We start from the raw sequence: 230,686 nt of genomic DNA on the forward strand, positions 1-230,686 counted from the left end.
GTCGCGGTCAACAAGGACGCCGAGGCCCCGATCTTCGACCTCGTCGACTACGGCGTCGTGGGCGATCTCTTCGACGTCGTCCCCCAGCTCACCGACGAGATCAACGCCCGCAAGGGCTGACCCCTCGCACGACACGCACGACCAATGGCGCGGGGCCGCACGGTGAACACACCGCGCGGCCCCGCGCCATGCGGCGGGCGGTGGGATCAGGCCAGCATCTCCTCGATGAGGTCCGCGGCCCTCATGGTGCCGCCCTCGGCCCGCGCCTCCGCCCGCAGCCGCGCCGAACGACGTGCGACCGCCGGGTCGTCGACGAGCTCGATGAGGGCGGTCCGCAGCGCATCCGCCGTGGCGTCCTCCGTGTCGATACGGCGGGCCACGCCGAGCTCCACGAGCCGGTCGGCGTTCATGAACTGATCGACGCCCTGGGGAACGGCGATCATCGGGACACCGGCGAAGAGCCCCTCCGAACTGCCGCCCATGCCCGCATGGGTCACGAAGGCGTCGGCCTGCTCCAGGATCGCCGGCTGGGGCACCCAGGAGTGCACTTCGACGTTGGCCGGGATGTCACCGAGCTCGCGCCGGTCGGTGTGCCTGCCGACCTGGAGCACCACGTGCCAGCCGGGCAGGTCGCCGTACGCGGCCAGGCACTGGCGGTAGAACTCGGGCCGGTCGGTGTACGCCGAACCCAGCGAGATCAGCAGGACCCGCTCCGCGTCCGCGGGACGCGTCCAGGGCTGCTCGCCGTCACGCGATCCGGTGCATGAGCCGACGAACGTCACCGTGTTCATGTCCACGTCGTCGCTGTGCGGCTGCATCGCACGGGGGATCAGGGCGAGGGTGTTCGCGGGGCGGCTGCAGAAGACGTCCATGTCGGTGGTGGAGGCACCGCACTCGGTGAGCCACCGGCTGAACCCCTCCCGGTACGTGTCTGCGCCGGGCAGCTTCCAGAGCTTCGCCGCCACCTCCTCTCCGTAGCTCTCCCAGCCGACGACGGCCGGGGACAGCTGCATGAGGGGGCGGTTCTGCGACTCGGCCAGCGCACGCCCGGCGTACGCGCCGATGTCGTACAGGTAGAGGTCCGCGGGGTCCTCGTCGTAGAAGGCCCGCAGCTGCGGGAGGGCCTGGACGGCGTCCTCGAAGAAGAGGGTCATCGCGGCGATGGGGTCGTCGGGCCAGTTGTTGTCGGCGACCGGCAGCACGGTCCCGCACGGGACCAGTTCGGCACCGGTGGCCTCGATCCGGTCGGCCACCATCGGGCCGTTGGCGTAGGTCACCCGGTGGCCGCGGGCCACCAGTTCGCGGATGACCTCAAGGCTCGGCAGCACGTGGCTGACGGCGGAGACGCCGACCATCGCGATGTGCGCGCGGGAGCGAGGGCGGGGACGGGACATGAAGGATCACTCATTTCAGCTCTACGGCGGAAGGGACGCGGCTGACCGGCACGTCGACCACCCCGGCGGAGACACCGGGTCGTGGACGCGCGCAACGGTCATACCGGACGCGGGCGGGGCACTGCCCCGGCGGCGTCAGCCGTAGATCTGAACAATGTGCATGTCGCAAACCCTAGCCCGCGCCCCCGCTCCCCGCACACGGATATTCCGCGTGTCGCGGTCCGCCGCCGCGCGACGGCGGTGGGAACGCTCCGGGTTCACACGGTCGGGGCCGCGGCTTCCAGTTCGTCGACGCTGCCCGACATCAGGGTCCGCACATGCTCGGTGATGTGCTCCGCCGGCCAGTCCCACCAAGCCAGCGCGAGCAGCCGGGCGACGTCCCGTTCGCTGTAGCGGGTGCGCAGGAGACGCGCCGGGTTGCCGCCGACGATCCCGTAGTCGGGCACGTCCTTGGTGACCACGGAGCCGGTGCCGATGATCGCGCCGTGCCCGATGCGTACCCCGGGGAGCACGGTGGCGCCGTGGCCGAACCAGACGTCGTGGCCGACGACGGTGTCCCCTCGGCCCGGCAGTCCGGTCAGCAGGTCGAAGTGGTCCGTCCACGATCCGCCCATGGTCGGGAACGGGAAGGTGGAGGGGCCGTCCATACGGTGGTTGGCGCCGTTCATGATGAACCGCACCCCGGTGCCGAGCGCGCAGAACCGGCCGATGACCAGCTTCTCCGGGCCGTAGTGGTAGAGCACATTGCGCGTCTCGAAAGCGGTGGGGTCGTCCGGGTCGTCGTAGTACGAGTACTCCCCCACCTCGATCAGCGGGGACTTCACCAGAGGCCTGAGCTGCACCACCCGCGGCTGGCCGGGCATCGGGTGGAGCACTGTCGGGTCGGCCGGCACTGACATGCGCGACTCCTTAGGAGTGAAGGGCAGGACAGACCTCATGATCGTGCCCGCCGCCCCGCCGGGACAACGGGCTTTCCGCGCGCCGAGGCACAGCGCCGGAGCGGCCGGCCGGCGGTTCCCGCGCCGCCCCTGGCGACGGACGCGGCTGCGCGTCGTCGAGGGCGGGTTCGCGTCGCTCGCCGGACAGCTCCCCGTCTCACGCCAGGCGGTGGTCAAACACCTCACGGTACTGGACGGCGCCGGGCTGCTCTCCGGGGGCCGGGCCGGCCGGGAGGTGCGGTACCCGGTACGGCCCGCCGCGCTCAACGCGACGGCCGGATGGCCGGACTGGCAGCCGACCGGGACCGGCGGCCGGCGCACATCAAACGGGTCGCCGGGGCGGCGGAACGGGATGCTCACCGACCCGGGACGGCACTCCGCCCCCACTGGACCGGCAGTCCGGTGGGGGCGGGAGCCTGGGCAGGCGGAGGGCCGGGTCAGGGCTGGACCGGCATGCTCCAGCAGTTGGACGCGGCCGGCCGGCCCGCGAGCCGGTCGGTCAGCCACGAGATCGCGTCGCCCTGATCGGTGATGAGCGGGACCACGTGGTTGGTGAGGAGCTTGTCGCCGAGGTTGGGCAGGATGATGGCGTCGTACGTGACGTTGCCGCCCTTGCGGCACCAGTCCACGGCCAGTTGCCGGGCCTGACCGTGCGGCACGATGTCGTCCTGGACGCCGGTCGCCAGGCGCACCGGTCCGGCCGGCCTGAGGTTGCCGATGCGCTGCTTGTCGAGGGCGGCCTGCGCGCGGGGCTCGGCAGCGATGACGTCGCCTATGGACGCGCCGCTGTTGGTCCACTTACCGCTCTTGGCGAAGCCGTAGCCGAGGATCGCGTCGCCCACGCACATGGTCGAGGCGTCCTTCAGGGCCGCCTTGCCCGCGGCGTTGATGTTGGCCTCGACGACGTCCCGGACGTCGGTGTCGGCCTGGGCGAAGCCGTTGATCGACCAGGCCAGCGCACCGGCGAGGGCGCTGCCGTCGATGCCCTTCATGACGGCGGTCAGATCCGCGGGCGGCGCCCCCGAGTAGGTGCCGGACAGTTCGACGTCGGGCGCGTAGGAGGGCTGCAGCTCGGCGGCCGAGGCGCTGGCCCCGCCGCCCTGGCTGTATCCGTACAGGCCCGTGCGCGAGCCGGTCGTGATGGACGCCCCGGGCACGGCGTGCGCGGCGCGGGCGGCGTCCAGCAGTGCGTGGCCCTCGTCGACCCGGTTGACGTAGGTGTGCAGCCGGTCGGTCGCACCGAGTCCGACGTAGTCGGTGACGACGACCGCGGTACCGGCCGCGAGCAGACGGTAGATGGCCAGTGCCTCGTAACCGACCGACACCGTCTCGCCGTTCAGGGTCAGCGGGTACTGGAGCGCCATCGAGGGGGCGCACTGGTCGCCCTGGCCCATCGTGCCCGCGGCCACCGCCACCAGCGGCCGGGGACCTCCGCGCTTCCAGGCGGCGGACGGCTCGATGTAGGCGCCGGTCACCGCGACCGGCTGCCCGTTGGAATCCGTCGACCTGTACATCAGCCGGGTGGCCGTCCCGGGCATCGGGCGGCCGTCGAGGCCCGGGATGGCCAGACCCAGGGGGAGCGGCTCATGCCGGATCAACGCGCCATTGCCTGAGGGCAGTTCGGTGGGCGGGGTGTAGAAGTCGGGGATCGTCACGCCCCGGGACACCACGGGCTGCGCCCCGTCGGCGGCCGTGGCGGGTACGGCGCAGGTGATCGCGCAGGCGGCCGCCGTCACGGCGACGGCCAGCCCGCGTGCGGCGCCGGCACGTCGCGTACGGCCTTGGGACGTGACCGGCTCCGCGGCCCTGAAGATGGAACGCGAACGGGTGCTCTTGCGGCTCACAGCTCACTCCTCGCTCTGCTCCGATATACGGGTGAGCGCAAGCTAGCAGCGGAACTTACCGGAGGTAACCCATCAGTAAGTTACGCTGCGGTAACCATTCCGGGTGCGGCGGCGGGACCGGGCGCGGAGGTCAACCGGGCTTCCCCGGCGCGTGCGTTGCCTATTCTTGGGGCCAGCTGATCGCCCAACGCCTCACGCACTCTGGAGTTCACCATGTCCCTGCCGGGCAACGACGCCACCTCGCTGCACATCGACACCAGCAAGCCGCATCCCGCACGGATGTACGACTGGTTCCTCGGCGGCAAGGACAACTACCCGGTGGACGAGGCGATGGGACGCCAGATGCTCGCACTCGAACCGAGCATCCCGGTGATGGCGAAGGTGAACCGGGCGTTCATGCATCGCGCCACCCGCTGGCTCTCGAGCCAGGGCATCCGGCAGTTCCTCGACATCGGTACGGGGATACCCACAGAGCCCAACCTGCACCAGGTGGCCCAGAGTTCGGAGCCCGCCACCCGGGTCGTCTACTGCGATAACGACCCGATCGTGCTGGCCCACGCCGAAGCCCTGCTGAGCGGCACCCCGCAGGGCGCGATCGACTACGTGCAGGCCGACGCCCGCGACGTGGACGCCATCCTCCAACACGCGGGCAAGACACTGGACTTCAATGAGCCGGTCGCGCTCTCACTGATCTCGCTCCTGCACTTCGTGAGTGACGAGGACGGCGCCTACGAGCTGACCAGCAGGCTCTGCGACGTCCTGGCGCCGGGCAGCCACATGGTGATCTCGCACCTCACCGCCGACTTCCACCCGGAGGAGGCCCGGAAGGTCGACGAGATGTACAAGGCCAACACCCTCACGCTGGCCCCGCGCAACCGTCAGCAGTTCGCCGCCTTCTTCGACGGACTGGAGATCGTCGAGCCCGGCATCGTGGCCGCCGAGGCATGGCACCCCGAGCTCGGCGAACCGGTCCCCGGCCAGGACGACATCATCAGCGCGGGATACGTGGCGGTGGGCCGCAAGCCGTAGGGCCACCGCCTCGCCGGGCTCCGCCGCCCCACCGGGGTGACGGAGCCCGGCAGCGATCGTCCGGCGAGCGCGCCCGGCGTACCCGCTGAGCGGGGTCACTCCGGGCGCGCACGGCATCGCTCACGATGCGTGACACCATGCGGCGCATCCACACCAGGCCTTTGCCGTACGGGACTTGCGCTTCGCGGGCGCCACCCGGTGCCGGCCACCGGTCCGCGACACGCGCCGAGGGACAGCGGGCTGTCCGAAACGGTCACCACCGCTCACCGGATCTAACCTTTCCGCAACGGAGACCCGGAACCCCGCCCGAGCCGATCGGCACCGGGTGAGACTCGGCACGCATACGTTCCGCATCGACATTTGACGCTTCGTCACGTGCATATCCCGTGCTGGTCACGGTGTCCCCGTCGAGAAATCTCGGTGGTTCCGCTTACCCCCGGTGGCCCCTCTTCCTGAGCAATGTCGATCGGGTTGGATCGGTTCAACATCGCTTCCTGAGCGCAGACTTTCACCGATCTACGCATCGGTCATTGCGTGGCACGGCATAGGATCAAGCCGCGCCACCGGGGTCCCGCACGCCCCTCCTGTCCCATCTGCAACGGTGCACACGATGCACCCATGTCCGTACCGACACCCCCACACCCCGTTAACAGGTATCTGTGTGTCACCGATACTCAGCGCCGGTTCCGGTGATGGAGCCGTGCAGTGAAAATCAATCGTCGTCTCGTCCTGCTCGTGACCGCACCCCTGACGGTTGCGGTCACCTTCTCGGTTCTCGCCCTCGCACCCGCGACCAGTCAGGCCCTCCAGGCCGACCGACTGACGAAGATGGTGGACGTCGCCGCCGCCGCGGGCGATCTGACGCACCAGCTGCAGCGCGAGCGCGCCACCGCCACCGCGTTGGTCTCCAAACAGGGGACTCCTGACGCCTTCCTCACGAGTTCCAACGCGACAGACAAGAGCATCGCCGCCTTCAACAGCAGCACCTCCCAGCTGTCCGAGGTACCCGCCGGCGCGCAGACCGCGCTGACCCGTATCCAGCGCTTCACGGATGAACTGCCGGCCCTGCGTGCCCAGGTGCGCTCGGGCAGCAGCACCATCTCCGCGCTCGCCTTCGGCTACCGGATCGTCATCGCCGACCTCAACGGCTACCGCGACGGGATCGCCCTGGCCGACGGAGTCGACGCCGACATCGCGGACCGCATCCGCGCCGCAGCCGCCCTGTCCGAGGCCGCGGAGCACACGGCCCAGCAGCAGGTCACCGTGATGAGAGCGCAGGCCGCGGGCGGATTCACCATCGCCTCGCAGCGGACATTCGACGCCAGCCGGCTGGGCTACACGGAGTCGACCGGTGTCATGTTCGGCCTCGGTCCCACCGAGTGGCGGACCTGGCTGGAGCGCACTCTCTCCGGCCCGAAGGCCCTGGCCGCCCGGCAGTTGGAGGACAGGATCGGGCGGACAGGGACCAGCGGGAGCATCCACGTCCCCGCGCAGGCGTGGCAGAAGGCCTCCGATGACCGTCAGACGCTGCTGCGCTCGGTGGAGAAGAGGATCGACGCCTCCGTCATCGTGACGGTCTCCCAGGAGCGCACCCGCCTGATGTGGATCGCGGCCGCCGAGGTCGCCCTGGTGCTGCTGACCCTCGTGGGCGCCGTCGTCCTCGCCGTCCGCCTGGGGCGCGTCATGATCCGGCGGCTGCGCGATCTGCGCAACGCCGCCCACGAGGTCGCCCACACCGGACTCCCCGCCGTGATGAGCGAGTTGTCCCGGCCGGGCGGACTGAGCGGCTCCACACCCGAACAGATCGCGGAGCGGTCCGGTAACCCGGTCGGGACCACGGGCGGGGACGAGATCGGCGAGGTCGGCGAGGCGTTCAACGCCGTCCACCACGAGGCCGTCCGGCTGGCCGCACAACAGGCCCGGGTGCACGAGCAGTTCGCCGAGACCCTGGTCCGGGTCGCCCGCAGGGGCGCACAGCTGACCAGCGTCATGGTGTCCGAGCTCGACGCGGTCCAGCGCGACGAGGCGGACCCCGACCGCATGCAGACGCTGTTCGCCCTCGACCACCTCGCCATCCGCATGGAGCGCAACACCAACAACCTGCTGGTGCTGGGCGGTTACGGTAACGCCCGGGTGCGTTCTGCCGACATCGGCTGCTCCACGGTCATCGTGGCGGCGGCCCAGCAGATCGAGCGCTTCGACCGCGTGTCCCTCGGCGTCATTGAATCGGGCATCGGCATCGCCGCCCGTGCCGTGCACGACGTGGCGCACATCCTGGCGGAACTCCTCGACAACGCGACCCGGTTCTCGCCTCCCGACGCGCAGGTCGGGGTCGCCGTGTGGCGGCTGTGGGACCGGGTCGTCGTGCAGATCGTCGACGAGGGAGTGGGGATCACACCCGAACGCCGCGCCGTCCACAACGCCGCGCTGCGCGAGCCGCGCTCGGGTATCGGGGACGTCCGCTCCATGGGTCTGCACGTGGTGGCCCGGCTCTCGGCACGCCACGGCATCGTGGTCGAGCTGCGCGACTCCTCCGGCCCCGGCACCATCGCCGAGGTCACCCTGCCGGCCAACGTGCTGACCGAGATCCCGCAGGAGACCTCGCCGGGCGCACCCGGCGAGGAACGTGGCAACGATGTCCGCTACGAGGCGCCCCGCCCCGTCACGGCACATGGACAGCCCGTCCGCAGGCAGCCGGGTGACGTGGCCGGGCGGCCGGCCCGGCCGGTGGGCGCGGGGGCCGGCGGCCGGGCGGGCGGTGCTCCCGCGGGCAGGGCGAGGCCCGTTCCTCCGGGCGGCAGGGAGGCCCCGTCCGGCGGCGCCCACGGCGCGGGCTCCGGCACCGGCGGGCGGGAGCGCGCCACCACCGCGGCTCCGCATCCCGGGCATGACGAACCCGTCTCACGCGTGGCCGGGGTCAGCTCCTCGGGTCTGCCGCTGAGGCAGCGCAACACGCCCCAGCAGTGGCCCGGCCCGGGCAAGCGGGGCGGCACCGATCAGCGGTCCGGCGCCGCCACACCGCGGCCGGCGCCCCGCCGCCGGGACTCCCGGCAGGTCTCCGACGTCCTCGCGGCCTACGCCCAGGGGATCAACCGGAGCACGAACACCCGTGGGCGTCCCGCCACCGACGACAACACCGAACGGACCAAGAAATGACCTCACCCACCGACCTGAGCTGGATCCTGAGCGACTTCGCCGGACGCATTCCGGAGGTCACCCAGGCGATAGCCGTGTCCGTGGACGGACTCGCACTGGCCTACACCGGTGTGGAGCGTGACGACGCCGACCGGCTGGCGGCCATCGCCTCGGGCGTCGTCAACCTGCTGTCCGCCGCAGCCCAGTTGACGAACACCGACCCCGTCGAGCACAGCCTCACCGCGATGGAGGGCGGCTACATGTTCTCGATGGCCGTCTCCAGCGGCGCCTCGCTCCTGGTGACCACCACCAGGGACGCGGACATCGGCGAGGTCAGCTACATGATGTCCGAACTGATCAACCAGGTCGGCGACGCGCTGTCTCCCCTCGTCCGCGCCCCGGGCGTCTCGCCCACCAACTGAGTGCCGGCGGTCCCCCGACCGCCACCGGCCCGTCCCCGCCGCCCGGCGGCCGAGTCGGCCCGTTCTGCCCATTCCTCGCGATGAGAGCCCTCATGTTCTTCGACATATCCAGCCCGCGTCACCGCAGATTCCGGCCGGTGGGCGCTGCCGCCCTCGCCCTCGGCCTGGCAGCCGTCAGCGGGTGCAGCAGCGACAGCGGCGCCGGCGGCGACACGGTGAAGGTCGGCCTGGTGGCCTCCCTGTCCGGCACCTACAAGCCGGTCGGCACGGACCTGCGGGCCGGCTTCGAGCTCTATCTGAAGACGCATGACAACAAGCTGGGCGGGCGCAAGGTCGAGCTCGTCGTGGCGGACGAGGGCGACGGCCCCCCGACCGCCGTCCCCGCCGCCACCAAGCTGGTCAAGAAGGACAAGGTCGACGTACTGACGGGCCTCGTGAGCGGCGGCTCGGTCAACGCGGTGCTGCCACTGGTCGACCAGGCCAAGATCCCGTTCCTGGGATCGAACGCCCGCCCGCCGGTCAAGGACCTCACGTACGTGTGGACGACGAGCTTCATGTCCGACGAACCGGGCAAGGCCATCGCCCCGTACGTCAAGGAGAAGGTGAACGGCCCGGTCTACGCGATCGGACCGGACTACCAGGGCGGCTACGACGAACTGCGCGGCTTCACCAAGGAGTTCGAGCGGATCAAGGGAAAGCTCGCCAACCCCGGCGGCAAGACCACCTGGACGCCGTTCCCGAAGACGACGAACTTCATGCCGTACTTCGCCGACATCGCCAAGACCGACGCCAAGGCGGTGTACTGCTTCTACGCGGGCAAGGCCGCGATCGACTTCGCCAAGCAGTACGCGCAGTCCGACATCGCCGATCTGCCGCTGTACACGGCGTTCGTCACCGAGGGCAGCGTCCTCCAGGCCCAGGGCAAGGCGGCGAAGGACATCTACTCGGTCCTGAACTACGCCCCCGACCTCGACAACGCCGCCAATCGCACGTTCGCCGCCGACTGGACGGCCCAGTACGACACCCAGCCGACCACGTACGCGATGTCGTCCTACGACGCGGCCGCCGTGCTGGACAAGGCGATCGCCGACGCCGCGAAGGACGGTGACGTGACGTCGGAGACCATCAACAAGGCCATCTCCGGACTGGGCCAGATCGACAGTCCGCGCGGCGCCTGGGAGTTCAGCGACAAGGCACACTCGCCGGTGCAGACCTGGTACCTGCGCCAGGTACGGCCGGACGGCAACCAGCTGGCCAACGTCATGGTCCAGGACCTGGCGACGCTCGGCGGCTGACATGGAGCTTCTCGATGCCCACCTCGTGCCGGCGGTGGACGGCGTGGCCTACGGGCTGCTGCTGTTCGTGGTCTCCGCCGGCCTGAGTCTCGCGTTCGGCACCGCGGGCGTGCTCAACCTGTCGCACGGCACGCTGTACGCGATCGGCGCCTACACGGGCGCCGAGCTGAGCGACGGAACCTGGGGCGGCCTCGTCCTCGGGCTGGCCGCCGGAACCGCGGCGGCGGCGCTGGCGGGGGCGGGGCTGTCCGCGGCCACCGTTCCGCTCGCCCGTCGTGGGCATCTCGCTCAGGCACTGCTGACCTTCGGGATCGCACTCGTCGGCGGTGATCTGCTCATCCAGCTCTTCGGGGCGGACGAACTCCCGGTGCGCGTACCCGAGGCACTGGACACCTCGGTGCGGCTGCTGGGCCACCGGTACCCCGCGTACCGGCTCTGCTTCATCGCGATGGCCCTGCTGCTGGCCGCGTTCGGCACGTGGGTGCTGACCCGGACCCGCGCCGGGGCGGCGGCACGGGCCTGTGCCGACGATCCGCAGATGCTCGCCGCGACCGGCCGCAGCCCCCGGGCGGTGCACACCGGCGTCCTCGCGGCGGCCGGGGCGCTGGCCGGTGCCGCGGGCGTGCTCGGGGCACCGATCATCGGTCCGGGGCCCGGAACCTCCGAGAACGTGCTCATGCTGTCGCTCGTGGTCGTCGTCCTCGGCGGGCTGCGCTCGCTGTGGGCGACGATCGCCGCCGCGGTCGTCGTGGGCGAGGTGCAGACGCTGGGCGTCTCGGTGCTGCCGGAGCTGGCGCCGTACCTGCTCTTCGCCGCGATGGCGGCGGTGCTGGTGTTCCGCTCCCGCTTCGTGGAGCCGGCGGCGTCGCACGGCCCGCAGGGCCCGGAACCGGTCGCCCGGCTCCGGGCGCGCCTCACCGCGCGGCTGAGGGCGCGCCGGAGCACGGTCCTCACCGCCACCGCGTCGGGGCCCTCCGGGCCGGCGCGCGGGACCGCTTGGCGGCGGACCGCACCGCTGCTCGTGCTGTCCGGGCTGCTGATCGCGCTGCCGGGGATGCTCGACTCGTACAGCATCTCGCTGGCCGGTTCCGCCCTGGCTCTGGGCCTCCTCGCGGTCAGTGTCACCATCCTCACCGGCTACTCCGGACTGCCCACCCTCGGGCAGACCGCGCCCTTCGCCGTGGGCGCCTACGCCACCGCGAACCTCGCGGACGCGGGGTGGACGGTGGGCCCCGTGCAGATCGTCCTCTCGGCGCTCGCCGCGGCGGTCTTCTCGGCGGTGACCGGACCCGCCGTGATCCGGGCCCGCGGCACCACCGTGCTGATGATCACGCTCGCGGTCGGTGAGCTGGCCAGTGCGGTCATCAACCAGTTCAAGTCCGTCACCGGTGGCGCCGACGGCCTCGTCGGCTTCCCGTCCACCCAGGCGCTGTGGGGCGGCGAGGGCATGACCGACGAGAGCGAGCTCTACACCTACGCGCTCGTCGTCTCCGCCGTCGCCGTCGCCGTCACCCTGCTGGTGCTGCGCTCCCCGGCCGGGAAGCTGCTGACCGGCACCCGGGGCGCCGAGGCGCGGATGCGTGCCTCCGGCCATCCGGTGGGGCGCTACCTGCTGGTGGCGCACGTCTGCGCCGGTGCGCTGGCCGGGGTCGGCGGCTCGCTGATGGTCAGCGTGCAGCAGTACCTCTCCCCGGCGGACGTCGGCTTCGAGATCGCCGCGTTCGCGCTGCTGGCGGTCGTCATCGGCGGCACGACGTCCGTGATCGGCGCCCTGCTGGGCGCCGGGCTCATCGTCTTCACCCGGGACTGGGTCGCCGGTTCCTGGCCCGGACACGGGCCGCTGCTGCTCGGGGCGCTGTTCATCGCCGTCGTGTACCTGCTGCCGCGCGGCCTGGCCGGTCTGCGCGGCACTCCGCGCCCGGCCGCACCCCTGCCCCTGCCCACCGGGAAGGCCGCCTCATGACCCCCGCGCACGCCGAGGCCCCGGCACCGCCCGTACTGGACCTCGGCCACCTCACCCGCCGCTACGGCAGCCTCACCGCCGTCGACGACGTCAGCCTGCGGCTCCCCGCGGGCGCCCGGCACGCCGTCATCGGCCCCAACGGCGCCGGCAAGACCACCCTGCTCAACCTGATCGCGGGCACCGACCGGCCCGACCGTGGCACCATCGCGCTGAACGGTAAGGACATCACCCGGACGGCCACCGCGAAGCGCAGCCGGCTCGGTATCGCCCGCAGCTTCCAGCAGCCGTCGGTGATCTCCGAACTGACGGTGCTGGACAACGTCGTCCTGGCGGGCTGGCCGCACCACCCCGAGCGCCGGGGCGCCTGGCGCAGCCCGTCGCGCTACCGGCTGCACGAGGAGTCCGCGGCCCGCCATCTGGAGACGGTCGGGCTCGCGGACCTCGCCCACCGGCCGGCCGGCACGCTCTCCCACGGCCGGCGGCGCATGCTGGACCTCGCCGCCGCGCTGGCCGGTGAGCCCCGGCTGCTGCTCCTGGACGAGCCGGCGGCCGGGCTGACCGACGGCGACATCGGCCGGCTGCTCGCGGTCCTCGGCGGTCTGCCGGACAGTGTGGCGATCATCCTGGTCGAGCACCATGTCGAAGTCGTCGCCCAGCTCGCCACGTCGGTCACCGTGCTGGCCGCCGGGCGGGTCCTGGTCACCGGCCCGACCGGGGAGGCGCTCGCCCACCCCGAGGTCCGCGACGCCTACCACACCACCGCCGTCGCCGGCCCGTCCCCCACCGACGCGAGAGGCTGATCCGGCCCACGATGCTCGAAATCACCGGCCTGACCGCGGGCTACCACGGCGGCACCGTCCTCCACGGTCTCGACCTGTCCGTCCCCGCCGGCACGGTCCACGCCGTCGTCGGCCACAACGGCGCGGGCAAGACCACCCTCGTGCACACCGTCGCCGGACTGATGCGCCCCGACGCCGGCACCGTACGGCTGGGCGGCCGGGAGGTCACCGGGCAGCCCGCGCACCGGATCGCACGCGCCGGCATCGGTCTCGTCCCGCAGGGCCGCCGGGTCTTCGCGGGCCTCACCGTCGCCGAACACCTGCGGCTGTCCCACCGCCCGCCGCGCCGGGGCGACACCGGGCGCCCCAGTGTGTGGACGCCCGCACGGGTTCTGGAACTGCTGCCCCGGCTGGGCGAGCGCCGGGGCAACCGGGGGGCGGATCTGTCCGGCGGCGAGCAGCAGATGCTGGCCCTGGCCCGCGCGCTGCTCGGCTCCCCCAGCGTGCTGCTGCTCGACGAACCGACCGAGGGCCTCGCGCCCGCCCTGGTCCGTCAGGTCCACGAGCTGGTGACCACGCTGGCCGGCGAGGGCATCGCCGTCCTGCTGGTCTCCCCGAGCCCGGACCGGGCGGCCGAGTGCGCCGATACGCTCACGGTGCTGACCTCGGGGCGGGTGGCGCTGCGGCAGGACGGCGCGGACGCCCGTACCGACGCCACCGCCCTGCACGCCGCGCTCGAACTCGCGCCGACGGGCCGCTGAGCGAGGACGGCACGGGGGGGCGGCACGGAGGCGGTGGCGCGGGCGGGGGCCGGAAGCCGGTCACCGCCCCCGCCGTGTCGCGCCTACTTGACCTTGAGGCTGTGGCCGCCGAAGCCACTGCGCCGGTCGGAGCCGCTGTTCTGGTCCTGCCACCACGCGTCGAACTCCGGCTGCTCCATGGCCGACCAGTCCGGTGTGTTCTCGACCTGCGCGCTGCCCATCCGCCGGGCGAGCGCGACCATGGCGGCCCCGACGGCCCCACGGCCGGAGTCGTACCGCTCCAGAACCTCTTCCCAGCTGTCCCCGGCCACCCAGGCGGCCTCAAGGGCGGTGGCGTCCTGGAGCGCCTTCACGCTGCCGGCGCCGATGTGCGGCCGGGCGACGCTCGCCGCGTCGCCGACGAGCACCATCCGCCCGGCGGTGTAGTGCGGCACCTCAAGGTCGTAGATCGGCTGGATGAAAGTGGTCTCGGCGGGCGTGCGCAGGACCCTGGCCGCCCAGTACGGGGGGAAGTTGTCGGCCACCAGGGCACGCAGATGGGCGGTGAGCTCGGCGTTCAGACGGCCCGGCGGCAGCGAGGTCGGGGTCCGCAGGTCGTCCTGGAGGGCGTCGGTCCGCGGGGGCCTGGTGTAGAGCACCCAGTTCAGCCGGTGCCCGTCGGCGCCGTCCGGGATGCGGTAGATCATGCAGTGGCCGCCGGGGAAGACGATGTTGTGCGCGGACCGGCCGTCCGAGGGGAGGCCCTCGACGTCCGGCGAGGTGCCGCGCCAGCCGATGTAGCCGGCGTAGGTGGCCCCGGTGCCGGGGAACATCGCCTCACGGACGACGGAGCGGTAGCCGTCGCCGCCGATCACGATGTCGAAGCGCTTCTCGTATCCGTCGGCCAGCCGCAGCGTCACCCCGTCGGATTCCGGCTCCACGGCGGTGACCACCGCGCCGGACCGGTAGGTGACGCTCTCGGGGACCCGGCGGCGCAACTCGCTCCACAGCGAACCCCAGTTGTAGGCGCGAAAGGGAAACGGCTGCTCGCCGACGGCCCGGCCGTGCTCCGCGTCGCCCTCGCGCACGCTCCACACCCGCCGGGTCAGCGGTGCCCAGGGCATCTCCGGGGCCACGTACCCGGCGTCCCTCAGCTCGTCGTAGCGGTCGCTGTGAAGGGCGATGCCCACTCCCCTGTCACGGAGTTCGGCGCTCGCGCGCTCGAAGACGGTGACCTCGCCGGCTCCCCCGCGCGACGCGGCCAGTGCCGCGGCACACCCCGCTATGCTGCCGCCGACCACGGCGATGCTGCCTCCACGCATGACTGGCTTCTCCACTCACTCGGTGTTCCGGTCGTCGTCCGTGGGCTCCGCCACATCGGCCGGACCGGTCGAACATCCACAAGCACCGGGGCTCGTCGTGCCGTTCGGGTAGGTCAGGGCACGGACGGAATCCTATCCAGGGCCCGTCGGCCGGTGAGCCGCGCGCACCCGGGCAGGGTGTGCGCGACGGTCATAAACGCACGGTGGACGCGATCCGTTCGCGCAGCGCGGCGACCGCCGCGTCGTCGGCGTACCGCCGGCACTCCTTCGACAGGTTCATCACGTCCTCGACCGCACGGCTGGAGCGCAGGCGCCCCACCTCGTCCAGGGCCCGGTGGGCCACCGGCAGGGCCTCCCCCGGGTCCCCGGTCGCCATGATCAGCGTGGCGAGCTTCGTTCCGGAGAGGGCGCGCGAGCGCACATAGACATCGCTGTACCCGTCAACCGCCTTGGTGAGTCTGGCCGTTGCCACCCCGGACGACTGCCCGGAGAGCAGTGCCAGATCGAAGGCGGCGTGCCCGGTGTCGCCGTGGTGCTGGGCGTCGTCGTAGAAGCTCATCCAGACCGTGTCCTCGTCCCTCTTGGCCGGGCCGAAGACCTCGTCGGACCTGCCGATGGCAGCCAGGGCCTGGCCGGGGCGCCCCAGCTTCGCCCATGCCCTGGCACGGGCGTTGTGCAGCATCGCCTGTTCGCGGGGGGTGAGTCGGTCCGCGCGCAACAGCCCGTCCTCCGCGTGGGTGAGTCCCTCGTCCGGCATGCCGCAACAAATGGATTGCCGGGCCAGCCAGTTGAGGGCGGCGGCCCTCAGGTGCCAGTCATCGGCCCGTTCGGCACACCAGCGGCCGAAGCGCAGGAGCCGGGTCGCGTCCTCGTGCTCGTACGCGTCGAAGGCGCTCGCCCCCATCACGATGGACAGGCGCCCGACCGCGGCGAACAGGTCCGCCTCCAGCGCGGGTGGGTACTGGGCGACGAGCAGGCCCCGCGCCCAGCGCAGTTGGCCGTAGAGGGAGCTGCGCACGATGCCACCGCCCCCGTAGAGGTTGTCCCACTCGGTGATGACCGTGGCGGCGTCGAGTATCTGGGCGATGTCCTCGGGGCGGACAACGGTGGGGGGTTCGGCCCGTCCCAGGTCGATGAGGCCCGGCGGATGTTCGTCGAGCACCCACTTGAGCTGCGCGGCCTCCCCGGCCGGCAGTCGGGCCGGAGTCGGGCTGTCCGCATCACCGGAGTGCCCGGCGGCCTCTTCCTCGACCAGACGCCACAGTCTCCGCAGCGCCCCGCCGGCATCCAGGGCGTCGTCGAGCCTTCGGGCCAGCCCGGCGTCGCACAGGCGCTCGTCCTTCTCGATGCGCTCGATCATCGTGCCGCTGAGGTGGACTCTCTTCCCCAGCTCCTTGGAGGACAGCGATCTGACGTTCCGCCAGTTGCGGAGCTCCTTGCCCCACCAGGCGCGTGCGGACTTGGTGTCGTCCAGGCACTTCGGCTTCTGCGGCATTTCCTCTTCCATCGGCGCCTTGATGCGGACAGCTGTCGCGGCCGCGGACTGTCTGCATCGTCATCGGCCGATGCTGCTTTCTCCGCCCCGGCCATGTCCTCCCCGGACTGAATACTGTAACCAGGCGACCGCACAAGGTGTTTCCGGACAGAACGAGGCAACCGGCGGGACCGGCAGGGGCGTTGGACTACGGACTCGCCCCGCCGGGTCGGGGCAGGTCAGCGGGGTCCGGGGCCGTCGCCGCGCGGGGATGCGGTGAACTCCCCCCACGCCAGGCGCGTGAAGCCGAGGACGGCACCGTCGGCCGTCTTCGAGTCGCACATGAGGAGCGCGTGCCGCCGTTCCGCGCACTCGACGGCCTCGCCGTCGGCCCTGGCGCTGTAGCCGCTCCTGAAGAAATCTGGCCGGATCTGTCGTGCCGTGCGCGGTTCCCCGCTACTTCCCACTCCGCCGGTGCGCCCTGCTCGCCTCGGCGATCAGTTCGGCGGAGGCGGTCGTGTCGAGTGCCTCCTGACGCAGGAAGGCCATGGCCTCGGTGTAGCGCTTCAGCACCGGGGGTTCCTCCAGGAACAGGGAGCCGGTCTGATTCTCCAGAAAGACGACGTCCAGGGAAGGGTCGGGGCAACCGAAGAGGATGAACGTACTGAGCGCCGCGCTGTACGCCCCCGACGAGAACGGCAGCACCTGGATGCTGATGTTCGGCTGACGCCCCCTGGCGATCAGGTGGTCGAGCTGAGCGGACATGACCTCACCGCTCCCGACCCTGCGCCGGACCACCGCTTCGTCCAGCACGACGTGGTACTCCGGCGGCGCCGCACGGTCCAGAATCCGCTGCCGCTGCATGCGCATCCTCAGGAACTCCTGCGACTCCTGCGGTGGAAGGGTGCTTCCCGGGGTGGCCTTGATCTCCTGGGCGTAGCTCGGTGTCTGGAGCAGGCCGGGCACCACTCCCACGGTGTGGTGGCTGATGCGCGGCGCCTCGTTCTCCAGGGCCAGCAGCATCCGCATCCGATCGGGCAGCTTCCCGGCGAACGGGATCCACCAGACCTCGTTGTCCCTGCTGTTCTTGGCCAGTTCGACGAGGAGATGGCGTTCCTCGTCGGAGGCACCGTACGCGCGGCAGAGCTGGTCGACCTGGTTCCATCGCACGTTCCCCTTGGCCCGCTCGTACCGGCTGACGGTCGCCTTCGACACCCCGGCGCGCTCGCCGGCCTCCTCGGCCGACAGTCCGCAGGTATCGCGCAGGGCGAGCAGCCGGACCCCCAGCTGGCGACGTCGGGTCACCGGACCCGTTCCGGCGAAGGGCTCCGCGGCCCCGGCCGGCACCGTCAGCCCTTCGGTCATGGCACTACCCCCCTGGACATGCCGCCCCGGATCTCCCCGCCGACGCGTATCAGCCACAAGGAAGTTACCGTGCGGCACCGGAATTCCGCTGCCGCCGCGCCCGCGTACGCAACGCCCATGCGGACACTTACGGGGTGAGCGTTACACCGGGAGAGATCCAGGTCCATACTCCAAGCCGGGCAGAAACCTCGTTAGAAACACAGGCCACTTGGGATTCGTTCGAGTGATCTGGTGTCGATTGTCTTCACCACAAGGATTTCCGCGATGGGCCACCCTACGAGCGACCGCGCAGCGGCTCACCGCCGCGCGGTCCCGCGAGCTCGCCGGAGGCCGGCCGATCGCACCCCGCGGAGCCTGTGGTGCCCCCGGCCGCCGCACGGGCGCGCCGCACCTCCCGCCGCTGCCGCCTGTCCGCGGCCCCCGGACCTTCGGGGCGCGGAGTCCGGACGGCTCACGACGGCCGCGAGTGCGGGGAAGCGGGCCACCGGGACGCGCGCCGGCACCACGCCACCCGCGGGCCGTCCCGACGGCCCCTGCCCACAGACCCGGTAAACCCGGCACTACGGAGTACGGACATCATGAAACGCCATCTCCCGCGTATCGAGCAGCTCCTCCTGACCGGCGGCACGCAGGCCAGAGTGCCCGGCCGTGACGACGTCCGGGCCGGCCGGCTCCGCCGCCGGGGCTCCGGCCACGCAGCCGTTTCCGCCACGATCCCGGGGGTCTGATGCTCGCGCTTACGCTGGTTCTCGCGCTGCTGGCAGTGGCCGTTTCGGTGCTGGCGGTCCGGTTCCGCCGCTCGGCACGCCGGGCGGAACAACGGGCCGGCCAGCTGCACGAGCACTCCGAGCGGCTCACCCGCCAGATACAGATGACCGAGTACTTCGTGAGGCACCTGGCGACCACCGCCGTCCCGGTCCCCGGCGGCCGGGCCGGAGCGGGTCCGGCAGGCGGCACCGACATGGCCGTTCCGCCGCAGCTGGCGGGCAGCCCCGTCGCCGAGGCCGTCGGAGCGCTGGCCGGACAGTTCTCCCTCGCCGTCACCGAGGCCGTGCGGACGGCCGAGGAACACGTGGCACTGGTCCGCCGCGAAGCCGACGAACAGGCCGCCCACGTACGCAAGGAGGCCGTCGACGTCGCGCGGGCGGCGGTGCGGTCCTTCGCCGCGGGCACGGTCCACCGGGCGTCGAAACTGGGCACCAAGGTCAGTGCCGGCGTACGTCAGCACGTCTCGGACGACGCTTACGAGACCCTGGTCGAGATCGACCACCTGGCCCAGCAGATGCTGCTGACGGCCAGCGGGTACGCGGTGCTGGCCGGCGACAAGCTCTCCCGGCGCCATCCGGTGACCGTGCTCGGCGAGATCGTGCGCTCCGCGATGGGCCGGGTCGAGGGCTTCCAGCGGGTGCAGCACGCGGACATGAACACCTTCGCGGTGGAGAGCCGGGCCGTGGAAGCGGTGATCCACACGCTGGCGATTCTGCTGGACAACGCCCTGCGCTATTCGGCGCCCAACACCCGGGTGCACGTCTCCCTGGAGCACGGCAACGACGCGGTCTTCCTGATCGTGGACGATGCGGGGCTGCGCATGGAGGACGAGCGGCTGGAGTGGGCCCGCCGGGTGATGTCCGGCGAGGAGCGGGACGACATCACGAAACTGGGTGCCTACCCGCAGACCGGCCTGCGGGTGGCCGGTGTCCTCGCCGCGTCCTACGGATACCGCGTCGAGGTGACGGCCCCCAACGTGTACGGCGGTACCCGCGCCTTCATCGTCCTGCCGCAGAAGCTGCTCACCGCACCTCCCGCCCCGCAGCCCGCCGTCCCGGCCACCCCGCCCGCGCCGCGTCGCCGGCCGGCCGCGGTCGCCGTGCCGAATCCGGTCACCGGGTCCGCTTCCCCTGCCGCCCCGGCCCTCCTCGTCCCGCCGGCCGCGGTCGCCCCGCCGGCCGCCGCCGACGCGCCGGTTCCGGCCCCTGCCGCCGCCTCGGAGCAGGCGGCCGAACCGGAGCAGTCGAAGCCCTCGACCACGGTGAGCGGACTCACGGTCCGCCGGCGGTCCGCGCCGCCCTCCCGCCGCCACGCCGCCACCGCGGCACCCGTGGAACCCGGTCGGCCCGAGGTGGCCACCGCCTGGCTGAATGGTGCCCGCAGCGTCCGCGACACGCCGGGCACTCCCCCTGAAACCGAAGGACGTTGACCATGTCGACCACCATCAACTCCCTTGGCTGGCTGCTGGACGAGCACCTCGGTGAGATCGAAGGCGTCCGCTTCGCCGTGCTGATGAGCAGCGACGGCCTGTTGAAGGCGCGCACGAACACGATGAGCCAGGAGGAGGGCGAGAAGTTCGCCGCGCTGACGGCCGCGATGCGTGCCGCCGGAAAGGCGTGGGACGACTTCACCGGTGGTGGCGGGGTCCGCCAGCAGATGATCGAGTGCATCGACAACATAGGCCTGACCACGGCCGCCGGGGACAACACGATGCTGTCGGTCTGTACCACCAATCCGCACGCGGACGTGGGCTTGATCAGCCGTGAGATGGCGCAGCTCGCGGTGAAGGTGGGCAGGCAGCTGGGGACCGCGGAACGGGTTCCGTCGCAGCCGGACGGCGGCTCCGCGGCATGAGCGGGCCGCGGCGTGACGCGGATCTGGTCAGGCCGTACGTACGCACCGGGGGACGGGTCCGTCCGCGACAGGACGTGCGCCTGGAGAGCGTGGTCATCGCCGCGACCGGCCCGACGAACACCCTTGGCCCCGACGCCCGGAGGGTGATGAGCCTGTTCGCCGGCGGTCACGGCGGCCTCGCCGTCGCGGACATCGCCGCCGCGCTGCAGATGCCGCCCTCCACGGTGCGCATCCTGGTCTCCACCCTGATGGACAGCGGCCATCTGACCAGCCCGGTCGCGGCCGACCCCGACCGACCCGAATCCGATCTCCTGCGAAGGGTGCGCGATGGCCTCCGAGACCTGGTCTGACCCGAACGTCACCTTCGTACCGGCCGCGGTGACCGAGTCCGCCAAGATCGTGGTCGCCGGGGGCTTCGGCGTGGGCAAGACGACCCTCATCGGCAGCGTGTCCGAGGTGACTCCGCTGCGCATGGAGGAGCCCATCACCATCGACAGCGCGGATGTGGACGACCTCAGCGGGACACCGGCGAAGACCACGACGACCGTGGGCATGGACTTCGGCCGCATCCATCTGGCCGCCGGCCGCCTGGTCCTCTATCTGTTCGGGCTGCCCGGCCAGGAGCGTTTTCACCTGCTCTGGGAGGACATGGCCGAAGGGGCGCTCGGATGCCTGGTCCTGGCCGACACCCGTGACCTCGACGCCTGCCACGGCGCACTGGGCCTGCTGGAGGCGCAGTCCATCCCCTACGCCGTCGCCATCAACACCTTCCCCGGTGCCCCCGCCTACGACCTGGGCGAACTCCGCCAGGCCCTCGCTCTGGACGCCGCCACCCCGCTCATCACCTGCGACGCCCGCGACCGCACCTCTTCGCTCCACGCACTCGTCGCCCTGATGGACCACCTCGTGGAGCACCGACCAGCCGCACCACTGGAGCCCCTGCGATGAATCCCATCAGCACCGAGCCACTGTCCGGGCCGGCCCGGTTCCCCCTGTACGGACCCGAGTTCGCCGCCGACCCGCACGCCGCGTACGAGCGGATGCGCGGCACCTTCGGCCCGTTCGTGCCTGTCGAGCTGTCCCCCGGAATCCCCGCCACCCTGGTGATCGGCTACTTCCAGGCGCGCAGCATTCTCAACGATCCGCTGCGTTTCCCCGCCGATCCCCGGGTGTGGGAGCAGACGGTGCCGGCGTCGTGCCCGGTGCGGCCGATGATGGAGTGGCGGCCCAACGCCCTGCGCAGCGGCGGCACCGAACACTCCCGCTACCGCTCGGCCAACAGCGCGAGCATCGACGCGATCGACCAGCACGAGCTGCGGGCCCTGGTGGAGAAGGTCGCCGCGGACGCCGTGGCCGGCTTCGGCGCCACCGGACGTGCGGATCTCGCTACTCAGTACGCCTTCCCGATCGCCTTCCGCGTCCTGAGCTCGATGCTGGGATGCCCCGACGAGATCGGCGCCCGGATCGCCGACGGCATGTCGCGCATCTTCGAGACCACAGACGCCGCCCGTGGCAACGAGATCCTCGGCCGGGCGGTCGCCGACCTCGTGAGCCTGCGCAGGCAGCATCCGGCGGACGACGTGACGTCCCGTCTGATAGCCCACCCCGCCGGGCTGAGCGACGAGGAGATGGGCCACCAGATCGTCACCCTGTACGGCGCCGGCATCGAACCGCTGACCAACCTCATCGTCAACACCTGGTGGAAGATCCTCACCGACGAGGAGTTCTCGGCCACGCTGCACTCCGCCGAGTCCACGATCCGCGACGCCCTCGACACCGTCCTGTACACGGACCCGCCCATGGCGAACTACTGCATCAGCTACCCGCGGTACGACGCGGACGTGGACGGCACCCTGCTGCCGGCGCACCAGCCGGTCGTCATCTCCATGGCCGCCTGCAACAACGACCCGGTGCTCACGGGCGGACTCCCGCCGGAGGCCTTCGTCGGCAACCGGGCCCATCTGTCCTGGAGCACCGGACCGCACACCTGCCCGGCCCGCTCCCACGCCTACCTCATCGCCGAGACGGCCATCACCTTTCTCGCCGACGCCTTCCCGGAGATGGACCTCGCGGTACCCGCCGACGAGGTGCGCTGGCGGCCCGGCCCCTTCCACCGTGCCCTGGAATCCCTCCCTGTCGTCTTCCCTGCCACTCGCTGAGGAGCCTCCGTGCCCGAACACCCGATCCTCACTCTGGACCCCTCCGCGGCGGACCACCACGCCGAACACGAGGCCCTGCGCTCCCGCGGGCCGGCCGCCCGCGTCGACATCCTCGGCGTCACCGCCTGGTCCGTCACCGACCCCGCCCTCCTCAAGGAACTCCTGACGGACTCCCGGGTCTCCAAGGACACGCGCGCCCACTGGCCGGCCTTCGCCGACACCCTCGCCACCTGGCCCCTGGCCCTGTGGATCGCGGTGAACAACATGTTCACCGCCTACGGCGGTGACCACCGGCGGCTCAGGCGCATGGTCGCCCCGGCGTTCAGCGCCCGCCGGATCCAGACCATGGAGGCCACCGTGGAGGCGATCGTCACGGCCCTCCTCGACTCCATCGAGTCCCGGCCGGCCGGGGAGAGCGTCGACCTCCGCGAGGAGCTCGCCTATCCCCTGCCGATCGCCGTGATCGGGAGGCTCATGGGCGTCCCCGACGACCATCGCCAGGGCTTCCGCAGCGTGGTCGACGGAGTCTTCTCCACCGCGCTCGCGGCCGACGAGGCCGCGGCGAACACGGCCGCCCTGTACAAGCTGCTCGACGAGCTGATCGACACCAAGCGCGCCGCACCGGGCGACGACATGACCTCGCTCCTCATCGCCGCCCGGGACACCGAGGGCGACGGCGGAGCGATGTCCGACGACGAACTGCGCGACACGCTGCTGCTGATGATCAGCGCCGGGTACGAGACGACGGTCAACGGGATCGATCACGGCATCACGGCCCTGCTCACCAACCCCGAGCAGCTCGCCCACGTCCGGGCCGGCCGGGCCAACTGGAGCGATGTCGTCGAGGAGACCCTGCGGTACGAGCCCGCCGTCAAGCACCTCCCGCTGCGCTGCGCGCTGGAGGACCTGCCGCTGCCCGACGGACAGACGATCCGGGCCGGCGAGGCGATCCTCGCCTCCTACGCGGCGGCCAACCGCCACCCCGACTGGCACGGCGAGTCCGCCGACCGCTTCGACATCACCCGGCCGTCCTCCGAGCACCTCGCCTTCGGGCACGGTGTGCACTTCTGCCTCGGCGCCCCGCTCGCCCGTATGGAGATCGCCGCGGCGCTGCGTCTGCTGTTCGAGCGCTTCCCCGACCTCGAACTCGCCGTGCCGGCGGCCGAGCTGAAGCCGCTGCACTCCCTGATCAGCAACGGCCACCAGACCCTGCCCGTCCGGCTGCGGCCGGCCACCGCCTGACCGGGGGCACCGGGAGGCCGTCCCTCCGACGGCACGACGGGCGGGGGCGGTTCAGCGGCCCCCGCCCCTGGCCGCTCCGGTGTACACGTCGAAGCTCCGGCCGGATTCGGCCGCGACGGCGTCTCGGCTACCGCTGGCGCAGCGCCGCGAGAGTGGCGTCGAGGTCGGTGCGCCGGGGACGGTTGTGCGGCAGCCGGGCGAGGACGGCGGCCATGCCGCAGGTGTTGGTGAGGGCGGAGAAGACCAGGCCGCCACCGACGGCGGCCGAGAGTGCGCGGGCCGGGCGGTAGCGGGTGCCGACGGCGAGGCCGAGCACGACGAGGGACCCGGCGGCGAGCCGGACCTGGCGTTCCATGGCCCAGGCCCCGGAGGTACCCGCGGGCCGGTCCAGGGCATGGCCCTCCTCTGCCCAGGCCGTGGTGCCGCCGGTGAGGGTGGCCGCGGCGATACCGGCCGCGGCCAGTTCACCGCAGGCGGTGGCGGAGCGGCCGCCGGAGGCGCAGACCATCAGCAGTTCGCCGCGGGCAGCGGCGGCACGCAGCGCGGGCAGTGCACCGGGTATGCGGTCCAGGGGGATGTTGTGGGCGCCGGGAAGATGTCCGGAGGCGTATTCGCCGGGGGTACGGACGTCGATGACGGCGTACTGGCCGAGCCGGGCCGCCACCTGGACGGGGAGGACGGCGGCCGGGGTGGAGGCGGGGGCTGTCATATGCGCTGTTCCGTTTCTGTGCGGGCCGGGGCCGGCGGTCCCGGAGACGATAGGATACCCCTAGGGGTATTCAGGGCTGTTTACGGAGGAAGAATCGTGGAGCTGGACATGGCGGCCGCCGAGCTGAAGTCGGTGCTCAACCGGCTGAAGCGGGCCCAGGGGCAGATCGCCGGGATCGTCAAGATGATCGAGGACGGCCGGGACTGCGAGGACGTGATCACACAGCTGGCCGCGGTCTCCCGCGCCCTCGACCGGGCCGGTTTCGCGATCATCGCGACGGGCCTCCAGCAGTGCATGGCGGACGGCGGTCAGGCGGCCGGGGACCGGGACCGGATGCGGGCCCGCCTGGAGAAGCTCTTCCTCTCCCTGGCCTGACGGCGCGGCCGGCCGCGCGGACGCACGCGGGTCAGGCCGGTGCGCCCGCGACGGTCAGGCCGGCGCTCCGGGCTCCATCGAAACCGTCGTCCACGGCGACCACTTCGCGGCCCTCGGCGTCGAGCAGGGACGCGGCGATCGCGGCGCGCATCCCGCCCGCGCAGTGCACCCACACCGGTCCGGCCGGGACCTGCGCCGCCCGCTCCCGCAGTTCGTGCAGGGGGACGTGCACCGATCCCCGTACGTACCCACCGGCGCGTTCGGAGTCGCGGCGCACATCGAGCACCACCACGTCCTCCCCGGCGTCGAGTGCCCGCTTCAGGGCGGCGAAGTCCGCGCGGGGGAAGGAACGCAGGCCCTGCCCCGGCCGCAGCCAGGAGGACGGCTCGCCCGTGGCGGCGGCGGCCGGCCGCTCGATGCCGACCCGCACCAGCTCCCGCTGGGCCTCCGCGAGCTCGCCGGCGGATGCGGCGAGGAGGGTGACGGGCTTGCCCCACGGAATCAGCCAGGCCAGATGGGTGGCGAGGCCGCCCCCGGCCTCGAAGTTGAACGTCCCGGCCACATGACCCTGCGAGAACGCGGTACGGCTGCGCAGGTCGACCACCCACTCACCGGCGGCCAGACGCTGCGCGATCTCCTCGGCGTCGGCCGTCCGGGGCGGGGTCAGGTCCACCGGCGCGGGCCCTGCCGCGTTCACCGGGCCCATGTACGCGTAGTAGGCGGGCACGTCCTCCAGCCCGGCGAGCATCCGCGCCACGAAGACGTCGACGTCCTGGTTCAGGGCGTCGTTGCCGGCCCGCTCCCTGCCGATGGTGGTGGCCTCTCCCCCGGCCGCGGCCCCGGAGGCGGAGCAGAAGCTGCCGAAGCCATGGGTGGGCAGCACCCGCACGTCGTCGTGGAGTTCCCCGGCCAGCCGGTGGGCGGAGGCGTGCTGGGAGCGGGCCAGCCGCTCGGTCAGCCGCGGCTCCACCAGGTCGGGGCGGCCCACCGTGCCGATCAGCAGCGACCCGCCGGTGAACGCGGCCACCTCCCGGCCGTCCTCGGCCAGCACGTAGGCGGTGTGATGCGGAGTGTGACCGGGAGTGGCCAGTGCCCGCAGTTCGAGGCCGCTGTCGACGGCGAAGCGGTCGCCGTCCTCGACCGGCACCCGGTCGAAGGAGACCCGGGCCGACGCGGGCACCAGGTACCGCGCACCCGTCAGCCGGGCCAGCTCCAGGCCCCCGGTGACGTAGTCGTTGTGTATGTGCGTCTCCACCACGTACCCGATCCGCACTCCGCGCCCGGCGGCCGCCGCCAGGACCCGCTCCACATCGCGCGGCGGGTCGACGGCCACCGCCGACGCCGCCCCGCCCGCCAGGTAGCTGCGGTTGCCCAGGCCCTCGGTCTCCAGGGTGTCCACGAAGAACACGGCCGTCTCCCTTCATAGCGATGTACCCCGGGGGGTATTTTCTCCTCACTGTAACAGTGATACCCCCCGGGGTATTTCCGGAGCCCTGGGCCACCCGCGCCGAAGGCAGACCTCAGAGCATGATGAGCAGACGCGTCTTAGGCTTGAGCTTCCTGTTCACGGAGCGGCTCTGCACATAGACCTCCAGTTCGGGATTGTTCCCCGCCTTCACCGAGACCGTCCCGTCGATACCCGTGCCGAAGAGAAGACTGCGCGCCGCGTCGCCCGTATAGGCGCGATCGGTGTCCTTCTCGACCACGATCACTTCCTTGTCGGGCTGAACCTGAACCCGGGTGCCCAATTGGTAGTAGCACGAGCCGCGTTCGTAGGTCACACCCGGATGTGAATCGACGAAAGGCCGGATCTCGATCTCCTTGTCGACCTTCAGGAGCCGGTATTTGTCGGCCGGTATCGGTTCGAGATTCGCCCGCACCTCGTCAACCGATATGCCCTGTCCCACGGCGAACAGATTCTTTGTGCCGCGCACCCCCTGCTCGCGGCCCCGCAGGAAGCTGGTGGCGGCGGCGCGCACGGTACCGATCGCCTCCTCGACGCCCTCCTGGGAGTCCGCGTCCCAGATGGCGATGTTCCCCGCCGGGAAGCCGTAGTTCTGGGCGGTGCGCTTCGCCAGCGAGTTCGGCACCAGGATCGCGGACGTCCAATGGCCCGGGAGCCCGCCCATCTTCGCCGTGATCCGGTCGAGCCAGGGACCGAGGACGGCCATGTCGCCGTCGTGCCGCCGGTAGCCGCCGGAGGCGTTCTCCTCGCCGTCGGTCACCACGATCTGCAGGAAGCTGTGCTCGCCGTACTCCTCCCAGATATGGCCCAGATCGTCCAGGGACTTCAAGGAGGCCTCGATCAGGGCCGTAGCACCGTTGTTGACCCGGTACAGCCCCCGCATGGACGGCAGGTGCTTCACGTCCATGTCCCAGACCAGGTTCTCCACCTGGTGATCGAAGGAATAGAGACTGATCCGGGTCTCATGGCCGAGGCTGTCCGATTCGGCCTTGAGGCCGGCCACGAATTCGTCCACGACACGAATGAGCTGGCCCTGGTGCGGCCGCATGGAACCCGAACAGTCGACGACCAGCGCGACGTGATTCACCTTGTGCTGAATCCTGTTGGCGGACACGTTTCCGCTCCTTCTCCGAAGCTCCCCGAGTGATAACTGAACTCTATGGGGAGGCACTGACAACGGAGTTGGACGCGAACAAGGGCCCCGGCCGCACGAGCGGCCGGGGCCCTTCCTCCGTACGGCAGCCGGTGGCTCAGTCCTCGCCCTCCAGGTCGCCCTCGGTCTCCAGGAAGACCTGCCGCAGACCGGCGAGGATCTCCGGGTCGGGCTTCTCCCACATGCCGCGCGACTCGGCCTCCAGGAGGCGTTCCGCGATGCCGTGGAGGGCCCAGGGGTTGGCCCGCTGGAGGAACTCGCGGTTGGCCGGGTCCAGGACGTAGGTCTCGGTGAGCTTGTCGTACATCCAGTCGGCGACCACCCCCGTCGTGGCGTCGTAGCCGAAGAGGTAGTCGACGGTGGCGGCCAGCTCGAAGGCGCCCTTGTAGCCGTGGCGGCGCATCGCCTCGATCCACTTGGGGTTGACGACGCGGGCCCGGAAGACGCGCGAGGTCTCCTCGACCAGGGTGCGGGTCCGGACGGTCTCCGGCCGGGTGGAGTCCCCGATGTACGCCTCGGGGGCGGTGCCCTTGAGCGCGCGCACGGTGGCCACCATGCCGCCGTGGTACTGGAAGTAGTCGTCCGAGTCCGCGATGTCGTGCTCGCGGGTGTCGGTGTTCTTGGCCGCGACCTCGATGCGCTTGTACGCCGTCTCCATCTCCTCGCGGGCCGGGCGTCCGTCGAGTTCGCGGCCGTAGGCGTAGCCGCCCCAGACGGTGTAGACCTCGGCCAGGTCCGCGTCGGTGCGCCAGTCCCGCGAGTCGATGAGCTGGAGCAGTCCGGCGCCGTACGTACCGGGCCGGGAGCCGAAGATACGGGTGGTGGCGCGGCGTTCGTCGCCGTGGGCGGCCAGGTCCGCCTGGGTGTGCGCCCGTACGTAGTTCTGCTCGGCGGGCTCCTCCAGCGAGGCCGCGAGGCGCACCGCGTCGTCCAGGAGGCCGATGGTGTGCGGGAACGCGTCGCGGAAGAAGCCGCTGATGCGGAGCGTCACATCGATGCGCGGGCGCCCCAGTTCGGCGGCCGGGATCGCCTCCAGGCCGGTGACCCGGCGCGAGGCGTCGTCCCAGACCGGGCGGACGCCGAGCAGCGCGAAGGCCTCCGCGACGTCGTCGCCGGCGGTACGCATCGCGCTGGTGCCCCACAGGGACAGGCCGACCGAGGTGGGCCAGTCGCCGTTGTCGGTCCGGTAGCGCTCCAGCAGCGAGTCGGCCAGCGCCTGTCCGGTCTCCCAGGCCAGCCGGGAGGGCACCGCCTTGGGGTCGACGGAGTAGAAGTTGCGGCCGGTCGGCAGGACGTTGACCAGGCCCCGGAGCGGGGAGCCGGAGGGGCCGGCGGGGACGAAGCCGCCGTTCAGCGCGTGGACGGTGTGGTCGAGTTCGTCGGTGGTGGCCGCCAGCCGGGGCACGACCTCGCGGGCCGCGAAGTCGAGGATGCCGGCGACGGAACCGGGGTGTCCGGCCGCGACCTCGGCAACGGCTTCCGGCGCCCAGTGCGCGTCCTCCATCGCCTGGACCAGGGTGCGGGCCTGCTCCTCCACCTCGTCGGCGGTGGTGCGGGTGGCCGCCGACTCGTCGAGGCCGAGCGCCTCGCGCAGGCCGGGCAGGGAGGTGGTGCCGCCCCAGATCTGGCGGGCGCGCAGGATCGCCAGGACCAGGTTGACCCGGTCGGCTCCGGCGGGCGCGCCGCCCAGGACGTGCAGGCCGTCGCGGATCTGCGCGTCCTTGATCTCACAGAGCCAGCCGTCGAGATGCATGATGAACTCGTCGAAGCCCTCGTCCTCCGGACGGTCTTCGAGACCCAGGTCGTGGTCGAGTTTCGCGGCCTGGATCAGGGTCCAGATCTGGGCCCTGATGGCCGGCAGCTTGGCCGGGTCCATCGCCGCGATCTGGGCGTGCTCGTCCAGCAGCTGTTCCAGCCGGGCCACGTCGCCGTAGCTCTCCGCGCGGGCCATCGGCGGTACGAGGTGGTCCACCAGGGTGGCGTGGACCCGGCGTTTGGCCTGGGTGCCCTCGCCCGGGTCGTTGACCAGGAACGGGTAGACGAGCGGGAGGTCGCCCAGCGCGGCGTCGGGCCCGCAGGCGGCGGACAGCCCGGCGTTCTTCCCGGGCAGCCACTCCAGGTTGCCGTGCTTGCCGAGGTGGATCATCGCGTCGGCGCCGAAGCCGTTGTCGTCCGCGGCGGCCGCGATCCAGCGGTAGGCGGCCAGGTAGTGGTGCGAGGGCGGCAGGTCGGGATCGTGGTAGATCGCGATCGGGTTCTCGCCGAAGCCGCGCGGCGGCTGGATGAGGATGAGCAGATTGCCCCGGCGCAGGGCGGCCAGGACGATGTCGCCCTCGGGGTTGCGCGAGCGGTCCACGAACATCTCGCCCGGAGCGGGGCCCCAGTGCTCCTCGACGGCCGTGCGGAGTTCGGCCGGCAGCGTCGCGTACCAGCGCCGGTAGTCGGCGGCCGGGATACGGACCGGGTTGCGGGCCAGCTGCTCCTCCGTCAGCCACTCCTGGTCGTGGCCGCCCGCCTCGATCAGCGCGTAGATCAGCTCGTCGCCGTCACCGGAGGCGAGGCCCGGCACCTCCTCGTCACCGAAGTCGTACCCCTCGGCGCGGAGCCGGCGCAGCAGGGCGACGGCGCTCGCCGGGGTGTCGAGTCCGACGGCGTTGCCGATCCGGGAGTGCTTGGTCGGGTACGCGGACAGCACCAGCGCGAGGCGCTTGTCGGCGTTCGGGATGTGGCGGAGCCGCGCGTGGCGCACGGCGGTCCCGGCGACCCGGGCGGCACGCTCCACGTCGGCCACGTACGCCGGGAGGCCGTCCTCGTCGATCTCCTTGAACGAGAACGGGACGGTGATCAGACGGCCGTCGAACTCGGGCACGGCGATCTGGCTCGCGGCGTCCAGCGGGGAGACGCCCTCGTCGTTGTCCTCCCAGTCCGACCGGGAGGAGGTGAGGCAGAGAGCCTGGAGGATGGGCACGTCGAGGCCGGTGAGGGCGCCGGCGTCCCAGGACTCGTCGTCACCGCCGGCCGACGCCTCCGCGGGCCGGGTACCGCCCGCGGCGAGCACCGTGGTCACGATCGCGTCGGCTCCCCGCAGGGCGTCGATCAGTTCGGGCTCCGGTGTGCGCAGCGAGGCGACGAACAGCGGCAGGGCGCGGCCGCCGGCGTCCTCGACGGCACGGCACAGGGCGTCGATGAACGCGGTGTTGCCGCTCATGTGGTGGGCGCGGTAGTAGAGCACCGCGATGGTGGGGCCGTCCGTCGTGCGCGGCGTGCGCTCCAGCGGGCCCCAGGAGGGTGCCGGGGCGGGGGGTTCGAAGCCGTGGCCGGTGAGCAGGACGGTGTCGGAGAGGAAGCGGGCGAGCTGCTCCAGGTTGCCGGGGCCGCCGTGTGCGAGGTAGGCGTGGGCCTCCGCGGCGATGCCGATCGGGACGGTGGAGGCGGCCATCAGCTGGGCGTCGGGGGCCTGTTCCCCGGTGAGGACGACGACGGGGCGCCCGGTGGCCAGCACCTGGTCGAGGCCGTCCTGCCAGGCGCGGACCCCGCCGAGCAGGCGTACGACGACCAGGTCCGTGCCGTCCAGGAGCTGCGGGAGGTCCTGGAGCGGGAGCCGGGAGGGGTTCGCGTAGCGGTAGGCGACCGGGCCTGCGGAGGCGCGGGCGCTGAGCAGGTCGGTGTCTGACGTCGACAGGAGCAGGATCATGCGGCGTCTGGCCTTCCTCGGGGTATCCACGCCCCGGGCGGTGTCGGAATGGGACTCCCCTGCTCGGACGGGCCGAGTGGCACGGGGAAGGGAGTTCCTGACTCACCCGGCCGGTGGGGCCGGGATCACAGTGGCGGGACCGCGCCGGAATCGCACCGGGCTTCCTCCCCTGTCGCCGTCTGTGGCGACGACGGACCGGCTGGCCCGTCTGTACCGCGTCAGCCAGGGTTTTCCCGTGCTGACGCGGCACTAGGCATAGTAAGGGGCGGCCAGGAACTGGGAGGCATACGGATCTGATGAGATGGTCGGTATGCTCGCCGCCATGCCTCCGCCAGCCACTTCGCCCGTGCCCACAGGCGCCGCGTCCGTCCGTGACCGCGGTGACGCCTGCCCCGGCGCGCTGCGGCTGCACCGGGCGGACGACGGTGCGCTGGCCCGGGTCCGGATCCCCGGGGGGGTACTGAGCGCGGCCCAGGCCGACGTGCTGCGGGAGTTGGCGGAGCGGCTCGGCGATGGTGAGCTGCATCTCACTTCGCGCGGCAATGTGCAGCTGCGCGGTCTGCGGCCGGACTGCGGCGGCGAACTGGCCTCCCGCATGGGTGAGTCGGGGCTGCTGCCCTCCGAGCGCCACGAGCGCGTCCGCAACATCGTGGCCTCCCCGCTCTCCGGGCTCGACGGCCGGGGGCAGCGGGACATCCGCCCCTGGCTGTCGGCGTTGGACGAACTGGTGTGCGCGAGTGATCTGACGACCGAGCTGTCGGGGCGGTTCCTGTTCGCGCTCGACGACGGCCGCGGCGATGTCGATCCGCTCGGCGCCGATGTGACGCTGCTGGCGCTGGCCGGCGGGGACGCGGCTCTGCGGATCGGCCCGGCGGAGACCGTGCTGCGGATACCCGGTGCGCACGCGCCGCGGGCCGCGCTGACCGCCGCCGAGACCTTCCTGGACACCGCCCGCGGCTCCGGCGTCTGGCGGGTGACGGAACTGCGCGCCGACGGCGGGATCCTCCGGGACCAGGTGGCCCGGCGGTTGCGGCAGGCCGGAGTGCGCGCGGCTCACACCACCTTGCGACAGACCGGAACCGGCGCCGCTCACACCGCCCTGCGACAGGCCGGAATCCGCTCCACGCGCACCGGCGGCCCCGTACGCCCCGCGCGGTCCGCCGCTCCCGCTCCCGGCGTCGTGGACGGCCCGTACGACACGGTCGCGCTGTCCGTCGGCGCACCCCTGGGCCGCCTCGGCGCGGAACAGTGGCGGGCGCTGACCCGCGCCGCCCGGCAGCGGGAGGGCGGCGGCGAGCTGCGGCTGACCCCTTGGCGCGGCGTCGTCGTACCGGGCGTGGAGCGCGCACGGGCCGCCGTGGAGCTGGCGGCCCTGGGGGCCGCCGGACTGATCACCGGACCCCGCTCCCCCTGGACCGGGGTGGGGGCCTGCGTCGGGCGGCCCGGCTGCGCCAAGTCCCTCGCCGACGTCCGGGCCGGGGCGGCAGCGGCCCTGGGGCCCGCGGGCGCGCTGCCGGTGTACTGGTCGGGGTGCGAACGCCGCTGCGGTCACCCGCAGGGCACGTGGGTCGACGTCGTCGCCGCCCCGGACGGCTACCGGGTCTCCCTGGTGTGCGACGGTGAACGGCACGCCCCGCTGCCCGTCGCCGACGGTCCGGCCGCACTCGCGGCAGCCGTAGCCGCGGCCCGGGGCGGCCTGGACGAGCAGCGCCCCGCCCCGCGCCCCGGCACCTGACCGTTCCGCGGCCGGCCGCTCGACACCGGCCGGACACTCCTGGACCGACCGACCCTTTCCATGCCCGATGAAGAGAGCGACAGCACTGTGCACCAGTACGAGAAGGACGGACCGGCCATCTATCGCCAGTCCTTCGCCACGATCCGCGCGGAGGCCGATCTGTCGGGACTGCCCGCCGATGTGAGCCAGGTGGCGGTCCGGATGATCCACGCCTGCGGCATGGTCGACCTCGTACGCGATCTGGCCTTCACCCCGGACGTGGTGGCCCGTGCCCGCGAGGCCCTGCGGGCCGGCGCGCCCATCCTGTGCGACGTGGCCATGGTCGCCAGCGGGGTCACCCGCAAGCGGCTGCCCGCCGGCAACGAGGTCGTGTGCACCCTGTCGGACCCGGCGGTGCCCGCACTCGCGGCGGAACTCGGCACCACCCGCAGCGCGGCCGCCCTGGAGCTGTGGCGGGACCGGCTGGACGGCGCGGTCGTTGCCGTGGGCAACGCGCCCACCGCCCTGTTCCGGCTGCTCGAACTGATCGAGGAGGGCGCGCCGCGCCCCGCCGCCGTCATCGGTGTGCCGGTCGGCTTCATCGGCGCGGCCGAGTCCAAGGACGCCCTGGCCGCACACGCGTCCGGGCTCGACCACCTGATCGTGCGCGGCCGGCGGGGCGGCAGCGCCATGGCGGCCGCCGCCCTCAACGCGATCGCCAGCGAGGAAGAGTAAGCGTGAGCGAGCAGAAGAACGGCCGGCTGTACGGAGTCGGGCTGGGCCCCGGCGATCCGGCCCTGATGACCGTACGCGCCGTGCAGGTCATCGCGGAGGCCGATGTCGTCGCCTATCACAGCGCCCGGCACGGGCGGTCGATAGCCCGGTCCATCGCGGCCGGGCACATCCGCCCCGACCACATCGAAGAGGCCCTGGTCTACCCCGTCACGACGGAGACCACGGACCATCCCGGCGGCTACCGGGGCGCGCTGGACGACTTCTACGCCGAGGCGGCGGCCCGCCTCGCGGTGCACCTCGACGCGGGGCGCACGGTCGCCGTGCTCGCCGAGGGCGACCCGCTCTTCTACGGCTCGTACATGCACATGCACAAGCGGCTCGCCGACCGCTACCCCACCGAAGTGATCCCCGGTGTCACCTCGGTCAGCGCCGCCGCCGCCCGGCTCGGCACCCCGCTCGTCGAGGGCGAGGAGGTGCTGACCATCCTGCCCGGCACCCTGCCGGAGGAGGAGCTGACCGCCCGGCTGGCCGCCACGGACACCGCGGTGGTGATGAAGCTGGGCCGGACCTTCCCCACGGTGCGCCGGGCCTTCGAGGCCTCGGGGCGGCTGCCGGAGGCCCGTTACGTGGAACGCGCCACGATGGCCGGGGAGCGCACGGGTGAGCTGGCCGGGATCGACGCCGGCTCCGTGCCGTACTTCGCGGTCGCGGTGCTGCCCAGCAGGATCGACGCACCGCGTCCCGAGGGCGCTCCGGGCGGCGGTGAGGTCGCCGTGGTCGGCACAGGGCCCGCCGGACCGCTGTGGCTGACGCCGGAGACGCGCGGGGTGCTGGCCGCCGCCGACGACGTGGTCGGCTACACCACCTATCTGGAGCGGGTGCCGGTCCGGCCGGGGCAGTCCCGGCACGGCTCGGACAACAAGGTCGAGTCGGAGCGCGCCGAGTTCGCCCTGGACCTGGCCCGTCGCGGACGGCGCGTGGCCGTGGTGTCCGGCGGGGACCCCGGGGTCTTCGCCATGGCGACGGCCGTCCTGGAGGCGGCCTCCCAGGACCGCTACGCGCAGGTGCCGGTACGGGTGCTGCCGGGCGTGACGGCGGCCAACGCGGCGGCCGCACGGGCGGGGGCGCCGCTGGGCCACGACTACGCCACGATCTCGCTCTCGGACCGGCTCAAGCCGTGGGAGGTCATCGCGGAGCGGTTGCGGGCCGCGGCCTGTGCCGACCTGGTGCTCGCGCTGTACAACCCCGGCTCACGCAGCCGGACCTGGCAGGTCGGCAAGGCACGCGATCTGCTCCTGGAGCACCGCTCACCGGACACCCCGGTGGTGCTCGGCCGGGACGTCGGCGGACCGGCCGAGAGCGTGCGCACCGTACGGCTGGCCGATCTCGACCCGGCCGAGGTCGACATGCGCACGATCCTGATCGTCGGGTCCTCGCAGACGCGCTGGGTGCGGCGCGGTGACGGGCGACAGATCGTCTGGACGCCGCGCCGCTACCCGGAGGGCTGAGCCCCGGTCCGGCCGCCGCCGGGCCCGCGCAGCCAGTCGAGGGCCCGCTCCGGGGTACCGGCCACCGCGACCCCCTCGGGAACCGGTGGGCGGCGCACCACGACCACCGGGATCCCCGCCTCGCGGGCCGCGGCGAGCTTGGGGGCGGTGGCGGCGCCGCCGCTGTCCTTCGTGACGAGGACGTCGACGCGATGGCGGCGGATCAGCTCCCGCTCCCCCTCCGCGGTGAACGGTCCCCGGTCGAGCAGGACCTCCATCCGGGCGGGGTACGGCGGCTCCGGTGCGTCGACCGACCGCATCAGGAACCACAGGGCGTCCAGCCCGGCGAAGGCGGCCAGTCCCATGCGTCCCGTGGTGAGGAACACGCGCCGCCCCAGCGCGGGCAGCGTCCGCGCCGCCTCCTCCAGGGAGCCGACCGGGTGCCAGTCGTCGCCACGGCCGGGCACCCAGCCGGGGCGGCGCAGTGCCAGCAGGGGAACATGGGCGGCGGAGGCGGCTGCCGCCGCGTTGAAACTGATCGTCCCGGCGAAAGGATGGGTGGCGTCGATGAGCGCGTCCACCTGGTGCGTGCGCAGCCACGCGGCAAGGCCGTCGGCGCCGCCGAACCCGCCGACGCGCACCTCGCCCGGCGGGAGCCTGGGACTGGCCACCCGCCCCGCGAGCGAGCTGGTCACCCGGGCGTCCTCCGGCAGTGCCGCCACCAGCAGCTCGGCGAGGCGGCGGGCCTCCGTGGTGCCGCCGAGTACGAGTACGTGCATGAGGTCCATCCGTGGGTGAGGCGAAGGGCGGGCGCAGCGCCCAACTCAAACACACCGGTCTGCGGCCCGGCTGGACGACCGGTGCCTGCGCGACCGCGGCGGCCACGGCCGCGTACACCGCCCTGCTGACCGGCGATTTCCCCGACCCGGTGGCCATCACCCTCCCCCGGGGCCAGACCCCGGCGTTCGCGCTGGCGGTGGAGGAGCTGACCGGGGGGCGGGCGACAGCCGGTGTGGTCAAGGACGCCGGGGACGACCCGGACGTCACCCACGGCGCCCTCGTACGCGTCACCGTCCGGCGGCTGCCGCCGGGCTCCGGTGTGGTGTTCCGGGCGGGCCCCGGCGTGGGCACGGTCACCCTGCCCGGACTGCCGCTCGACGTGGGCGAGCCCGCGATCAACCCCGTGCCCCGCCAGATGATCCGCGACCACCTCGCACGGGTCGCGGAGGCGCACCGGGGGACGGGGGACGTCGAGGTGACCGTCTCCGTCGACCACGGCGAGGAGATCGCGCGCTCGACCTGGAACCCGCGCCTGGGCATCCTGGGCGGCCTGTCGATCCTGGGCACGACCGGTGTCGTGGTGCCGTACTCCTGCTCGGCGTGGATCGACTCGATCCGCCGGGGCGTGGACGTGGCGCGGGCGGCCGGCCACACCCATGTGGCGGGCTGCACGGGCTCGACGTCGGAGAAGACCGTGGTGGCCGAGTACGGGCTGCCGGAGATCGCCCTGCTCGACATGGGGGACTTCGCGGGTGCCGTGCTGAAGTACGTGCGCCGTCATCCGGTGGACCGGCTGACCATCTGCGGCGGGTTCGCGAAACTGTCGAAGCTCGCCGCCGGCCACCTCGACCTGCACTCGGCCCGTTCCCAGGTCGACAAGCCCTTCCTGGCCGGACTGGCCCGGCGGGGCGGCGCGGACGAGGCCCTGGCCGCGGAGGTGGCCACCGCGAACACGGGCCTCGCGGCGCTCCGGTCCTGCCAGGCGGCCGGCGTCCCCCTCGGGGACCTGGTGGCGGTGGCCGCCCGGGACGAGGCGCTGACGGTACTGCGCGGCTCGCCGGTCGCCGTCGACGTCATCTGCGTCGACCGGGCGGGGACGGTCGTCGGGCGCAGCGGCGTCCGCTGACGGCCGCGCGCAGCCGTCAGCAGGCGTGCCGGTCGCGTCCGGGCGAGTAGAGGTGGCTGTCGCGGAACTGGTCGGCGCCGAGCGTGCGGCCGACCATGATGACGGCGGTGCGGATCACGCCCGCGGCCTTCACCTGTTCCGCGATGCCGTCGAGAGGTCCGCGCAGGATGAGCTCGTCGGGGCGGGAGGCGAGGGCGACGACCGCGGTGGGGCAGTCGGCCCCGTAGTGCGGCAGCAGTTCCCCGACGACCCGGTCCACGTACCTGGCGGCGAGGTGCAGGACGATCAGGGCCCCGCTGCGGCCCAGCGTCGCGAGGTCCTCCCCCTCCGGCATCGCCGTGGCCCGGTTGGCGATCCGGGTGAGGATGACGGTCTGGCCGACCGTGGGCACGGTCAGTTCCCGCTTGAGTGCCGCGGCGGCGGCCGCGAACGCGGGGACGCCCGGGATCACCTCGTAGGGCACGCCCGCCTCGTCGAGACGCCGCATCTGCTCGTTGACCGCGCTGAACACCGAGGGATCGCCCGAGTGCAGCCGCGCCACGTCGTGACCGGCCTGGTGCGCGCCGATCAGCTCGGCCGTGATCCGGTCGATGTCGAGCTGCGCGGTGTCCACCAGCCGGGCCTCCGGGGGGCACTCTGCGAGGAGTTCGGCGGGCACCAGGCTGCCCGCGTACAGGCACACCCCGCAGGCGGCGAGGGTCCGCGCGCCGCGCACGGTGATCAGGTCGGCCGCACCCGGACCCGCGCCGATGAAATACACGGTCATCTGTTGTCTCCTGATTGTTCTGTACGGGTTTGCGCCGCGGGTCCCGCGTTCGTACCGGCGGAGGGCTTGCCCACCGACAACTGGGTCACCGGCATGGCCTGCCGCCAGCCGGTGAAGCCGCCGACCGGCACGGCGTGCGCGACGGCGAGGCGGACCAGCTCTCCCCCGTGCCGGCGGTACCACTCGGTGAGCACCGCCTCGGACTCCAGCGTGACGGTGTTGGCGACCAGCCGGCCGCCGGCCGGCAGCGCTTCCCAGCAGGCGTCGAGCAGGCCGGGCACGGTCAGCCCGCCACCGATGAACACGGCGTCGGGCACGGGCAGTCCGGCCAGGCTGCCGGGGGCCCGGCCGGTGATCACGCGCAGGGCGGGCACCCCGAGCCGTCCGGCGTTACGCGTGATGCGCTCCGCCCGTACGGGGTCGCGCTCCACGCTGATCGCGCGGCACGAGGGGTGGGCGCGCAGCCACTCGATCGCCACCGACCCGGAGCCGCCGCCGACGTCCCAGAGCAGCTCGCCCGGTGCCGGTGCGAGCGCGCCGAGGGTCGCCGCCCGGATGTGCCGCTTGGTCAGCTGTCCGTCGTGCTCGTACGCGTCGTCGGGCAGGCCGGGTACGGCACCGAGGTGCGGGGTGCCGGGGGCCCGGCGGCATTCGACGGCGATCACGTTCAGCGGGTCGCCGGGCGGGTGCGCCCAGCTGTCCGCGGTGCCGTCGGTACTCGCTTCGCGCGCGCCGCCGAGCTGTTCCAGGACGCTCAGGGTGCTCGGCCCGAAGCCGTGTTCCCGCAGCAGTGCGGCGACCTCGGCGGGGGTGCCGGCGTCCGCGCTGAGGACCAGCAGCCGGCGTCCGTCGTACAGGGCGGCCGCGAGCCGGGCGGCGGGCCTGCCGACCAGCGTGACGACCTCGGTGTCCTCCAGGGGCCAGCCGGCCCGAGCGCAGGCGTAGGACACGGACGAGGGGTGCGGCAGGACCCGCAGCCCGTCGGCGCCGAGCACTTCGGTGAGGGCCCGGCCGATCCCGTAGAACATCGGGTCGCCGCTGGCCAGCACGGCGATCCTGCTCCCCGCGTGCGCGGCGAGCAGGCCGGGAACCGCGGGGAGCAGCGGCGAGGGCCAGGCCACGCGCCGGCCCGCGCACTGCGGCGGGAGCAGCCCGAGCTGACGCTCACCGCCGATCAGGACCTGCGCGCCGACGAGTGCGGAGCGCGACGCGTCGGGCAGTCCGGACCATCCGTCGGCTCCGATCCCCACGACGCTCACCGGCGGCGGAACGGGTTGTGCGGCGGGTTCTGGAGTCACGGACGGTACCTCGGTGTTCGGGGGCTGACGCACCCGAACTCTACTGTCCGGCCTTGTCAGGACACCGGCCAGGTGGAGCGGCCCGGCCCCTGCCGGGGTCTGCGGGGCGGAGCGGACGGTCTCGTGGCCCCCGGCCGGAAGAATGGCCGGCCGTGACGATTCGCGTACTTCTCGCCGACGATCAGGACATGGTGCGCCGCGGCATGCGGCGCATCCTGGAGCACCAGCCGGACGTGGAGGTGGTGGGCGAGGAGCGTTTCGCGCTGCTCGACGGCGAGCTGACCGGCGGCCCCGACGCCGAGGGCTGGCGCGTCACCGGATGGCTGCCCGTCGAGGGCCCGCCCCGTGCCCGTACCACCCCCGGCCGTGGTAGGGCCGGTTCCTGACCCAACGACCCAACGACCCAACGACCGACAACCAGCTGTCGGCTGCCAGCTGCCGACTGGCGAGAACCAACCACCAACCACCAACCACCAACCACCAGTCGGAGAATCCCTCGCCCGATCGCAGATGTGCGGGGGCGCGGTGGACGGGAGTCTTGGGCTCTCACCCGCTGACGCCCTGGAGGCGACGATGATTCCCCGTACCTGGACTCCCCGCCCGAGGGGAGCCCTCGGCGGCTCCTCTCGCCGGCCGACAGCGCCCACCGGGAACTGGGGGGGGAGACAGACATGCTGGAACTGGTCGACATCACCAAGGTCTACCGAGGCGGCAAGCGTGCCGTGGACGGAATGACGCTATCCGAAGGTGAACGAACAGCCCTCGATGCCGGGGGCGGCCCGGAGTTCGAGTTTCGCGTCGGAGGCCTTCGGGGTGTCGATCAGGGAGTAGAGGGAGGGGGTGCCGTGGACGGCCAGGCCGAGGAGGAGGCCGGCGGTGGCGGTACCGGCAACCCGGTCCGCCAGGACGGAAGTCGTGATGCCGCCCATGGGATCCAGGCACCTCATGTGCCGCCTGCGACCCGTCACATAACCTCGTGCGAGAAGACCCCGCACGAGGGCGTGGGTCTCTGCTCCGAGGAGGCAGGGGTGACCGGAACCGGCGCGCGGTGGCTCGCGGGAGCGCTGGTCGCGGTCTGCGTGCTGCTCGTCGGTCCCAGCGCCCCGAACGCCGCCCACATCGCCGAGCCGCTGCCGGCCGGCGCCCCCGGGGAGGCCGTGCCGAACCGCGTCATGACGTGGAACATCTGCAATCCCTGCAAGGGGAGCGGTCAGAACCTCGGCCGAGCGGCGGAGATCGCCACGTACGCGCCTCAGGTCATCGGCCTGCAAGAGGCATGCGTGGGGGATGTCGAGAGGATCCGGGACCATCTGCGGTACATGTACGGGCTGGTCTACCACGTCGAGTACGGATCGGTCCTGCGGAGTTGGAGCCGCTGCGGCGGAGTGCCATGGAATCCGGGGGGCTTCGGCCAGGCGATCCTCTCGGCCGCTCCGATGACCGACCGGTTGAACGTGGAGTATCCGGAAGGCGGTTCCGAGGACCGCGGGTACCTGGCCGTCACCACCCTTGTCGACGGCCGGCCCGTCCGGGTCTTCAACACACACCTGGCCGAGCGGAGGCAGGAGTCGTTCCGCGTGAAGCAGACCGCCGTACTGGCGAAGGCGGTCGCCCGGTACGACCGCGCGATCGTGCTGGGCGACTTCAACGCGGTGCCGGATGCCGCCGAACTCACCGGGATGTGGGGCCTGGCCACGGACGCGGACCGCGCGTGCGGTCCCACGGCGGCCGGTACCTGCGAGCCGACCACCGATTGGCGCAGCAAGTTCGACTACGTCTTCCTGCGCGGCTTCACCCCGCTCAGGCAGGAGGTGCATCTCACCCCGTACTCGGACCACGATCTGGTGCGGGCCGATCTGAGGCGGGGGTAACGAGGTCCGGCACCGTCAGCTGGGCCTCGGAGACCGCGTGAGCCTCCGGACGCACCGAACGCACCGGACGCCGAGGCGATCAGGGCGTCACGATGCCGAAGTCGGGGTCGAACGTGTCGATGAGCTCGGCCAGCGCAGGCAGGACGGTGGCGTCGCCGTCGAGTCGGAGCTTTCCGGCCCCGGCCAGCGGGGCCGCGCTCGCCGGGTTCAGCAGAACGTCCACCAGGGCCGCCTTGGGGCCCGTGACGGTGAGGTGCGTGTCGGAGGAGGCGCCGCGGCGGGCGTTGGGGACGCCGCGTGCGACCCGCATCGTCCACGTCTCGTCGATGTCCGTGAAGGAGAAGCCGATGCGCAGGTCGGCCTGTGCGGCTCTGTCGCCGACCAGGTGGACGGCGGCGTGGTCGAAGAGGATGTCGGTGGGCATGGCGAGGGCCGTATCGGGGCTGGCCGTGGCGAACGTGGCGGGCTGGACGCCCTCCCGCACTTCCTTGGCCGCGGTGCGGAAGACGCCGCGCCACTGCGGCCCCTCGGCCTGGTGGTCCATCTGCTCGTAGGCGTCGGCCTGGAGGTCGCGGGCCGCCTGGTTGTCCGGTTGCGCGAAGACGAGGATGTGCAGGATCTGGGCCGCCCAGCGGTGGTCGCCCGCGTCGACGGCTCGGCGTCCCTCGGCCATCACCGGGGCCTCGCCCATCAGTTCGAAGAAACGGCGGGCCGACTCGCTCGGCGGGTGGGGTGGAGGGAGACGGGGCCCCCGTCCCCCCATGCCGAGTTCCTTCGTGAACAGCGCACGGACGTCGTGGTGCAGCGTGCCGTGGTAGCCGCGGTTGAACCACTTGCGGTCCAGTTCCTCGGGCAGCTCGATGTCTTCGGCAAGCGGTGGCCTCCCTCCTGGCGTCACAGCGCGACACCTACAAGTACATCCACGACCAGTCGCTGTGCCTCGCGAACAAGGGATACACGCCCTTGGAGGCAGCCCCCCGCGGATGTCGCGGGCTTCGTACGCTACCGACGGCGTATCCCCGAGGCACCGCAATTCACCGGCCTTGCCTGGTACGTGCACTCATTCGTCCGACCCTCATCGGCGCTGTCCTCCGGAATGCCGCGGTTGCGCCCCCATGGTGCCGACGACGGTGGCTGGTACGGCGACCGGAGGTTCACGGACGGGGGCCTGAATCCGCCGGACCCATGGGCTCGAAGCGCACCGGGGCCTGGAAACGGGCGCGTCGGGCGGCTCTTCGGAACGTGGTGAGTACCGCCGGGCCGGCCAGCGTGATGCAGATGAAGTTGGTGACGGCCCTTCCTGTGTCCCAGCCGAGGGACGTGGCGAGGTCGAAGGCGAGGTAGCGGTGCCACTGCTCGGTGAACGGCAGCCCGGGAAGGTAGGCGATGGAGCTGTTGGGGTCGAGGGAGAAGGGCCAGAAGGAGAGATTGAGCAGGAAGCCGAAGAGGTAGCCGGAGAGCGATCCGTAGGTGGCGAGCATCAGGACCTCGCGTCGGCCGGTGGCGCGGGGCAGGAATCCGGCGAGCATTCCTACGAAGGCGCAGCCGAACATCTGGTAGGGCATCCATGGACCGACTCCGCCCGTGATGAGGGCGGAGGTGAAGAGTGAGGTGCAGCCGAGGGTGAACCCGAAGCCGGGCCCGTAGACGCGTCCGGCCAGGACGAGGACGAAGAAGACCGTTTCGATGCCGGCCGTTCCGGCGCCCAGGGGGCGCAGCGCGGCGTTGACGGCGGACAGTACTCCGAGCATGGCCAGGGCTTTTGAGCTGATGCCGCCCTCGGCGATCTCGGAGAGCACCACGCAGAGCACGAGGACGAGCAGGACCCCGAAGATGAGGGGCGGGGCGTAGTTCGAGCCGAACTTTCCCGGCGCGACGACGAAGGGCCAGAAGAACGCCACCATGCCGAGGAACGCGGCCAGGGCGATGACCAGCGAGACGCGGGTGTTGAGCCGGATGGCCGTTGCGGCGCTCGTGCTCATGCCCGGTCCCCGCCGTCGCGGGGTGTGGGAGCCGCCGATTCGAGTGCCGAGGTCACTTGGTCCACGGTGAGGAAGGGCAGCGGTGCCAGGATCTTCGCTGTCTGCGGTGCGAACACCGGGGAGGCGACGATGACTTCGGAGGTGGGGCCGTCCGCGACGACATCGCCCTCGGCCATGACCACGACGCGGTCGGCGGTCCGGGCCACGAACTCGACGTCGTGTGTGGAGATGACGACTGAGCGGCCTTCGCCGGCGAGTGCGGCAACGATCCGTGTCAGTTCCGCCTTGGCCCGGTAGTCGAGCCCCCGGGTCGGTTCGTCGAGCAGCACGATCCGGGGTGCGGCGGACAGTTGGATCGCCAGGACGAGTGCCAGCTTCTGTCCTTCGGACAGGTCCCGGGGGTGCGTGCTGTCGGGGATGCCGGGGGCCAGGCGGTCGAGGATGCTTCGCGCCCCGGAGGACTCCGCCTCCTTGGCGGACTCGCTGTCGGCCTGGTCGAGTTCCTGCTTGACGCTTTCGAGGTAGAGGAGGTCCGCGGGTGTCTGCGGGACGAGACCGACCAGGCGGCGCGCGTGGACCGCGGACAGCGAGTGCGGATCGTGCGTTGCGCCGTCTTCCGGGACGCGGACGGTGCCGGCCTTTCGCGGACCGGAGCCTTGCAACGCCCACAGCAGGGAGGACTTCCCTGAGCCGTTGCGCCCCATCAGTGCCGTGATCTCGCCGCCGCGCAGGTCGAGGTCGACCTCGCGAACGGCCGGGACACCGTGGTAGCTGACGGTGACGCCCCGGGCGGTCAGCAGTGCGGGCCGGTCGGTGGCCGGGGTCGGGCGGACCGGGGCGGGCGTCGTACCGGCCAGTGTGGACCGGAGGGGGGCGGCGGCGCGGCGGGCGTCGCGGACGGACAGCGGCAGGGGGTTCCACTTCGCGGCGCGGGCCAGTTCCACGATCGGTGGGGCGATGGAGGACGTACGGAGGATGTCGGCGGGAGCGCCGTGAACGGCCTGGCCGTTGCCGGGCAGGTGGACCACGCGGTCGGCGTACTGAACGACGCGTTCGAGGCGGTGCTCGGCCATGAGAACGGTGACGCCCAGGTCGTGGACGAGCCGGGTGACGGCCGCGAGTACCTCTTCGGCCGCGGTCGGGTCCAGGGCCGAGGTGGGTTCGTCGAGGACGAGGACGCGGGGGTGCGCGGTGAGGACCGAGCCGATGGCCACCCGCTGCTGCTGGCCACCGGACAGTTCGTGCAGGGCCCGATGGCGAAGGTCGGCGAGGCCCAACAGGTCGAGGGTCTCCTCGACGCGTTTGCGCATGACCGTCGGCGCGATCGCCAGCTGCTCCATGGCGTAGGCGAGTTCCTCCTCGACGGTGTCGGTGACGAATCCGTCGAGCGGATCCTGTCCCACCACCCCGACCACATCGGCGAGTTCCCGGGGCGGGTGGGTTGCGGTGTCCCGGCCGTCGACCGTGACGCGCCCGTAGAGAGTGCCGCCGGTGAAGTGCGGCACCAGTCCGTTGACCGCGCCCAGGAGGGTGGACTTGCCGGCGCCGGTGTGGCCGACGACGAGACAGAGTTCGCCCTCCTCGATGGTGAGGTCGACCTCGCGCAGCGCGGGCTCCGCTGCGCCGTCGTAGTGGACGGTGACCTGCTGGAACGTGATCACGTGGCTTCGGCTTTCTCGGCGCGCTGTCGGGGAACGATGGGGTCCGGCGGGGTCGGCGGCGGCGCGAGGAACCCGGCACTCCCGGCGAGCAGGATCGCGAAGGCCGGCACCAGCGGCAGCGCCGGCCAGCTGAGCGGATAGATGGAGGGGTTGAGCTCGGCCGCGTTGTAGCCCACGTTGCTGAAGAGCAGCACCGCGGCGAGCACCCCCGCACCGGCGACCGCCCATTCGGGCAGCAGCCACGGATCGGGCCGGTAAGTGGTCCGCGAGACCCTGCGCCCGCCCAGACGCAGACCGGCCACACAGAGCACGGCTCCGACCGCCATGGCCGGGAGACCGAGGAAGGTGGGCGTGGTCGCGTCGAGGAGCCCGTACGCGCCGGCGCACAGACCACACATCCCCAGGAGCATGAGGGCGCCGGTAATCCGCCGCGAGCCGCGTGTGGCGGTGCCCGCACGTCCGTAGCCCCGGGAGTCCATACCGGCGGCCAGCCGCAGGGAACGTTCGAGGGCGTCCTCCAGGACGGGCACGACGATCCCCCGCAGAGCCTTGAGCCCCTTGTTGCGGCCCGCCCGAAGCCTGCGTGCGCGGGCCACCCGCTGGACGCTCTGCACGAGTTGCGGTGCGACGCTGATGGCCACGGTCACGGCGATGCCGAGTTCGTGCAGGGCACCGGGCAGCACGCGCAGGGCCCGTTTGGGGTTGGCGAGGGTGTTGGCGGCGCCGATGCAGCACAGCATGCAGGCCAGACGCAGCCCGTCGGTGGCCGCCGAGAGCAGTGCCTCCAACGAGACGGGACCGCCGAGCTGGATCCCGGCGTACCAGTCAGGGGTGGGGATGTGCGGGAGGGAGAAGAGGAAGTGGTCATGCGGGGTGATCCCGGTGGCGAACACCGCCCGGAACAGCACCCGGATCGCGACGACGGTGAGCGCGAGGTAGAGGTAGTACTTGAAGCCCCGGGCCCAGGGGGCCTCGGTGCGGCGCGCGGTGACGACGTAGCCGAGCACCGCGAGCACGAGGAACAGCAGCAGCGGGTTGTTGGTACGGCTGACGGCGGTCGCCAGTGCCAGCGCCCAGATCCACCAGGCGACCGGGTGCAGCACGCGGGGCAGCCGACGGCCGCCGATGTCCGGCGTGCGACCGGACATCGGCATGGCCGCCACGGGAGTGGTGCGCGACACCCCCGTCACTCCGTGCGGCGTCGGCGCTTGGCGTACAGCGCCGCTCCACCGACGAGCACGATCAGTGAGCCGCCCACCAGCACGGGCACGAGTGAGCCGACATCGGTCTTCGCGTCGGCTGCCGGGGCGGCGTCGACCACCTTGGTTCCGGCAGCCGGCCCGCTCTGGGTCGGACTGACCGTAGCGGTGGGGGAAGGGCTGGTCGACGCTGACTGCGACGCGCTGGGCGTAGGACTCTTTGATGGCTTCGCCGATGCGGAAGCCGGTGTCGCCGGCTTCGGCTTCTTCGGCTCCGGCGGCTCCGGCGCCTTCGGGCCCGTGTCCGTGCCGGGAGGAAGCTCCGGGGCACGGTCGGTCGATGCGGGCTTGCCGACACTGCCCGTCGCCTTGGTGTTGTGGGCGCGCAGTTGGTCCGGGGTGAGCTCGGGCCGGCCCTTGGTGCCCTCGATGTTCGTGCCGCCGAAGATCCAGAGGTCGACGCTGCCGGGCTTCGGCTTGTAGAGCATGGCACCGAGCTGGCTGTACTCCCAGGAGTTCGCGCCCGGGTCCGCGTGCCAGTACGACCAGTAGGCGGAGGCAGGCGGCGTCAGCACACAGTCGTCCTGCTGGGGCGTCGGGTACTGCTTGCCACCCTGCTGCCCGCTGTATCCGATGCGGCAGATGAACGCGGGTCCGTCGTGACCGGTGCCGGTGGTGCGCCAGCCGCCCTGGTTGAGCAGTTCGTAACCGGTCGTCGGTGTCGTGCCGCACGAGCGGTAGACCGGACCGCCCCAATGGCTGAAGTCGACCGCGAGCACGGCTCCGGAGGTGGTGGTGCAGCGGCCCATCGGCTGTGGATCCGCCGCTGCCGAGGGCACGTTCACCGTCAGTGCTGCGGCCGACAGGAGGAGGGCGGCAGCTGCCTGCACATCCCTTCGCCACATGGGGGCCCTCATATCCGGTCCCCGGTGGCTGCCCGGCGACGGGTCACGACGACGACACGCCAGCCGGCCCCGACGAGCAGGACCGCGAAACCGAGGAGCGCACCGACCTGCACACCGGTCGAAGCCAGCGCTCCCCCGCCGGAACCGCCGGCGTCGGTGTCGATGATGCCACCCGTACCCCCTGTCGAGTCATCGGGAGTGACGATCAGCGGAGTGGAGGAGCTGGGGCTGGGCGTGGGCTGCGGAGTGGTGCCGGTCAGGCTCCGCTCCAGGGTGCCGAACGAAATGCCGGTGGCGCCGCCGACGGCCTGGGTGGAGGCGCGAAGGTCGGACCCGCGCTGGCCTTCCTCCGCGACGTTGAACCCGCCGTCGGTGTTCTGCTGTCCCGCGAGGAACTTACGCGCCTTGGCGATCTGGACCGCGTACTGCTTCGCATCCAGCGAGAGCCCCTGGACGGCGAGAGCCGCGGAGTTGACCGAGTTGCCCGCCGCGCCGGGGAAGCCACCGTCGGTGAGCTGCTTGCCCGCGATCCACGTCAGGGCCTTGTCCACCGCCTTGTCCGCCTTCTCACCGCCGACGAGCTCCAGAGCCATAGCCGCGATGGCCGTCGAGTCGACGTCGGAGTCGCCCGTGGCGGGGATCAGGCTGGGCCATGCCCCGCTTCTGTGCTGCAGACCTTCGAGGTAGGCGATCGGTTCCTGTGCCGCCGCCTTCTCACCGGCGCGCACCTGGGCCATGACCGCAAGCGACTGGGAGAAGACGGACGGGGCGTAGGTGTAGGCGCCCTTGGCGGCGCAGCTGCGGTCCGGGGCCTTGCTCGGCCCCTTGCACACGGCCTTGTCGAGCGCGGTGATGAGGTTCTTGCCGCCGAAGGAGCGCGGGTCGCGGCCTACGGCTTCGGCGAGCAGAGCGGCCTTGCCGATGGAGCCGCCGAGTGCGTACTTCGTGCCGGTTCCGGTCCAGTCCTGGAGGGTCCGGCCGCTCGCGTCCTTGCCTCCCTTGTCGAGGAAGTCGACGACGCCGCGCAGCTTGTCGTTGTTCAAGCCGGTGGCGGCGAGTGCGTAGGCGCCGTCGATGGTGAGGCCGAAGTCCGCGCGGCCCGTTCCGTCGCCGTAGTACTGCCCCTGTTTGAGGTTGGCCGCGCTGGTGAGGTAGGCGACGCCCTTTTTCAGGTCGGGTCCTTCGCCGGCCGGGTGGGTCGGGTCAGTCGTGGGAGGTTCGGTCGTGGGTGGCTTCGTCGTCGGCGGATCGGTCGGGTCCGGCGTCTTCGTCGTCAGGCGGGTCAGGTCGGTGTCCGCCCCGGCCAGCACCGCCGGGCCGGTCGCGTAGAGAGCGGGGTCGGTGGCCGCTTCCTCGAACCCGAAGCCTCCGCTGTCCAGTTGCTCGCGCGACAGCCAGGCCACGGCCGCGTCGGCCTGCGTGGTGTCGTCGAGCATGCGCAGCGCCTGGGCCGCGTACGCGGTCGCGTAGACGCTGCCGGTGGTGGATCCGGTGTAGCCGGGGAACGCGCCGTCCGCGCGCTGCGCCTTCTTCAGGTACGTCCGGGCCTTGGCGACCGCCGTGTCCTGGCCACCTGCCTCGTGCAGGGCCAGGGCCACGAGACCGGTGGTGGCAGGGTCGCCGTCGCAGTACTCGCCGGGTCGGATCAGGATGCTGGTGACCCCGCCGTCGTCGCACTGCAACTGGGTCAGCCGCTCGACCGTCCCGGCCGGGGGCACGGCGCCGGAGCGCAGCACGGCGAGCAGGGCGAGCGCCTGGCCGTCGCCGTAGCCGGCGTTGCGGAAATCGCCCTTGGCAGTACAACCGGGCTCGGGGGTGCCCGATTCGGGGCCCGCGGTGCAGACGTTGTCCATGAGGTCGGCGATCAGGTCGTGGCCGCCGAAGTGGTGCGGGTCGCCCTCGGTGACCTCGGCGACGAGTGCGAGGCGGGCTGCCGCGGTGGCGTCGGGGGCCTGGTCCTTGCCGGCGGCGTAGGCGTAGTCGTCGGCGTGGGCAGCGAGGAACGCGGTGACCTTGCCGAGCGACGCGCTCTCCGGGTCCGCTGCGGCCAGCGCGTAGGCGGCCTCGGTGGTCAGCAGGTAGTTCGGAGCGTCGGCGCCGTCGTCGACGACGCGTTCGCCGTCCTTGAGCAGGCCGTCGACCCAGTCGGCCGCACCGGCCACGTCGATCTCACCGGGTGCGGCCGTCGGCGTGCCGCCGGGATCCGGTGTCCCACCGCCGCCACCGGCGCGAACGTCGTCCGGAGTGAAGGCCGGCCTTCCTGTGGTCCCGCCGATGTCGGTGCCGCCGAACACCCAGGCGTCCACGTCGCCGTCCTTCGGCTTGCGGTCCATGGCGCCGTACTGGCTGTACGTCCACTTGGTCTGCCCCGGCGAGGCGATCCAGTACGACCAGTACGCGGTCGCCGGCGGAGTCAGTACGCACGACTCCTGGTCCGTCGTCGGGTACTGCGTTCCGGAGCCCAGGCCGAGTCGGCAGATGAAGGCCGGACCGTCGTGCTGCGTGCCCTCGGTGGTGAAACCCGCCTCGTGGAGGAGCTCGTAACCGGTCGTGGGGGTCATGTCGCAGCCGCGCTCCACGCCGCCGCCGAAGGGCCCGAAGTCGACCGCCACGACTGCGCCTTCGGTCGCCGTGCAGTTGTCGAGGGGGTCAGCAGCAGCCGGGGTGACCGTGACAAGTGTCACGCACATGGCAAGCAAGAGAAATGCCACGGATATCAGGGACAGGAAGGCTCTGGCCCCCACCTGCCGGTCTCTTCGCTGTGCGGTCCCCACCACGGTCCCCTCGTCATGTCTCCGCGGGGACATGCACGACGTGGCTGAGACGCCCTCACCCCGCAGTTGACCACGGGTGGGCTTGTCGACCACGCCGTAGTCCGCGACGGCGTTTCTCGCTGCAGATCAGGCCCCAGGTAATCCGGCTCGCCCGGCTGTTGCCGGGCCTACGGTTGCGGGTCAGCGCCGGACTTCGACCGGCTTCCCCTGGAACTCAGTGCTTATCAGGCGGATTGCAGCACGCTGATACACACGGCGTCAAGGGGACGTCGCTCAGCGCACATGCCGCCTCACGGGGCTGCTGGCAGGACCGGTCCGCCTGAGGTAGCGTCCTGGGCTGCCACATGGGGGAACCCGGTGAGACTCCGGGGCTGACGCGCAGCGGTAGTGGGACGGCTGGGGGCCGTCCCGAGCCCGAATGCCCACGCGGCGACGTATTCCAGGAAGCCGGTCCACGCGTTCGGGCGGCCCACCTGCTCGCTGCCGTCCTCACCGAGGTGGGCCGCGGGCCCGGTCGGCGCGCCCCTCATCCCAGGAGCAGGCCATGATCCGTCCACGTATGTCACCTCGTCTTGCGTTCACCGCAGCCGTCTCCCTCGGGGCGCTCTGCCTGAGCGCCCTGCCGGCTGCCGCCACGGCCACCCCGGCGCAGATCGCCACATCGAAGACGAACGGCGTCACCTACCTCAAGTCCCTTCAAGCGGCCGATGGTTCGTACGCCGGATCCGGACTGTCCAACGAGTGGGCCTTCAGCGCACTCGCCTCGGCGGGCACCGCCGCGGTCGACGTCACACCGGGCGGCGACACCACGAAGAACGCGAGATCGGTGTACCGCACCCTGCTCGCCACGGCGGGCTGGCCGTCGGCGACACCGGTGGTCACCGACTACGAGCGCGCCACCCTGAACGCCTACGCGGCCGGCATCGACCCGGCCCGCGTCTCGGCCTCCCGCAACCTGGTCGCCGACATCTACGGCTACTGGCAGAACGCCGAGCCCGGCTACTTCGGCCCGTCCGCCAACTTCAACGGCACCGTGTTCGCCGCCCTGGCCCTCGGTGGCGCGAAGACCCAGGCGGGGGCCGTCCGCATACCGCAGTCGCTGCGCACTTCCCTCGTCACGCGCATCCGCGCCAACCAGCACAACGACGGCGGCTGGAACTTCGGCAAGGCCGAGGGCGACCCGGCCGCACTGGCCGCCACCAGCGACATCGACATGACCGGCGCCGCGATGGCAGCCCTCTGCGTCTCCGGGGTGCCCAACACCGACACCGACATCACCCAGGCCAAGGCATTCCTCAAGAGCAAGCTGGTACCCACCAGCGGTGCCTTCAACGCCATGTTCGGCGTCAACACCGACTCCAACGGCTGGGCCGTCTCCGGGCTCAACGCCTGCGGCATCAACCCGCAGACCGGCGACTTCCTCACCTCCGCCGGAAAGACCCCGGTCGACTTCCTCATCGCCCAGCAGTTCAACCCGGGCGGCGGCTTCAAGTACCTGCCCAGTGACACCACCCCCTCCGCGTACGCGTCGATCGACGGTCTGCGCGCCGTCGCCGGCGGCGGGTTCACCGCCGCCCCGCCGACACCCGTGACGAGCGGGGCCCCGACGTGGGTGGCGCAGGGGACGTTCACCTCCGGTACGGCCACGAAGCTGGCGTTGACCGTCGACGACGGGGCCGGCGGCCTGAAGGTCTGCTCCGTCGCTTTCACACCGACGGGCACGACCACCACGCTCGGCGCCGTCCTGGACGCGGCCACCACCGGTTCGACCCCGTCCGGCTGCGTGAGCGGGGTGACGCCTTCGTCGGGAACAGGCACGATCACCGTCCTCAACGGCAAGGCGAACAGCGGCTCGAATACGTGGAAGGTCAGCAGCGACGGTTCCTCCTTCGCGGCAGCCACCCGCGGCAAGGTGGTCAACGCCGGTGACACGATCGCCCTGCGCTGGGGTGCCTGACCTTCCGGATGATCGACGCCCTTCGGCGGCCGGGACATACTGCGACCCGGCCGCCGCCCGTTGGCCGGCACATCGTCGCCGGACGCGGGCGGTCAGGTGATCGCGGACCTGGACGGGGTGCTGGTCGTGGCTCACTCCGACAAACAGGACGCGGCCACGGCCTGGAAGAAGTCCTACGGACATCGTCCGCTGATGGGCTTCGTCGACCACGGACGCGGCGGCACCGGAAAGCCGGTGGCCGCGCTGCTACGGCCCGGGAACGCGGGCAGGAACACCGCCGCCGACCACATCACCACCTCCCAACTCGCCCTGGCCCAGATCCCTAAACGTCACCGGCGCGGCCGGTCCACACTGATTCGTACGGACTCAGCGGGCGGCACCCATGAGTTCGGCGCCTGGCTCTCGAAGCGGCGCCGGCGGCTGTCGTACTCGGTCGGGATGACCCTCACCGACGCCATTCACCAGGCCGCACTGAACGTCCCCTCCTCCGCCTGGACGCCCGCCGTCGAGCTCGGGGGCGAGCCCCGCGACGGCGCCTGGACCGCCGAGCTCGACGGCGACGTCCTGAAGGGCTGGCCGAAGGGTATGCGGCTGATCGTCCGCAAGGAACGGCCGCACCCGGGCCCCAGGTTGCGGTACAGCGACGCCGACGGACTGCGGCTCACCGCGTTTGCCACCAACACCCCCGGCGTCCCGATCGCCGCCCTGGAACCGCGGCACCGCCAGCGCGCACGCGCCGAGGACCGTATTCCTCATGCGCGCGCCACCGGCCCGCGCGACCTGCCCCTGCACGACACCGCGCAGCACCGGATCTGGCTGGAGGTCGTCCAGCTCGCCCTCGACCTGCTGGCCTGGCTGCCGATGCTCGCCCTGACCGGCAAACCCCGGCTCCGGGAGCACCGCCGCCTGCGGCTGCGGCTGTTCTCCGCCGCCGCCCAGTTCGTCACCACTGCCCGCCGTCGACACCTGAGATGCACCCACCACTGGCCCTGGACCGACGTGATTACAGACGCGATCCAGCGACTCGACGCACTCCCAAACCCGGGATGAACAGCAGCAGCAGACCGTCCTGACGCACTCGAACCTCTTACCGGAGTTCTCGCCGACAGCGAAGGCCGAGGGCTGCGGCGCGGGTGGCCTCTTCCCGGTGCACGTGCCGCCGGCTTCTCGCTTCCCTCACATACGGAGGTCATCCTGCGTGAGGTAGAGCGGCATCGAATCCTCCCACCGACTGTCCGTCAGCATCCTGTTGTCGGAACCGTCGGCCTTCATGCTGAAGATCTGGCCGTAGGGCTGGAAGGTGTCGTCGTAGAGCGCGGCTTCTTCGCGGAAGCCGTACATGCCGCTGTTGTAGAGAATGCGGCCGTCGTAGTTCCAGACAGCGTGGCCGTCGTTCGCCCCACTGCTCGTGAGGATCTTCAGGTCGCTTCCGTCGGGCTTGATGGTGCAGACGTCGAAGTTGGTGGGGCTCGTTTTGCGGGTGAAGAGAATGAGTTTGCCATCCCGGGACCAGTCGGGCAGGTTGTCGGACTCGGTGGTCAGGACGGTCGTCGCCCCCGTCTTGAGGTCGAGGATGCGCAGTCCCTTTTCCTCGCCCCATACGCGGTAGACGATGCGGTTCCCGTCCTGCGAGTAGCTCGGGAAACCGGCGTTGGTCGAACCGTCGGTGAGCACCTGGTGCGAGGAGCCGTCGCTGGGCACCCGGACCAGCACGGCGTTGCTGGTCGCGCGGGTCTGGAACCATCCGCCCAGCCCGAACGCGATCCATTTGCCGTCGTGCGACCAGGCGGGCCGGAACGCGCCGGCCAGTCCGTGCTGGACCATCGCCTGGTCGAGGCCCGAGGTGGCGGTGTCGAAGACGACCTTCTGGTCCGATCCGTCCGGGCGCATGGTGACGATCGAGGAGTTGCCGAGCTGCTTGTCGGTGATCGCGAGACGTCCGTCCTTGGACAGTGCGGGGAAGACGTCGCAGAAGCGGTAGTCCCAGTCCGCGTCCCAGCTGTACAGCGGCTCGTCGAGGGTGCGTGTCGTGTAGTCGAGCTTCTCGTAGATCACCTTCGTGCCGTCCGGCGACCAGACCGGGGAACGCAGCGCCCTCTTGACCGGCGGCCGACTGCCGCCCACGTAGGCCAGCCCTTCGTCGGCTCCGCCCTTGACGAGGTACCCGACCTCGGTCGCGCTCACGTACTGGGGCGCGACCTTCAGGTTGGGCCCGGAGGTGTGCTCGACGCGTGCCCCGCTCGCGACGTCGACTGAGACGATCTGGGAGACGACGGTACCGATGGCTTCCGGCCGGTGCGCGCCCCAGGTCCCCTCGACGGTGATCTCGTAGAAGACGATCCGGGAGCCGTCGGGAGACCACTTCGGTGAACCGAGGCAGTACCCGTCCCGAGTTGCCACCTGGCGAAAGCCGGTTCCGTCGGGCCGGATGATGTAGATGCTCAGCTCCTGCGTGTGCTCCCAGCCGGTGCCGTTGCCGTGACCCCGCCAGGTCGTGTTGCGGTCGCTGGAGAAGGCGATCCACTTGCCGTCCGGTGACCAGGAGGGGCGGAAGTGCCCGTCAGGGCTTGCGGGATCGCCGGCGAGGGCTGAGGTGCCGGTCAGGTTGGTCCGCTTGTTCGTGGCCAGATCGAGCAGCCATATGTGCGTCCTGTGGTCGCCGCTCGTGGATACGTAGGCCGCCTTCTTGCCGTCCGGAGAGGGAACGGCCCAGTCGTTCATGGCGGAGTTGACCACCAACGGCCGGACGCCCGATCCGTCGGTCCTGGCGCGGTAGAGGCACGAGTTTCCGTCCCCGGTGCGCTCGGACGTGAAGAACACCGATGTCCCGTCGGCGGAGAAGGCGGCGTGGTGGTCGAAGGCCGGGCTCTGCAGCAGCACGCGTTCGTCGGAACCGTCAGCGTTCGCGACGCAGAGGGTCGAAGCCGACGGGCCGATGCGGTTCATCAGCATCACGCCCTTCTTGCCGGACGCTGCTGCCGCCACCGCGAACGGTTTGGGCAGGAGTGCCACGCCGGCGGCGGCCGTGCCGGCCGTGAGGAACGCTCGACGCTTCATGTCAGGTGACATAGCTGTCCGGGTCCTTTCGTTGACGGGAGGGCGCGCGACCCCACGGGAGAGAGTCACCGCGCGTGACGCATCTACGGAAGTGCGGGAGGGCCTTGTCGGCTCGACTCAGCCAGGCCCGGGGCCGATCGGCCCGTCAGTACATGCGCCCACCGCATGGATTGTCGAACAAGTTGGGCGTGAACGTAACACCGGGGAAATCTGACCACAAGGGATCCTGCAAGAACACGGCACGCGACGCGTCGCCACCTTCAGGAGAGACCGTTATTGTCCAACAACCCTGACGACCGGTGGGTGTTGTAGAACCCGTGGTTCACGGAGCCAGAAGTCCGCGGTGCACCGCGGTGCACGAGGGAGAGTGACGGGCTCTGGAGAAGATCAGCAATTCCTCGGTCACGCGCGGCGCGAGAAGCCTGCCGACGGCCGGGCCTGCCGGCGTCACATCGGCCGTGAACGACGGCCGGTCCACCTCGCGCCCGGCGCGGCCCGCGTCCAATGATCGCCCCCGGCTGTCGCCGGAGTCGGCGGCGGAACCTCCTGTGACGGCACGGATGCCGCCACAGGAGAAGGGTGGATCGACTCAGTGGTGTGCCCTGCGGACACTGACGCAGTCGGGATCGGGGATGTCCACGGCCGTTCCGGTGTCCGTGAGGTGCCCGGATCGCGGGTCCACACGGAAGAGGTTGACCGTTGCGCTCGCCTTGTTCGCGACGAAGAGCCAGCGTCCTCCCGGGTGCAGGGAGAAGCTCCACGGGGTGACGCCCCCGCACGGCAGGCGCTGGGCCTCGGCGAGCAGTCCGGTCGTCGGGTGGGCCGAGAAGACGACGAGGGTGTTGTCGCCGCGGTTGGAGGTGTAGACGTGCCGGCCGTCTTCGCTGACCGCCAGTTCGGCCGCGCTGGTCGTGCCGGTGTGGCCCGGGGCATTCGTCGTCAGGAGTTGGCGGGGTGCCAGCGAACCCTGGCGGGCGTCCCACTGAAGCACCTCGATGTCAGCGGTCAGCTCGTTCAGGAGATACACCGACCGCCGGTTCGGGTGGAAGGCCAGGCGCCGGGGCCCGGACCCGGGTGCCGTCGCGTGGGAACGGCCGCCGTCGGACAGTTGGTGTGTCGCCCGGTCGTAGTCGCGGATGAAGACCCGGTCGGCGCCGAAGTCGGCGACCAGAGCGAACCTGCGGCTCGGGTCGATCACCACGTGGTGCGTGTGCGGGCCGGCCTGGCGCGGATTGGGCCCTGAGCCGGTGTTCTGCACGCTGGAGGCCACAGTGCCCAGCTCACCGTCCGGCCTGACCGGAACGGTCGCTGCCGCGCCGGTGGCAAAGTCGGCGACCAGGAGGGTGTCCGCGTCCCTGCTGAGGCCGATGTACGACAGGCCGCCGCTGCCGCCGGGAACGGCCTCCGTCTCGATCTCGCCGGTCTTTCGGAGAGCTCCGGAGGCGTCGTCGATGCGGAAGGTGCGGATGTATCCGCCCGGCTCCGCGCCCGCGACGTACAGAACCGGGCGGTTCGGGTGCACGGTGACCCAGTTCGAACTGACCTCTGCCACCGCACCGAGGGGGTCCATGGTTCCGTGGACGGGGTCGAACCGGATGGCGTGCACCTGGTCCCTGCCCCAGGTGCCGATGTAGAGCAGATCCTGGCCGGGGTGCCGTGCCGGTGAGGCGGTGGCTGTGCTGGAGAGCAGGGGCACGGCGGTGGCGGCCGATGCCGCGGCGGCTGCCAGGAGGGTCCTGCGGGAGGGCCGCCGGGTGGGCGAGGACTCCTCGCCCCGGATGGCGCCGGCTGAGACGTGCGGAGGTTCGTTCATCGGGGGAACTGTCCTTTCACAAGCCGGAGGGGGTGCGATTCAGTGCTTGGTCTGGGGCCGGCGGCGGGCTGCGAGGCCGAGGCGCTTGAGAGCGTAGGTGTCGAGGCCGCTGAGCACGCCGTTGAGGGACAGGGTCAGGACGACGAGGACGATGAGGCCGGCGAATTCGGAGGCCGCGTCGAGGTTCTGGGCCGCGGTGAACAGTTCGTGGCCGACGCCCTCCGAGGAGGCGATGAACTCTCCGCCGATGACGCCGAGGATGGCCAGGGGCCCGCCGGTCTTGAGCGCGGCGAAGAACGGCGCGGCCAGCGTCGGGATCGTCACATAGCCCAGGACGTGGTGCTTTCGCCCGCCCATCACCTGGACCACCTCGACGAGTTCGCGTTCGCGCATCCGCAGGCCGAGATAGATGTTGTAGAAGACCACGAAGGCGACGCCGGTCATGGCGATGGTGATCTTCGACCAGGGGCCGATGCCGAAGAACAGCAGGAACAGGGGGGCGAGTGCGATCTTCGGGATGCCGTTGACGGCCGCGACGAGCGGTTCGAGGACGCGTCCCAGGAGCGGGAAGGAGCCCAGTACGAGGCCCATGACCGTTCCTGCCGCGACGCCGAGGCCGAAGCCCGCCAGCACCTCCACGGTGGTCACCCTGATGTTGTTCCATCCGGCGGCGGAGCCGAGCATGTCCGTGAGCGCGTCGTACACCTCGGTGGGCTTGCTGACCGCGTACTCGGGTACGACCGGACCGCTCATCAGCTGCCACAGGACGAGGGCGGCGATGATCACCAGGATGCGCAGCAGGATGACGGTGCCCGTGCCCTGCCAGCCGGCACGCGGCTTGCTGACGGGCCGCCCCGAGGTCGCTTGCTCGGGCTTGGTCACGGCTTTGTCTGTGACGGTGGCCATGGTCTTCTCCCTTCCGGTTGGGGTCGGCCGTGTCACGGCAGGTACGTGTTGGTCCAGTTGTCGGCGTCGACGCTCGCGTCGGGCACCGCGCCTATGCCGTCCTTCACGAAAGTGACGGTCTTCTTCCATCCGTCGGCATCCATCTTGGCGGTCTTGGGCCAGTCCACCTCCGAGACGGCTGCGCTCAGCACGTCGTCCGGCATGCCCGGCAGGCTCTCGCGCGCCGCGGCGATGACGGCCTTGTCGTTGGAGGCGTGGGTGTCGAGGTAGGTGGTCGCCTCCTGTACGGCGGTGGCGAATCCCTTGACCAGGGCCGAATTGCTCTTCGCGTAGTCCTTCTTCACGACCACGACCTGGCCGTAGCCCGCCTGTCCGGCGCCCCACTCGGGCACCTTCTCGGGGTTGGCCACCACAATGCCGTCACCCTCGTGCTGGACCTGGAGCGGGATCGGTTCCGAGGTGATGAACCAGTCGACCTCGCCCTTGGTGAGCGCGGCCTTGTCGGCGGCCGGGGTCGGCAGCGAAACCCACTTCAGCTCGGCCGGGTCCACACCGTGGGCCTTGAGGAAGATTCCTGCCTCGGCCTTGGTGTTCGCGGAGCTGGCGCCGGCCGTCGAGTCGGCCAGCGCCCTGGCCACCTCCGCCGCCGGGCTGTCCGCGGTCAGGCGGTGCTTCTTGGCGAACGCCGTACTGACGACGATTCCGAGCGGGTTGCCTCCGCCGTTCGTGGCGACCGACAGCTCCGGCAGGCCCTTGCTGAGGCCGGCCAGGAAACTGGTCGGACTGGAGTTGAGGAACTGCACGGAATTCGACTGCAGGGCCGAGGTGCCCGTCGCGGCGGTCAGCGTCACGTACTTGACCTTGATGTTCTGCTTGTCGAAGTAGCCGGCCTCGTCCGCCAGGCGGATGGACAGGTCGAAGACGTTGCCGCTGACGCCGACCGAGACGGTCGTCTTGCCGTCCGAGCCGACCGAGGACGCGCCGTCGTTGCCGCAGGCGGTCAGGAGCGCCGCGCTCGATATCACGGAGACGGCCAGTGCGAGAGACGAGTGGTTCGTGCGGATGTTCATGGGAACTCCTTTGTTCACCAGGCTTGCTGGGAGGCGAAGAACCGGATCCAGAATTCGGTGCGTACCGGATCGGAGACGGGGATCGTGCGGAAGTGCGCGCCGATCTCCATGACGGTGGCGGAGTCCGGTGAGAAGGCGGGCCAGTGAGGCAGGCCGCTTCCGTTGGGGTCGCCCGTGGAGACGAAGTTGGTCCAGTACCCGGCCAGTGTTCGGGCGATCTCGTGGTCTTCCTCGTTCCACACCCCGGTGCCGCCGGCGGGGTTGTGGAAGACGTAGTCGATCTCCGAACCGTGTCCGGCCCGCCTGGGCCCGGCATCCGGTGACGGGGCGCGATGGGTCCAGAAGTAGGAGCGCACCGTCCCGGTGGCGTGGCGGGTCCAGTCGGAGCCCCACAGGGAAGTCGAGATGCGGGAGTTGTCGCGTGCCGCGAGGCTGCTCGCCCGCGCCGCTTCGTCGTCCGTGCCGGCCGGGTAGAGCCGCAGGAACTCCTCCGCGTAGGGTCCGAACTTCCGACGGGCAGAGGTGACGTGCTGTTCGAGGGTGACGTTGACCGGCGGGGAGCCCGGCCGGGCCTTCTGCCGGCCGGTGCGCAGGGCGGCCACCAGGGTTTCCGGGACCGCGCCGCTCTCGTCGAGGTTGTTTCCGGTCAGGTAGTCGACGTCGTTCTGCAGTCCCTTGGCATACGTCTCGTCGTAGCCGGCGGGCAGGGCCCACCCGTCCACGACGGGACGGAACAGGGGCGGCCCTGCCGGGCCTCCGGTGTCCACCGTCGTGTCGAGCGGGTGGTGGCCGTCGATCAGCTTCCGCCAGTGCAGGTTCCGCAGGCCGCGGGCCGTGGTTGCGCCGTGGGCTCTCGTGTAGCGGTCGCCGGCGCTTTCCGCGTCCGGCTGCAGCCGGTAGGAGGTCGACATGTAGCGGAGCTCGGGATCGCGTGCGTAGCGGGAGTGGCTCTGTGCGATCGCGCGGTGGAACAGGCCCTTGGCGAGGGGCGACATGGCCAGGAAGTTGACCATGCCCGCTCCGGCGGACTGGCCGGCGATGGTGACGCGGGCGGGGTCGCCGCCGAATCGCGTGATGTTGTCGCGGACCCAGCGCAGGGCGGCGACGCAGTCGAGGAGACCGTAGTTGCCGGAGCTGCCGTGCTCGGACTCCTCGCTCAGTTCCGGTGTGGCGAGGAAGCCGAAGGCGCCGAGCCGGTAGTTGAAGGTGAGCACGACGAGGCCGGTGCGCGCAAGGTTTTCGCCGTTGTAGCGGGGGTGGGCTCCCGTGCCCTCGCGGAACCCACCTCCGTAGATCCACACGAGGACAGGGCGGAGCTCCGCGGTGGCGGGTGCACCCGTCCAGACGTTCAGACTCAGGCAGTCCTCGCTCAGGGGCACGTCGACACCGGTCGCGGCCGCGTCGGTCGGTGCCTGTGGGCACATGGGCCCGAACCGTTCGGCACGCCGGACGCCTTCCCAGCGCACGGGCGGCCGGGGCGGCCGCCACCGCAGGTCTCCGACCGGCGGGGCGGCATACGGGATGCCTCGGAATACGGTGACGGTGCGGTCCCGGCACGGTATGCCCTCGACGGGCCCGGCTTCGGTGTCAACCGTGTGGCGCATGGGGTACTTTCCGCCCCCGCGTACGGTCAGGTGACCGGTGGCATCGGGGACTTGTCCAGCAGCAACGCCCTGCGGGCGGAGCCGACGTGATGGCGCATCGCCGCGACAGCCGCGTCGGGGTTGCGCGTGACGATGGCGAGGAGAATGGTCTGGTGCTCCTCCAGCGACCCGGATCGCGGGTGCTGGGCGGAGAGGTTGCGGTACTGGCGCATCACCAGGGGGTAGAGCAGCGTGTCGTAGGCGCGGGCCAGGGTTGTCTGGTGCGCAGCGAGTTTGACCTGCTGGTGGAAGCTGCGGTTGCCGCGCGAGTAGGCGTCCTGGTCCCCGCGTGACTGCGACTCCTCCATCTCCTGCAGGGTGCTGCGCAGCCGTGCGACCTCCTCGGCTGTGGCCCGTTCCGCCGCTTTGCCGGCCAGTGCCGACTCCAGGATCTCGCGGGCCTCCAGGATGTCGGCTGCTTCCTCGGCGGAGAAGCTCCTGGTGCGCACCCCGCGATTGACCTCGCCGGTGATATACCCCTCCTGCGTCAGCCGCGCGAGCGCGGTGCGCATCGTGCTCCGTGACACGTCGAACATCCGCGTGAGGTCCGCCTCTGTGAGCCTCGTGCCGGGCTCGATACTCCCCGACAGCAACAGGGAGCGCAGCCCCTCGTAGGCTTGGCTGTAGCGGGTGCCCGAGGCCTTCGCTACGGATTCGCCACCGATGCTCTCGCTGTCCACCGCGGCCGCCTTCCTCTTGCGTACATGTGAGAACCGAGGCCGGAACACTAGCCGACGACATGGCAGGTCAGCTTCCGTGCCCGCCGAGGAACGGGTACAGGCGCCGGGCCGTTCCCGCGAAGATCTCCTGCCGGACCTGCTCCGGCAGACCGGCGAGCACCTCCTGGGCGAGAGCGAGGAGCTCCGGCAGTGACTGCTCGGCGGCGGGGCAGTTCGATCCCCAGGCGATCCGCTCGGCGCCGAACGTGTCGAGAACCGGTCCGAGGAATTCCCCGGCTCGCTCCCCCGCGTCCCGCAACCGCTCAAGGTTGCGGTGGGTGAGCTTGAGGTGCAGGCCGGGGTGGGACGCGAGTTCCGCGACCTCGGCGCCGGCACGGGCGGGCGAAGAGGCGATGTCCGGGTAGCCGATGTGATCGAGGAGCACCTTCACGCCCGGGAACCGCTTCAGCAGCTCCACCAGCTGCGCGGTGGCCGGGCCCAGGCGCATCTGGAGGCAGACCGGCAGGTCCAGTTCCTGGGCCTGCTCCCAGAAGGGGAACGTTTCCGGGGCGACGAACCACTCCCCCTGGGTGGGCACGGTGCTGCCGCTGGTGAACAGCCGGACGCCGGCCAGGCCCCCTTCGCCGGCCGAGGCCTTGAGGTTCGACGCGGCGTCCGGTCGCAGCGGGTCGACGGTGCCGACGGCGACGAAGCGCTCCGGCCGCCGCCGGCTGCTGTCCAGCACGTAGGAGTTGTCGTAGCCGTAGTTCGTGGTGGCCTGGACCAGGACGGCCTGGTCGATGCCGGTCTCCTCCATGCGGCTGACCATGCCCTCGGCGGTCACCGGCCGGGTCGCGGCCCATTCGGACTGCTTTCCCCCGATGGGGGCCTTCGGGTAGCGGGTCAGGTCCTCGGAGATGATGTGACAGTGTGCGTCGACGACGTCCACGTGGTGCTCCCTTGTCTTCTGTCTTCGGTGTGATCGGTGCGGGCCGGCTCAGGCGTCCGGGTAGTCGCCCTTCGCGAACAGCGAACGCGGGTCGGAGGAGAAGTCCGCGTCGAGCAGGCCCTGGTCCTTGGCGAACCGCACCATCGCGTTCAGGCTGGCCTCGTTGGGCTTGATGCCGTAGGGGACGGGGTCGCCGCCGATCGCACGTCCCTGCCGGGCCAGCCGGGGCACCGCCGACCACTGGGGCTGCTCGGCGAGGTGGCGCCGCTTGCTCTCCACGAACGCGGCGTACAGCCTGGTCGGCAGGCCGGGGTCGCGCTCCACCAGTTCGGTGCGCACGGAGATCAGCGAGTGCAGCGGGTAGACGCCGGTGCGCAGGTAGTGGTCGACGGCGAGCGTGCCGGCCTCGGGGAACAGCGGGTAGGGGCCGTCGTCGCCTGCGGTCTCGGGTTCTGCCGCCGCTGTCCAGCCGGCCTTGGGGGCACCCGCCCGTCCCGTCCCCGCGTTTCCGGTCAGTGCGGCGTCGATCTCTCCGGCGCGCAGCAGCTCGCCCAGCGAGCGGCCGTCGGTGACGCGCTCGACGTTGGAGGGGACCCGGCCTTCGATGTGGTCGTCGTCGTCCACCACCCAGGTGATCTTGTCGATGTCCACTCCGTACTGATCTCGCAGCACGCCACGCACCCACACGCCCGTGCTCACCGAGTAGGCGCGGACCCCGACCCGGCGTCCTTCCAGATCCTTCGGCACGCGGATGCCGGAGTGGGTGGCGCACTGCACGTCGCCGTGGTGGAAGCGCCTGTTGAGGAAGACCGGCACCGCGGTCAGCGCGATGCCTTCCTGGCGTGCCATCAGGTAGGAGACCGGCGCCAGTTCGCACACGTCGAACTCAAGGTCCCGGATCATGCGCCGGTAGGCGCCGATGACCGGCTTGACCTGTACGGGCTCGACCAGGAACCCGTCTGTTCCGGTGTCGCCGTCCAGCAGCGGCCGCGCGTGCGGGAAGTCTCCGAGAACTACCGTGAGCTTGTCCATAGCCTGTCCTTCGCTGTTTCTGATTCGGTTCCGGCAGCCGGTGCGGCGTTCAGCCGCCGAGGCGTGCCGGGGAGACGCCGAGTGCCGCGCAGGACCGCTCGACGAGCTCGTCGTAGTCCACCGCCCGTGGAATCACGTCCTGCTCCAGCGCGTAGGCGGCGGCCTTGGTGAACGCCGCGCGCAGTCCGTCGAAGCCCACGGGATGCAGGGCGACGGGCCCGCCCACCTCGTTGGCGGTGAGTACCGAGCGCATCGCGTCGTAGGCGGCGAGGATGGCGGCGGAGTGCTCCGCCGCTGCCGCTTCGGATACGCCGACCACGTGGTTGACCGGGATGAATCCCTGGTCCTTCGACCACTGACCGGCGACCTCGTGGGCGTTGTCGATGGCGGTGCGGATGCGGTCATCGGAAGGCAGTTCGTTGCCCATGATCCCGAAGTCGACCCGGCCCTCCAGGAAGTCCGCCGGCAAGCCGGCACCCTGCGGCGCCCGCCGCACCCAGGACGGGTCCCCGGCCCCCTCGACGTGATGGCCCTCGTAGGTGGTCCAGTCGGCCTTGCGCAGGTCGACGCCGTACTGCTCGCTGAGGAAACCGCGCATCCACACACCGGTGGTCTGGCTCCAGGCGCGCACTCCGACGCGGTGTCCCTCCACATCGGCGACCGACAGCTTGCCGAGGGTCACCAGGGTTTGATGCTGGTGGCGTCCAAGGGTGGTGACGGGCAGCAGCAGGACCGGCTTGCCGTAGGCCAGAGCCTGCAGAACGGTCACGATCGCCAGTTCGCACAGGTCCACGTCCGACTCGTTCACGAAACCCCGGGAAGCCCTGTGCACCGGCTTGATGGCGACCCGCTCCGGCTCCGAGCCCGCTTCGCGGACGGCCGACAGCGCGGCTGCCGCGAGATCGTCGCGGCCGAGCACCAACTTCATCTTCTTCTCCTCTTCTTCTTGCACGACGCCGGAACGCTTCAGGTCTGCCGGCCGGAGCGCGCCGTACCCGGCCCGTGGTGCCGCTCGTGGTGCTGACGCAGCAGATCGACGCCGAAGTCGTTGCCGTTGGGGGTGCGCACGATGGTGTGGATGTGCCGCCGCGAGGGATAGTCGTTGTCGAAGAGCACACCGGCCATGTGCTCGAACTCGACGAGGATCACCGGACTGTGGAAGCGGTAGTAGAAGGTGCCGTCCGGGTCCCCGGCCCAGCCGAAGCGGGTGTCCCCCTCGTGGCCCAGCACTTCCCTCATGCGCACCCGGGCGTGATGGTCGTCGGCCCGGTTCACGTACAGGCCGAGGAGCTGGAGGGCCGTCTCCCGTTGGCCCGGAGACATGTCAGCGAGCCGCAGCCCCTGGTAGTCGAGCTCCCAGTTGTCCCGGAACGCCCCGACGAAGAGCTCCTCGGGCATCGCGTCCGCGATCACGGCCCGTTCCCGCTGCCCGCCGTCGAGCCGAGTGAACAGCTCGTGGCCCAGTGCTTCCTCGCCCCGGAAGGCCACGGTCCCGGCGTACTTCCCGGACCCGGCGACCACCGGCTCGGCGCCGAGGAAGGTGGGGGTGAGGACCATCTGGTCCCCGACGAACACACAGTTGATGTTGACGTGGTGTCCGTCGAGCTGCCAGCCCCACGGGCCGCCGTTCTCCGGCTCGCCGTAGAGGGAGAACCAGTACAGCCACTCGTTGAGGCCGTCCGTGTTGCCGCTCATCTCGCCGATGGTGAGGTTGAGCCGCATCAGGTCGACCATCTGGCGGTAACCGTCGGCGCTGAGGCTGGCCCGGATGACGGCCAGCGCCCGCTCGCGTCCCGCGTCGTCGAAGTCCTCCAGCAGCAGGCCGTGGCGCAGGAAGTACCGGGCACCGTTGTTCCAGTGACGCCAGCTCACGTCGTCCATCGGGAACCGGCCTTCGGCGAGTTCCGCCGCGGTCAGGCCCGCCAGGTAGTCCTCCGCCGCCAGATACACCGTGCTGACGTCCGCGCCGGTGTCGCGCAGCGGGAACAGCCCCGGCTCCGGCCCGTCGGACGTGGCCACACCCCGGAACGGTTCCTTGGCCGCCTTCACTCGCCAGGCGATCTTTTCGAGCAGGTCGGGCGTCCAGGTCTCCGGCTTGCGCGTGGGCGGGTTGCCCCGCTTGCGCAGTCCTACTGGTTCTCCCATCGCTGCTCCTCCTCTCGGTGTTTCCTCACGGTGCGCCGCCGGGCGGCACACCCCTGGTTGATCGCCTTCTCACTTGTCGAGGAAGGCTGTCTTCTCCTCGATCGCCCCGACGTCGACCGGCGTTCTGATGAGTTCCTGCTCCAGGGCGTAGCGTCCGGCGATCTCCAGGCAGGCGATCAGGGATGCGCTCCAGCCGGCCGTGACCGCGCGGCCGGCCGGTGAGTCGTCGCGTTCGCCGGCGGTGGCCAAGATCGCCTTCTTCAGGGTCCGGTAGAAATTGAGCACGGAGTCCGGACGGGTGCGGAGGACGTCGTCGCGGACCACCAGCAAGTGGTTCGCCGGGACACTCCCGTGCCGCTCGGCCCATGCCGTCCCGGCGTTCTCGGCGTCCGCCACGAGCGGGACCAGTCCCGCACCCTGCCCGCCGATCGCCTTCGGGCCGAGTACGGCCGCCGCCACGTCGCCGGAGCTCAGCAGGTCGACGACCCGCCCGGCCCCCGACCGCTCCACGTAGGGAGGGTTGGCGTACTGCGCGACGTGGACATCCTCCGTGGTCACCCAGGTCACGTCCGAGGGCTTGACGCCGTACTCCTCCTGCAGCCAGCCGCGCACCCACAATCCGGTGGTCTGGCCGTACGCGCGGACGCCCACCCGCCGGCCGACGAGTTCCCCGGGGGTGATCTCCGGGCCCTGCGGCAGACGGGTCAGGGACCGGTGGTGGGTGCTTCCCACCAGCACGGCCGGCAGGAGGGTCAACGGGATGCCGGCATCACGCGCCTGGAGGTAGGTAGCCATCGGCATCTCGCACATGTCGTAGGCGAGGTCCCGGACCATCCGGGCGAAGGCCGGGGGCAGCGGGGAGGACTCCAGGTACTGGCAGCCGACCCCGTCCACGGGGAGGGTGCCGTCCTTCAGCGGCCGGGTATGGGGGTAGTCGCCCAGCAGTACGGTCAGCGGTGCGGTGGAGTGTGTCTCGCTCATCCGGCTCACACGTCCTCGCCGTACTGGATGCGGCGGTACGGGGTGCTCAGCACCTCTCGGGTGATGCGGACGTCGATCACGGTGGGCCGGGGTGCCCGCACGTACTCCGCCAGTGCCTCGCGCAACTCCTGTGCGGTGCGAACCGTGGCCCCGCCGCCGCCCAGTGCCTGGGCGACCGCGCCCAGTTCCGGCGTGGAGATGGTCGCCAGCTCCGGGTCGAGCCCCTTCGCCTTCGCCTTGTGGTACTCGGCGCCCAGGCCCTGGTCGTTCATCACGACGACCAGCAGCGGGATGTCGTACCGGCACGCCGTCTCGAACTCGGACAGGTGCATGATGAAGCTCGCGTCACCCTCCACCACGAAGCCGGGCTTGTTGCCCTTGGCGACCAGCTGGCCCAGAGCGATCAGGGGCGCCTGGCCGATGGCGCCGAACATGCCGTAGTTGGAGAGCACATCCCGGGAGCGCTGGAAGAGCATGGTGCCGAAGTCGGTCTGGTGCCCGCTTCCCAGGACCAGCCCGATCTCGCCGGGGAGTTCGTGGTCGAGGATCCAGATGGCCTCGCGCGGATCGAGCCTGCCGGGCTCCCGCACGTACTCCGGCTGCTGGAACCGGCCCGTCAGGTGCTGCCGGACCTGGTCGGTGTGGTACCCCTCCAGCCGGACCGACCGCCCCCGAAGCACCCGGGTCAGCTCGCTGAGAGCCGTGACCGCGTCGGCCTGCAGATAGCAGTCCGCTCCCTTGCCGTTGCCCATGACCAGGTGCGGGGCGGTGTCGATCTGGATGTAGGTGGCCTCGGGGTAGAGGTAGCCGCTCTCGATGGTGTAGTGGTTCAGACTGGCGCCCACCGCGATCACGCAGTCGGCTTCCTGCAGCAGCTCCATCGACAGTTTGTCGCCGAACAGGCCCGACAGGCCGACATGGAAGTCGGTGCGGTCGCACAGCCAGTTCTTCGCCTGCAGGGTGGTGGCCAGCAGACCGCCCGTCTGCTCCTGCAGAGCCAGGATCTCCTCGCCCGACTCCGCCTTGCGGGCACCCCGTCCGGCAATGATCACCACCCGCTTGGCGTCCTGGATCAGGTCGCAGGCTGCCTGGACCCTGGACGGGTCGGGCAGCAGCCTGGACCTCTCGATCAGGGCGGTGGACGGCACGTAGTTCTCGTCGTAGTCGTCCATGTCGGCGACCTGGACGTCGAACGGCGCACTGATCATCACCGGCCGGGACTTGGTCCGTGCCAGGTAGAAGGCGTCCCGCACCGCCTCCTGAGCGTTCTCGGGCCGGGTCACCTGGATGAATTCGCACTCGATGGCGGCGGCGAAGCGCCGCTGGTCGAGGTACTGCGTCGCGCCCTCGTCGCCCAGCGGGGTCTCCCCGCAGAAGGCGACCAGGGGGGTACCCGCCCGGCTCGCGCAGAGCATCGAGGTGGCGAGCTGCGAGACGCCGGGGCCGCTGGTCGTGGTCACGACACCGGGCTGCCCCGCACCGCGGGCCCAGCCGTCCGCCATGCCCAGTCCGGAGCCCTCGTGCCGCACCTCGTACAGCCGTACACCGCGGTCGGCGAGCGCGGCCATCCAGTGCATGTTGGCGTCGCCCATCATGCCGAAGACGTCGCTGGTGCCTTCCTTGACGAACGCCTCGGCGAGTGCTTCGTAGACCTTCACTTGTGGGACTCCTTCACGTTCGCCGCGGCCGTCGCCCGCGCTTTCAGGACGCCGTCGAGCCGGGAGAAGACCCGGAGCGCGTTGCCTCCGTAGACCGCCCGGCGGTCGGTGTCGCTCAGGGTGCCGATGGAGTCGAGGGTGTACTTGGTGTCGTCGAACCGACGCCCGGTCTCCGGGTCCACGCTGCGGACGGCGCCGATCATCTCCGAGGCGAACAGCACGTTCTGGGCGGGGATGATGTCCAGCAGCAGTTCCATGCCGCGCTTGTGGTACACGCAGGTGTCGAAGTAGACGTTGCGCAGGATCGATTCCTCCAGCGGCGGCCGGCCGCGGTCCAGCATCATTCCGCGGTAGCGGCCCCAGTGGTACGGGACGGCTCCGCCACCGTGCGGCAGGATCAGCCTCAGCGTCGGGAAGTCCTTGAACAGGTCCGACTCGCACAGCTGCATGAACGCCGCGGTGTCGCCGGCGAGGTAGTGGGCGCAGGTGCCCTGCATCGCCGGGTTCCTCGACATCGCGACATGGATCATCGCGGGGACGTCGAGCTCGGCCATCTTCTCGTACAGCGGGTAGTAGACCCGGTCCGTCAGCGGCGGCGCCTGGTAGTAGCCGTCCGACGGGTCCGGATTGAGGAGACACCCGACGAAGTCCAACTCCTCGACGCAGCGCTCCAGTTCGATGACGCAGTTGGCTACGGAGGCGGCCAGGGCGTCGCCCGGCGACTGCGGGAGCTGGCACACGCCCACGAAACGCCCGGGGAAGAGGCCGCACACCCGGGCGATCAGGTCGTTGCTGACCCGGGACCAGTCGAGGCTGGTCTGCTCGTCGCCGTAGTGGTGGGCCATCTTGCCCGCACCAGGCGAGAAGACCGTCAGGTCGGTGCCGCGCTCCCTCTGCAGCTTGAGCTGCCCGTTCTCAAGGGCGGTACGGATCTCCTCGTCGCCGATGTGCAGTTCGTCGGGCGAGACCCGTGCGCCGGATTCCTCGAACGCCCTGATCTGTTTCGCCCGCCACTTCCCCAGCGCGGGAGGCGCCGTGGTGAAGTGGCCATGACTGTCAATGATCATGAATTACTCCGAAACTCGCGATGCGGTGGTGACGTACTGCGCGGCGCGGGCGGATGCCCCTCAGCCGCGGCCGGTCAGCTCGCGGGCCTTCTGCAGGCCGGGGTAGGTACGCACCGGCGCCGACATCAGGAAGCGGTATCCGTCGTCGAGCACCTGCTTGACGTTGCCGGCCGTGACGTGGGGGTGGCCCACGGCGACCCCGCGCTCGGCGCAGATATCGAGAATCCGCCGCTTGCACTCCAGGACGCGCGGGTGTTCGTACTGGCGGGGGAAGCCCAGTTCCTGACTCATGTCGCCCTCGCCGATCAGGATCAGCCCGATACCCGGCACCTGGTCGAGGATGTCCGGCAGGTTCTTGATGCCGAGCTGGTCCTCGATCATGAGGCCGACCAGGATCTCCCCGTCGGGGTCGAGCGGCCATACGTCGGCCCGGTCGTAGTACTCGATGTTCGAGATGCCCCAGTACCGTGTCGCGGCGTGCGGGCCGTCCCCGCGCAGTCCGGCGGGCTCGTAGCGCGGGGTGTCCGGCAGTCGCGGGTAGCGGCAGGCGGCGACGGCGTTGCGGGCCTCCTCCACGGTGGAGATGTGCGGCCAGATGATGCCGAACGCGCCGAGGTCGAGGGCCTGCTTGGCATGCCACTGCGCCTTCTCCGCACCGTTGGCGGGGATGCGCACGATCGGGGTGACGTCCGGGGCCAGGCTGTCCGCCTCGAAGACCCGGCGCCTGCTCAGCAGGTACTGGAAGCTGTCCTTGAGCGCGTTGATGTCCCAGGGCTTGTGCTCCATCTCGAACACCACGGCGTCGTAGTCCGAGTTGCTCAGCTCGATCGCCGACGCCGGATCGGCCGCCGCGAAGGTCGCGAAGACGTGCTTCCCTCCGGCCAGGGCGCCGATCACCTTGTTGAGCCTGGACGTTGTCATCGCCGACCTCCCTGGTCGAGTGCCTCAGCGGACTTGCCCCCAGGGCGCTGCGTCGTCTGACCCGCGCGCCTGAGCCGTCGGCCCGCCCACCACGCCCGCAGTCGGCCAAGGAGGCCGGCGGGCCGGGGCTGGGCGGTCCGCGCCCCGTCGGATGCAGTTGCGGCAGGTTCCACCGGCGTGGCAGCAAGGGGCTCGTCAGGAGCGGCGGCGCACTTCTGGACCAGTTGGCCGGTGAACTCCTTCGTCATTCCGGAGACCACCATCCCCGCACCCGACTCGATCAACTTGGCGAGTTTGCCGTTGAGTTTGATCTCTCCGTCGCAGAAGACCCGCGAGCCGCCGGGGGTGTCCCCCTCGACGACCCGGAAGGTGGCACTGGCACTGAAGCGGGTGGCTCCCTGCCCGTCCGCACCCCGGGCCGTAAGGCGTCCCTCACGTGCGGTCTCGTCCAGGTCGAGAAAGACCCGGGCGGCGAACTTGACCCGGAGGCCGCCGAACCTGATGGCCAGGGTGCCGTCAAAGGATCCGTCGTCGTGCGACGGGCCGAGCTCGGCACCGCCGATGCAGGAGACGACGGCAGCGGGATCGGAGATGACCTCCCACACCCGTTCGGGCGGACTCGGAACGACGATCTCTTCCGTGATCGATATCAAAGCTGTGTACCTCACTGGGCGGCAGGTGCGACGTCAGACGGACAAGAGGGCGTGACGGCACGACCGGCATGGTGGCTTGGGGCGAGCAGCGCCGGACATCGGACCGAGGGCCTGTGTGCGGGCCGCGCGATCCGGCTTGCGGGGCCTGGCCGCGCTACGCGGCGGCCTTGCGCTCGGCGGCGAACAGACCCCAGAGGTCGTTGTAGAGCTCCGAGAACTCGGGCGACTCGACGAGCGAACCGATCTGCCGCGGACGTTCGAAGGGAACCTTGATGACACGGCGGATCGTGCCGGGCCCCTTGGACATCACGATGACCTCGTCGGCCAGGTAGATGGCCTCGTTGAGGTCGTGCGTGACGAAGATCAGAGTCCCGTTCTGCTCCCGCCAGATGTTGAGCAGCTCCTGCTGGAGTTCGAGACGGGTGATGGCGTCGAGCGGCCCGAACGGCTCGTCCATCAGCACGATGGACGGGTTGTAGATCAGGGCCCGCGCTATCGCGCAGCGCTTCTGCATGCCGCCCGACAGCTCCCGGGGGAAGTGGTGCTCGAAGCCGGTCAGGCCGACGAGCTCGACCCACTGGGCGACCCGCTCTTCGCGTTCCTCCTTGGGAACCTTGCGGAACTTCAGCGCCAGCCCGATGTTGGACCGGACACTCAACCACGGCAGCAAGTGGGACTGCTGAGTCACGTACGCGGCATCGGAGTTGACGCCCGTGACCGGTTCACCGGCGTAGTGGACCTGCCCCTGCGTAGGAGTGAGCAGTCCGGCGGCCAGGTTGAGGATGGTGCTCTTCCCGCACCCGCTGGGCCCGATCACGGCCACGACCTTGCCGCGATCGACACTGAACGACACGTCCTCGATGGCCGGTCGGTGAGTCCCGGGAAACTCCAGCGTGACGTGGTCCAGACGGAGTGCCTCCGAATGGGAGTTGCGCTGTGTGGTCGACATATCTGTCTCCTCGGCCTCGTCCTCGCAAGAGTTGAAGCGGGGCCGTGCGCTCGCGCCTGTGGCGGCGTTCGTGGATGGCGGTGCTGTGAAGGTGGTGCGCCTGGAGCACGCGGACGGGCATCCAGGTTGGCGCTGTCTCCTGCTGATCAGTCATCGGCACGCCCGCGCCGCCAGATTGTCTGACAACCGATGAGGGGAAGCTAACACCGCCACTCAGGCCGCACAAGAAGTCCGCAGGAGGAAGCTTCAATTCACAGGAACGGCGGGTTACCCGCTGGAGAACTGTCCGACAAAGGCGCGTCATCGACAGAGCGCTACGCTTCGGGCGCGCACGGTACCGAACGGCGAGGCGGGGGCCCCGCCGGAGTGATGCCGCCATTCCGCCGGAGAGCGCGGGGCGCCGGCTCGGCAGCCGAGGATGACCGGTGCGCCGACAACCGGCCCACTCCGCTCACCGACCCCCGCGGCCGAACCCAGGACGCCTCCCCCGCGCCGGCCCATCACCCCCGAGGCGACAGGGAGGACCGCGGGCCGTGCGCGACCGGGGGTGACGATCTCAGGGCAGGACGTAACCCGAACGCAGTCGCCGGAACCGGAGCCGGAGGCGGAACCGGAGCCGTAGGCGGAACCGGAGCCGACCGTCCATTGGTCAGGGTCCGGGGTATCGGCGCTCACAGGTCTCGCGATCCGCAGCGCCGGCGGGCTGAGCGTCATTGTCAGCGACACGCCGCACTGGGGCCCAGGCGCGCGTGGAATGCTGGGAGCCCGCCCGCAGAAGGGGGTCGGTCACTGCTTCAACGTCGTCAATATCGACGGCAAGGCGGCATTTCTCTGCTTTCAGCCGGGCAAGGCCAATCCGGTCAGTTGCCTGTCTCCGCGACGGAGAACCTCGGGACATGGCTGTCGGTACGGGCTACGTGTGCGTCGACGGAGAGACCAGGGAGTGCCGCCTACTGGGTGCAGTCGAGTCTGCCGAGCTCGACCTCTTCTGACCTGACCGGTCACGACTCCCGCGAAACGTCGTGAAGCGACAGACCCGTGCCCTGCGGCGATCTTTCGTCATTCGACGTCAAGAGTGCTGGACCAAGGTCACACGTGTACACCCGGCCCGGGATCCGCCGTCGCACCGTGCCCCGGTGGTCACGACGAAGGCTTCGTTGGGCGAGACGGCCTCCCGGACCTGATGTGCGGCAGTCCGAGCTCCACGACGGCTGATCGCCCTTGTCCGCGGCCTGATCCGCTACCTACCACGCCTCAAGACACGCCTGCCACGGCTGGGCTGCGGGATCCGCGGACCGTCTGCGGTCGGGGGGCCCTCGTCCTGAACGACCTCCCCCGTGATGACCTGGCCAGCAGGCTTGGCGAGTTCCAGGCAGGAGAGGTGCGTCTTGAGCCTTCTGGACATGGAGCGGAAGGTCGCGAAGGTGAGCCCGCCGGACACCGCAGCCCCGACGAGGGGGATGGCCTTCGAAACGGACTTGGCGAAGGTCTGCTTCGTCATCTCGACGCCTAGGTAACCGGCGACCTTCTTCACGATGGGGTAGACGACGCCCTGGGTCAGCGCCTTCTGAGGCAGCTTCTTGGCCACCTGCTCCGACATCATCCCCGCCACCTTCCCCACGGCGGTGTTCGCGGACTGGGTTCCGAACATCACTCCGAAGAAGAGCGTGAGCACTCCCTTGGTCGCGTCATCCAGGTCGTCGTTGTCGGCAGAGAAGAGATCGGGCCAGCTGTAGAGGTAGGCGAGCTTCTGCGCGATGCGCAGCATGTGGGCGACGTATTGGGCCACATCGGCCGGCACCGTGGCGGGCAGGGCGACGAATCCAGGAATCCCGGCAGCTGCGGAGACCGCGCTCACCTTGGCGGTTTCGTAGCGAATGGACTCGTTGGCCACCCTGTCCAGAACAGCGAGGGGGATGCCCGCCGCCGCGGGGGTCTCTTCTATCGCTCTGCGCAGTTCCTCCTCCGAGCAATGACGGGCCAGCGCCGTCCGGAGGTACGCCTCCCTGTCGATTCGCACGCCCGGAAGCCTTGCGGCGCCGATCAGAAGAGCGGAGAAGCGCGACTCCGCGTTCTCGCTCACTTTGCCCGTGACCATGCCAGGAACGTACAGCAGACGGATGACCCGCATCCCTCGGATCGGTCATTCCGATCCCGGACCGGGATTGCAGGAGCCCGAAGCAGCGGACGGACCGGGGCCGCGTGTCACCGCACCGTCGTCCACGAGGGCTGGCTCCGGCCCGCACGGCGATACGTGTCGAAGTCGTAGCCACGGTCGGCGTACAGCCGTGGCGGCTTGCGTGATCCCCCCTTTGAGCGCTCGGACGTGCGAGCCGTCGAGGACGGACGCATTCGTCGCGGTCTGACAGGTCGGCACGAAGCAACTCGTGGAGCACGGCGGGGTGCAGGCGGGCCCAAGTGCCGGCCTCGGCCCAGTCCCGCAGCCGCAGCCGCAGCCGCAGCCGCAGCCGCAGCCGCAGCCAGGCTGTCACCCCGGAGCGGCCCACGATCTCTGCGGGAACGTCGCACCGGGCGACGCCAGCCCGCAGAACGTGCATGATGCCTGCGAGCGCGGTCCGATCCGGTACACGCAGGCGTCCGGGATGACGGTGGCCCCGATCGGGTACCGGTGGCAGCAGCGGGGCGTCCCGCTGCCAGAGGTCGTCGGGAACCGCAAGGAGGACAACGGCTTCTATCAGGGCTGGTGAGGTGGCCAGTAGCCGGCGCCGTGCCGAACTGGATGATTCGTCGCGTCACGGTGTCCGGCATGGCCGCATCGCGAACACGCGCTGCTTGAGGGCGTCCAGACCGGATGGATCACCCCCCGCCTCACGCTCGGAGTTCCTCCACCCACCCCAGGCATGTCGCAGGCATTTTCAAGAAGGCGATTCCGTGAGTCGCAGGAGCACCTTGTCGGGCTTTCCGTTGCTGTTCATCGGCAGCGCGTCCAACACGTGCATCTTCTCGGGCACATGAATCGGGGACAGCGACTCAGCGATGCCCGCGCGGATCTCCTCTACGTCGACCACCGCCCCCGGGTCGCATTCCATGGCCGCATGAACATGCTCACTGCCATCCTCGTCCCGCACGCCGTATACCGCGGCGTGCCGGACACCCGGGTGCGCAAGAATCTCCGCCTCCAGCACGATGGGATGTACCTTGACGCCACCCACCTTGATGACGTCGGCCACCCGCCCCAAGAGAGTCAGATACCCTCTCTCGTCGATGTATCCGATATCTCCCGTGATATACCAGCCGTCCCGGAGGACCTGTGCGGTCAATTCCGGAAGTCTGTTGTAGCCGTCCATCATCTGGGCCGAGCGAGCACGGACCTCACCGATCTCACCTGCCGCCAGTCGCACCCCCGAGTCCGCGTCGCAGACCATGATTTCCGCCCCGGGGAAGGGCCGTCCGACGGTGCCCGCAAGCTTCGGGTCGCCGTGATCCATGTGCGTCAGATTCGTGATGTGACCGGACTCGCTCGTCCCGTATCCCTGCGACAGAACTGGGCCGAGCAGATCAAAGGCCTGGGCGATTCTGGCGGGTGCGGCGGGGCTACCGCCATAGGCGATGGTCTTCAGCCCGGACAGACCTGCGGCTGCCACTCCTTCAGGGTCGCGGATTCCCCGCTCAAGCAGATGGTCGACGAATTGGAAGACGTGGGAAGTCGCCATGAACGACCACGAGATCTCCGTCTCCGCGGAGACGGCGTCCACGAACTTCTCGACATCGAAGCTCTCCTGGAGATGGATCGTGCCGCCCAAGGCGAAGACCGCGTCTGCCAGCGCGCCGACGGAGTGGCTCAGCGGGGTCGACAGCAGGATCGAGGCACAGCCGTGTTCACGACCGATGTCTATCCATGCGCGCATCGTGGCTTCCCACGCACGGCCGGACAAGCGGATGCCCTTGGGCCGTCCGGTGCTGCCACTCGTGAAGTTGATGACGGCCAGCGCGCCCGAGTCCCATGCCGCGGGTTCCGGGACATCGTCAACGTCGGAAAGGACTGCTTCCTTGCGGCCCACGTGGTGGAGTCGCGTTACCGGTATCCCGGTACGCTCCGCGAGCTCCGCCGCGCGCTCCGCACCCTCGGCGTCGGCGTAGACGGTGACGGCCTCGGTTTCCTGCAGCATCTGGATCTGGTGTTCCACAGGAAGGACCGCGCTTATGGTGCCGGGATTGGTCGTGCGCAGATAGCACACGGCGCCTCCGAGGAGATTCACCGCATACCGCACGATAAGCATCTCAGGGCTGTTGGACGCGACAAGAACCGCTACTACGTCACCCTTGCCCACCCCGCGCTCACGCAGCACCGAGAACACTTCAGTCACGGATCGGACCAAGTCACCACCGGAGAAGGTTTCGCCACGCCAATAGAGGACATCCCGGTCAGGCGCATCTGCAAGCAGAGCAAGGATCTCCGAGGCGTATCCTTGACTTGCGCGCCACCAGTTCTCGGGCGGAATCATTCGATCTCCTTTGGTTTTTTTCGCCGAAGCAATTGAGGTCGGACTTCGCTGCACGATCGCGAAACGGAAACGGCGAACCACCACTCACGCAGGCCGGCGTTGACTGGCCCGTAGCGCAGTGTGGGCACGAGCAGTGATCCATTCTTCGGTGACGTCTGCCGTGTCCGCGGCGGCCGACTCGATCAGGGTGAAATGGTCGGCAGCGACTTCTACGTCATCGTCCGCGATCTCCCAGGCCGGCCAGGGCTGCCCGCTGTCACCGAAGAGTTCACCGGCACGGACAAGGAGGCAGCGGGACGTGATGCGGTCAGCCGGGCGCTCCGCGAGGAGCCTCATGTACGTGCCCATGGAGAGCAGGTTGGCGTCGTCGACGACGACGGCCTTGTCCTCGCGGCTCAGGATTTCCGTCATCACCATCGAGAAGACCCGGTTGGTCTCCTCCGCGCCGTCCGGGGTGGCGGTATCGATCATCACGACGGGCACCGGGGAGTCCCCGGAGGCCTCGAACCGGGCCGCGAGGGAGCGGGCGACCACCCCGCCGACGGAATGTCCGACGAGGACGAAGGGGTCCCCGCCCACCGCCTGCCGGATAGCCTGCTCAAGGACCTCGGTGGCCGCTTCCCAGCTGGCCGGTACGGGCTCTCCGCCGCGGAAACCGGGAAGGGTGCAGACGTAGACGTCGCGCCGGTCCTCGAAACGGGCCGCGAACCGCATGAATTGGTGCGGACCCGAGCCGACCACGAAGGACGGAACGCAGACGATCTTCAGCCGTCTGCCGTCCGCGTCGTCGGCGCCGTCCTCGGCCTGGCGGGCCGCGAGTTGGACGACGTACCCACGAGCGTCCCCGAGCTCCGCCGCGGAGGCGAACGAGCTCTGGAAGCGCGAGGCTTCGATCAGCAGTGGCACCGTGTGCTGGATCGAACCCGAGGTGTGTGCGTGGCTCAGCAGGGTACCCAGGGTGCCCGGGCCGGACCGGCTTTCCGCGCCACTCGGCGCGACCGCCGCCAGGGGCACCGGGACCTCGCCGAAGGTGCCCGCCGTGGTGACGGTGCCGTCGGTCCCGGTGAGGAGGAGCTCGGCCACTGCCTGGGGGGTCGGGTGGTCGAAGACGAGGGTGGCGGGCAGTCGTATGCCGCTGGCCTGGGTGAGGCGGGTGCGGAGTTCGACGGCGCCGAGCGAGTCGAGACCCAGGTCCTTGAAGGCCCGGCCGGGGTCGACCGTCGCCGCTGAGGTGTGGCCGAGTACGGCGGCGGCCTGGGTCCGCACCAGCTCCAGGACGAGACGCGAACGGTCCTCCTCCGCGACGTCGGCGAGGCGCTGGGTGAGGGAGCCGTTGGCGGCCTGGGTGCGGCGTGCGGGCGTCCGTACGAGTCCGCGCAGCAGGGTGGGGAGCAGTCCGGAGCGGGCCTGCTCGCGCAGGGCCGGCTGGTCGAACAGAACGGGTGCCAGCAGGGCGGCGCCCGTCCGCAGCGCCCGGTCGAAGAGGCGGAGCCCGAGTTCGGCGGGGAGGGCGGTGATGCCCGTACGGGCGGGGAGGGCGAGTTCGGCCTCGTTGAGGGCTCCGCCCGTGCCGGTGGCGTCGGCCCACAGGCCCCAGGCGAGAGAGGTGGCGGGCAGGCCGAGGGCGCGCCGGTGGGCGGCCAGGGCGTCGAGAGTGGCGTTCGCAGCGGCGTAGTTGCCCTGGCCGGGACTGCCGATGAGGGCGGCCACGGAGGAGAACAGGACGAAGGAGGACAGGTCCAGACCGGCCGTCAGCTCGTGCAGGTGCAGGGCCGCGTCCACCTTGGGCCCCATCACACGGTCGAGCCGCTCGGGGGTGAGGGTTTCGACGGCGGCTTCGACGGTGGCGTCGTCGAGGGTCCCGGCGGTGTGGACGACGGCGGTGAGCGGGCGGGTCAGCGTGCCGATGAGGGCCGCGAGTTGGGCGCGGTCGGTGACGTCGCAGGCGGCGACGTCGGCCTGGGCGCCGAGTCCGGCGAGCTCCGCGACGAGGTCCGTGGCCCCGGGCGCGGCGGTGCCTCGGCGGCTCGGCAGCAGCAGATGCTTGGCCCCGTACGCCTTCGCGTAGTGCTTGGCGAACAGCGCGCCCAGACCATCCGTGCCACCGGTGATCAGGACCGTGCCCTCCGGATCCAGGGTGGGGCGCGGGGTGACCGCGGCCGTGTCAGCGCGGGCGAGGCGGGGGGCCAGGGGCCCTCCGGCACGGACGGCGAGCTGGGGTTCGTCGAGTCCGGCGAGAGCGGCCCAGTCGAGGGTGGCGGTGTCGGTGCCGTCCTCGGTGTCGATAAGGAGGAAGCGGTCAGGGTGTTCGGACTGGGCGCTGCGGACCAGTCCCCAGACCGGAGCCTGTGCCAGCTCGGGGACTTCGCTTTCGGCCGTCGTGATGGCGTTCCGGGTGACCACGACCAGCCGGGAGCCGGCGAAATCCTCCATCGCCAGCCACTGCTGGAGCAGAGCGAGGGTCCGCTGGGTGACCTCTCGGACCGTGGCACCGGCGGACTCCACCACCGTGACCACCAACTCCGGCGCCGGCTCCCTCGTCGCCACCGCGGTACCGAGCGCGGCCAGATCCCCGTACTCCCCGCCCAGCACGGCGACCGTGGTCCGCGCCACCTGACGGGAGTCGGATACGGCCGTCCAATCGATCCGGAACAGAGAGTGCTGACGACCTCCCTGGGCCGCCTCCAGCTGTTCCCGGCCCCCTGGACGGAAGGCGAGTTCCGCCACGCTGACGACGGGCTCGCCCTGCTCTCCCGCGACGTCGACCCGGAGCGCGTTCTCACCGGCCGAGCCGATCCGTACCCGCACCCGGTCCCAGGCCCGGCCGGTCTCGCCGAGCCGTACGCCCGCCCACGAGAACGGCAGTCCTACCGAGGGTCCGTCGCCCTGGAGCAGCCAGTCCAGACCGCTGTGCAGAGAGGCATCGAAGAGAGCGGGGTGTATGCCGAATCCGTCCGCGGTCCCGGCATGCCCCTCGGGCAGGGCAACCTCGGCGTACACCGCGTCCTCGGCGCGCCAGGCGGCCTGCACGCCCTGGAAGACCGGTCCGTAGTCGAATCCGATACCGGCGAGGCGGTCATACAGTGCCTCGGCCGTGACGGGTTCGGCCCCGGCAGGCGGCCACTGCGCCGCCCGGACCACCGGCTGCTCCGTCTCGGCGGACAGGGTTCCGCGGGCGTGGCAGGTCACTTCGCTGCCCTCGTCCCCCGCACCGTCGTCGGAGCGTGAGTAGAGGGTGACTTCACGTCGGCCGTCCGGCGCGCTCCGCCCGACGACGACCTGGAGCTGAACGCTGGTGTTCCCGTCCAGCGGGAGCGGCGCCTCCATCACCAGCTCGTCGAGTACGGGCGTCCCGACGCGGTGTCCCGCGGCAAGCGCCAGCTCCACCAGCGCGGTGCCGGGGACGATGACGGACCCGAGGACGACGTGGTCTTCCACCCACGGCAGCGTTTCGCTGGAGACGCGGCCGGTGAAGAGCCACTCGTCCCGGTCACCGATCCGGGCACAGGCAGCGAGCACCGGGTGATCCACCTGCCCGAGCCCGGCGCCCGTGACGTCGCCCGTGTCACTGCCGGAGCCGGGCGAGAGCCAGTAGTGCTCGTGTTGGAAGGCATAGGTGGGAAGGTCGACGGGGCGGGCGCCGGTGCCGGCGTAGTAGGCGTTCCAGTCGATGGGGACGCCAGCGGTGTGAGCGTGACCGAGGAAGGTGGCGAAGGCGCTGGTCTCGGATTGGCGTGCGCGCAGCGCCGGGGCGAGAACAAGACCGTCTTCGCCATCGAGGCACTGACGCGTGAGCGCGGTGAGGATGCCGTCGGGGCCGAGTTCCAGGTAGCGGGTGACGCCCTCGCGGTGGAGGGTGCGTACGCCGTCGTGGTAGCGGACGGCGCTGCGGATGTGCTGGACCCAGTAGCCGGGGTCGGTCAGCACATCGGTAACGACCTCGCCGGTGACATTCGAGACAACCGCGATGCGCGGCCGACTGAAGGTCAGCTCTTCGGCGACCTTCCGGAACTCGGTGAGCATCGGTTCCATACGCGGAGAATGAAAAGCATGACCGACCCGCAAGCGGGTGGTCTTACGGCCGAGTTCCTCCCAACGCGGAAGCCACCGGTCCAGAACGTCGAGATCACCGGAGACCACGACCGAACCGGGTCCGTTGACCGCGGCGATCTCCAGACGGCCCTCATACCCGGCCAGAGCCTCGACGACCTCGGACTCTCCGGCCTGCACAGCGGCCATACCACCACCGGCAGGCAGCGCGCCCATCAGCCGGCCACGCGCGGCAACCAGCGCACACGCGTCCGCGAGGGAGAGAACACCCGCGACATGCGCGGCAGCGATCTCGCCGACCGAATGCCCCATCAGGTAGTCCGCCCGGATCCCGAAGGATTCGACGAGCCGGAACAGGGCGACCTCGATGGCAAAGAGCGCGGCCTGGGTGTATTCGGTGGCATCCAGCGTCGAATCCTCCGCGGCGAGCAGCTCGCGCAGCGAACGGCCCAGGAGCGGGTCAAGCTCCCGGCACACCGCGTCGAGCGCGGCGTCGAACACCGGGTAGGAGGAGGCGAGTTCCAGCCCCATCCCGGCGCGCTGCGCACCCTGCCCGGTGAACAGGAAGGCGGTCCTGCCACCCGCCGGCCGCCCCCGAAGCACCCCGGCTCCGGACTCCCCGGCAGCCAGCGTCGCGAGCCCCGCGAGCAATTCCTCCCTACCGCCGGCGACAACCGCACCACGGTGCTCCAGGTGAGCGCGGGTGGTCGCGGCGGAGTACGCGGTGTCCAGCAGTCCGGCCCCGGGCCGGGCCGCCAGATGCCCCCGAAGGCGTTCCGCCTGAGCACGCAACGCCGGCACGTCGTGGCCGCTCACCACCACCGGGAGCGCGGCCGGGCTCTGCCCGGTCCCGGTGGTCCCCGTGGTTTCGGCGGGCGGGCGGGCCGGGGGCTCCTCAAGGATCAGGTGTGCGTTCGTGCCGCTGATGCCGAAGGAGGAGACGCCCGCACGGCGCAGCCGGCTCTCGGCGGCCGGCCAGGGCTCGGCCTCGGCCAGCAGGCGCACCTCACCCGCCGACCAGTCCACCTGCGGGGACGGCGCGTCCACGTGGAGGGTCGCGGGCATGGTGTCGTTCCGCATCGCCATGACCATCTTGATCACGCCGGCGACGCCGGCGGCGGCGGAGGTGTGGCCGATGTTGGACTTGATGGAGCCCAGCCGCAGCGGACCGTTCTCGCGGCCCTGGCCGTAGGTGGCCAGCAGCGCCTGCGCCTCGATCGGGTCACCGAGCCGGGTGCCCGTACCATGACCGTCGACGAGGTCGACGTCCTTGGCCTCAAGCCCGGCGTTGGCCAGAGCCTGGCGGATGACGCGTTCCTGCGAGGGACCGTTGGGAGCGGTGAGACCGTTGGAGGCACCGTCCTGATTGACGGCGCTGCCCCGGATGACACCGAGGATGCGGCGGCCGTTGCGGCGCGCGTCCGAGAGGCGCTCCAGGACCAGCAGGCCCAGGCCGTCCGAGAAGCCGGTACCGTCCGCTCCGGCCGCGTACGATTTGCAGCGCCCGTCGGCGGCGAGGCCGCGCTGGCGGCTGAACTCGGTCAGCAGGAACGGACCGGACATGACCGTGACCCCGCCGGCGAGGGCCAGGGAGCACTCACCCGAGCGCAGGGACTGCGCCGCCAGGTGCAGGGCGACGAGCGAGGAGGAGCAGGCTGTGTCCACGGACACGGCCGGGCCCTCCAGGCCCAGGGTGTACGACACCCGGCCCGAAAGGACGCTGGCAGCACTGCCCGTGAGGCGGAACCCCTCCAGCTCGGACGGCATCCGGCCGCCGTAGTCAGAGGTCAGGGCGCCGCAGAACACACCGGTGTTCGAACCGCGCAGGGAGGTGGGGTCCATGCCCGCGTCCTCCAGGGCCTCCCAGGCGGCCTCAAGGGTGAGGCGCTGCTGCGGGTCGATGGCGAGGGCCTCACGAGGACTGATCCCGAAGAAGCCCGCGTCGAAGTCACCGACGCCGTCGACGAAACCGCCGCCGGTGGCGTACACCTTGCCGAGCCGCTCGGGGTCGGGGTCGTACAGGTTCGCCAGGTCCCAGCCGCGGTCGTCCGGCAGCGGGGTGATGGCGTCGCGGCCTTCCGCGACCAGCTGCCACAGCTCCTCGGGCGAGGCGACCCCGCCCGGGTAGCGGCAGCTCATGCCCACGATCGCCAGCGGTTCCGTGGACTGGCCGAGGAGCCGCCGGTTCTGGAGACGGAGGCGCTCGGTCTCCTTCAGGGACTTGCGGAGCGCCACGATGAGGTCATCCTGGTCTGCCATGGGTGCTAACGCTCCTTGTACGGTCGTGCCACAGCTGACGGCCGGGCCGTGATGGGTGTGGCGCTCACGCCGCGTTCTCCTGGGTCATGCGGATGAGGGCCTCGACGTCCATCTCGTCGATGGACTCGGAGACCTCGGCGCTCTGTCCGGTCTCCTCCGGCCCGCCGACGGCGAGTTCGAGAAGGGGGTCGAGCAGGCCCGCGGAGCGCAGACGGCCGAGCGGGATGGCGGCGAGGGCCTCGCGGATCCGGTCCTCTTCGGAGGACTGGTGTCCGGTGGCGGCGCCCTCGGTGGCCAGGGGGACCAGGTAGCGGGTGACGGCGGTCGGGTTCGGGTGGTCGAACACCAGGGTGGTGGGCAGCCGCAGCCCGGTGGCCTGGGTGAGGCGGTTGCGCAGTTCGACACCGGCGAGGGAGTCGAACCCGAGGCTCTTGAAGGCGCGTTCGGGCTCGATGGCGTCGGGTGAGGAGTGTCCGAGCACGGCCGCGACCTGGCCGCGTACGAGGTCCAGTACGACGCGCTCCCGCTTCTCCTGCGGTACCGCGGCCAGGGTCTGGGCGAGCGAGCCGGCGTCGACGTTGGAGCGGCGGGCGGGCACCTTGGTGAGCCTGCGCAGCAGCCCGGGCAGCAGGCCGGCCCGGGCCTGGGCGCGCAACGCGGCCTGCTCGAAGAGAACGGGCACCACGAGTGCGGCGTCCGACTTCTGGGCCTGGTCGAAGAGTTCCAGGCCGAGTTCGTTGGAGATGCCGCCGAATCCCATGCGCTCCACGCGGGCCAGTTCGGCGGCGTCGAGCTCGCCGGTCATGCCGGTGGCGTCGGCCCACAGGCCCCAGGCGAGGGAGGTGGCGGGCAGGCCGAGGGCGCGGCGATGGGCGGCCAGGGCGTCGAGGGTGGCGTTCGCCGCGGCGTAGTTGCCCTGGCCGGGACTGCCGATGAGGGCGGCCACGGAGGAGAACAGGACGAATGAGGACAGTTCCAGACCGGCCGTCAGCTCGTGCAGGTGCAGGGCCGCGTCCACCTTGGGCCCCATCACACGGTCGAGCCGCTCGGGGGTGAGTCCCTCCACCAGTCCATCGTCGAGCACGCCCGCGGCGTGGACTACGGCGGTCAGCGGATACTCCAACGCACCTATGCATGAGGCCAGTTGGGCACGGTTGGTGACGTCGCAGGCGACGATGCCGGCCTGGGCGCCGAGTCCGGCGAGCTCAGCCGCGAGTTCGGCGGCCCCGGGGGCGTTCATGCCGCGGCGGCTGAGGAGCAGGAGGTGCTTGGCTCCGTACGCCTTCGCGTAGTGCTTGGCGAAGAGGGCGCCGAGGCCGCCGGTGCCGCCGGTGATGAGGACGGTGCCGTCGGGGTCGAAGGGGGTGGGGATGTTGAGGACGGTCTTGCCGGTGTTGCGGTCTTCGTGGAGGCGGCGGAAGGCGTCTTGTCCGCGGCGTACGTCCCAGGTGCGGACAGGAGTGTGGGCGAGGGTGCCCTGTTCGAAGAGAGCGGCGATCTCGCGGAGCATTTCCTGGATGCGGCCGGGTCCCGCTTCGAACAGGTCGTAGGAGCGATAGCGGACTCCGGGGTACTGCTTGGCGATGACCTCGGGGTCTCGGATGTCGTCCTTGGCCATTTCGAGGAAGCGTCCGCCTCGGGGAAGGAGGTCGAGGGTGGCGTCGACGAACTCGCCCGCGAGTGAGTCGAGTACGACGTCCACGCCGCTGCCGTCCGTCGCGGTGATGATGTGTTCGCGGAAGGCGAGGTCACCCGAGTCGGCGATGTGGTCATCGGTCACACCGAGGGCGCGGACGGCGTCCCGCTCAGGCGTGGAGGCGGTGGCGAAGACTGCGGCGCCGAGGTGGCGGGCAATCTGCACGGCGGCCGTGCCGACGCCACCGTGGGCCGCGTGGACCAGCAGCCGCTCACCGGCACGCAGGCCGGCCAGGTCGACGAGGCCGTAGTAGGCGGTCAGGTAGGCGATGGGGATGGCTGCGGCTCGGGCGAAGGTGAACCCGTCGGGCATGGGGACGATCATGGGACGATCGGTGATCGCGCTGGGCCCGAAGGAGTCCGGAATCAGGCCCATGATCCGGTCCCCGGGGGCCAGGTCCGTGACGGCGGCGCCGACTTCGAGGACCACGCCGGCGGCTTCGCTGCCGAGCCGGGCCTCGCCCGGGTACATGCCCAGGGCGATCAGTACGTCGCGGAAGTTCAGGCCCGCAGCCCGGACCCCGACCCGCACCTCGCTGGCACCGAGCGGCCGGCCGGCGTCCGAGGACCGCAGCGCCAAACCCTCCAGCGAGCCTTTGCGCGTCACGCCGAGGCACCAGGTGTCCCCGGCGAGGGCGGAGAGCTCGGCCCGGCCCAGCTGGGGTACGAGGAGTTCGCCCGCCCGGACCGCGATCTGCGGCTCGTCCAGGGAGGCCAGCGCCGCCCAGTCGAGGGTGTTCTCCTCGCTCCCGGCGGTCCGGTCGCCGTCGGAGTCGAGGTCGATGAGGCCGAACCGTCCCGCGTGCTCGGATTGCGCGCTGCGCACCAGCCCCCACACGGGGGCCCGCGCCGGCTCGGGCGCCCTGCCGCCTGCGGCGACGGCGTTCCGGGTGACCACGACCAGCCGGGAGCCGGCGAAGGCCTCCGTCGCCAGCCACTGCTGGAGCAGAACGAGGGCACGGGCGGCGCTCGCGTGCACCGACTCCGCGGTCCCCGCCGGGTCGGCGTCCAGGGCGGCGAGGACCGTCCGGGGTACCGGGGCGCCCTCGGCGAGGGCCTTCTCCAGGGCCGTCAGGTCGGGGTGGCGGTCCCACTGCACGGGGGCGGCGGCAAGCTCGCCGAGGACGGCGACACCGGCCAGGTCGGCGGCCGGGGCCCCAGCGTCGGCCGGTAGGGGCAGCCAGTCGAGCTGGTAGAGGGAGTTCCGGGCCCCGCGCCGGGCGGACTCCAACTGGGCCGGGTCCACGGGCCTGAAGGCCATGGTCTCCACGGTCAGCAGCGGGGCACCGTCCTCGTCGGCGAGAGCGATGCGCACTGCGGAATCCCCGGCGGGGCTGATCCGCACCCGGGCCCGTGTGACGCCGGCAGCGGGGCCGGCACGGACACCGGACCAGGAGAACGGCAGATCGGCGGTGGCACCGGGCTCCCTGTCGAGGAGGGCGCCGTGCAGGGCGGTGTCCAGGAGGGCCGGGTGGAGCGTGAAGCCCTCGGTGCGCGCGTCCTCCGGCAGGGAGATCTCGGTGCAGATGTCGGCGCCCACCCGCCAGGCGGCGCGGACGCCTTGGAAGAGCGGGCCGTAGTCGTAACCGGCCTCGGCGAGGCGGGCGTAGAGGGTGTCCACGGCGACGGGCCGGGCTCCGGCGGGCGGCCAGGCGGCCGGGAACGCGGGTGCCGGTCCGGCGTCGGCAGCGAGCCAGCCTTGGGCGTGACGGGTGACCGGGCGGTCCCCGTCCTCCTCGGAGGTCTCGGGGCGCGAGTAGACGACGAGTTCACGGCGGCCGTCCTCGCCGAGGCGCCCCACGGTGATCTGGAGCTGCCGGGCCGAGTCCTCGTCGAGGACGAGCGGCGCCTCCAGCACGAGTTCGTCGAGTACGGGCGTGCCCGCCTGGCGGCCCGTGGTGAGGGCGGCCTCCACCAGGGCAGCGCCGGGCAGCAGGACCGTACCGAGGATGGCGTGGTCATCGGTCCAGGGCTGCGAGGTACGGGCGAGACGACCGGTGAAGATCCACTCGTCACGGTCGCCGACCTGGACGGTGCCGGACAGCAGCGGATGGCCGAGGCAGCCGAGTCCGAGGGCGGTGGCGTCGCCGGTGCCGGTGCCGGTGCTGGGGGTCACCCAGTGTTGCTCGCGCTGGAACGCGTAGGTGGGGAGCTCGACGCGCTCTGCACCCCTACCGGCGAAGAGGGTGTGCCAGTCGACGGAGGCCCCGCCGACGTGGGCCTCGGCGAGGGAGGTGGCGAAGCGGGCCGGGCCGCCCTCGCCGCGACGCAGCGAGCCGACGGACCGGACGTGGTCGGTGGCGTCGAGGTCCTGGACGGTCTCGTCGACGGCCATGGTCAGGACGGGGTGCGGGGAGAGCTCGACGAAGAGCGTCGCGCCGTTGCCGACGAGTGCGCGGACAGCGGGCTCGAAGCCGACCCGGCCGCGGAGGTTGCGGTACCAGTACGCGGCGTCGAGCTCTGCGGTGTTGAGGAATCCGCCGCGGGTGGTGGAGTAGAACGGGACCGTGCCGTGGCGCGGGGTGATCGGGGCCAGGAGCCGCAGCAGCTCCTCCTGGACGCCCTCGACCTGCACGGAGTGGCTGGCGTAGTCCACGGGGATGCGGCGGGCGCGGGCCCCGTCCTGCTCGCAGACCGACTGGAGCTCGTCGAGTGCGGCGGGCTCGCCCGCGACCACGACGGTGCCGGGGCTGTTGATGGCGGCTACCGAGATCCGGCCGTCGAACCGCTCCAGGTACTTCTCGACGCGATCCGCGGGAAGCAGGACCGACATCATCCCGCCGTGCCCGGTGAGGTGTTCGCGTACGACGCGGCTGCGCAGGGCGACCACACGGGCGGCGTCGTCGAGGCTGAGGCCGCCCGCAACGTAGGCGGCGGCGATCTCGCCCTGGGAGTGGCCGACGACGGCGGAGGGCTCGACGCCGTGGGAACGCCACAGCTTCGCCAGGGAGACCATGACGGAGAAGAGCGCGGGCTGGACGACGTCCACGCGCTTCAGGGTCGGCGCGCCGGGGGCGCCGCGCAGGACGTCCTTGAGGTCCCAGTCCACGTAGCGGGCGAGGGCCTCGCCGCACGCGGTGAGCTCCTCGGCGAACACGGGCTCGGAGTCGAGGAGTTCGACGGCCATCCGCTCCCACTGGGCGCCCTGGCCCGGGAAGACGAACACCGTCTCGTCTCCACCGGGGCGGCCCTCGAAGACGTGGGCGGCGGGCTCGGCCGCGGACAGCGCGGCCAGGCCGGCCAGCAGCGCGCTTCGGTCGGCAGCGACGACGGCGGCTCGGCGCTCCAGGTGGGCGCGAGCGGTGGCCTGCGAGTAGGCGACGTCGGTCACGGTGAGACCGGGCTCGGAGATCAAGTGGGCGCGCAGGCGGTCGGCCTGGGCGCGCAGGGCGGCCTCGCTGCGGGCGGAGACCAAGACGGGCACGGCGGGCAGCTCGCGGGCAGGGGCGCCGGGAGCCCGCGGGGCCCCGGCGGCCGCTTCGGCGGCGGTGTCCGTGCCGGCGGTGGCCGCCAGCTCCGGCTGCTCCGGAAGCGCCGGGGGCTCTTCGAGGATGACGTGCGCGTTGGTCCCGCTGATCCCGAACGACGACACGCCCGCCCGCCGCGGACGGCCGAGCTCCGGCCACTGCTGGGCCCGCGTCAGCAGCCGCACCGTGCCCGCCGACCAGTCGGCCTCCGGGGTCGGCTCGTCCACATGCAGCGTCGCGGGCATGACCCCGTTGCGCATCGCCATGACCATCTTGATGACACCGGCGACACCCGCCGCAGCCTGCGTGTGACCGATGTTCGACTTCAGCGAGCCCAGCCACAACGGCTCCTCGCGACCCTGCCCGTACGTGGACACCAGAGCCCGCGTCTCAATCGGATCACCCAGCTTGGTGCCCGTACCGTGCGCCTCCACCGCGTCCACCTCGGACGCCGACAGCCGGGCGTCGGCCAGCGCAGCCCGGATGACCCGCTCCTGCGACGGCCCGTTCGGCGCGGTCAGCTGACTGCTCGCACCGTCCTGGTTCACCGCGGAGCCACGCAGCACCGCCAGCACCCGGCGCCCGTTGCGCCGCGCATCCGACAACCGCTCAAGCACCAGCAGACCGACGCCCTCGGCCCAGCCCGTACCGTCCGCCGAAGCGGAGAACGCCTTACAGCGCCCGTCCGGCGCCAGCCCGCGCTGCCGGGAGAACTCCACGAACGTACCCGGCGTCGCCATCACCGTCACACCGCCGGCGAGCGCCATCGAGCACTCCCCCTGACGCAGCGACTGCGCGGCGAGGTGCAGCGCGACCAACGACGACGAACACGCCGTATCGACCGTCACCGCCGGCCCCTCGAAACCGAAGGTGTAGGACAACCGGCCCGACGCGATGCTGCCGGCGCTGCCGGTCAACAGGTAGCCCTCGAAATCCTCGGGCTCCTTCGGGGTCCGCGACCCGTAGTCGTCATACATGACACCCGCGTACACCCCCGTACGCGTCCCCCGCAGCGCGGTCGGGTCGATACCCGCATGCTCGAAGGCCTCCCAGGCCGACTCGAGGAGCAGCCGCTGCTGAGGGTCCATCGCCGCGGCCTCACGGGGGCTGATGCCGAAGAACTCGGCATCGAACCAGTCCGCCTCGTACAGGAAGCCGCCCTCGCGGCAGTACGAAGTCCCCAGGTGACCAGGGTCTGGATGATAAAGGCCCTCCAGGTCCCAGCCACGGCCCTCCGGAAACGGACCGACCGCGTCCCGTCCGGCACCCAGCAACTCCCACAGGTCAGCCGGGGAGGCAACGCCACCGGGGAGCCGGCACGCCATGCCCACGATGGCGATCGGTTCATGAGCGCGCTCCTCAAGCTCCCGCACCCGCTGACGGCTCGCCCGCAGATCGACCGTCGCCCGCTTGAGGTAGTCGCGAAGTCTCTGCTCGTTGTCCATGCCTACCTACCGAGTTCCTTGTCGAGTGCTGCAAAGAGTCCGTCGTCGGGCGCCACCTTGAGGTCGGCTCCACCAGGGCCGCACTCCATCGTCCGGAGCGAACCGCGCAGCCTCACGGCGTACGTCTCCGCCGGTCAGGGTTCCGCGGGCGTGGCAGGTCACTTCGCGGTCCTCATCCTCCGCACTGGCATCGGAGCGTGAGTGGAGCGAGAGTAGATGGTGGCTGCACGTGCCGTCCGGCGCGCCTCGTCGACGGCCGGCCCGTCCGGGTCTTCGACGCGCACCTGGCGGAGCGGCGTCAGGAGTCGTTCCGCGCGAGGCAGACCGCCGTACTGGCCGAGGCCGTCGCCCGTTACGACCGCACGATCGTGCTCGGTGACTTCGGAGCGGTCCCGGACACCGCCGAACTCGCCGGGATGTGGGACCCGGCCGCGGACGCGGACCGCGCGTGCGGCCCCTCTGCGGCCGGCGGGTGCGAACCGACCACCGACTGGCGCGGCAAGTCCGGCTACGTCTTCCTGCGCGGCTTCGCTCCGCTCGGACAGGATGCGCATCCCACTCCGTACTCGGACCACGATCTGGTAGAGCCGGTCCGAGGCGCTCGTGGCGGACTCCGCCGCCGGCCGGCCGCGTGGTCCACCGGGTCACCCCTCCTGTTCGGGGCGTCACCCGTTCGGCCCTGCTCGATGGCCGGTGCGGCAGTGAGCGGGAAGCGTGGTCCGTACTTCAGGGGGCTGGAAGGAGACCGCCGGCCCCGGGAACCGGCTGGAAGAGGCTTGTCGTGGCGCATGACCTGGTGGATTTTGAGGACGGCTTTCCGGCGGCGCGGAGTGCGGCTGCCGCGCGGGGCCGACGGGATCTGCGGCGGGCGGTCGAGGCGTACCGCTTCTTCTATCCGACGGTCTCGCTGGAGGGGATCTTCAAGGGGACCCGGGACGCGGGCGCGGTCGACAACGAGACGGCGCTGCTGTTCATCGCCCGGCCGCACCACACCGGCTTCACGCTGAACTCCGACACCCCTTATTCGGGTGGCGTCCTCGACCTGCGCAAGAGCGGGCCGATGGTGATCGAGCTGCCGCCGGGACCGCTGATCGGGCTCGTGGACGACCACCACCACCGGTGGATCGTGGACGTGGGGCTGCCCGGCGCGTACGGAGCGAAGGGCGGCAAGCACCTGCTGCTGCCGCCCGGCTACGACGGGGACGTGCCGGAGAGCGGGTACGTCGTGGCGCGCAGCGACACCTGGACGGCGTTCTGCGCGCTGCGGGTGCTGCCGCTTGGCGGGGATGTGGCGACGGCGAACGCTCTGTTGTCCTCGGTGCGGTTCTATCCGCTGGACCGGAGCGACGACCCGCCGGCGTACACCTTCACCGACTACAGCGACCGCGCCATCGACTGCACCTGCCTGGCCTGGGAGGACAACCTGGAGTTCTGGCGGGTGCTGCTCTCGGTCATCGACTCCGAGCCCGCCGTCGAGGAGATGCGGCCGATGCTCGGGCTCCTCGCCGAGCTGGGCATCGAGGCGGGCCGCCCGTTCGCGCCCGACGACGCGACGGCGGCCCTGCTGACCGAGGCCGCGCGGATCGGGCGCGACGAGATGCTGGTCTCCGCCTTCGCCTCCGACCGGCCCGACCGGACGGTGTGGCCGGACCGGTCCTGGGAGTGGGTGGGGCTGCGGCCGGAGAACGGCACCTTCGAGAGGGAGGGGTCCCTGGACGTCGAGGCCAAGGACCGGTGGTTCGCCCAGGCGATCGTGGCTTCCCCGGCCATGTTCCGCCGGGCAGTGGGACAGGGCTCGCTGTACTGGCTCGGCCTGCGCGACGCCGCCGGGAACTACCTCGACGGCGGCCGCGCGTACCGGCTGACCGTGCCGCTGCCGGTACCGGCCGGCCTGTTCTGGTCCGTGACCGCCTACGACGCGCGGACCCGGTCCGAGGTCGTGGCCGGACAGGGCCGGGCGGCGCTGCGGTCCCTCTTCGAGAAGCTGGAGCCGGCGGACGGCGCCGACAGCGTGGAACTGCACTTCGGACCGGTCGAACCTCCGGGCTCGGGGGGACGGTGGATCCAGACCGTGCCCGGTCGCGGCTGGTTCGCGTACTTCCGCATCTACGGACCGCAGGAGGCGGCGTTCGACGGTTCGTGGAAGCCCGGTGACTTCGAGCCGCTCGAAGGCTGACAGCCGATCTGGACCGCCCGGCCCGCGGACGCCCCTCTGCCGCCCCGCCGCCGGCCAGAGCGGGGTGGCGAAAGGGGGCGGGGCGTCGGCGTATCCGGCGTCATGTTCAAGACCTGCCGAGTGTCAACATCGCTCGTGATCAATACACCTAGAGCGTCATTTCAGCGTCAAGATATCGCCCGTAACACCCACAGTGCACATAACGCACACCAAGCGAACCCTCAGGTTAGAAGCCCTTGTCCGCAGGCTCCGGGATCGCCACACACTCCACATGATGCGTCATCGGAAAGGTGTCGATCTGAGTAAGCCCCAGAAGAGGGCAGGTCAGAGGCACATTCTCGGCTTGATGTGCAGCTTGAAGGATCCCAGAGCGTCATACGCGCGTCACGGCTGACATTGCCGGATCGGTGTCGGGCCACCCGGCTTCGCGGCGAGTGAGGGGGTCCCCTGCGGGCAGATCGGGTTGCCGCAGTCTGTTCTGCCCTCAACGGCACGGAGGAGGCCGCGCGGGCTTCCAGGATTCCTGGAATCGCCTGTACACGCCCCGCTCTCGTCGGCGCAACAGGTCCTCCACCCCCTACAGAACCGCGACCGGCATGCCCGCGATCGCCACGGTCATGTCCGGTCACGATGCATGTGCGGCTCTGTCACCCGTCGAGCGCCACACACTCCCGGAGCACCGGTTCCAGGCGCAGTTGGGTGTCCTCGCGATCGAAGACCTGGAGGGCGTCGAGGAAGTCGACGATCCACCGTGCCTCGTCCTCGTCATCGATCTTGAGCGCGACGGCGGTCACCGCGCCTTCCAGGTCGAAGAGCTCGTCCTTGAACTCGTCGGTGAGTGCCCGGTATCCGGCGGCCGAATCCGCTTACCACGTTCACGGATTCTGTTGAACCGAAGCGTTAACGCTACGAACACGGCCCGGCCGGGGAGACACACCAGCGCCGCCAGCTGCCCCAGCAGTGAAGCTCCTACCGCCAGGGGCCAGCCAGCCAACCACGCAATAGGCCGGTCCTGTGACGGCCGGACGAGAAAGATCCACCACTCCGTGGATGGCGATGGTCGCACGCTGGCAGTCGTAGTCACCTATGGCCAGGTTGACCACGCGCAACAGTCACGGCCCGTGCGTGGGCTCGGTTCCGGATTGGAACGCAGGCGTCGAGCCCCTGCCTCGTCGAACGTCAGGAAACAGGGAACCAGGTCGCGAGGCGTTGAGCGATCACCGGTACATCGATGTTGTCCTGCGCGACTTCCTCGACGAAAGGCCCGGCCACGGAAACGGGCGGCAGGACGGTACTCGCGCTGACGCCGTTGAACCGCAGGAAGACACGCATGGCAAGCCAGGCGGTGCGCTTGTTGCCGTCGATCAGCGCATGGTTGCGGGCGACGGAGTGCAGCAATGCCGCAGCCTTCTCGTGCAGCGTGGGGTAGAGCTCGGCTCCGAACACGTTTGTCCGGGGTCGCTCGATCGCCGACACCAGAAGACCCATGTCACGCACGCTGTGCTCCGTACCGTTGACCGTACGGGCGATGGTCAGGATTTCGTCGACCTGGATGTAGCGCACGTCGGTCACTTCAGGTAGTCCAGGATCTCCGCATCGCTGTCCATGAGCTCGGCCAGGACGTCATCGACCTTCAACTCGGCCCGGTCCTGGGCGTCACGGATGGCCTCAATGGCGAGTTCCTGCTTACTGCGGCCCTCCCGACGAGCACGCTCGGTGAGCTTCGCGTCCAGGTCGTCGGGAAGTCGCAGTGTCATCGCCATACCAGAATGATACCGGACTGGTATCTGGGTGGCGAGGTGATACCAGCGACTGGAGACTTCCGGCCGCGACGCCGTCCTTCGTGGGCCGGCCGGGGCGCGGTCTCCGTTCCGCGGGCGTGCGACGAGATAGCAGCACGCGCCGCCGCCACTGGCAAGGTGCAGTCGGCCCCTGAACTGGAGCCCTTGCCCCGCACCGACAGCCCCCGCCTGCGGCCCAGGGCCGGAGAGGTTTGAGGTTAAAGGCTTCCGATATTCGAGCGTAATCCCAGCGTCAAAAATCCTGCATTGCGCATCGCCACGTCGCCGCGAGACCCACCGACCCTTGAACCTGCAGCTCAGAGCGTTCTGCACAAGCCAACCACTGTCGACGCATTCCGCGAGCGAAAACAGGTCGAGCTGACCACCTGGAATGCAAAACGGCAGGTCAGACGCCCTTCACGGCCGGCTCCAGAATCGCCACGCACTCCACATGATGCGTCATCGGGAAGACGTCAGAAGGGGAGGATCTGACGTATTTGCAGGTCAGCGGCCATTTGTAGCCCGCCGAAGGACCCCACAGACTCCAAGAGCGTCAAACGAGCGTCACAGCCGAGGAATGAACTTGGCCTCCGCCCAACGTCAGCCAGCGGTAAACGCTCGCGCCGCCCCGCCAGCGTTCGCGGCCCTGACCGACTGACCTCCAGCGGCGGTCAGACCGCCCTCAGCCTCAATGTCCACCCGGCCCGCCGTCGGCGCTTCTCCGTGAGAAGGCCAGGCACGAATGGGTCTCAGTAGTCCGGCAAGGTTTCCAGTGCTTCGCGCAGCTCATCGGTTGAGTAGCCAGTGCGAAGGGACATCTCCCGCGGACTGTGAGCATGGAGGATCCAGCGCGCCGCAGGGGCCCACCACTGCGCGACGCTCGCGGGAACGGTGACGGTCATGTGGGCGGGCGCCGCACAAGGGTCGGTGTCTCCGTCGGTGGCAAGAGCTGGTGCGGCGTCCGATTCAGGGAGCGCCGTCGAGAAGACAAGTGTCAAACGGCTGGCTTCACCATACTCTTTGGACTTCCGACGAGCGCTTCTGAGCCGCGACAACAGATCACCCAGTTCTTCGGCATCGCATCCGAAACCCTGCAGCCTCTCGGCGGGGAACTCATTGAGTTCACGCGTCAGGAAGTAAAGCCTCGTGAACTCCGAGTAGGAGAGACTGACGCTGCGGAGATTTTGCTCGGACATACCGCTCCTCTTATTCCAGTTCCTCGAAGTAGGAGTATCCATTCTTGGGGGTGAACACGGTGCCCCCGTCACCGTCCACGATGACCACGGCCTCCTTGTCCGGGTCCCAGAATGCCTCTCGACCATTTCGCAGTCCGTATTTCGGTTCGATGTTGGGTATGCGATCGTTGATCACTCCATCGACGTAGAACTTCAGGGCCTTGGGGTCGACTCCTCGCACGTAGTGCGTTCCGTTGCCGTCGGGGCGGAGCGCTTCGCCGTTGGCGTGGTCCGCGATCTTCTCCGACTCGGGTTCGAGGTCGTAGGGAGCCAGTCCGAGCGGATCGGTCAGCCGGATCGGGTTTCGTGGATACGCATGGTGGTTGTCCGAAGGAGTGAGACCAAGCGGGTCCGGGGTTAGGAATCGAGCCGTTTCCGGGTCGTAGTACCGGAAGTAGTTGTAGTGCAGGCCGCTCTCGGGGTCTGCGTACTGGCCCGGAAAGCGGAGGGGACAGGTCTCCGCGTCTGAGGGGGCGGGGACAGGGATTCCCCAGAGGGTGGTCCTGTGCTGCCACGTCACCTCGCCGTCCGTGGTGAGCAGTTCGGTGGGCGTTCCTGTGGCATCCGTCACTACGACACGGAAGCACGCGGTTCCTGCTTCTCCGCCCGTCTGGGTCAGGGGGCGGTGAGTCTCCGGAGCGTGGTCCCACGTGCAGGTCTCACCATCCCGAGCGGTCTGTTCCGCGAGGCGGGTCATGTCCCAGGTGAAGGTGAGAGTCGCGCCCTTCTGGTCCGTCTTGCCGATGCGGCGGCCCAGAGGGTCATAGGAGTACGTCCACGTCGCGCCGTCCGGCGTGACCACCCGCGTGAGCCTGTCCTCGGCACTCCACGCGTAGGCCCACGTCCGAGTCTGACCGTTGAGCAGCTTCCGGGCCTTGCGGATCAGGCGGCCCGCGGCATCGTGTTCGTACACGGTGCGACCCGCCTTGCGGACCAGGGTTCCGGTGAACTCCCGCTCACCCGAGGCTCCCTGGCCTGGCACCGAGGCGTGGGTTTGGTTCCCGGCCGCGTCGTAGGCGTAACGCTCGGTCCAGCCGTGCGCTTGCACACCTGTGACCCGGCCCGCCGAATCCAGGGTGAAGTGACGAGTACCGGACGTCAGTTCGCGGATCTGAGTGACGTAGCCGTCGGGCCGGTACGCGTAGGTGCGGTACTGGATGAGGTCATCGGCGGCGGAAGTAACCGTCTGTGCGGTGATTCGACCGATGTCATCCCAGCGTTGGCCAAGGGTGACACCGCCGACGGTACGCTGCGTCTCGTGACCGGTGGCGTCATGGGTGAAGGTAAGGGTGTTGTCCGCCGTCGTGAGGGTCAGGGGCCGGTCAGCGGCGTCGTACGTCCACGTTGATGCCGACCCGGACGGCGTCGTGCGCGTCAGACGGTTACCCACCGCGTCGTAGGTGGAGGCGATCGTGCGGCCATTGACCGTCTCTGCCAGAACACGGCCCAGGGGGTCCCGTTCCAGGGTCAGGACCACGTCGCTGCTGGAGGCGCGGGCGAGAGCCCCTCGCGTACCGTAGGCGAAGGTCGTCAGCTCGTCCGTCGTCTCGTCGCGCTGGGTAAGCACTCGCCCCATCGCGTCATGTGTGTACCGCAGCGTCTGGCCAAGCGCATTCGTCCGAGCGGTGAGGCGGCCCGCCGCGTCTCGTTCGTAGGAACGGGCTGCCCCGTTGAAGTCCGTCTCGGCGACCAGGCGGCCGGCAGCGTCGTACTCATAGCGCCATTCATGTCCCTGGGGGTTGGTGACGGACACCAGGCGCAGTTCAGTGTCGTAGGCGAAGGCGTAGTGGGCGCCGTCGGGGTCGGTGCGGGTGGCGGGCAGGTCGAAGTGGGTGTAGGTGTACTCGGTGGTATGACCGGCCTGGTCGGTGTGTTTGGCCAGGTTGCCCTCGCAGTCCCACTTCCATTCCTCGCGAGTGCCGTCGGGGTGCTCGCGCCAGGCCGGTTTGCTCTCTATGGTCCAGCCGAACCGAGTGGTGCGGCCCAGCGGGTCGGTGATGGCGGTGGCGCGGCCGTGGGGGCCGCGGCGGACGTGTGTGGTGTGCCCCAAGGGATCAGTGACCGTCACCGGGAGCCCCGCGGTACCCGTCGTCACTGTCGTGGTGCGCCCGAGCGCGTCCGTGACGGAGGCGAGATGACCTGCCGCGTCGTACGTCCAGTGCGTGGTGGCGCCCGTCGGGTCCGTGGTGGACGTGCGTGCGCCACGGCCATCGTAGGTGTGGCGCCAGACCACACCATCGGGCTCGCGGATGTCCAGCGGGAGGCCCTGCTCGTCGTAGACCGCCTCGGCGCTGCTTCCGTCCGGACGCTCGACATGGGTGAGGTTCCCGTCCTCGTCGTATGTGTACCGCGTCGTGTGGCCGAGTGCATCAGTGACGGTGAGGGGGAGCCGGTTGGTCTCGTCCCATTCGGTGCGGGTGGTGTGGCCCAGCGGGTCGGTCACCTCGACGACCTTGTACGCCTCGTTGAGTACGTACGTGGTGACGTTGCCCTGAGAATCGGTGTAGCGAGTGGTGCGATGGGCGTCGTCGTAGTGGAAGCGGCCCGAGAGGATGCCGGTCGGTCCCAGGGTCCGCAGGACGCGACCGCGGTGGTCGTAGACGTAGGCGAACGCGGTGCCGTTGCGGTCCTTCCAGGACGTGATGCGGTGTTCGTCGTAGCGGTAGAGCTGCGGTGTGCCGGTGGAGTTGACGACCTCGGTCAGGTCGCCGCTGGCGTCGTAGGAGAAGGCGACGAGCCGGGCGCTGTGCTCAAGTTGATCGCCATGCAGGAGACGCAGGGCCGTGACGCGATGCAGGGCTGTGTCGGTGTCGACGGCGATGTGGTAGCCGCCGGAATGGGTGATCCGAATGGGGGCGCCACGCTCGTCGTAGACGAAGTCGATGCGATCACCCCCACCGCTGCGATCGGTGATCGCGTGGAGCGCAAGTTCCGGGCTTCCCAGTGGGAGCCGGGCAAAGTGCAGGCGGCGGTTCTCCTCCGGGACGGTGAGGGTGAAGGTACCGTCCCGTTTGCCGTCCCAGTGCACCGGCCAGCGCGGTCCGGAGGCGGGCAGGGTGGGGGTCTCCGGCTCCGGGACCGGGTATCGCAGCACCATGCCGTCGGCCGCGATGTAGACGAGTCCGGCGTCATCCAGCTCCAGGCGCTGGTCGAGCGTGGCCGCCCAGGTAGGACCGAACCAACCGCCACACGGATGTCCGGAGACGTAATGCCGCTCCAGAACCAACGGCAGGGTGCCCGGCAGACTGACGTCCGTGGAGGACATGAACATCTCGCCGGTTGCGACGTCGACCGGCTCACCCTCTCCACACTTCTCCTTGGTGCACTTGTCATGCTTGTTCGGCTCGCCATCGGCACGTTTGGCGGCGCTGCCGTCCCGACGCAGCGCCCGCTCGCGTCGCGCCAGCCTCTGAGCGGCAGTCTTGGCCGTCGAGGCTCCCTTCCGCAGGGCGCCACCGCCGCCGGTGGCGAGGGCTAGCAGCAGATCCGGGCTGAGCTGGCCGGCAGCACGGCTGGGGTTCCGCTGCCACTCATCCCAGTTGGTGACGGCCTTGGCGAACTCCTGGGGATGGTTCGCGGCGTAAGCAGCGCCGTCGATCACGCCCGCCAGTTGCAAGCTGGCGCCACCGGGACCGTCCTCAGCCATGTACTCGAACTGCTTCCACATGTCCTTGGCGCTGTCGCCCATGCCGCCAAAGAAGTCCCCGACGCCCTTCTTGAAGCGGTTCCATCCCTCGGGCGCGTTGGGAGCCTTCTCAGCAGCCTTGACCAGCTTGGCCCGGGAGTGGTCGACGACGCCCTGCAGCTCGCTCTCCAATTTGTCGAGCCGGCTGTAGCAAGAGTTCAGCCCGGTAATGGGATCGTCGTCCGGCGGCCGCTCGGGCAGCGTGTCATCCCCGCGGTCGACAGCAGCGTTGTAGGCCCTGACATTCTCCCAGTACTTCTTCGACGCAGTCCTTACCTCGTCCGCGTCTTCGATGATCGGCTTGACCCGCCTCTGCACGGACCGCAGCTTGTCAGCGTAGGCGTCCAGAGCGCCCGCCGCGGAGGTGAAGTACTTACGGGCCGACTCCAGCTCCCTCGGCAGACGCTTGCTCGCGTCCTGGAAGGTGTCGGCCGCGGCGCCGGTCCACGGCAGTAGCGACAAGTCGGTCAGCTTGTCGTAGCCGTCCTTGAACGCGTCCGCATAGACACGGAGCTTGATGACCAGGTCGTCAAGCTTCTCGGGCTTACCCGGTATGACTTCATCGGACTCGGCATGCGGGGGTATGCGCTCATAAGCGCCGCCGTCGATGGCGTCCTTCTGCGTCATGCGACAGGGACCTTTCCACCGCCGTCGACCACCCAGCCCTCACCGCCTTCACCGGCCACGCGGTAGCGAGGATTGCTGGGCGGATCGCCCGCGACGGCCGTACCGTCACCACCGCCGCTACCGCTGTCGAGCCACGGCTCCTGGTAGATCTCGGGAGGCGGATCGAAATGAGGTCTGTCTCCGTTCTTCCACGCGCGCAGGCCGTGTTCACCGAAGGGGAGTTTGGCGATGTTGTCCTCGGTCGGTGCAAAGTGCTTGACCTGCAGCAGGTCCGCCATCATGTAGGCCGCGATGGTCTGCCTCAGCCCTTCGACGATGGAGTCGGCGTGCTCGGCGAGCCGCCCCATGCCGAAGCCCCACTCGGTCAACACGTCCTTGGCCGGCTTCTCGATGTCGATGGTGGCCGCGTTCTGGATGCCCTGGGCCATGGACATCCAGTCATTCTTGATCTTGTGCGCCGCGACGACGGATTCCTCCATCGGCTTCATGATCTTGCGCACCCCGGCGATCTCGATCCTGTAGCCGTCCCCCGGCGCAGGCCCATCCGCTCCGCCCCCTGTCATGTCTGCTCCCCCTCCACCTCTGCCGGTTTCTCCAGCATCGAGGTCTCCAACAAGAACGGATTTGACCCCAACGGGTCTACCAGGGCCCGCACCCCTTCAGGCAGCAGATCTACCAGGTCCTCGGCTGTGGTCGACGCCCACTCGCACACTCCCGCGAAAAGAGCCAGCCCCTCCCAGGAGGTGAAGACCGGCACGATCGGACCATCCACCGTCTCGGACACGAAAAAACCGGGGCTCTCCGGCCGCTGGAAGTACAGCCGTGCGAACCTCAGTTGAGCCAACCGTTCCGCCGGAGTCATCTGCGCCATCGCCTCGTCGCGGACCAGGTCACGCAACGACATCCCTGTTCCCCCTCTTCCATCCGGGCCCTGAGCTGGACGAAACACGGCAAGGATCATTGCATGTCCATCGGTATCGGCGCTGATGGAGAGAGCGATGAAACCCACTGGAACGATCGTGTGGCAAACGCCGACTCCGCAGCCGGCTTCTGCCCTGTCACGATGGTCAGGGGGTGACCATTCCCGGTCCTGGCGTGGCAGCAACGGCCACTTGCGTCGGACTCCGGACGGCACCGCGCAGTCCGGGTCCGGGGGTTCGGCATCCAGTTTGACGTAGTTCTCCAGGATGCAGTCGACTGGGACGTGCGGCTCAAGGCTGCGTGTCGGCTCAGTCGGTGGCCCGGTGGAGCGTGGTCCGTACGAGGCGGGGCTTCGCGGTCGTGCCGGTGGCGACGCGCCGCCAGGCCCCGGCGATCACACGTTGCCCGTGCTCGATGTCCTTCCGTACTGCGACCCGGTCGCAGGTCGTCGTCCGGCCAGCGTCTTTCGCGACCGGCCGACCGTACACCTTCCGTACCCGCTCTTCGAACTCGGTCGGTCCGGCGGCATCCGCGGCGTCGATCGTGCCCGCCTTCGACGGCGGCACCGCGACGTCGACCTCACGTCCCAGGGCTCATCGAGGCGGCGGCCAGACTGCTCGACGCGGACGACCCGCACACCGCGATCCGCCGCGAGAGCGCCGAGGAACTCGGTGTCAGGCTCGGGTCGCTCCCCCACGTCCTCGACGCCAACATGAGCCGGGCTCCGTCACCGAACGCCTTCACTTCTTCGCCGCCCCGATGTCGATGACCGGCTCCGCCGAGAAGGGCTCGCTGGCCCCCGCCCAGCCCAGTCGTCCGAGGCCGTGTCACTGAAGGGCCATAGACGCTGAGCGAGAACGGAGCCAGCCAGCTTCAGGCCGGAAGACCGAGGCGTCGCGCTAGCATCGCTCCAGGGGCAGATCAAGTAGCGCAACGCACTCCACACGGTGTACCCGTCCAAGCCTCGAAGGCAGATCGAACAAGCTCACCGGAACTACAAAATGGCAGGTCAGACGCCCTTCGCTGCTGGCTCTAGAACAGCAACACACTCAACATGCGAAGTCATCGGAAACAGATCGAACGCCCGCAGCGTCCGCACCCTGTAGCCGCCCTCCGCGAAGTACGCCAAGTCGCGCGCCAGGGCCGCCGGGTCGCACGCAACGTAGGCGATACGGCGCGCGCCAAGGGCGGAGAGGCGCTTGACGACCTGCTTGCCGGCCCCCGCGCGGGGCGGGTCGAGGACGATCAGGTCGGCCTCGGTGATGCCGGTGCGGGGCAGGATCTGGTCGACCTTGCCGTGCTCGATGCGGACCCGCTCCAGGTCCTTGAGGTTGTGGCGGGCGTCCTCCACCGCGCGCTTGCCGGACTCGATGCCGAGGACCGCGCCCTTGTCGCCGAGGCGTTCCGCGAGGGAGCCGGCGAAGAGGCCGACGCCGCAGTACAGGTCGAGGGCCATCTCGCCCTTGCGCGGCATGAGGCCCTGCATGACGGCCTTCACCAGGGTGTACGCGGCCTGCGGGTGGACCTGCCAGAAGCCGCCGGAGCCCACGCGGTAGGTGCGGTCGTCGGCGCGTTCGCGGACGAAGCCCCGGCCGTGGACGCGGTGGACGCCGCCGTCGTGCTCGTCGACGCGCAGGACCGAGACCGGCTTGTCGAGCTCGACCAGCGGGAGGCGGCCGCCGGTGCGGGGGGTCAGGATGACCTGGCGGTCGTTGGAGCCGGTGGCGGCGATGGCCTCCACCGTGGCCATCTGGGGCCAGTCCTGCTTCTCGATGCCGAGCTCGGAGACGCCGGGGGCGGCGATCAGGCACTGGTCGATGATCTCGATGTCGTGCGAGCGGTGCTTGCGCAGGCCGACCCGGCCGTCCTCGTCGATGGCGTACTGGACGCGGGTGCGCCAGGCCGGGACCTCACCCGGCGGGAGCTTGTCGCCCTCGGCCGGCATGACGGTGCCGTCCCAGCCGGCCTCCTCCGGGGTGAGGCCCGCGAGGTGCTGGAGCTGTTCGGCGATCACTTCGCCCTTGAGCCTTCGCTGGGCGCCGGGCTTGGCGTGCTGCCAGTCGCAGCCGCCGCACTTGCCGGGGCCCGCGAACGGGCAGGGGGCCTTCACCCGGTCCTTGGACGCCTCGATGATCTGTACCGCGTCGGCGCGCAGGAAGCGGGATTCGGCCGTGCCGTCGGTCACCTTGGCGATGACCTTCTCGCCGGGGAGCGTGTGGCGTACGAACAGGACCTGGCCCTCGGCCGTACGGGCGATGCAGTGGCCGCCGTGGGCGACCGGGCCGACCTCGACCTCGTACTCCCGCCCCACGAGCGATTCCACGGTCTGGGCTTCGCCCGTCTGCGGCGAAGTGGATTCGTTCTGCATGAGGGGAGGGCTCCAGAGATCAAGGGGTGACGGCGAACGGCCGGACAACAACCTACGAGTCTACGTGGGTGTCGTCCGGCCGCTTACCACCGCTGAGGGGGCGGTGTCAGCTCTTGTGCGTGTGCTCCTTGGACCGGCGTTCCACCGGTCCCCGGCGCACCGAGCCCGGAGCCGTCCAGTCCGCGCGCCTGCGGGCGCGCTTCTTGGCCGCTTCGGAGGATTCCAGCTGGTACGGGACCGAGGTGACCATCACACCCGGGGTGAAGAGCAGCCGGCCCTTGAGCCGCAGGGCGCTCTGGTTGTGCAGCAGGTGCTCGTACCAGTGGCCGACGACGTACTCGGGGATGTAGACGCTCACGACGTCGCGCGGGCTCTCCCGGCGCAGGCCCTTGACGTACTCGATGACCGGACGGGTCACCTCGCGGTACGGGGAGTCCAGGATCTTCAGCGGTACGTTGATGCCGCGCCGCTCCCAGTCCTCCCTGAGCGCCTTCGTCTCGGCCGGGTCGACGCTGATGGAGAGCGCCTCCAGGTGGTCCGTGCGGATCAGCTTCGCGTAGGCGAGCGCGCGCAGGGTGGGGCGGTGGAGCTTGGAGACCAGGACGATCGAGTGGACCCGGGAGGGCCTGATGCTCTCGTCGGACGGGGTCTCGTCGGCGGCGATCTCCGCGGCGACCCGGTCGTAGTGCTTGCGGATCGCGGTCATCGTGCCGTAGAAGATCACCATGCCGAGCAGCGCGACCCAGGCGCCGTGGGTGAACTTGGTGGCGAGGACGACGACGAGCACCAGGCCGGTGAAGAAGGCGCCGAAGGTGTTGATGGCGCGGGAGCGGATCATGTGGCGGCGCTTGAGCGGGTCCTTCTCGGCGCGCAGGTGGCGGTTCCAGTGCCGGACCATGCCGGTCTGGCTCAGGGTGAAGGAGACGAACACGCCGACGATGTAGAGCTGGATCAGCCGGGTCGAGTCGGCCCCGTAGATCACGACCAGCAGGATCGCCGCACCGGCCAGCAGCACGATGCCGTTGGAGAAGGCGAGCCGGTCGCCGCGGGTGTGCAGCTGGCGGGGCAGGTAGCTGTCCTGGGCCAGGATCGAGCCGAGCAGCGGGAAGCCGTTGTACGCGGTGTTCGCGGCCAGGAAGAGCACGAGCGCGGTGGCAGCGGCGAGGATGACGAAGAAGAACGTTCCGTCGCCGAACACGGCGGCCGCGACCTGGGAGATCACCGGGTCCTGGACGAAGCCGGAACCGACCGGGGAGCCGTTGCTGATCAGGTCCTTCGCCGGGTTCTCGGCCATCTTCACGTCGGTGGCCATGGCCAGCCCGATGATGCCGCAGAACATGGTGACGGCCAGCAGGCCCATCGCCGCGAGGGTGGTGGCGGCGTTCTTGCTCTTGGGCTTGCGGAACGCGGGGACGCCGTTGCTGATCGCCTCGACGCCGGTGAGGGCGGCGCAGCCGGAGGAGAACGCCCGCAGCAGGAGGAAGACGAGGGCGAAGCCCGCCAGTCCCTGGTGTTCGGCCCTGATCGTGTAGCCGGAGGTCGGGGCGTGCATGGTGTCGCCCAGCACCAGTCCGCGGAAGGCACCCCACGCGATCATGATGAAGACGCCGGCCACGAAGAGGTACGTGGGGATGGCGAAGAGCTTGCCGGACTCCTTCACGCCGCGCAGGTTCATCACCGTGAGCAGCACGATGGCCGCGACGGCACTGGCGGTCTTGTGCTCGACGACGAACGGGATCGCTGAGCCGAGGTTCTCCACCCCGGAGGCGATCGACACGGCGACGGTGAGGACGTAGTCGACGAGCAGGGCGCTGGCCACGGTCAGTCCGGCCTTCGGACCGAGGTTGGTGGTCGCGACCTCGTAGTCACCGCCCCCGCTCGGGTAGGCGTGCACGTTCTGCCGGTAGGAAGCGACGACGGTGAACATCAGGACCACGACGGCGACCGCGATCCACGGGCTGAAGTGGTACGCCGACACGCCTGCGATGGACAGCACCAGGAGGACTTCTCCGGGCGCGTACGCCACCGAGGACAGCGGATCGGATGCGAAGACGGGCAGGGCGATGCGTTTGGGGAGGAGTGTCTCCCCCAGCTTGTCGCTGCGCAGGGCCCGTCCGATCAGGATCCGTTTGGGCACGTCGGTCAGTTTGGACACGCTGTGGATCGTAAGGGTTCCGTATGGGGCCCGCCCACGCACCACCCCCGTATCACTTGAATCTCCTGCACTCGGACGGAAAAGCCACGAAATCCTTAACGCAATCCTTGCGCCGGGACGCCCGGAGGAGCTCCGAAACGAGCCGGAACTGTTCGGGGGACGCCCCCTTGCCATCGCGGCGCCGGGGAAAGGGCACTCGAATGCGGCAACGCGCCCGGCGCCGCATAAGCTCATCCTGGGCAACGGGACGAACCGTTGCCCCATTGTTTGCCCGGCCAGCCGAGGAAAGAGTGTGAGCAGGGTGTTTTCGCAGGTCAGCCGGACGATCAGGACTGCGAGGTAGGCGCAAGGTGCACATCGTCATCATGGGCTGCGGGCGAGTAGGAGCCGCTCTCGCGCAGACCCTGGAGCAGCAGGGGCACACGGTCGCCGTCATCGACCAGGACCCCACGGCGTTCCGGCGTCTCGGCTCCGGATTCGGCGGCCGGCGTGTCAGCGGCGTCGGCTTCGACCAGGACACCCTCCGAGAGGCGGGGATCGAGGAGGCCGGCGCGTTCGCGGCGGTCAGCAGCGGCGACAACTCGAACATCATCGCGGCCCGGGTGGCGCGCGAGATGTTCGGCATCGAGAACGTCGCGGCCAGGATCTACGACCCCCGGCGCGCCGAGGTCTACCAGCGGCTCGGCATCCCCACGGTCGCCACCGTCCGCTGGACCGCGGATCAGATGCTGCGCCGGCTGCTGCCCTCGGGCGCCGAGCCGCTGTGGCGGGATCCGAGCGGCGGTGTGCAGCTCGCCGAGGTGCACACCACGCCGTCCTGGATCGGTCACAAGATCAGCACGCTGCAGGAGGAGACGGGCGTCCGCGTGGCGTTCCTCACCCGACTGGGCGAAGCCATACTGCCGTCGTCGCAGACGGTGCTGCAGGAGGGCGATCTGGTCCACGTGATGATGCGTACGGACGAGATCGCGAAGGTCGAGGCGGCCTTCGCCGAGGGCCCTGAGGAGGGCGGTCACTGATGCGTGTCGCGATTGCCGGGGCCGGTGCGGTGGGCCGTTCCATCGCGGCCGAGCTGCTGGAGAACGGCCACGAGGTGCTGCTCGTCGACAAGGCGCCGACCGCCATCTCGGTGGAGCGGGTGCCGATGGCCGAGTGGCTGCTGGCGGACGCCTGCGAGATCACCTCGCTGGACGAGGCGGCGTTGCAGCGCTGCAACGTCGTGATCGCCGCGACCGGCGACGACAAGGTGAACCTGGTCGTCTCGCTGCTCGCCAAGACGGAGTACGGCGTGCCGAGGGTCGTCGCCCGGGTGAACAACCCGAAGAACGAGTGGCTGTTCAACGAGTCCTGGGGCGTCGATGTGGCGGTCTCCACCCCGAGGCTGATGTCGGCCCTGGTCGAGGAGGCGGTGAGCGTCGGTGATCTGGTCCGGCTGCTGCGCTTCAGCCACGGCGACGCCAACCTGGTCGAGCTGACGCTGCCCCCGGAGTCGGCGCTGGCCGGTACCCAGGTCGGGGAGGTGGCGTGGCCGGAGGACACCTCGCTGGTCACGATCATCCGGGGCCAGCGGGTGCTGACGCCGAGCACGGAGGAGACCCTGGAGGCCGGTGACGAGCTGCTGTTCGTCGCGGCCCAGGCGCGCGAGGAGCAGCTGGAGGACCTGCTGTCGGTGCGCCGGGGGGACACCGAGAACTGAGTGGGACCCGGACGTGTGAAGGGCCTGGTGCCGCCCGTGGGCGGTACCGGGCCCTTCACACGTCCGGGTCCGGGCTGTCCGCTCAGAACTCCTGGCCGCGGGCCGCTTCGGCGGCGGCCGCCGCGCGGGTCTGCTCGGCCTTGCGGTCCTTCTCGGCCTGCTCCTCGGCCTCCATCTCGGCGAAGACGTCGATGGGCGGCGGCGCCTTGGCGAGGAAGACCCAGGTGAGGTAGACCGCGAGCAGGAACGGCGGGATCTTCAGTGCCACCAGGACCCAGCCGAACTGGGTGGTGTCGCCCCACCAGTACAGCGGGAAGAGGATCGCGCACTTGGCGAGCAGGATCAGTCCCCAGGCGTAGCTGGCCTTGGCGTAGGCCTTCTTGCGGCCGGGGTTCCTGGTGCGCCAGGAGAGGTTCTCCTTGAAGACCGGGCCCAGGATCAGGCCGATCAGCGGCAGTCCCGCCACCGTGGTGACCAGGTAGGCGAGGGCCAGTCCGAGCGTGTAGACCATGCCCGGGAGATAGAAGTCCTTGGCGTTCCCGGTCATCTTCGCGAAGACGACACCGAAGGCCACACCGAAGACCCCGCTGAAGGCGTGCTTGACGGTGTCCCTGCGGATGAGCCGGACGGCCACGAGCACCAGCGACACCGCCACGGCGGCGATGGCCGAGTACGTGAGGTTCTTGTCGATGGTGAAGATCGTGACGAAGAGCAGCCCCGGCAGGACTGTCTCCACCATGCCCCGGATGCCGCCGAAGGCCTCGAAGAGCGCGGCCTCCGTGACCGCCTTCGCGTCAGCCTCCTGCTGGTCGGTGTGGGTGGTGGGGTCCGTTTCGGACGTCGGCTTGTCGAGAGACGTCACCGGCTACTCCTTGCCGAGCGGTCGGAGTTCGTATTTGGGGTTGAACAGCACCCGGCGCCCGTGGCTCATGGAGATCCGGCCCGAGGCGATGAGCCTGCGGCCCGGCTCGATGCCCACGATGGAGCGGCGGCCGAGCCAGACCACGTCCAGCGGAGCGGTGCCGTCGAAGAGCTCCGCCTCCAGGGCGGGCACTCCGGCGCGCGGTCGCAGGGTGACCGTCCGCAAGGTACCAGTGACCTTCACGATCTGGCGGTCACTGCACTCGGAGATCCGGGTGCATCCCGAGGCGTGCGAGTCCTCCGCGAGCTCCTCGCACTCCAGGTCCTCCTGGGAGCTGGAGAGCCGGTCGAACATCCGGCGGAAGCGCCCGGACGGCCGCTCGGCCTTCCCGGCCTTCTCGAATCGAGGGACAGCACTCATAACCGAAGCGTACCGGTCCCCGGAAGTCGTGGCGGGTGGCCGCCGTCTCACTCGAACGGGTGATGCGGAGAGCCGGTCCGCTGACCTCAGGCCCGCTCGAAGCGGTAGCCCATCCCCGGTTCGGTGACGAAGTGCCGGGGATGCGCGGGATCGGCCTCCAGCTTGCGCCGCAGCTGCGCCATGTAGACCCGCAGATAGTTGGTCTCGGTGCCGTAGGACGGTCCCCAGACCTCCTGGAGCAGCTGCTTCTGGCTGACCAGCCGGCCGCTGTTGCGGACCAGTACCTCCAGCAGGTGCCACTCGGTGGGGGTGAGCCGTACGTCCCGGCCCTCGCGCTGGACCTTCTTGGCGGCCAGGTCGACGGTGAAGCCAGCGGTCTCGACGATCACGGCCTGGTCGGCGCCGTCCTGTCCGACGGGCTCGGCGCGGCGCACCGAGGCGCGCAGCCGGGCCAGCAGCTCGTCCATGCCGAACGGCTTGGTGACGTAGTCGTCGGCCCCCGCGTCCAGCGCCTCGACCTTCTCGTCGGAGGTGTGGCGGGCCGAGAGCACCAGGATCGGCACCCGGGTCCAGCCGCGCAGTCCCCTGATCACCTCGACGCCGTCCATGTCGGGCAGCCCGAGGTCCAGCACGACGACGTCGGGGTGGCGGGCGGCGGCGAGCTGGAGGGCGGTCGCTCCGTCGGGCGCGGCGTCCACCTCGTACTTGCGCGCCTTCAGGTTGATCACGAGGGCGCGTACGATCTGCGGCTCGTCGTCGACCACAAGCACCCGGGTCATCTCGGTCCTGCCTCTCTGCCGTGCATCGGGTCTGTGCTGTACATCGGGGGCGCGGAGCTCTCCGTGGCGTCCGCCGCGGATCATGAGGTGACCCGCGCGGGCAGGTCGGGGGCGACCGGGAGGTGTCCCCGGGCCGCGCTGAGGGTCAGGACCATGGTGAGGCCGCCGCCGGGGGTGTCCTCCGCGTCCAGCGTGCCCCCCATGGACTCCACGAAGCCGCGGGCCACGGCGAGGCCCAGGCCGACGCCGGCGCCGCGCGGGGCGTCGCCGTAGCGCTGGAAGGGTTCGAAGATGCGTTCCTTGCCGTCGTCGGGGACGCCGCGGCCCCGGTCGGCCACCCGTAGCTCGACGCGGGCGCCCAGCGCGCTGGCGGCCACCGTGACGCGATCGCCGTCCGGGCTGTACTTGACGGCGTTCTCGACGATATTGGCGACGGCCCGCTCCAGCAGCCCGGGGTCGACGGCGACCATCGGCAGCGTCTCGGGGATGTCCAGCTCGACGCTGTCCTCCGGTACGCCGCCCAGGGCCATCGGCACGACCTCGTCGAGGTCGATCTCGCGGATCAGCGGGGTGACGGTGCCGGTCTGGAGGCGGGACATGTCGAGGAGGTTGCCCACCAGGTGGTCGAGGCGGTCGGCGCCGTCCTCGATGCCTTCCAGGAGCTCGGCCTCGTCGTCCTCTGACCAGGCGACGTCGTCGGAGCGCAGGGAGCTGACGGCGGCCTTGATGGCGGCGAGCGGGGTGCGCAGGTCGTGGCTGACGGCGGCCAGCAGCGCGGTCCTGATCCGGTTGCCCTCCGCGAGCCGGCGGGCCTCCTCGGCCTCGCCGACGAGGCGCTGGCGGTCCAGCACGACGGCGGCCTGGGCGGCGAAGGCGCCGAGCACCCGGCGGTCCTCCGCGGGGAGCACCCGGCCGGAGAGCGCGAGGGCCATGTGGTCACCGACGGGCATGTCCACATCGGCCTCCTCCGGCCGGGCGACCGGCCCCGGCCCGACGCTCCCGGCGCATGTCCAGGGATCGACGTCGCTCTGCCGCTCCAGCAGTGCGACGGACTCCATGCCGAAGGTCTCGCGGACCCGGTCGAGCAGCGCGGCCAGCGTCGTCTCGCCGCGCAGCACGCTGCCGGCCAGGAAGGACAGGATCTCGGACTCGGCGCGCAGTCTGGCGGCCTGGTGGGTGCGGCGGGCCGCCAGATCGACGACGGAGGCCACCGCGACGGCCACCGCGAAGAAGATCACGATGGCGACGAAGTTCTCGGGGTCCTGGACGGTCAGCGTGTGGGTGGGCGGGGTGAACCAGTAGTTCAGCAGCAGCGAGCCCGCCGCGGCAGAGGCGAGGGCGGGCAGCAGTCCGCCGAGCAGGGCGGCGGCGACGGTCATGAAGAGGAAGAGCAGGACGTCGTTGGCGAGCCCCGGACCGTTCTCCAGGCCCTTGAGAAGCAGCGCGAGGAGGACCGGGCCGCCCACGCCGACGATCCAGCCCCAGAGGATCCGGGCCCGGCCGAGCCGGGCGCCCCGGGCGATGGGCAGGCCCCTGCCCTTGGCGACCTCGTCGTGGGTGACGATGTGGACGTCGAGGTCGGTGCCGGACTCGCGGGCGACGGTGGCGCCGACGCCGGGGCCGTAGATGTACTGCCAGGCCTTGCGGCGGCTGGAGCCGAGGACGATCTGGGTGGCGTTGACGCCCCGGGCGAATTCGAGGAGGGCCGAGGGTATGTCGTCGCCGATGACGTGGTGGAAGGTGCCGCCGAGGTCCTCGACGAGCGTGCGCTGGACGGTCAGCTCCTTGGGCGAGGCCGAGGTCAGTCCGTCGCTGCGGGCGATGTAGACGGCGAGGATCTCGCTGCCGGAGCCCTTGGCCGCCATCCGGGAGGCGCGGCGGATGAGGGTGCGGCCCTCGGGGCCTCCGGTGAGTCCGACGACTATGCGCTCGCGGGCCTGCCAGGTGGTGCGGATGTTGTGCTCGCCGCGGTACTGCTGGAGGTATTCGTCGACCCGGTCGGCCACCCAGAGGAGGGCCAGCTCGCGCAGGGCGGTGAGGTTGCCGGGGCGGAAGTAGTTGGAGAGCGAGGCGTCGATCCGGTCCGGCTTGTAGATGTTGCCGTGGGCCATCCGCCTGCGCAGCGCCTGGGGCGACATGTCGACGAGTTCGAGCTGGTCGGCGCGGCGGACCACCTCGTCGGGCACGGTCTCGCGCTGGCGCACGCCGGTTATCGACTCGACGACGTCGCCGAGGGACTCCAGGTGCTGGATGTTGACGGTGGAGACCACGTCGATGCCGGCCTGGAGGAGTTCCTCGACGTCCTGCCAGCGCTTGGCGTTGCGGGAGCCGGGCACGTTGGTGTGCGCCAGTTCGTCCACCAGGGCGACGGCGGGTGCGCGCTCCAGGATCGCGTCGACGTCCATCTCGGTGAAGACCGCGGCGCGGTGCTCGATCTCGCGGCGCCCGGTCTGTTCGAGGCCGCGCAGCATGACCTCGGTGCGCGGGCGGTCGTGGTGCTCGACGAAGCCGACGACGCAGTCCGTGCCCCGCTCAACCCGGCGGTGCGCCTCGGAGAGCATGGCGTACGTCTTGCCGACGCCCGGTGCCGCACCGAGGTAGATCCGAAGTTTGCCGCGCGCCATGGCCCCATCGTCTTCCCGAAACCGGCTGCGGCCGATGCGGCAGCCACTGTCGAAGCTACCTCGCGAATTTCCGGCATATCGGGCGGGGGGTGCTGGAGCTGACCGTATTGACGTAATTCTGATGCCCGGCCGGGCCGTGTCTCACGGCCTGCGGCCTACGCCTGTTCGACGATGTGCCCGTCGCTGAGTTCCAGTACCCGGTCCGCGAGGCCGAGCAGCTGGGCGTCGTGGGTGGCGACGAGCGCGGTGACGCCCTCGCTGTGCACGACGGCGCGCAGCAATTCCATCACCGCGAGGCCGGTCTCCGCGTCGAGCTGTCCGGTCGGCTCGTCCGCGATGAGCAGCGCGGGCCGGTTGGCGAGCGCTCTGGCGATCGCCACCCGCTGCTGCTGGCCGCCGGAGAGTTCGCCGGGGCGCTGGGCGGCGTGGTCCGCGAGACCGACCAGGGAGAGCAGCAGCGACACCCGCTCCTCGCGCTCGCGCGGGTCGGCCTTGCGCAGCCGCATGGGCACGCCGACGTTCTCCGCCGCCGTCAGGATGGGGATCAGGCCGAACGACTGGAAGATGAACCCGATCCGGTCGCGGCGCAGTTCCAGCAGGCCGTTCTCGCCGAGCGCGGAGAGGTCGGTGCCGTCCACGGTGATCCGGCCGCTGCCGGGGCTGTCGAGTCCCCCGACGAGGTTCAGCAGGGTGGTCTTGCCGGAGCCGGAGCGCCCCTTGAGCGCGACGAGCTCACCGCGCGGTACCTCGAAGGACACCCCGCGCAGCGCGTGCGTGGCGGCGGCGCCGGAGCCGTACGAGCGGTGCAGGTCCTCGACCCGGACCATGGGCCGCTCCGCGACGGCCGTGCCGCTCTTCCCGCCGGTGCCCGCCGCGTCGATGCTCTCGGTCATGTCGCTCCCCGTACGTACTCGGTCCTGTCGGCCGCCAGTATGTGCGGGAGGCCCGGCGACGGGCAATGCCCGGGTCCGGCCGCGGCGGCCGGACCCGGGCACGGTGGCCGGTCAGCGCCCGGCCGCGGCGGTCACGAGCTGTTTCAGGGCGATGTTCAGCCGGAGCACGTTGACCCGCGGCTCACCCGCGAAGCCCAGGATGCGGCCGTCGGTGTGCCGCTCCACCAGCTTCGCCACCAGCTCCGTGTCCAGGTGGTTGCGCTCGGCGACCCGGCGGACCTGGAGCCGGGCGTACGCCGGGGAGATGTCCGGGTCGAGGCCCGATCCGGAGGAGGTGACGGCGTCGGCCGGCACCTGTGCGGGGCTGACGGGGTGGCCGGGGACGGAGTTGTCCTTCACCGCCGCGGCCTTGGCGGCGGTGACCCAGTCGATCAGCTCCTGGTTGTCGCCGGAGCGGTTGGTGGCGCCGGAGACCAGCAGCGAGTAGCGCGTGTTGACGCTGTTGGTGCCGAGGCCGTTGGAGGGGCGCGGCTGGAACCACCTGAGGTCGGGGGCCGGGGTCTCCTGGCCCTTCTTGAGCGGCAGGTCGTAGCGCTGCCCGATGAGTTCGGAGCCGACGACGTCGCCGTTCGCGGTGGTCTCGGAGCCGTTGGCGCGGCCCGGCATGAGGCCCTGGGCGACCCCGGTGACGGCGAGCGGGTAGAGGACGCCGCAGACCAGGGTGAGGACGAGCAGGGCGCGCAGGGCGGACCGGAGCGGCCGGACGGCGTTTGCTAGGGAGTTGTTCATGGCAGGTCAGCCGATTCCGGGGATGAGGGAGATGATCAGGTCGATGATCTTGATGCCGATGAACGGGGCGACCAGTCCGCCGAGTCCGTAGATCCCGAGGTTGCGCCGGAGCATCGAGTCGGCGCCCGCCGGCCGGTAGCGCACGCCCTTCAGCGCGAGCGGTACCAGCGCGACGATGATCAGCGCGTTGAAGATCACGGCGGACAGGATCGCGGACCGGGGTGAGGAGAGATCCATGATGTTGAGCCTGTCCAGGCCCGGATAGACCGCGGCGAACATCGCGGGGATGATCGCGAAGTACTTCGCGACGTCGTTGGCGATGGAGAACGTCGTCAGTGCGCCGCGGGTGATCAGCAGCTGTTTGCCGATCTCGACGATCTCGATCAGCTTGGTCGGGTCGGAGTCCAGGTCCACCATGTTCCCGGCCTCCTTGGCGGCCGAGGTCCCGGTGTTCATGGCGACGCCGACGTCGGCCTGGGCGAGCGCCGGGGCGTCGTTCGTCCCGTCGCCGGTCATCGCGACGAGCCTGCCGCCGGCCTGTTCCCGCTTGATGAGGGCCATCTTGTCCTCGGGGGTGGCCTCGGCGAGGAAGTCGTCGACGCCCGCCTCCTCGGCGATCGCCTTCGCGGTCAGCGGGTTGTCGCCGGTGATCATCACCGTGCGGATGCCCATCCGGCGCAGTTCGCCGAACCGCTCGCGCATGCCCTCCTTGACCACGTCCTTGAGGTGGATGACGCCCAGGACCCTCGCGCCCTCCCCGTCGTCGACCGCGACCGGCAGCGGCGTGCCGCCCTCGCGGGAGATCCGGTCGGTGAGCGCGGCGACGTCGGGGTGGACCGCGCCGCCCCGCTCCCGGACCCAGGCGGTGACCGAGCCGGTGGCGCCCTTGCGGATCAGGCGTCCGCCGAGGTCCACCCCGGACATCCGGGTCCGGGCGGTGAAGCCCACCCACTCCGCCCCGGAGAGCTGCCCCTGATGCCGCTCGCGGAGCCCGTACGCCTCCTTCGCCAGGACGACGACGGAGCGGCCCTCGGGCGTCTCGTCGGCCAGCGAGGAGAGCTGGGCGGCGTCCGCCAGCTCGGCCTCGGTGACGCCCGCGACCGGGAGGAACTCGGCGGCCTGCCGGTTGCCGAGGGTGATCGTGCCGGTCTTGTCGAGCAGCAGGGTGGACACGTCGCCCGCCGCCTCGACGGCGCGCCCGGACATGGCGAGCACGTTGCGCTGCACCAGCCGGTCCATGCCCGCGATGCCGATCGCGGAGAGCAGCGCGCCGATGGTGGTCGGGATCAGGCAGACCAGCAGTGCGGCCAGCACGGTCATGGACTGCTCGCTGCCCGCGTAGCCGGCGAACGGCTGGAGGGTGACCACGGCCAGCAGGAACACGATCGTCAGCGAGGCGAGCAGGATGTTCAGCGCGATCTCGTTGGGCGTCTTCTGCCGGGCGGCGCCCTCGACGAGGGCGATCATCCGGTCGATGAAGGTCTCGCCGGGCCTGGTGGTGATCTTGATGACGATGCGGTCGGAGAGCACCTTCGTACCGCCGGTCACGGCGCTGCGGTCGCCGCCGGACTCCCGGATGACCGGTGCGGATTCGCCGGTGATCGCGGATTCGTCGACGCTGGCCACGCCCTCGACGACGTCCCCGTCGCCCGGGACGATGTCGCCGGCCTCGCAGACCACCAGGTCGCCGACGCGCAGTTCGGTGCCGGCCGTCCGCTCCTCCACGCCACCGGTCAGGCGGCGGGCGACGGTGCCCGTCCTGGCCCGGCGCAGGGTGTCCGCCTGGGCCTTGCCCCGGCCCTCCGCGACCGCCTCCGCCAGGTTGGCGAAGACCGTGGTCAGCCAGAGCCAGGCGGTGATCGCCCAGCCGAACCAGTCACCCGGGTCCAGGGCCGCCAGCACGGTGGTGAGCACCGAGCCGGTCAGCACCACGAACATCACCGGCGACTTGATCATCACCCGTGGGTCGAGTTTGCGTATCGCGTCGGGGAACGCGGCGATCATCATGCCGGGGTCGAACAGCCCCCCGCCGACGCGCCCCTCGGGGCCGTGGCCGGACGGGGTGTCCCGGTGCGGTGCGCGGACCGGTGTGACGGTGGACATGGTGTCCTTCTGCTTCGTACGGAGGGTCATGACGCCAGCCCCTCGGCCAGTGGGCCCAGAGCCAGGGCCGGGAAGTAGGTCAGACCGGCGACGATCATGACGGTGGCGGCCAGCAGCCCGCTGAAGAGCGGTCGGTGCGTGCCGAGGGTGCCGACGGTCACCGGCACCGGGCGCTGCTCGGCGAACGCGCCCGCCAGGGCGAGCACGAACACCATGGGCAGGAACCGGCCCAGCAGCATCGCCAGTCCGATCGTGGTGTTGAACCACGGGGTGTCGGCGGCCAGTCCGGCGAACGCCGAACCGTTGTTGTTGGCGCCGGAGGTGTAGGCGTACAGGATCTCGGAGAAGCCGTGCGCGCCCGTGTTGGTCATCGAGTCGCCCGGGGTGGGCAGGGCCATCGCGACGGCGGTGAAGCCGAGCACCAGGGCCGGGGTGATGAGGATGTAGCAGGCCGCGAGCTTGATCTCGCGGGTGCCGATCTTCTTGCCGAGGTACTCGGGCGTGCGGCCGACCATCAGGCCCGCGATGAACACCGCGATGACCGCCATGATCAGCATTCCGTAGAGGCCGGAGCCGGTGCCGCCGGGGGCGATCTCGCCGAGCTGCATGCCGAGCATCGTGATGCCGCCGCCGAAGCCGGTGAACGAGGAGTGGAAGGAGTTCACCGCGCCGGTCGAGGTGAGGGTGGTGGCCACCGCGAAGAGCGACGAGCCGCCGATGCCGAAACGGTTCTCCTTGCCCTCCATCGCGCCGCCCGCGATCTCGAACGCGGGCCCGTGGTGGGCGAATTCGGTCCACATCATCAGCGCGGTGAAGCCGAGCCAGATGACGCCCATGGTGGCGAGGATCGCGTAGCCCTGCTTGAGCGAGCCGACCATGCGGCCGAAGGTGCGGGTCAGGGCGAACGGGATGAGGAGGATCAGGAAGATCTCGAAGAGGTTGGAGAGTCCGTTCGGATTCTCGAAGGGGTGGGCCGAGTTGGCGTTGAAGTAGCCGCCGCCGTTGGTGCCCAGCTCCTTGATGGCCTCCTGGGAGGCGACCGCGCCGCCGTTCCACTGCTGCGGACCGCCCAGGAACTGCCCGACCTCATGGATGCCGGAGAAGTTCTGGATCGCCCCGCAGGCGACCAGCACGAGTGCGCCGATGACCGAGACCGGCAGCAGGATCCGCAGGGTGCCGCGCACCAGGTCGGTCCAGAAGTTGCCGAGTTCACCGGTACGGGTGGCGGCGAGGCCCCGTACGAGCGCCACCGCGACGGCGATGCCGACGGCGGCCGAGACGAAGTTCTGCACCGCGAGGCCGCCGGTCTGCACGACGTGGCCCATGGCCTGTTCGCCGGAGTAGGACTGCCAGTTGGTGTTGGCGACGAAGGACGCCGCCGTGTTGAACGCCTGGTCCGGGTCGATCGAGACGAAGCCGAGCGAACCGGGCAGCGAGCCCTGGAGCCGCTGCAGCAGGTACAGGAAGAGGACGCTCACGACGGAGAAGGCCAGGACACCGCGGAGATAGGCGGGCCAGCGCATCTGCGCGTTCGGGTCGGCGCCGATGGCCCGGTATATCCACTTCTCGGCCCGCAGATGACGGGGCGAGGTGTAGACGCGGGCCATGTGGTCACCGAGCGGGCGGTACGCCAGACCCAGCGCCACGACGAGCGCGAGCAGCTGGAGCACACCTGCGAGGACGGGGCTCATATCGGGCTCAGAACCTCTCCGGGTACAGGAGGGCGAGGACGAGGTAGCCCAGCAGGGCGACGGCCACGACGAGGCCCACCACGTTTTCCGCGGTCACAGCTTCGTCACCCCCTTGGCGATGAGTGCCACCAGCGCGAAGACCGCGATCGTGGTGACGACGAAGGCCAGATCGGCCATCGGGTGCTCCTGGATGAGGTGCGGATTTCTCGGACCTCATGAGCAAACCCGCCGCAGACACCGCTTTGACCTGCGTTGATGCCTTCCATACGGAGAAGGGCCGGTCCTTGACGGCGCCTGTACGTGCCCGATACGCGCCCCATACGAGGCCTGCCGGCGGCGGCCGGGAACGCAGAAGCCGGTGGGCCGTATCCCCGTGCGGGGATACGGCCCACCGGCCGGTGCTTACGGGTGCGGGGTCAGCGCACCTCGGTGATCTCGGGGCCGCGCTGGAGGCCCGCCATGCCGCCGGAGAACTTCGAGCCCTCCTGCTCCTCCTGCTGAACGCCCTCGGGCACCATCTGGGCGTCGTTCGGAAGCTTCAGGACGATCGGGTCGCGCGGGGCCATCGGGCCGTCGCCGCGGACCACCACGGTGTCCCGGAAGACCGTCTCCAGCAGACCGGCGGCCTCCGGCTGCACAGCGCCCTGACCGGAGATCACACCGCGCAGGAACCAGCGCGGGCCGTCGATGCCGACGAAGCGGACCAGCTGCACGCCGTTCGCCCCGTCGGGAAGCTGTACGGGGACCTGCGCGCGCAGCTCCCAGCCCAGCGGGCCCTCGACCTCGTCGATGATCCCGCCCTGCTGGGTGATGCCGGAGGCGATCTCGTCGCGCACCTCGCCCCAGATGCCCTCCTTCTTGGGGGCGGCGAAGGCCTGCAGCTGGATCGCGCTGTCACGCAGCACCACGGTGGCGGCGACGATCGCGTCACCGGCCACCTCCACCCGCAGCTCCATGCCCTCGACACCGGGCACGAAGATGCCGCCCAGATCCACCCGGCCCTCGCCGGGCTGGGAGACCTCTTCGATGTCCCACGGCCCGTCCGGCCGCGGCGCGGGCGGAAGGTTCATCCGGCGCGACCCGCCCTTGGCGGCATCGGCGTCATCGAGCCCGTCGACGACCTGCTCGGCCTCGCGCGCTTCGTCCGCCTTGTCCTCGGCGGAACCACTGTCCTTGCGACGTCCGAACACGTCACTGTCCTTCCCGGTCGGAATCGACCGAAGCGTAGCTGTTCCCGTCCTGGGGAAGCTCGCCCCGGACGCCATCAACATCAACGGCGGCATGACCGCCGGTGGACCCGAAGCCCCCTTCGGCCCGCGCCGAACCGGGAAGCTCCGACACCTCGTGGAAGCGCACCTTCTCGACCTGCTGCACGACCAGTTGGGCAATCCGGTCGAACCGCTCGAACCGCACGGACTCGCGCGGGTCGAGATTGATGACGATCACCTTGATCTCTCCACGGTACCCGGCATCAACCGTCCCCGGGGCATTCACCAGTGCGACTCCACAGCGCGCGGCGATACCGGACCGGGGGTGCACGAACGCGGCGTACCCGTCGGGCAGCGCGATCGAAACCCCGGTGGGCAGCACGGCCCGCTCGCCCGGTGCCAGCTCGGCGGCCTCGGTGGTCACCAGATCGGCTCCGGCGTCGCCGGGGTGGCCGTAGGACGGGATCGGCACGTCCGGCTCCGTCCGCCGGATCAGCACATCCACGGGGTGCCGCATCAGGGGTTCACCTCGAAGGCGCGGGCGCGCTTGACCTGGTCCGGGTCGGCCATCGCCGCCTGGATCTCGGCCGGGCGGCCGTTGTCGATGAAGTGGTCGACCTTGACCTCGATGAAGAGGGCCTCGGCGCGCACCGCCACGGGCCCGTCCGGGCCGCCGATCCGGCCGGTGGCCCTGGAGTAGATCTTGCGGCCGTGCACGGCGGTGATCTCGGCGTCGAGGAACAGCACGGTGTCGACGGGGACGGGGCGGACGAAGTCGGTCTCCAGCCGTCCGGTCACCGCGATCACCCGCAGCAGCCAGTTCAGCGAGCCGAGCGTCTCGTCGAGCGCGGTGGCCAGTACCCCGCCGTGTGCCAGGCCGGGGGCGCCCTGGTGGGCCGCCTGCACGGTGAATTCGGCGGTGACCCCGACGCCCTCGCCCGCCCTCGCCTGGAGGTGCAGCCCGTGCGGCTGTCCCCCGCCGCAGCCGAAACAGTGTTCGTAGTGCGCGCCGAGGAGCTCACCGGGGGCCGGCGCGTCGGGATGCCGGACCGGTCTGACCGCGTCGGCCGGGGGCTTCAGAGCCGCAGATGTTCCACTCACAGCCGCAGACCTTACCCGCGCGGCTACCCGCTGGTCGCGCCGTGCCAAGCTTGGGCGCATGCAGCCTTCCGCCCCGCCCTTCGACGAACGCCTCACCGCACCCCGTTCCTGGTGGGTGATCTGCTTCCTCTTCGGCATCGCGTGCGCGCTGATGCTGCTGCCCCTGGGCACTCTGCCGCTGCTCGCCGGCCTGGTGGGCGGCACGGTCGCCTCGGCGGTGGTGGTCAGCTCGTACGGCTCCGTCCGGATCCGGGTGGTGGGTGACGCGCTGGTGGCGGGGGACGCGCGGATCCCGGTCTCGGCGCTCGGTGAGGCCGAGGCACTGGACGCGGAGGAGGCGCGCGCCTGGCGCTCGTACAAGGCGGACACCCGGGCCTTCATGCTGCTGCGCAGCTACATCCCGACGGCGGTGCGGGTGAAGGTCACCGACGCGCAGGACCCGACCCCGTACGTCTATCTGTCGACGCGCGAGCCGAAGGCACTGGTGGCGGCGCTGAAGGCGGCGGTCCGGGCCTGAGGTCCTAGTCGCTGGGGGGCCGGTCCGCCGGGTCCTCGGGGAGGGCTTCGTACGGGCGCGCCGGCCGTTCCAGCGGCGGCAGCTCGGGGAGCCGGTCCCAGGGGATCTGCCGCTTGCGCAGATCCGTCCTGACCCGTTCGGCGAGTCTTCTGGTCTCGCGGCGGTTCATCATCGCGCCGACCGTCGCGCCGACCATGAACGGGATCAGGTTCGGCAGATCCCGCACGGTGCGCTTCATGATCTGCTGGCGCAGCTCGCGCTTCAGCTGGCCGCCCAGTGCGGCGTTGACGGTCACCGGACGGGTGACGTCGATACCGCGTTCCTCGGTCCAGGAAGTCAGGTAGGCGGTGGAGCGCTGAGTGATGCCGCCCGGCGGACGGAGTCCGTACACCTCGTGGAGCTCGGCGACGAGCTTCATCTCGATCGCCGCCACCCCGGTGATCTCCGTGGCCAGCTCGGCGAGCATGGCGGGTGGTACGGGCATCATGGCCGCCGCGCCGATTCCGGCGCCGACGGTGGCGGTGGCCTTGCCCGCGCCCGCGATGAGCCGGTCGGCCAGCTCCTCGGGGCCGAGGTCGGGAAACTGCTTGCGCAGGGTGGCGAGATCGCGCACAGGGACGCGGGGAGCGATATCGATGATCAGGTCCGCGATATGACCGACCGCTGCCCTGGCGCTCTCCCCGCCCTTGCGTACGCCCCGTTTCACTGAGTTCAGACGGCCTGCCCCGGTCACGGGCTCCGTCCTGTCGACCTGTTCGGCCCTGTCGGCCGTGTCGACTTCCGCAGCCGCTTCGGCTGCGCCGGCTGCTTCGAGCGAGGCCGGCCGGCCCCGCTCCTCTTCCTGTCCGCCCGGCGAGGGTGGCAGGGCGGACGGCTCGGCAGGCGCTGCTAGGCCTTCTGCCGGGCCGGTACCGCCCTCATGCGTCTCCGGCTCTTTACCGCGCCGGGGGCGCCGCTTCCGGAACGGTGTGTTCCCTGCCACGGCCGACCGGACCTCAGTCGCAGTCGCGGCAGATCGGCTGGCCGTTCTTCTCACGGGCCAGCTGACTGCGGTGGTGCACGAGGAAACAGCTCATGCAGGTGAATTCGTCGGCCTGCTTGGGCAGGACCCTTACGGCCAGCTCTTCGTTGGACAGGTCTGCGCCGGGCAGCTCCAGTCCTTCGGCCGCGTCGAACTCGTCGACATCGACGGCCGAGGCCGTCTTGTCGCTGCGACGAGCCTTGAGCTCTTCAAGGCTGTCCTGATCGACGTCGTCGTCGGTCTTTCGTGGGGTGTCGTAATCCGTTGCCATGTCGCTCTCCCCCTCTGGGTGTCTGCGGTGTCTCAGCGCACGTAACGCGTGAGAGGCCGGACTTGTGCCCGACCCGAGGCGGAGATTTTGCCTCACATCAAGGTCTGTTACTCAATCGACACCCAAAAGGACCGCCTTGTAGCGATCTGCTTGGGTGGCGATGGGGACCGTACACGGTCCCGGCGGTGCCGTTGACCGGTACCACCCCGTGTACTTCCCGTGATAATGACCCCCGAAAACCCCGACTATTGGCGGATTTCCGGTGGGGGCCCTGATCACGGAGCGTGGACGGCCGGAAAATCGCTCTTGTGATCGATCACACACGGGCCGTCCGGGATCGGGTCCCGAAAATTCCGCTCAAAGCGAACAACATAATCCTCGCGCACATCGCTCCGCCCGGCCTGTCAGACAGGCAGTGAGACGCGCATCACAAGACCACCACCCTCGCGGGGCTCCGCGATGATACGGCCTCCGTGAGCGCGCGCGACGGACCTTGCGATCGACAGGCCCAGCCCCACCCCCTTGTCGCTGCCCGTCCGCTCGGTACGCAGCCGTCTGAAGGGCTCGAAGAGGTTGTCGATCTCGTACGCGGGCACCACGGGCCCCGTGTTCGAGACGACGAGCAGGGCCTGGCCCGGCAGGAGCTCGGTGGTGACCTCGACCCAGCCGTCGTCCGGCACGTTGTACCGCACCGCGTTCTGCACCAGGTTCAGCGCGATCCGCTCCAGCAGCACGCCGTTGCCCTGGACCACGGCCGGGGCCAGCTCACCGCGCGTCTCCACGCCCTTGGCCTCGGCCTCCGCACGGGTCTGGTCGAGCGCACGGGAGGCCACCTCCGCGAGGTCGACGGGTTTGCGCTCGACGATCTGGTTGTCGCTGCGGGCGAGCAGCAGCAGCCCCTCGACCAGCTGCTCGCTGCGTTCGTTGGTGGCCAGCAGCGTCTTGCCGAGCTGCTTGAGCTCCGGGGGCGCCTGCGGATCGGAGAGGTGGACCTCCAGCAGCGTGCGGTTGATCGCCAAGGGGGTGCGCAGCTCGTGCGACGCGTTCCCGACGAACCGCTGCTGCGCGGTGAAGGCCCGCTCCAGCCGTTCCAGCATGTCGTCGAAGGTGTCGGCGAGCTCCTTGAGCTCGTCGTCCGGACCGTCCAGCTCGATGCGCCTGGACAGGTCCGTGCCGGCGACCCGGCGGGCGATACGGGTGATCCGGCCCAGTGGCGAGAGCACCCGTCCGGCCATCCCGTATCCGAAGGCGAAGGCGATGACGCTCAGGCCCACCAGAGCCAGCAACGAGCGGTTGAGCAGGGTGTCGAGCGCCTGCTGGCGCTGGTGGTTCACGCAGGAGTTCATCGCGGCGTTGACGGCGTTGGGCGAGTTCCCCTCCCCCAGCAGGTTGCAGACGTTGCTGGACACATGGCCGTCGACGATCTTGAAGGGCAGCTCGCTGCCCACGTGCAGGGCCTGCGCGGCCAGCATGTAGATGATCGACAGCAGCAGGATGCCGGCGATCAGGAACATGCCGCCGTACAGCAGGGTGAGCCGTATCCGGATGGTCGGACGCAGCCAGGGGTACGGGGGCTCCTGCTGCTTGGGCTCCCAGGTGGGCTTGGGAGGCGCCGCCGCGGGCGGCTGGACGGTGGGCACCGGCGTCAGATCCGGTAGCCGGAGCCGGGCACGGTGACGATCACGGGCGGCTCACCGAGTTTGCGCCGCAGGGTCATGACGGTCACCCGGACGACGTTGGTGAAGGGGTCGGTGTTCTCGTCCCAGGCCTTCTCCAGGAGCTGCTCGGCCGAGACCACGGCGCCCTCGCTGCGCATCAGGACCTCCAGCACGGCGAACTCCTTGGGCGCGAGCTGGACCTCCTGATCGCCCCGGAAGACCTCGCGGCGGTTCGGGTCGAGCTTGATCCCGGCGCGTTCCAGGACGGGGGGCAGCGCGACGGTCGTACGGCGGCCGAGGGCGCGTACCCGTGCGGTCAGCTCGCTGAAGGCGAAGGGCTTGGGCAGATAGTCGTCGGCGCCGAGCTCCAGGCCCTCCACCCGGTCGCTGACATCCCCGGAGGCGGTGAGCATGAGCACCCGGGTCGGCATGCCCAGCTCGACGATCCGGCGGCACACGTCGTCGCCGTGCACCAGGGGGAGGTCCCGGTCCAGCACCACGACGTCGTAGTCGTTGACCTCGATGCGCTCCAGTGCCGCCGCACCGTCGTACACGACATCGACGGCCATGGCCTCCCGGCGCAATCCGGTGGCCACCGCATCGGCGAGCAGCTGCTCGTCCTCCACGACGAGTACGCGCACGGCGCTTCCTTCCTTAGAACTTCCACAACAGAGCCGCACAGTGTCCGAAAGCGACCGGTGGAACGTTCGAATCGGACCGCCGGCCGGTGATCCGGGCCGCACCCGGGCCCGGTCTGTGCGTCTCCATCCTGCCCGTAACGCGTATAAACCGGCGGTAAGACGGCGCGGTCCCACCTGCGGCTTCCCGGAAGGCGGTGGTTTTCCGGGCCAGTTGAGGTTTCTCTGAGGGTCGGGCTGGGGAGGACGATTCCACACCCGCGATCACGTCTCGTATGTGGCGTGCCACTGGCCCCTCCGTTCCTCCGGAGGCTGCGTGATCACCCGCCCTACCGCTTCGGCGGAGGGAAACCCGGGCACACCCCCGTGCCACCGACCCACGATGAGGGGGCGCCTCATGGACGCTTTCACCGCAGGTCTGCTGCAACGCATCCAGACCACCGAGTCCGACCTCACGAAAGCCCGCGAGACGGGCGACGACTTCCTCGCGGACGTCGAGCAGAGCGAGCTGGAGGATCTGCACCGCCTCGCTGCCGAGCACGGAGTCCACATCGGCGCCACAAGCGTCTGAGCCGTTACGAGAAGGCCCCGCGGTGCCGCACCGGCACAAGCGGGGCCTTCTCCGTTCCGACGCCGCCCACGGGCCGCACAGCGGCTTCCCGCGGGGAGCGGGCTGCTCACGGGCTGCTCAGTCGTGCCAGGCGCCGAGCTCCTCCAGCAGGGACTGCAGCGGTTCGAAGACGCCCGGTGACGCGGCCACCGTCAGACCGCCGTCGGCGGCCGCCCCCGGCCGCCCGCCGGTCAGCGCGCCGGCCTCCCGCGCGATGAGGTCGCCGGCCGCCAGGTCCCACGGGTGGAGGCCGCGCTCGTAGTAGCCGTCGAGGCGGCCCGCGGCGACGTCGCAGAGGTCGATCGCGGCGGACCCGCCACGCCGGATGTCCCGCAGCCGCGGGATCAGCACCCGGACCACGTCGGCCTGGTGCGCGCGGACGTCGGCCACGTAGTTGAAGCCGGTCGACACGAGCGCCTGGTCGAGCGGCGGCGCGGGCCGGCAGCGCAGCGCGGCACCGTCCCCGTAGGCACCGCCCTTCGCGTACGCGCCGCCGCCGAGGACCGCGTGGTAGGTCTCCCGGCGCATCGGGGCCTCCACGACGCCCACGACCCGCTCGCCGTCCCGTTCGGCGGCGATGGAGACGGCCCAGGTGGGCAGCCCGTACAGGTAGTTCACGGTGCCGTCGAGCGGGTCGATCACCCAGCGGACGCCGCTGCTGCCCTCGGAGCTGGCGCCCTCCTCCCCGAGGAAGCCGTCCCCGGGGCGGCGCTCGGACAGGAAGCCGGTGATCAGCTTCTCGGCGGCGATGTCCATCTCGGTGACGACGTCCACCGGGCTGGACTTGGTCGCGGCCACCCCCAGATCGGCGGGGCGTCCGTCGCGCAGCAGCGCGCCGGCCCGGTGGGCGGCGTCCAGGGCGAGGTCGAGCAGTTCGGACAGCAGGGGGTCGGTCACGGCGCTCCCGGAGGTGTGAGGGGTACGGATCGAATCGCTCTACACGTAGGGGCCGTCGGCGCCCGCGGCAGCCGGTCTGGGCGCACGGGCCGGGCAGCAGCCGGCCGGGCAGAGGTCGTGGCTCGGCCCGAGCGCCCCGAGGGCGCACCGCTGCGGGTCCCGGCCCTGTTCGGCGGCCGCGCGCTCCAGCACGAGTTCGCGCACCGCCGCCGCGAACCGCGGGTCGGCGCCGACGGTCGCGGACCTGCGGACCGGCAGGCCCAGCTCGGCGGCCTTCTCCGTGGCCTCGGTGTCGAGGTCGTACAGGACCTCCATGTGGTCCGAGACGAAGCCGATGGGCGCCATCACCACGGCGGGCACGCCGTCGCTGTGCAGCAGCTCCAGGTGGTCGCAGATGTCGGGTTCGAGCCACGGGATGTGCGGGGCACCGCTGCGCGACTGGTAGACGAGCTGCCAGGGGTACTCGACGCCGGTCCGCTCACGGACCGCCTCGACGATCACCCGGGCCACGTCGAGATGCTCCGCGACGTACGCGCCGCCGTCCCCGTGCGCCTCCCGCGGTCCGGAGGAATCAGCGGCAGCGGTGGGGATGGAGTGCGTGGTGAAGGCGAGGTGCGCCCCGGCCCGGACGTTCTCGGGCAGGCCGGCCAGGGAGGCGATCACACCGTCCACCATCGGCTCGACGAAGCCGGGGTGGTTGAAGTAGTGCCGCAGCTTGTCGACGCGCGGCACCGGCAGCCCCTCGGCCTCCAGGGCGGCCAGCGACTCGGCGAGGTTCTCGCGGTACTGCCGACAGCCGGAGTAGGAGGCGTAGGCGCTGGTCGCCAGGACGGCGACGCGACGGCGTCCGTCCCGGACCATCTCACGCAGGGTGTCGGTCAGGTAGGGGGACCAGTTGCGGTTGCCCCAGTAGACCGGCAGGTCGAGCCCGTGATCAGCGAAGTCCTTGCGCAGGGCGTCGAGCAGCGCCCTGTTCTGGCCGTTGATCGGGCTGACGCCGCCGAACAGGAAGTAGTGCTTGCCGACCTCCTTCAGCCGCTCCTCGGGGATACCCCGGCCGCGGGTCACGTTCGCCAGGAACGGAACCACGTCGTCCGGGCCTTCGGGGCCCCCGAAGGAGAGCAGCAGCAGGGCGTCGTAGGGAGCGGGCTCACGCAGATCGGACATGGCATCGATCCTGCCACCCGCCTCCTCCGCCGCGCCCACCGACATCCGCCCCGCACCGGTGCCGGCCTCCCCGGCCGGGCCCACCGGCATCCGACGCCGCACGGCCGCCGGCCCCCGCGGCCTGGCCGGTGTCCCGCCCGTCACGGCGCCCGCCGACGGTCACGGGTGAGGACGTAAGCTGTGCAGGCCGTATTCACCCCTGACACCGCGTGTGACCGCACCACGCGTACCGGAGTACCCCGTGCCCAGTCCCTATCGCGCGATCTTCGCCGCCCCCGGCTCCAAGGGGTTCTCCTCCGCCGGCTTCCTCGGCCGGATGCCGTTGTCCATGATGGGCATCGGCGTGGTGACCATGGTTTCCCAGCTGACCGGCCGCTACGGACTGGCGGGCGCGCTCTCGGCGACGCTGGCGATGGCCGCGGCGGTGGTGGGGCCGCAGATATCCAGGCTGGTCGACCGGCACGGGCAGCGCCGGGTGCTGCGCCCGGTGACCCTCGTCGCCCTGGCGGCCGTGGCCGGTCTGCTGGTCTGTGCGCAGCAGGGGCTGCCGGACTGGACCCTGTTCGTGTTCGCGGCCGGCGCCGGCTGCGTCCCCAGCGTCGGCTCGATGGTCCGGGCCCGCTGGGCGGAGATCTACCGGGGCTCCGCGCGGCAGCTGCACACCGCGTACTCGTGGGAGTCCATCGTCGACGAGGTGTGCTTCATCTTCGGTCCGATCATCTCGATCGGGCTGTCCACCGCCTGGTTCCCCGAGGCGGGTCCGCTGCTGGCCGCCGGCTTCCTGCTGGTCGGCGTCTTCTGGCTGACCGCGCAGCGGGCCACAGAGCCGGTGCCGCATCCGCACGCACGGCACACCAGGGGCTCGGCGCTGTCCTCCCGCGGCCTCCAGGTGCTCGTGGTGACCTTCGTGGCGACCGGTGCGATCTTCGGGGCGATCGACGTGGTGACGGTGGCCTTCGCGGAGGAGCGCGGCCACAAGGCCGCGGCGAGCCTCGTACTCGCCGTGTACGCGCTGGGCTCCTGCCTCGCCGGGGCGGTGTTCGGCCTGCTGCACCTGAAGGGCAGGCCGTCCGGCCGGTGGCTGGTGGGAGTGTGTGCGATGGCCGTGAGTATGATCCCCCTCCAACTGGCCGGGAACCTGCCGTTCCTGGCCGTGGCGCTCTTTGTCGCGGGCCTCGCCATCGCACCGACGATGGTCACCACCATGGCCCTCGTCGAACAGCACGTACCGCGCACGAGACTGACCGAGGGCATGACCTGGACCAGTACCGGGCTCGCCGTAGGTGTGGCGCTCGGCTCCTCGGCCGCCGGCTGGGTGGTCGACGCGTCCGGGGCGAAGGCGGGGTACGCGGTGCCCGCGGTGGCGGGGGCGATCGCGGCCGCGGTGGCGTTCCTGGGGTACCGCCGGCTCAGTGGGCCGGTTCCTATGGAAGGGCGCGGGGAAGATGACCGACACCTACGCACGGACGGCGACAAGCGCGTGGCGTAACTGGGCGGGAAACGTCACCGCCCGTCCGGTACGGACCGTGTCACCCGCCTCGGTGGACGAGCTGGCCGAGGAGCTGCGCAGGGCCTCGGAGGACGGGCTGAAGGTGAAGCCGGTGGGCACCGGCCACTCCTTCACCGCGACCGCGGCCACCGACGGGCTGCTGATACGTCCGGAGCTGCTCACCGGCATCCGGAAGATCGACCGCGCGGCGATGACGGTGACCGTCGAGGCCGGCACCCCGCTGAAGCGCCTCAACACCGCGCTGGCGCGCGAGGGCCTCTCGCTCACCAACATGGGCGACATCATGGACCAGACGGTCGCCGGGGCCACCTCCACCGGTACCCACGGCACCGGGCGGGACTCGGCGTCGATATCCGCGCAGATCCGCGCCCTGGAGCTGGTCACGGCGGACGGCACGGTGCTGACCTGCTCGGCGACCGAGAACCCGGACATCTTCGCCGTCGCCCGGATCGGGCTCGGCGCCCTGGGCGTCATCACCGCGATCACCTTCGCCGTGGAGCCGGTCTTCCTGCTGACCGCCCGCGAGGAGCCGATGGCCTTCGACCGGGTCACAAGTGACTTCGATCAGCTGGTGACGGAGAACGAGCACTTCGAGTTCTACTGGTTCCCGCACACCGGCAACTGCAACACCAAGCGCAACAACCGCAGCGCGGGCCCCGCCGCCCCGCCCGGAAAGGTCAGCGGCTGGATCGAGGACGAGCTCCTCTCCAACGGGATCTTCCAGGCGGCCTGCGCCGTCGGCCGGGCGGTGCCCGCCACGATCCCCTCGATCGCCAAGCTCTCCAGCCGCGCCCTGTCGGCCCGCACCTACACCGACATCCCGTACAAGGTCTTTACCAGCCCGCGCCGAGTGCGGTTCGTGGAGATGGAGTACGCCCTGCCGCGCGAGGCGGCCGTCGAGGCGCTGCGCGAGGTCAAGGCGATGGTGGAGCGTTCACCGCTGCGGATCAGCTTCCCGGTGGAGGTGCGGACCGCCCCCGCGGACGACATAGCGCTCTCCACGGCCTCGGGCCGGGAGAGCGCGTACATCGCCGTCCACCTCTACCGGGGCACGCCCTACCGGTCGTACTTCACCGCGGTGGAGCGGATCATGACCGCCCATGAGGGCCGCCCGCACTGGGGCAAGGTCAACACCCGTGACGCCGGCTACCTCGCCGGGGTGTACCCCCGCTTCGGGGAGTTCACCGCGGTCCGGGACCGGCTGGACCCGGACCGCCTGTTCGCCAACGACTACCTGCGCCGGGTCCTGGGCGACTGACCGCCGCGCCCGCTCACTCCCCGGTGCCGGTGCCGGTGCCGGCTGGCGGGTCCTGCTGCGCCGGGGCGCTGCCCGTGCCCGCCGGGTCGGGGGCGGTGCTGCCGCCGTCGCCGGTCTCCGACGGGGTGGGCGTGGGCGCCGGCGGCGCCGGGTCGGCCGCGGAGTCCGACGGGGTGGGCGTGGGTGCCGGGTCCGTCGCCGGGCTCTCGCCCCGGTCCGTCTCCGGGCTCCGGCTCTGTCCGCCCGGCTCCTGGCCGGTGCCGGGAGTGGAGCTGCCGCTCCGGTCCGGGGCGGGCCGGTCGTCCTGGCCGGGGTCCGAGCTGTGCGAAGGCGCCGGGTCCGCGGGCGCCGATCCGCGCTCGCCGCGTACGACGGAGCCCACGGTGGTCCCCTGACCACCGCTCAGGTCGTTGCCCGAGACCAGCTCGAACGTGGTGATCCCGGCCATCGAGACGGCGAACACCACGGCCGCCCCGAGCGCCGAGCGCTTCCAGCCGCGGATCCGGGTGCCGTGCGTGGTCGCCTGCGTGAACTCCTCGTCCCCGGCCCCGGGGGCCGTGGTGAGCGGCGGGTTCGCGTCGACCGCTCTGATCAGCTGGGTGCGACCGGGGTCCTGCGACACCTTGCGCAGGACGGTGGTGGCGTCCACGGCGCGCAGGACGGTGGTGGCGTCCGGCTCCAGGGGCGCGGTGGCCGCCGCGTCCGGCCGGCGCGGGGGCGTCGTGGCGTCCGTCGCGGGCGGCACCGCGGCCGCGTCGGCAGATCCGGCCGCCTCACGCAGGGCGACATGCGTCTCGGGGGTCCCCCACGTCCCGTCCGCGTCACCGGCATCACGCGTCTGGCGCGTGTGCACGGTCACCTCGCGGTCCGGGTGCTTCACCTGGACCGTGACCTCGCGGATCTGCTCACCCGTACGACGGAAGAAGTGCTGGAAGACCGAGCCCCCGCAGGTGGCCACGATGCTCATCACCCCGGCGCCCAGAATCGTTCCGTACACGCCTAGTTGCGAGGCCGCCACCGCCGCCGCGACCGCCGCGACGGCACTGCCCGCGACCTGGGGCAGGCTGAGATCGATCCGCCTTTCTCTGGGTTCTATGTCACTTTCCGGCTTCTGCACCATTTCCAGCCCTTGATTGACATCGCTCCCACCATGCAACAGAAGGGACATTTGAGCGAAGCCGATAGTTCCGCTTACGGTGATTCTGTGAAGCAGGACACGCGCGGGGGACATCCCCCCTCCAACGGGGCGGCTCAACTCCCGTACCTCGCGAGAACTTCAGCAGCGTGGCGGTCCACCCACATGGCCCGAATGGAGTACTGTGGCGAGCCCTGGGGCCGGACTCCCGCGTAGAAGTCCGGAACCTTCGGGAGGGGGCCGAAGGAGGCACTCGATCCGGCGGCGCCGCGGCATCGCACGGGGGCCGGCTGCACAGAGTGATCAACTGTTACTGTGTGTTGTGCAAGAGGTCACCGTGCCATACCGGCGATCACGGGCTCACGCCCGACACGCCGGGCAACACGGCAATGTTGTGGCAGGCTGCACCCGGGCAGGTCACACTCGACTAGCGGAAGCAGCGACGCACGTGACGTCGGCAGGCACCACCCGGGAGGTCCCCATGCCCGAACTGCGTGTCGTGGCCGTCTCCAACGACGGCACACGACTGGTGCTCAAGGCTGCAGACAGCACGGAGTACACCCTCCCGATCGACGAGCGGCTGCGAGCCGCCGTGCGCAACGACCGCGCACGGCTCGGCCAGATCGAGATCGAGGTGGAGAGCCACCTCCGGCCCCGCGACATCCAGGCCCGGATAAGAGCCGGCGCGTCGGCGGAGGAAGTCGCCCAGTTCGCCGGCATTCCGGTCGACCGTGTCCGCCGCTTCGAGGGTCCCGTGCTCGCGGAGCGCGCCTTCATGGCCGAGCGCGCCCGGAAGACTCCGGTGCGCCGTCCGGGCGAGAACACCGGACCCCAGCTCGGTGAGGCGGTGCAGGAGCGCCTCCTGCTGCGCGGCGCCGACAAGGAGACCGTCCAGTGGGACTCCTGGCGCCGCGACGACGGCACCTGGGAGGTCCTCCTGGTCTACCTGGTCGCCGGTGAGCCGCACTCCGCGAGCTGGACGTACGACGCCCCGCGCCGGCTCGTCCAGGCGGTGGACGACGAGGCGCGCTCGCTGATCGGCGAGACCGATGACGTCGCCGCGCCCGAACCGAGCTTCCCGTTCGTCCCGCGCATCGCCCGGCTGCCGCGCGACCGGCCGCTGGACCGCGCCCTGGACCGCCAGATCGAGCGCCCCGCGCCGCCTCCGGCCCCGGAGCCGGAGGAGCGCATCGGCGGGGTCACGGCGAGCGAACGCGATTCGCTCACCAGCCTCCTGGAGGCCGTACCCAGCTTCCGGGGCGACATGGTCGTACCGGAGCGCCCCGCACCGCCCGAGCCGCCGGCGATCGAACCGGCCGCGCAGGAGCCGGAGGCCGAGGAGCCCCCGGCCGCCTCCGCGGGCGCCGGTTCCGCCTACGCGGATGTGCTGATGCCCCGCGCGGTGGCCGGTCACCGCGACCGGCTGACCGGCACGACCGACCGGCAGGCCGAGGCGGACGGCGTCCGGCCGGGCCGCCGGGCCGCGGTGCCGAGCTGGGACGAGATCGTCTTCGGCACGCGCCGCAAGAAGCAGGACTGACCGGGGTGACCGCGGCATGAAGGGGGCCCGTGCGCGCTCGCGTACGGGCCCCTTCACGCTGCGTGGACGGAACCCCGACCCCCGGTTACGTCCCGTTGTCCCGTTACCGGGGGTCGGGGCCCGTGGCGACCGGCCGGGTCTCGTCGGCCGACCACTGCGACCAGGAACCCGCGTAGAGAGCGCCGGTGAACCCGGCGACCTCCAGGGCCAGCACCTCGTGCGCGCCCGAGACCCCGGAGCCGCAGTAGACGCCGACATCCACGGCGTCCCCGTCGGCGCCCAGTCCGGTGAAGCGTGCGGCCAGCTCCTCAACGGGCAGGAAGCGCCCGTCCGCCCCGACGTTCTCCACCGTGGGGGCCGAGACCGCGCCGGGGATGTGCCCGCCCACCCGGTCGATCGGCTCCACATCGCCCCGGTAGCGCTCGGCGGCCCGTGCGTCGAGCAGCAGACCCGAGCGCGCCAGGGCCGCCGCGCCGTCCGCGTCCAGCAGCGGCAGCGCCCCCGGCTCGGGAACGAAGTCGCCCTCGGCGGGGGCCGGGGTCTCCTTGGACAGCTCGCCGGTCCAGGCCGCGAGACCGCCGTCCAGCACCCGGACGTCCCGGTGCCCGGTCCAGCGCAGCAGCCACCAGGCGCGGGCCGCCGCCCAGCCCTGGCCGCCGTCGTACACGATCACCGAGCTGTCCCGGCCGACCCCGGCGCGGCGCATCACGGCGCCGAACTCAGCCGGGTCTGGCAGCGGGTGGCGGCCTCCGCTGCCCGCCGGGCCGGCGAGTTCGCTGTCCAGATCCACGTAGACCGCCCCGGGGATGTGACCGGCCTCGTAGTCGGGCCGGCCGGGCGGGCCGCCCAGTTGCCAACGTACGTCCAGGAGCACCGGCGGCCGAGGCCCCGCCGACTCGCTCACATATTCGGATGCGGAGATGATGGGCTTCATGGGAGCCATCCTCGCGCAGTGGCCTGCCAGCCCGTAACAACAACGAAATGGTCGTACCGGCACAAAGCGGAACCTCGTCCGTCGAGATCACGGAAAGTGCGGCGCGGCCGGGGCGCATCGAGCGCCGGGTGGTGCGAGCATCTGCACGGGGCGTACACATCCCGTACCGCACGACGGCGCGCAGGCCCCGTTCCCCCGTACGGCCACCACGATGGTCCGAGGAGATAGTGACGATGACCGAGGCTGCCGCTCGGCGTACACCCGGAACACCTTGCTGGGTGAGTCTGATCGTGCACGGCCTGGACACGACCCAGAACTTCTACGCCGAACTGTTCGGCTGGGAGTTCGGACCGGGCCCGGAGCAGCTGGGCCCGTACGTCCGGGCGCTGATCGACGGCGAGGAGGTGGCCGGCATCGGGCAGCTCTCCCCCGACCGGCACCTGCCGATCGCCTGGACGACCTACCTGGCCACCGACGACGCCGACCTCACGGCGGAGACGATCCGTGCCTGCGGCGGCACGGTCGGTGTCGGGCCGCTGGACGCGGGCGAGGCCGGCCGGATGGCCATCGCCTCCGACCCGGGCGGAGCCGTCTTCGGGATCTGGCAGGCCGGCCGGCACATCGGCACCTCGCTGGCCGGAGCGCCGGGAATGCCGGTCTGGAACGAGCTGGTGACCCGGGAGACGGCGACGGTCGCCAAGTTCTACCAGGCGGTCTTCGGCTACAGGACGGAGGCCGTGGTCTCGGCCGACTTCGACTACCAGACCCTGCACCTGGACGGCCGGCCGGTGGCGTCGCTGCACGGCGTCGGCCACGGCCTGCCGAGGGACCGCGGCCCGCACTGGATGACGTACTTCGAGGTCGCGGACACCGACGAGGCCGCACGGCGCGTGGTGGAGCTCGGCGGGCACATCCTCCAGGCCCCCAGGGAGGGTGCCTCCGGGAGGGTGGCGCTGGTCGCCGACCCCGAGGGCGCCGCGTTCACCATCGTGCGGTCCGCGAAGCACTGACACGGAGGCAGGCGGGGGCCGGCGGCCGCGTCGGTCCCCCGTTCCCGGCGGCGGGCGCTACCGCTGCGCCGCGAGCCAGTCGTACCAGTGGCTCAGGCCCTCGCCGGTGGTCGCGGAGACCGTCAGCACGCGCACGTCCGGGTTGGCCGAGCGCGCGTGCCGCGTGCACTGGTCGACGTCGAAGTCGACGTGGGGCAGCAGGTCGGCCTTGGTGACCGGGATCAGGTCGGCGGCGGCGAACATGTACGGGCACTTCAGCGGCTTGTCCGTGCCCTCGGTGACCGAGATGATCACGGCCTTGGCTCGCTCGCCCCGGTCGAAAAGGGCGGGCAGACCGGGTTCCCGGCGTCCTCCGCCATGAGCAGCGAGCCCTGGGCCGGGGACAGCGCGGTGAGCGCGTCCCGCATCATCTCCGCGTCAGGTGGCAGCCCGCCCCGGTGTTCACCTGCGCCGCGGCGCAGCCGGTGCGGCCGATCCGGTCGGCGTCGAGCCGGGTCTCCTGATCGCCCTCGACGCCGGCCACCGGGCGGCGGGCGGCGAGATCCGTGATGGTGCGTTCGAGCAGCGTGGTCCTGCCGGCGCCGGGTGAGCTCATCATGGTCACCGCTACGACGCCGCGCTCCGTCATCCACGTCCGGTTGCGCTCCGCGAGGAGGTCGTTCCTGGCGAGCACCCCGCTGCTCGATGGTGACGGTCTGGACGGCGCCGCCCGGCTGAGGGCCCGCGTGCGGGTGCGGGTGGGGATGCGCGTGGGGGTGCGGATAGCGCCGGTGACTGGCAGGACGAGCCGGTGCGCCTCGCGGCCGGCGGGCGGACGCTGATCGACGGCGTCCGCCCCGGTGACCGGGTGGCGCTGCACTGGGACTGGGTGTGCGATGTGCTCACCGATGAACAGGCCCTGCGCGTCGAGTCCTTCGAGGCGCGCACCCGCACCGGGCCGGGCCTGCCCGTCGGGCGGGACCGGCCCGGTACGGGCGCGCCGGTCTCCTGAGCCGGAGCCTGCGGACGGTGCCCGGCCCCGTGGCTCCGGTCAGAGCGAGTTGATCTCCTCCGCTGACAGCACCCCGGCCCAGGTGCGCACCTCGTCGATGTCACCGTCGAGGTGGTGGGCCCCCACGCCGTCGGCCGCCGAGTCCCGGCCGGCCTGGAGGAACCGCGCGGCCTCCCAGGCGTCTGCCGCCGCGTACGGCGCGCTGTCGGCGAGGGTGCCGTCGATCCAGAGCTGAACGTCGCCGGCCTTCGCGTCGTACTGGAGCAGCAGGGTCTGGGTGCCGCCCGGCGCGGGTCCGCCGAGCTGTGTCGTGGCGGCGTCCGGCTCGTCGGAGTGGGCGAGGAGGGCCTGCCAGGTCCGGTCGGCCGGGCGGTAACGGAGCGTGAAGGCGTCCGCCTGCCAGCCGTTCTGTGCGAGCACGGCCATGTCGCGGTCGGGGGTGCCGTGCAGCCGGACCTTCGCGGAGACGGCCCAGCTCTTCCCGGTGTCGAGCGGCGGGATGTCGCTTTCGAGATAGTCGCCGTCGCCGTCCAGCGAGACGCTGCCGGTCCCCGCCAGCGCGTCATCGGTGCTGATGTGGGCGTCGCCGCCCAGCAGGAAGTCCGCGCGGTGGTCCACTTCGGGGATGATCGTCAGCCCGTCGCAGCAGGTCTCGGCGCTCTCCATCGGCCAGTAGGCCCTGAGCCACGGCTTGCGGCGGCCGAGCTCGGCGAGTTCGGCCGGGTCGATGGCGGAGTCCCACAGCCTGACGTCCGCGAGGCTGCCCCGCCACCGCTTCGACCGGTCGTTCCCGTCCCGCCCCATCACGAAGTTCCACAGGGCGGTGTCCTCGGGCACGGCCGCCTCCCCGGCGGCTACCGCGGCGCCGTCCACGTAGAGCCGCGCGGTGCCGGTGGCGGGTTCGTAGACCCCGGCGAGGTAGGCCCACTCGCCCGCCCGCGGGGTACCGCCGGTGACCCGGCTCTCGCCGTCGGCCGAGGGCAGCGTGAAGCTCCAGACGGGATTCCCGGCGGCGTCGGTGGTCGTGCCGAGGGAGAAGTTGGCCGTGCTGCTGATGCCGGACTGGGTGATGGCCGTCGTGTCCCGGCCGGTCTCCTCGGGGAGCACCCACACCCCGGCGGTGAAGGCGTGGGTGGTGTCCACGGCCGTACCGTCCGTGTTCAGGTAGCTGAAGTCGCCCCCGTCGAAGTACGCGGCGCCGGGCATGTTGCCGTGGGGCCCCTGGTCTCCGAACCGGACGCCGGGGCCGGGCAGCCCCCGGTAGGGCCCCGCCCATGCGGCGGCCCGCTGGGAGCGGTTGGGGTCGTCGAGCCGCCACGCGGCCACCGGCGGGGTCTCCGTCGCGACCGCGGACCGCCCGCCGGCCGGGGGCCGGGGCGTCAGGTGGTCGTCGGCGGCCGACGCCGAGGGTGTCGCGGTGACGGCCGCCGACAGCAGTGCGGCGACCAGAGCGGTGCGAACCGCGAATCCGACGTGCAAGGTCCCTCCCGATGTGTGATGAGGGTGGGCAGAGCTCTCCCCGGCACACATCAGCCGTCCCGGCACCGGCCCGGCCACCCCCGTACAATCCCCGACTCTAGAACAGGAGTTCGGTACCGCGAAGGATGGGCATGGCCGGTTTTCGGCCGTCGGTTGCCGGAACCGTTGCGCCACGGATCACCCCGGCAGCCGGGCACGGCGAAACCGGCCGAAAATCGGCCATCGGTGCCAGTCGCCTCCTTGCGAAGGCGGACCCGGTGTCAGGCGGACGACACCGGCAGGACATCGGGTGAGAGCGCACCCGCCCGAGCGGACGCGGCGGTCACCCGGCGCGAGTGGTGGCGGCGGCAGAGGACCTCGTAACCGACCTCGCCCGCTTGGCGGTTCACATCACCGACCACGACCTGAGCGCCCTCGACGACCATCTCGCCCTCTATCGTCCGGGCGTTGTGCGTCGCACGCGCCCCGCACCAGCACAGGGCCTCGACCTGAAGCTGCTCGACCCGGTCCGCCAGCTCGATCAGCCGCTGCGAACCGGGGAACAGCTTCGTACGGAAGTCCGTGGTGATCCCGAAGGCGAAGACGTCCATCTCCAGGTCGTCCACGACACGGGCCAGTTGATCGATCTGGTCCGGGGCCAGGAACTGCGCCTCGTCCACGATCGCGTAGTCGACCCTGGCGCCCTTCGAGAGCCGGGCCACCACGTAGGCGTACAGGTCCATCCCCTCGTCCGCCTCGACCGCGTCCGTCACCAGACCCAGCCGGGAGGAGAGTTTGCCCTCCCCCGCCCGGTCGTCCCGGGTGAAGATGACGCCCTGGAGGCCCCGCGCGGACCGGTTGTGCCCGATCTGGAGTGCGAGTGTGCTCTTCCCGCAGTCCATGGTTCCGGAGAAGAACACCAGCTCGGGCATGAGGGGTCGAGCACCTTTCGGGACGGGCGGGGAGGGATACGGGGACCGGGGCTACGAGCGTACTTCGAGGAGCGGTACGAGCTGCTCGACGGGGGTCATCGAGCCGTGCATGCCCACCATCGCGGACTCGTGGGGCTCGTTGTCGGTAGCGGTGATCACCACGTCGTCGTGGGCCGCCGCGACCACGTCACCGATCCGGCCGAGGACGCGCTCGTCGACGTGGGGGCCGAACCAGCCCGACGCGACGGCCTCGTCCCGGCTCGCCACCCAGAACTGCTCGCCCAGCACCTCGCGCCAGACGGCCAGCACGTCGGCCTCCGCGCCCGGGACGGCGTACACATGCCGGGCGCGGCCCTCGCCGCCGAGCAGCGCGACGCCCGCGCGCAGCTCCCAGTCCTCGTCGAAGTCGATCCGGGACTGCTCGTCGAACGGGATGTCGATCATGCCGTGGTCGGCGGTGATGTACAGCGCAGAGCGCGGCGGGAGCTGCTCCGCCAGCCGCCTGGCCAGTCCGTCCACGTGCATCAGCTGGCCGCGCCAGGCGTCGGAGTCGACGCCGAAGCGGTGCCCCATGCCGTCGACCTCGCTGTAGTAGGTGTAGACGAGCGAGCGGTCACCGGCGGCCAGCCGTTCGGCCGCGACGTCCATCCGGTCCTCGCCGGTCAGCCGGCCGAGGAAGGAGCCGCCGCTGAGCGCGACCTTGGTGAGCGGGGTCTGCTCGAAGGCCGGCGCGGAGACCTGGGCGGTGCGCACTCCGGCGGCGTCGGCGAGGGTGAAGACGGTGGGGTGCGGCTGCCAGGCCTTCGGCTCCGACCAGGGCCGCCAGCGCAGCTGGTTCATCAGCGCGCCGGTCGCCGGATTGCGCACGGTGTAACCCGTGAGGCCGTGCTCGCCCGGCGGCAGCCCGGTACCGACCGAGGCCAGCGAGGTCGCGGTGGTCGCCGGGAAGCCCGCCGTGATCGGACGGCCCGTACCGCCGCGCGAGGTGGGCAGCAGCGAGTGCAGGAAGGGCGCCTCGTCGGGGTGGGAGCGGATCTGCTCCCAGCCGAGGCCGTCGATCAGGAAGACGCAGTTGCGGTCGGCGGGGGTGAGCTCCGCGATCGCGGGCGTGAAACCCGCCACCCCCTGCCCCGCGACGAGCGTGGGCAGCAGATCGGCCAGCGAGCCGCTGCCGTACTCGGGCACCGGGGCGGTGTCGATGTCCAGTGGTACCGGGTCCTGCCAGGCCGGCTGGGCCATCAGCGGTCGGCCGCGGCGGTCGCGGCTGTGGCCTCGGAGAGCGCCTGGGCGAAGGCGAGGGTCTGGCGCACGGTGTCGGGGCCGTCGCCGGCCTCGCTGACCCGCAGGCTCAGGTCGTCGGCGGTGGAGCTGCCGGTGTAGCCGTGGTCCGCCTCGCAGTTGGGGTCGCCGCAGGCGGCGGGCTCCAGGTCGATCCGGGAGACCGCGCCCCAGCCGATGGTCAGGACGACCTCGCGGGGCAGCGTGCCGGGCACGTACTTCTCCGGGTTGGCCACCACGCGGCTCACCACGACCGAGGAGATCCGGTCGAGCTTGACCGACTCGGTGGAGGTGGTGGCGTAGGGCGTCGGGGAACTGGTGTCGGCGTTCTGCTCGTCGGTGTGGCTGACGACGAAACGGTTGTCCGTCAGCACCAGGACGGTGACGTGCCGGCGCACCTCGTTGGAGTCGAAGGTGGTCTCCTGGTGCACCAGGTACGAAGCGACCGGCTCACCGCCCACGGCGGCCTCCACCGCCTCGGCCACGAGGGCCGGGTAGTAGCCACTGCGCTCGATCGCCGCGCGCAGCCCCTGGGTCGTCGTACCGGTCTTAGCCATACGGACCATCCTACGGGGGGCTGGTGGCTGCCGGGGACGTCCTGCCCGCCCCGCACCGGACGGCGTCCGGGGGCGGCGCGGGCCCCGCGGGTCAGTAGTTGGAGAGCCGGCGGGGGCCGAGGTCGGTACGGGCCGGGGGCGGCGAGAGCCGGACGCTCGCTCCGAGGACCGTCAGCCCCTGGGTGGCGACCACCACGGGTTCCAGGGCCACGGCGACCACCTCGGGGTGGTCGTCGACCAGCAGCGAGACCCTGAGCAGCAGTTCTTCCAGCGCCGCGGTGTCCACGGGCGCGGAGCCGCGCCAGCCGAAGAGGACCGGGGCGGCCCGGATCGAGCGGATCAGCTCGGCGGCGTCCCGGTCGGTGGCCGGAACCAGCCGGTGGGCGGTGTCGCCGAGCAGCTCGGAGGGCGCGCCCGCCAGCCCGAAGGAGAGGACGGCGCCCGCGGCCGGGTCGATCGTGGCCCGTACGACGGTGTCGACACCGCGCGGGGCCATGGCCTGCACCACGGGCCGCAGTTCGGCGGGCTTGCCCAGCAGGTCCGTCAGTTCGCCGTACGCGCGGCGCACGGCGGACTCGGTGGCGAGGTCCAGCCGGACACCGCCGAGGTCGGCACGGTGGCGCAGATGGGGTGCGGTGGTCTTCAGCGCGACCGGGTAGCCGAGCCGCCCGGCGGCGGTGACGGCCGCCTCCGCGTCGGGGGCCGGCAGCGTCGGCCGGACGGTGATGCCGTAGCAGGCCAGCAGCTCGCGGGCCTCGTCGGGCGGCAGGGGCCTGCCGCGCGGATCGGGGTCATCGCCCAGAGCCGCGTCGATACGGGCTGCCGCGCCCGCCTCGTCGATGGTGTCGTCGAGGAACTCGGGCACCTTGCCGGGGACCGCCGCCTGGCGCCGCCACTGGGCGTACTTCACGGCTTCGGAGAGCGCCCGGACGGCGCGTTCCGCGGCCGGGTAGGCGGGAATCCGGCCGGCGGCGCGGACTCCGGGTCCGGCCGCCCCGAACGCGGTGTCCGTACCGCCGAGGGGCACAGGCGACACCGGGGGCGGTGTCGTGGCCGGGGATGCTGCTGGGGTGGCGGGTGCTGGCGTGGTGGCGGGTGCTGCTGGGGTGGTGGGTGCCGCCGTGGCGGGTGGTGCTGGCGTGGTGGTGGGTGCCGCCGTAGCGGGTGGTGCTGGCGTGGTGGGGGGTGCTGTTGTAGCGGAAGGGGCTGGTGCGGCGGTGGATGCCGTCGTGGCGGGTGTGGCCGGGGGGCGGCCCGGCGCCGGGCCGGACGGCTGCGCCGGGGCGGGGCGCTGCTGGGCCACCGTGCTGGTGGCCGCCGCCAGGGCCTCCGCGAGGCCGCCGATCTCCACGTGGACGACGGCCACCGGCTTGGCCGGACCCGCGGCGGCCGCCGTGTGCAGCGCGGTGGCCAGCACCTCGCCGTCGCCCTGTTCCGCCTCTCCGTCCTCGCCCACCCAGGGGATCGCCGTCACGATCACCGCGTCGCAGCCCTCGTCGGCCAGCGCCTCGGCCAGCGCGTCCCTGAAGTCCTGCGGGGTGGCGGCCGTGGTGAGGTCGCGCGGCGGGCGCGGGCGCAGCCCCTCGGCCAGGCAGGCGTCGTACGTGAGCAGCCCGAGGGATTCGGAGTTGCCGAGGATCGCGACGCGGCCGCCCGCCGGGAGCGGCTGGTCCGCCAGGAGGAGGCCCGCGTCGACCATCTCGGTCACCGTGTCGACGCGGATCACGCCCGCCTGCCGCATCAGCGCGGAGACGGTGGCGTCCGGGATCCGGCTGACGGGCACGGCGTGGCCCGGCGGGGTGGAGCCGCTGTGCCGGGCGCCCTTGACCACGACCACCGGCTTCACGGCCGCGGTGCGCCGGGCGAGGCGGGTGAACTTGCGGGGGTTGCCGAGCGATTCGAGGTACAGCAGGGCGACATCCGTGTCCGGGTCCTCGTACCAGTACTGGAGGAAGTCGTTGCCGGAGATGTCGGCGCGGTTCCCGGCCGAGATGAAGGTGGAGAGTCCCGCGCCGCGCCGGTAGAGCCCGGAGAGCAGGGCGATCCCGATCGCGCCGGACTGGGTGAACAGGCCGATGCGCCCGGAGGCGGGCCGTTCCGGGGCGAGTGAGGCGTTCAGCCGGACCGCCTCGGAGTTGTTGATGATGCCGAAGGCGTTCGGGCCGATGATGCGCATGCCGTACGAGCGGGCCTGGCGCACCAGTTCGCGCTGCCGTTCGCGGCCCTCCGCACCCCACTCGGCGTATCCGGCGGAGAGGACGACGAGGCCCTGGACGCCGTGTTCCCCGCAGTCCGCGACGGCTTCCGGCACCCGCTCGGCGGGGACGGCGACGACGGCGAGGTCGACCGGTTCACCGATCTCGCCGAGGGAGCGGTGGGCGGGCACCCCGTCGATGGTGTCCTGGTCCGCGGCCAGGGCGCTGTTCACCGCGTAGGCGCGGCCGGTGAAGCCCGCGCCCAGGAGGTTGCGCAGGACGGTGCGGCCGACGCCGCCCGGGTTGCGCCCCGCACCGATGACGGCGACGGAGCCCGGGGCGAGCAGCCGCTGCACGGACCGCGCCTCTGCCCGCTGCTCGCGGGCGCGCTGGACGGCGAGCGACTCGGCGGTCGGTTCGAGGTCGAGGGTGAGGTGGACGGAGCCGTCCTCGAAGCTGCGCTGCTGGGTGTATCCGGCGTCCCGGAAGACCTTGATCATCTTGTTGTTGGCGGGGAGCACCTCGGCGGCGAAGCGCCGGATGCCGCGCTCCCGGGCAACGGCCGCGATGTGTTCGAGGAGGGTGGAGGCGACCCCGCGGCCCTGGTGCGCGTCCTGGACGAGGAAGGCGACCTCGGCCTCGTCCGCCGGGGCCGAGGCCGGCCTGCCCGTGGCGTCGATCCGGTCGTAGCGGACGGTGGCGATGAACTCGCCGCCCACCGTGACGGCGAGTCCCACCCGGTCGACGTAGTCGTGATGGGTGAAGCGGTGGACGTCCTTGGCGGAGAGCCGGGGGTAGGGGGCGAAGAAGCGGTAGTACTTCGACTCGTCGGAGACCTGCTCGTAGAAGCTGACCAGCCGTTCGGCGTCGTCCGTGGTGATCGGCCTGATCCGGGCGGTGCCGCCGTCGCGGAGCACCACGTCCGCCTCCCAGTGGCCGGGGTAGGCGTGATGCGGACTCTGCTCCACAGAGGGCTCCATGGGCAAAGCGTACGGCTCCGCCAGCGGTCGCGTGGGGGCCGGGGCCGGGGCAGTCTGGGGTGGCCGGCCTACGGCGGAAGCGGTCCGCGGACGGGCCGCGGACCGGCCGGAGCATCGCGCACTGCATGAGAGACTGGTCTAGACAACCATTGATTCGTGAAGGGCAGAACCATGGCTGAGCGCCGCGTCAACGTCGGTTGGGCCGAGGGCCTGCACGCCCGCCCCGCATCCATCTTCGTCCGTGCCGCCACGGCCTCCGGCGTCCCCGTGACCATCGCCAAGGCCGACGGCAACCCGGTGAACGCCGCGTCCATGCTCGCGGTGCTCGGGCTCGGTGCCCAGGGCGGCGAGGAGATCATCCTCGCGTCCGAGGCCGACGGCGCCGACGACGCCCTGGACCGTCTGTCCAAGCTGGTCGCCGAGGGGCTCGACGAGCTCCCGGAGACCGTCTGATCCGACGGTCACGACCGCCTGGAATTCCTGCGCAAGAGCCGCGGCACCCCCGACCGGGAGCCGCGGCTTTTGCGTTCGCGCGAGAATGCCGCCCGTAGCGGCCCATATGGTCCGGCCACCGGAAATGATTCAGGACGGCGAGCAGAACAACGGAATGGGCAGCACCAGGAATGCTTCGGCGAATAGCTACTTCTTGTATACGGCGTAATTGTTAATGACGGCCGCCCTGGGTGTTTACGGCATGTTGCGAAGTCCTCACCCGGCCGGCCCGGGGTACGGCCGCGGCGCCGGGACGGCCGGGGCGGCGCAGCCGGTGCGCGGCCGTGGCCCGCTCGGCGTGCTGGGCGGCGAGCGCCCTCGCCCGTTCCGCGTCGCCGCGTGCCACGGCGTCCACGATGGCCCCGTACTCGGCCCAGGAGTCGGCGGGGCGGGCCGGCGGGTCGACCGCGTACATCCAGGCGATCTTGTGCCGGAGCTGGGTGAGCAGGGCGATCAGGCCGGGGCTGCCGGAGGCCTGGGCGAGGGTCTCGTGGAACCAGCCGCCCAGTGAGCGCAGGTCCTCGCCCTCACCCCGGCGGGCCCGCTCCTGGCCCAGCCTGACCAGGCCGCGCAACACCTTGAGGTGGGCGTCGGTGCGGCGCTGGGCGGCACGGGCCGCACCGAGCGGTTCCAGCAGCATCCGGACCTCAAGCAGGTCCGCCGCCTCCTGCTCGTCGGGCTCTGCGACGCAGGCCCCGGCATGCCTGCGGGTGACCACGAAGCCCTCGGACTCCAGGGTGCGCAGCGCTTCACGCACCGGGACGCGGGAAACCCCGTAACGGCGTGCGAGCACTTCCTCGGTGAGCCGGCTGCCGCGTTCGAAGACACCGGAGACGATGTCGTCACGGATTGCCGTGCATACCGAATGCGCCGGAATGCGCATGTCCGAACCTCCGCCTTAATCCCCGCGAAACGCGGCCGATCGACGCCTGTCCTGTGACTCTATTGCAATGCGGACGCATTTCCGATGCCGGGCGGAAATTCATGAATATCTTTTGGCCGCGGACGGGTTCGGGGAAGGGGTGCCGCGCCGCGGTCCGGCGGCCGGGTACGGCCGAAGGCCCCGGCGGGTCGCCGGGGCCTTCGGTGGGGTGCTCAGCGTCGGTCAGACGGTGACGCCGTGGGCGCGCAGATAGGCGACCGGGTCCATGTCGGAGCCGTACGACGGGGTGGTGCGGGCCTCGAAGTGGAGGTGCGGGCCGGTGGTGTTGCCGGTGGCGCCGGAGAGGCCGATCCGCTGCCCCTGGCCGACGCTCTGGCCGACGGAGACGGCGATCGAGGAGAGGTGGCCGTACTGGGTGTACGTGCCGTCCGTCATCCGGAGCACGATGTTGTTGCCGTACGCGCCGCCCCAGCCGGCCTCGACGACCGTACCGGCGCCGACGGCGACGACGGAGCTGCCGGACGCGGCGTGGAAGTCGATGCCGGAGTGACTGCCGGAGGACCACAGGGAGCCGCTGGACTTGTAGCCGGTGCTCACGTAAGAACCCGCGACGGGCAGCTGGAAGGTGCCCAGCCGGGCGCGCTCGGCGGAGCGGGCGGCACGCGCCTCGCTCTCGCGGGCCTCCCTGGCCTTGGCTGCGGCCCTGGCCTTCTTCGCCTTCGCCTCGGCCTTCTTCTTCGCGTCGGCCTTGGCCTTCGCCTTCGCCTTGGCCTTCGCCTCGGCGGCGGCGTCGGCCTGGTGCCGCTGTGCGTCCGCCTGGGCGTCGATCCGGTCGGCCAGGTCGCCCTCGATGGCGACGATCTGGGAGAGGCCGGTGTCGGCGGCGGGGGCCTCGGTGTCCGCGGCGAGCGCCGGGGAGGCCAGGGAACCGATGACACCGGTGGTCGCCAGGGTCGCGATACCGACGGCCTTCGCGCCGCGACGCGTCAGACGGCTCGGGGCACGGTGCTTCCCCGTGGCACGGGTGAACGCCATGAAGTGGCTGGTCCTTTCCTTCCTTCTCGCCTACCGGGTTAGCTGACGGGTTCGGAGCAGGAAGGTCTCCTACGGAGTCCCGGCCTCGTGGAGGCACGGACATCCGATTCACCCCAGGGACTGCACGGGTCCCCGGCTCCCCGGGCTCGCGCCTGACGGGGACTCGGCGATGACTGCCCGGTACGTCGCGGATGCGGCATACGAGTGACGGACAGCCGGGCCGACGCTAAACGGGGGCACTTCCCCGCACCAAACGGACAGGCGGTTTTGTAGCGCATCCCACAGGGCAGACAGGCAACCTCTCCACCAAAGGGGACAAAAGGGAAGGCCCTGGCGGCGGACGGCCCGCCAGGGCCTCGCTCCCGCCCCGCTGCCGGGGACGGTGGCAGATCAGCCGGTGACGACCGAGACCTCTCCGATGCCGAGAGCCGCGACGGGCTCCTTGATCTGCGCGGCGTCCCCGACCAGGACCGTGACCAGCCGGTCCTGCGGGAAGGCGTTGACCACGGCAGCCGTCGCCTCCACCGTGCCGGTCTCGGCCAGGCGCGCGTACAGCTGCGCCTGGTAGTCGTCCGCGAGGTGCTGCTCGACCTGGTCCGCGAGGGTGCCCGCGACGGAGGCGGCCGTCTCGAACTTCAGCGGTGCCACGCCCACGAGGTTCTGCACGGCCGTCTCGCGCTCGGCGTCCGTCAGGCCCTCCGCGGCCAGGGTCCGGAGCACCTTCCACAGGTCTTCCAGCGCCGGTCCGGTGGACTCCGTGTCCACCGAGCCGCTGATGGCGAGCATCGCGGCGCCGGTCGCCCCCGAGGCGGAGTCCGGGGCCGAGGAGCGCAGCACCTGGGCGAAGGCGCGCACGCCGTACGTGTAGCCCTTCTCCTCACGCAGCACCCGGTCGAGCCGGGAGGTCAGCGTGCCGCCCAGGCAGTACGTGCCGAGCACCTGGGCCGGCCAGACGCTGTCGTGCCGGTCGGCGCCGATCCGGCCGATCAGCAGCTGGGTCTGCACCGCTCCGGGGCGGTCCACGATGACCACCCGGCCGGTGTCGTCGGCGGTGATCGGCGGGACCGGCCGGGACGCGGCGGTGTTGCCCGACCAGTCGCCCAGGGTGTCGGAGAGCAGGGCGTCCAGGTCGATGCCGGTGAGGTCGCCGACGACCACGGCGGTCGCGGTGGACGGGCGGACGTGGGCGTCGTAGAAGGCTCGCACGGCCGCGGAGTCGATCCGCTCGACGGTCTTCTCGGTGCCCTGGCGCGGGCGCGACATGCGGGCCGTGGCCGGGAAGAGCTCCTTGGAGAGCTGCTTGGCCGCGCGCCGCGCGGGGTTCGCCTGCTCGTGCGGGATCTCGTCGAGCCGGTTGTTCACCAGCCGCTCGATCTCGCTGTCCGAGAAGGCCGGTGCCCGCAGCGCCTCCGCGACCAGGCCGAGCGCCTTGGCCAGCCGGGAGGCGGGAACCTCCAGGGAGACCCGGACACCGGGGTGGTCGGCGTGGGCGTCCAGGGTGGCGCCGCACCGCTCCAGCTCGGCGGCGAACTCCTCCGCGCTGTGCTTGTCGGTGCCCTCCGACAGGGCGCGCGACATGATCGTGGCCACCCCGTCCAGACCCTCGGGTTCGGCGTCGAGCGGGGCTTCGAGGAAGACCTCGACGGCGACGACCTGCTGGCCGGGGCGGTGGCAGCGCAGCACCGTGAGGCCGTTGGGCAGGGCACCGCGCTCGGGCGCGGGGAAGGCCCAGGGCCTGGCCGTCCCGGGGGCGGGCTGGGGGTGGTACTCCATCGAAACTCCAGTCACGGCAGCGTCGCTCACTTGTCCGCCCCTTCGTGCGCGTCGGTGTCGTCGGCGGCGGTCTCCGCCTCGTCTGCGGGCTCCGCGGGCTCGACCGGCTCGTAGACCAGCACCGCCCGGTTGTCGGGGCGCAGCTGGGCCCTGGCGGCCGCCCGGACCTCCTCCGCGGTGACGTCGAGCACCCGGTGCACCGCGGTCAGGGCGAGCTGCGGGTCACCGAACAGCACGGCGAACCGGCACAGTTCGTCGGCGCGGCCCGCGACCGTACCGAGCCGGTCCAGCCACTCGCGCTCCAACTGGGCCTGGGCGCGCTCCATCTCCTCGGGCGAGGGGCCCTCCTCGGCGAACCGGGCGAGCTCCTCGTCGACCGCGGACTCGATCTGCGCCACCTCGACGCCGCCGGACGTCTTGACGTCCAGCCAGCCGAGCGAGGGCGCACCGGCCAGCCGCAGCAGCCCGAATCCGGCCGCGACGGCCGTCCGGTCGCGGCGGACCAGCCGGTTGTGCAGCCGGGACGACTCGCCGCCGCCCAGCACGGTCAGCGCGAGATCCGCGGCGTCGCACTCCCGGGTGCCGTCGTGCGGCAGCCGGTAGGCGGCCATCAGCGCACGCGCCGGGACCTCCTCGTGGACCTCCTCGCGCAGCTCGCCGCCGATGATCTCGGGCAGCGAGCCGTCCCTGGGCGGCTGCTTGCCGTCGTGCGAAGGGATGGTGCCGAAGTACTTCTCGATCCAGGCGAGCGTCTGCTCGGGGTCGATGTCACCGACGACCGAGAGCACCGCGTTGTTGGGCGCGTAGTTCGTACGGAAGAAGGACCGCGCGTCGTCGAGGGTCGCCGCGTCCAGGTCCGCCATCGACCCGATCGGGGTGTGGTGGTACGGGTGGCCCTCCGGGTACGCGAGGGCCGTCAGCCGCTCGAAGGCGGTGCCGTAGGGGACGTTGTCGTACCGCTGCCGGCGCTCGTTCTTGACGACGTCCCGCTGGTTCTCCATCGACTCCTCGTCGAGCGCGGCGAGCAGCGAGCCCATCCGGTCGGCCTCAAGCCACAGGGCGAGCTCCAGCTGGTGCGTGGGCATCGTCTCGAAGTAGTTGGTCCGCTCGAAACTGGTGGTGCCGTTGAGCGAGCCGCCGGCGCCCTGCACCAGCTCGAAGTGGCCGTTCCCCTTGACCTGGCCCGAGCCCTGGAACATCAGGTGCTCGAAGAGGTGAGCCAGACCGGTGCGTCCCTTGACCTCGTGGCGCGAGCCGACGTCGTACCAGAGGCACACCGCGGCGACCGGGGTCAGATGGTCCTCGGAGAGCACCACGCGCAGGCCGTTGGCCAGACGGTGCTCGGTCGCTGTCAAGCCGCCGGAGCCGGCCTGGGCTGTGGCCGTGTGACCCATGGGCATGTACGTCCCTTCGATCGCGATACTGGATGTGATGCGAGACCTGCCACTGTAAGCAAGCGCACCGACACCTGGCGAAGTTCCCGTGCCGCGCACGTCATGCGCAAATCTTGCGGAAGTCGTCGGAAAAGAGGGTTCCGGCCCCCTCGGGACGGGTGGAGCACCCCCTCGGGACGGGTCGAGAACCGCCTTTGGGACGGGTCGAGGTCGGAGTTGTCGGTGCGGCGGTCCACAATGGTCCGCGTCAGAACCTGAGGTTGCCCGAACAGAATCCGTGAAGGAGTCGCAGCCGCGATGGCCCGCCGCAGCACGAAGACCCCGCCGCCGGACGACTTCGAGGAGAAGATCCTCGACATCGACGTCGTCGACGAAATGCAGGGCTCCTTCCTTGAGTACGCGTATTCGGTGATCTACTCACGGGCCCTGCCGGACGCCCGTGACGGCTTGAAGCCGGTACACCGCCGCATCGTGTACCAGATGAACGAGATGGGCCTGCGCCCGGACCGCGGCTACGTGAAGTGCGCCCGCGTCGTCGGCGAGGTCATGGGTAAGTTGCACCCGCACGGTGACGCGTCGATCTACGACGCGCTGGTGCGGATGGCACAGCCGTTCTCCATGCGGCTCCCCCTTGTCGACGGACACGGAAACTTCGGCTCGCTCGGCAACGACGACCCGCCGGCCGCGATGCGGTACACCGAGTGCCGGATGGCCGACGCGACGTCGTTGATGACGGAGTCGATCGACGAGGACACCGTCGCCTTCCAGTCGAACTACGACGGCCAGGAGCAGGAGCCGGTCGTCCTGCCGGCCGCCTATCCCAACCTCCTGGTCAACGGCACGACCGGGATCGCGGTCGGCATGGCGACCAACATGCCGCCGCACAACCTGGGCGAGGTCATCGCCGCCGCCCGCCACCTGATCAAGCATCCGGGCGCGGACCTGGACACCCTGATGCGGTTCGTCCCCGGTCCCGACCTGCCGACCGGTGGCCGGATCGTGGGACTCGGCGGCATCAAGGACGCGTACGCGAAGGGGCGCGGCTCGTTCAAGATCCGCGCCACCGTCGCCGTGGAGAACGTCACGGCACGCCGCAAGGGACTGGTCGTCACCGAACTGCCCTTCAGCGTCGGTCCCGAGAAGGTGATCGCCAAGATCAAGGACCTGGTCTCGGCGAAGAAGCTCCAGGGCATCGCGGACGTCAAGGACCTCACCGACCGCGCGCACGGACTGCGCCTGGTCATCGAGGTGAAGAACGGCTTCGTGCCGGAAGCCGTTCTGGAGCAGCTCTACAAGCTGACGCCGATGGAGGAGTCCTTCGGCATCAACAACGTGGCGCTGGTCGACGGACAGCCGCTCACCCTGGGGCTCAAAGAGCTCCTGGAGGTCTACCTCGACCACCGCTTCGACGTGGTGCGCCGGCGCAGCGAGTTCCGCCGGACCAAGCGCCGCAACCGGCTGCACCTGGTCGAGGGCCTCCTCGTCGCGCTGATCGACATCGACGAGGTCATCCGGCTCATCCGGTCCAGTGACAACTCGGCGCAGGCCAAGGACCGGCTCATCGAGCGCTTCTCGCTGAGCGAGGTCCAGACGCAGTACATCCTGGACACGCCGCTGCGCCGGCTCACCCGGTTCGACCGGGTCGAGCTGGAGAGCGAGCGGGACCGGCTCAACGCCGAGATCGGCGAGCTGACCGCGATCCTCGAATCGGACCCCGAGCTGCGCAAGCTGGTCTCCACGGAACTGGCGGCGGTCGCCAAGAAGTTCGGCACCGACCGGCGTACGGTGCTGCTGGAGTCGGCCGGTTCGCAGATCGCGGCGGTTCCGCTGGAGGTCGCGGACGACCCGTGCCGGGTGCTGCTGTCCTCGACCGGTCTGCTGGCCCGTACGGCAAACGGCGACCCGATCGCCTCCGCCGAGGACGCCAAGCGCGCCAAGCACGATGTGATCGTGTCGTCCGTACCTGCCACGGCCCGGGGCGATATCGGCGTGGTGACCTCGACGGGGCGGCTGATGCGGCTCGCCGTGATCGATCTGCCGCAGCTGCCGGACACCCATGCGGCGCCCAACCTCTCGGGCGGGGCGATGGTCGCGGAGTTCCTCACGCTGGAGGCGGACGAGGAGGTCGTGTGCCTCACCACCCTCGACGAGTCCTCGCAGGGGCTGGCGATCGGCACCCTGCAGGGCGTCGTGAAGCGTGTGGTGCCCGACTATCCGGCCAACAAGGACGAGCTGGAGGTCATCACCCTCAAGGACGGTGACCGGATCGTCGGCGCGGTGGAGCTGCGCACCGGCGAGGAGGACCTGGTCTTCATCACCTCGGACGCGCAGTTGCTGCGTTACCCGGCGGCGCAGGTGCGCCCGCAGGGGCGTCCGGCCGGCGGTATGGCGGGCGTGAAGCTCACCGAGGGCGCAGAGGTGCTCTCGTTCGCCGCGGTGGATCCGGCCTCGGACGCCGTGGTGTTCACGGTGGCCGGTTCGCACGGCACGCTGGACGACTCCGTGCTGACCTGCAAGCTCACCCCGTTCGACCAGTACCCGCGCAAGGGCCGGGCCACCGGCGGGGTGCGCTGTCAGCGGTTCCTGAAGGGCGAGGACGTGCTGACGTTCGCCTGGGCGGGCCCGACGCCCGCCCGCGCCGCGCAGAAGAACGGCGCCCCGGCCACGCTGCCCGCGCCCGACCCGCGCCGCGACGGTTCCGGGACGCCTCTGGAGTCCCCGGTCGCGGTGATCGCCGGCCCGGTGTAGCAGGCCCGGCCGGTGGCGCTACGTGTCGTCGCCGGGCCCGCGCACGTACCGCAGGACGCCCCACATGGATCGCTCGTGTGCGGCGTCCTGCGCCGTGTCCGGCGTCGGCCCGTCCGGTGCGCGACAGCCCTCCAGCTCCTTGCGCAGGGCCGGTACGTCGATGCCGGAGCCGATGAGCACCAGCCGGGTCAGCCGGGGCCCGCCGCGGGTCCAGGGCTGCGGGGCGAACCGCAGGAACCTACCGACGGCGTGCAGCGCGTAGGCGTTGTCGGGGTCTCCCGCGCCGAAGTCGACGTACCCCTTGATCCGGTAGAGGCCTTCCGGCCGGGAGTCCAGGAAGGCCATCAGCCGACGGGGACTCATGGGGACGTCCGAGGTGAAGTCGAGGCTCTCGTAGGCCGCGTGCAGATGGCCGTGCTCCTCGCCGGACTCCGCCGCCCGCTCCTCCAGGTACAGGTCCTCGAAGCTCAGCTGACGTGCCTTCTCCTCGCCGTCGGGCCGCAGCGCGGGATCGAAGAGCAGCTCCGGATCGACACGTCCGTAGCTGGCGGAGACCACGGCCGCCGTGCTGCCGGTGGCCGCGACGGCCTCCCGGATACGCAGCTGCTCGGCCTCCCCGGCCCGGTCGGTCTTGTTCAGTACGACGAGGTCCGCGACGGCCAGATGGCGGTCGGTCTCCGGGTGGCGCTCCCGGGTGGCGGCGAACTCGGCCGCGTCGACCACCTCGACCAGCCCCCCGTACACGATGTGCGGATTGTCGCTGGCCAGCAGCATCCGTACGAGTTCCTGGGGTTCGGCGAGCCCGCTCGCCTCGATGACGATCACATCGAGGCGGGCGGCGGGCCGGGTCAGGGTCTCCAGGTAGCTGTCGAGCTCGCTCACGTCGACCGCGCAGCACAGGCAGCCGCCGCCGAGTGAGACGGTCGAGCCGACCTGTCCGGACACGGTCATGGCGTCGATCTCGATGGACCCGAAGTCGTTGACGATCACGCCGATCCGGTTGCCCGCGCGATGGCGCAGCAGGTGGTTGAGGAGCGTCGTCTTGCCGGATCCCAGGAATCCGGCGAGGACGATGACCGGGATCTGCCGGCTGCGGGGCGGTGACGACGGGTTCAACGGGGCCCTTCCGGGGACGTCAGGCGGCCGGGACCGGCTGCGGCGGAGGCGGGCCGACGTAGCGGGCCGCCGGGCGGATGATCTTGGAGTCCTCCGCCTGCTCCAGGATATTGGCGCTCCAGCCGACCACCCGCGCGGAGCAGAACGTCGGCGTGAACATCTCGCGCGGCAGCCCGCACAGCTCCATGACCACTCCGGCGTAGAACTCCACGTTGGTGTGCAGTTCCCGGCCCGGCTTCAGCTCCGCGAGGATCGCCTCGACCTGCCGTTCCACCTCGACGGCGAAGTCCACGAGCGGGCCGCCGAAACTCTGGGCGATGCCGCGCAGCATGCGGGAGCGGGGGTCCTCCGTGCGGTAGACCGGGTGTCCGAAGCCCATGATCCGGTCACCGGCGAGCACCCGCTCGCGGATCCAGCCGTCGATGCGGTCGGGGGTCCCGATGGCGTCCAGGGTGTCCAGGGCCCGGCTCGGCGCACCTCCGTGCAGCGGCCCGGAGAGCGCGCCGACGGCCGCCACGAGACAGGCGGCGACGTCCGCGCCGGTGGAGGCGACGACCCGGCCGGTGAAGGTCGAGGCGTTGAATCCGTGGTCGACGGTGGAGATCAGATACTGCTCGACGGCCCTGACCCGGGCCGCGTCCGGTACGGAACCGGTGAGCATGTAGAGGTAGTTGGCCGCGTAGGGCAGGTCGTCGCGCGGTTCCACCGGTTCGAGTCCCTGACCGAGCCGGTGCAGGGCGGTGAGCACGGTGGGGACCGCGGCGCAGACGGTCAGCGCGTCGGCGCGGCGCCGGTCCCCGTCGATGTCGTACACCGGGCGGAAGCCCGCCGACGCGCCGAGCAGCGAGAGCGCCGTGCGCAGCCCCGCGAGCGGGCCGGAGACGGCGCCCGCTCGGGCTATGGCGGGCAGGGCGTCCCGCACCTCGGCGGGCAGCCGGCGCAGTGCGGCGGTGCGGGTGGCGAAGTCGGCGCGGGCGGCCGGCCCCGGCAGCTCGCCCTCGGTCATCAGGTACCAGACGTCCTCGAAGCTCCGGTTCTGCGCCAGCTCGATCGCCGAGTACTGCCGGTAGTGGTAGAAGCCCTCGCGGCCCCGGACATCGCCGAGGGCCGTGTCGGTGACGACGACACCCGCGAGACCTCGGGGGACGTCGAGCGGGGCCGAGCCGGTCATGGTCGTCATTGCTTCCTCCAGGAACATTCCGGTGCTGCGACTCTTGACATTGATTCGACTGTCCATGCTTGACTTTGCATCTGTCAATGTTGATTGAATCAATATGGATACGGTGAGCACCATGACGGATCAAGCGGCCGCGGGCGACGGTTCGGAGCGCACGGCGCAACGGCTCACCACCCGGGAGACGGCCGAGCGCCTGGGCGTGAAGCCCGAGACGGTGTACGCGTACGTGAGCCGGGGCCAGCTGAGCAGCAACCGCGCGCCCGGCGGGCGGGGCAGCACGTTCGACGCGGCAGAGGTGGACGCCCTGGCCCGGCGGACGGGGCGCAGGGAGCCCGCCTCCCCCGCGGGCGAACTGTCGTTCCGGACCGGCATCACGCTCATCGAGGGCGACCGCTACTGCTTCCGCGGCGTGGACGCCACGGAGCTGGCCCGGCGTCACACCTACGAGGAGATCGCCGAGTGGCTCTGGACCGGTGAGCTGCGGACGGGCGCACGGTTCACGGCACCCCGCGAGGCGCTGGCCGCGGCGCGCCGGACGGTCGGCGCGCTGCCGGCGCACTGCGGTTCGACGGACCGGCTGCGGGTCGCGGTCGTCGCCGCGGCGGCCGCCGATCCACTGCGTTTCGACCTGTCGCGCGAGGCGGTGCTGGGAAGCGCGCGGAGCCTGATCCCGACGCTGGTGGACGCGCTGCCGGCAGTGGACGCGGACGGAGCGGGGGGCGTCGGCACGGCCGTGGGCAACGGAGTTGGCGGGGGCGGGGAGCGGGACGAGGCCGGGGCCTTGGACGAGGCTGGGGAGCGGGACGAGGGTGGCGGCGCGATCGCGTCCGCCGGTTCCGGCCTGGCACATCAACTGTGGCCGAAACTCACCGCCCACCCGGCCGACGAGGCGTCACTTGCCGTGCTGGACACCGCTCTCGGGCTGCTGATCGACCACGACCTGGCCGCCTCCACCCTGGCAGCCCGGGTCGCGGCCTCGGCCAGAGCCCATCCGTACGCCGTGGTCTCGGCAGGGCTCGGGGTCCTGGAGGGGCCGCTCCACGGCGCGGCCAGCGGACTGGCGCACCGGATGCTGACCGAGGTCCTGGAGCGGGGCGGCGCGGCCCCGGTGGTCGCGGACCACCTCCGCACCGGCCGCCGGGTGCCGGGGCTGGGCCACCGGCTCTACACCGGCGAGGACCCACGGGCCACCGCGCTGTTCGCCCTGCTCGCGGACATCCCACGAGCGGCGCCGGCGCTGGCCGCGGCTCGCGACGTGGTCACCACGACCGCGCGCCACACCCCGTTGCACGCGAATGTCGATATGGCGCTCGCCGTGCTTTCCGTCTCCTCCGGCATGGCCTCCGAGGCGGGCGAGACCGTGTTCGCGATCTCCCGTACGGCGGGGTGGATCGCCCATGCCCTGGAGGAGTACGGGGAGCGCCCGCTCCGGATGCGCCCCATCGGCCAGTACACCGGACCGCGGCCGCCCCAGCCGCTGCCCGATGCCACAGGGTCACCTTCGCAATAGACTGTTCGCGAGGCGCAAATTAACGACGGTCAGCGGGAAGTGCTGCGCGGGGGCTGAGCCGTGGAGCCGCGCACCACCAGTTCGGGCTCGAAGAGCAGCTCGTCGGACGGCACGGCGCGCCCTCCGATCTGCACGGAGAGCAGCTCTACGGCGGCCCGCCCCATGGCCTCGATCGGCTGCCGGACCGTGGTCAGCGGCGGCTCCGTGCAGTTCATGAACGCCGAGTCGTCGTACCCGACGACGGAGACGTCGGCGGGCACCGAGAGGCCGCGGCGGCGGGCCGCGCGCACCGCTCCCAGGGCCAGCACGTCACTGGCGCAGATGAACCCCGTGACCCCTTCGTCCAGCAGCCGCATGGCCGCCGCCTGCCCGCCCTCCAGGGAGTACATCGCCCTGGCGACCCACTTGTCCGGCATGGTCGCGCCGGTCTCCTCCGCGAGCACCCGGGCGGCGGCCAGCTTGCGCTGCGAGGGCACGTGGTCCGAGGGGCCGAGCACCAGGCCGATGCGCTCGTGGCCGAGCGAGACGAGGTGCCGCCAGGCCTGTTCGACCGCCACGGTGTCGTCGCAGGAGATGCCGGGGAAGTCGAGGTGGTCGATGGCCGCGTTGATGAGGACGACGGGGATCTTCCGGTCGGCCAGCACCTTGTAGTGGTCGTGCGGGGCGTCGGTCTGCGCGTAGAGGCCACCGGCGAAGACGACGCCCGAGACCTGCTGCTGGAGGAGCAGTTCGACGTATTCCGCCTCGGAGACGCCGCCCTTGGTCTGGGTGCACAGGACGGGCGTGAGGCCCTGCTGGGCGAGCGCGCTGCCGACTACTTCGGCGAAAGCGGGGAAGATCGGATTCTGCAGCTCGGGCAGGACCAGGCCGACCAGCCGGGCCCGCTCGCCGCGCAGTTGGGTCGGCCGCTCGTAACCGAGCACGTCCAGCGCGGACAGGACGGCCTGCCGCGTGGCGTCGGAGACTCCTGGCTTGCCGTTGAGCACCCGGCTGACCGTGGCCTCACTGACTCCAACTTTTTGTGCCACCTGAGCAAGTCGTCGCGTCATGTGTGCAAGATTAGCGCAAGAAGCGCAAGCGGATTGCGTGGAACTGGAAACGAGTCAATTCTCGGAAAGCCCCGAGTTTCCCGCAGCGCCGCCACGGTGAACGCGCCGCCCGCCGACCGCCGGAACACCGCACCGGCCCGACGGTCCCGGCGGCGCTTCTCGCAGGTACAGCTCATGCGCCGACCATCGCCAACAGCGTCACCGTACTCGTCGTCAGGCCCTCTCCGGCACCCCTCACCGCACAACTCGGCGAACGGGCGGCGCCCCTAGCCGGCCCTCGCACGATGCACCATCGCCGGACCGAATTGGCCGGATCGCCGGTCTGACGGGCCACTTCCGGGCGAAGGTAGCGCCGGTCGGTCCCTCAGACGGCGCCGGCTCCGGTCAGCGCACGGACCTCGGTCTCCGCGTGCCTGGCGGCGTCCGGCGGTTCCGCCGAGGTGACCGTACCGATCCAGCCGGCCAGGAATCCCAGCGGGATCGACACCAGACCGGGATTCTCCAGCGGGAAGAGCTGGAAGTCCGCACCGGGGAAGAGCGAGGTGACGCTGCCCGAGACGACCGGCGAGAAGACGACGAGCAGCACGGCGGGGATCAGGCCTCCGTAGACCGACCAGACCGCGCCGCGCGTGGTGAAGTTCCGCCAGAACAGCGAGTAGAGGAGCACGGGCAGATTCGCGGATGCCGCGACCGCGAAGGCCAGGCCCACCAGGAACGCCACGTTCAGATCCTGGGCGAGCAGGCCCAGCCCGATAGCGGCCACCCCGATCCCCGCCGCCGCGACCCGGGCCACGGCGACCTCGCTGCGCTGCTTGGAACCCGGCCGGCGGAGCGAGGCGTAGAGGTCGTGGGCGACGGAGGCCGAAGAGGCCAGCGTGATTCCGGCGACGACGGCCAGGATGGTCGCGAAGGCCACGGCGGCGACGACGGCGAACAGAATCGTTCCCCCGGTGGATCCCTCGCCACCGCCGAGCACCAGGGCCAGCAGGGGAACAGCCGTGTTCCCGGCGGGATTCGAGGCCCGAACGTCCGCCGTGCCGACCAGTGCCGCCGCCCCGAATCCGAGCACGATGGTCATCAGGTAGAAGCTGCCGATGAGGCCGATCGACCAGACGACCGACCGGCGGGCCGCACGGGCGGTCGGCACGGTGTAGAACCGCGACAGGATGTGCGGCAGCCCGGCCGTGCCGAGCACCAGGGCCAGGCCGAGGCTGATGAAGTCGACGCGGGCCGTCCAGGTACCGCCGTACCGGAGACCGGGCGAGAGGAACTCCTTGCCGTTGCCGCTGTGGTCGGCGGCGGAGTTGAGCAGCTCGTTGACATTGCCGTGGAAGTGCACCAGGACGAGCACGGTGAGCACGATCGTGCCCCCCATCAGCAGGACGGCCTTCACGATCTGGATCCAGGTGGTGGCGCGCATACCGCCGAGTGACACATAGATCACCATGAGCGCCCCGACGCCGATGACGGTCCAGGACCGGGCGGCACCGCTCGTGCCGCCGAGCAGCAGCGCCACCAGGCTGCCCGCACCCACCATCTGCGCCACGAGGTAGAGCACGGAGACCGTGACGGAAGACGTCCCCGCCGCGATCCGGACCGGCCGCTCGGCCATCCGCGCCGCCACCACATCGGCCAGGGTGAACCGGCCGCAGTTGCGGACGAGTTCCGCGACGAGCAGCAGCACGACGAGCCAGGCGACCAGGAAGCCGACCGAGTAGAGCATGCCGTCGTAGCCGAAGAGGGCGATCAGACCGGAGATGCCGAGGAAGGACGCGGCCGACATGTAGTCGCCCGCGATGGCGAAACCGTTCTCCATGGGCGAGAACAGCCGGCCGCCCGCGTAGAACTCCTCCGCGGAACCGTGCCGGTTGCGGCTCGCCCAGGTGGTGATGCCGAGTGTGACGGCGATGAAGGCACTGAACAGCAGGAGCGCCAGGGTCTGGTGATTCCCGCTCAACGCCCGGCCCCCCGCGTCATCTCCTGGGTCTCCCAGCGCAGATCGAGCGCTGCCCGGTCCCTGCGCAGCCGCGCGTGCCGTGCGTACGCACCTGTGAGCAGGAACGTCGTGAGGAACTGCCCGAGCCCCGCCACCATGGCGACGTTGACGGCACCGGCCACGGGTCTTGCCATCAGGCCGGGCGCGGTGACCGCCATGACCACGTACGCGAGGTACCAGACGAAGAACGCGAGGGTGGCGGGGACGATGAAGCGCCGGTACCGGCGCCGCACCTCCTGGAAGGCCTCGCTGCGCTGTACCTCCAGATAGATGTCCGCCGCGCTGGGGCCACGCTGCGGCACCACGGAATGGGCTGCCCCGGCGGGCGCGAAGCCTCCCGTACCGTCCAGTTCCCCCCAACCGGAGGAGAGCGCGTCGTACCACGGGTCATCGAATCGCACCGCTGCGGACTCGCGCCCTGCTTCCTTCTCCACCGAACAACTCCCCTTGTCCACGGACCACTTCGGCCGCGTACCCAAGAATGGTCAGATGGGGAAGATCCCGGGCACTTCATTCGTGAGACTTCACCTCTTCAGGTGAAGGATGCGCCGGGCGGCTGTGCGAGCCCCCGCACGTACGCGTAGCGGACCGCCTGGGCGCGGTCACGGAGCCCCGCCTTGGCGAACAGGTTGTTGATGTGGCTCTTCACGGTGGCCTGCGAGATGTGCAGGCTGCGGGCGATCTCCGCGTTGGACAGCCCCTCGGCGATCAGGACGAGCACCTCCGCCTCGCGCGGGGTCATCCCGTCGGGCAGTTCCGGCTCAGCGCCCGCGACCAGCGGCAACGGCCCCGTGGTGACCTGCTCCAGCAGCCGGCGCTGCACGGCTGGCGAGAGCCCGACCTCGCCCGAGAGCACCGCCTCGATGGCCCGCGCGATCTCGTCTCCCCCCGCGTCCTTGGTGAGATAGCCGCGGGCCCCCGCCCGGAGTGCCGGGAAGAGCGAATCGTCCTCAGCGAAGGTCGTGAGCACGACGACCTGGGTGTCGGGATGGTCCTTGCGGATCCGGCGCGTCGCCTCCACGCCGTCACAGCGGGGCATGCGCAGGTCCATCAGGACCACGTCCGGGGCATGCTCGGCCACCAGTGCGACGGCCTCCTCCCCGTCCTTCGCCGATCCGACCACCTCGATACCAGGCAGCAGGCCCAGCAGCATGACGATCCCCTCGCGCACCACCGACTGGTCGTCCGCCACCACTACCCGCGCGGTCACGCGGGCACCCGCAGATTCACCACGAACCCCTCCTCGCCGGGACCGGCCTCCAGCGTGCCGCCGAGCAGTTCGGCGCGTTCCCGCATTCCCAGCAGACCGTATCCGGAGCCGCTGACAGCGAGGTCGCCCTCAGGACCTCTGCCGCCCGAATCGCTGACCTCCAGAGCGATCCCGTCCGCCAGGTACTCCAGCCGGATGAGCACCCTGGCGCCCGGCGCGTGCTTACGGACATTGGTCAGCGCCTCCTGTGCGACGCGACGGACCGCCTGCGAGGCCTCGGCGGTCAGCACCCGGCGCTCCCCCTGCACCCGGACCTCGACCGGCTCGGCCGCCACCAGCTGTCGCAGGAAGTCCTCCACCGGCGACACCTCGCCGCGCAGGGCGGAGAGCGCCTGGCGGGTCTCGGCAAGCCCCTCACGGGCCATGGAACGGGCCGCGACCACCCGCTGCAGGACCTGGTCCCGGAACTCCCCCGCAGGCTCCCTCTCGATCAGCAGCCGCGCCGCCTCCAGATGCACCAGCTGTGCGGAGAGACTGTGGGCGAGCACGTCGTGGATCTCCCGGGCGATCCTGGACCGCTCGTCCAGAGCAGCCGTCTCGGCCTCCGCCACCCTCGCGGCCCGCTCCTGCGCGAGAAGCCGCCGCGCGCTTCCCCTGGCCTCGGCGTCCAGGCGCAGTACGTAGCCCACGAGGCAGAGCCCGGCTGTGGTCACAGCCGTGGACGGCCAGTTGTCGGTGTTCACCACGGCGTACGCGCCGAGCGCCACCGCCGTGGACGGGACTCCCGCGACCAGCGGCAACCGCTCCAGAGCCGTGACCGCACAACCGCACCAGAGCACCACCGCCGGCACCGTGGCCCCGGCCTCCTGCGCCCCGAACGCCGCCAGCATCAGCAGGGCGAGCGTGCCCAGCGAGAGCCACAGGCGGTTCTCCAGGCTCACCCGGAAGAAGGCCACCGCGAGCACCGCGCAGCCGAACACGCCGATCAGACCGACCGCGATCTCCCAGGGCTCGAACAGCCCGTCCGTGAACGTCCCCCAGAGCATCACGATGAGCAGCGCGGCCCGTGCGGACCACGTGATGGCGGTCCGCGGACGGGTGCGCCTCTCCCGCGAGAGAGCTTCCCGTGAAGGCCAGCTCGTCCATGAAGCGGGGGTCACACCCGGTCCTTCCAAGCCTGCCGGAACGGCGCGCGGTCAGCGGTATCACCGTATGACGCCGGTATCTCCTCGACCCTCCGGGCCAGCACCCCACCGCGCACCAGCAGCGTCACCGCGAGCGCCGCCATCAGGACGGAGCTGCCCTGATGTATGCCCAGCGCCGCGGCCGCCCCGTAGAGGGCCGCCCTCAGGACCAGGCCTCCGGTCCAGACGTAGACGGTGGCCCTGGTCCCCTTGCTCCAGAGGGAGCCGTCCTCCTCGCGCCACAGCCGGGCCGTCCACCCCCAGGCCGCGCCCGTGACCAGCGCGACGAGCAGCTCGGTTCCCAGGACGACGACGGAGAGCGTCTCGTGGTGCCGGTCGACCAGTCCGGGCTCGCGCAGGGCCATCACGAGCAGGATGCCGGGCAGGACCCACCAGCGCCGGTCGCCGGAGACCCGCCGGGCCGAGCACTGGCGGACCACGACGAGAGCGATGACCGCGACGATCACCAGGACGTTGAAGAGCCCGGACATGGAAGCCTCCGAATAGCGGGAAGTTCTGTGACTCCGACGCTACGGAAACGGCCAGTACAGGGGATCGGCTCAGGGGTTGAACGCGGGTGGAGCCGTCGTCTCCACCCAGGGGTGGAGACGACGGCTCCGGTGTCGTGCGGGCCGGTCCTGCCGGACCGTGGACTCAGACGTCGATGCGCGAACGGTCCAGCGTGGCCGCCGAGCTGGTGATGAACTCCTTGCGGGGTGCCACCTCGTTGCCCATCAGCAGATCGAAGACCTGCTCGGACGATTCCAGATCACCGATGTTGATCCGCCGCAGGGTACGGAAGCGCGGATCCATCGTGGTCTCCGCCAGCTGGTCGGCGTCCATCTCGCCCAGACCCTTGTACCGCTGGATCGAGTCCTTGTACCGGACGTTCTTGCGCTGGAGCTCCAGCAGCCGCGTGCGCAGCTCGTTGTCCGAGTACGTGTAGATGTACTTGTCCTGGCCCTTCTTCGGCTGGACGAGCTCGATCCGGTGCAGCGGGGGCACCGCGGCGAAGACCCGCCCCGCCTCGACCATCGGCCGCATGTACCGCTGGAAGAGCGTCAGCAGCAGGATCCGGATGTGGGCACCGTCCACATCGGCGTCGACCAGCAGCACGATCTTGCCGTAGCGCGCGGCGTCGATGTCGAAGGTCCGTCCGGACCCTGCTCCTATGACCTGGATGATCGCGCCGCACTCGGCGTTCTTCAGCATGTCCGAGACGGATGCCTTCTGAACGTTGAGGATCTTGCCCCGGATCGGCAGCAGGGCCTGGAACTCGCTGTTCCGGGCCAGTTTGGCAGTGCCGAGCGCGGAGTCCCCCTCCACGATGAACAGCTCGCTGCGCTCGACGTCGTCACTGCGGCAGTCGGCGAGCTTCGCGGGCAGTGAGGAGGATTCCAGAGCCGTCTTCCGGCGCTGCGCGTCCTTGTGCTGGCGGGCCGCGATCCGGGTGCGGGCGGCGGCCACCGCCTTCTCCAGGACGGCCCTGGCCTGGGCCTTCGCGTCGCGCTTGGTGGACGTCAGGAACTCCTTGAGCTCCTTGGTGACGACATTGGCGACGATCCGGTTGGCCGCGGAGGTGCCGAGCACCTCCTTGGTCTGCCCCTCGAACTGGGGCTCCGCCAGCCGCACCGTCACCACCGCGGTGAGGCCCTCCAGAGCGTCGTCCTTGACAATGTCGTCCTCGGCGACGCGAAGGATCTTCGCGGAACGGAGCACTTCATTGACCGTCTTCGTCACCGAGCGTTCGAAACCGCTCACGTGGGTGCCGCCCTTGGGCGTGGCGATGATGTTGACGAAGGACCTGAGGGTGGTGTCGTAGCCGGTGCCCCACCGCATCGCGATGTCGACGACCAGCTCCCGGGTGACCTCGGTCGCCGTCATGTGGCCGCGGTCGTCGAGCACGGGCACGGTCTCCTTGAACGTGCCCTGCCCCGTCAGGCGCAGGACGTCGCAGACCGCCTTGTCCTGGGCCAGGTACTCGCAGAACTCGCTGATCCCGCCGTCGAAGCGGAACGTCTCCTCCGTCTTGCCCTCTCCGTCCAGGCCCCGCTCGTCGCGCACGACGATGGTGAGGCCGGGGACGAGGAAGGCCGTCTGGCGGGCCCGCTGGTAGAGCGTGTCCAGACTGAGCTTGGCGTCCTTGAGGAAGATCTGCCGGTCGGCCCAGAAGCGCACCCTCGTACCGGTACGCGTCTTCGGGACCCGCTTGCCCTTGCGCAGCCCGTTGGCCGGGTCGAAGGGGCTGTCCGGCCCCTGCTCGGTGAAGATGCCGGGGACCCCGCGGCGGAAACTGATCGAGTGGGTCGCCCCGTGGAGGTCGACCTCCACGTCGAGCCGGGCGGAAAGGGCGTTCACGACGGAGGCGCCCACACCGTGGAGACCGCCGGAGGCGGCGTACGCGCCGCCTCCGAACTTGCCTCCGGCGTGCAGCTTCGTCATGACGACCTCGACGCCCGACAGGCCCGTCTTGGGCTCCGCGTCGACCGGGATGCCTCGGCCGTTGTCACGGACCTCGACGGAGTTGTCGTCGTGGAGGATGACCTCGATGTGGTCGCAGTAGCCGCCGAGGGCCTCATCGACCGAGTTGTCGATGATTTCCCAGAGGCAGTGCATGAGGCCGCGGCTGTCGGTGGACCCGATGTACATCCCGGGGCGCTTGCGAACCGCTTCGAGCCCCTCGAGTACGAGCAGATGCCGCGCGGTGTAGTTGGAACCGTCTTGGTCTGCTCCGGTCAGCAGCGCAGTGGACGGCACGGACGTATCGGCGGTCACGCGGTTCGCTCCTCGCTGAATTTCATTTGGGGCCCAGTGGGTAACGGGCTCGGCTTCGGTCGCCGCTGAGAGGGTACCGAGGCCTGGTAGAGCGGGTGTAACGCCACCCTAGGAGAACCCTCACACTAGTCCAGCCTCGCATACACGTTCGATCCCTCGTCGGAGTGACGTGCACATCACGTTCCCTTCCAGGCATGAACCATTTAGGCTCCGGGCACGTCCTCATCAACAAGCCGGCAAGCCAGCCGGTCGGACGGACCGACCAAAGACAAGCAACGCGAAACCGTAGCGCCACGCAATACGGCACATTCGCCGCGAACCGGCAACAGACAGCCTTGCTGAGAAGAAGTTTCGAAGAAAAGCCACGAGCGGGAACGTTTTCGGCCTGGTTGGATGTTGACCCTGGTACGACAGCTCGTCGAGCTAGAGAAGAGGCGACGTGACTACTGTTCTGACCCCCGCGAGCCCGCTGACCGCAGCAGACCGCTGTGACCGTTGCGGCGCCCAGGCATATCTGCGCGTCGTCCTGATCAGTGGCGGTGAACTGCTCTTCTGCGCCCACCACGGTCGCAAGTTCGAGCCGGAACTCAAGAAGATCGCCGCGGAAATACAGGATGAGACGGACCGACTGACGGCCGTGCAGGCCCAAGCCGCCGAAGAGGAACAACACTGAGACCTCGCATCCACGACGAGCCAGGGGCCGGTCCTGTACCGACCGACGGGCGGCTCCCTCCACCGGAGGGAGCCGCCCGTTCTCGTACCCGGAGCCGGTGACGTCAGTCGGCGTCCGCCATCCACCCGATGGCGGCGGAAATCCGCGTATAGACCCCGGGACTCCCGGCCTGGCCGCAGCCGGCCCCCCAGGACACCAGCCCCACGAGCCGTCCATGGGCCACCAGAGGCCCTCCGCTGTCGCCCTGGCATGCGTCGTACCCGCCCTGCGGTTCGCCCGCACAGAGCATCGCTGAGGCCTCGTACGTGCCGTTCCTGCCGCCCGGGTAGGCCTCCTCGCACGAGCTGTCCGGCAGAATGCTCACGTTCGCGGACCGGAGTGACGAGGCGTAGTCACCGTTGCCCGTGGTGTCACCCCACCCGTAGACGACCGCGGCGGTACCCGCCCGGTAGCCGGCGTCACCGGCTTCGGCCATCGGGATCGCGTCCTGCTCGGGCAGCGCCTCGGCGAGGGTCAGCACCGCGACGTCCCCGCTGTTGGTGGTGGCGTCGAACCCGGGGTTGACCCACGTCCCGCTCACCGCGATCTCCTTGCCTCCGGAGCCGGTCAGCTCGTTCCGGCCGGAGATGATCCGCAGATCTCGCACCTGGGCGACATCCGTCCCGAGCGCCTCGCGGCTGAGGCAGTGCGCGGCTGTCAGCACCTTCTTCGGCCCCACCGCCACGGCGCCGCAGAACTGACCGGCGCGGGCATCCCCGAACCGGCTGCGACTGGAGAGCGCCACCACCCACGGACTGTCCTTGACCTGGGCGGGCTGACCGCCGATGACGATGCTGTCCGCGACCGCCGAGGCGGGGGACGCGAGCGGTATCACGGCCGCGGCGGCAGTGAGGGCGAGCGCCCCGGTCAAGGCGCGGACGACGGTACGGGACATGGGTACTCCTGACTCTGTGATGGACCATGCCTACCCAGAGTCATCGCGCCGACGCCGATCCGCACCCCCACATAGGCCGAGGGTCCGCATCCCCATGGGACGCGGACCCTCGTACCGGGTACTCCCCCGACCTAGTCGAGGTAGTCGCGCAGCACCTGCGAACGCGACGGGTGACGCAGCTTCGACATGGTCTTGGACTCGATCTGGCGGATGCGCTCACGCGTCACGCCGTAGACCTTGCCGATCTCGTCCAGCGTCTTCGGCTGTCCGTCGGTCAGACCGAAGCGCATCGAGACCACACCGGCCTCACGCTCGGAAAGCGTGTCGAGCACCGAGTGCAGCTGCTCCTGGAGGAGCGTGAAGCTGACCGCGTCGGCCGGGACAACCGCCTCGGAGTCCTCGATCAGGTCACCGAACTCGCTGTCCCCGTCCTCACCCAGCGGAGTGTGGAGGGAGATCGGCTCACGACCGTACTTCTGGACCTCGATGACCTTCTCCGGGGTCATGTCGAGTTCCTTGGCCAGCTCCTCCGGGGTGGGCTCGCGGCCCAGGTCCTGGAGCATCTGACGCTGCACGCGCGCGAGCTTGTTGATGACCTCGACCATGTGCACCGGGATACGGATGGTGCGGGCCTGGTCCGCCATGGCGCGGGTGATCGCCTGCCGGATCCACCAGGTGGCGTACGTGGAGAACTTGTAGCCCTTGGTGTAGTCGAACTTCTCGACGGCGCGGATCAGACCGAGGTTGCCTTCCTGGATCAGGTCCAGGAAGAGCATGCCGCGGCCGGTGTACCGCTTGGCCAGCGAGACCACGAGACGGAGGTTGGCCTCCAGCAGGTGGTTCTTGGCGCGGCGGCCGTCCTCGGCGATGATCTCCAGCTCGCGCTTGAGCTTCGGCGCGAGCTTGTCGGAGTTCGCCAGCTTGTCCTCGGCGAACAGGCCCGCCTCGATGCGCTTGGCGAGCTCGACCTCCTGCTCGGCGTTGAGGAGCGGGACCTTGCCGATCTGCTTCAAGTAGTCCTTGACCGGGTCGGCCGTGGCGCCGGCGACGGCGACCTGCTGCGCAGGTGCGTCGTCCTCGTCGTCGTCGGAGAGGACGAAGCCCTTGTTCTCGCCCTCGCCCTCCTCTTCCTCGCCCTTGCCTGCCTTGACTTCCTCGGCCGCGTCGTCGCCGTCGAGGGCTTCGTCGTCCTGCTTGCCGGCCTTCTTCGACGCGGTCTTCTTGGCAGCCGTCTTCTTCACGGCGGTCTTCTTGGCAGCCGTCTTCTTGGCTGCCGCCTTCTTCGCAGGGGCGGCCGCGGTGGCGTCATCGGCCACCACGTCCACGGTCTCGGCGGACGGTGCGGCGGTGGCCGCGACGGTCCGCGTCACGGTCGTCTTGGCCGCGACAGTCTTGGTGGCGGTGCGCTTGACCGGGCTCTTGGCTGCGACGCTCTTGCGGGCGCGCTTCGACGGCTCCGCGGCACTGACCATCAGCGTCACACCCTCTTCCTCGAGGATCTGGTTGAGGCTGCGCAGAACGTTCTTCCACTGGGTTGGCGGAATCTGGTCAGCCTCGAAGGCCCGACGCACGTCATCGCCGGCGATCTGCCCATCAGCCTTTCCCCGCTCGATGAGCGCCATCACAGATTCGGACTCGGCGATCTCCGGCGGGAGCGTACGGGATGTGCTGGCCGACACGAACAACCTCTCGGAACGATGGAAACGGCTTCCGGCCCGGCCCCGGAGAGGGCTGAACCGACGACCGTCGGCTGGGAATGTGCCGACGGCGCGGGCTATGCCTCAGAACTGCACAGCACACTGAATGGCTGCTGTATTCCTTCCGCGGCGGTCACCTCTTAAGTCATCGCGCTGTTTCGAGGAGTGTTACGCCCAATCCGCGTGGCCCGAGTCACACCCCATTTCCGGCGAACGCGACCAGGGGCGACATCCCCCCACAATTGTGCCGCCGGACCGCGGGGGCCCGGCGGCACACGGCCGGCACACCCGCGAAGTGCCGCGCTCAGTGCTGCTCGCGCGGCGCCGGCACCACCGGTTCGGCCGACTCCGTCTCCTGTTCCAGCGGGACCGTGAGCAGCTGGCGCATGGCCGATTCGGCGCCGGCGGAGTCACCTGAGGCAAGGGCGTCGACGATCCGCGCGTGATGGCCGAGCGATCCCTCGTTCGGCCGGTCACAACCGGTCACCGGCCCGCCCGAGACGTGCAGGGCGGCGGAGACGATGCCGGAGAGGTGCTCCAGCATGCGGTTTCCGGCGGCCTGGATCAGCAGGGCGTGGAACTCCGCGTCGGCGCGGGCGCAGGTGATCACGTCGCCCTGTCCGAGCGCGTGCCCCATGATCTCGACCATGTCGGCGAGGCGCTGCTGAAGATCATCCCGGCCGTGGCCCGCGGCGAGGCTGGCGGCCAGCGGTTCGATCGTCCATCGGAGCTCGTTCAGCTCACGACGCTGGTCGTCGCGCTGCGGGCCGAAGGCACGCCATTCGATGATGTCGGGGTCGAGCAGATTCCAGTCACTGACAGGCCTGACCCGGGTACCCACATTGGGCCGGGCGCTCACCAGCCCCTTCGCCTCCAGCACACGCAGCGACTCCCGTACGACGGTGCGGGAGACCTCGAATCGCTGCCCGATCTCCTCCGGCACCAGGGGGCGGTCCGCGCCCAGGTCCCCGGAAACGATCATCTGTCCGAGCTGCTGGACAAGTTGGCCGTGCAGGCCTCGGCCACGGCTGGCCGATCCCCGCCGGCCCACCCTGCCGAGCTCATTGTCGGTACCGCTCCAGGAGCGAATGGCGGCACGCTCGCCGGCCGGCGCGTCCGCGTAGGGGTAACGGTCGAGTTCGCCCGAGCCGGCGAGGCCGGAGTCGGCAGTGCGGGCGGCGGTCATCATGGTGTGCGCAAGGGTACTCACGCATCCTTTGTCGGCGCGGCTCAGCCGCCCCTTGAGGTCTTTGGTGAAAAGCACACGAAAGGGTGATCGGCACCCACTTCCCAATTGACGCCTTAGTGGGATAAAACGGGCATTTCAAATGGAGTTGTGAGACTTTTGGCGCTCCGGAGCCGCCGGGCGATCACCAACGCACCCTGCCGCGAACGCTGGTGAACAGATACGCGCAGATGAGAACCGACAACGACAGGGCCAATGCGGTCCCCACGGGTTGGGCCACGACCCTCATCACGGCCAGCACCCACCTGTCCGTCTCGTGCGGCCAGTACGGCCAGGCCAGTTCCCGCAGCCGACCCGGAAGTCCGGCCATCGAACGGGCGGTCGGCGCCTTCGGCACCCGCTGGACGAGGGGAACCATCAGCACCGGAACAGCGAGCACCGCGGCCACACCCGCCGCCGTCACCCGGAAGATTCCGGCGGCCAGCAGTCCGGCCCAGGCGCAGCCGACGGCCAGGCCCGACCAACTCACGCCCAGCGAAATCGCATTCGGGGGGACCCGGATCAAGTCGCCGCCGTACACGAGGTGAAGAGATGCCGCGGAGGCCAGTACGACGAGCAGGGCGAGCAGTAGGGCCACCCCCGCGGACACCACCAGCTTGGCGAGGAGCAGCCCGAGGCGGCGGGGCACGGTGCCGCGGCCGGCGGCGAGCGCGGGATACCGGAACTCGTCGCCGAAGGAGAGCGCCCCGAGCAGCCCGGCGCAGAGCGCGGCGGGCGGCAGCGGGAGCAGGGACGGCCAGGCGGCGAGCACGTCGGGCAGCGGCGCACGGCCGTCTCGGGCGAGCAGTACGGAGATCATGGCCGACGCGACCAGGGCGACGGCCATGATCAGGGCCGTGGTCCTGACCCCGAAGAGGCGGCGCAGTTCGTAACGCACCGGGCGCAACGGACCACGGGCGGGACGCCGTCTGATCGGCGGCGGAAGATCCGGCCCGGCGGCGTTGCGAGCCGGCGCGCCCGCCGCCCTGGCGTGCCCGGCGCCGACGGTAGCCGATCCGTCGCGATCCGATCCGTCGGAACCCGATCCGTGCGGCCCGGTCCGGGCGACCGCTGCCCCGCCGGGCCCGGTCTCGTCCGCCCCGGTCTCGCGGCGGGCGGGACCTGCGGGAACCACGTGGCCGACGACCGGGCCCGTGTCTCCGACCTCGTCCGCGAGCTGGTGGACGGGAAGCCCGTGCCGGAACGCCGTGTCTCCGATCTCCGCGCAGCTGCTGCCGTAGACGGAGAGCCGGCTGCTGCTCGCCTCGGTGACGACCTCGACGGAGCGCCGGGCCGCCCTTGCCTCGCGGCTGACGACCGCGGCGAGCCGGGCGGCGTGCGGGGAACGGACCGCGACGCGGGGGCGGAGCCGGGTGCGCGCGAAGTCGACGACGCCCTGATCCGCGACGAGCCGTCCGCCGTCGATGGACACCACCCGCCCGGCCACCTGCCCGGCGGCCCTCGCGGCCTCCTTGGCGTCGCTGGTGGTGTACAGCACGGTGCCGCCCCTGGCCGCGTGGGATCGCAGCACCCCGTGCAGCCAGTCGGCCTCCCGCGCGTCGAGGCCCTGGGCGGGTTCGTCGAGGATGAGCGTGTGCGGGTCACCGAGCAGCGCGGATGCGAGGGCCAGCCTGCGGTCCATGCCGGGGGAGAGCGAGGCGATGCGCTGGTCACCGAGCCCGGCGAGGCCAACGGTGTCGAGGAGTTCGTCGGCCCTGGACGCCGGTACGCCCGCCGCGGCGCAGAGCATGCGGAGCTGCCCCCGGACGGTACGTAGCGGGTGGCCCGGTACGTCCCCGAGGACCGCTCCCACCTCGCGGGCGGGTTGTGCGACGCGGTGCAGCGCCCTGCCTCGGAAGTACGTGACCCCCCGGCCCGGATCCAGTTCGAGCATCAGCCGCAGGGCCGCGGTCTTGCCGGAGCCCGGCGCGCCCAGCAGGGCGGTGACGTGACCGGAGCCGGCCTCGAACGTGAGGTCGTCCACCGCGGGCGGAAGTCCGCGGTGGCGGGCGCTGGTGAGTCCGATGGCCTGGAGCATCGCTTCTCTCGTACGAGGTGAGACCGCTCGACGGCAGTGCGTACCACAGAAAGATAACCCGACATATCCGACTTTTTGCGCAATGCTGCCTCTGCGGCGTTCCGGCCCCACCTCCGCGCGAACCCCGAACGGCCCGTGCAGCCGCCGTGCAAACACACACCGGCCGTGCGGACACACGCCGGCCGCACGGGAACACATCGGCCGGCCGGGCATGGATCGACCGCACGGGCACCCAGCGCGTACGGGCCTGCCTCACGTGTGCGGGCACGACATCGGCCGTACGGCCGCGGCGGGACTTGCCCCGCCGCAGCGGGTTCAGACCTCGGGCCGGAGCATCGGTGGGTTGAGTACGGTGGCCGCGCCCGACCGGAACAGCTGCGCGGGACGGCCGCCCTGCCTGGTGGTCGTACCGCCGGAGGGCACCAGGAACCCGGGCGTGCCCGTCACCTTGCGGTGGAAGTTCCTCGGGTCGAGCACGACACCCCAGACCGCTTCGTACACCCTGCGCAGTTCCCCGACCGTGAACTCCGGCGGGCAGAAGGCGGTGGCCAGCGAGGAGTACTCGATCTTGGAGCGGGCCCGCTCCACACCGTCGGCCAGGATCCGGGCGTGATCGAAGGCCAGCGGCGCCGGGTGTTCACCGTCGCGGCCGTACCCGTCCTCGGGTCCGAGCAGGTCACCCACAAGTGCCCAGCGGGCACTGTTCGCGTCCCCGCCCGCCCGGGGCGCCGGCAGGTCGGGCGCCAGCGCGAGATGGGCGACGCTGACGACCCTCATCCGCGGATCGCGCCCTGGGGCCCCGTAGGTGGCGAGCTGTTCGAGGTGAGCGCCGTTCCCGACAGCGGGAACCACCGGGTCGTGCGCGGAGAGCCCGGTCTCCTCGACGAGCTCACGCGCCGCGGCGGCTCCGAGATCCTCATCGGCTTTGACGAAGCCGCCGGGCAGCGCCCACCTGCCCTGGAACGGCGATTCACCTCTGCGCACCACCAGCGCGCAGAGCGCGTGACGGCGGACCGTGAGCACGACCAGGTCGACGGTGACGGCGAAGGGCGGGAAGGTCGACGGGTCGTAGGGCGGCATGCCGTGATCATAGTCGTCTGCCTGACGATAAACACTCCCTTCGTCGCGCTCTTCGTCCGTCCCGGCAGCGGCCGGACCGCTCCGAACGCGCTCCGTACCGTGCTCCCCCGCGCCTCGGAGCCCAGGAGCCGGGCACCCTCACCGCGTCCGCCGTCATCGACGGGTCCTGGCACCCCGGCGGCCCTGCGTCCGGGGCAGTCCGGCGCGGCGCCGGTCGGCCGCCGCTCCGGGCCTAGCGGACCCCGGCCGTGTCCGGCGCCGCCCGGCCGCCTGCGCACGCACGGAACGGGCCCCCGCGACCCGTCCCGCGCCGCGGCCACGCCGTACTGTCCTGGTGGCGCGTTCGCCGCGCAGACAGCGTCGGAGTGTCTCCGGATCGAGGCCCTGGTTGCAGGCCTCGTGCAGCAGCTGGGCGAAGGTGTACCCGGGATCCAGCCGCAGAGCGAGGCCCAGCGCGACCCTCGCGGCCGGCTCGTCCCCGGTGGACCAGGCGACCCAGCCCGCCAGGGTCAGCGGAGCCGCCGCGTGCTCCACATACGGCGCGACACAGCGGCGTGCCAGCGCCCGCCACAGCCTCAGCGCGGACTCGGCCTCGGGCCCCTCCATCCACTCGGCGGCCCTGTCGCGGGTCTCCCGGTCCTGGAGGCCGAGAATCACCGCGGCGGCCTCCTCGTGGCTGATCAGCCGGTCGTCGTTGAGGTCGGACAGCGAGGGCATCGCCGCCGGTGCCTCCCCGAGGCGCTTCATGAGCTGCCGGGCGAGCCTCAGCGTCGATCCTCCGACCTCCTTGCGGCCCTCCTCGTCGAGAAGCTTCGGCAGCAGCGCGGATCCTGCGCGGTCGAGCGCCTGCTGCTGCCCGCTGCTCGCCGTAGCCGCCGGGGGCGTCAGCCTCGCCTCCATCTCGCGCAGTGATCCCCGTACTTGAACGCCCGCGTAGGTGGCTGCCGCTGCCATGACCGAGGTGCCGGGCACGGCCAGCGGGGTGCCGTCGGCCGGGCAGCACCGGGCGTCGGGGCAGCAGTAGGACCAGTAGCGGTCCTCGGAGATACAGAGCGCTTCGAGCACCGGCACGTCCAGTGCTCCGCAGGCGGTGCGCAGTCGTTGGGCGAAGGGCCGGAGCCGCTCCATGATCTGGTTGCCGGTCTCTCCGTCCGCCGGATCCTGGCAGAGGAAGACGACGATCGCGTCGGGCCGGTCGCCACGCCGCTCACTCCCCTTGATCAGGCATTCCGCGAGCTGCTCGGCAACCGACGGCCACTCCTGCGCGGACTGCGGAATACCGAGCCTGAGCCGCCCGCCGAAGCGGCCCCGGCCACCGTGCAGGGCGACCATGACCACGCTGTCGTTCGGATGGAATCCCATGAGATACGGGAGGGCGTCGGCCAGCTCGGCCGGGCCTCGCAGGGTGATCTGCTGCTCGTCGGAGGGACCAGTGGATTCGTGGTGCTTGTTCATGGGATGACGGTCTCGTGCCGGTCAAGAATCCGCGACCCCCTGTGGATAAGTTATCCACAGGGGCAGCGGGGGTGTTCGCGGTTTGTCGTACCCATCGGGTTGCATGGGGGCATGACCAACGCAGACCGCGCAGAGCTCAGGGCTTCGGCCGACTCCGTACTGGCCCGACTCGTCGGGGACGCCTCCGGCACCGCCCGGCTGCGCGAGGATCAGTGGCGAGCCATCGAGGCACTGGTCGCCGACAAGCGCAGAGCGCTGGTCGTCCAGCGGACCGGCTGGGGCAAGTCCGCCGTGTATTTCGTCGCCACCTCACTCCTGCGGGCGCAGGGCAGCGGCCCGACCGTCATCGTCTCGCCCCTGCTGGCGCTGATGCGCAACCAGGTCGCGGCCGCGGCCCGAGCCGGTATCAGCGCCCGCACGATCAATTCGTCCAACACCGAGGAGTGGGACACCGTCCAGGCCGAAGTGGCCGCCGGAGAGGTGGACGTGCTGCTGGTCAGCCCCGAGCGGCTCAACAATCCGGACTTCCGGGACCAGGTCCTGCCCAGACTCGCCGCCGCGACCGGACTGCTCGTGGTCGACGAGGCGCACTGCATTTCCGACTGGGGCCATGACTTCCGCCCCGACTACCGGCGCCTCCGGACCATGCTCGCCGAGCTGCCCTCGGGCGTACCGGTGCTCGCGACCACCGCCACCGCCAACGCCCGCGTGACAGCGGACGTCGCGGAGCAGCTGGGCACCGGAGCGGGTACGGACGCCCTCGTGCTGCGCGGCCCGCTGGACCGCGAGAGCCTCAGCCTCAGCGTGCTGCAGCTTCCCAATGCCGCCCACCGGCTGGCCTGGCTCGGCGACCACCTCAAAGAGCTGCCCGGATCGGGGATCATCTACACCCTGACGGTCGCCGCCGCGGAGGAGATCACCGCCTACCTGCGCCAGTGCGGGCACACCGTCGCCTCCTACACCGGCCGTACCGAGAACGCCGACCGGCAGCAGGCGGAGGACGATCTGCTGGCCAACCGTGTCAAGGCGTTGGTGGCAACCTCCGCGCTGGGCATGGGATTCGACAAGCCCGACCTCGGATTCGTCGTGCACCTGGGCTCGCCCTCCTCCCCCATCGCCTATTACCAGCAGGTGGGCCGTGCGGGCCGAGGTGTCGAACACGCGGAGGTGCTGCTGCTTCCCGGCAAGGAGGACGAGGCGATCTGGCAGTACTTCGCCTCGGTCGCCTTCCCGCCGGAGGAGCAGGTCCGGCGCACGATCGACGTCCTCGCCCAGGCGGGCCGCCCGCTCTCGCTGCCCGCCTTGGAACCCCTGGTCGACCTGCGGCGCACGCGGCTGGAGACCATGCTCAAGGTCCTCGACGTCGACGGGGCCGTCCACCGGGTCAAGGGCGGCTGGGTCGCCACGGGAGAGCCCTGGATCTACGACACGGAACGCTACGCCTGGGTCGCCCGTCAACGGGCCGCCGAGCAGCAGGCGATGCGCGACTACGCCACGACGGACGGCTGCCGGATGGAGTTCCTGCGCCGCCAGCTCGACGACGAGGAGGCGACCGCCTGCGGGCGCTGTGACAACTGCGCCGGCGCACGCTTCGACCAGGCCGTCTCCTCGGCCGCGCTGGACACCGCCCAGGGTGAGCTCCGCAGGCCGGGTGTCGAGGTGGAGCCGCGCAAGATGTGGCCGACCGGTCTCGCCGCGGTGGGCGTCGATCTCAAGGGCCGTATCCCCGCAGGGGAGCTGTCCGGTACCGGACGCGCGCTGGGTCGGCTGTCCGACATCGGCTGGGGCAACAGGCTGCGCCCCATGCTGGCGCCGCAGGCACCGGACGCACCGGTGCCCGACGATGTGGTCGACGCGGTGGTCACCGTGCTGGCCGACTGGGCCAAGGGGCCCGGCGGCTGGGCGTCCGGCGCGGCGGACGCCGTGCCCCGGCCGGTCGGCGTGGTCACCATCGCCTCGCACAGCAGGCCGCAGCTCGTCCAGTCGCTCGGCAGCCGGATCGCGGAAGTCGGACGGATGCCCTTCCTCGGCAGCGTCGGCCATGCCCCGGAGGCCGACGGGATCCGGATCTCGCAGACCAACAGCGCGCATCGTGTCCGGGCACTGCACGAGACGCTCGTCGTGGGAACCGAGCTGGCCGAGGCCCTGACGCGGGCACCGGGCCCCGTGCTGCTCGTGGACGATCTCTCGGACACCGGATGGACGCTCGCCGTGACGGCCCGCTTGCTGCGACGGGCCGGCGCTGACGCGGTGTTTCCGCTGGTCCTCGCTGTCCAGGCGTGACAGGTGGCGTCAGCCGGGGCCCGATTGGGCAGGGATATCCGTGTCATTCCGGCTGATTGCCGTCAGCCGCGCCAATTGCTCGTTGCCGCCTGCCGATACGCCAGGGAGAATTGCACTCGCTCCCCGCACAGTTCTTTCGCGGCCCGGAAGGGCTGTGCCGCGGCGCGCCCTCACCCGACCCTGCCCGCATCGTGGGCGCGTATGCGAAGGGAGGACCGTGACCTTCGGATTCGCTCCGTCCGCAGCCACTTCCATGTCGGCAGCCGCCGACTCCGCCAACCGCCTTGCCCGGATACTCGAACCGGCCGAGTGGGCCGCGGCGGGCATACCGCTGCTGCGCAGCCCGCGCGAGGTCGTCAGCGGCCTGCACGCCAGGCACCGGCCGACTCCGGCGACCGCCGTCGTAGCCGTGCTCGATCACGAGGAACGCCTGACAGCCAGTGCCTCGTTCGCCCGCCGCTCGGTGACGGCGGACGGCTGGGAATTCCGTAACTCACTGCTGGCGCATCTGCGCCGGGTCATCCCGCACGATCTCCGCCGCCGTACTCCCGTCCGTACCGCAGTGCTTCTCTACTGCCGCGAGGGGGACGAGCGCTGGACGGAGGAGGACGGGGCGTGGATGTGGGGCCTGCGGGACGCCTGCACCCTGCACGGCCTGAGGTGCGGCGCGTACATCACGCTGACCACCGGCGGCTGGCAGGTGCTGGGCGAGGGCAGGGGCGGTCGTCGCCCCAGCTCCACCTCTCGTCCGGCGGCTCTCGCGGACACCGCGCTGGACCAGGATCCGGGCGCCCCGCCGCGCACCGGCGGCGGCGTGGCCCAGGCACTGCACCGCAGCGTGGCCCGCTGACCCCGCCGGCCGGTGGCCCCGGCCGCCCTCGCAGGCGGCCGGGTCACCAACACAGGTGGGGTCACCAACCGGCAGGGTCACCCAACAGGCGGGCGTACCGCAGCCCAGGTCGCCGCAGAACGGGCTCACCACGGGCCGGGGCTGGGCCCATCAGCCACCCCGGCCCGTTCGTGCTGCGGTCAGACGCCCGCGCCGAGCACCGCGTTGACCTGCTGCGGGTCACCGCAGACGATCAGCAGCGCTCCGGCGCTGCGCCGCGCGGTGGCAAGCGCACGGGTGACGGCTTCATCGACGGCACCGTTCACCGCGATGATCACCACCGGCCGGGGCTTCACCCGGTCGACGGCTGCGGCTCCGGCGAAGAACACGTCGTCGCCGGCTTCGTGCTGGGCCCAGTAGGCGGCCTCGCCGAAGGACAGCTCATGTGTTGCCCACGGGTGTTGCTCATCCGTGGTGAGCACCAGGATGTCGCCCGGCGCCCGACCGGAGTCGAGCAGCAGGTCCACCGCCTCGTCGGCGGCGGCGAGCGCGCCGTCGGCGGGGGCGGGGATCAGCTGGAGCTGCGGCGCGGAACGGTTCTCCGGCACGGCGGCCCGGGGCCGGACGGGGGCAGGGTGCGGGCGCTGCGCCGGGGGCGCTGGCCGCGCGGGGCCGGGACCCGGACGACCGGGGCGCGGCATGGCCGCTGTACGCGGGCCGGGTACGGGACGAGGGGTCGACGCGGCGCGGCCGGTGGCCGGAGTGGCGCGGGGACCCTGGGCGCTCTCGTGAATCTGAGGCTCCTCGGGGATGAGAGGCATGGGTGGTTGTCTATCAAACGCTGGCGCACAAGCCGTCAGCGGGTGGGTACGTGTGTGCGATCAGAAGTCGAAGCCGAGCTGGCCCCCGCTTTCCAGTGCGGCCGCCTCGGCGGAGAAGCGGACCTTCTTGAGGTGCTGCCACCTGGGCAGCGCGTCGAGGTAGGACCACGAGAGGCGGTGGTGGGCCGTTGGCCCCCGCTCCTCCAGTGCGGCCCTGTGCACGGGGGACGGGTAACCGGCATTGGCACCGAACGCGAAGTCCTCGTACTCACCGGATTCCGCGCCGAGTTCGGCCATCACCGTGTCCCTGCGGACCTTCGCGATCACCGAGGCCGCCGCAACCGCCACACAGGACTGATCGCCCTTGATGACGGTACGGACCTGCCAGGGCGAGCCCAGGTAGTCGTGCTTGCCGTCGAGGATCACCGCGTCCGGGCGCACCGGCAGCGCCTCCAGGGCGCGGACGGCCGCGAGCCGGAGAGCGGCGGTCATCCCGAGTTCGTCGATCTCCTGCGGTGAGGCGTCACCGAGTCCGAAGGCGGTGACCCATCGCTCCAGCAGCGGCGCGAGCTCCGCGCGGCGCTTGGGGCTGATCAGCTTGGAGTCGGTGAGTCCGGCGGGCGGTCTACGGAGACCGGTGACGGCGGCACACACGGTGACCGGACCCGCCCACGCTCCGCGCCCGACCTCGTCGACACCGGCGACGGTCCTGGCCCCGGTGGTGGCGCGCAGTGAGCGCTCGACGGTGTGCGTGGGTGGTTCATACGGCATGGCGCCAGCAAGCGTACGCCGATGCGGCAGCCGGGAACACCCCGGGGCGCGTGCCGGCCGCCGCCGTCCGGCGCGGCGCCGCCGGACCGGTCACGGCACCTCCGCCGGGAGCGACCCGGAACCGCGCCCGGCGAGGGCCTTCAGCGGGCGCCGGAGCGGAAGAACGGCATCGCGACCTGATCGATCAGCTCAGCGATGTCGCCGTCATTCCATTCGCTGCCGCACACCTTGCTGCGATACATCATCATCGCGGGGATCACGTCGAAGGCCAGCCCGCACAGAGCGTCGGGGCGCACCTCTCCCCGGTCGACCCCACGGCTCACCACTTCCCGGATGAGCTCGGTCGACGGCGCGATCACACTGTGGAGGATCACCGACTGGAACCGTTCGGCCGTGCTCGCGTCACATTCGTGAAGGACCGAGCGCAGCGCGGTGCCGGACTTGGAGAGCATGCCGTCCCGCAGCGTGCGGCACAGCTGATAGAGGTCGTCACGGATGTTGCCCGAGTCGGGCGCATCCCCCATCGGCGGCAGCGCGCGGCGCAACGCGTCGGCGACCAGATCCTCCTTGGACGGCCATCGCCGGTAGATCGCCGCCTTCCCGGTCTGGGCACCCGCCGCGACACCCTCCATCGTGAGCCCGTTCCAGCCGACCGTGCTCAGCCGCTCCAGCACGGCTTCGAGGATCGCGTTCTCCAGCACGGAGCCCCGGCGGCGAAGGGACACCACCGGCGGCCGGGCGGCGGCTGCCGATCGCGAAGTATCCATGAGTCTCTCTCCATCGAATCGGGTTCGCCGCGCCCGCTCCGGCCGGGCAGGCACGGCGGAACAGGGCGGCATGCGGAAGCCGGACGGGACCGAGCGGTCCCCGGCCGGGGCGGCGGTGCCGGACATGACCGGGCGGCAGCGGACTCAGTGAACGCTTACGTTCACTGAGGGGATTCACTACCGTTACCGGAACAGTGAACGGATCCGTTCACTAATTCACTTGCGGGGGATCCATAGTGACAACCTCTCAGTTAGAAGCACGGGACACACCGAGCCAGGCACGGCGGCAGGGCCGCCCAGGTATCGCCCTGACCGTCATCGCCGCCTGTCAGTTGATGGTTGTGCTCGATGCCACGATCGTCAACATCGCACTCCCGCACATCCAGAACGCCCTGAGCTTCTCGACCACCGATCTCTCCTGGGTCCTCAGCGCCTACACACTCACCTTCGGCGGGCTGCTGCTGCTCGGCGGGCGGGCCGGGGACATCCTCGGCCGGCGCAGGGTCTTCATGGCCGGAATCCTGATCTTCACCCTGGCCTCGCTGCTCGGCGGATTCGCCCAGGAACCCTGGCAGTTGCTAGCGGCCCGCGCACTCCAGGGCATCGGCGGCGCGATCGCCTCACCGACCTCACTCGCCCTCATCACCACCACCTTCCCGGAGGGTCCGGAGCGCAACCGCGCCTTTGGGGTCTTCGCCGCCGTGTCGGCGGGTGGCGGTGCGGTCGGCCTGCTGGCGGGCGGAATGCTCACCGAATGGCTGGACTGGCGCTGGGTCTTCTTCGTCAACGTACCGATCGGCGTCCTGATCGCCGTACTCGCTCCGCTGTACATAAACGAGTCGCAGAGGCACCCGGGCCGCTTCGACATGTCCGGAGCGCTGACCTCGACCCTGGGCATGGCCTCGCTCGTGTACGGGTTCATCCGGGCGTCGGAGGAAGGCTGGAGCGACGCCCTCACACTGAGTTCGTTCGGCGCCGCGGTCGTACTGCTCGCCTCGTTCGTCCTCATCGAGATGCGCGCCAGGGAGCCGATCACCCCGCTGCGGATGTTCGCCGACCGCAACCGCTCCGGAACGTACGTCATCATGCTCAGCCTGTCCGCGGCCATGCTCGGCATGTTCTTCTTCATCGTGCTGTTCGTGCAGAACGTACTGGCCTACACACCGATCCAATCGGGCCTCGCCTTCCTGCCCGTGGCCGTCGCGATCGCCACGGGAGCCGGACTCTCGCAGCGGCTGCTCCCGGTCCTCGGACCGAAGCCCTTCATGGTCACCGGCTCGGCGCTCACCGGTGTGGGTCTCGGCTGGCTCACGTTCATATCCTCCGACAGCGGCTATCTGTCCGGGGTGCTGGGACCGATGATGTTCTTCGGCGTCGGCATGGGGCTGAACTTCGTGACGCTCACCCTCACCGCGGTCTCCGGCGTCGCCCAGCACGAAGCGGGAGCGGCGTCCAGTCTGCTCAACGCGAGCCAGCAGGTGGGTGGTTCGCTGGGGCTCTCGATCCTGGTCACCGTCTTCGGCACGGCGAGCCGCAACGAGGCGGAGAAGCAGGTCCCGCAGTTCCTGGCGAAGGCTTCGCCCGAACAGAAGGCGGAGTTCGCCCGGACGCACGAGCTGCCGGGGAGCTGGGGACACCAGGTGCTCGCCCAGGGCATCTCCACCGCGTTCATCGCGGCGGTGGCCATGGCGGCCCTCGCCCTGCTCACCGCGGCTCTGGTGATCCGGGTACGCAAGAGCGATCTGGACGCGCTCAGCGGCAAGGCGTCGACGGGAGGAGCGGCCGTGTAGCGCCCACCCGCACACCGTCCTTACGGACGCGGCCTGTCCGGCCGGCCGGGCAGGCCGCACCCTGGGGATCAGCCGGGGGGCAGCCAGGGATCAGCCGGTGGCCGGCCGGGGATCAGTAAGGGTCGTACGGATCGTACGAGTCACTCACACCGGCCCCGTCGCCGCCTCGCCCGTTCCCCATGTCTCCCGACCCCAGATCCTGGCAGTTGCGCACCCGCGCACCGGGATCCCAGTCACCGAGAATGTCCCGGGCCCGCGCCTCACCCCAACTCGTCGCGTACCAGGGCGCGTCCGAGCCTCGTAGTGCCCGCTGGATCTCTTCGAGGGCGCACGAGCGCAGCGGCTCCGGCAACGTGTCCAGGGCCGGCACGGCATCGGCGGAGAGGCCGCGGAGGTACTGAATGTCGATCGTGTGATGGTCGCCGTACCGCTGGACGTTCTGTTCGGCGATCAGTCCGTCCGGTGAGACCAGTCCGAAGGCCAGCACGCCGACGGCGGCACTCGCGGCGACGGCGCGCGGAAGCATCTTCGCGCCGAACACACCGGCCGCCATGATCAGGAGGAGGATCACGCCCAGCCAGAGCTCGACCGCGGCCACGGAGATGCGGAGCCGGGTCAGACCATAGGCGTCGACGTACAGATCCATGCGCCGCAGCGCGGAGGCGACGACGACGAGGGTGAGCAGACACAGCGTGCCGAGCACGGAGCGCACGAGCGTACGGTCGCGTGCTCCGCCGCGCGGTGCCCAGCGGAGTGCGAGGGCGATGACCAGCAGCGTGAGGACGGTGGCCCAGAGCAGTTGCCAGAAGCCCTCGCGGGCGTACTGGGCGTAGCTGAGACGGGTCTCGGCCATCACCTTGTCGTAGCCGCCGAGCAGCACCGTGAGCTGGATGGCGAGGAAGCCGGCGAAGAGCAGGTTCAGGACGATCAGCGGCAGCGCCCACTCCACCCGCCCGCGTGCCGGGCCGGAAGGTACGGTCAGCGCGTCCCAGCGCACCGGGGCGGCGGCGGTGTACGCGGCCGCGAGCGCCCCCACGAGCCCCAGCGCGGCGAGGAACAGCCGCCACGGGCCCTCCCCCACCGACACATCGGGGAACAGGCTGCCCAGTACGTCGGCGAACGCGGCATCGGCGCTCGCGAAGAGCGCCCCGAACACGATGAGCAGCACGACGGCGGCGGCCGTGGAACGGAACGCGACGCGCCAGCGCCCGCGGGAGCCGGCCATCCGGTCGCGTACCCCGTGGACACCCCAGCCCAGCGAACCCGCGACGGAGGTGAGCAGTCCCAGCGAACCGAGGAAGATCCCGAGCCAGCCCCGGCTGCCGTGCAGCGCGAGCGAACCCACCGCCACGGCGGACACGACGGCGAGGAAGACCGGCCAGCCCGCGTCGCGGAGTGCCGGGACGGCGAGGAGCGCGAGGCCGCCGACGGCCCAGACCGCGGTCCACGGGCGCAGCCGACGGCCGGCCGCCCGTGCGGCGAAGTACGCGGCGAGCGCCGCGGGGACCGCCACGACGAGCAGGTTCAGGCCGATCCCGTCACCGAGCAGCAGGGCACTGAGCAGCGCGGTCGCCAGGACGGACCAGAGAGTGGCCGCGGGGACGGGCCCGGGTGCGGCGGGGCGGATCCGGCTGAGCTCCGAGGGCGTCTGCTTTCCGCCGTGCGCCCAGTGCGAGGGTGGCTGCCCTGGGCGCGGCTGCCGCGCGTAGGCCGGGACCTTCGGCGGCTCCTGAACGGCGCCGCGCTCGTCGGGTCCGGCGGAGCCCGGCCTACCGGACCGCGCGGGCGCCGGAACCGGCTCCGACGTCCGCACCCCGGCCGGCACCGGCTCGGGCGTTCGTGCCTCGGCCGGTCCGGGCTGATCCGCCGGCTCCGGCGCATGCTCGGGCCGGGACGATTCTGCTCTGTGATCGGACATGGGACCCCTCCCCACCGAGGTCCGCCCACGCGAGCCCTGGGCAGCGCGCGGCGCCCCGGCGTCTCTTTCGGTGCGCACCCGTCGTAATGATCACCGAGGGCGGCGTGGCCGAAAGAGTAACCCCCCGTTACCGTCGTCGGCCGAAGGGGGAAGTGCTGTGGCAGTACCGTGACAGTCCGGTACGGCGCGTCGCTTCTGCCGCGCGTCCAGCCCGGCAGCCGGGTCCGTTACGCCGCCATCCAGTCGGGCAGCCGTTCCGTCCTCGCGGTCCAGTCCGCCGGTGGTGCACCGGCCGCGCCCGCCGCGACCACCCCGCCGACGATCGCGCAGGTCGTGTCGACGTCTCCGCCCGCCTGTGCGGTCACCCAGAAGGCCTGCTCGAAGTCGCCGAGACTGCGGGCCGCGGACCAGAGGGCGAAGGGGACGGTGTCGTGTGCGCTGGTGCGACGGCCGTTGCCGAGCACCGCGGCGACCGTTCCGGCGTCGCGGTAGTCGAGCATGTCGCGGGCCCTGCGCAGACCCGCACCGACCGCGCTGCGCGGTACGAGCGCGATGACGCCGTCGAGGAGGTCGGTCGGCTTCGGCGGGCCGGTGGGCGACGCGGCGAGCGAGGCGGCCGCTGCCACGGCCATCGCGCCGACGACCGCTTCCCGATGCTGGTGGGTCGGGTAGGAGGAGATCTCGGCCTGGTGCGTGGCCTGCTCGGGGTCGTCCGCGTACCAGGCACCGAGCGGGGCGATGCGCATCGACGAACCGTTGCCCCACGATCCCTGGCCCTGGAACAGCGCGGAGGCCAGCTCCCGCCAGTCCCCGCCTTCGCGGACCAGTCTGAGCAGGCGGTTCACGGCGGGACCGTAGCCGCGGTCGAAGTCGTGGTGCACCGCGAAGGAACGGGCGAGCGCGTCCTGATCGATGCGGTCGTGCTCGCGGAGTACGGACAGGACCGAACAGGCCATTTCCGTGTCATCGGTCCACTGCCAGGGCCCCGGGGGCAGGGAGCGGTCCTTCAGGAGCGGATAGTTTGCGGGCACAAAGAACTGTGAGCCCAGGGCGTCTCCCACGGAGAGGCCTCGCAGGCTGGCAAGGGCGCGTTCGAAGCGCTGGTCGGAAGCCGATTCGGTCATCGGTTCCACTCTATCCGGTGATGCCGTACGGCTCAGGGGTGCGCCAGCGCTCGAACGGCCGGTCAAGTGTGTAGCGCCCGTCCTTGCCGAGCACCAGCGTCCGGGATTCGCCGTTGCCCGGATTCGAGAGGGATTCGAATTCGGCCACGGACCAGTGGAACCAGCGCATACAGAACAGCCGCATGGTCAGACCGTGGGTGACCAGCAGGACGTTCGGTGGGTGGTCCGGGGCCTCGAAGCTCCGGTGCAGGCTCTCCAGGAAGGCTCCCACCCGGTCGTACACATCGGCCCCGGACTCGCCCTGCGCGAAGCGGTAGAAGAAGTGCCCGTAGGCGTCCCGGTACGCCTTCTGCAGCTTGACGTCGTCCCGTTCCTGCCAGTTCCCCCAGTCCTGCTCGCGCAGCCGGGGTTCCTCCCGCACTCGCACGCGTTCGAGGTCGAGGCCGAAGGACCTGAACGTCTCGTGCGTTCGGCGGTAGGGCGAGACGTACACGCTGACCTGCTCGCCGTCGAAGAGTTCGCGCAGCCGCACTCCGGTCTCGCGGGCCTGCCGCAGCCCTGTCGAGGTGAGCCTCAGCGCATGATCGGGCTCACGTTCGTACACCGTGTCGTCGGCATTGCCCTCGGATTCGCCGTGGCGGACGAGGACGATGCGTTGCGGTCTTGCCATGTACCGACCCTAAGCGTTGTCCCTCGGCCGCCGCGTTCGAGCGGCTGACCGGATCTCGGCCGTCGGGCGGAACGGGTGTGACGCGAGTCTCCGCTCACACCGTCCACGAAGGTTCGAGCTGCACGACGTCACCGGAGAGCGCCGCCACGTCGTCCTCGGTCTGCGCCCGCTGCGCGAGCCGTTCGACGCTCCCCGCCCGGTATTTGCCGCGTTCCGCGCTCGATTGCCACATGGAGAGGACCAGGAACTCGTGGCCCGGCGCCTCTCCGAAGACTCCTCGCAGCATCCCCGGCGATCCGGCCATCGCCGGATTCCACACCCGCTGCTGCATCTGCGCGAAGTGCTCGACCCGGTCCTCGTGCACCCTGCTGTGCGCCACCCTGAGCACGTCCGCGTCGGTGAACCCGGGTTCGAAGCCGGTCTTCACGTCGAAGCGGTACTCGAACAGCTTGACCTGTATGTCGTTGCACGTTCCCGACTGCGCTGCGGCCAGGGCATCGTGCCCGCGTGCCATGAACGAGTCGTAGAAGACCCGGTTCTCCCAGAACGCGAAGACGTGCGCCACCTCCGGCCGGCCACGGCTCCAGCCACCGCCCTGCCCCCTGAACCCCGGCTCCCCCAGCAGCCCCGCCCATTTGCGCTGCCCCCGCTCGAAACCGCGACGGTCGACCACATTGCAGCGAATCCACTTGACCAGCACGGCCCCATCGTACGGGCGAGGGACGTGGCGCGGGTCACGCTCTCCCGGAGTGCACCGGAAACGGCCGCGCGACGGTCCGCCGCGGCGGCTTCCGCACCGGGCCGCCCGGTCCCCGCGGTGGCCCGATTCCGACGGCCCTGGCCAAGCCGGTTGGTTTCACCGACGGTTACGGAGATGATCTGGTGATAGAGCCGGGGCGACGGCCCCACGGGCGAAGGAGGGAAGTCCGATGAGCACGCCCAACAAGGACATCGAGAAGGTCGAGGTGAGGGTCAAGTGGGACCCCAGCCCTCACGGCGATCCCCCCAATGACCTCGACATCATCGCGGCGACCTACTCGACCGAGGAGCCGTACGGCAGCCCCGCCTACCTCGTCCACTTCGACAGCCGTGCGCCCGACGGCACGATCACGCTCGACCGGGACAGCCGGACCGGTCAGGGGCTGGGGTTCGACGAGGTGATGACGCTGGAGCTGGACCGGCTGTCGGAGTCGTACACCCGGGTCATCGTCGGTGTGGCCATACAGCAGCGCGACGGCCACAAGACCTTCGACGCCGTGGAGAACACCGCCGTACAGGTCCGCGAGGGCTACGACATCCTGGCCGAGAACGACTTCTCCGCGGTCGGCGGCGCGACAGCGGCCGTCGTCGCCGAGTTCGTCCGGGACACCACGGGAGCCTGGCAGTTCCACGACACGGTACGGGGCTTCGACGGCGACGCCGACTCGTTCGCCGCGACGATGGGGAACCGCCCGACCGGAGTATGACGCTCCGGATATAGGACGGGGCGGGAAGATCTCCGAGAAGATCCTCCCGCCCCGTGACCGCCGCCGGGCGCGGCTCAGCCGTCGCGCCTCATGCGGCCGGGATCAGCTGCAACCGCTGGTCGAGCCGCAGCCCTCGCAGATGTAGCAGGATCCGGCGCGCTGCATCTTCGTACCGCAGGAGAAGCAGAGCGGAGCGTCGGCGCTGATGCCCAGCTGCATCTCGACGAGCTCCGCCGAGGTGTGCGCCGTCTTCAGGTCCGGCTTCGCGGCCTCACGCACGGGGGCGACCGCCTTCAGCGGCTCCGCCGGCCGCACGGGGGCGGACTGGGCCAGGCCCTCCACGTCCAGCTCGTCCTCGTCCATCGAGGCCTCGTACGAACCGGTGTCGAGGTGGCGCTGACGCTCGTCGGCCGAGTGGATGCCGAGTGCCGACCGGGTCTCGAACGGCAGGAAGTCGAGCGCCAGGCGACGGAAGATGTAGTCGACGATCGACTGCGCCATCCGCACATCCGGGTCGTCCGTCATGCCGGCCGGCTCGAAGCGCATGTTGGTGAACTTCGAGACGTACGTCTCCAGCGGGACGCCGTACTGCAGACCGACAGAGACGGCGATGGAGAAGGCGTCCATCATGCCCGCGAGGGTCGAGCCCTGCTTGGACATCTTCAGGAAGACCTCACCGAGGCCGTCGTCCGGGTAGGAGTTGGCGGTCATGTAGCCCTCGGCCCCGCCCACCGTGAACGAGGTGGTGATGCCGGGTCGGCCCTTGGGCAGACGCTTGCGGACCGGGCGGTACTCGACGACCTTCTCGACCGCGGTGCGGATGGTGTCCTCGGCCTTGGCCGTGACCTCGTCCTTCTTCTCCTCCCACTTCTTGGTGGAGAGGGGCTGGCCGACCTTGCAGTTGTCGCGGTAGATCGCGAGCGCCTTGACGCCCAGCTTCCACGCCTCGAAGTAGACCTCCTCGACGTCCTCGACGGTGGCCGTCTCCGGCAGGTTCACCGTCTTGGAGAGCGCGCCGGAGATCCACGGCTGGATGGCCGCCATCATGCGCACGTGGCCCATCGCCGAGATGGAACGCTCGCCCATCGCGCAGTCGAAGACCTCGTAGTGCTCGGGCTTCAGGCCGGGCGCGTCGATCACATTGCCGTTCTCGGCGATGTGGGCGACGACCGCCTCGATCTGCTCCTCCTGGTACCCCATGCGGCGCAGCGCCTGCGGAACGGTGCCGTTCACGATCTGCATCGAGCCGCCGCCGACCAGCTTCTTGAACTTGACCAGCGCGAGGTCGGGCTCCAGGCCGGTGGTGTCGCAGGACATCGCGAGACCGATGGTGCCGGTGGGCGCGATGACCGAGGCCTGCGCGTTACGGAAACCGTTCTTCGCGCCGAGCCGGATGACGTCCTGCCAGGCCTCCGTGGCGGCGGCCCAGATCGGGTTGTCCAGATCGTCGGCGTGCACGGCCACCGCGTTGGCGTCGGAGTGCTGCTTCATGACGCGCTGGTGCGGCTCGGCGTTACGGGCGTAGCCGTCGTACGGGCCGACGACCGCCGCCAGCTCCGCGGAGCGACGGTAGGAGGTGCCGGTCATCAGCGAGGTGATGGCGCCGGCGAGCGCGCGGCCGCCGTCGCTGTCGTACGCGTGGCCGGTCGCCATCAGCAGGGCGCCGAGGTTGGCGTAGCCGATGCCGAGCTGGCGGAACGCGCGGGTGTTCTCGCCGATCTTCTGGGTCGGGAAGTCCGCGAAGCAGATGGAGATGTCCATCGCGGTGATGACCAGCTCGACGACCTTGGCGAAGCGCTCGGACTCGAAGGACTGGTTGCCCTTGCCGTCGTCCTTGAGGAACTTCATCAGGTTCAGCGAGGCGAGGTTGCACGAGGTGTTGTCCAGGTGCATGTACTCGCTGCACGGGTTCGAGCCGTTGATCCGGCCGGACTCGGGGCAGGTGTGCCACTGGTTGATCGTGTCGTCGTACTGGATGCCCGGGTCGGCGCAGGCCCAGGCGGCCTCCGCCATCTTGCGGAAGAGGGACTTGGCCTCGACCTCTTCGATGACGTCACCGGTCATCCGGGCACGCAGCCCGAACTTCCCGCCGGACTCGACGGCCTTCATGAACTCGTCGTTCACCCGGACCGAGTTGTTGGCGTTCTGGTACTGGACGGACGTGATGTCGTCGCCGCCCAGGTCCATGTCGAAGCCCGCGTCACGCAGGGCGCGGATCTTCTCCTCCTCCTTTACCTTGGTCTCGATGAAGTTCTCGATGTCGGGGTGGTCGACGTCGAGGATGACCATCTTGGCCGCACGGCGGGTGGCGCCACCGGACTTGATCGTTCCGGCGGACGCGTCGGCGCCGCGCATGAAGGAGACCGGACCGGAGGCGTTGCCGCCGGAGGAGAGGAGCTCCTTGGAGGAGCGGATGCGGGAGAGGTTCAGGCCTGCGCCCGAGCCGCCCTTGAAGATCATCCCCTCTTCCTTGTACCAGTCGAGGATCGACTCCATGGAGTCGTCGACGGCCAGGATGAAGCAGGCGGAGACCTGCTGCGGCTGGGGCGTGCCCACGTTGAACCAGACCGGCGAGTTGAAGCTGAAGATCTGGTGCAGGAGGGCGTACGCCAGCTCGTGCTCGAAGATCTCCGCGTCCGCGGGAGAGGTGAAGTAGTTGAAGTCCTCTCCGGCCTTCCGGTAGGTCTTCACGATCCGGTCGATGAGCTGTCGCAGACCGGTCTCGCGCTGCGGGGTGCCTACGGCCCCGCGGAAGTACTTGCTGGTGACGATGTTGACCGCGTTCACCGACCAGAAGTCGGGGAACTCGACGCCACGCTGCTCGAAGTTGATCGAGCCGTCGCGCCAATTGGTCATGACGACGTCACGGCGCTCCCACGCCACCTCGTCGTACGGATGCACGCCGGGGGTGGTGTGGATGCGCTCGATACGCAGGCCCTGCTTGGTCGCAGTCGACTTGGCTCCCTTGTTGCGGGAACCTCGTGCCGGGCCGCTCGCCGTCTCTGTCATGCCGCCTCCCATATATGGGCAAAAACGCCCTGAAGTGCCGAGAACTTCCCCGGGCACAGTGTGTGTCTGGTACTTCGGACGCCTCGTGGGGCATCCGGAGCAGGTCTGCGTGCCACCCGGCCACCGGTCCGGGGACCGGCGTGGGGCGGCCTGCGCCGCTCAGTCGGCGGCGACGGCGGGAACGGGGACCTCAAGGGTCTCGCCGGTCCCGCACCCTTCTACGGGAGGCCGCTGTTCGCGGAGTTCCACGATGGCGGCCTCGAAATCTTCGAGGCTGTTGAACGCCCGGTACACGGACGCGAACCGCAGGTACGCGACCAGGTCGAGTTCCTGCAGGGGGCCGAGGATGGCCAGGCCCACGTCGTGAGTGGTCAGCTCGGCACTGCCGGTGGCACGCACCGCCTCCTCGACCCGCTGGCCGAGCTTGGCGAGGGCGTCCTCGGTGACCGGCCGCCCCTGGCACGCCTTGCGCACGCCGGAGATGACCTTGGTGCGGCTGAAAGGCTCGGTCACGCCGCTGCGCTTCACCACCATGAGCGAGCAGGTCTCCACCGTGGTGAAACGGCGGGAGCAGTCGGGGCACTGACGGCGCCGGCGGATCGAGGTCCCGTCGTCGGTGGTGCGACTGTCGACGACCCGGCTGTCGGGGTGCCTGCAGAAGGGGCAGTGCATGGCTCCCAACCCTCCTTCACAGCACGACTGAATGGCCTCATCAAGCCCCGCGAGGGGCCTTCGAAGCAGTCTCAAGCATAGGCGATGACCGCACCCCCGGAAGACGGGGACCACAACCTCTGGGCGATCGAGGCAATCCAACCACTAGATCTTGGGTTTGGCCGCGCATTTGGCCCTAGCGCGTGTCGCGCATCACGGGTGGCCGGAAGGCAGCGTACGACCGAGCAAGAGAGTACGGGAAGCATGTGGCCGCGCCGATTGCGGGGCGGCGGGTTCCGGGGTGCACGGAAGGTCGGGCGACGACCCCGGAGAGCGACCCCGCGCGATGCCGCCGCGACGGCGGAGGCTACCGTAATAGTCCGAATTGCCGTTCGGCCCGGCGGCGGGCGGCGCGCATCGCGGCTTCGCTCATACACCCAGCAATGAACACCCAACAGCCTTTTATTTGTTTTTCACTCGAACGTGTGTTTGGCGCAACCTTTCGAAAGCTACTACCGTTGTGCAGCTAGGGAGACCATTCGAGAGGGGCCCGACGTGACCACCACCGCAGACAGTGCCATCATCACTGCCCAGGACCGCTCCCAGAGCCGACGTGAGCCGGTGCATGCCATGAATGACTCAGCCACGCACACGGAGGGGTCCGAGACCGCACGCCCAGCGCGCTCGCTTCCCGGGCGGCCTCCTGGAATCCGGGCGGACAGCTCGGGGCTCACGGACCGGCAGCGGCGAGTGATCGAGGTCATCCGGGACTCCGTGCAGAGGCGGGGATATCCCCCGTCGATGCGGGAGATCGGTCAGGCGGTGGGCCTTTCGAGTACGTCCTCCGTCGCGCATCAGCTCATGGCTCTGGAACGCAAGGGGTTCCTGCGACGCGACCCGCACCGCCCCCGGGCGTACGAGGTCCGCGGTTCGGACCAGCCCAGCACGCAGCCCACGGACACCACCGGGAAGCCCGCGGCTTCGTACGTACCGCTGGTCGGCCGGATCGCGGCCGGTGGTCCGATCCTCGCCGAGGAGTCCGTCGAGGACGTCTTTCCGCTCCCCCGCCAGCTGGTCGGTGACGGCGAGCTCTTCGTCCTCAAGGTCGTCGGTGACTCGATGATCGAAGCGGCGATCTGCGACGGGGACTGGGTCACGGTCCGGCGCCAGCCCGTGGCGGAGAACGGCGACATCGTGGCGGCGATGCTGGAGGGCGAGGCCACGGTCAAGCGCTTCAAGCGGGAGGACGGCCATGTCTGGCTGCTCCCCCACAACTCCGCGTACCAGCCTATTCCCGGCGACGAGGCGACCATCCTCGGCAAGGTCGTGGCGGTGCTGCGGCGGGTGTGAAGTCTCCACCGCATGGAGGGGGCCCGGAAACCGGTAGTGCCGGTTTCCGGGCCCCCTCCATGCGATCGCGATCCCGCACCGGCCTACTTGCCCTCGGCCTTCGCGGCGGCGTCGATCGCCGCCAGCGAGCGACGCGTCTGATTGCGGTCGGTCGTGTACCAGAAGTCGGGGAGCGAGGCGCGCAGATAGCTCCCGTACCGGGCATTGGCGAGACGCGGATCGAGCACCGCGACGACGCCCTTGTCCCCCGTGGCACGGACGAGCCGGCCGGCGCCCTGTGCCATCAGCAGCGCGGCGTGGGTCGCCGCGACCGCCATGAAGCCGTTGCCGCCCGCTTCCTCGACCGCCTTCTGGCGTGCGCTCATCAGCGGGTCGTCGGGGCGGGGGAACGGGATCCGGTCCATGACCACCAGCTGACAGCTGGCTCCGGGGACGTCCACCCCTTGCCAGAGCGAGAGCGTGCCGAAGAGGCAGGTCTCCGGGGAGGCCGCGAAGTTCTTGATCAGCTCCCCCAGCGTCTCCTCACCCTGGAGCAGGATCGGCCTGTCCAGCCGCCCCCGCAGCTCCTCCGCGGCCGCCTGGGCGGCCCGCATGGAGGAGAACAGCCCGAGGGTACGGCCACCGGCGGCCTCCACCAGATCGGCCAGCTCGTCCAGCATGTCGGTGCGGGAGCCCTCCCGGCCGGGCGTCGCCAGATGCCGGGCGACGTACAGGATCCCCTGCTTCGGGTAGTCGAAGGGCGAGCCGACGTCGAGCCCCTTCCACTGCGGGACGTCTTCGCCCGCGGTGCCCTCGGGGGCCAGTCCGAGTGACGCGCCGACGCCGTTGAAATCGCCGCCGAGCTTCAGTGTGGCCGAGGTGAGCACGACGGAGCGGTCCGTGAAGAGCTTCTCGCGCAGCAGTCCGGAGACGGAGAGCGGGGCGACCCTTACGGAGGCGCCGAAGCGGTCGTGGCGTTCGTACCAGACGACGTCGTACTCGGAGCCCTGTGTGATGCGCTCCGCGACGCCGTGGATGGTCTCCACCGAGGCCAGAGCCTGCTTGCGCACGGCGTCCTCGTCCTGGACGGACTTGTCCCGGGTGGAGCCCAGGGCGGAGATCACCGTACGCGCGGCGTCACGCAGGGCCATCAGGGCATAGCCGAGATCCTCCGGTACCTCTTCCAGGCGGCCGGGAAGCGCGAGCTCCATCACCCGCTCGAAACCCTCCGACGCGCTCTGCAGGGCATCCGCGGCCTTCTCGTTGACCAGCTTCGCGGCGCGCCGCACCGCGCGGCCGACCTGGCCGGGGGTGAGCTCGCCGGTGGCCACGCCGGTGACCCTGGAGACCAGCTCATGGGCCTCGTCGACGATCAGCACCTCGTGCTGCGGGAGCACCGGAGCGCCCTCGATGGCGTCGATGGCGAGGAGCGCGTGGTTGGTGACCACCACGTCGGCGAGCTTCGCCCGCTCACGGGCCTGCTCCGCGAAGCACTCCGCCCCGTACGCGCACTTGGTGGCGCCCAGACACTCGCGCGAGGAGACGGAGATCTGCGCCCAGGCGCGGTCGGAGACTCCTGGCGTCAGATCGTCGCGGTCACCGGTCTCCGTCTCGTCCGACCAGTCCCGCATCCGCAGGAGGTCCTGGCCGAGCTTGCTCGACGGGGCCGCGGCCTCGAACTGGTCGAAGAGGCCCTCCTCCTCGTCCTGCGGCACTCCTTCGTGGAGGCGGTGCAGACAGAGGTAGTTCGACCGGCCCTTGAGCATCGCGAACTGGGGGCGGCGGCGCAGCAGCGGATGCAGGGCGTCGACCGTACGCGGCAGGTCCCGTTCCACCAGCTGGCGCTGGAGGGCCAGGGTGGCCGTGGCCACCACGACACGCTCGCCGTGTGCCAGGGCGGGCACCAGGTAGCCCAGCGACTTGCCGGTGCCGGTGCCGGCCTGGACGAGCAGGTGGGATTGGTCGTCTACGGCCTCGGCGACGGCGTTGGCCATGGCGGCCTGACCGGGCCGCTCCGTACCGCCGACGGCGGTCACGGCGGCGTGCAGGAGCTCGGGGAGGGGTGGCTTCGTCATAGCCCGACCAGCCTACGGGGCGCCACTGACAACGGCGGTCACTCCCGGCCTCACGCGGAGGGGTGGAGCGGGTTGGCCACGGTGCCGTGGACCGCCGCGTGCGGTCGCTCGGGCCGGTCCCGGTAGCCGTCCAGATGCAGGCGGTTGCGGTTCAGGCAGAGGCGTTCGATGCGCGGCGTCAGCATGTCGAACATCTCGAACCTGTCCTTCAGCTCGGGGAAGCGGGCGTGATGGCGCAGGATCTCCGCCCGGACGAGTGACCAGAATTCGGCCTCCGGTACGCCCAGCTGCTCCTCGCAGAGCGGTGAGAGGAAGCGGAAGACTCCGGTGAACAGCCCGGAGTGGATGAACTGGGTGAGGAAGCCGGGCTCCTCGGTGAGCAGTACACGGCGTACGTCGTCCGGCATGCTGTCGTGCTCCGGCAGCGGCCGGGCGCTGACGTTCACGTCGTCGACGAAGTCCTTGATCGCCAGGCGGACGGGGACGTCCTGGCCGTCGAAGACGACGATGGCGTTCTCGCCGTGCGGCGAGAACACGGTGCCGTAGCGGTAGAGGAAGTGCAGCAGCGGCGGGAGCAGCGCGGCGAAGAGCCGGCTCAGCCACACGGTGGGGGCCAGCCCCGAGCGGGCGACCAGCTCGGCGGTGAAGGCGCGGCCCTGCGGGTCGGTGAGCAGCAGTGAGGCGAGGGTGCGGGCGCGCTCGCCGGGCGCCAGTCGAGGGAGGAGGGGTTCGCGCCAGATCGCGCCGAGGATCTCCTTGAACTGGTACGGCGTCTCGGGGAGGTGGTCGTACAGCGGGTGCTCGACGGTCACCGATGCCACCTCTCCCAGCAGGATCACGCCGCAGGTGTCGCGCAGGAAGGGATCGTTGTCGCGCAGTCCCTGGACCCAGCCGGTCACGGCGGGGGCGGCGAGGGTGCGTTCCGTCGGCAGTCCGCGCCAGACCAGTGTGTTGAGGATCGACAACGGCAGCTTGACGGTGTGCCGGTCGGGCCGTTCCACGTTGGTGAAGGTGCGGATGGACTGCTGCGGCAGCCGCAGGTCCGGGTCTGCGTGCAGCGGAACGATGTCGTCCGCTGCGATGGCCGGAGCGAACAGCGGAACGATCCATTCGTCCCACTGCCAGGGGTGCACGGGCAGACAGAAGTAGTCGTCGGGGTCCAGGCCCCGGGTGCGCAGGGCCGCGGCGAAGGACGCGCGGATCGTCGGATCGAGCTCCGTGGCGTAGAGCTGCTCGGCGGTGGCGAGCGAGTTGACGCCCCGGTAGGCGGCGATCCGGGAGGAGACCGCGATCCACGGCAGCCTGACCGGCCTGCGGGCCTCGGGGGTGAAGAGGGACGCGTCGCTGGCGGAGAACCCGAGCCGTCCTTTGTTGGCGACGATCCAGGGATGGCCGGTCTGGTGTCCTTCGAGTTCCGCGTAGTCGAGGTCGGCCAGTTCGGAGACCGTGAGCGCACTGTGGTCGAGGCGGGCGTCGGCGGTGAGTGTGGTGGTGAGCTCGCGCACCAGGTGGCCGAGGGTGGCGCCGTCGATCCCGAGCAGGCGGCGAGCGCGGGCGAGGAAGAGCAGCGGGTCGCGGAAGGGGACGCCCGCGGGCGCTTCGGACGCGGGGGGCGCATCGGATGCCGCGGGGGCTCCTGGGGCGGCGGTCACTGCCGGGACGGTCGCTTCCACAGCGGTCACTGCCAGGACGGTCACTGCCGGGGCGGTCGCTTCCACCGCGGTCGCTGCCGGGACGGTCGCTTCCACGGCGGTCGCTGCCGGGGCACTCGCTTCCACCGCGGTCACTGCCGGGACGGTCACTGCCGGGGCACTCGCTTCCACCGCGGTCACTGCCGGGACGGTCACTGCCCGGGCACTCGCTTCTTCCCGGGCGGCGAGGGCGTGCGCCTCGGTCTCGGCCGTGCTCGCCTCGCGGATCGAGTCAGGGGCGACCCGCCAGCTGCCGTAGACTCCGCGGCCGGCGGTGAAGATCAGGCTTCCGCCGTCGTCCAGCACGAGGGTGTACGTATCCCTCGCGGCGGATCGCACGACCGGCTGGATGACTTCCTCGTAGGCGAATTCGCCGAGCATCTTGGCAAGCATCCGGGCGGCGGCTCGGTCCCACACCGCCCGGTTCAGTTCTGGAGTGCTGAGCAGCGCGGGCGACTCCGCCGAATCATGGCTCACAGAATATTTGGGCACGGGGACTCCTCGGGATGGAACCGATGGGCTTCGAGCGGTGTGGACAAAGCGGCGGTTGGTTCACAGCTGGGCACGGTGGGCTCGGTCGCGGATCATCAGCGCGGCCCGCTTGTCCGGGAGTTCGACCTCCGCGGAGAAGCGGAATCCGGCGCGGAGAAAGGCGTTGACGGAAGGGGTGTTACGAAGGTCGGGTTCGGCGACGACCCGGGTACACAGGGGACGGTTGTCGAGTACGAGGTCGGAGGCGGCCCGGAGCAGCATGGCGCCGACTCCCTGGCCGCGGTTGTTGATCTCGCCGATGAGGAGGTGGATTCCGGTGTCATGCGAGCGGGCTGGATAGTGGTGGGCCAGCGGGTCCAGATCGGCGCGGTAGATCTCCCAATAGCTCATGGGGATGCCTGACAGCAGTCCCAGACAGGGGAGGCTGCGTCCGTCGCCTTCGAGTTGGGGCCTCAGATGGTCCGCTGTGACGGTCTCCGCTCCGGCGAGTTCCCAGAAGGCCGCGACGGCGGGGTCGTTCATCCAGCGGCTGATCACCGCGAGGTCGCGCTCCAGCCGTACGGGGACGAGCTGGAACACTCCGGCCGGCGTGGTGGCGGGCTGCCACGTGGCCGGCCGGTCGAGCAGCTCGGAGACGCCCGCGGCGTTCTCGATGACAGACGCACCGGGTACGTCGGACGTGGTGGCCGTGCTGGGCGTGCCGGGTATGTCTTCGGCTTCCTGGGGGCCGGGTGAATCACGTGTGTCCTCGGCGCCCGTTCCGGCCCTGGGGGCGGGGCCGGGTCCGGGGGCGGCGTGCGCGTCGGTGGGAGGCACGGTGGTGCTCTCCTCTCTCAGCAATTCGGACGATGAGGTTCCTTCGGGCACCCAGCGGGATTCCTTCAGCCGCAGAGGGGGTTGGTGATGGTGACGTAGACGGACTGGGTATCGACGGGGCCCACGAGTTCATCGAGGCCGTGCAGCCGGGTCAGCATGTTGGCCTTGCAGCGCAGGCGCGGGGTTTGCAGCAGGTGTGCGGGGAGCGGGGAGCCCAGCCCGTTTGCCGCGCCGAGGAACCGGCGGAAGGCGGCGAGGAGCATCTGTTCGTCAGCGAGCTGCTGGGCACCGAACGCTCCAATCAGTCCGAATACGTTGTTGATACCGAGGTAGTACGCGAAGCGCTCGTCGGTGATGGGGTCGGAGACGAAGGTGTCACTGACCGATCCGATGCCGGGAAGCCTGCGCTCAAGTGCCGCGCGGTGCGACTCACGGAAGTAGTAGCCCTGATTGTCGCGGTAGCGGCCACCGACCGGCCAGCCTTCGGCGTCGAGCACCACCAGGGTGTTCTGCTGATGCGCTTCGAGTGCGACCCCCGCGTGCCCGTCGAGCCAGAGCACCGGCCGGACAACCCGGTCGAGGTAGCGCAGGAACCACTCGGCGGCGACGGCGGTCGTGGTCCGTCCGGTGGCGGCGGCGAGTCGGCGGACGATGTCGGCGAGGCGTGAGTGCATGCCCGCCCGCTCCGGCCAGGGGCGCGGCGCGGTGAGACCGGCGATGCAGACCGCGTCGTCGTGCCGGCCGAACGGGTTGTGGCGCAGCATCACGTCGAAGCCGTGCACGGGCTCGCCGTCCGGGGTGTCGACCGCGAGCCATGCGGGGTCCCGGACGATGTCGAAGCCGGGATGGGCCAGGTGCAGCTGCGTGGCGAGCCCGCTGCGCAGCAGACGGTGGACCTCCACGCCCCGGTGGAGTTCCTTACGGAGGTTCTCACGGCGGGAGTTGGTGATACGCAGGCCGAGGGAGAGCTTCAGCATGGTGTCGACACCGGGCCGGTGCACGGTGCGTACCGACGAGGTGGGGTGCCAGCGGGCGCCGTGCGGACCCAGGTCGTGCACGAGGCCGGCGTCGAGGAGGGCGGCGACCTCGGGGCGGTTCGCCAGTTCCCGGGCCTGCCAGGGGTGCAGTGGGATCGGCGCGGTGTGCTCGGGGAGTGGAAGGCCCTTGGCGTGCCGGGCCACGAGTTCGGTCGCCGGCACCGGCCGGCCCTGGTCGGTCCATGCGGAGTCGGCTGCCAGTACGGAGCGGTCGACGGCCATCCAGTGGAGGGGGAAGGAGCCGTGCAACTCGGGCGAGTAGAGGCGGGCTTCGGAGTCGGAGAGGCCTTCCCGGCTCTTGGGAGAGGGGTGAAGCGGATGTCCCAGGAGCAGCGACTGCTCGGCGCTGAGGAAGAGGCCGGCCCCGGCGGGTGCGGTGGGCCGGCGGCGTTGCCCGTCGATGAAGACGGCGGTTCGCCGCACCGAGTCGGCGACCCTGCCCACCATGTCCGCGCCCCCGTTGTGGTCGGCCTCGCGGCCGAGGAGTGCGGCGACGGTGACGGCGTCCGCGGTGGGCGCTCCGTCGGGTGCCTGTGCCAGGACGGGTGCGCCGAAGCGGTGCCAGCCCGTGGCGGACCAGTGGCGGACGGGGACGAGGAGGGCGGTGCCGCTCGCGGGCAGCGGGACGCGGAGGGTCTCCCCCTCCGGGCGGGGGAGGTCGCATTCGCGGACCCAGCAGCGCAGCAGGTTCTCGATGCCGGCGGCGTCCGCGGCCCGGAGCGGATCCGGGTGGTCCAGGGGGTCGGCGGCCGGTGCCGGGCAGGCGGGCGTCGTCCTGGCGGCGTGCCAGTGACCGTGCGGCATCTCCTTCTGGCGGGGCACAGTCGGCGGCTCGACGGCGAGGTGACCGGATGTCCCGGCCTCTCCTCGGTGGTGGGTGGAGGGAGGGCCGTCGGCCTCGGGCGCGGGGGTGGGGTTCACGGCGGTCTTTCCTGTGAGGGTGTCCGGGGTCAGCGGATCGACCCGGTCGCGGTCCGTCGGTGCGGTGAGCGCTCCGCGGCTGCCATGGCATCGGCGAGGCGGTCGATGACCGCTGTCGCCTGTTCGTCGGTGAGCGTGAGGGGAGGGAGCAGGCGTACGACCGTGGAATGGCGGCCGCCGAGTTCGACGATGAGACCTCGGCGCAGGCACTCCTGCTGGACGGCGACGGCGAGGACGGGGTCGGGCGGGGCCTCGCTCCCTCCGTCCACCGGGGCCGCCTCGGGGTCGACGAGCTCGACGCCGATCATCAGGCCCCGGCCGCGGACGTCGCCGATGCACGGATGGTCCGCCGCAAGTGCCCGCAGCCTCGCCAGCATCCGGGCGCCGAGGATCCCGGCGCGCTCGGCCAGCCGGTTCTCCCGGACGTAGGCGAGGGTGGCGGTGCCCGCCGCCATGGCGAGCTGGTTGCCCCGGAAGGTGCCCGCGTGGGCACCGGGCTGCCAGGTGTCCAGCTCTGAGCGGTAGACGATGACAGCGAGCGGAAGGGAGCCGCCGATGGCCTTGGAGAGCACCATCACGTCGGGGACGATCCCGCTGTGCTCGACGGCCCAGAAGGCACCGGTCCTGCCGACACCGGTCTGGACCTCGTCAGCGATCAGCGGGATGGACCGGGACGCGGTGATGTCCCGCATCCGGCGCAGCCAGCCGTCCGGGGCGGGGTTGACTCCGCCCTCGCCCTGCACCGGTTCCAGGATCATTCCGGCAGGCGTGGGTGTCCCGCTCTTGGGGTCGTCCAGCACGGTCTCGGTCCACCGCGCGGCAATCCGCGCACCGCGTTCGCCGCCGACCCCGAAGGGGCAGCGGTACTCCTGCGGGAACGGGAGGCGGGTCACCCGTACGTCCTCGGCGCCGCCGGACGCCGCGAGGGCACCGGCCGTCATGCCGTGATAGGCGCCGGTGAAGGCGAGGAGTCCGCTGCGTCCGGTGGCGGCGCGGACGAGTTTGAACGCCGCCTCGACGGCGTCCGTACCGGCCGGTCCGCAGAACTGGATCCGCGCGTTCTCCGCGAACTCACGCGGCAGCGTGGCGAACAGCTCGGTGGTGAAGGCGTCCTTGACCGGCGTGGCCAGATCGAGGACGTGCAGGGGCGCACCCGAATCGAGGACCCTTTTGATCGCTTCCAGAACGACCGGGTGGTTGTGCCCGAGGGCCAGCGTCCCGGCGCCGGAAAGGCAGTCGAGATAGCGCCGGCCGTCCGCACCCTCGATGGTCAGCCCGCGGGCGCGTACCGGGACGATCGGCAGCGACCGGGCGTAGGTGCGAGCGGCCGACTCGCGCATCGCCTGGCGACGCAGGATTCCCTCGTATGCCGCGGGCGGTGCCGCCGGAGCTGGTTCGGTCACGGCCACGGATCTTGATCCTCCCGCTGTAACAGTTGCGTTGCACGTCAGCACGATTGCGCAGGGACGGGCTGCGGGGGTGAACTCTGTCCCTGTGTCCCCCGTACGTACCAACGACGCCGGACGCGGAGGATCACGGGTAAATCCGAAGATCCTTGCGGGACGGAACCATGCCCCTGCCGTACACCGTCAACACCGGCACCGGCATAGTGGGGGACCGCGCCGAGCCCCGGGGACAGCTCCCCGGGGGCCGCGGCACCACCGGAGCAGTCCCGGAACACCGTCCGGGAGGGGGCCGGCGTGCTGCGAGGAAGTGCGGTGCGCCGTACAGAAGTGCAGTACAGAAGCGTTGAGTTACGAAGTCCCAGGGGGATCACCAGATGCGACTCATTCGACCAGCAGCCACCGCACGCCGCGGGGGGAGCGCCCGTCGCCCCTCTCCCGTGCTCGCCACCGCGGCGGTCGCCGCCGTCCTCGCACTCACCGCGACCGCCTGCGGGCCGGACGACGACAGTGCGAACGCCGAGCCGAGCGCCGGCTCCGCGGGCCGGACGTCGGACACCAAGATCACCGTTCCGGACGATCTGAAGGACCGGCTCAAGGAGCACGGGATCGACCTCGGCCAGTGGAAGAACGGCGACTGGAAGAACTGGGACAGGGACAAGTGGCTGCGCGAGGCCAAGGACTTCATCAATCCGATCATCGCGGGGCTCTGGGACCCGGACCGGATGCGGGACGCCGACAAGACGCCCGAGAAGCCCGTCGACAACGACATCTCGGGTGACGAGGGGGTGACCGACCCGACCCCGGCGCCGGTCCGGGCCGTGGGCGTGAAGACGCCGCTCCACGCCAACGCGGCCGAGTCCGGGAAGCTGTTCTTCGACTCCCCCGAGGGCTCCATGGTCTGTTCGGCGACCGTGGTGAAGGACCCGGCGCACCCCGGCAAGTCCAACATGGTGTGGACCGCGGGCCACTGCGTCCACGCGGGCAAGAAGGGCGGTTGGTACCGCAACATCGCCTTCGTGCCGTCTTATAACGACAGCGGCCTGTCCACCGATGAGCTCCAGAACAACCCGCCCAAGGAGAAGGTCGCCCCGTACGGCGTGTGGTGGGGCTCGTGGGCGCAGACCTCCGAGCAGTGGATCGACCAGGGCGCCTCGGTCGGCGGGCTGGGCGCTCCGTACGACTTCGCGGTGCTGCACGTGACGCCGGAGAAGGGCTCGGACGGAAAGTCCCTTGAGGAGACGGTCGGTTCGGCGCTGCCGGTCGACTTCAACGCCCCGGCCGTGCCGAAGATCGCCGACATGACGGCTACCGGTTACCCCGCCGCTCCGCCCTACGACGGCCAGGAGCTGTTCCAGTGCAAGGACAAGCCGGGCCGGCTCTCGCTCACGAAGGACGACCCGACGATGTACCGGATCGGCTGCTCCATGACCGGCGGTTCCTCCGGCGGCGGCTGGGTGGCGGCGGGCCAGGACGGCAAGCCCGCACTGGTCTCGAACACCTCCATCGGCCCGGTGACGGCCGGCTGGCTGGCCGGACCGCGCCTCGGCAAGGAAGCCAAGGGTGTCTACGACTCGGTCAGCGAGAAGTACGCGGGAGAGTAAAGCACCGGGGACGGTAGGGACCGGCTGTCACCCGCACAGGCGCGGGTGACAGCCGGTCGGCGGTCTCCGGTCCGGCGGAAACACCGTCCACCGGACCGGAGGCCACCGGTCCGCGCGTCCCGGTTCCCGGCATCCGGCATCCAGTCACACCCTGCCCCGCTCCGGCCCGTGACGCCTCGTCGCTGCCCGGGTGCCGGGCGATGACAGAGCCTCGGTCCGGGCCGTCATAGGGTGGTCCGCATCATCCGACAGCCGGTCCGACCGGCGTTTAGCATGACGCGCTCATGCCACTTGGCACGCTCATGCCATTTTTTAGATTTCAGGGGGAATCTCTTCCATGCGATCCATACGTCCGCTGCTCGCGGCCACCGGTCTCGTCGCCGCACTGGCGCTGACCGCCACGGCCTGCGGTCCGAGCGAGGACCAGTCGGCCGACAAGCCCGCCGCCAGCGAGTCCGCCGGTGCCGGCGACGGCGGCCTGTCCGCCGGTCTGGCCGACACGCTGAAGAAGCACGGTGTCGACCCGGAGAAGTGGAAGAACGGCGAGTGGAAGAACTGGGACAGGGACACGTGGCTGCGTGAGGCCAAGGACTTCGTGAACCCGGTCATCGACGGGCTGTGGAAGCCCGACCGGATGAAGTCCGCCCAGGATCCGGCCAAGACGATGTCCGCGGGCGACTTCTCCGGTGACCAGGGCGTCAGCGACCCGGAGCCCGAGCCGGTCGAGGCCGAGCGCGAGAAGACGCCGTACCACAGCTACGCGGCCCCGGTCGGCAAGGTGTTCTTCGACTCCCCCGAGGGCCACATGGTCTGCTCGGGCACGGTCGTGAAGGACCCGAAGAACCCGGGCAGGTCCAACCTGGTGTGGACCGCCGGCCACTGCGTCCACGCCGGTTCCAAGGGCGGCTGGTACCGCAACATCGTCTTCGTTCCCGCCTACAACGACCAGGGCAAGGACGCCGCCGCGCTGCGGAACGCGCAGCAGCAGGAGATCGCCCCGTACGGCGCCTACTGGGCCGACTGGGCCACCACCTCGGGCGAGTGGCTGGCCGACGGCGGCCCCACCGGTGGCGAGGGCGCGCCGTACGACTACGCGGTGCTGCACGTGAAGCCGGAGAAGGGCACCAAGTCCCTGGAGGAGACCGTGGGCAACGCCCTGGCGGTCAACTTCGACGCCCCGGAGGCGAAGCAGATCAGCGCGATGGGGGCCTGGGGCTACCCGGCCGCCCCGCCGTACGACGGCCTGATCATGCACAAGTGCGTCGACCGCCCCGGCCGGCTCTCCATCAGCCCCGCCACGCCCACGATGTACCGCATCGGCTGCACCATGACCGGCGGTTCCTCCGGCGGCGGCTGGTTCACCGAGGGTGACGACGGCAAGCTGGCGCTGGTCTCCAACACCTCCATCGGCCCGGTGACCTCGGGGTGGCTGGCCGGACCCCACCTGGGCGAGCGCGCCGAGCAGATCTTCGCGATGATGAGCGACAAGTTCGGCGGTCAGTGACGGCCGCGCACGGCGAAAGACCGACGGCCCGCTCCCAGTAAGGGGGCGGGCCGTCGGCCTGTGCGGTACCGCGCGTCGCGGTCAGTGCACCACGGTCACTGCGTCACGGCGTCACCGCGCCGCGGCGTCAGTGCGCCACGGCGTCAGTGCGCCACGGCGACGAACGTGGAGAGCTCCGCGGCGAGTTCCTCGTGCACCAGCGCCTTGAGCAGGGTGCCCTCCGCCAAGTGCTCCTCGGAGATCACCTCGCCCTCGGCGTGCACCCGGGAGACCAGACCGCCCTGGGTGTACGGCACGAGCGCCTCGATCTCGACCGAGGGCCGCGGCAGTTCGCCGTCGATGAGCGCGAGCAGCTCGTCGATGCCGGCGCCGGTCCGGGCCGATACCGCGATGGCGTGCTTCTCGATGCGCAGCAGCCGCTGGAGCACCAGCGGATCCGCTGCGTCCGCCTTGTTGATCACCACGATCTCGGGCACGTCCACCGCGCCCACCTCGCGGATCACCTCGCGCACGGCGGCCAGCTGCTCCTCCGGCACCGGGTGCGAGCCGTCCACCACATGCAGGATCAGGTCGGATTCACCGACCTCCTCCATGGTGGAGCGGAACGCCTCGACGAGGTGGTGCGGCAGATGCCGTACGAACCCGACGGTGTCGGCCAGGGTGTAGATCCGGCCGCTCGGCGTCTCGGCCCGGCGCACGGTCGGGTCGAGGGTGGCGAACAGCGAGTTCTCCACCAGTACGCCCGCACCGGTCAGCCGGTTGAGCAGGGAGGACTTGCCGGCGTTGGTGTAGCCCGCGATGGCGACCGAAGGCACCTTGTTGCGCTTGCGCTCCTGGCGCTTGATCTCGCGCCCGGTCTTCATCTCCGCGATCTCCCGGCGCATCTTCGCCATCTTCTCGCGGATCCGTCGCCGGTCCGTCTCGATCTTGGTCTCACCGGGACCACGGGTGGCCATGCCGCCACCACCGCTGGAACCACCGCCGCCCATCTGACGGGAGAGCGAGGCGCCCCAGCCGCGCAGTCGCGGCAGCATGTACTGCATCTGTGCCAGTGAGACCTGCGCCTTGCCCTCACGGGACTTGGCGTGCTGGGCGAAGATGTCGAGGATCAGGGCGGTCCGGTCGACCACCTTGACCTTGACGACATCCTCCAGGTGGATCAGCTGCCCGGGGCTGAGCTCACCGTCGCAGACGACGGTGTCCGCCCCGGATTCCAGGACGATGTCGCGCAGCTCCAGCGCCTTGCCCGAGCCGATGTACGTGGCGGCGTCGGGCTTGTCACGGCGCTGGAAGACGGCGTCGAGCACCTGGGCTCCCGCCGTCTCCGCGAGCGCCGCCAGCTCGGCGAGCGAAATCTCCGCGTCGTGCACGGTGCCCGAGGTCCAGACGCCCACCAGCACCACGCGCTCCAGGCGCAGCTGCCGGTATTCGACCTCGGTGACGTCCTCAAGCTCGGTGGAGAGTCCCGCCACGCGCCGCAGGGCGGCGCGCTCGGAGCGGTCGAGCTGTTCGCCGTCGCGCTCTCCGTCGATCTCGTGGCTCCAGGCGACGTCCTCTTCCATCAGGGCGTCGGCCCGGAGGGGCTCGTTGAGGCTCTCGGTGGCGTTCTCCGTGGCGCTCTGCGCGTCCTGCGCGTCCTGGGGAAGGGAAGAAGAGGAGGTCATTGGATCCTTACGTCGATACGAGTGGTCTGCAACAGTCACAACGCGTCACCTGGCCGGATGATTCCCGCACGGGGAACGCTCCGGCCCGGCCGCCGCGGCGACCCGTCGATAGTCGCACGGAGCGTCCGGCCCGTCACGCGGGTTTCCCGCCCCCCGCCGGTGCCGTGCCGTGCCAGTCGGGACGGCCGGGCATCGGCGGTGTGGTCTTCGCGTACAGCCAGCCGTCGAAGAACGTGCTCAGGTCGCGTCCGGCGACCTGGGACGCCAGCCGGATGAAGTCCGCCGTGGCGGCGTTGGCATCGCGGTGCTTGCGGACCCAGAGCCGCTCCAGCCGGTCGAAGGCGCTGTGGCCGATCTCCTGGCGGAGCGCGTACAGGACCAGCGCGCTGCCGTCGTAGACCACCGGCCGGAACAGGCTGATCTTCTTGCCCGGGGCCGGTGCGTCCGGGCGCGCGGGCGGGCCGCCGTCGGCGCGCCAGCTGTCCGAGTAGGTGTAGGCGTCGCGCATCCGGGCTTCGAGCGTCCTGCCGCCGCGCTCCTCCGCGTAGCGCGACTCGTACCAGGTGGCGTGTCCCTCGTTGAGCCAGAGGTCGGACCAGGACTGCGGCGAGACGCTGTCACCGAACCACTGGTGGGCCAGCTCATGGACCATGACCGAGTCCACGTACCACTCGGGGAAGCCGGGGTCCGTGAACAGCCGGCGTTCGAAGAGCGACAGGGTCTGGGTCTCCAGCTCGAAGCCGGTGTCGGTGTCGACGATCAGCACGCCGTAGTTCTCGAAGGGGTAGCGGCCGACCTGCTTCTCCATCCATTCCAGCTGGCCCGGGGTCTTGCTCAGCCACGGTTCCAGCCGCTTCCGGTCGGCGGCCGGCACGACGTCGCGCACCGGCAGCCGGTGCGGCCCGGTCCGCCGCACGACCGCGGATTTCCCGATGCTGACCTGGGCGAGTTCGGTGGCCATCGGGTGTTCGGTGCGGTAGGTCCAGGTGGTGCGGTCGCCGTGCCGGGTGCGTCCGGTGCGCACCCCGTTGGCCACCACCGTCCGGTCGTCTGGGGCGGTGATCCGGAAGGTGAAGTACGCCTTGTCGGAAGGGTGGTCGTTGCCCGGGAAGACCCGGTGCCCGGCGTCGGCCTGGTTGGCCATGGCGAGGCCGTCGGCCGTCTGCACCCAGCCGCCGTCGTTCCGTTCGCCTCCGGGGTCGCTGGTGTGCCGGACGGTGATCCGCAGCGGCACGCCGGCCTGGAGACGGCCGGGCGGTTCGACGATCAGGTCCTCGTCCTCGACGGCGAAGCCGGCCCGCAGTCCGTTGACGGAGACGGAGTGCACGGTGCCCCGGGTGAAGTCGAGGTTGATCCGGTCCAGCGGACCGGTCGTGCGCGCGTCGATCGTGGTGACGGCTTCGAGCGGTTCGCTGTTGCTGCCCGGGTAGTCGAGGCCGATGTCGTAGGCGAGTACGTCGTATCCGGGGTTGCCGAGGTGGGGGAAGAGCGGGTCACCGATGCCGAGCGGCACCGGTGCGGGCAGGGTGGCGGCGACGAGAGCGGCCGATGCGGTGGCCAGCAGAGCGGCCCGCAGGCGGCGGGAGAGGAACGGCATGCACTACGGCTACCAGCGCCGCCCGCCCGCCGCGGGACGGCGCGCGCCACGCCACTCGAACGAGATCCGCGGTGGCGGACGGCGCCGGGCTCCTGGGGCGCATTCCGAGGTCCCGCCCGCTCGCGATGCCTGGCACGACCCGGGGCCGCCCCGGTCAGAGAACGGCGGCCGGGTGCTGCGCGCGGCTCACGTCGTACACCCCCGGTACGTCGCGCATCGCGCGCATCAGCGAGGGCAGCCCGGCGGCGTCGGGGAGTTGCAGGGTGTAGGTGTGCCGCACCCGTTGTTCGCTGGGCGGTTCGACGGTGGCGGAGACGATCGCCGCGTCCGCACCGGCGATGGCCTCGGTGAGGTCGGCCAGCAGCCGGGGCCGTCCGAAGGACTCCGCGACCAGCGTCACCCGGCACTCCGACGCGTCGCCCCAGCTCACCGCCACCGGTACCCGGCCGATGGCCTCCATGCGGGACACCGCCGGACAGGCCAGCCGGTGGACGGCGACGGCACCGCCGCGCACCGTGAAACCGGTGACGTCGTCGGGCGGTACGGGGGTGCAGCAGCCGGCCAGCCGTACGGTGGCGTCCGGCCGGTCGACCAGGGCCCTCGCGGCGCGGCCGCCGGCGCCCTCGGATCCGGGCGGCGCGGGCTGCGGTCCGGGCCTGGGGTCCGCGGCCGCGTTGCCGGACACGGTGTCCGCGTCCTGCGGGTGGGCGTCGAGCCAGCCGGTGATCGCGATCCGGGCGGTGGGCGTCCTGGCGTGGTCCAGCCAGCCGGGCGAGGGGCCGGAGGCGGCGTCCTCCGCCAGCAGCAGCTGTACGGTGTCGCCGTCGCCGAGCGCGGTGCCGAGCGTGGCCAGCCGGCCGTTCACCCGGGCGCCGATGCAGCTGTGCGCCGCGTCCCCGTACTGCGCGTAGGCGGCGTCCACGCAGCTGGCCCCGGCGGGCAGCCCGAGCGTGCCGCCGTCGGTGCGGAAGACGGTGATCTCGCGGTCCTGGGCGAGGTCGGCGCGGAGCGTGGTCCAGAAGGTGTCGGGGTCGGTGGCGGACTGCTGCCACTCAAGGAGGCGGGACAGCCAGCCGGGCCGGGTCGGGTCGGCCCGTTCGCCGTCGGCGGGCTCCGCGCTCTGCGCGCCGCTGTCCGCGGCGTACGGATTGCCGAGGGCGATGACACCCGCCTCGGCCACCTTGTGCATCCGGTGGGTGCGGATGAGGACTTCGGCGACCTCGCCCTCGGGGCCCACCACGGCGGTGTGCAGCGACTGGTACAGGTTGAACTTGGGGGCCGCGATGAAGTCCTTGAACTCGGAGATCACCGGGGTGAAGCAGGTGTGCAGCTCACCGAGGACGGCATAGCAGTCGGCGTCCTCCCCGACGAGCACCAGCAGCCGTCCGAAGTCGGTGCCGCGCAGCTCGCCGCGTTTGACGCTGACCCGGTGCACGGAGACGGAGTGGCGCGGCCTGACGAGGACTTCGGCGGGGATTCCGGCCTCCCGCAGGACCGAGGCGACGTTCTCGGCGATGGCGGTGAGCGGGTCCGCCCCGCCAGTGGCGGTGGAGATCACGGCCTGGGTGCGTGCGTACTCCTCGGGGTGGAGGATCGCGAAGACGAGGTCCTCCAGCTCGGTCTTGAGCGCCTGCACACCGAGCCGTTCCGCGAGCGGGATCAGCACGTCGCGGGTGACCTTGGCGATCCTGGCCTGTTTCTCGGGGCGCATCACGCCGAGCGTGCGCATGTTGTGCAGCCGGTCCGCGAGCTTGATCGACATCACCCGGACGTCGTCCCCGGTGGCCACCAGCATCTTGCGGAAGGTCTCCGGCTCGGCCGCCGCGCCGTAGTCGACCTTCTCCAGTTTGGTGACGCCGTCGACCAGATAGCGGACCTCGTCACCGAACTGCTCCCCCACCTGGTCGAGGGTCACCTCGGTGTCCTCGACCGTGTCGTGGAGCAGGGACGCCGTCAGCGTCGTGGTCTCGGCGCCGAGTTCCGCGAGGATCAGGGTGACCGCCAGCGGGTGGGTGATGTACGGCTCGCCGCTCTTGCGCATCTGCCCGCGGTGCGAGCTCTCCGCCAGGACGTAGGCCCGGCGCAGCACGGTGAGGTCGGCGTCGGGATGGTGGGCCCGGTGCGCCTCGGCCACATGGCCGATGGCGTCGGGCAGCCGGTCCCGGGAGACCGGGCCGAGCAGGGCTACGCGGCCCAGCCTGCGGAGGTCGATCCGGGGACGGCCCCGCCTGCGGATGGGAGCACCTGGGTTGGTGGCCTCTGCGCTCATGGGGCACCTCCGGCGACGTCGACCGGCGGTGGATAGGTGCGGTCGCGCCTCCGGGCCGGTGCTTGATGCTACCGACCCCACCACGTGGCTGAGTCCGGCTCTCGCCCAGCGTGAAACGGATCACCCATTCGAGCGAAGCGCTATCCGTTCAGCGTTTCGAGCCAGGCCGGATCGATCGTGCCCTCCGCGACGATCACGGCCGGTCCGGTCATCTCGATCCCGCCGTCCGGGTGCTCGGTGATCACCAGCGTGCCGCCGGGGAGGTCGACGGTGTACGTGACCGGGGTGCCGGTCAGCGCGGGGTCGGCCGCGTCCCGGCGGGCCGCGGCGACGGCCACCGCGCAGGCGCCGGTGCCGCAGGACCGGGTCTCGCCCGAGCCACGCTCGTGGACGCGCATGGCGACGTGGCGGGGGCCCCGGTCCACGACGAACTCGATGTTGACGCCGTCCGGGTAGACCCCGGCCGGGCCGAAGGACGGCTCGGAGAACAGATCGCCGGCGTGCGCCAGATCCTCGACGAAGGCGACCGCGTGCGGGTTGCCCATGTTCACGTTGCGGGCGTCCCAGCCGCGGTCTCCGACGGTGACCGTGACTCCGTCGGCGGGCAGCTGCGCGCGGCCCATGGAGACGGTGATGTCGCCGTCCTTGGCGAGGTGCACGTTCTTCACCCCGCCTCGGGTGGCGACCGCCAGATCGCCCTCCCCGACCGAGCCGGAGCGCTGGAGGTAGCGGGCGAAGACCCGTACGCCGTTGCCGCACATCTCGGCGATCGAGCCGTCCGCGTTGCGGTAGTCCATGAACCACTCGGCCTCGTCCGCCATGGCCCGCGCCTCGGGGTGGGCGGCGGACCGCACGACGTGCAGCAGCCCGTCCCCGCCGATGCCGGCCCGGCGGTCGCAGAGCCCGGCCACGACGGAGGCGGTCAGGTCGAGGGCGTTGTCCGGGTCCGGAAGGATCACGAAGTCGTTCTCGGTGCCGTGGCCCTTGAGGAAGTCGATCTGCGAGGTGGTCACGGGACAACTGTACGAGGTGGCACCGACAGCGCCGGAATCCGCCCGCTCCGCCCCACCGGCCGCTGCCACCGGTCCGCGGGGGCGGGCAGGACGGTCCGGCCGGTGTCAGGAACGCAGCCGGGCCACGCGCCACACGGCCAGCGCGACCAGTGCCGCGCACACCGCGACGTACAGCACGATCACCCGCCAGTCGGGGCGCTCCCCCGAGCCCCTGGCCGGCAGACCGGGCCAGGTGTGTCCGACGCGGCGGGCGGCCATCATGCCCCAGCCCGCGGCGCAGCAGCTGATCAGCAGTCCCAGCATGGCGACGACCGCGCCGCCGTCACCGAACTCGAAGGCGAGCGGGAAGGCGAACATCAGCGATCCCATCGCGGCGAGCGTGACGATCGGCGCGAGCTGCCAGATGCGCAGCCGGCGGGCGGGGCGGAGCTCGACCTCGACCTCGGGGGTCACGGCGAGCTCGTCGGGCCCGTCGGGGCTCAAGCTTCCTGCCTCGTGCTGCGTGTCCGGTGCGTCTTGTTCTGTGTCGCGAGGGCCGGCCTCCATCGCCACGCGCCCTCCCAACTCGGACTCCACTGGTCGATCGATGCTCGATGATGGCACGCCGCGACCGGCCGAACTGACGGGCAGGGCTTCCCGATGCCATCACGTGATCAGGCTGTGACCGCTCGTTCGACCAACGCCAGCGCCTGGCGCGGGAGTTCTCCGCGGTGCTCGGCGGCGCCGCTCAGCCAGTGGACGCGCGGGTCGCGGCGGAACCAGGAGTCCTGCCGGCGCGCGAACCGTTTGGTGGCGCGCACGGTCTCGGCACGCGCCTCGTCCTGCGTGCACTCCCCGGCCAGCGCGGCGAGCACCTGCTGGTAGCCGAGCGCCCGGGAGGCGGTACGCCCGTCCCGCAGCCCCCGCGCCTCCAGTGCGCGTACCTCGTCGACCAGCCCCGCGGCCCACATCCGGTCGACGCGCAGGGCGATGCGCTCGTCGAGTTCGGGGCGGGCCACGTCGACGCCGATCTGGACGGTGTCGTAGACCGCATCGTTACCGGGAAGGTTGGCCGTGAAGGGCTTGCCGGTGATCTCGATGACTTCGAGGGCCCGGACGATGCGCCGCCCGTTGCTCGGCAGGATGGCGCGGCCCGCCTCGGGGTCCGCCGCGACGAGCCGGTCGTGCAGCGCGCCGGAGCCCCGTTCCGCCAGCTCCGCCTCCAGCGCGGCCCGGATGCCGGGATCGGTGCCGGGGAACTCCAGGGCGTCGATCGCGCCCTTCACGTAGAGCCCGGAGCCGCCCACCAGGACCGGGGTGCGGCCCTCGGCGAGCAGCCGGTCGATCTCGGCGCGGGCGAGGCGCTGGTATTCGGCGACGCTGGCGGCCTCGGTCACGTCCCAGATGTCCAGCAGCAGGTGCGGGACGGAGGCGCGTTCCGCCAGGGTCAGCTTCGCGGTGCCGATATCCATCCCCCGGTACAGCTGCATGGAGTCGGCGTTGACCACTTCGCCCCCGAGCTGCTGGGCGAGGAACACCCCCAGGTCGGACTTTCCGGCTGCGGTGGGACCGACGACGGCGATGACCCGCGGTGCGGGAGCTGGACTTCTCACCGGCACAGTCTCGCAAACCCGGGGGCCCGTTCCGAATGGCCGACAGGGCGGGCCGGGGGCCGCGGCGCGTACGGACACCCCGTCAAGTAAAATGTCGAGTACATATGGGCGTTTTCTCACGGTTCGGCTTTTCGTTCCGCCACGACAGCGGGTATCGCGGCGGTGACTGCGCGGCAGCATGGCGGGTACCCGGTCCGGAGAGAAGACGCGCACGCACGCACTCCCCCAGCAGAGAAGGTGTCCGATGGGCTTCATGGACAATTTGAAGGCGAAGCTGAGCCCGGCCAAGGACAAGGTCAGCGACCTTGCGCAGCAGCACGGGGGCAAGATCGACCAGGGGCTCGACAAGGCCGCGCGGACGGTGGACCAGAAGACCAAGGGCAAGTACAGCGACAAGATCGTGTCCGGCACCCAGAAGGCCAAGGACGCGGTGGAGAAGCTGTCCCACAAGGACGGGGGCACCACCCCGCCCGCTTCCTGACCCCGGTCCGGCCGGACACCGCGACGGCCGCGGAGCGATGCGCTCCGCGGCCGTCGCGGTGCGTGCGGTCGCGGGACCGGGTGGACCGGCCGGGTTCGGGACGGGCTCGGGTTCGGGACGGGCTCGGGTTCGGGACGGGCTCGGGTTCGGGACGGGCTCGGGACGGGGTTGCTCAAGGGCTTCCGGGCGGCCCCAGCCGTCGCCGGATCAGGCCCAGGCGGCGACCAGGTAGCCCACTCCGTAGGGCGCGTCGTCGTACAGCAGCCGGCCGTCCAGACCGGCGCCCTGCGCGGCCCCCGCGAGCACCTGCCAGGGTGCGCGGCCCGCGGCCTTCAGCTCGTACGCGAGCGCCTCGTCCAGCCCGGTCAGCGCGCCGGTGTCCGCCGCGCCCAGCGCGCGAGCGGCCGCCTCGTCGAACGCGGCGGCGCGCTCGTCCAGGTAGCCCGGAGCCTTGAGGGTGCGGCAGGCACTGCCGTCGCCCATCACCAGCAGCGCCACCCGGTCCGCCCGGCCGGCCAGCGCCCGGCCGGTCTCCGTGCAGCGGGCGGTCTCCAGCGGCTCCCCCACGCCCAGCGCCTCGACCGGCGCGTCCGCCCACCCGGTACGGGCCAGCAGCCAGGCGCCGACGGCGAGCGACGCCGGGAGCGGCCGGTCGGCCACGGTGCCCAGGTCCCGCCCGAGCCGGACCGAGAGATCGACGCCGAACTCCTCGAAGGAGCCGGTGGCGCCCTCGGGATGCGTCCCCCGGCCCGCGATGCCGGCCGGGCCGATCACGATGAGCAGATCGGGCCGGGAGGCGGCCAGCACGCCCAGCGCGTCGGTGCACGCGGTCCTCGCGGCGTCGAGCTCCGGCGCGGCGCCGGCGGCGACGTCGGGGACCAGCAGGGGCGGACAGGGGCACACAGCGGCGGCGACAAGCATGGTGGGCAGCGTACTGGCTGCGCGCTCACGTGCCCCTCGGCGCACGGCCACGTCCCGCTCGGCGCGCGGCTACCTCCAGCTCGGCGTGCGGCCACGTGCCCCTCGGCCGGTCCGAGATCACGTGTCCCTCGGCGCACAGTCCGTTCAGTCGCAGCCGCAGCCCGGGGCGGAGGCGGCGGGCAGCGGGGCCGGGGCGCCGATGCCGGGCAGGCCCAGCATCACACCGGCGGGCTTGGCGGCAGCCGCGGCGTTGCGCTTCTCCCAGGCGTCCCCGGACCGGGTCCGCCGCACGGCGAGGGGCGCGCCCTCGGCGAGCAGGTGGTGCGGGGCCGCGTAACTGATCTCGACGGTCACCACGTCGCCGGGGCGGACGTCCTGGTCCGGCTTGGTGAAGTGCACGAGGCGGTTGTCGGGGGCGCGGCCGGAGAGCCGGTGGGTCGCGCCGTCCTTGCGGCCCTCGCCCTCCGCGACCATGACGTCCAGCGTGCGGCCGACCTGCTTCTTGTTCTCCGACCAGGAGATCTCCTCCTGGAGGACGGACAGGCGCATGTACCGCTCCTGGACGACCTCCTTGGGGATCTGCCCCTCCATGTCGGCGGCCGGGGTTCCGGGCCGCTTGGAGTACTGGAAGGTGAAGGCGTTGGCGAAGCGCGCCTCGCGGACCGCGTGCATCGTCTGCTCGAAGTCCTCCTCGGTCTCCCCGGGGAAGCCGACGATGATGTCGGTGGAGATCGCGGCGTCGGGCATCGCGGCCCGCACCTTCTCGATGATGCCGAGGAAGCGTTCCTGCCGGTACGAGCGCCGCATCGCCTTCAGGATCGTGTCGGAGCCCGACTGCATCGGCATGTGCAGCTGCGGCATCACGTTCGGCGTCTCGGCCATGGCGGCGATCACGTCGTCCGTGAAGTCGCGCGGGTGCGGCGAGGTGAAGCGGACCCGCTCCAGTCCTTCGATCCGCCCGCAGGCGCGCAGCAGCTTGGAGAAGGCCTCCCGGTCGCCGATGTCGGAGCCGTAGGCGTTGACGTTCTGGCCGAGCAGGGTGATCTCCGAGACGCCCTCGGCGACCAGGGCCTCGATCTCGGCCAGGATGTCGCCGGTCCGGCGGTCCTTCTCCTTGCCGCGCAGCGCCGGGACGATGCAGAAGGTACAGGTGTTGTTGCAGCCGACGGAGATGGAGACCCAGGCCGCGTACGCGGACTCGCGGCGGGTGGGGAGCGTCGAGGGGAACGCCTCCAGGGACTCGGCGATCTCGATCTGCGCCTCCTCCTGGATGCGGGCGCGCTCCAGCAGCACGGGCAGCTTGCCGATGTTGTGCGTACCGAAGACGACGTCCACCCAGGGGGCGCGCGCCACGATGGTGTCGCGGTCCTTCTGGGCGAGGCAGCCACCGACCGCGATCTGCATCCCGGGGCGCTTCGACTTCATCGGGGCGAGCCGGCCGAGGTTTCCGTAGAGCTTGTTGTCGGCGTTCTCCCGCACCGCGCAGGTGTTGAAGACGACGACGTCGGCGTCCCCGTCGGAGCCCTCGGGCGCCCGTACGTATCCGGCGTCCTCCAGCAGACCCGACAGCCGCTCGGAGTCGTGGACGTTCATCTGGCACCCGTAGGTGCGCACCTCGTAGCTTTTTCTGACGTCCACTGCTTCGCTCCGGTTGCCGCTGCTCATGCGACAAGGGTAGGCGCTGCCCGGACACCTCCCGTCGCGGGCGGCTCCCCGGACGGTTCCCCCGGCCCCGCGCCGGGTGGCAGATCCGTCGGCGCCCCTGGCCATGGCCGGGAACCACCTGGCAGGATCGCCGCCATGCTCCCGGCGGCTCTGTCCCGAATCGGCCGGCGTCGCTCCCTGCGGGCAGGCGCCGCCCTCCTCGTCGTGCTCGGGCTGCTCATGTGGTGGCTGCTCCCGCTCGGGGACTCCACACCGACCGGGAGCCTGTCGTTCAGCACCGGCGTCCGCACGGGCGTCTACCAGCTCTACGGCGAGCGGCTGAAGGGCGCGCTGGCCAAGGATCTGCCCGATGTGTCGATAGAGCTGCAGACCAGCGAGGGATCCCAGCAGAACATCGCCCGGGTGGCGACGGGCAAGGCCGATTTCACCATCGCGACCACCGACGCCGTCGCCACCTACCTGCGGGACCGGAAGCCGGGCGCCGAGCGGCTGCGTGGCTGTGTCCGGCTCTACGACGACTACATACAGCTGGTCGTGGACCGGGGCTCGGAGATCCGTAAGGTCTCCGACCTGCGCGGCAAGAAGGTCGCGGTCGGCCAGCCGGGCTCCGGGGTACGGCTGGTCGCGGACCGGCTGATGACGGCCGCCGGACTGGATCCCGTCAACGACGTGACGGCGGTACCGGCGGGCATCGACACCATGCCGGAGCTGCTGCAGGACGGCAAGCTCGACGCGTTCTTCTGGTCCGGGGGGCTGCCGACCACCGCGGTGGCGGACCTCTCCGACCGGTTCGAGATCCGGCTGGTCCCTCTGGAGAACCCGCTGATCAAGCAGCTCCAGGCGGCGGGCGGCTCCACCCGCTACTACCGCTCGGCCGTGATGCCCGCCGACGCCTACCGCAACGCGCAGCAGGGCCAGGCCGTGCCCACCGTCGCGGTCGCCAACGTGCTGGTGACCACCGACCGTACGGACGCGGCGATGACCGAGGCCTTCACCCGGACCGTGATCGACAGCCGGGACCGCATCGGGCGTGAGGTGCACGCCGCGCAGCTGGTGGATCTGCGGACCGCGATCTACACCGATCCGCTGCCGCTGCACGAAGGGGCCAAGCGCTACTACCGCTCGGTCAAGCCCTGAGTCCGCACGACCGCTCGGCCAGGCCCCGAGTCCGGACCACGGCTCAGCCAGGCCCTGGGTCCGCACTGCCGCTCGGTCAAGCCCTGGGTCCGCACTGCCGCCCGGCCGGGCCCTGGGCCCGCACTGCCGCTCGGTCAAGACCTGAGGCAACGAGGGCGGGCCGCCGGACAGCCCGCTCAGCCGTGCGGGTCCGCTCGGTCGGCCCCACACGCCCCACACGCTCCGCTCAGCCGTGCGGACCGTTGCGGGGCACCGAGACCGTCACCCGCAGCCCGTGCGGTTCGTGGCGCTCGTAGGCGATGGTGCCTCGGCTCGCGGCCAGGAGCGCCTTCGAGATGGAGAGGCCCAGCCCGGAGCCCCGTACGTTCTGGTGCTGCGAGCTGCGCCAGAAGCGGTCTCCGACGCGCTCCAGCTCCTGCTCGGTGAGGCCCGGTCCGCGGTCCGCGACGGCGACCGTGACGCATTCGCCTCCGGAGGCGACCGTGACCCGGACCTCCTCCTCCGCGGGGGTGAACTTGAGGGCGTTGTCGATGATGGCGTCGAGTGCGCTGGACAGGGCTATGGGGTCCGCCCAGGCGGTGACGGCGGGTGTGCCGTCCGTCCGGAGCCGGACGCCCTTCTCCTCGGCCACCGGACGCCAGGAGAGCACGCGTTCCGCGGTGAGGGCGCCGATGTCGGTGAGCTGGAGATCGGCCGCGGCGTGTTCGGCCAGGGCCAGGTCGAGCAGGTCGTCGAGGACCTGGCCCAGGCGCTTCCCCTCCGTGCGTACCGAGGCGATCTCCTCGTTCCCCTCCGGGAGTTCCAGGGCGAGCAGCTCGATCCGGAGCAGCAGCGCGGCCAGCGGATTGCGCAACTGGTGCGAGGCGTCCGCGACGAAGGCGCGCTGCTGTTCCAGCACGTCCTCGACGTTGTCGGCCATCTCGTTGAACGAACGGGCCAGCCGCCTGAGTTCCGGCGGTCCGCCGGAGGCCGCCACCCGGGACCGCATCCGGCCGCTGGCGATGTCGTGGGCGGCCACGTCCAGGGTCCGCACCGGGAGCAGGACCCAGCCGGTGAGCCGGATCGCCGCGCCGACGGCCACCAGCATCGCGACCACCTCGCCCGCCGCGATCACCAGCCAGCCGCGCAGGGTGTCGGAACGCATCTGCGCGGTGGGCGAGTCGATGACGACGACGGCGACCACGTCACCGTCCCGCACGACGGGTGAGGCGACGACGACCCGGCCGTCCTGCCAGGGCCAGACCTGCGGCGGATCGTGGCTGCGACGGCCGAGCAGCGCCTCGTTGAACGCCTCGCGCCCCTCCCCCTCGACCGGCAGCCGCCAGTCGCCCGGGGCCTTCGCCATCGCGGAGTCGTCCCGGTAGAAGACACCGGCCCGGATGCCGTACACCGAGTCGTACGTCTCCAGTTCGGTCTGGAGTGTGCGCTGCCGCTCGTCGTAGCCGTTGGTGCGCTCGGTGATGAACTGGGCGAGTGCGGCGAAGCGTGCCGTGTCGTCGATCCGGTCGATCACCACGCCCTGCTGCTGGGCGGCGGCCACACTGACCGCCAGCGGGAAGCCGAGGGCGAGCAGGACACTCGCCATGAGGACGATGAGCAGCGGAAGCAGCCTGGTACGCACCGGAGACGTGCCGCCTCTACGCGGACGGGGCGACGAGGCGGTAGCCGACCCCGCGCACGGTCTCGATCAGTGCGGGCAGCCGCAGCTTGGCGCGCAGGGAGGCCACGTGCACCTCAAGCGTGCGCCCCGTCCCCTCCCAGCTCGTGCGCCAGACCTCGCTGATGATCTGCTCCCGGCGGAACACCACGCCGGGCCGCTGCGCGAGGAGTGCGAGCAGGTCGAACTCCTTGCGGGTGAGCTGGACTTCGCTGCCGTCGACACTGACCCGCCGGGTGGGCAGCTCGATGTGCACATGGCCCAGGCGCAGCGCGGCGACGGGCGTGGGCCCGGTGTCCTCCGCGGCGGGCTTGCGCCGGCTGACGGCGTGGATTCGGGCGAGGAGCTCGCCGGTGTCGTACGGCTTGGTCACGTAGTCGTCCGCGCCGAGGTTCAGCCCGTGGATGCGCGAGCGGACGTCGGCCCGCGCGGTCACCATGATCACCGGGACGGAACTGCGCTTGCGGATCTTCCCGCAGACCTCGTAGCCGTCCTGGTCGGGCAGCCCGAGATCGAGGAGTACGACTCCGAAGGGCTCCGCGTCCGTGGGGAGAAGGGCCTGGAGGGCCTCCTCGCCGCTGCGGGCGTGCATCACCTTGAAGCCGTGCCGGCCGAGGATGGCGGACAGGGCGGCGGCGACGTGGTTGTCGTCCTCGACGAGCAGCAGTCTCATGGGCCCCCTCTCCGGAGTCGCGGTGCCGGTGAATGTCGTGGTGCCGGCGGACGTGGTGTCGGTGCGGTCGCGTAGTCCCCTGGTCACTTCCCCGTATCGAGGCGTTTCACGTCAGGGTGTACCAAGGCATCCACCCCGATGACCGGTGGGCCAGTCAAGTGCCTGCCGGTTGCATCCATGTTTCCGTTATGCACCCGGTACGCCGGGACGGCCCGCGTGACGTCCCGTTCACGCGGAGTGTCCGGTTGCGGCCGGATCGTTATGCTCAATTTCCGCTCAGATGTAATGACGCTGGTCGCACTGCGTCACTAAGGTCCTTGCCAACCGAGGAGGACGGAGCAAAAAGCCGATGAGCGGAGTTTCAGTGACCAAGGGCGCCGAGGACGCTGCACCCGCGGCCGGCGGCGACCTGGTCGTGCTGAGCAACGTCAACAAGCACTTCGGCGCGCTGCATGTGCTCCAGGACATCGACCTGACGATCGCCAGTGGCGAGGTCGTGGTCGTCATCGGGCCCTCGGGGTCCGGGAAGTCCACGCTGTGCCGCACGATCAACCGCTTGGAGACGATCGACTCGGGCGCGATCTCGATCGACGGGAAGCCCCTGCCCGAGGAGGGCAAGGAGCTGGCGCGGCTGCGTGCCGATGTCGGCATGGTCTTCCAGTCGTTCAATCTCTTCGCCCACAAGACGGTGCTCGAGAACGTGATGCTGGGCCAGCTCAAGGTCCGCAAGACGGAGAAGAAGGCGGCCGAGGACAAGGCGCGTTCGCTGCTCGACCGGGTGGGCGTGGGGACCCAGGCCGACAAGTACCCGTCGCAGCTCTCCGGCGGTCAGCAGCAACGCGTGGCGATCGCACGGGCGTTGGCGATGGACCCCAAGGTCATGCTGTTCGACGAGCCGACCTCCGCGCTCGACCCGGAGATGATCAACGAGGTGCTGGAGGTCATGCAGCAGCTCGCCCGCGAGGGCATGACCATGGTCGTCGTCACCCATGAGATGGGTTTCGCCCGCTCCGCCGCGAACCGGGTCATCTTCATGGCGGACGGGAAGATCGTCGAAGAGGCCGTGCCCGACCAGTTCTTCAGCAACCCGCGCAGTGACCGGGCCAAGGACTTCCTGTCGAAGATCCTTCACCACTGATGGAGCCTTCAGCGCCGGTTCCAGGACCGGCTGATCACTCACATCGCGTCAACTCTAGGGAATTTCACCATGCAGCTTCGTAAGGTCACTGCCGCCTCGGCCGCCGTGCTCGCCCTCGCTCTCACCGCCACCGCCTGTGGGTCCGACGACAAGGACGACTCGTCCGGTTCGGGCGGCGGCAAGAAGATCACCATCGGCATCAAGATCGACCAGCCGGGTATCGGCCTGAAGACCCCGGACGGCAAGTTCACCGGCTTCGACGTCGATGTCGCCACGTACGTCGCCAAGGAACTCGGCTACGACGCCAAGGACATCGAGTTCAAGGAGACCAAGAGCGCCGACCGCGAGACGTCGATCGACCGCGGTGACGTGAAGTTCATCGCCGCCTCCTACTCGATCAACGACGAGCGGCTGAAGAAGGTCGACTTCGCGGGTCCGTACCTCCTGGCCCACCAGGACATCCTGGTCCGCGCGGACGACACCTCGATCAAGTCGCCCAAGGACCTGAACAACAAGAACCTCTGCTCGGTCACCGGCTCGACCTCGGCGCAGAACATCCACGACACGCTGGCCCCGAAGGCGCAGCTCCAGGAGTACGGCGGCTACTCGGAGTGCCTCACCGGCCTGGAGAACAAGGCCGTTGACGCGCTGACCACGGATGACAGCATCCTGGCCGGCTACGCCTCGCAGGACGCCAACAAGGGCAAGTTCAAGCTGGCCGGCTTCAAGATGACCAACGAGAACTACGGCATCGGCCTGAAGAAGGGCGACGCCGACCTCAAGAAGAAGATCAACGACGCGCTGACCAAGATGGTCTCGGACGGTTCGTGGGAGAAGGCCGTGAAGGCCAACTTCGGCCCGGCGAACTACAAGAACGAGCCCGCCCCCAAGATCGGCAACGTCGTCAAGTGAAGCAGGGCTGACCGGGCGCGCCGTCACTGACGGCGGCGCGCCGTGCCCTCCTACACGCGGAAGCGCGGGAGATCGTGTTCGACTTTCTTGATGGTTATGACCTGCTCGGGGCGTTCTGGGTGACGGTGCAGCTCACCGTCTACTCCGCCCTCGGCTCCCTCATATGGGGAACGCTGTTGGCCGGTATGAAGGTCAGCCCGGTCCCCCTGATGCGCGGTTTCGCGACCGGCTACGTCAACGTGGTCAGGAACGTACCCCTGACCGTGATCATCCTCTTCGCTTCGCTGGGCCTGTTCTCGACGCTCGGTGTCAAGCTCGGAGCGAGTGACTTCACGGGTATCAACTTCCGGCTCGCGGTACTCGCCCTGACCGCCTACACCGCCGCCTTCGTGTGCGAGGCGCTGCGGTCCGGCATCAACACGGTGCCGGTCGGCCAGGCCGAGGCGGCACGCGCCCTCGGTCTGAGCTTCACCCAGGTACTGCGGCTGATCATCCTTCCGCAGGCGTTCCGCTCCGTCGTCAATCCGCTCTCCAACGTGCTGATCGCGCTGACGAAGAACACCACCATCGCTTCGGCGATCGGTGTCGCGGAGGCCTCGTACCTGATGAAGAAGATGATCGAGAACGAGGCCCAGCTCATCCTGATCTCGGCCGTCTTCGCGTTCGGCTTCGTCGTCCTGACCCTTCCGACCGGCCTCATCCTCGGCTGGGTGAGCAAGAAGGTGGCGGTGAAGCGATGAGCTCCGTCCTCTACGACGCCCAGGGGCCGCGCGCCAAGCGGCGCAACATCCTCTACACGGTCCTGTTCGTGCTCGCCGCCGCGGCTGTGGTGTGGTGGGTCTACGACGGCCTCGCCTCCAAGCACCAGCTCGACTGGATCAAGTGGAAGCCGTTCTTCACCAGCTCCCTGCCCTGGCAGACGTACATATGGCCGGGCTTCCAGAACACGATCAAGGCGGCGTTCTTCGCTCTGGTCATCGCCCTGCCGCTGGGTGCTCTGTTCGGGATCGGCAGGCTCTCTGACCACCGGTGGATGCGGGTGCCGTCCGGCGTGGTCGTGGAGTTCTTCCGCGCCATCCCGGTACTGGTCCTGATGATCATCGCGAACCAGGTGTACTCCGAGTACACCAGCATCGACACGGAGACCCGTCCGCTGTACGCGGTGATCACGGGCCTGGTGCTCTACAACGCGTCGGTGCTCGCCGAGATCGTGCGCGCCGGCATCAAGACGCTCCCCTCGGGGCAGACCGACGCGGCCAAGGCGATCGGCATGCGCAAGGGCCAGACGATGCTCTTCGTGCTGCTGCCGCAGGCGGTCACCGCCATGCTCCCGGCGATCGTCAGTCAGATCGTGGTGATCGTGAAGGACACCGCCCTCGGTGGCGCGGTACTCACCTTCCCCGAGCTGCTGGCCTCGGTCCGGCCGATGGCAGCGAACTACGGCGCCAACACCATCGCGTGCTTCACGATCATCGCTTTGATCTACATCGCGCTGAACTTCACCCTCACCTCGTTCGCGAGCTGGCTGGAGCGGCGGCTCCGGCGCGCGAAGAAGAGCACGGGCGCCGTCGTGGGCACCGGCCCCGGGGGCGAGCTGGAGACGATCGGTGCGCCGTCGCTCAACATTGATGACGGACGCGCCGTCTGACGGCTGATCAACAGAAGTCCGCGAGGGGCGGTGGCGCACGCGCCACCGCCCCTCGCCGCGTTCCGGTGTCACTTGACGCAAGCACCGGCAGTAGGTTGCATACGTTCTGTGATCGCGCCCCGAGCCCCCTACGCCGCCACATCTCCGTCGCCGCCGTCCCCGACCTCGCGGGCTGCTGGCCCGTCCGCTCTGCCCGTGCGCCGCCACGCGTCCGACCGCACACGTTCCGGGGGCCGCGCCGTGGACCCGGTGATCATCGTCGGTGCCGGGCCGGTCGGCCTGGTGCTGTCGCTCGCCCTCGCGGCTCAGGGGGTGCCCTCCGTGCTCCTCGACGAGGATCCCGGCAAGGAGGAGACGCGGCCGGCCCGCACGGTGGTGCTCCGCGAGGACACCGCGGCCCTGCTGGAGCGGCTCGGCTGCAAGACCCTCCAGGACGAGGGGCTTCGCTGGTCCGGCTGGCGGTCCCTGCGACGCAAGCAACTGGTACGCGAACTGCCCCTCGGCGAAGGCGAACACGCGCAGTCCGGGGACTCGCCGGCCGCCCCGGTCCACATCCCGCAGCACGCACTGGTGCGCGGACTGCGGGACGCGGTGGCCGCGCAGGACCTCGTGCGGACGGCACGGCACAGCCGCATCGACACCCTGGAGCAGGACCCGGCCGGGGTCACCGTGCACACCAGGGAGCCCGGGTCGACCTGGTGGCGCGGGAGCTACCTGGTCGGCTGCGACGGGGCCCGGTCCACCGTGCGCAAGCTCCTGGACATCCGGTTCCCCGGGCGCACGGCGGTGGAACGGCATGCCGTCGCCGCCCTGCGCACCGAACTGCCCTGGCCGGGCGAGGCCGTACTGCACCGGCTGCCGCCGTGGCGCTCCGGCGGTGCGGAGGTGACCGCACGGCCGCTGCCGGACGGCGTCTGGCGGCTCGACTGGCTGCTGCCGCCGCGTGGCGAGCTCGTCACGCCCGACGTCCTGGTCGCCCGGGTCCGGGACACCCTGGCGGGCTGGTGCGGCGAGACACCCCCGTACGAACTGCTGGACACCGGCGTCTACACGCTGCACCACCGGCTCGCCCTGCGGTGGCGGGTGAAGCGGGCGTTCCTCGCCGGGGACGCCGCCCATCTGCTGGGCGCGCTCGGCACTCAGGGGCTGGACGAGGGGCTGCGCGACGCCGAGAACCTGGCCTGGAAACTGGCGCTGGCCTGGCACCACGGCGCCTCCGACGTGCTGCTCGACAGCTACCAGGCCGAGCGCCGCGCCGCCGTCGCCGCACGGCTGCGCGCAGCCGACCAGTCGCTGCCGATACTGCGGGGCGGCGGCGGGCTGCGGACCCTGGTCCCCGGGAGCGCACGGGGGCACGATTCGCTGCTGACCGACGGGCATCTGGGATGCGGCCCCCTCGGTGCGCCCCCTTCCTACTCGCTGTCCCCCCTTGCGCCCCCGCGCGCCGAGGCGCACACGTCCGTGGGTACGCCCCCCGGTGCGCCGGTCTCCGATGTACGGGTGACGGCACCGGACGGCACCGGCGTACGGCTCCGGGAACGGCTGGGGCAGGGGCGGCTGCTGGTCGTCCTGGTGGCCCCCGGTACTGGAGTATGGGACCGGCGGCACTGGATGGGCGCTGGAGTGATGCCCCGGCTCGTCGAGGCGGTGGACGCCCTGCCGGTGAAGGGCGAACTGCTGGTGGCGGAGAGCTATCCGGGGGCCCCCGCGCACACCGTTCTGCTGGTCAGGCCGGACGGTCACCTGGTGGAGTCGTTCAGCGGGGTACGGCCCGCCGAGCTCCGCGCGGCAGCGGAAGCGGCGCGCGGCGGCGCGGCCCGCACCTCCGAACGCTCCGACCGCACCGCAGACATCAATTGACCCCCGCGGGCGCACATGGTCTACTCCGGAACATGACCGACACCGATGTGCGCCTGTGGCGGAGGGTCCATATGGACCTGCTCCGCTATGCGGGCTGCGTGTGTCGCCCGTCCTGCTGAATCGCTCTCTCCTGCTCCGCCGTGCGCCATGACGTACGGCAGGACATCCACGCGAACCCTCAGGACGGTCCCCTGTGTCTGCCTCTGCTTCCCCTGCGCCCGCTTCCCCTGCGCCGGCCCCCTCGGCCCCCGCGTCCGTCTCTCCCTCCCCCGTTCCCGTACCCGCTCCCGCTTCTGCCCCGACCGCTCCGACCGCTCCGACCGCTGCGGAACTGCTCGACTTCGTCCGCCGTACCGCCGCGGACGCCGGCCTCATCGCCTCGCTCCCGCTCGACCCCGAGGGCCGCACCTGGATCCGGCTCGACGGGCCCGGCGGCAGTGAGGCCTGGCTGATCGGCTGGCCGCCCGGCACCGGCACCGGCTGGCACGACCACGCCGACTCCATCGGCGCCTTCCTCACCGCGAGCGGCACGCTCAAGGAGCACTCGCTCGCGGCGCGGCTGCCCACCGACGGATGGAAGACCCTCGAACTGACCGAGGGCATCGACCGTTCGCGGGAGTTGACGCCCGGTCAGGGCAGGGCTTTCGGCAGGCACCACGTGCACGAGGTGCTGAACGAGTCCGTGGACGAACACGCCGTCTCCGTCCACGCGTACTACCCCCCGCTCCCGCAGATCCGGCGCTACAGCCGCACGGACGCGGTACTCCGCCTCGAACAGACCGAAATCCCGGAGGACTGGCAGTGAGCGACGCAGCGCACGGAGGTACGGGGCCGGAGGGCACCCGACAGGTCGCGATAGACGAGCTGCTGGAGCGGGTCAGGTCCGGATACGAGCGGATCGGCCCCGAGGAGGCCAGTGCGGCCGCCGCCGACGGGGCCCTGCTCGTCGACATCCGCTACGCGGAGCTGCGCACGCGGGACGGGCTGATACCGGGCGCGCTGCTCGTCGAACGCAACGAGCTGGAGTGGCGGCTGGACCCGCAGGGGAGCCATCGCGCGGCGGAGGCGGTGAGCCACGGTCTCCGGGTCGTGGTGATCTGCAACGAGGGCTACGCGTCGAGCCTCGCCGTCGAGTCGCTGCACCGGCTCGGGCTCTACCGGGCAACCGATCTGGTGGGCGGCTTCCAGGCTTGGCGCGCGGCTGGGCTCCCGGTCGATGTGTGACCGGGAGCCCCCGCCGGCCCCGGAGTCCCCGGGGCCGGCGGGGGCTCCGGGGGCTCCGGGGGCTACTGGCCCGATGTGACGGCCTGGACCGGTCGGGCCTTCAGCGCCATCCGGCCCGGCAGTGCCGTGGCGGTCAGGGCCAGCAGCGCCGCGGCGCCCACCACGGTCGCGTACACCAGCGGCAGAACGGCGGGCGCCGCACCGCCCGTCAACCCGATGCTGAACGCGGTCAGTACGGCGAGCGCGATCCCGGAGCCGAGAACAGCGGCGATCAGCAGGACCGACAGGGTCTCGATACGGAGCATCCGCAGCACCTGGCGGCGCGTCGCACCGGCCAGCCGGAGCAGCGCGAACTCCTTCAGGCGCTCGGACACCGACATGGCGAGCGTGTTGACCACGGCGATGGCGGTGAAGGCCAGGACGAGGCCCATGGCGAGGAGGTTGACCTCGGCGTTGTTCTGCTGCTGGTCCGCCTGGAGCCGGTCGGCGGCGGTCGGTGCCAGGACCGCGATCCCGGGAAACTTCCTTACGGAGGCGGTCAGATCGCTGCGTGAGGCGTCTCCGGACACCAGGACGGTGGCGGCCAGGGGGTTGTCCATGTGACGGGCGACCAGTTCGTGCGGCAGCGTCAGATCCCCGAAGCCCAGGCCCCGGTGGTAGACGGCGGCGACCGTGAGGGTGGCGGGCGTTCCGTCGCCGAGGTGCAGTCGCAGCTTGCTGCCGGGGTGGAGACCGAGCTGGTCGGCGGCGAGCTCACTGACCGCGGCGGTACGCGAGCCGGCGCTGAACGCGGCGAGCGAACCGCTGGTCACCTCGGGGTCCCAGGTGCGGGCGAGGCCGGCCGGGGTGACCCCCTGGGCCGGGTACTTGTCGAGCCCGACCCGGACCGTGGTCCGGACGACCTCCGTGGCCGCGGTGACACCGGGCGTCGCGCGGACCGCGTCGACGGCCGCGGCCGGGACGCCGGGGCCCTGTGCGCCCAGTACCCAGGTCGCGCGGGTGCCCTCCCGGGCCTGCGCCAGGGCGGCGTTCCCGAGGGTCGGCTGGATGAAGAGCACCGTGCAGGTCATGCCGATGAGCAGGGTGAGCGGGGTGACGACGGAGGCCATCCGGGTGGAGTTCCCGCGGACGTTCGAGTGGGCCAGCTTCCCGACGGGCCCGGCCGGCCGGAGCACCAGGCCCAGCAGAACGGCGGCCGCCCGTACGAGGTGGGGACCCAGGAGCGACACCGACGTGGCCAGCATCACCACGGCGAGGAAGGTGACGGGGGTCGAGGCGGCCTCGGTGCGCAGGATGCTCAGTACGGCGACCAGCACGCCGCCGCCGACGAGCAGGACGAGACCGGCGGCGGTCCGCAGGCGAGCCGGACGGGCACGCTCGACCGCCGCTTCGGCCATGGCCTCGGCCGGGCGGAGCCCGGCGATGCGGCGGCCGGAGATCCGGGCGGCGGCCCAGGCGCCGATGAGGGTGACGGCCAGGGCGACGCAGGCCGGGAAGATGCCCGCCGTCCGCTCCAGGGTCGCCGGGACCGCCCCGGTGTCGATGAATCGACCGTGCAGCCAGCCGGCGAGCGGCAGCCCCGCCAGCGCGCCCAGCACCCCGGCGACGGCACCGACCACCAGCGCCTCGCGTCCGAGCAGGCGACGGATCTGCCGTGAGGTGGCGGCGATGGTGCGCAGGAGGGCCAGTTCACGGTGGCGCTGCTGGATGGAGAGCGCGAAGGTGCCGACGACGACGAGTACGGCGACCAGCAGCGAGGTGCCGCCCATGGCCGCTCCCATGGAGACGAGCTTGACCCGGGCGCCCGCCGCGTCCAGGAACTCGACCGGTCCCCGGTCGTCACCCGTGGCGACCTGGGCGGTCGTTCCCTTGAGGGCCTGACCGACCCGCTGCTTCAGGAGGCCGGGATCCGTACCGGCTGCGGGCAGCACGCCGAACGCGGTGACCTGGCCCGGACGGGCGGCGAGGCGCTCGGCCTCCGCGGTGGAGAAGAACAGCGAGGTCTGCTCCCGGAGCCGGTCGCCGCCTTCCGGGGCCGCGACGCCGCTGACGCGGTACGTACGAGGGGCCCGGGTGGACTGGACGGTGATCCGGTCCCCGACGGACAGTGCCGCCCGCCGGGCGAGGCCCCGGTCGATCACCACATCGTCCGCGGCGGCCGGTGCACGGCCCGCCGTAAGGGCGAACGGAGTGAGCGGGGCGGAGGTCCACGCGTGGCCGTAGGACGGCGGACCGGACGCTCCGCCGTCCCCGGGGAGGCCGAGCGGCTGGGCGAGGAAGGTCAGTTCGGGTACGACCGCGCGAACGCCCTCCACTGCGCGGAGCCGGTCGGCGTCGCCCGCGGGGAGCCAGGCACGTTCAGCGACCGGCTTCGCCTTGTGCTTGGTCTTGGTCTTCCCGTTGCCCCGGTGCTTGACGGTGGTCTGATGGACGTTCTGGTCCGCGGAGACGACGAGCGGGGTCGCGGCGTAGCGCTCGGTGGCGATGCGTCCGCGCAGGCCGGTCTCCAGCAGGGTGCCGCAGGCGGTGACGAGGGCGGCGGCGCACATGAGGGCCAGCAGTGCTCCGAGGAATCCCCCCTTGCGGTGTCTGATCGTCCCCAAGGCGTAGCGCAGCATCATGATGCGACCGTCTCTTTTCGATTGTCCGCGGTGTTGTCGGCCGAGCCGCCACCGTCTCCGGGCCCTCTTCCCAGGCCTTGTCCGGGCTGCTTCGGCATGCGTCCCAGACTCCTCTGTGCGTGGGGGCCGGTGCACTGGAGCGTCCCGCCGTCTTGATGCGGGGGCTTTCCCCCGTACCGGGTCCCTCTCTCCGCGGCCCGCGGGCTCTTCCGGCCCGAATCCGTCGCGACACACCCGTATGGCCTGGCTCCGGTGGAGCGATCCCCGTACGGGACGGACATTCGGCTCAACGACAAGGCCGCTACGACGGGGAGCCCGCACCGATGCCGACCACCGCTCCGACCACTGCCCTGACCCCTGACGAGCTGGACATTCAGGCCGCTCGACTCCATGACACGGATGCGTGGCGGCAGATCGTCACGGGCTGGGACCGCACGGCCCCGGAACCCGGACGCCCCGTCCCGGCTGAGCCTGCTGCGGACACGTCACATCCGGACCGGTCGCTTCCGGACGCGCCACTTCCGGAGGCGTCGCATCCGTCGCAGGCGGACCCGGCCGACTGGCGTGATCTGCTGTCCGTGCCGGTGGATCAGCTGATCGCGGACACCCTCCGTACGCTGCCCGTCGCCCCGCCGCGCGAGCGTCCGCTCCCCGGGCGCCTCGGTGCGGTACTGCCCGACCGGCTCCACTCCTGGCGGCGCATCGGACAGCCCGAGGTGCGGCCCTCCACCCATCTCGCCCACGCACGGCAGATCCTCACCGAGTGGGGCTGGCAGAACACCCCGTACCGGTTGCGCAACGCGAGGGGCGCCCGTTGCGTCTGCGGTGCCATGCTCACCGCGCATCGCCTCGGCTACGGTTCGGCGGCCACCGTCGACCGGGCCGGCGCCTGGCTGATCACCGAGCTCCGCTCCCAGGGCTGGACCGGGCTGATCGGGCCGTGGAACCGCTACCCCGGGCGCACCGCCGCCGATGCGGTCGCCCTGATCGACGCCACCATCAGCCGCGCAGCCCGCGCCGGGCAGTAACGCAGGCCGGCCGCGGGACCGACGGGTCAGAAGCTCCGGTCAGTAGCTCCGGTCAGAAGGGTTCGTCCAGCCCTTCCGTGTCCTCGCCCTCCTCTTCGAGTGCCGTGCGCACCACACGCAGGGCCATTCCCTCCCCGTATCCCTTGCGGGCGAGCATGCCGGCGAGCCTGCGCAGCCGCTTGTCGCGGTCCAGCCCCCGCGTGGAGCGGAGTTTGCGCGCGACGAGTTCGCGCGCCGTCGCCTCCTCCTGGTCCGGGTCGAGCCGGCCGACGGCCTCGTCGATGACCGTGGCGTCCACGCCCTTGGTCCGCAGCTCGCGGACGAGGGCGCGGCGGGCGAGTCCGCGGCCGTGGTGCCTGGATTCCACCCAGGCGTCGGCGAACGCGGCATCGTCGATCAGACCGACGTCCTCGAAGCGCGACAGGACCTCTTCTGCGGCCTCGTCCGGGATCTCCCGCTTGCGCAGGGCGTCCGCGAGCTGTTTGCGGGTGCGCGGGGTCCCGGTGAGCAGCCGCAGACAGATGTTGCGCGCCTGCTCGACCGGGTCTCGCGGCTCCCCCTTCTCGGCCCTCGACGAGGAGGGGGAGCCGCTGCTTCTGGAACGGGACCGGGAACGGCGCCCGGCCCCCTCACCGAACCCCGGACCCGACCCCCTGCCCCGGCCGGCCCCCGCTGCCGATTCGTAGGGGAGTTCGGTCTCCGAGCCGGATCCGGAGGTGCGGCCGCCGGTTGATGCGGCGGCGAATCCGGGGCCGGGGCCCTCGCCGGATTCGGCGGCGCTGCCCGGCCACTCCGTACGACGCGTCACGGTCTAGCTCTTGGCCGCCGCCGTCTTGGCCGGCTTGGTCTTGCCGGCCGCGGCGGACACCGGCTTGGCCGCACCGTCGGCCGGAGCAGCGGCAGTCCCGGCCGCCGCGTCCGCTGCGGGCTCGGCGGAGGCCGCGTCGGGCCGTACACCGACGCCCAGCTTCTCCAGGATCTTCTTCTCGATCTCGTTGGCGAGATCGGGGTTGTCCTTGAGGAAGTTGCGGGCGTTCTCCTTGCCCTGGCCGAGCTGGTCGCCCTCGTACGTGTACCAGGCGCCGGCCTTGCGCACGAAGCCGTGGTCCACGCCCATGTCGATCAGGCCGCCCTCGCGGCTGATGCCCTGGCCGTAGAGGATGTCGAACTCGGCCTGCTTGAAGGGCGGTGCGACCTTGTTCTTGACGACCTTGACGCGGGTGCGGTTGCCGACCGCGTCGGTGCCGTCCTTCAGCGTCTCGATACGCCGGATGTCGAGGCGCACCGAGGCGTAGAACTTGAGCGCGCGGCCACCGGTGGTGGTCTCCGGCGAGCCGAACATCACGCCGATCTTCTCGCGCAGCTGGTTGATGAAGATCGCGGTGGTCTTGGACTGGTTGAGCGCGCTGGTGATCTTCCGGAGCGCCTGGCTCATCAGACGGGCCTGCAGACCCACGTGCGAGTCGCCCATCTCGCCCTCGATCTCCGCACGGGGCACCAGGGCCGCCACGGAGTCGATGACGATCAGGTCGAGGGCGCCCGAGCGGATCAGCATGTCCACGATCTCAAGGGCCTGCTCGCCGTTGTCCGGCTGGGACAGGATGAGGTTGTCGATGTCGACACCGAGCTTCTTCGCGTACTCGGGGTCGAGGGCGTGTTCGGCGTCGATGAAGGCCACCGTGCCGCCGAGCTTCTGCGCGTTCGCCACGGCGTGCAGCGTCAGCGTCGTCTTACCGGAGGACTCCGGCCCGTACACCTCCACCACACGGCCGCGCGGCAGGCCGCCGACGCCGAGCGCGACGTCGAGCGCCGTCGAACCGGTGGGGATCACTTCGATGGGCTCGTTCGGCCGCTCGCCGAGGCGCATCACCGCGCCCTTGCCGAATTGCCGCTCGATCTGTGCGAGTGCGGCGTCCAGCGCCTTCTCGCGGTCGTTTCCTGCCATGGGTTCCACCCGATTTGCTTGAGTCGATCGCTTCACGTCTCAGACGCTAACCCCTGCCACTGACAATGGGCCTCGACGTCCTCCCGGCCTGTGGACAACTCCACGGTCGAGCCCGGCAAACCCCGGCCGGAATTCCATAAGAAAGGATGTTCGATTTTGGTGTCAAGCGCGCCACGCCCCACCGGCTCACCCGCCCTCAGGGGCGCGGCTGCGGTCCCTGCGGCTCGTCGTCCTCGCCCGCCCCGTGCCCGTCACCGCTCTCGGGGGCATGCCGGAACCGGCGCAGCCGCGCCGCCAGCGGTTCGCCGAGCCGCCACTGGTGCTGCCCGTGCACCCGCGGGTCGTCCGTGACGTCGTACCGCTTCACATAGGCGCCGAGGAAGGCCTGCAGCGTGGCCACCGCCGGAATGGCGATGAGCGCGCCGACGGCGCCCATCAGTGCCGTGCCCGCGATCACCGAGCCGAAGGCGACTGCCGGGTGGATGTCCACCGTCCTGGCGGTCAGCTTGGGCTGCAGCACGTAGTTCTCGAACTGCTGGTACACCACGACGAACCCGAGGACCCAGAGTGCGTACCAGGGATCGACGGTGAAGGCGATCAGCATCGGCAGGGCGCCCGCCAGATAGGTGCCGATCGTGGGGATGAACTGCGACACGAGCCCGACCCAGACCGCGAGCGCCGGCGCGTAGGGCACTCCGAGAGCCGCCAGCAGGATGTAGTGCGCGATTCCCGAGACGAGCGCCATCAGGCCGCGCGAGTAGAGGTATCCGCCGGTCTTGGCGACCGCGATCTCCCAGGCCCGCAGCACCTCCGCCTGGCGGGAGGGCGGGAGAACGGAACACAGTCCGCGGCGCAGCCGGGGTCCGTCGGCAGCGAAGTAGAAGGAGAACAGGAAGATCGTCAGCAGCCGGAACAGGCCGCCGAGGACCGTGGTCGACACGTCGAGCACACCGGTCGCACTGTTCTGGACGTACTTCTGCAGCCAGTCGGAGTGCAGCAGGCTGTCCTGCACCTCGACCCGGGAGAGCTCCGTGTGGAAGGTCTGGTTGACCCAGTTGATCACCGAGTCGAGGTACTTGGGGAACTCGTCGACCATGTCGACGATCTGCCCCGCGAGCATCGATCCGAGCATCACGACGAAACCGACGCTCGCGATCAGCACGGCGAGGAAGACCAGGAACGTGGCGAGGCCCCGGCGCATACCGGCGGCCGACATGCGGCTCACCGCGGGCTCGATGGCGAGCGCCAGGAAGAAGGCGATCAGTATGTTGATCAGCAGGCCGATGAGCTGGTCGAACGCCCAGCTCCCGAGCCGGAAGCAGGCGTAGAGCGCAAGGGCCAGCACCATCGCACGCGGCAGCCAGCCGGGCATGCGGACCGGCCCGGCATCCGACGGCGGGGCCGGTGGCTCGACCGGCGGGACGGGCGGGGTGAGGGGCGGCTGGGTCTGAACGGTCTCGTCTGTCGGTGCCACAGAACCAGTCTCGCCTACGGCCGCAACACTCCGGCGCGCGCCCCGGGCGACCGTTGTCCGGCGCACGGCTCCGAGCTGCGCCTCAGCGCTTGTCCGCGGGGATGCCGACCGCCGTGCAGACACCGCGCCAGACGTCCTTGGCCTCCCAGCCGGCGGCCAGTGCCTCATGGACGGTACGACCGCCCAGCTCGGCCATCACATGGTCGCGCGCGAAGGAGTCGGCATAGCCCGCGCCGAAGTGGTCCGCCATCCGTTCCCAGAAAATCGTCAACCGCATGCCCTCAGTATCCCGCTCCTGAGAGTGCAGCCGGGCCGCCTGCCCTTGCCGGGAGCTCACACCGGCTTACGGTCGGTCCATGGCTGGAACCGGAGAAAGTCCCCTCAACCGTGCCGAGCAGTTCATCTGGCTCACGGCCCGTGTCCTCGAACAGCGGCGGTTCGCTCACCACTTCCTGAACGGAAGCGCTGATGCCGTGGAAACGGCGCTCGCCGCCCATCTCAACGAGGACGGCGGGTACGGTCACGCGCTCGAACCCGATCTGCGCGGACCCGTCAGCCAGCCGCTGCACACGGCCCACGCGCTGAGCGTCCTCGATTCCATCGGCCGCTGCGGCGGGATCCGGGTGGAGCGGATCTGCCGCTTCCTTACGGACGTGTCCACGAAGGAGGGTGCCCTTCCCGCCCTTCTTCCCTCGCAACGCGGCTATCCGGCCGCCCCCTTCATTCCGATCGTCGACGACCCGCCGGCCGAGCTGCTGGCCACCGGCCCCGTGGTCGGGCTGCTGCACCGCAACGCGGTGTGGCATGCCTGGCTGTTCCGGGCCACCGACTTCTGCTGGGCGGCCGTCGATGCCCTCCAGGTGTCTCATCCGTACGAGATCGAGGCGGCCGTCGCCTTTCTCGACGGAGCCCCGGACCGGTCGCGGGCCGAGGCGGCCGCCGACCGTCTGGGACGCCTGGTACGCGAGCAGCGGCTCGCCGTGCTCGATCCGGAGCAGCGGGCGGATTACCCGGTGGCGGCCGGTTACGCGCCCGGCGAGCAGCACTTCCCGTACGACTACGCCCGTGCCCCCGAGTCGCTCGCCCGCCGGTGGTTCACCGATGCCGAGATGGAGCTGTCGCTGGACCACCTGGCGGCCGGGCAGCAGGCGGACGGCGGCTGGCCGGTGACCTGGCGGCAGTGGGCGCCGGGGACCGCCCTGGAGGGGCGGCCGCTGGTGACGCTCAGGGCGTTACGGACGTTGCGCGCGCACGGGCGCGTTCTGGTCTGACGCGGCCCCGGGCGCGGCTGGTCAGCCGAGGGCGCGCACCGCGGCGGTGACGGCCACGGCAGCGCCCACCACCACGAGGAAGGGTGCGCGCAGGACGAGCGCGAGCGCCGCCGCGGCGAGCCCCGCGCCCCTGGCGTCCAGCGCCAGGTGCTGTCCGTCACCGAAGGTCTGCTGCGCGGTCAGGGCGGCCAGGAGTGCCACCGGCAGCAGCGCGGCGAGGCGCTGCACCATGGGGCGCTCCAGGGCTCCGGCGGGCACCAGGAGGCCGAGGAGCTTGGCGAGGTAGCAGCCGACCGCGGTGAGTGCGATGGCGATCCAGACGTTCATCGGCCGTCCTCCGGCGTGGTCGGGCGCGAACCCTTCGCGCTCTCTGCGTGCGGCGCGTTCCCGGCGGGCCGGGCGCCCTGGGCGTTCCGAGGTGCCGGGCCCTTGTCGCGTCCCCTCATAGAGCCCTTGCCGCGTCCCTTCATAAAGAGGACGACGGGCGCCGCGAGCGCGGAGACCAGTACGGGCACCCCTGCGGGCAGGAGCGGCAGCAGACCGAGGACGAGGACGACCGCGAGCCCGGCGGTGACGCGCTCCGTCGTGGTCTTCAGCATCGGCGCGAGCAGGGCCAGGAAGACGGCGGGGCTGGCCGCGTCCAGCCCCCAGGCGTCGGTGTCGCCGAGTGCCTCGGCGCCCAGGGCGCCGACCAGCGTGGTGAGGTTCCACAGCACGTAGAGCGTGAGCCCGGTGACGGTGAAGCCGATCCGGGCGGCGCGCCGGGTGGGCTGGGGCAGGGTCACGGCCGTCGTCTCGTCGATCACCCAGTGGGCTGCGAAGGGGCGCACGGCGCGCGGGAGGGCGAGCAGCTGCGAGAGCCGCAGGCCGTAGAACGAGTTGCGCACTCCGAGGAAGAAGGCGCCGGCCGCCGCGGTGTACGGGTTTCCGCCCGCTGCGAGCGCCCCCACCAGGGCGAACTGGGAGGCGCCGGTGAACACGAGGAGGCTGAGCGCGCAGGTCTGCAGCAGGCTCAGTCCGGAGCCGGCCGAGGTGACGCCGAAGGCGAAGCCGGAGAGTCCGACGGCTACGCCGACGCCGAGCGCGTCCCGTACGACGGCCGCGTCCGGTTTGGCGCCGGCGGTGATCACACTGCCGCCAACGATCGCACCGGAATCGGCGAGCGCACCGGCGTCGGCCGGTTCACCGGCTCGTTGAGGTGTTGTCTGTTCTGCCACGTTCGGCAAGCTACCCGGGCGGTTCCGGGCCGGTCTTGTACGTTCTTGCACGTTCGCGCTGGTAGGCGCCCGGTGGCACGCCCACGATCCGGGTGAAGTGACGGTTGAGATGCGGCTGGTCGGTGAAGCCGACCTCGGCGGCCGCCACCGCCGGCGGCGTGCCCGCGTCGAGCATCCGGCGGGCCCGGCGGACCCGGGCGTCGGTGAGCCAGGTGTGCGGTGGCATTCCGTACTGCTTCTTGAAGGCTCTCAGCAGTGCGAACGGGCTGGTGCCGAGCTCGGTGGCCAGTGCCTCCAGGGTGGGTGGCCCGGCCATCCTGCTCTCCAGCACGGTGCGGGCGCGTTCCGCGTCCCGCGCCCCCGCCGCCCGGGGCTCGAACGCGGAAAGAACGCTGCCGTGCCGGGTGAGCAGGCGTGTGACGAGGACTCGCAGCACGCTGTCCGCCGCCAGCGCGTTGCCCTCCTCCGCCGCCCGGTGGACCGCGCCGATCAGCCGGGCCGCGTGCGGATCGCTCACGCGGGTCTCCGTGAAGCCGACCGTGCCGCGCAGGCGCGTCGTGTCGGCCGCGATGTCGCTGATCACCTGTGCGGACGGGTAGAGCGTGGCGTACACCCAGCCCTCGGGAACACCGGCCCTGGCGGTGTGCGGCACCTCCGGATTGATCATCACGACGGAGCCGGGGTCCGCGTGGACGGTGCCGCCGGGCAGGGCGACGTCCTCGATGCCCTGGCTGACGGCGCCGAAGACATAGCCCTCATGGCTGTGACGCGGGAAGGTGTGGCGGACGTAGCGGGCCCGCAGCAGGTCGAGCTCCGGCAGTTCCTCGTACTGCCAGTGCCTCGCCCACTCGCCCGGTCCCGCGACTCCCGCCATACCCGGATTCTCGCAGCTCGCGGCCGTTGTCAGTGGCTGGGTGCACGATGGGGAGCATGACCGGCTCCGCACTCGATTCGTTCTCCGCCGCGACCCGCAGTTGGTTCACGGGAGCCTTCAGCGCACCCACGGCCGCGCAGGAGGGCGCCTGGCGGGCGATCGGTGAGGGCTCTGACGTACTGGTCGTCGCGCCGACCGGATCGGGCAAGACCCTGGCGGCCTTCCTCGCCGCTCTGGACCAGCTGACGGCGGCCCCGCCGCCCGCGGAGGCGAGGAAACGCTGCCGGGTGCTGTACGTGTCGCCGCTCAAGGCCCTCGCGGTCGATGTGGAACGCAACCTCCGCTCCCCGCTCACCGGCATCCGCCAGGAGTCGGTGCGCCTCGGACTGCCCGAGCCCGAGGTACGGGTCGGCATCCGCTCGGGCGACACCCCGCCCGCCGAGCGCCGGTCCATGGCGAC

General features: G+C 70.9%; 184 protein-coding genes, 7 pseudogenes and 4 riboswitches (1 of these 195 cut by a window edge). Of the genes and pseudogenes, 61 read left to right on the top strand and 130 right to left on the bottom strand.

Going from position 1 to position 230,686, the window contains the following annotated elements; translation table 11 throughout:
• Positions 1 to 120, top strand: a pseudogene (locus ACIP89_RS26210) (electron transfer flavoprotein subunit alpha/FixB family protein); the annotation flags it as partial.
• A gap of 86 nt (positions 121 to 206) precedes the next feature.
• Here the strand turns inward: ACIP89_RS26210 and ACIP89_RS26215 are convergent.
• From ACIP89_RS26215 to ACIP89_RS26225, 3 genes are all read right to left on the bottom strand, one after another.
• On the bottom strand, positions 207 to 1,394 hold the full coding sequence (locus tag ACIP89_RS26215) for a macrolide family glycosyltransferase (protein WP_402117080.1): 1,188 nt from the start codon (positions 1,392 to 1,394) through the stop codon (positions 207 to 209).
• A gap of 257 nt (positions 1,395 to 1,651) precedes the next feature.
• Positions 1,652 to 2,293 carry a CatB-related O-acetyltransferase gene (locus tag ACIP89_RS26220; protein WP_401931416.1) on the bottom strand — a complete coding sequence of 214 codons (642 nt, stop codon included), beginning with the start codon at positions 2,291 to 2,293 and terminating at the stop codon, positions 1,652 to 1,654.
• 476 nt (positions 2,294 to 2,769) lie between these two features.
• Positions 2,770 to 4,146 (bottom strand): lipase family protein, encoded by a 1,377-nt coding sequence (locus ACIP89_RS26225; protein WP_402117241.1) that lies wholly within the window; start codon positions 4,144 to 4,146, stop codon positions 2,770 to 2,772.
• 243 nt (positions 4,147 to 4,389) lie between these two features.
• Between ACIP89_RS26225 and ACIP89_RS26230 the strand changes: the two genes are divergently transcribed.
• From ACIP89_RS26230 to ACIP89_RS26260, 7 genes are all read left to right on the top strand, one after another.
• Positions 4,390 to 5,205 (top strand): SAM-dependent methyltransferase, encoded by an 816-nt coding sequence (locus ACIP89_RS26230; RefSeq protein ID WP_401931413.1) that lies wholly within the window; start codon positions 4,390 to 4,392, stop codon positions 5,203 to 5,205.
• Positions 5,206 to 5,910: 705 nt separating this feature from the next.
• Entirely contained in the window at positions 5,911 to 8,361 is a 2,451-nt protein-coding gene (locus ACIP89_RS26235) for a nitrate- and nitrite sensing domain-containing protein (protein WP_402117082.1), read from the top strand.
• Positions 8,358 to 8,762 (top strand): roadblock/LC7 domain-containing protein, encoded by a 405-nt coding sequence (locus ACIP89_RS26240; protein WP_402117084.1) that lies wholly within the window; start codon positions 8,358 to 8,360, stop codon positions 8,760 to 8,762. Before ACIP89_RS26235 ends, ACIP89_RS26240 begins: the two co-directional genes overlap by 4 nt.
• Before the next feature lie 92 nt (positions 8,763 to 8,854).
• Complete coding sequence (locus tag ACIP89_RS26245; RefSeq protein WP_401931409.1) at positions 8,855 to 10,057, top strand: ABC transporter substrate-binding protein; 1,203 nt, start codon at positions 8,855 to 8,857, stop codon at positions 10,055 to 10,057.
• A 1-nt stretch (position 10,058) separates the two neighbouring features.
• Positions 10,059 to 12,020 carry a branched-chain amino acid ABC transporter permease gene (locus ACIP89_RS26250; protein ID WP_402117086.1) on the top strand — a complete coding sequence of 654 codons (1,962 nt, stop codon included), beginning with the start codon at positions 10,059 to 10,061 and terminating at the stop codon, positions 12,018 to 12,020.
• Positions 12,017 to 12,820, top strand: coding sequence for an ABC transporter ATP-binding protein (locus ACIP89_RS26255; protein ID WP_402117088.1), 804 nt, complete (start codon positions 12,017 to 12,019; stop codon positions 12,818 to 12,820). Before ACIP89_RS26250 ends, ACIP89_RS26255 begins: the two co-directional genes overlap by 4 nt.
• Positions 12,821 to 12,831: 11 nt before the next feature.
• Positions 12,832 to 13,560, top strand: a complete 729-nt coding sequence (locus ACIP89_RS26260; RefSeq protein WP_401931405.1) for an ABC transporter ATP-binding protein — start codon at positions 12,832 to 12,834, stop codon at positions 13,558 to 13,560.
• A gap of 83 nt (positions 13,561 to 13,643) precedes the next feature.
• Here ACIP89_RS26260 and ACIP89_RS26265 read toward each other — a convergent pair whose 3' ends face one another.
• The 4 genes from ACIP89_RS26265 to ACIP89_RS26280 form a co-directional block, all read right to left on the bottom strand.
• Positions 13,644 to 14,861, bottom strand: coding sequence for an FAD-dependent monooxygenase (locus ACIP89_RS26265; protein WP_401931403.1), 1,218 nt, complete (start codon positions 14,859 to 14,861; stop codon positions 13,644 to 13,646).
• 190 nt (positions 14,862 to 15,051) lie between these two features.
• The gene (locus tag ACIP89_RS26270) at positions 15,052 to 16,356 is read right to left on the bottom strand and encodes a helix-turn-helix domain-containing protein (protein ID WP_402117090.1); all 1,305 of its coding nucleotides are present in this window, start codon (positions 16,354 to 16,356) and stop codon (positions 15,052 to 15,054) included.
• Positions 16,357 to 16,574: 218 nt separating this feature from the next.
• Positions 16,575 to 16,802: a DUF397 domain-containing protein gene (locus ACIP89_RS26275; RefSeq protein WP_401933522.1), complete on the bottom strand. Its 228-nt coding sequence runs from the start codon at positions 16,800 to 16,802 to the stop codon at positions 16,575 to 16,577.
• The gene (locus ACIP89_RS26280; protein WP_402117092.1) at positions 16,792 to 17,700 is read right to left on the bottom strand and encodes a helix-turn-helix domain-containing protein; all 909 of its coding nucleotides are present in this window, start codon (positions 17,698 to 17,700) and stop codon (positions 16,792 to 16,794) included. The genes ACIP89_RS26275 and ACIP89_RS26280 overlap by 11 nt, the downstream gene beginning before the upstream one ends.
• Positions 17,701 to 18,278: 578 nt before the next feature.
• Here ACIP89_RS26280 and ACIP89_RS26285 point away from each other — a divergent pair.
• The 7 genes from ACIP89_RS26285 to ACIP89_RS26315 are packed head-to-tail and all read left to right on the top strand — an operon-like array spanning position 18,279 to position 23,723.
• The gene (locus ACIP89_RS26285) at positions 18,279 to 18,428 is read left to right on the top strand and encodes a hypothetical protein (RefSeq protein ID WP_401931396.1); all 150 of its coding nucleotides are present in this window, start codon (positions 18,279 to 18,281) and stop codon (positions 18,426 to 18,428) included.
• The gene (locus tag ACIP89_RS26290; protein ID WP_401931394.1) at positions 18,428 to 19,897 is read left to right on the top strand and encodes an ATP-binding protein; all 1,470 of its coding nucleotides are present in this window, start codon (positions 18,428 to 18,430) and stop codon (positions 19,895 to 19,897) included. Before ACIP89_RS26285 ends, ACIP89_RS26290 begins: the two co-directional genes overlap by 1 nt.
• Positions 19,898 to 19,899: 2 nt before the next feature.
• A complete protein-coding gene (locus ACIP89_RS26295; RefSeq protein WP_401931393.1) occupies positions 19,900 to 20,322 on the top strand; it encodes a roadblock/LC7 domain-containing protein in 423 nt (140 codons plus the stop codon).
• Entirely contained in the window at positions 20,319 to 20,672 is a 354-nt protein-coding gene (locus ACIP89_RS26300) for a DUF742 domain-containing protein (protein ID WP_401933517.1), read from the top strand. Before ACIP89_RS26295 ends, ACIP89_RS26300 begins: the two co-directional genes overlap by 4 nt.
• Positions 20,650 to 21,270 (top strand): GTP-binding protein, encoded by a 621-nt coding sequence (locus ACIP89_RS26305; protein WP_401931389.1) that lies wholly within the window; start codon positions 20,650 to 20,652, stop codon positions 21,268 to 21,270. Before ACIP89_RS26300 ends, ACIP89_RS26305 begins: the two co-directional genes overlap by 23 nt.
• The gene (locus ACIP89_RS26310; RefSeq protein ID WP_401931387.1) at positions 21,267 to 22,481 is read left to right on the top strand and encodes a cytochrome P450; all 1,215 of its coding nucleotides are present in this window, start codon (positions 21,267 to 21,269) and stop codon (positions 22,479 to 22,481) included. Before ACIP89_RS26305 ends, ACIP89_RS26310 begins: the two co-directional genes overlap by 4 nt.
• A gap of 9 nt (positions 22,482 to 22,490) precedes the next feature.
• Positions 22,491 to 23,723, top strand: coding sequence for a cytochrome P450 (locus tag ACIP89_RS26315; RefSeq protein WP_402117094.1), 1,233 nt, complete (start codon positions 22,491 to 22,493; stop codon positions 23,721 to 23,723).
• A 127-nt stretch (positions 23,724 to 23,850) separates the two neighbouring features.
• Here the strand turns inward: ACIP89_RS26315 and ACIP89_RS26320 are convergent, their stop codons facing one another.
• A complete protein-coding gene (locus ACIP89_RS26320) occupies positions 23,851 to 24,432 on the bottom strand; it encodes a rhodanese-like domain-containing protein (RefSeq protein WP_402117095.1) in 582 nt (193 codons plus the stop codon).
• Between the two features lie 96 nt (positions 24,433 to 24,528).
• Between ACIP89_RS26320 and ACIP89_RS26325 the strand changes: the two genes are divergently transcribed.
• Positions 24,529 to 24,807 carry a metal-sensitive transcriptional regulator gene (locus ACIP89_RS26325; protein ID WP_401931383.1) on the top strand — a complete coding sequence of 93 codons (279 nt, stop codon included), beginning with the start codon at positions 24,529 to 24,531 and terminating at the stop codon, positions 24,805 to 24,807.
• Between the two features lie 31 nt (positions 24,808 to 24,838).
• Here ACIP89_RS26325 and ACIP89_RS26330 read toward each other — a convergent pair whose 3' ends face one another.
• The 3 genes from ACIP89_RS26330 to cobN all read right to left on the bottom strand — a co-directional run bounded on the left by ACIP89_RS26330 (position 24,839) and on the right by cobN (position 31,119).
• Positions 24,839 to 26,215, bottom strand: coding sequence for a rhodanese-like domain-containing protein (locus ACIP89_RS26330; protein ID WP_402117097.1), 1,377 nt, complete (start codon positions 26,213 to 26,215; stop codon positions 24,839 to 24,841).
• A gap of 112 nt (positions 26,216 to 26,327) precedes the next feature.
• On the bottom strand, positions 26,328 to 27,386 hold the full coding sequence (locus tag ACIP89_RS26335; protein ID WP_401933506.1) for a VWA domain-containing protein: 1,059 nt from the start codon (positions 27,384 to 27,386) through the stop codon (positions 26,328 to 26,330).
• A 136-nt stretch (positions 27,387 to 27,522) separates the two neighbouring features.
• Positions 27,523 to 31,119, bottom strand: a complete 3,597-nt coding sequence (gene cobN, locus ACIP89_RS26340) for a cobaltochelatase subunit CobN (RefSeq protein WP_402117098.1) — start codon at positions 31,117 to 31,119, stop codon at positions 27,523 to 27,525.
• Positions 31,120 to 31,210: 91 nt separating this feature from the next.
• A riboswitch (cobalamin riboswitch) is annotated at positions 31,211 to 31,286 on the bottom strand.
• Between the two features lie 143 nt (positions 31,287 to 31,429).
• Between cobN and cobG the strand changes: the two genes are divergently transcribed.
• From cobG to ACIP89_RS26355, 3 genes are all read left to right on the top strand, one after another.
• Complete coding sequence (cobG, locus tag ACIP89_RS26345) at positions 31,430 to 32,854, top strand: precorrin-3B synthase (RefSeq protein ID WP_402117099.1); 1,425 nt, start codon at positions 31,430 to 31,432, stop codon at positions 32,852 to 32,854.
• Between the two features lie 87 nt (positions 32,855 to 32,941).
• Positions 32,942 to 33,568, top strand: coding sequence for a precorrin-8X methylmutase (locus tag ACIP89_RS26350; protein WP_371630797.1), 627 nt, complete (start codon positions 32,942 to 32,944; stop codon positions 33,566 to 33,568).
• Positions 33,569 to 33,570: 2 nt separating this feature from the next.
• Positions 33,571 to 35,076 (top strand): precorrin-2 C(20)-methyltransferase, encoded by a 1,506-nt coding sequence (locus tag ACIP89_RS26355; RefSeq protein ID WP_402117101.1) that lies wholly within the window; start codon positions 33,571 to 33,573, stop codon positions 35,074 to 35,076.
• On the opposite strand, the gene ACIP89_RS26360 is transcribed toward ACIP89_RS26355, so the two are convergent.
• A complete protein-coding gene (locus ACIP89_RS26360) occupies positions 35,061 to 35,834 on the bottom strand; it encodes a cobalt-precorrin-6A reductase (protein ID WP_401933495.1) in 774 nt (257 codons plus the stop codon). The genes ACIP89_RS26355 and ACIP89_RS26360 overlap by 16 nt on opposite strands.
• Before the next feature lie 11 nt (positions 35,835 to 35,845).
• Between ACIP89_RS26360 and ACIP89_RS26365 the strand changes: the two genes are divergently transcribed.
• Complete coding sequence (locus ACIP89_RS26365; RefSeq protein ID WP_402117103.1) at positions 35,846 to 36,961, top strand: cobalt-precorrin-5B (C(1))-methyltransferase; 1,116 nt, start codon at positions 35,846 to 35,848, stop codon at positions 36,959 to 36,961.
• Positions 36,962 to 36,977: 16 nt separating this feature from the next.
• Here ACIP89_RS26365 and cobM read toward each other — a convergent pair whose 3' ends face one another.
• Both cobM and cbiE read right to left on the bottom strand, forming a co-directional pair.
• Positions 36,978 to 37,727, bottom strand: a complete 750-nt coding sequence (cobM, locus tag ACIP89_RS26370) for a precorrin-4 C(11)-methyltransferase (RefSeq protein ID WP_401931370.1) — start codon at positions 37,725 to 37,727, stop codon at positions 36,978 to 36,980.
• Positions 37,724 to 39,025, bottom strand: a complete 1,302-nt coding sequence (gene cbiE, locus ACIP89_RS26375) for a precorrin-6y C5,15-methyltransferase (decarboxylating) subunit CbiE (RefSeq protein WP_402117104.1) — start codon at positions 39,023 to 39,025, stop codon at positions 37,724 to 37,726. The genes cobM and cbiE overlap by 4 nt, the downstream gene beginning before the upstream one ends.
• A 152-nt stretch (positions 39,026 to 39,177) precedes the next feature.
• On the opposite strand from cbiE, the pseudogene ACIP89_RS26380 reads away from it, so the two are divergent.
• Positions 39,178 to 39,276 (top strand): annotated as a pseudogene (locus tag ACIP89_RS26380) (DNA-binding response regulator); the annotation flags it as partial.
• Between the two features lie 486 nt (positions 39,277 to 39,762).
• Here the strand turns inward: ACIP89_RS26380 and ACIP89_RS26385 are convergent.
• Positions 39,763 to 39,954, bottom strand: a complete 192-nt coding sequence (locus ACIP89_RS26385) for a hypothetical protein (RefSeq protein ID WP_402117106.1) — start codon at positions 39,952 to 39,954, stop codon at positions 39,763 to 39,765.
• Positions 39,955 to 40,053: 99 nt separating this feature from the next.
• Here ACIP89_RS26385 and ACIP89_RS26390 point away from each other — a divergent pair, with 99 nt between their 5' ends.
• The gene (locus ACIP89_RS26390) at positions 40,054 to 40,896 is read left to right on the top strand and encodes an endonuclease/exonuclease/phosphatase family protein (RefSeq protein WP_401933484.1); all 843 of its coding nucleotides are present in this window, start codon (positions 40,054 to 40,056) and stop codon (positions 40,894 to 40,896) included.
• A gap of 79 nt (positions 40,897 to 40,975) precedes the next feature.
• Here ACIP89_RS26390 and ACIP89_RS26395 read toward each other — a convergent pair whose 3' ends face one another.
• From ACIP89_RS26395 to ACIP89_RS26420, 6 genes are all read right to left on the bottom strand, one after another.
• Positions 40,976 to 41,794: an alkyl sulfatase dimerization domain-containing protein gene (locus ACIP89_RS26395; protein ID WP_402117108.1), complete on the bottom strand. Its 819-nt coding sequence runs from the start codon at positions 41,792 to 41,794 to the stop codon at positions 40,976 to 40,978.
• Positions 41,795 to 42,050: 256 nt separating this feature from the next.
• Complete coding sequence (locus ACIP89_RS26400; RefSeq protein WP_401931359.1) at positions 42,051 to 42,878, bottom strand: ECF transporter S component; 828 nt, start codon at positions 42,876 to 42,878, stop codon at positions 42,051 to 42,053.
• On the bottom strand, positions 42,875 to 44,539 hold the full coding sequence (locus ACIP89_RS26405; protein ID WP_402117110.1) for an ABC transporter ATP-binding protein: 1,665 nt from the start codon (positions 44,537 to 44,539) through the stop codon (positions 42,875 to 42,877). The genes ACIP89_RS26400 and ACIP89_RS26405 overlap by 4 nt, the downstream gene beginning before the upstream one ends.
• Positions 44,536 to 45,693: an energy-coupling factor transporter transmembrane component T gene (locus ACIP89_RS26410; RefSeq protein ID WP_401931433.1), complete on the bottom strand. Its 1,158-nt coding sequence runs from the start codon at positions 45,691 to 45,693 to the stop codon at positions 44,536 to 44,538. Before ACIP89_RS26410 ends, ACIP89_RS26405 begins: the two co-directional genes overlap by 4 nt.
• 32 nt (positions 45,694 to 45,725) lie before the next feature.
• The gene (locus tag ACIP89_RS26415; protein ID WP_401931355.1) at positions 45,726 to 46,655 is read right to left on the bottom strand and encodes a hypothetical protein; all 930 of its coding nucleotides are present in this window, start codon (positions 46,653 to 46,655) and stop codon (positions 45,726 to 45,728) included.
• Positions 46,652 to 49,333: a prenyltransferase/squalene oxidase repeat-containing protein gene (locus ACIP89_RS26420; RefSeq protein WP_402117112.1), complete on the bottom strand. Its 2,682-nt coding sequence runs from the start codon at positions 49,331 to 49,333 to the stop codon at positions 46,652 to 46,654. Before ACIP89_RS26420 ends, ACIP89_RS26415 begins: the two co-directional genes overlap by 4 nt.
• Before the next feature lie 220 nt (positions 49,334 to 49,553).
• A riboswitch (cobalamin riboswitch) is annotated at positions 49,554 to 49,624 on the bottom strand.
• A 140-nt stretch (positions 49,625 to 49,764) separates the two neighbouring features.
• Positions 49,765 to 49,841: riboswitch (cobalamin riboswitch) on the top strand.
• A gap of 120 nt (positions 49,842 to 49,961) precedes the next feature.
• Here ACIP89_RS26420 and ACIP89_RS26425 point away from each other — a divergent pair.
• Both ACIP89_RS26425 and ACIP89_RS26430 read left to right on the top strand, forming a co-directional pair.
• A complete protein-coding gene (locus tag ACIP89_RS26425; RefSeq protein ID WP_401933199.1) occupies positions 49,962 to 51,374 on the top strand; it encodes a hypothetical protein in 1,413 nt (470 codons plus the stop codon).
• Between the two features lie 60 nt (positions 51,375 to 51,434).
• A pseudogene (locus ACIP89_RS26430) lies at positions 51,435 to 52,424 on the top strand (IS1380 family transposase); the annotation flags it as partial.
• A 126-nt stretch (positions 52,425 to 52,550) separates the two neighbouring features.
• Here ACIP89_RS26430 and ACIP89_RS26435 read toward each other — a convergent pair.
• The 21 genes and pseudogenes from ACIP89_RS26435 to ACIP89_RS26535 form a co-directional block, all read right to left on the bottom strand.
• The gene (locus tag ACIP89_RS26435; RefSeq protein ID WP_402117114.1) at positions 52,551 to 54,431 is read right to left on the bottom strand and encodes a hypothetical protein; all 1,881 of its coding nucleotides are present in this window, start codon (positions 54,429 to 54,431) and stop codon (positions 52,551 to 52,553) included.
• A gap of 589 nt (positions 54,432 to 55,020) precedes the next feature.
• Complete coding sequence (locus tag ACIP89_RS26440; protein WP_401933204.1) at positions 55,021 to 56,244, bottom strand: lactonase family protein; 1,224 nt, start codon at positions 56,242 to 56,244, stop codon at positions 55,021 to 55,023.
• Positions 56,245 to 56,283: 39 nt separating this feature from the next.
• Positions 56,284 to 57,150 carry an ABC transporter permease gene (locus ACIP89_RS26445; RefSeq protein ID WP_402117116.1) on the bottom strand — a complete coding sequence of 289 codons (867 nt, stop codon included), beginning with the start codon at positions 57,148 to 57,150 and terminating at the stop codon, positions 56,284 to 56,286.
• Positions 57,151 to 57,182: 32 nt separating this feature from the next.
• Positions 57,183 to 58,220, bottom strand: a complete 1,038-nt coding sequence (locus tag ACIP89_RS26450; protein ID WP_401931345.1) for an ABC transporter substrate-binding protein — start codon at positions 58,218 to 58,220, stop codon at positions 57,183 to 57,185.
• 14 nt (positions 58,221 to 58,234) lie between these two features.
• Positions 58,235 to 59,824 (bottom strand): carboxylesterase/lipase family protein, encoded by a 1,590-nt coding sequence (locus tag ACIP89_RS26455; RefSeq protein WP_402117118.1) that lies wholly within the window; start codon positions 59,822 to 59,824, stop codon positions 58,235 to 58,237.
• A 26-nt stretch (positions 59,825 to 59,850) separates the two neighbouring features.
• Complete coding sequence (locus tag ACIP89_RS26460; protein ID WP_401931342.1) at positions 59,851 to 60,543, bottom strand: GntR family transcriptional regulator; 693 nt, start codon at positions 60,541 to 60,543, stop codon at positions 59,851 to 59,853.
• Positions 60,544 to 60,610: 67 nt separating this feature from the next.
• Positions 60,611 to 61,471, bottom strand: a complete 861-nt coding sequence (locus ACIP89_RS26465; RefSeq protein ID WP_402117120.1) for an amidohydrolase family protein — start codon at positions 61,469 to 61,471, stop codon at positions 60,611 to 60,613.
• A gap of 48 nt (positions 61,472 to 61,519) precedes the next feature.
• Positions 61,520 to 62,503 carry an ABC transporter substrate-binding protein gene (locus ACIP89_RS26470; RefSeq protein ID WP_401931339.1) on the bottom strand — a complete coding sequence of 328 codons (984 nt, stop codon included), beginning with the start codon at positions 62,501 to 62,503 and terminating at the stop codon, positions 61,520 to 61,522.
• 49 nt (positions 62,504 to 62,552) lie between these two features.
• On the bottom strand, positions 62,553 to 63,431 hold the full coding sequence (locus ACIP89_RS26475) for a hypothetical protein (RefSeq protein ID WP_401933215.1): 879 nt from the start codon (positions 63,429 to 63,431) through the stop codon (positions 62,553 to 62,555).
• Between the two features lie 38 nt (positions 63,432 to 63,469).
• Positions 63,470 to 64,648 (bottom strand): DUF3500 domain-containing protein, encoded by a 1,179-nt coding sequence (locus ACIP89_RS26480; protein ID WP_402117121.1) that lies wholly within the window; start codon positions 64,646 to 64,648, stop codon positions 63,470 to 63,472.
• 69 nt (positions 64,649 to 64,717) lie between these two features.
• Positions 64,718 to 65,629 carry a hypothetical protein gene (locus ACIP89_RS26485; protein ID WP_402117123.1) on the bottom strand — a complete coding sequence of 304 codons (912 nt, stop codon included), beginning with the start codon at positions 65,627 to 65,629 and terminating at the stop codon, positions 64,718 to 64,720.
• 5 nt (positions 65,630 to 65,634) lie between these two features.
• Positions 65,635 to 67,287: a thiamine pyrophosphate-binding protein gene (locus tag ACIP89_RS26490; protein WP_401931332.1), complete on the bottom strand. Its 1,653-nt coding sequence runs from the start codon at positions 67,285 to 67,287 to the stop codon at positions 65,635 to 65,637.
• Positions 67,284 to 68,354: an amidohydrolase family protein gene (locus ACIP89_RS26495; protein ID WP_402117124.1), complete on the bottom strand. Its 1,071-nt coding sequence runs from the start codon at positions 68,352 to 68,354 to the stop codon at positions 67,284 to 67,286. The genes ACIP89_RS26490 and ACIP89_RS26495 overlap by 4 nt, the downstream gene beginning before the upstream one ends.
• A gap of 60 nt (positions 68,355 to 68,414) precedes the next feature.
• A complete protein-coding gene (locus tag ACIP89_RS26500; protein WP_401931329.1) occupies positions 68,415 to 69,275 on the bottom strand; it encodes an HpcH/HpaI aldolase/citrate lyase family protein in 861 nt (286 codons plus the stop codon).
• Positions 69,272 to 69,928, bottom strand: coding sequence for an SRPBCC domain-containing protein (locus tag ACIP89_RS26505; RefSeq protein WP_402117126.1), 657 nt, complete (start codon positions 69,926 to 69,928; stop codon positions 69,272 to 69,274). Before ACIP89_RS26505 ends, ACIP89_RS26500 begins: the two co-directional genes overlap by 4 nt.
• A gap of 154 nt (positions 69,929 to 70,082) precedes the next feature.
• Positions 70,083 to 70,877: an ABC transporter ATP-binding protein gene (locus ACIP89_RS26510; protein WP_402117127.1), complete on the bottom strand. Its 795-nt coding sequence runs from the start codon at positions 70,875 to 70,877 to the stop codon at positions 70,083 to 70,085.
• 1,240 nt (positions 70,878 to 72,117) lie between these two features.
• Positions 72,118 to 72,975, bottom strand: coding sequence for a hypothetical protein (locus ACIP89_RS26515; protein WP_402117129.1), 858 nt, complete (start codon positions 72,973 to 72,975; stop codon positions 72,118 to 72,120).
• A 207-nt stretch (positions 72,976 to 73,182) separates the two neighbouring features.
• Positions 73,183 to 73,594 (bottom strand): annotated as a pseudogene (locus tag ACIP89_RS26520) (transposase); the annotation flags it as partial.
• 159 nt (positions 73,595 to 73,753) lie between these two features.
• Positions 73,754 to 75,343 (bottom strand): class I adenylate-forming enzyme family protein, encoded by a 1,590-nt coding sequence (locus ACIP89_RS26525; RefSeq protein WP_402117131.1) that lies wholly within the window; start codon positions 75,341 to 75,343, stop codon positions 73,754 to 73,756.
• Positions 75,344 to 75,427: 84 nt separating this feature from the next.
• On the bottom strand, positions 75,428 to 81,652 hold the full coding sequence (locus ACIP89_RS26530; RefSeq protein WP_402117132.1) for a type I polyketide synthase: 6,225 nt from the start codon (positions 81,650 to 81,652) through the stop codon (positions 75,428 to 75,430).
• Positions 81,653 to 81,716: 64 nt separating this feature from the next.
• A complete protein-coding gene (locus ACIP89_RS26535) occupies positions 81,717 to 88,259 on the bottom strand; it encodes an SDR family NAD(P)-dependent oxidoreductase (RefSeq protein WP_402117134.1) in 6,543 nt (2,180 codons plus the stop codon).
• Between the two features lie 245 nt (positions 88,260 to 88,504).
• Here ACIP89_RS26535 and ACIP89_RS26540 point away from each other — a divergent pair.
• Together ACIP89_RS26540 and ACIP89_RS26545 are read left to right on the top strand one after the other, a co-directional pair.
• A pseudogene (locus ACIP89_RS26540) lies at positions 88,505 to 88,846 on the top strand (endonuclease/exonuclease/phosphatase family protein); the annotation flags it as partial.
• Between the two features lie 194 nt (positions 88,847 to 89,040).
• Positions 89,041 to 90,435, top strand: a complete 1,395-nt coding sequence (locus tag ACIP89_RS26545; RefSeq protein WP_402117136.1) for a DUF1254 domain-containing protein — start codon at positions 89,041 to 89,043, stop codon at positions 90,433 to 90,435.
• 647 nt (positions 90,436 to 91,082) lie between these two features.
• Here the strand turns inward: ACIP89_RS26545 and ACIP89_RS26550 are convergent.
• The 8 genes from ACIP89_RS26550 to ACIP89_RS26585 all read right to left on the bottom strand — a co-directional run bounded on the left by ACIP89_RS26550 (position 91,083) and on the right by ACIP89_RS26585 (position 99,250).
• Complete coding sequence (locus ACIP89_RS26550; RefSeq protein ID WP_401931316.1) at positions 91,083 to 91,229, bottom strand: hypothetical protein; 147 nt, start codon at positions 91,227 to 91,229, stop codon at positions 91,083 to 91,085.
• Between the two features lie 385 nt (positions 91,230 to 91,614).
• Positions 91,615 to 92,007: a type II toxin-antitoxin system death-on-curing family toxin gene (locus ACIP89_RS26555; protein WP_402117137.1), complete on the bottom strand. Its 393-nt coding sequence runs from the start codon at positions 92,005 to 92,007 to the stop codon at positions 91,615 to 91,617.
• On the bottom strand, positions 92,004 to 92,198 hold the full coding sequence (locus ACIP89_RS26560; protein WP_007445201.1) for a ribbon-helix-helix protein, CopG family: 195 nt from the start codon (positions 92,196 to 92,198) through the stop codon (positions 92,004 to 92,006). Before ACIP89_RS26560 ends, ACIP89_RS26555 begins: the two co-directional genes overlap by 4 nt.
• Before the next feature lie 767 nt (positions 92,199 to 92,965).
• On the bottom strand, positions 92,966 to 93,412 hold the full coding sequence (locus ACIP89_RS26565; RefSeq protein WP_311302779.1) for a hypothetical protein: 447 nt from the start codon (positions 93,410 to 93,412) through the stop codon (positions 92,966 to 92,968).
• A gap of 10 nt (positions 93,413 to 93,422) precedes the next feature.
• Positions 93,423 to 97,763, bottom strand: a complete 4,341-nt coding sequence (locus tag ACIP89_RS26570) for a DUF6531 domain-containing protein (protein WP_402117139.1) — start codon at positions 97,761 to 97,763, stop codon at positions 93,423 to 93,425.
• Positions 97,760 to 98,326, bottom strand: coding sequence for a hypothetical protein (locus ACIP89_RS26575; protein ID WP_402117141.1), 567 nt, complete (start codon positions 98,324 to 98,326; stop codon positions 97,760 to 97,762). The genes ACIP89_RS26570 and ACIP89_RS26575 overlap by 4 nt, the downstream gene beginning before the upstream one ends.
• Positions 98,323 to 98,772 (bottom strand): SseB family protein, encoded by a 450-nt coding sequence (locus tag ACIP89_RS26580; protein ID WP_401933247.1) that lies wholly within the window; start codon positions 98,770 to 98,772, stop codon positions 98,323 to 98,325. Before ACIP89_RS26580 ends, ACIP89_RS26575 begins: the two co-directional genes overlap by 4 nt.
• A gap of 220 nt (positions 98,773 to 98,992) precedes the next feature.
• Positions 98,993 to 99,250 (bottom strand): hypothetical protein, encoded by a 258-nt coding sequence (locus tag ACIP89_RS26585; RefSeq protein WP_401933252.1) that lies wholly within the window; start codon positions 99,248 to 99,250, stop codon positions 98,993 to 98,995.
• Positions 99,251 to 99,276: 26 nt separating this feature from the next.
• Between ACIP89_RS26585 and ACIP89_RS26590 the strand changes: the two are divergent.
• Positions 99,277 to 99,443: pseudogene (locus ACIP89_RS26590) on the top strand (GDP-mannose pyrophosphatase); the annotation flags it as partial.
• Between the two features lie 250 nt (positions 99,444 to 99,693).
• Here the strand turns inward: ACIP89_RS26590 and ACIP89_RS26595 are convergent.
• Positions 99,694 to 101,052, bottom strand: coding sequence for a class I SAM-dependent RNA methyltransferase (locus ACIP89_RS26595; RefSeq protein WP_401931306.1), 1,359 nt, complete (start codon positions 101,050 to 101,052; stop codon positions 99,694 to 99,696).
• A gap of 106 nt (positions 101,053 to 101,158) precedes the next feature.
• Positions 101,159 to 103,207, bottom strand: a complete 2,049-nt coding sequence (locus ACIP89_RS26600) for an APC family permease (protein ID WP_401931304.1) — start codon at positions 103,205 to 103,207, stop codon at positions 101,159 to 101,161.
• A gap of 350 nt (positions 103,208 to 103,557) precedes the next feature.
• Between ACIP89_RS26600 and ACIP89_RS26605 the strand changes: the two genes are divergently transcribed.
• A complete protein-coding gene (locus ACIP89_RS26605) occupies positions 103,558 to 104,226 on the top strand; it encodes a TrkA family potassium uptake protein (protein ID WP_024490560.1) in 669 nt (222 codons plus the stop codon).
• Positions 104,226 to 104,903, top strand: a complete 678-nt coding sequence (locus ACIP89_RS26610; RefSeq protein ID WP_401931302.1) for a potassium channel family protein — start codon at positions 104,226 to 104,228, stop codon at positions 104,901 to 104,903. Before ACIP89_RS26605 ends, ACIP89_RS26610 begins: the two co-directional genes overlap by 1 nt.
• An 82-nt stretch (positions 104,904 to 104,985) precedes the next feature.
• Here the strand turns inward: ACIP89_RS26610 and ACIP89_RS26615 are convergent, their stop codons facing one another.
• The 12 genes from ACIP89_RS26615 to ACIP89_RS26670 all read right to left on the bottom strand — a co-directional run bounded on the left by ACIP89_RS26615 (position 104,986) and on the right by ACIP89_RS26670 (position 117,373).
• Entirely contained in the window at positions 104,986 to 105,765 is a 780-nt protein-coding gene (locus ACIP89_RS26615; RefSeq protein ID WP_401931300.1) for a DUF3159 domain-containing protein, read from the bottom strand.
• 3 nt (positions 105,766 to 105,768) lie between these two features.
• Positions 105,769 to 106,185: an OB-fold nucleic acid binding domain-containing protein gene (locus ACIP89_RS26620; protein ID WP_401931298.1), complete on the bottom strand. Its 417-nt coding sequence runs from the start codon at positions 106,183 to 106,185 to the stop codon at positions 105,769 to 105,771.
• An 86-nt stretch (positions 106,186 to 106,271) separates the two neighbouring features.
• Positions 106,272 to 106,964: a response regulator gene (locus ACIP89_RS26625; protein ID WP_401931296.1), complete on the bottom strand. Its 693-nt coding sequence runs from the start codon at positions 106,962 to 106,964 to the stop codon at positions 106,272 to 106,274.
• A gap of 80 nt (positions 106,965 to 107,044) precedes the next feature.
• Complete coding sequence (locus ACIP89_RS26630) at positions 107,045 to 109,588, bottom strand: ATP-binding protein (RefSeq protein ID WP_401931294.1); 2,544 nt, start codon at positions 109,586 to 109,588, stop codon at positions 107,045 to 107,047.
• Between the two features lie 155 nt (positions 109,589 to 109,743).
• Positions 109,744 to 110,481: an ABC transporter ATP-binding protein gene (locus tag ACIP89_RS26635; RefSeq protein WP_402117143.1), complete on the bottom strand. Its 738-nt coding sequence runs from the start codon at positions 110,479 to 110,481 to the stop codon at positions 109,744 to 109,746.
• 111 nt (positions 110,482 to 110,592) lie between these two features.
• On the bottom strand, positions 110,593 to 111,270 hold the full coding sequence (locus ACIP89_RS26640; protein ID WP_401931291.1) for a potassium-transporting ATPase subunit C: 678 nt from the start codon (positions 111,268 to 111,270) through the stop codon (positions 110,593 to 110,595).
• A 6-nt stretch (positions 111,271 to 111,276) separates the two neighbouring features.
• Positions 111,277 to 113,373 (bottom strand): potassium-transporting ATPase subunit KdpB, encoded by a 2,097-nt coding sequence (gene kdpB, locus ACIP89_RS26645; RefSeq protein WP_402117243.1) that lies wholly within the window; start codon positions 113,371 to 113,373, stop codon positions 111,277 to 111,279.
• A 26-nt stretch (positions 113,374 to 113,399) separates the two neighbouring features.
• Positions 113,400 to 115,064 (bottom strand): potassium-transporting ATPase subunit KdpA, encoded by a 1,665-nt coding sequence (gene kdpA, locus ACIP89_RS26650; RefSeq protein ID WP_402117145.1) that lies wholly within the window; start codon positions 115,062 to 115,064, stop codon positions 113,400 to 113,402.
• Positions 115,065 to 115,071: 7 nt separating this feature from the next.
• Entirely contained in the window at positions 115,072 to 115,161 is a 90-nt protein-coding gene (kdpF, locus tag ACIP89_RS26655) for a K(+)-transporting ATPase subunit F (protein ID WP_037777601.1), read from the bottom strand.
• Positions 115,162 to 115,480: 319 nt separating this feature from the next.
• Positions 115,481 to 116,254, bottom strand: a complete 774-nt coding sequence (locus tag ACIP89_RS26660; RefSeq protein WP_402117147.1) for a DUF3710 domain-containing protein — start codon at positions 116,252 to 116,254, stop codon at positions 115,481 to 115,483.
• A 1-nt stretch (position 116,255) separates the two neighbouring features.
• A complete protein-coding gene (gene dut / locus ACIP89_RS26665) occupies positions 116,256 to 116,789 on the bottom strand; it encodes a dUTP diphosphatase (protein ID WP_073737660.1) in 534 nt (177 codons plus the stop codon).
• Positions 116,789 to 117,373, bottom strand: a complete 585-nt coding sequence (locus ACIP89_RS26670; protein WP_401931285.1) for a PaaI family thioesterase — start codon at positions 117,371 to 117,373, stop codon at positions 116,789 to 116,791. Before ACIP89_RS26670 ends, dut begins: the two co-directional genes overlap by 1 nt.
• Positions 117,374 to 117,431: 58 nt before the next feature.
• Between ACIP89_RS26670 and ACIP89_RS26675 the strand changes: the two genes are divergently transcribed.
• Positions 117,432 to 117,890 (top strand): DUF3093 domain-containing protein, encoded by a 459-nt coding sequence (locus tag ACIP89_RS26675; protein WP_401931283.1) that lies wholly within the window; start codon positions 117,432 to 117,434, stop codon positions 117,888 to 117,890.
• A 4-nt stretch (positions 117,891 to 117,894) separates the two neighbouring features.
• On the opposite strand, the gene ACIP89_RS26680 is transcribed toward ACIP89_RS26675, so the two are convergent.
• The 4 genes from ACIP89_RS26680 to ACIP89_RS26695 form a co-directional block, all read right to left on the bottom strand.
• Positions 117,895 to 118,872 carry a hypothetical protein gene (locus ACIP89_RS26680; protein ID WP_401931281.1) on the bottom strand — a complete coding sequence of 326 codons (978 nt, stop codon included), beginning with the start codon at positions 118,870 to 118,872 and terminating at the stop codon, positions 117,895 to 117,897.
• 13 nt (positions 118,873 to 118,885) lie between these two features.
• Positions 118,886 to 119,182, bottom strand: a complete 297-nt coding sequence (locus ACIP89_RS26685) for a DUF4193 domain-containing protein (RefSeq protein ID WP_003965732.1) — start codon at positions 119,180 to 119,182, stop codon at positions 118,886 to 118,888.
• Positions 119,183 to 119,586: 404 nt separating this feature from the next.
• On the bottom strand, positions 119,587 to 120,822 hold the full coding sequence (locus tag ACIP89_RS26690) for a sensor histidine kinase (RefSeq protein WP_401931280.1): 1,236 nt from the start codon (positions 120,820 to 120,822) through the stop codon (positions 119,587 to 119,589).
• Positions 120,823 to 120,827: 5 nt separating this feature from the next.
• Positions 120,828 to 121,481: a response regulator transcription factor gene (locus ACIP89_RS26695; protein ID WP_018551468.1), complete on the bottom strand. Its 654-nt coding sequence runs from the start codon at positions 121,479 to 121,481 to the stop codon at positions 120,828 to 120,830.
• A gap of 394 nt (positions 121,482 to 121,875) precedes the next feature.
• Here ACIP89_RS26695 and ACIP89_RS26700 point away from each other — a divergent pair, with 394 nt between their 5' ends.
• Positions 121,876 to 122,049: a hypothetical protein gene (locus tag ACIP89_RS26700; protein WP_185092415.1), complete on the top strand. Its 174-nt coding sequence runs from the start codon at positions 121,876 to 121,878 to the stop codon at positions 122,047 to 122,049.
• Between the two features lie 117 nt (positions 122,050 to 122,166).
• Here ACIP89_RS26700 and ACIP89_RS26705 read toward each other — a convergent pair whose 3' ends face one another.
• Positions 122,167 to 122,985, bottom strand: a complete 819-nt coding sequence (locus ACIP89_RS26705) for an inositol monophosphatase family protein (protein ID WP_401931673.1) — start codon at positions 122,983 to 122,985, stop codon at positions 122,167 to 122,169.
• A gap of 39 nt (positions 122,986 to 123,024) precedes the next feature.
• Positions 123,025 to 124,152 (bottom strand): ferrochelatase, encoded by a 1,128-nt coding sequence (locus tag ACIP89_RS26710; RefSeq protein WP_402117149.1) that lies wholly within the window; start codon positions 124,150 to 124,152, stop codon positions 123,025 to 123,027.
• Here ACIP89_RS26710 and ACIP89_RS26715 point away from each other — a divergent pair.
• From ACIP89_RS26715 to ACIP89_RS26725, 3 genes are all read left to right on the top strand, one after another.
• The gene (locus ACIP89_RS26715) at positions 124,151 to 124,321 is read left to right on the top strand and encodes a hypothetical protein (RefSeq protein WP_401931273.1); all 171 of its coding nucleotides are present in this window, start codon (positions 124,151 to 124,153) and stop codon (positions 124,319 to 124,321) included. The two genes, ACIP89_RS26710 and ACIP89_RS26715, sit on opposite strands and share 2 nt — an antisense overlap.
• A gap of 72 nt (positions 124,322 to 124,393) precedes the next feature.
• Positions 124,394 to 125,641: an MFS transporter gene (locus ACIP89_RS26720; protein ID WP_402117151.1), complete on the top strand. Its 1,248-nt coding sequence runs from the start codon at positions 124,394 to 124,396 to the stop codon at positions 125,639 to 125,641.
• Complete coding sequence (locus ACIP89_RS26725) at positions 125,598 to 126,920, top strand: D-arabinono-1,4-lactone oxidase (protein WP_402117153.1); 1,323 nt, start codon at positions 125,598 to 125,600, stop codon at positions 126,918 to 126,920. Before ACIP89_RS26720 ends, ACIP89_RS26725 begins: the two co-directional genes overlap by 44 nt.
• 13 nt (positions 126,921 to 126,933) lie before the next feature.
• On the opposite strand, the gene ACIP89_RS26730 is transcribed toward ACIP89_RS26725, so the two are convergent.
• A complete protein-coding gene (locus ACIP89_RS26730; protein ID WP_402117155.1) occupies positions 126,934 to 128,040 on the bottom strand; it encodes a hypothetical protein in 1,107 nt (368 codons plus the stop codon).
• Between the two features lie 496 nt (positions 128,041 to 128,536).
• On the opposite strand from ACIP89_RS26730, the gene sepH reads away from it, so the two are divergent.
• Positions 128,537 to 129,595, top strand: a complete 1,059-nt coding sequence (gene sepH, locus ACIP89_RS26735) for a septation protein SepH (RefSeq protein WP_401931267.1) — start codon at positions 128,537 to 128,539, stop codon at positions 129,593 to 129,595.
• Positions 129,596 to 129,698: 103 nt separating this feature from the next.
• Here sepH and ACIP89_RS26740 read toward each other — a convergent pair whose 3' ends face one another.
• The gene (locus tag ACIP89_RS26740) at positions 129,699 to 130,529 is read right to left on the bottom strand and encodes a sulfurtransferase (RefSeq protein ID WP_402117157.1); all 831 of its coding nucleotides are present in this window, start codon (positions 130,527 to 130,529) and stop codon (positions 129,699 to 129,701) included.
• Between the two features lie 233 nt (positions 130,530 to 130,762).
• Between ACIP89_RS26740 and ACIP89_RS26745 the strand changes: the two genes are divergently transcribed.
• Positions 130,763 to 131,539, top strand: a complete 777-nt coding sequence (locus ACIP89_RS26745) for a VOC family protein (protein ID WP_401931263.1) — start codon at positions 130,763 to 130,765, stop codon at positions 131,537 to 131,539.
• Positions 131,540 to 131,596: 57 nt separating this feature from the next.
• On the opposite strand, the gene ACIP89_RS26750 is transcribed toward ACIP89_RS26745, so the two are convergent.
• Both ACIP89_RS26750 and ACIP89_RS26755 read right to left on the bottom strand, forming a co-directional pair.
• Positions 131,597 to 131,833, bottom strand: a complete 237-nt coding sequence (locus ACIP89_RS26750) for a hypothetical protein (protein WP_402117159.1) — start codon at positions 131,831 to 131,833, stop codon at positions 131,597 to 131,599.
• Positions 131,834 to 131,945: 112 nt separating this feature from the next.
• Positions 131,946 to 132,212: a GTP-binding protein gene (locus tag ACIP89_RS26755; protein WP_402117160.1), complete on the bottom strand. Its 267-nt coding sequence runs from the start codon at positions 132,210 to 132,212 to the stop codon at positions 131,946 to 131,948.
• A gap of 102 nt (positions 132,213 to 132,314) precedes the next feature.
• On the opposite strand from ACIP89_RS26755, the pseudogene ACIP89_RS26760 reads away from it, so the two are divergent.
• Positions 132,315 to 132,530 (top strand): annotated as a pseudogene (locus ACIP89_RS26760) (DUF6390 family protein); the annotation flags it as partial.
• Positions 132,531 to 132,569: 39 nt separating this feature from the next.
• Here the strand turns inward: ACIP89_RS26760 and ACIP89_RS26765 are convergent.
• The 5 genes from ACIP89_RS26765 to ACIP89_RS26785 form a co-directional block, all read right to left on the bottom strand.
• The gene (locus ACIP89_RS26765; protein ID WP_402117162.1) at positions 132,570 to 134,009 is read right to left on the bottom strand and encodes a LamG-like jellyroll fold domain-containing protein; all 1,440 of its coding nucleotides are present in this window, start codon (positions 134,007 to 134,009) and stop codon (positions 132,570 to 132,572) included.
• Positions 134,010 to 134,269: 260 nt separating this feature from the next.
• Positions 134,270 to 134,920, bottom strand: coding sequence for a thymidine kinase (locus ACIP89_RS26770; RefSeq protein ID WP_073737685.1), 651 nt, complete (start codon positions 134,918 to 134,920; stop codon positions 134,270 to 134,272).
• 51 nt (positions 134,921 to 134,971) lie between these two features.
• Complete coding sequence (locus ACIP89_RS26775) at positions 134,972 to 136,159, bottom strand: alkaline phosphatase family protein (protein WP_402117164.1); 1,188 nt, start codon at positions 136,157 to 136,159, stop codon at positions 134,972 to 134,974.
• Entirely contained in the window at positions 136,159 to 136,755 is a 597-nt protein-coding gene (locus tag ACIP89_RS26780; protein ID WP_024490532.1) for a DUF5998 family protein, read from the bottom strand. Before ACIP89_RS26780 ends, ACIP89_RS26775 begins: the two co-directional genes overlap by 1 nt.
• Before the next feature lie 91 nt (positions 136,756 to 136,846).
• Entirely contained in the window at positions 136,847 to 139,930 is a 3,084-nt protein-coding gene (locus ACIP89_RS26785; RefSeq protein ID WP_402117165.1) for a GNAT family N-acetyltransferase, read from the bottom strand.
• 171 nt (positions 139,931 to 140,101) lie between these two features.
• Here ACIP89_RS26785 and ACIP89_RS26790 point away from each other — a divergent pair, with 171 nt between their 5' ends.
• The gene (locus ACIP89_RS26790) at positions 140,102 to 140,383 is read left to right on the top strand and encodes an HPr family phosphocarrier protein (RefSeq protein ID WP_401931246.1); all 282 of its coding nucleotides are present in this window, start codon (positions 140,102 to 140,104) and stop codon (positions 140,381 to 140,383) included.
• Between the two features lie 211 nt (positions 140,384 to 140,594).
• Here the strand turns inward: ACIP89_RS26790 and ACIP89_RS26795 are convergent, their stop codons facing one another.
• The 4 genes from ACIP89_RS26795 to ACIP89_RS26810 all read right to left on the bottom strand — a co-directional run bounded on the left by ACIP89_RS26795 (position 140,595) and on the right by ACIP89_RS26810 (position 145,513).
• Complete coding sequence (locus tag ACIP89_RS26795) at positions 140,595 to 141,305, bottom strand: GntR family transcriptional regulator (protein ID WP_402117166.1); 711 nt, start codon at positions 141,303 to 141,305, stop codon at positions 140,595 to 140,597.
• A gap of 222 nt (positions 141,306 to 141,527) precedes the next feature.
• Entirely contained in the window at positions 141,528 to 142,340 is an 813-nt protein-coding gene (locus ACIP89_RS26800) for a M23 family metallopeptidase (RefSeq protein ID WP_401931250.1), read from the bottom strand.
• A 12-nt stretch (positions 142,341 to 142,352) separates the two neighbouring features.
• Positions 142,353 to 142,519: riboswitch (cyclic di-AMP (ydaO/yuaA leader) on the bottom strand.
• Between the two features lie 211 nt (positions 142,520 to 142,730).
• Positions 142,731 to 144,113, bottom strand: a complete 1,383-nt coding sequence (locus ACIP89_RS26805; protein ID WP_401931247.1) for a M16 family metallopeptidase — start codon at positions 144,111 to 144,113, stop codon at positions 142,731 to 142,733.
• Positions 144,114 to 144,139: 26 nt separating this feature from the next.
• Entirely contained in the window at positions 144,140 to 145,513 is a 1,374-nt protein-coding gene (locus ACIP89_RS26810) for a M16 family metallopeptidase (protein WP_401931235.1), read from the bottom strand.
• A 291-nt stretch (positions 145,514 to 145,804) separates the two neighbouring features.
• Between ACIP89_RS26810 and ACIP89_RS26815 the strand changes: the two genes are divergently transcribed.
• On the top strand, positions 145,805 to 148,255 hold the full coding sequence (locus ACIP89_RS26815; RefSeq protein WP_402117168.1) for a DNA topoisomerase (ATP-hydrolyzing) subunit A: 2,451 nt from the start codon (positions 145,805 to 145,807) through the stop codon (positions 148,253 to 148,255).
• An 18-nt stretch (positions 148,256 to 148,273) separates the two neighbouring features.
• On the opposite strand, the gene ACIP89_RS26820 is transcribed toward ACIP89_RS26815, so the two are convergent.
• Both ACIP89_RS26820 and ACIP89_RS26825 read right to left on the bottom strand, forming a co-directional pair.
• Positions 148,274 to 149,371, bottom strand: a complete 1,098-nt coding sequence (locus ACIP89_RS26820) for a CobW family GTP-binding protein (protein WP_401931241.1) — start codon at positions 149,369 to 149,371, stop codon at positions 148,274 to 148,276.
• A 19-nt stretch (positions 149,372 to 149,390) separates the two neighbouring features.
• A complete protein-coding gene (locus ACIP89_RS26825) occupies positions 149,391 to 150,551 on the bottom strand; it encodes a citrate synthase/methylcitrate synthase (RefSeq protein WP_401931226.1) in 1,161 nt (386 codons plus the stop codon).
• Between the two features lie 112 nt (positions 150,552 to 150,663).
• Here ACIP89_RS26825 and ACIP89_RS26830 point away from each other — a divergent pair, with 112 nt between their 5' ends.
• Positions 150,664 to 152,058, top strand: a complete 1,395-nt coding sequence (locus ACIP89_RS26830) for a citrate/2-methylcitrate synthase (protein WP_402117170.1) — start codon at positions 150,664 to 150,666, stop codon at positions 152,056 to 152,058.
• 29 nt (positions 152,059 to 152,087) lie between these two features.
• Here the strand turns inward: ACIP89_RS26830 and ACIP89_RS26835 are convergent, their stop codons facing one another.
• The 7 genes from ACIP89_RS26835 to ACIP89_RS26865 all read right to left on the bottom strand — a co-directional run bounded on the left by ACIP89_RS26835 (position 152,088) and on the right by ACIP89_RS26865 (position 160,272).
• On the bottom strand, positions 152,088 to 153,107 hold the full coding sequence (locus ACIP89_RS26835) for a LacI family DNA-binding transcriptional regulator (RefSeq protein ID WP_401931221.1): 1,020 nt from the start codon (positions 153,105 to 153,107) through the stop codon (positions 152,088 to 152,090).
• Between the two features lie 364 nt (positions 153,108 to 153,471).
• Positions 153,472 to 155,064 carry a cation acetate symporter gene (locus ACIP89_RS26840; protein WP_402117172.1) on the bottom strand — a complete coding sequence of 531 codons (1,593 nt, stop codon included), beginning with the start codon at positions 155,062 to 155,064 and terminating at the stop codon, positions 153,472 to 153,474.
• Complete coding sequence (locus ACIP89_RS26845; RefSeq protein WP_401931696.1) at positions 155,061 to 155,504, bottom strand: DUF485 domain-containing protein; 444 nt, start codon at positions 155,502 to 155,504, stop codon at positions 155,061 to 155,063. Before ACIP89_RS26845 ends, ACIP89_RS26840 begins: the two co-directional genes overlap by 4 nt.
• 131 nt (positions 155,505 to 155,635) lie before the next feature.
• Positions 155,636 to 156,313, bottom strand: coding sequence for a response regulator (locus ACIP89_RS26850; protein WP_402117174.1), 678 nt, complete (start codon positions 156,311 to 156,313; stop codon positions 155,636 to 155,638).
• The gene (locus ACIP89_RS26855) at positions 156,310 to 157,473 is read right to left on the bottom strand and encodes a sensor histidine kinase (RefSeq protein ID WP_402117176.1); all 1,164 of its coding nucleotides are present in this window, start codon (positions 157,471 to 157,473) and stop codon (positions 156,310 to 156,312) included. The genes ACIP89_RS26850 and ACIP89_RS26855 overlap by 4 nt, the downstream gene beginning before the upstream one ends.
• The gene (locus ACIP89_RS26860) at positions 157,470 to 157,988 is read right to left on the bottom strand and encodes a DUF1453 domain-containing protein (protein WP_402117178.1); all 519 of its coding nucleotides are present in this window, start codon (positions 157,986 to 157,988) and stop codon (positions 157,470 to 157,472) included. Before ACIP89_RS26860 ends, ACIP89_RS26855 begins: the two co-directional genes overlap by 4 nt.
• 163 nt (positions 157,989 to 158,151) lie before the next feature.
• The gene (locus ACIP89_RS26865) at positions 158,152 to 160,272 is read right to left on the bottom strand and encodes a type IIA DNA topoisomerase subunit B (RefSeq protein ID WP_401931208.1); all 2,121 of its coding nucleotides are present in this window, start codon (positions 160,270 to 160,272) and stop codon (positions 158,152 to 158,154) included.
• Positions 160,273 to 160,711: 439 nt separating this feature from the next.
• On the opposite strand from ACIP89_RS26865, the gene ACIP89_RS26870 reads away from it, so the two are divergent.
• Entirely contained in the window at positions 160,712 to 160,945 is a 234-nt protein-coding gene (locus tag ACIP89_RS26870; protein ID WP_024489001.1) for a hypothetical protein, read from the top strand.
• 103 nt (positions 160,946 to 161,048) lie between these two features.
• On the opposite strand, the gene ACIP89_RS26875 is transcribed toward ACIP89_RS26870, so the two are convergent.
• The 6 genes from ACIP89_RS26875 to ACIP89_RS26900 form a co-directional block, all read right to left on the bottom strand.
• On the bottom strand, positions 161,049 to 161,879 hold the full coding sequence (locus ACIP89_RS26875; protein WP_401931223.1) for a S1 family peptidase: 831 nt from the start codon (positions 161,877 to 161,879) through the stop codon (positions 161,049 to 161,051).
• A 131-nt stretch (positions 161,880 to 162,010) separates the two neighbouring features.
• Positions 162,011 to 163,558, bottom strand: coding sequence for an RNA polymerase sigma factor (locus ACIP89_RS26880; RefSeq protein ID WP_073737783.1), 1,548 nt, complete (start codon positions 163,556 to 163,558; stop codon positions 162,011 to 162,013).
• A 322-nt stretch (positions 163,559 to 163,880) separates the two neighbouring features.
• A complete protein-coding gene (locus ACIP89_RS26885; RefSeq protein ID WP_401931426.1) occupies positions 163,881 to 164,765 on the bottom strand; it encodes a FadR/GntR family transcriptional regulator in 885 nt (294 codons plus the stop codon).
• A gap of 181 nt (positions 164,766 to 164,946) precedes the next feature.
• Positions 164,947 to 166,839: an ATP-binding cassette domain-containing protein gene (locus ACIP89_RS26890; RefSeq protein ID WP_402117180.1), complete on the bottom strand. Its 1,893-nt coding sequence runs from the start codon at positions 166,837 to 166,839 to the stop codon at positions 164,947 to 164,949.
• A 315-nt stretch (positions 166,840 to 167,154) separates the two neighbouring features.
• Positions 167,155 to 167,919 carry an NUDIX domain-containing protein gene (locus ACIP89_RS26895; RefSeq protein WP_401931199.1) on the bottom strand — a complete coding sequence of 255 codons (765 nt, stop codon included), beginning with the start codon at positions 167,917 to 167,919 and terminating at the stop codon, positions 167,155 to 167,157.
• Positions 167,920 to 168,072: 153 nt separating this feature from the next.
• A complete protein-coding gene (locus tag ACIP89_RS26900) occupies positions 168,073 to 169,374 on the bottom strand; it encodes a DUF4192 domain-containing protein (RefSeq protein ID WP_402117182.1) in 1,302 nt (433 codons plus the stop codon).
• 111 nt (positions 169,375 to 169,485) lie between these two features.
• Here ACIP89_RS26900 and ACIP89_RS26905 point away from each other — a divergent pair, with 111 nt between their 5' ends.
• On the top strand, positions 169,486 to 171,657 hold the full coding sequence (locus ACIP89_RS26905; protein ID WP_402117184.1) for a RecQ family ATP-dependent DNA helicase: 2,172 nt from the start codon (positions 169,486 to 169,488) through the stop codon (positions 171,655 to 171,657).
• Positions 171,658 to 171,874: 217 nt separating this feature from the next.
• Positions 171,875 to 172,507 (top strand): hypothetical protein, encoded by a 633-nt coding sequence (locus ACIP89_RS26910; protein WP_401931195.1) that lies wholly within the window; start codon positions 171,875 to 171,877, stop codon positions 172,505 to 172,507.
• Between the two features lie 179 nt (positions 172,508 to 172,686).
• Here the strand turns inward: ACIP89_RS26910 and ACIP89_RS26915 are convergent, their stop codons facing one another.
• The 3 genes from ACIP89_RS26915 to ACIP89_RS26925 form a co-directional block, all read right to left on the bottom strand.
• Positions 172,687 to 173,307: a hypothetical protein gene (locus ACIP89_RS26915; RefSeq protein ID WP_402117186.1), complete on the bottom strand. Its 621-nt coding sequence runs from the start codon at positions 173,305 to 173,307 to the stop codon at positions 172,687 to 172,689.
• A 60-nt stretch (positions 173,308 to 173,367) separates the two neighbouring features.
• Positions 173,368 to 174,078: a ribonuclease HII gene (locus tag ACIP89_RS26920; RefSeq protein WP_311302839.1), complete on the bottom strand. Its 711-nt coding sequence runs from the start codon at positions 174,076 to 174,078 to the stop codon at positions 173,368 to 173,370.
• A 140-nt stretch (positions 174,079 to 174,218) separates the two neighbouring features.
• A complete protein-coding gene (locus tag ACIP89_RS26925) occupies positions 174,219 to 174,845 on the bottom strand; it encodes a TetR/AcrR family transcriptional regulator (protein WP_401931190.1) in 627 nt (208 codons plus the stop codon).
• Between the two features lie 236 nt (positions 174,846 to 175,081).
• On the opposite strand from ACIP89_RS26925, the gene ACIP89_RS26930 reads away from it, so the two are divergent.
• On the top strand, positions 175,082 to 176,635 hold the full coding sequence (locus ACIP89_RS26930) for an MFS transporter (RefSeq protein ID WP_402117188.1): 1,554 nt from the start codon (positions 175,082 to 175,084) through the stop codon (positions 176,633 to 176,635).
• 112 nt (positions 176,636 to 176,747) lie between these two features.
• Here ACIP89_RS26930 and ACIP89_RS26935 read toward each other — a convergent pair whose 3' ends face one another.
• The 4 genes from ACIP89_RS26935 to ACIP89_RS26950 form a co-directional block, all read right to left on the bottom strand.
• Entirely contained in the window at positions 176,748 to 178,553 is a 1,806-nt protein-coding gene (locus ACIP89_RS26935) for a DUF4153 domain-containing protein (RefSeq protein ID WP_402117190.1), read from the bottom strand.
• Between the two features lie 227 nt (positions 178,554 to 178,780).
• Positions 178,781 to 179,677, bottom strand: coding sequence for an ADP-ribosylglycohydrolase family protein (locus ACIP89_RS26940; RefSeq protein WP_401931183.1), 897 nt, complete (start codon positions 179,675 to 179,677; stop codon positions 178,781 to 178,783).
• A 10-nt stretch (positions 179,678 to 179,687) separates the two neighbouring features.
• Positions 179,688 to 180,347 carry a histidine phosphatase family protein gene (locus ACIP89_RS26945; RefSeq protein ID WP_402117192.1) on the bottom strand — a complete coding sequence of 220 codons (660 nt, stop codon included), beginning with the start codon at positions 180,345 to 180,347 and terminating at the stop codon, positions 179,688 to 179,690.
• A gap of 94 nt (positions 180,348 to 180,441) precedes the next feature.
• The gene (locus ACIP89_RS26950; protein ID WP_402117194.1) at positions 180,442 to 181,047 is read right to left on the bottom strand and encodes a YdbC family protein; all 606 of its coding nucleotides are present in this window, start codon (positions 181,045 to 181,047) and stop codon (positions 180,442 to 180,444) included.
• A 229-nt stretch (positions 181,048 to 181,276) separates the two neighbouring features.
• On the opposite strand from ACIP89_RS26950, the gene ACIP89_RS26955 reads away from it, so the two are divergent.
• Positions 181,277 to 181,813: a TerD family protein gene (locus ACIP89_RS26955; protein ID WP_401931177.1), complete on the top strand. Its 537-nt coding sequence runs from the start codon at positions 181,277 to 181,279 to the stop codon at positions 181,811 to 181,813.
• Between the two features lie 102 nt (positions 181,814 to 181,915).
• On the opposite strand, the gene ACIP89_RS26960 is transcribed toward ACIP89_RS26955, so the two are convergent.
• Both ACIP89_RS26960 and nrdR read right to left on the bottom strand, forming a co-directional pair.
• Positions 181,916 to 184,822, bottom strand: a complete 2,907-nt coding sequence (locus ACIP89_RS26960) for a vitamin B12-dependent ribonucleotide reductase (protein WP_402117196.1) — start codon at positions 184,820 to 184,822, stop codon at positions 181,916 to 181,918.
• A gap of 159 nt (positions 184,823 to 184,981) precedes the next feature.
• A complete protein-coding gene (nrdR, locus tag ACIP89_RS26965; protein ID WP_073737717.1) occupies positions 184,982 to 185,494 on the bottom strand; it encodes a transcriptional regulator NrdR in 513 nt (170 codons plus the stop codon).
• Positions 185,495 to 186,028: 534 nt separating this feature from the next.
• On the opposite strand from nrdR, the gene lexA reads away from it, so the two are divergent.
• A complete protein-coding gene (gene lexA / locus ACIP89_RS26970) occupies positions 186,029 to 186,823 on the top strand; it encodes a transcriptional repressor LexA (RefSeq protein ID WP_401931172.1) in 795 nt (264 codons plus the stop codon).
• An 83-nt stretch (positions 186,824 to 186,906) separates the two neighbouring features.
• Here lexA and ACIP89_RS26975 read toward each other — a convergent pair whose 3' ends face one another.
• The 5 genes from ACIP89_RS26975 to ACIP89_RS26995 form a co-directional block, all read right to left on the bottom strand.
• Positions 186,907 to 188,877, bottom strand: a complete 1,971-nt coding sequence (locus ACIP89_RS26975) for an ATP-dependent DNA helicase (protein WP_402117198.1) — start codon at positions 188,875 to 188,877, stop codon at positions 186,907 to 186,909.
• A 50-nt stretch (positions 188,878 to 188,927) separates the two neighbouring features.
• Positions 188,928 to 190,961: an IucA/IucC family protein gene (locus ACIP89_RS26980; RefSeq protein ID WP_402117245.1), complete on the bottom strand. Its 2,034-nt coding sequence runs from the start codon at positions 190,959 to 190,961 to the stop codon at positions 188,928 to 188,930.
• 159 nt (positions 190,962 to 191,120) lie between these two features.
• Positions 191,121 to 191,876 carry a GNAT family N-acetyltransferase gene (locus tag ACIP89_RS26985; protein ID WP_402117199.1) on the bottom strand — a complete coding sequence of 252 codons (756 nt, stop codon included), beginning with the start codon at positions 191,874 to 191,876 and terminating at the stop codon, positions 191,121 to 191,123.
• Between the two features lie 65 nt (positions 191,877 to 191,941).
• Positions 191,942 to 193,834, bottom strand: a complete 1,893-nt coding sequence (locus ACIP89_RS26990; RefSeq protein WP_402117201.1) for an IucA/IucC family protein — start codon at positions 193,832 to 193,834, stop codon at positions 191,942 to 191,944.
• Positions 193,835 to 193,863: 29 nt separating this feature from the next.
• On the bottom strand, positions 193,864 to 195,243 hold the full coding sequence (locus ACIP89_RS26995) for a diaminobutyrate--2-oxoglutarate transaminase family protein (RefSeq protein WP_401931189.1): 1,380 nt from the start codon (positions 195,241 to 195,243) through the stop codon (positions 193,864 to 193,866).
• Positions 195,244 to 195,614: 371 nt separating this feature from the next.
• Between ACIP89_RS26995 and ACIP89_RS27000 the strand changes: the two genes are divergently transcribed.
• Positions 195,615 to 196,841 carry a trypsin-like serine peptidase gene (locus ACIP89_RS27000; RefSeq protein WP_401931161.1) on the top strand — a complete coding sequence of 409 codons (1,227 nt, stop codon included), beginning with the start codon at positions 195,615 to 195,617 and terminating at the stop codon, positions 196,839 to 196,841.
• A gap of 337 nt (positions 196,842 to 197,178) precedes the next feature.
• Positions 197,179 to 198,345, top strand: a complete 1,167-nt coding sequence (locus tag ACIP89_RS27005) for a trypsin-like serine peptidase (protein ID WP_402117203.1) — start codon at positions 197,179 to 197,181, stop codon at positions 198,343 to 198,345.
• A 143-nt stretch (positions 198,346 to 198,488) separates the two neighbouring features.
• On the opposite strand, the gene hflX is transcribed toward ACIP89_RS27005, so the two are convergent.
• The 6 genes from hflX to miaA form a co-directional block, all read right to left on the bottom strand.
• Positions 198,489 to 200,009, bottom strand: a complete 1,521-nt coding sequence (gene hflX, locus ACIP89_RS27010) for a GTPase HflX (protein WP_401931156.1) — start codon at positions 200,007 to 200,009, stop codon at positions 198,489 to 198,491.
• Between the two features lie 133 nt (positions 200,010 to 200,142).
• Entirely contained in the window at positions 200,143 to 201,606 is a 1,464-nt protein-coding gene (locus ACIP89_RS27015; protein ID WP_402117205.1) for a M1 family metallopeptidase, read from the bottom strand.
• A gap of 154 nt (positions 201,607 to 201,760) precedes the next feature.
• Positions 201,761 to 203,875, bottom strand: coding sequence for a RelA/SpoT family protein (locus ACIP89_RS27020; protein WP_402117206.1), 2,115 nt, complete (start codon positions 203,873 to 203,875; stop codon positions 201,761 to 201,763).
• A 140-nt stretch (positions 203,876 to 204,015) separates the two neighbouring features.
• Positions 204,016 to 204,888 carry a diaminopimelate epimerase gene (gene dapF / locus ACIP89_RS27025; RefSeq protein ID WP_401931149.1) on the bottom strand — a complete coding sequence of 291 codons (873 nt, stop codon included), beginning with the start codon at positions 204,886 to 204,888 and terminating at the stop codon, positions 204,016 to 204,018.
• 105 nt (positions 204,889 to 204,993) lie between these two features.
• Positions 204,994 to 205,434: a hypothetical protein gene (locus ACIP89_RS27030; RefSeq protein ID WP_401931421.1), complete on the bottom strand. Its 441-nt coding sequence runs from the start codon at positions 205,432 to 205,434 to the stop codon at positions 204,994 to 204,996.
• 107 nt (positions 205,435 to 205,541) lie between these two features.
• Positions 205,542 to 206,480 (bottom strand): tRNA (adenosine(37)-N6)-dimethylallyltransferase MiaA, encoded by a 939-nt coding sequence (miaA, locus tag ACIP89_RS27035; RefSeq protein ID WP_401931176.1) that lies wholly within the window; start codon positions 206,478 to 206,480, stop codon positions 205,542 to 205,544.
• Between the two features lie 244 nt (positions 206,481 to 206,724).
• Here miaA and ACIP89_RS27040 point away from each other — a divergent pair, with 244 nt between their 5' ends.
• Positions 206,725 to 206,961, top strand: a complete 237-nt coding sequence (locus ACIP89_RS27040; RefSeq protein WP_401931143.1) for an antitoxin — start codon at positions 206,725 to 206,727, stop codon at positions 206,959 to 206,961.
• A gap of 207 nt (positions 206,962 to 207,168) precedes the next feature.
• Here ACIP89_RS27040 and ACIP89_RS27045 read toward each other — a convergent pair whose 3' ends face one another.
• Both ACIP89_RS27045 and miaB read right to left on the bottom strand, forming a co-directional pair.
• Positions 207,169 to 207,882, bottom strand: coding sequence for a class III extradiol dioxygenase subunit B-like domain-containing protein (locus ACIP89_RS27045; protein WP_401931141.1), 714 nt, complete (start codon positions 207,880 to 207,882; stop codon positions 207,169 to 207,171).
• Between the two features lie 144 nt (positions 207,883 to 208,026).
• Complete coding sequence (gene miaB / locus ACIP89_RS27050) at positions 208,027 to 209,547, bottom strand: tRNA (N6-isopentenyl adenosine(37)-C2)-methylthiotransferase MiaB (RefSeq protein WP_402117208.1); 1,521 nt, start codon at positions 209,545 to 209,547, stop codon at positions 208,027 to 208,029.
• A gap of 135 nt (positions 209,548 to 209,682) precedes the next feature.
• Between miaB and ACIP89_RS27055 the strand changes: the two genes are divergently transcribed.
• The gene (locus tag ACIP89_RS27055; protein WP_401931137.1) at positions 209,683 to 210,684 is read left to right on the top strand and encodes a TAXI family TRAP transporter solute-binding subunit; all 1,002 of its coding nucleotides are present in this window, start codon (positions 209,683 to 209,685) and stop codon (positions 210,682 to 210,684) included.
• Between the two features lie 226 nt (positions 210,685 to 210,910).
• On the opposite strand, the gene ACIP89_RS27060 is transcribed toward ACIP89_RS27055, so the two are convergent.
• Positions 210,911 to 212,305, bottom strand: a complete 1,395-nt coding sequence (locus ACIP89_RS27060) for an ATP-binding protein (RefSeq protein WP_401931134.1) — start codon at positions 212,303 to 212,305, stop codon at positions 210,911 to 210,913.
• 16 nt (positions 212,306 to 212,321) lie between these two features.
• Positions 212,322 to 213,014, bottom strand: a complete 693-nt coding sequence (locus ACIP89_RS27065) for a response regulator transcription factor (RefSeq protein ID WP_401931169.1) — start codon at positions 213,012 to 213,014, stop codon at positions 212,322 to 212,324.
• 349 nt (positions 213,015 to 213,363) lie between these two features.
• Between ACIP89_RS27065 and ACIP89_RS27070 the strand changes: the two genes are divergently transcribed.
• The 8 genes from ACIP89_RS27070 to ACIP89_RS27105 all read left to right on the top strand — a co-directional run bounded on the left by ACIP89_RS27070 (position 213,364) and on the right by ACIP89_RS27105 (position 219,796).
• Positions 213,364 to 214,152: an amino acid ABC transporter ATP-binding protein gene (locus ACIP89_RS27070; protein ID WP_073737734.1), complete on the top strand. Its 789-nt coding sequence runs from the start codon at positions 213,364 to 213,366 to the stop codon at positions 214,150 to 214,152.
• Positions 214,153 to 214,221: 69 nt separating this feature from the next.
• A complete protein-coding gene (locus ACIP89_RS27075) occupies positions 214,222 to 215,064 on the top strand; it encodes a glutamate ABC transporter substrate-binding protein (RefSeq protein ID WP_401931129.1) in 843 nt (280 codons plus the stop codon).
• A 74-nt stretch (positions 215,065 to 215,138) separates the two neighbouring features.
• Positions 215,139 to 215,804, top strand: coding sequence for an amino acid ABC transporter permease (locus ACIP89_RS27080; RefSeq protein WP_401931126.1), 666 nt, complete (start codon positions 215,139 to 215,141; stop codon positions 215,802 to 215,804).
• Positions 215,801 to 216,712, top strand: a complete 912-nt coding sequence (locus tag ACIP89_RS27085) for an amino acid ABC transporter permease (protein ID WP_401931123.1) — start codon at positions 215,801 to 215,803, stop codon at positions 216,710 to 216,712. Before ACIP89_RS27080 ends, ACIP89_RS27085 begins: the two co-directional genes overlap by 4 nt.
• A 240-nt stretch (positions 216,713 to 216,952) precedes the next feature.
• On the top strand, positions 216,953 to 218,572 hold the full coding sequence (locus ACIP89_RS27090) for an FAD-dependent monooxygenase (protein WP_401931420.1): 1,620 nt from the start codon (positions 216,953 to 216,955) through the stop codon (positions 218,570 to 218,572).
• Between the two features lie 32 nt (positions 218,573 to 218,604).
• Positions 218,605 to 218,691, top strand: coding sequence for a putative leader peptide (locus ACIP89_RS27095; protein ID WP_311307652.1), 87 nt, complete (start codon positions 218,605 to 218,607; stop codon positions 218,689 to 218,691).
• A gap of 74 nt (positions 218,692 to 218,765) precedes the next feature.
• Positions 218,766 to 219,377, top strand: a complete 612-nt coding sequence (locus ACIP89_RS27100; RefSeq protein WP_402117211.1) for a cysteine dioxygenase — start codon at positions 218,766 to 218,768, stop codon at positions 219,375 to 219,377.
• Complete coding sequence (locus ACIP89_RS27105) at positions 219,374 to 219,796, top strand: rhodanese-like domain-containing protein (protein WP_402117213.1); 423 nt, start codon at positions 219,374 to 219,376, stop codon at positions 219,794 to 219,796. The genes ACIP89_RS27100 and ACIP89_RS27105 overlap by 4 nt, the downstream gene beginning before the upstream one ends.
• A 62-nt stretch (positions 219,797 to 219,858) precedes the next feature.
• Here ACIP89_RS27105 and ACIP89_RS27110 read toward each other — a convergent pair whose 3' ends face one another.
• Positions 219,859 to 222,417, bottom strand: coding sequence for an FtsX-like permease family protein (locus ACIP89_RS27110; RefSeq protein ID WP_402117214.1), 2,559 nt, complete (start codon positions 222,415 to 222,417; stop codon positions 219,859 to 219,861).
• A 323-nt stretch (positions 222,418 to 222,740) separates the two neighbouring features.
• Between ACIP89_RS27110 and ACIP89_RS27115 the strand changes: the two genes are divergently transcribed.
• Positions 222,741 to 223,445 carry a hypothetical protein gene (locus tag ACIP89_RS27115; RefSeq protein WP_402117216.1) on the top strand — a complete coding sequence of 235 codons (705 nt, stop codon included), beginning with the start codon at positions 222,741 to 222,743 and terminating at the stop codon, positions 223,443 to 223,445.
• Between the two features lie 52 nt (positions 223,446 to 223,497).
• Here ACIP89_RS27115 and recX read toward each other — a convergent pair whose 3' ends face one another.
• The 4 genes from recX to ACIP89_RS27135 form a co-directional block, all read right to left on the bottom strand.
• Positions 223,498 to 224,253 (bottom strand): recombination regulator RecX, encoded by a 756-nt coding sequence (gene recX, locus ACIP89_RS27120; RefSeq protein ID WP_402117218.1) that lies wholly within the window; start codon positions 224,251 to 224,253, stop codon positions 223,498 to 223,500.
• A gap of 3 nt (positions 224,254 to 224,256) precedes the next feature.
• Complete coding sequence (gene recA, locus ACIP89_RS27125) at positions 224,257 to 225,390, bottom strand: recombinase RecA (RefSeq protein ID WP_401931108.1); 1,134 nt, start codon at positions 225,388 to 225,390, stop codon at positions 224,257 to 224,259.
• A 196-nt stretch (positions 225,391 to 225,586) separates the two neighbouring features.
• Positions 225,587 to 226,762, bottom strand: coding sequence for an AI-2E family transporter (locus tag ACIP89_RS27130; RefSeq protein WP_402117246.1), 1,176 nt, complete (start codon positions 226,760 to 226,762; stop codon positions 225,587 to 225,589).
• 184 nt (positions 226,763 to 226,946) lie between these two features.
• Positions 226,947 to 227,141 carry a DUF3046 domain-containing protein gene (locus ACIP89_RS27135; RefSeq protein ID WP_073737752.1) on the bottom strand — a complete coding sequence of 65 codons (195 nt, stop codon included), beginning with the start codon at positions 227,139 to 227,141 and terminating at the stop codon, positions 226,947 to 226,949.
• A 79-nt stretch (positions 227,142 to 227,220) separates the two neighbouring features.
• Between ACIP89_RS27135 and ACIP89_RS27140 the strand changes: the two genes are divergently transcribed.
• A complete protein-coding gene (locus ACIP89_RS27140; RefSeq protein WP_402117220.1) occupies positions 227,221 to 228,135 on the top strand; it encodes a hypothetical protein in 915 nt (304 codons plus the stop codon).
• Between the two features lie 21 nt (positions 228,136 to 228,156).
• Here ACIP89_RS27140 and ACIP89_RS27145 read toward each other — a convergent pair whose 3' ends face one another.
• The 3 genes from ACIP89_RS27145 to ACIP89_RS27155 are packed head-to-tail and all read right to left on the bottom strand — an operon-like array spanning position 228,157 to position 230,226.
• On the bottom strand, positions 228,157 to 228,462 hold the full coding sequence (locus ACIP89_RS27145; protein WP_401931103.1) for an AzlD domain-containing protein: 306 nt from the start codon (positions 228,460 to 228,462) through the stop codon (positions 228,157 to 228,159).
• Positions 228,459 to 229,352, bottom strand: coding sequence for an AzlC family ABC transporter permease (locus ACIP89_RS27150; protein WP_402117222.1), 894 nt, complete (start codon positions 229,350 to 229,352; stop codon positions 228,459 to 228,461). The genes ACIP89_RS27145 and ACIP89_RS27150 overlap by 4 nt, the downstream gene beginning before the upstream one ends.
• Before the next feature lie 10 nt (positions 229,353 to 229,362).
• A complete protein-coding gene (locus ACIP89_RS27155) occupies positions 229,363 to 230,226 on the bottom strand; it encodes a helix-turn-helix domain-containing protein (RefSeq protein WP_402117224.1) in 864 nt (287 codons plus the stop codon).
• Positions 230,227 to 230,282: 56 nt separating this feature from the next.
• Between ACIP89_RS27155 and ACIP89_RS27160 the strand changes: the two genes are divergently transcribed.
• Positions 230,283 to 230,686: the start of a DEAD/DEAH box helicase gene (locus ACIP89_RS27160; RefSeq protein ID WP_402117226.1), read on the top strand. The gene runs 4,270 nt beyond the window's last position; the window shows 404 of its 4,674 coding nt (coding positions 1–404); it begins with the start codon at positions 230,283 to 230,285; its stop codon lies beyond the right edge, outside the window.

Source organism: Streptomyces sp. NPDC088730, from assembly GCF_044751215.1.
GTDB lineage: Bacteria > Actinomycetota > Actinomycetes > Streptomycetales > Streptomycetaceae > Streptomyces.

Bases quoted from the DNA above. Each gene is read 5' to 3' on its own strand.
- ACIP89_RS26800 (WP_401931250.1), bottom strand. From the start codon at position 142,340: ATGGCGTTCACCCGTGCCACGGGGAAGCACCGTGCCCCGAGCCGTCTG.
- ACIP89_RS27055 (WP_401931137.1), top strand. From the start codon at position 209,683: ATGCTCCCGGCGGCTCTGTCCCGAATCGGCCGGCGTCGCTCCCTGCGG.
- ACIP89_RS26420 (WP_402117112.1), bottom strand. From the start codon at position 49,333: ATGTGCGTGACACTTGTCACGGTCACCCCGGCTGCTGCTGACCCCCTC.
- ACIP89_RS26890 (WP_402117180.1), bottom strand. From the start codon at position 166,839: ATGCTCCAGGCCATCGGACTCACCAGCGCCCGCCACCGCGGACTTCCG.
- ACIP89_RS26240 (WP_402117084.1), top strand. From the start codon at position 8,358: ATGACCTCACCCACCGACCTGAGCTGGATCCTGAGCGACTTCGCCGGA.
- ACIP89_RS26260 (WP_401931405.1), top strand. From the start codon at position 12,832: ATGCTCGAAATCACCGGCCTGACCGCGGGCTACCACGGCGGCACCGTC.
- ACIP89_RS26940 (WP_401931183.1), bottom strand. From the start codon at position 179,677: ATGACCGAATCGGCTTCCGACCAGCGCTTCGAACGCGCCCTTGCCAGC.
- ACIP89_RS26230 (WP_401931413.1), top strand. From the start codon at position 4,390: ATGTCCCTGCCGGGCAACGACGCCACCTCGCTGCACATCGACACCAGC.
- ACIP89_RS26895 (WP_401931199.1), bottom strand. From the start codon at position 167,919: ATGCCGCCCTACGACCCGTCGACCTTCCCGCCCTTCGCCGTCACCGTC.
- ACIP89_RS26530 (WP_402117132.1), bottom strand. From the start codon at position 81,652: ATGGCAGACCAGGATGACCTCATCGTGGCGCTCCGCAAGTCCCTGAAG.
- ACIP89_RS26745 (WP_401931263.1), top strand. From the start codon at position 130,763: ATGACCGAGGCTGCCGCTCGGCGTACACCCGGAACACCTTGCTGGGTG.
- ACIP89_RS26410 (WP_401931433.1), bottom strand. From the start codon at position 45,693: ATGCCGATGTCCGGTCGCACGCCGGACATCGGCGGCCGTCGGCTGCCC.
- ACIP89_RS26270 (WP_402117090.1), bottom strand. From the start codon at position 16,356: ATGCCGCAGAAGCCGAAGTGCCTGGACGACACCAAGTCCGCACGCGCC.
- ACIP89_RS26805 (WP_401931247.1), bottom strand. From the start codon at position 144,113: ATGGAGTACCACCCCCAGCCCGCCCCCGGGACGGCCAGGCCCTGGGCC.
- ACIP89_RS26400 (WP_401931359.1), bottom strand. From the start codon at position 42,878: ATGAGCACGAGCGCCGCAACGGCCATCCGGCTCAACACCCGCGTCTCG.
- ACIP89_RS27040 (WP_401931143.1), top strand. From the start codon at position 206,725: ATGGGCTTCATGGACAATTTGAAGGCGAAGCTGAGCCCGGCCAAGGAC.
- ACIP89_RS26300 (WP_401933517.1), top strand. From the start codon at position 20,319: ATGAGCGGGCCGCGGCGTGACGCGGATCTGGTCAGGCCGTACGTACGC.
- ACIP89_RS26640 (WP_401931291.1), bottom strand. From the start codon at position 111,270: ATGAACAACTCCCTAGCAAACGCCGTCCGGCCGCTCCGGTCCGCCCTG.
- ACIP89_RS26885 (WP_401931426.1), bottom strand. From the start codon at position 164,765: ATGATGACCGCCGCCCGCACTGCCGACTCCGGCCTCGCCGGCTCGGGC.
- ACIP89_RS26415 (WP_401931355.1), bottom strand. From the start codon at position 46,655: ATGAGGGCCCCCATGTGGCGAAGGGATGTGCAGGCAGCTGCCGCCCTC.
- ACIP89_RS26960 (WP_402117196.1), bottom strand. From the start codon at position 184,822: ATGACAGAGACGGCGAGCGGCCCGGCACGAGGTTCCCGCAACAAGGGA.
- ACIP89_RS27135 (WP_073737752.1), bottom strand. From the start codon at position 227,141: ATGCGGTTGACGATTTTCTGGGAACGGATGGCGGACCACTTCGGCGCG.
- ACIP89_RS27085 (WP_401931123.1), top strand. From the start codon at position 215,801: ATGAGCTCCGTCCTCTACGACGCCCAGGGGCCGCGCGCCAAGCGGCGC.
- ACIP89_RS27045 (WP_401931141.1), bottom strand. From the start codon at position 207,882: ATGCTTGTCGCCGCCGCTGTGTGCCCCTGTCCGCCCCTGCTGGTCCCC.
- ACIP89_RS26385 (WP_402117106.1), bottom strand. From the start codon at position 39,954: ATGGGCGGCATCACGACTTCCGTCCTGGCGGACCGGGTTGCCGGTACC.
- ACIP89_RS26215 (WP_402117080.1), bottom strand. From the start codon at position 1,394: ATGTCCCGTCCCCGCCCTCGCTCCCGCGCGCACATCGCGATGGTCGGC.
- ACIP89_RS27065 (WP_401931169.1), bottom strand. From the start codon at position 213,014: ATGAGACTGCTGCTCGTCGAGGACGACAACCACGTCGCCGCCGCCCTG.
- ACIP89_RS26515 (WP_402117129.1), bottom strand. From the start codon at position 72,975: ATGGTCACGGGCAAAGTGAGCGAGAACGCGGAGTCGCGCTTCTCCGCT.
- dut (WP_073737660.1), bottom strand. From the start codon at position 116,789: ATGCGGCACCCCGTGGATGTGCTGATCCGGCGGACGGAGCCGGACGTG.
- ACIP89_RS26635 (WP_402117143.1), bottom strand. From the start codon at position 110,481: ATGACCGAGAGCATCGACGCGGCGGGCACCGGCGGGAAGAGCGGCACG.
- ACIP89_RS27015 (WP_402117205.1), bottom strand. From the start codon at position 201,606: ATGCCGTTCCTCTCCCGCCGCCTGCGGGCCGCTCTGCTGGCCACCGCA.
- kdpB (WP_402117243.1), bottom strand. From the start codon at position 113,373: ATGTCCACCGTCACACCGGTCCGCGCACCGCACCGGGACACCCCGTCC.
- ACIP89_RS26935 (WP_402117190.1), bottom strand. From the start codon at position 178,553: ATGTCCGATCACAGAGCAGAATCGTCCCGGCCCGAGCATGCGCCGGAG.
- ACIP89_RS26620 (WP_401931298.1), bottom strand. From the start codon at position 106,185: ATGAGTGCTGTCCCTCGATTCGAGAAGGCCGGGAAGGCCGAGCGGCCG.
- ACIP89_RS26770 (WP_073737685.1), bottom strand. From the start codon at position 134,920: ATGCCCGAGCTGGTGTTCTTCTCCGGAACCATGGACTGCGGGAAGAGC.
- ACIP89_RS26795 (WP_402117166.1), bottom strand. From the start codon at position 141,305: ATGCGCATTCCGGCGCATTCGGTATGCACGGCAATCCGTGACGACATC.
- ACIP89_RS26630 (WP_401931294.1), bottom strand. From the start codon at position 109,588: ATGGCGCGCGGCAAACTTCGGATCTACCTCGGTGCGGCACCGGGCGTC.
- ACIP89_RS26280 (WP_402117092.1), bottom strand. From the start codon at position 17,700: ATGACCGAAGGGCTGACGGTGCCGGCCGGGGCCGCGGAGCCCTTCGCC.
- ACIP89_RS26815 (WP_402117168.1), top strand. From the start codon at position 145,805: ATGGCCCGCCGCAGCACGAAGACCCCGCCGCCGGACGACTTCGAGGAG.
- ACIP89_RS27130 (WP_402117246.1), bottom strand. From the start codon at position 226,762: ATGCCCGGCTGGCTGCCGCGTGCGATGGTGCTGGCCCTTGCGCTCTAC.
- ACIP89_RS26915 (WP_402117186.1), bottom strand. From the start codon at position 173,307: ATGCCTCTCATCCCCGAGGAGCCTCAGATTCACGAGAGCGCCCAGGGT.
- ACIP89_RS26980 (WP_402117245.1), bottom strand. From the start codon at position 190,961: ATGCTTGCCAAGATGCTCGGCGAATTCGCCTACGAGGAAGTCATCCAG.
- ACIP89_RS26810 (WP_401931235.1), bottom strand. From the start codon at position 145,513: ATGCCCATGGGTCACACGGCCACAGCCCAGGCCGGCTCCGGCGGCTTG.
- ACIP89_RS26500 (WP_401931329.1), bottom strand. From the start codon at position 69,275: ATGACAACGTCCAGGCTCAACAAGGTGATCGGCGCCCTGGCCGGAGGG.
- ACIP89_RS26785 (WP_402117165.1), bottom strand. From the start codon at position 139,930: ATGGAGCCCTCTGTGGAGCAGAGTCCGCATCACGCCTACCCCGGCCAC.
- ACIP89_RS26905 (WP_402117184.1), top strand. From the start codon at position 169,486: ATGACCAACGCAGACCGCGCAGAGCTCAGGGCTTCGGCCGACTCCGTA.
- ACIP89_RS26835 (WP_401931221.1), bottom strand. From the start codon at position 153,107: ATGACGCGACGACTTGCTCAGGTGGCACAAAAAGTTGGAGTCAGTGAG.
- ACIP89_RS26285 (WP_401931396.1), top strand. From the start codon at position 18,279: ATGAAACGCCATCTCCCGCGTATCGAGCAGCTCCTCCTGACCGGCGGC.
- ACIP89_RS27140 (WP_402117220.1), top strand. From the start codon at position 227,221: ATGGCTGGAACCGGAGAAAGTCCCCTCAACCGTGCCGAGCAGTTCATC.
- ACIP89_RS26320 (WP_402117095.1), bottom strand. From the start codon at position 24,432: ATGACAGCCCCCGCCTCCACCCCGGCCGCCGTCCTCCCCGTCCAGGTG.
- ACIP89_RS27070 (WP_073737734.1), top strand. From the start codon at position 213,364: ATGAGCGGAGTTTCAGTGACCAAGGGCGCCGAGGACGCTGCACCCGCG.
- ACIP89_RS26480 (WP_402117121.1), bottom strand. From the start codon at position 64,648: ATGGGAGAACCAGTAGGACTGCGCAAGCGGGGCAACCCGCCCACGCGC.
- ACIP89_RS27005 (WP_402117203.1), top strand. From the start codon at position 197,179: ATGCGATCCATACGTCCGCTGCTCGCGGCCACCGGTCTCGTCGCCGCA.
- ACIP89_RS26825 (WP_401931226.1), bottom strand. From the start codon at position 150,551: ATGACGACCATGACCGGCTCGGCCCCGCTCGACGTCCCCCGAGGTCTC.
- ACIP89_RS26425 (WP_401933199.1), top strand. From the start codon at position 49,962: ATGATCCGTCCACGTATGTCACCTCGTCTTGCGTTCACCGCAGCCGTC.
- ACIP89_RS26685 (WP_003965732.1), bottom strand. From the start codon at position 119,182: ATGGCAACGGATTACGACACCCCACGAAAGACCGACGACGACGTCGAT.
- ACIP89_RS27000 (WP_401931161.1), top strand. From the start codon at position 195,615: ATGCGACTCATTCGACCAGCAGCCACCGCACGCCGCGGGGGGAGCGCC.
- ACIP89_RS26525 (WP_402117131.1), bottom strand. From the start codon at position 75,343: ATGATTCCGCCCGAGAACTGGTGGCGCGCAAGTCAAGGATACGCCTCG.
- ACIP89_RS26485 (WP_402117123.1), bottom strand. From the start codon at position 65,629: ATGAGCGAGACACACTCCACCGCACCGCTGACCGTACTGCTGGGCGAC.
- ACIP89_RS26925 (WP_401931190.1), bottom strand. From the start codon at position 174,845: ATGGATACTTCGCGATCGGCAGCCGCCGCCCGGCCGCCGGTGGTGTCC.
- ACIP89_RS26245 (WP_401931409.1), top strand. From the start codon at position 8,855: ATGTTCTTCGACATATCCAGCCCGCGTCACCGCAGATTCCGGCCGGTG.
- miaB (WP_402117208.1), bottom strand. From the start codon at position 209,547: ATGAGCAGCGGCAACCGGAGCGAAGCAGTGGACGTCAGAAAAAGCTAC.
- ACIP89_RS26535 (WP_402117134.1), bottom strand. From the start codon at position 88,259: ATGGACAACGAGCAGAGACTTCGCGACTACCTCAAGCGGGCGACGGTC.
- ACIP89_RS26725 (WP_402117153.1), top strand. From the start codon at position 125,598: ATGACCGACACCTACGCACGGACGGCGACAAGCGCGTGGCGTAACTGG.
- ACIP89_RS26740 (WP_402117157.1), bottom strand. From the start codon at position 130,529: ATGAAGCCCATCATCTCCGCATCCGAATATGTGAGCGAGTCGGCGGGG.
- ACIP89_RS26310 (WP_401931387.1), top strand. From the start codon at position 21,267: ATGAATCCCATCAGCACCGAGCCACTGTCCGGGCCGGCCCGGTTCCCC.
- ACIP89_RS26575 (WP_402117141.1), bottom strand. From the start codon at position 98,326: ATGACAGGGGGCGGAGCGGATGGGCCTGCGCCGGGGGACGGCTACAGG.
- nrdR (WP_073737717.1), bottom strand. From the start codon at position 185,494: ATGCACTGCCCCTTCTGCAGGCACCCCGACAGCCGGGTCGTCGACAGT.
- ACIP89_RS26900 (WP_402117182.1), bottom strand. From the start codon at position 169,374: ATGAACAAGCACCACGAATCCACTGGTCCCTCCGACGAGCAGCAGATC.
- ACIP89_RS26675 (WP_401931283.1), top strand. From the start codon at position 117,432: ATGCAGCCTTCCGCCCCGCCCTTCGACGAACGCCTCACCGCACCCCGT.
- ACIP89_RS26570 (WP_402117139.1), bottom strand. From the start codon at position 97,763: ATGACGCAGAAGGACGCCATCGACGGCGGCGCTTATGAGCGCATACCC.
- ACIP89_RS26875 (WP_401931223.1), bottom strand. From the start codon at position 161,879: ATGTCCCGTACCGTCGTCCGCGCCTTGACCGGGGCGCTCGCCCTCACT.
- ACIP89_RS26715 (WP_401931273.1), top strand. From the start codon at position 124,151: ATGGCATCGATCCTGCCACCCGCCTCCTCCGCCGCGCCCACCGACATC.
- ACIP89_RS26790 (WP_401931246.1), top strand. From the start codon at position 140,102: ATGGCTGAGCGCCGCGTCAACGTCGGTTGGGCCGAGGGCCTGCACGCC.
- ACIP89_RS26730 (WP_402117155.1), bottom strand. From the start codon at position 128,040: ATGGTGCAGAAGCCGGAAAGTGACATAGAACCCAGAGAAAGGCGGATC.
- ACIP89_RS27145 (WP_401931103.1), bottom strand. From the start codon at position 228,462: ATGAACGTCTGGATCGCCATCGCACTCACCGCGGTCGGCTGCTACCTC.
- ACIP89_RS26470 (WP_401931339.1), bottom strand. From the start codon at position 62,503: ATGGACAAGCTCACGGTAGTTCTCGGAGACTTCCCGCACGCGCGGCCG.
- ACIP89_RS26625 (WP_401931296.1), bottom strand. From the start codon at position 106,964: ATGACCCGGGTGCTTGTGGTCGACGACGAGCCGCAGATCGTACGCGCC.
- cobG (WP_402117099.1), top strand. From the start codon at position 31,430: ATGCTCGCCGCCATGCCTCCGCCAGCCACTTCGCCCGTGCCCACAGGC.
- ACIP89_RS26975 (WP_402117198.1), bottom strand. From the start codon at position 188,877: ATGACGAAGCCACCCCTCCCCGAGCTCCTGCACGCCGCCGTGACCGCC.
- ACIP89_RS26775 (WP_402117164.1), bottom strand. From the start codon at position 136,159: ATGGCCCAGCCGGCCTGGCAGGACCCGGTACCACTGGACATCGACACC.
- ACIP89_RS26595 (WP_401931306.1), bottom strand. From the start codon at position 101,052: ATGCAGAACGAATCCACTTCGCCGCAGACGGGCGAAGCCCAGACCGTG.
- ACIP89_RS27075 (WP_401931129.1), top strand. From the start codon at position 214,222: ATGCAGCTTCGTAAGGTCACTGCCGCCTCGGCCGCCGTGCTCGCCCTC.
- ACIP89_RS26780 (WP_024490532.1), bottom strand. From the start codon at position 136,755: ATGGCTAAGACCGGTACGACGACCCAGGGGCTGCGCGCGGCGATCGAG.
- ACIP89_RS26610 (WP_401931302.1), top strand. From the start codon at position 104,226: ATGCGTGTCGCGATTGCCGGGGCCGGTGCGGTGGGCCGTTCCATCGCG.
- ACIP89_RS26560 (WP_007445201.1), bottom strand. From the start codon at position 92,198: ATGGCGATGACACTGCGACTTCCCGACGACCTGGACGCGAAGCTCACC.
- ACIP89_RS27115 (WP_402117216.1), top strand. From the start codon at position 222,741: ATGCCGACCACCGCTCCGACCACTGCCCTGACCCCTGACGAGCTGGAC.
- ACIP89_RS26945 (WP_402117192.1), bottom strand. From the start codon at position 180,347: ATGGCAAGACCGCAACGCATCGTCCTCGTCCGCCACGGCGAATCCGAG.
- ACIP89_RS26565 (WP_311302779.1), bottom strand. From the start codon at position 93,412: ATGTCCGAGCAAAATCTCCGCAGCGTCAGTCTCTCCTACTCGGAGTTC.
- ACIP89_RS27095 (WP_311307652.1), top strand. From the start codon at position 218,605: ATGACCGACACCGATGTGCGCCTGTGGCGGAGGGTCCATATGGACCTG.
- hflX (WP_401931156.1), bottom strand. From the start codon at position 200,009: ATGACCTCCTCTTCTTCCCTTCCCCAGGACGCGCAGGACGCGCAGAGC.
- kdpA (WP_402117145.1), bottom strand. From the start codon at position 115,064: ATGAGCCCCGTCCTCGCAGGTGTGCTCCAGCTGCTCGCGCTCGTCGTG.
- ACIP89_RS26710 (WP_402117149.1), bottom strand. From the start codon at position 124,152: ATGTCCGATCTGCGTGAGCCCGCTCCCTACGACGCCCTGCTGCTGCTC.
- ACIP89_RS26450 (WP_401931345.1), bottom strand. From the start codon at position 58,220: ATGAACATCCGCACGAACCACTCGTCTCTCGCACTGGCCGTCTCCGTG.
- ACIP89_RS26475 (WP_401933215.1), bottom strand. From the start codon at position 63,431: ATGAAGTTGGTGCTCGGCCGCGACGATCTCGCGGCAGCCGCGCTGTCG.
- ACIP89_RS26495 (WP_402117124.1), bottom strand. From the start codon at position 68,354: ATGATCATTGACAGTCATGGCCACTTCACCACGGCGCCTCCCGCGCTG.
- ACIP89_RS26255 (WP_402117088.1), top strand. From the start codon at position 12,017: ATGACCCCCGCGCACGCCGAGGCCCCGGCACCGCCCGTACTGGACCTC.
- sepH (WP_401931267.1), top strand. From the start codon at position 128,537: ATGCCCGAACTGCGTGTCGTGGCCGTCTCCAACGACGGCACACGACTG.
- ACIP89_RS26445 (WP_402117116.1), bottom strand. From the start codon at position 57,150: ATGGCCACCGTCACAGACAAAGCCGTGACCAAGCCCGAGCAAGCGACC.
- ACIP89_RS26220 (WP_401931416.1), bottom strand. From the start codon at position 2,293: ATGTCAGTGCCGGCCGACCCGACAGTGCTCCACCCGATGCCCGGCCAG.
- ACIP89_RS26295 (WP_401931393.1), top strand. From the start codon at position 19,900: ATGTCGACCACCATCAACTCCCTTGGCTGGCTGCTGGACGAGCACCTC.
- ACIP89_RS26290 (WP_401931394.1), top strand. From the start codon at position 18,428: ATGCTCGCGCTTACGCTGGTTCTCGCGCTGCTGGCAGTGGCCGTTTCG.
- ACIP89_RS26265 (WP_401931403.1), bottom strand. From the start codon at position 14,861: ATGCGTGGAGGCAGCATCGCCGTGGTCGGCGGCAGCATAGCGGGGTGT.
- cobM (WP_401931370.1), bottom strand. From the start codon at position 37,727: ATGACCGTGTATTTCATCGGCGCGGGTCCGGGTGCGGCCGACCTGATC.
- ACIP89_RS26305 (WP_401931389.1), top strand. From the start codon at position 20,650: ATGGCCTCCGAGACCTGGTCTGACCCGAACGTCACCTTCGTACCGGCC.
- ACIP89_RS26510 (WP_402117127.1), bottom strand. From the start codon at position 70,877: ATGTCGACCACACAGCGCAACTCCCATTCGGAGGCACTCCGTCTGGAC.
- ACIP89_RS26440 (WP_401933204.1), bottom strand. From the start codon at position 56,244: ATGAACGAACCTCCGCACGTCTCAGCCGGCGCCATCCGGGGCGAGGAG.
- cobN (WP_402117098.1), bottom strand. From the start codon at position 31,119: ATGATCCTGCTCCTGTCGACGTCAGACACCGACCTGCTCAGCGCCCGC.
- ACIP89_RS26435 (WP_402117114.1), bottom strand. From the start codon at position 54,431: ATGAAGCGTCGAGCGTTCCTCACGGCCGGCACGGCCGCCGCCGGCGTG.
- ACIP89_RS27030 (WP_401931421.1), bottom strand. From the start codon at position 205,434: ATGGAGGCCGGCCCTCGCGACACAGAACAAGACGCACCGGACACGCAG.
- recA (WP_401931108.1), bottom strand. From the start codon at position 225,390: ATGGCAGGAAACGACCGCGAGAAGGCGCTGGACGCCGCACTCGCACAG.
- ACIP89_RS26360 (WP_401933495.1), bottom strand. From the start codon at position 35,834: ATGCACGTACTCGTACTCGGCGGCACCACGGAGGCCCGCCGCCTCGCC.
- ACIP89_RS26860 (WP_402117178.1), bottom strand. From the start codon at position 157,988: ATGTCCGGGCTCTTCAACGTCCTGGTGATCGTCGCGGTCATCGCTCTC.
- ACIP89_RS26250 (WP_402117086.1), top strand. From the start codon at position 10,059: ATGGAGCTTCTCGATGCCCACCTCGTGCCGGCGGTGGACGGCGTGGCC.
- ACIP89_RS27155 (WP_402117224.1), bottom strand. From the start codon at position 230,226: ATGGCGGGAGTCGCGGGACCGGGCGAGTGGGCGAGGCACTGGCAGTAC.
- ACIP89_RS26700 (WP_185092415.1), top strand. From the start codon at position 121,876: ATGGACGCTTTCACCGCAGGTCTGCTGCAACGCATCCAGACCACCGAG.
- ACIP89_RS26920 (WP_311302839.1), bottom strand. From the start codon at position 174,078: ATGCCGTATGAACCACCCACGCACACCGTCGAGCGCTCACTGCGCGCC.
- ACIP89_RS27110 (WP_402117214.1), bottom strand. From the start codon at position 222,417: ATGATGCTGCGCTACGCCTTGGGGACGATCAGACACCGCAAGGGGGGA.
- ACIP89_RS27020 (WP_402117206.1), bottom strand. From the start codon at position 203,875: ATGAGCGCAGAGGCCACCAACCCAGGTGCTCCCATCCGCAGGCGGGGC.
- ACIP89_RS26830 (WP_402117170.1), top strand. From the start codon at position 150,664: ATGACGGATCAAGCGGCCGCGGGCGACGGTTCGGAGCGCACGGCGCAA.
- ACIP89_RS26455 (WP_402117118.1), bottom strand. From the start codon at position 59,824: ATGCGCCACACGGTTGACACCGAAGCCGGGCCCGTCGAGGGCATACCG.
- ACIP89_RS26955 (WP_401931177.1), top strand. From the start codon at position 181,277: ATGAGCACGCCCAACAAGGACATCGAGAAGGTCGAGGTGAGGGTCAAG.